This window comes from Acidovorax sp. AC410, assembly GCF_979253235.1.
In genome coordinates this window covers 5,198,683-5,419,381 of sequence record NZ_CEEDCG010000001.1, presented here as the reverse complement: position 1 = coordinate 5,419,381, position 220,699 = coordinate 5,198,683, and the positions used below count along the sequence as shown (strand labels likewise).

The 220,699-nt window shown below is 67.4% G+C and carries 226 protein-coding genes and 3 pseudogenes (2 of these 229 running past the window's edge); 94 read left to right on the top strand and 135 right to left on the bottom strand.

The window, feature by feature from the left end:
* The 7 genes from AC0IZS_RS25220 to AC0IZS_RS25190 form a co-directional block, all read right to left on the bottom strand.
* Positions 1-873, bottom strand: partial view of an acyl-CoA dehydrogenase family protein gene (locus AC0IZS_RS25220; RefSeq protein ID WP_471638177.1) — the 5' portion only. Its footprint begins 282 nt before the window's first position; the window shows 873 of its 1,155 coding nt (coding positions 1-873); the start codon lies at positions 871-873; its stop codon lies beyond the left edge, outside the window.
* Between the two features lie 3 nt (positions 874-876).
* Positions 877-1,707 (bottom strand): SDR family NAD(P)-dependent oxidoreductase, encoded by an 831-nt coding sequence (locus tag AC0IZS_RS25215; RefSeq protein ID WP_471638176.1) that lies wholly within the window; start codon positions 1,705-1,707, stop codon positions 877-879.
* Between the two features lie 24 nt (positions 1,708-1,731).
* Positions 1,732-2,154, bottom strand: coding sequence for a MaoC/PaaZ C-terminal domain-containing protein (locus AC0IZS_RS25210; RefSeq protein ID WP_471638175.1), 423 nt, complete (start codon positions 2,152-2,154; stop codon positions 1,732-1,734).
* Between the two features lie 7 nt (positions 2,155-2,161).
* The gene (locus tag AC0IZS_RS25205) at positions 2,162-2,602 is read right to left on the bottom strand and encodes a MaoC family dehydratase N-terminal domain-containing protein (RefSeq protein WP_471638174.1); all 441 of its coding nucleotides are present in this window, start codon (positions 2,600-2,602) and stop codon (positions 2,162-2,164) included.
* Positions 2,599-3,798: a lipid-transfer protein gene (locus AC0IZS_RS25200; RefSeq protein WP_471638173.1), complete on the bottom strand. Its 1,200-nt coding sequence runs from the start codon at positions 3,796-3,798 to the stop codon at positions 2,599-2,601. Before AC0IZS_RS25200 ends, AC0IZS_RS25205 begins: the two co-directional genes overlap by 4 nt.
* A 42-nt stretch (positions 3,799-3,840) precedes the next feature.
* Positions 3,841-5,400: a long-chain-fatty-acid--CoA ligase gene (locus tag AC0IZS_RS25195; RefSeq protein WP_471638172.1), complete on the bottom strand. Its 1,560-nt coding sequence runs from the start codon at positions 5,398-5,400 to the stop codon at positions 3,841-3,843.
* A 135-nt stretch (positions 5,401-5,535) separates the two neighbouring features.
* Positions 5,536-7,167 carry a tannase/feruloyl esterase family alpha/beta hydrolase gene (locus tag AC0IZS_RS25190; protein WP_471638171.1) on the bottom strand — a complete coding sequence of 544 codons (1,632 nt, stop codon included), beginning with the start codon at positions 7,165-7,167 and terminating at the stop codon, positions 5,536-5,538.
* 293 nt (positions 7,168-7,460) lie between these two features.
* On the opposite strand from AC0IZS_RS25190, the gene AC0IZS_RS25185 reads away from it, so the two are divergent.
* On the top strand, positions 7,461-8,459 hold the full coding sequence (locus tag AC0IZS_RS25185) for an AraC family transcriptional regulator (RefSeq protein WP_471638170.1): 999 nt from the start codon (positions 7,461-7,463) through the stop codon (positions 8,457-8,459).
* A gap of 34 nt (positions 8,460-8,493) precedes the next feature.
* On the opposite strand, the gene AC0IZS_RS25180 is transcribed toward AC0IZS_RS25185, so the two are convergent.
* Positions 8,494-8,943, bottom strand: a complete 450-nt coding sequence (locus AC0IZS_RS25180; RefSeq protein WP_471638169.1) for a MerR family transcriptional regulator — start codon at positions 8,941-8,943, stop codon at positions 8,494-8,496.
* A 92-nt stretch (positions 8,944-9,035) separates the two neighbouring features.
* Here AC0IZS_RS25180 and AC0IZS_RS25175 point away from each other — a divergent pair, with 92 nt between their 5' ends.
* Entirely contained in the window at positions 9,036-9,410 is a 375-nt protein-coding gene (locus AC0IZS_RS25175; RefSeq protein ID WP_471638168.1) for a hypothetical protein, read from the top strand.
* Here the strand turns inward: AC0IZS_RS25175 and AC0IZS_RS25170 are convergent.
* Both AC0IZS_RS25170 and AC0IZS_RS25165 read right to left on the bottom strand, forming a co-directional pair.
* The gene (locus tag AC0IZS_RS25170; protein WP_471638167.1) at positions 9,399-9,821 is read right to left on the bottom strand and encodes a carboxymuconolactone decarboxylase family protein; all 423 of its coding nucleotides are present in this window, start codon (positions 9,819-9,821) and stop codon (positions 9,399-9,401) included. The two genes, AC0IZS_RS25175 and AC0IZS_RS25170, sit on opposite strands and share 12 nt — an antisense overlap.
* Positions 9,742-10,227, bottom strand: coding sequence for a MerR family transcriptional regulator (locus AC0IZS_RS25165; RefSeq protein ID WP_471638166.1), 486 nt, complete (start codon positions 10,225-10,227; stop codon positions 9,742-9,744). Before AC0IZS_RS25165 ends, AC0IZS_RS25170 begins: the two co-directional genes overlap by 80 nt.
* A gap of 257 nt (positions 10,228-10,484) precedes the next feature.
* Here AC0IZS_RS25165 and AC0IZS_RS25160 point away from each other — a divergent pair, with 257 nt between their 5' ends.
* Positions 10,485-11,072 (top strand): flavin reductase family protein, encoded by a 588-nt coding sequence (locus AC0IZS_RS25160; RefSeq protein WP_471638165.1) that lies wholly within the window; start codon positions 10,485-10,487, stop codon positions 11,070-11,072.
* Between the two features lie 49 nt (positions 11,073-11,121).
* Here the strand turns inward: AC0IZS_RS25160 and AC0IZS_RS25155 are convergent, their stop codons facing one another.
* Positions 11,122-11,871: a GntR family transcriptional regulator gene (locus AC0IZS_RS25155; protein WP_471638164.1), complete on the bottom strand. Its 750-nt coding sequence runs from the start codon at positions 11,869-11,871 to the stop codon at positions 11,122-11,124.
* 124 nt (positions 11,872-11,995) lie between these two features.
* On the opposite strand from AC0IZS_RS25155, the gene AC0IZS_RS25150 reads away from it, so the two are divergent.
* The 3 genes from AC0IZS_RS25150 to AC0IZS_RS25140 are packed head-to-tail and all read left to right on the top strand — an operon-like array spanning position 11,996 to position 14,864.
* Positions 11,996-12,865 (top strand): fumarylacetoacetate hydrolase family protein, encoded by an 870-nt coding sequence (locus AC0IZS_RS25150; RefSeq protein ID WP_471638163.1) that lies wholly within the window; start codon positions 11,996-11,998, stop codon positions 12,863-12,865.
* Positions 12,866-12,904: 39 nt separating this feature from the next.
* Positions 12,905-13,882, top strand: a complete 978-nt coding sequence (locus AC0IZS_RS25145; RefSeq protein WP_471638162.1) for a tripartite tricarboxylate transporter substrate binding protein — start codon at positions 12,905-12,907, stop codon at positions 13,880-13,882.
* 31 nt (positions 13,883-13,913) lie between these two features.
* Complete coding sequence (locus AC0IZS_RS25140; protein WP_471638161.1) at positions 13,914-14,864, top strand: VOC family protein; 951 nt, start codon at positions 13,914-13,916, stop codon at positions 14,862-14,864.
* A gap of 12 nt (positions 14,865-14,876) precedes the next feature.
* Here the strand turns inward: AC0IZS_RS25140 and AC0IZS_RS25135 are convergent, their stop codons facing one another.
* The 5 genes from AC0IZS_RS25135 to AC0IZS_RS25115 form a co-directional block, all read right to left on the bottom strand.
* Entirely contained in the window at positions 14,877-15,965 is a 1,089-nt protein-coding gene (locus tag AC0IZS_RS25135; protein WP_471638160.1) for a mechanosensitive ion channel family protein, read from the bottom strand.
* Positions 15,966-16,109: 144 nt separating this feature from the next.
* Positions 16,110-17,108, bottom strand: a complete 999-nt coding sequence (locus AC0IZS_RS25130) for a Bug family tripartite tricarboxylate transporter substrate binding protein (RefSeq protein ID WP_471638159.1) — start codon at positions 17,106-17,108, stop codon at positions 16,110-16,112.
* A gap of 51 nt (positions 17,109-17,159) precedes the next feature.
* Positions 17,160-17,753, bottom strand: a complete 594-nt coding sequence (locus AC0IZS_RS25125; RefSeq protein ID WP_471638158.1) for a VOC family protein — start codon at positions 17,751-17,753, stop codon at positions 17,160-17,162.
* A gap of 39 nt (positions 17,754-17,792) precedes the next feature.
* Positions 17,793-18,656, bottom strand: a complete 864-nt coding sequence (locus tag AC0IZS_RS25120; RefSeq protein ID WP_471638157.1) for a fumarylacetoacetate hydrolase family protein — start codon at positions 18,654-18,656, stop codon at positions 17,793-17,795.
* Positions 18,653-19,294, bottom strand: a complete 642-nt coding sequence (locus tag AC0IZS_RS25115) for an FMN-dependent NADH-azoreductase (RefSeq protein WP_471638156.1) — start codon at positions 19,292-19,294, stop codon at positions 18,653-18,655. Before AC0IZS_RS25115 ends, AC0IZS_RS25120 begins: the two co-directional genes overlap by 4 nt.
* Positions 19,295-19,425: 131 nt before the next feature.
* Here AC0IZS_RS25115 and AC0IZS_RS25110 point away from each other — a divergent pair, with 131 nt between their 5' ends.
* On the top strand, positions 19,426-20,328 hold the full coding sequence (locus AC0IZS_RS25110; RefSeq protein WP_471638155.1) for a LysR family transcriptional regulator: 903 nt from the start codon (positions 19,426-19,428) through the stop codon (positions 20,326-20,328).
* Between the two features lie 15 nt (positions 20,329-20,343).
* On the opposite strand, the gene AC0IZS_RS25105 is transcribed toward AC0IZS_RS25110, so the two are convergent.
* The 5 genes from AC0IZS_RS25105 to AC0IZS_RS25085 all read right to left on the bottom strand — a co-directional run bounded on the left by AC0IZS_RS25105 (position 20,344) and on the right by AC0IZS_RS25085 (position 27,791).
* Positions 20,344-22,470 (bottom strand): hybrid sensor histidine kinase/response regulator, encoded by a 2,127-nt coding sequence (locus AC0IZS_RS25105; RefSeq protein ID WP_471638154.1) that lies wholly within the window; start codon positions 22,468-22,470, stop codon positions 20,344-20,346.
* 146 nt (positions 22,471-22,616) lie between these two features.
* Positions 22,617-25,268, bottom strand: coding sequence for an excinuclease ABC subunit UvrA (locus AC0IZS_RS25100; RefSeq protein WP_471638153.1), 2,652 nt, complete (start codon positions 25,266-25,268; stop codon positions 22,617-22,619).
* 282 nt (positions 25,269-25,550) lie between these two features.
* Complete coding sequence (locus AC0IZS_RS25095; protein ID WP_471638152.1) at positions 25,551-26,036, bottom strand: CZB domain-containing protein; 486 nt, start codon at positions 26,034-26,036, stop codon at positions 25,551-25,553.
* 184 nt (positions 26,037-26,220) lie between these two features.
* Positions 26,221-27,009, bottom strand: coding sequence for a DUF72 domain-containing protein (locus tag AC0IZS_RS25090; RefSeq protein ID WP_471638151.1), 789 nt, complete (start codon positions 27,007-27,009; stop codon positions 26,221-26,223).
* On the bottom strand, positions 27,009-27,791 hold the full coding sequence (locus AC0IZS_RS25085) for an alpha/beta fold hydrolase (RefSeq protein WP_471638150.1): 783 nt from the start codon (positions 27,789-27,791) through the stop codon (positions 27,009-27,011). The genes AC0IZS_RS25090 and AC0IZS_RS25085 overlap by 1 nt, the downstream gene beginning before the upstream one ends.
* Before the next feature lie 216 nt (positions 27,792-28,007).
* Here AC0IZS_RS25085 and AC0IZS_RS25080 point away from each other — a divergent pair, with 216 nt between their 5' ends.
* Complete coding sequence (locus AC0IZS_RS25080) at positions 28,008-28,235, top strand: hypothetical protein (protein ID WP_471638149.1); 228 nt, start codon at positions 28,008-28,010, stop codon at positions 28,233-28,235.
* Between the two features lie 72 nt (positions 28,236-28,307).
* On the opposite strand, the gene AC0IZS_RS25075 is transcribed toward AC0IZS_RS25080, so the two are convergent.
* The 5 genes from AC0IZS_RS25075 to AC0IZS_RS25055 form a co-directional block, all read right to left on the bottom strand.
* The gene (locus tag AC0IZS_RS25075; protein ID WP_184856320.1) at positions 28,308-28,940 is read right to left on the bottom strand and encodes a response regulator; all 633 of its coding nucleotides are present in this window, start codon (positions 28,938-28,940) and stop codon (positions 28,308-28,310) included.
* Between the two features lie 50 nt (positions 28,941-28,990).
* The gene (ligD, locus tag AC0IZS_RS25070) at positions 28,991-31,531 is read right to left on the bottom strand and encodes a DNA ligase D (protein WP_471638148.1); all 2,541 of its coding nucleotides are present in this window, start codon (positions 31,529-31,531) and stop codon (positions 28,991-28,993) included.
* Positions 31,532-31,551: 20 nt separating this feature from the next.
* Positions 31,552-32,562 (bottom strand): non-homologous end joining protein Ku, encoded by a 1,011-nt coding sequence (ku, locus tag AC0IZS_RS25065; protein ID WP_471638147.1) that lies wholly within the window; start codon positions 32,560-32,562, stop codon positions 31,552-31,554.
* A gap of 11 nt (positions 32,563-32,573) precedes the next feature.
* Positions 32,574-32,753 (bottom strand): DUF3606 domain-containing protein, encoded by a 180-nt coding sequence (locus AC0IZS_RS25060; RefSeq protein WP_471638146.1) that lies wholly within the window; start codon positions 32,751-32,753, stop codon positions 32,574-32,576.
* A gap of 106 nt (positions 32,754-32,859) precedes the next feature.
* The gene (locus AC0IZS_RS25055) at positions 32,860-33,249 is read right to left on the bottom strand and encodes a hypothetical protein (protein ID WP_471638145.1); all 390 of its coding nucleotides are present in this window, start codon (positions 33,247-33,249) and stop codon (positions 32,860-32,862) included.
* 226 nt (positions 33,250-33,475) lie between these two features.
* Between AC0IZS_RS25055 and kaiC the strand changes: the two genes are divergently transcribed.
* The 4 genes from kaiC to AC0IZS_RS25035 are packed head-to-tail and all read left to right on the top strand — an operon-like array spanning position 33,476 to position 38,214.
* Positions 33,476-35,233, top strand: coding sequence for a circadian clock protein KaiC (gene kaiC / locus AC0IZS_RS25050; protein WP_471638144.1), 1,758 nt, complete (start codon positions 33,476-33,478; stop codon positions 35,231-35,233).
* A gap of 5 nt (positions 35,234-35,238) precedes the next feature.
* The gene (locus AC0IZS_RS25045) at positions 35,239-35,565 is read left to right on the top strand and encodes a circadian clock KaiB family protein (protein WP_471638143.1); all 327 of its coding nucleotides are present in this window, start codon (positions 35,239-35,241) and stop codon (positions 35,563-35,565) included.
* A 5-nt stretch (positions 35,566-35,570) separates the two neighbouring features.
* Positions 35,571-35,954: a circadian clock KaiB family protein gene (locus AC0IZS_RS25040; RefSeq protein ID WP_471638142.1), complete on the top strand. Its 384-nt coding sequence runs from the start codon at positions 35,571-35,573 to the stop codon at positions 35,952-35,954.
* Positions 35,905-38,214, top strand: coding sequence for an ATP-binding protein (locus tag AC0IZS_RS25035; RefSeq protein ID WP_471638141.1), 2,310 nt, complete (start codon positions 35,905-35,907; stop codon positions 38,212-38,214). The genes AC0IZS_RS25040 and AC0IZS_RS25035 overlap by 50 nt, the downstream gene beginning before the upstream one ends.
* Before the next feature lie 40 nt (positions 38,215-38,254).
* Here the strand turns inward: AC0IZS_RS25035 and AC0IZS_RS25030 are convergent, their stop codons facing one another.
* From AC0IZS_RS25030 to AC0IZS_RS25020, 3 genes are read right to left on the bottom strand one after another with little or no spacing between them, the layout of a single operon-like run.
* Positions 38,255-38,509, bottom strand: a complete 255-nt coding sequence (locus AC0IZS_RS25030) for a hypothetical protein (RefSeq protein WP_471638140.1) — start codon at positions 38,507-38,509, stop codon at positions 38,255-38,257.
* A gap of 23 nt (positions 38,510-38,532) precedes the next feature.
* Complete coding sequence (locus AC0IZS_RS25025; RefSeq protein WP_471638139.1) at positions 38,533-39,210, bottom strand: glycosyltransferase family 2 protein; 678 nt, start codon at positions 39,208-39,210, stop codon at positions 38,533-38,535.
* 52 nt (positions 39,211-39,262) lie between these two features.
* On the bottom strand, positions 39,263-39,517 hold the full coding sequence (locus tag AC0IZS_RS25020; RefSeq protein WP_471638138.1) for a hypothetical protein: 255 nt from the start codon (positions 39,515-39,517) through the stop codon (positions 39,263-39,265).
* Positions 39,518-39,754: 237 nt separating this feature from the next.
* Here AC0IZS_RS25020 and AC0IZS_RS25015 point away from each other — a divergent pair, with 237 nt between their 5' ends.
* The 3 genes from AC0IZS_RS25015 to AC0IZS_RS25005 are packed head-to-tail and all read left to right on the top strand — an operon-like array spanning position 39,755 to position 42,218.
* Positions 39,755-40,816, top strand: coding sequence for an acyl-CoA dehydrogenase (locus AC0IZS_RS25015; protein WP_471638137.1), 1,062 nt, complete (start codon positions 39,755-39,757; stop codon positions 40,814-40,816).
* Positions 40,804-41,604 (top strand): PIG-L deacetylase family protein, encoded by an 801-nt coding sequence (locus tag AC0IZS_RS25010; protein WP_471638136.1) that lies wholly within the window; start codon positions 40,804-40,806, stop codon positions 41,602-41,604. Before AC0IZS_RS25015 ends, AC0IZS_RS25010 begins: the two co-directional genes overlap by 13 nt.
* Positions 41,601-42,218 carry a class I SAM-dependent methyltransferase gene (locus tag AC0IZS_RS25005; RefSeq protein WP_471638135.1) on the top strand — a complete coding sequence of 206 codons (618 nt, stop codon included), beginning with the start codon at positions 41,601-41,603 and terminating at the stop codon, positions 42,216-42,218. Before AC0IZS_RS25010 ends, AC0IZS_RS25005 begins: the two co-directional genes overlap by 4 nt.
* Before the next feature lie 18 nt (positions 42,219-42,236).
* On the opposite strand, the gene AC0IZS_RS25000 is transcribed toward AC0IZS_RS25005, so the two are convergent.
* The 8 genes from AC0IZS_RS25000 to AC0IZS_RS24965 form a co-directional block, all read right to left on the bottom strand.
* Positions 42,237-44,189, bottom strand: coding sequence for a response regulator (locus AC0IZS_RS25000; protein WP_471638134.1), 1,953 nt, complete (start codon positions 44,187-44,189; stop codon positions 42,237-42,239).
* 3 nt (positions 44,190-44,192) lie between these two features.
* Complete coding sequence (locus AC0IZS_RS24995) at positions 44,193-45,056, bottom strand: sensor histidine kinase (protein ID WP_471638133.1); 864 nt, start codon at positions 45,054-45,056, stop codon at positions 44,193-44,195.
* Complete coding sequence (locus tag AC0IZS_RS24990) at positions 45,053-46,057, bottom strand: ATP-binding protein (protein ID WP_471638132.1); 1,005 nt, start codon at positions 46,055-46,057, stop codon at positions 45,053-45,055. The genes AC0IZS_RS24995 and AC0IZS_RS24990 overlap by 4 nt, the downstream gene beginning before the upstream one ends.
* Positions 46,048-46,452, bottom strand: coding sequence for an anti-sigma regulatory factor (locus tag AC0IZS_RS24985; protein WP_471638131.1), 405 nt, complete (start codon positions 46,450-46,452; stop codon positions 46,048-46,050). Before AC0IZS_RS24985 ends, AC0IZS_RS24990 begins: the two co-directional genes overlap by 10 nt.
* On the bottom strand, positions 46,442-46,816 hold the full coding sequence (locus tag AC0IZS_RS24980; RefSeq protein ID WP_057267459.1) for an STAS domain-containing protein: 375 nt from the start codon (positions 46,814-46,816) through the stop codon (positions 46,442-46,444). The genes AC0IZS_RS24985 and AC0IZS_RS24980 overlap by 11 nt, the downstream gene beginning before the upstream one ends.
* Before the next feature lie 16 nt (positions 46,817-46,832).
* Entirely contained in the window at positions 46,833-47,684 is an 852-nt protein-coding gene (locus AC0IZS_RS24975) for an STAS domain-containing protein (RefSeq protein WP_471638130.1), read from the bottom strand.
* Between the two features lie 169 nt (positions 47,685-47,853).
* The gene (locus tag AC0IZS_RS24970; protein ID WP_471638129.1) at positions 47,854-50,682 is read right to left on the bottom strand and encodes a PAS domain-containing protein; all 2,829 of its coding nucleotides are present in this window, start codon (positions 50,680-50,682) and stop codon (positions 47,854-47,856) included.
* A gap of 114 nt (positions 50,683-50,796) precedes the next feature.
* Positions 50,797-51,885: a GGDEF domain-containing protein gene (locus AC0IZS_RS24965; protein WP_471638128.1), complete on the bottom strand. Its 1,089-nt coding sequence runs from the start codon at positions 51,883-51,885 to the stop codon at positions 50,797-50,799.
* Positions 51,886-52,087: 202 nt separating this feature from the next.
* Here AC0IZS_RS24965 and AC0IZS_RS24960 point away from each other — a divergent pair, with 202 nt between their 5' ends.
* The 6 genes from AC0IZS_RS24960 (at position 52,088) to AC0IZS_RS24935 (ending at position 55,326) form a co-directional block, all read left to right on the top strand.
* Positions 52,088-52,507, top strand: a complete 420-nt coding sequence (locus AC0IZS_RS24960; protein ID WP_471638127.1) for a BLUF domain-containing protein — start codon at positions 52,088-52,090, stop codon at positions 52,505-52,507.
* Between the two features lie 486 nt (positions 52,508-52,993).
* A complete protein-coding gene (locus AC0IZS_RS24955) occupies positions 52,994-53,203 on the top strand; it encodes a hypothetical protein (protein WP_057269423.1) in 210 nt (69 codons plus the stop codon).
* Positions 53,204-53,321: 118 nt separating this feature from the next.
* On the top strand, positions 53,322-53,675 hold the full coding sequence (locus AC0IZS_RS24950; RefSeq protein WP_471638126.1) for an RNA recognition motif domain-containing protein: 354 nt from the start codon (positions 53,322-53,324) through the stop codon (positions 53,673-53,675).
* Between the two features lie 200 nt (positions 53,676-53,875).
* Complete coding sequence (locus AC0IZS_RS24945; protein ID WP_471638125.1) at positions 53,876-54,328, top strand: Hsp20/alpha crystallin family protein; 453 nt, start codon at positions 53,876-53,878, stop codon at positions 54,326-54,328.
* A 28-nt stretch (positions 54,329-54,356) separates the two neighbouring features.
* Complete coding sequence (locus tag AC0IZS_RS24940) at positions 54,357-54,761, top strand: Hsp20/alpha crystallin family protein (RefSeq protein ID WP_471638124.1); 405 nt, start codon at positions 54,357-54,359, stop codon at positions 54,759-54,761.
* A gap of 217 nt (positions 54,762-54,978) precedes the next feature.
* Complete coding sequence (locus AC0IZS_RS24935; protein WP_471638123.1) at positions 54,979-55,326, top strand: Hsp20/alpha crystallin family protein; 348 nt, start codon at positions 54,979-54,981, stop codon at positions 55,324-55,326.
* Positions 55,327-55,424: 98 nt separating this feature from the next.
* On the opposite strand, the gene AC0IZS_RS24930 is transcribed toward AC0IZS_RS24935, so the two are convergent.
* The 3 genes from AC0IZS_RS24930 to AC0IZS_RS24920 all read right to left on the bottom strand — a co-directional run bounded on the left by AC0IZS_RS24930 (position 55,425) and on the right by AC0IZS_RS24920 (position 57,209).
* Positions 55,425-55,652, bottom strand: a complete 228-nt coding sequence (locus AC0IZS_RS24930) for a hypothetical protein (RefSeq protein WP_471638122.1) — start codon at positions 55,650-55,652, stop codon at positions 55,425-55,427.
* Positions 55,653-55,743: 91 nt separating this feature from the next.
* On the bottom strand, positions 55,744-56,559 hold the full coding sequence (locus AC0IZS_RS24925) for an EAL domain-containing protein (RefSeq protein ID WP_471638121.1): 816 nt from the start codon (positions 56,557-56,559) through the stop codon (positions 55,744-55,746).
* Between the two features lie 98 nt (positions 56,560-56,657).
* Positions 56,658-57,209 carry an ATP-dependent Clp protease proteolytic subunit gene (locus AC0IZS_RS24920; RefSeq protein ID WP_471638120.1) on the bottom strand — a complete coding sequence of 184 codons (552 nt, stop codon included), beginning with the start codon at positions 57,207-57,209 and terminating at the stop codon, positions 56,658-56,660.
* 219 nt (positions 57,210-57,428) lie between these two features.
* Here AC0IZS_RS24920 and AC0IZS_RS24915 point away from each other — a divergent pair, with 219 nt between their 5' ends.
* Positions 57,429-57,926 (top strand): hemerythrin domain-containing protein, encoded by a 498-nt coding sequence (locus tag AC0IZS_RS24915; RefSeq protein ID WP_471638119.1) that lies wholly within the window; start codon positions 57,429-57,431, stop codon positions 57,924-57,926.
* A gap of 49 nt (positions 57,927-57,975) precedes the next feature.
* Here the strand turns inward: AC0IZS_RS24915 and AC0IZS_RS24910 are convergent, their stop codons facing one another.
* Complete coding sequence (locus AC0IZS_RS24910; protein ID WP_471638118.1) at positions 57,976-59,100, bottom strand: YihY/virulence factor BrkB family protein; 1,125 nt, start codon at positions 59,098-59,100, stop codon at positions 57,976-57,978.
* A 196-nt stretch (positions 59,101-59,296) separates the two neighbouring features.
* On the opposite strand from AC0IZS_RS24910, the gene AC0IZS_RS24905 reads away from it, so the two are divergent.
* Positions 59,297-59,746, top strand: coding sequence for a CBS domain-containing protein (locus tag AC0IZS_RS24905; protein WP_471638117.1), 450 nt, complete (start codon positions 59,297-59,299; stop codon positions 59,744-59,746).
* Between the two features lie 37 nt (positions 59,747-59,783).
* Here the strand turns inward: AC0IZS_RS24905 and AC0IZS_RS24900 are convergent, their stop codons facing one another.
* On the bottom strand, positions 59,784-60,713 hold the full coding sequence (locus tag AC0IZS_RS24900; RefSeq protein WP_471638116.1) for a restriction endonuclease: 930 nt from the start codon (positions 60,711-60,713) through the stop codon (positions 59,784-59,786).
* 192 nt (positions 60,714-60,905) lie between these two features.
* Here AC0IZS_RS24900 and AC0IZS_RS24895 point away from each other — a divergent pair, with 192 nt between their 5' ends.
* The 3 genes from AC0IZS_RS24895 (at position 60,906) to hemP (ending at position 65,352) form a co-directional block, all read left to right on the top strand.
* Positions 60,906-62,537 carry an esterase/lipase family protein gene (locus AC0IZS_RS24895; RefSeq protein ID WP_471638115.1) on the top strand — a complete coding sequence of 544 codons (1,632 nt, stop codon included), beginning with the start codon at positions 60,906-60,908 and terminating at the stop codon, positions 62,535-62,537.
* A gap of 202 nt (positions 62,538-62,739) precedes the next feature.
* A complete protein-coding gene (locus AC0IZS_RS24890; RefSeq protein WP_471638114.1) occupies positions 62,740-64,962 on the top strand; it encodes a putative bifunctional diguanylate cyclase/phosphodiesterase in 2,223 nt (740 codons plus the stop codon).
* 147 nt (positions 64,963-65,109) lie between these two features.
* On the top strand, positions 65,110-65,352 hold the full coding sequence (hemP, locus tag AC0IZS_RS24885) for a hemin uptake protein HemP (protein WP_471638113.1): 243 nt from the start codon (positions 65,110-65,112) through the stop codon (positions 65,350-65,352).
* A gap of 297 nt (positions 65,353-65,649) precedes the next feature.
* Here hemP and AC0IZS_RS24880 read toward each other — a convergent pair whose 3' ends face one another.
* Positions 65,650-66,552 carry a hypothetical protein gene (locus AC0IZS_RS24880; RefSeq protein ID WP_471638112.1) on the bottom strand — a complete coding sequence of 301 codons (903 nt, stop codon included), beginning with the start codon at positions 66,550-66,552 and terminating at the stop codon, positions 65,650-65,652.
* 564 nt (positions 66,553-67,116) lie between these two features.
* Here AC0IZS_RS24880 and AC0IZS_RS24875 point away from each other — a divergent pair.
* The 4 genes and pseudogenes from AC0IZS_RS24875 (at position 67,117) to AC0IZS_RS24860 (ending at position 69,250) form a co-directional block, all read left to right on the top strand.
* Positions 67,117-67,299, top strand: a complete 183-nt coding sequence (locus AC0IZS_RS24875) for a hypothetical protein (RefSeq protein ID WP_057202927.1) — start codon at positions 67,117-67,119, stop codon at positions 67,297-67,299.
* 282 nt (positions 67,300-67,581) lie between these two features.
* Entirely contained in the window at positions 67,582-67,953 is a 372-nt protein-coding gene (locus AC0IZS_RS24870; RefSeq protein ID WP_471638111.1) for a hypothetical protein, read from the top strand.
* Positions 67,954-68,115: 162 nt separating this feature from the next.
* A pseudogene (locus AC0IZS_RS24865) lies at positions 68,116-68,460 on the top strand (VOC family protein); the annotation flags it as partial.
* 19 nt (positions 68,461-68,479) lie between these two features.
* Positions 68,480-69,250, top strand: coding sequence for a hypothetical protein (locus AC0IZS_RS24860; protein ID WP_471638110.1), 771 nt, complete (start codon positions 68,480-68,482; stop codon positions 69,248-69,250).
* Positions 69,251-69,327: 77 nt separating this feature from the next.
* Here the strand turns inward: AC0IZS_RS24860 and AC0IZS_RS24855 are convergent, their stop codons facing one another.
* The 12 genes from AC0IZS_RS24855 to arsC all read right to left on the bottom strand — a co-directional run bounded on the left by AC0IZS_RS24855 (position 69,328) and on the right by arsC (position 78,349).
* Positions 69,328-70,299 (bottom strand): M14 family metallopeptidase, encoded by a 972-nt coding sequence (locus AC0IZS_RS24855; RefSeq protein WP_471638109.1) that lies wholly within the window; start codon positions 70,297-70,299, stop codon positions 69,328-69,330.
* A 65-nt stretch (positions 70,300-70,364) separates the two neighbouring features.
* Entirely contained in the window at positions 70,365-71,567 is a 1,203-nt protein-coding gene (locus AC0IZS_RS24850) for an MFS transporter (protein ID WP_471638108.1), read from the bottom strand.
* A 38-nt stretch (positions 71,568-71,605) separates the two neighbouring features.
* A complete protein-coding gene (locus AC0IZS_RS24845; RefSeq protein WP_471638107.1) occupies positions 71,606-73,072 on the bottom strand; it encodes an NAD(P)-binding domain-containing protein in 1,467 nt (488 codons plus the stop codon).
* 66 nt (positions 73,073-73,138) lie between these two features.
* A complete protein-coding gene (locus tag AC0IZS_RS24840; RefSeq protein ID WP_471638106.1) occupies positions 73,139-73,456 on the bottom strand; it encodes an ArsR/SmtB family transcription factor in 318 nt (105 codons plus the stop codon).
* A 55-nt stretch (positions 73,457-73,511) separates the two neighbouring features.
* Positions 73,512-74,402, bottom strand: a complete 891-nt coding sequence (locus AC0IZS_RS24835) for a sterol desaturase family protein (protein WP_471638105.1) — start codon at positions 74,400-74,402, stop codon at positions 73,512-73,514.
* A 16-nt stretch (positions 74,403-74,418) separates the two neighbouring features.
* The gene (locus AC0IZS_RS24830; protein ID WP_471638104.1) at positions 74,419-74,979 is read right to left on the bottom strand and encodes an arsinothricin resistance N-acetyltransferase ArsN1 family B; all 561 of its coding nucleotides are present in this window, start codon (positions 74,977-74,979) and stop codon (positions 74,419-74,421) included.
* Positions 74,980-75,025: 46 nt separating this feature from the next.
* On the bottom strand, positions 75,026-75,505 hold the full coding sequence (locus AC0IZS_RS24825; protein WP_471638103.1) for a MarR family winged helix-turn-helix transcriptional regulator: 480 nt from the start codon (positions 75,503-75,505) through the stop codon (positions 75,026-75,028).
* A 100-nt stretch (positions 75,506-75,605) separates the two neighbouring features.
* On the bottom strand, positions 75,606-76,319 hold the full coding sequence (gene arsH, locus AC0IZS_RS24820; protein WP_471638102.1) for an arsenical resistance protein ArsH: 714 nt from the start codon (positions 76,317-76,319) through the stop codon (positions 75,606-75,608).
* Between the two features lie 32 nt (positions 76,320-76,351).
* Positions 76,352-76,846: an arsenate reductase ArsC gene (locus tag AC0IZS_RS24815; RefSeq protein WP_471638101.1), complete on the bottom strand. Its 495-nt coding sequence runs from the start codon at positions 76,844-76,846 to the stop codon at positions 76,352-76,354.
* 43 nt (positions 76,847-76,889) lie between these two features.
* Positions 76,890-77,384, bottom strand: a complete 495-nt coding sequence (locus tag AC0IZS_RS24810; RefSeq protein ID WP_471638100.1) for an arsenate reductase ArsC — start codon at positions 77,382-77,384, stop codon at positions 76,890-76,892.
* A gap of 109 nt (positions 77,385-77,493) precedes the next feature.
* Positions 77,494-77,871, bottom strand: a complete 378-nt coding sequence (locus tag AC0IZS_RS24805; RefSeq protein WP_471638099.1) for an ArsR/SmtB family transcription factor — start codon at positions 77,869-77,871, stop codon at positions 77,494-77,496.
* A gap of 46 nt (positions 77,872-77,917) precedes the next feature.
* Positions 77,918-78,349: an arsenate reductase (glutaredoxin) gene (gene arsC, locus AC0IZS_RS24800; RefSeq protein WP_471638098.1), complete on the bottom strand. Its 432-nt coding sequence runs from the start codon at positions 78,347-78,349 to the stop codon at positions 77,918-77,920.
* Positions 78,350-78,459: 110 nt separating this feature from the next.
* Between arsC and AC0IZS_RS24795 the strand changes: the two genes are divergently transcribed.
* Positions 78,460-79,746, top strand: coding sequence for an arsenic transporter (locus tag AC0IZS_RS24795; protein WP_471638097.1), 1,287 nt, complete (start codon positions 78,460-78,462; stop codon positions 79,744-79,746).
* 70 nt (positions 79,747-79,816) lie between these two features.
* Here the strand turns inward: AC0IZS_RS24795 and AC0IZS_RS24790 are convergent, their stop codons facing one another.
* From AC0IZS_RS24790 to AC0IZS_RS24770, 5 genes are all read right to left on the bottom strand, one after another.
* Positions 79,817-79,948: a hypothetical protein gene (locus AC0IZS_RS24790; protein ID WP_471638096.1), complete on the bottom strand. Its 132-nt coding sequence runs from the start codon at positions 79,946-79,948 to the stop codon at positions 79,817-79,819.
* A gap of 375 nt (positions 79,949-80,323) precedes the next feature.
* A complete protein-coding gene (locus tag AC0IZS_RS24785; protein WP_471639573.1) occupies positions 80,324-81,001 on the bottom strand; it encodes a hypothetical protein in 678 nt (225 codons plus the stop codon).
* A gap of 11 nt (positions 81,002-81,012) precedes the next feature.
* Entirely contained in the window at positions 81,013-82,020 is a 1,008-nt protein-coding gene (locus tag AC0IZS_RS24780) for an MlaD family protein (RefSeq protein ID WP_471638095.1), read from the bottom strand.
* Positions 82,021-82,040: 20 nt separating this feature from the next.
* Positions 82,041-82,841 carry an MlaE family ABC transporter permease gene (locus AC0IZS_RS24775; RefSeq protein WP_471639572.1) on the bottom strand — a complete coding sequence of 267 codons (801 nt, stop codon included), beginning with the start codon at positions 82,839-82,841 and terminating at the stop codon, positions 82,041-82,043.
* Between the two features lie 144 nt (positions 82,842-82,985).
* Complete coding sequence (locus tag AC0IZS_RS24770) at positions 82,986-84,149, bottom strand: citrate synthase (protein ID WP_471638094.1); 1,164 nt, start codon at positions 84,147-84,149, stop codon at positions 82,986-82,988.
* Between the two features lie 110 nt (positions 84,150-84,259).
* Between AC0IZS_RS24770 and AC0IZS_RS24765 the strand changes: the two genes are divergently transcribed.
* The 5 genes from AC0IZS_RS24765 (at position 84,260) to AC0IZS_RS24745 (ending at position 88,807) form a co-directional block, all read left to right on the top strand.
* Positions 84,260-85,216 (top strand): 2-hydroxyacid dehydrogenase, encoded by a 957-nt coding sequence (locus AC0IZS_RS24765; protein ID WP_471638093.1) that lies wholly within the window; start codon positions 84,260-84,262, stop codon positions 85,214-85,216.
* A 64-nt stretch (positions 85,217-85,280) separates the two neighbouring features.
* A complete protein-coding gene (locus AC0IZS_RS24760; protein WP_471638092.1) occupies positions 85,281-86,267 on the top strand; it encodes a Bug family tripartite tricarboxylate transporter substrate binding protein in 987 nt (328 codons plus the stop codon).
* 6 nt (positions 86,268-86,273) lie between these two features.
* Entirely contained in the window at positions 86,274-86,984 is a 711-nt protein-coding gene (locus tag AC0IZS_RS24755) for a fumarylacetoacetate hydrolase family protein (RefSeq protein ID WP_471638091.1), read from the top strand.
* Between the two features lie 18 nt (positions 86,985-87,002).
* On the top strand, positions 87,003-87,767 hold the full coding sequence (locus AC0IZS_RS24750) for an SDR family oxidoreductase (protein WP_471639571.1): 765 nt from the start codon (positions 87,003-87,005) through the stop codon (positions 87,765-87,767).
* A gap of 47 nt (positions 87,768-87,814) precedes the next feature.
* Positions 87,815-88,807: a Bug family tripartite tricarboxylate transporter substrate binding protein gene (locus AC0IZS_RS24745; RefSeq protein ID WP_471638090.1), complete on the top strand. Its 993-nt coding sequence runs from the start codon at positions 87,815-87,817 to the stop codon at positions 88,805-88,807.
* A 176-nt stretch (positions 88,808-88,983) separates the two neighbouring features.
* Here the strand turns inward: AC0IZS_RS24745 and AC0IZS_RS24740 are convergent, their stop codons facing one another.
* The 10 genes from AC0IZS_RS24740 to AC0IZS_RS24695 form a co-directional block, all read right to left on the bottom strand.
* On the bottom strand, positions 88,984-89,988 hold the full coding sequence (locus AC0IZS_RS24740; RefSeq protein ID WP_471638089.1) for a Gfo/Idh/MocA family protein: 1,005 nt from the start codon (positions 89,986-89,988) through the stop codon (positions 88,984-88,986).
* Between the two features lie 26 nt (positions 89,989-90,014).
* Positions 90,015-91,331 carry a xylose isomerase gene (xylA, locus tag AC0IZS_RS24735; protein ID WP_471638088.1) on the bottom strand — a complete coding sequence of 439 codons (1,317 nt, stop codon included), beginning with the start codon at positions 91,329-91,331 and terminating at the stop codon, positions 90,015-90,017.
* A gap of 20 nt (positions 91,332-91,351) precedes the next feature.
* Positions 91,352-92,800 (bottom strand): xylulokinase, encoded by a 1,449-nt coding sequence (xylB, locus tag AC0IZS_RS24730; RefSeq protein WP_471638087.1) that lies wholly within the window; start codon positions 92,798-92,800, stop codon positions 91,352-91,354.
* Between the two features lie 16 nt (positions 92,801-92,816).
* Positions 92,817-93,992 carry an ROK family protein gene (locus AC0IZS_RS24725; protein ID WP_471638086.1) on the bottom strand — a complete coding sequence of 392 codons (1,176 nt, stop codon included), beginning with the start codon at positions 93,990-93,992 and terminating at the stop codon, positions 92,817-92,819.
* Between the two features lie 25 nt (positions 93,993-94,017).
* Entirely contained in the window at positions 94,018-94,782 is a 765-nt protein-coding gene (locus tag AC0IZS_RS24720) for an ATP-binding cassette domain-containing protein (protein ID WP_471638085.1), read from the bottom strand.
* On the bottom strand, positions 94,779-95,912 hold the full coding sequence (locus AC0IZS_RS24715) for a sugar ABC transporter permease (protein WP_471639570.1): 1,134 nt from the start codon (positions 95,910-95,912) through the stop codon (positions 94,779-94,781). Before AC0IZS_RS24715 ends, AC0IZS_RS24720 begins: the two co-directional genes overlap by 4 nt.
* 311 nt (positions 95,913-96,223) lie before the next feature.
* The gene (gene xylF, locus AC0IZS_RS24710; protein ID WP_471638084.1) at positions 96,224-97,243 is read right to left on the bottom strand and encodes a D-xylose ABC transporter substrate-binding protein; all 1,020 of its coding nucleotides are present in this window, start codon (positions 97,241-97,243) and stop codon (positions 96,224-96,226) included.
* Between the two features lie 555 nt (positions 97,244-97,798).
* Positions 97,799-98,506, bottom strand: a complete 708-nt coding sequence (locus AC0IZS_RS24705; protein ID WP_471638083.1) for an SDR family oxidoreductase — start codon at positions 98,504-98,506, stop codon at positions 97,799-97,801.
* A gap of 29 nt (positions 98,507-98,535) precedes the next feature.
* Positions 98,536-99,537 (bottom strand): NADP-dependent oxidoreductase, encoded by a 1,002-nt coding sequence (locus tag AC0IZS_RS24700; protein ID WP_471638082.1) that lies wholly within the window; start codon positions 99,535-99,537, stop codon positions 98,536-98,538.
* Between the two features lie 84 nt (positions 99,538-99,621).
* A complete protein-coding gene (locus AC0IZS_RS24695; RefSeq protein ID WP_471638081.1) occupies positions 99,622-100,227 on the bottom strand; it encodes a TetR/AcrR family transcriptional regulator in 606 nt (201 codons plus the stop codon).
* Between the two features lie 108 nt (positions 100,228-100,335).
* Here AC0IZS_RS24695 and AC0IZS_RS24690 point away from each other — a divergent pair, with 108 nt between their 5' ends.
* The 6 genes from AC0IZS_RS24690 to AC0IZS_RS24665 all read left to right on the top strand — a co-directional run bounded on the left by AC0IZS_RS24690 (position 100,336) and on the right by AC0IZS_RS24665 (position 106,438).
* On the top strand, positions 100,336-100,518 hold the full coding sequence (locus tag AC0IZS_RS24690; RefSeq protein ID WP_471638080.1) for a hypothetical protein: 183 nt from the start codon (positions 100,336-100,338) through the stop codon (positions 100,516-100,518).
* A 233-nt stretch (positions 100,519-100,751) separates the two neighbouring features.
* On the top strand, positions 100,752-102,371 hold the full coding sequence (locus tag AC0IZS_RS24685) for a bluetail domain-containing putative surface protein (protein WP_471639569.1): 1,620 nt from the start codon (positions 100,752-100,754) through the stop codon (positions 102,369-102,371).
* Between the two features lie 94 nt (positions 102,372-102,465).
* Positions 102,466-102,939, top strand: coding sequence for a hypothetical protein (locus tag AC0IZS_RS24680; RefSeq protein WP_471638079.1), 474 nt, complete (start codon positions 102,466-102,468; stop codon positions 102,937-102,939).
* A gap of 614 nt (positions 102,940-103,553) precedes the next feature.
* Positions 103,554-104,201, top strand: coding sequence for a hypothetical protein (locus tag AC0IZS_RS24675; protein ID WP_471638078.1), 648 nt, complete (start codon positions 103,554-103,556; stop codon positions 104,199-104,201).
* Positions 104,202-104,963: 762 nt separating this feature from the next.
* Positions 104,964-105,203: a hypothetical protein gene (locus AC0IZS_RS24670; protein WP_082604203.1), complete on the top strand. Its 240-nt coding sequence runs from the start codon at positions 104,964-104,966 to the stop codon at positions 105,201-105,203.
* Between the two features lie 89 nt (positions 105,204-105,292).
* A complete protein-coding gene (locus tag AC0IZS_RS24665; protein ID WP_471638077.1) occupies positions 105,293-106,438 on the top strand; it encodes a hypothetical protein in 1,146 nt (381 codons plus the stop codon).
* A 20-nt stretch (positions 106,439-106,458) separates the two neighbouring features.
* Here the strand turns inward: AC0IZS_RS24665 and AC0IZS_RS24660 are convergent, their stop codons facing one another.
* On the bottom strand, positions 106,459-106,920 hold the full coding sequence (locus AC0IZS_RS24660; protein WP_057269430.1) for a MerR family transcriptional regulator: 462 nt from the start codon (positions 106,918-106,920) through the stop codon (positions 106,459-106,461).
* Positions 106,921-107,000: 80 nt separating this feature from the next.
* Here AC0IZS_RS24660 and AC0IZS_RS24655 point away from each other — a divergent pair, with 80 nt between their 5' ends.
* The 4 genes from AC0IZS_RS24655 to AC0IZS_RS24640 all read left to right on the top strand — a co-directional run bounded on the left by AC0IZS_RS24655 (position 107,001) and on the right by AC0IZS_RS24640 (position 110,480).
* Positions 107,001-109,175 carry a heavy metal translocating P-type ATPase gene (locus AC0IZS_RS24655; RefSeq protein ID WP_471638076.1) on the top strand — a complete coding sequence of 725 codons (2,175 nt, stop codon included), beginning with the start codon at positions 107,001-107,003 and terminating at the stop codon, positions 109,173-109,175.
* Positions 109,172-109,786, top strand: a complete 615-nt coding sequence (locus tag AC0IZS_RS24650; RefSeq protein ID WP_471638075.1) for a hypothetical protein — start codon at positions 109,172-109,174, stop codon at positions 109,784-109,786. Before AC0IZS_RS24655 ends, AC0IZS_RS24650 begins: the two co-directional genes overlap by 4 nt.
* Positions 109,783-110,175 carry a DUF3703 domain-containing protein gene (locus AC0IZS_RS24645; RefSeq protein ID WP_471638074.1) on the top strand — a complete coding sequence of 131 codons (393 nt, stop codon included), beginning with the start codon at positions 109,783-109,785 and terminating at the stop codon, positions 110,173-110,175. Before AC0IZS_RS24650 ends, AC0IZS_RS24645 begins: the two co-directional genes overlap by 4 nt.
* Before the next feature lie 119 nt (positions 110,176-110,294).
* Positions 110,295-110,480, top strand: a complete 186-nt coding sequence (locus AC0IZS_RS24640; protein WP_471638073.1) for a CsbD family protein — start codon at positions 110,295-110,297, stop codon at positions 110,478-110,480.
* 69 nt (positions 110,481-110,549) lie between these two features.
* Here the strand turns inward: AC0IZS_RS24640 and AC0IZS_RS24635 are convergent, their stop codons facing one another.
* Entirely contained in the window at positions 110,550-111,434 is an 885-nt protein-coding gene (locus tag AC0IZS_RS24635; protein WP_471638072.1) for a YihY/virulence factor BrkB family protein, read from the bottom strand.
* Positions 111,435-111,465: 31 nt separating this feature from the next.
* Entirely contained in the window at positions 111,466-112,002 is a 537-nt protein-coding gene (locus AC0IZS_RS24630; protein ID WP_471638071.1) for a pyridoxamine 5'-phosphate oxidase family protein, read from the bottom strand.
* 244 nt (positions 112,003-112,246) lie between these two features.
* Here AC0IZS_RS24630 and AC0IZS_RS24625 point away from each other — a divergent pair, with 244 nt between their 5' ends.
* The gene (locus AC0IZS_RS24625; RefSeq protein ID WP_471638070.1) at positions 112,247-112,822 is read left to right on the top strand and encodes a hypothetical protein; all 576 of its coding nucleotides are present in this window, start codon (positions 112,247-112,249) and stop codon (positions 112,820-112,822) included.
* A gap of 39 nt (positions 112,823-112,861) precedes the next feature.
* Here the strand turns inward: AC0IZS_RS24625 and AC0IZS_RS24620 are convergent, their stop codons facing one another.
* The 9 genes from AC0IZS_RS24620 to AC0IZS_RS24580 form a co-directional block, all read right to left on the bottom strand.
* Positions 112,862-113,857 (bottom strand): Bug family tripartite tricarboxylate transporter substrate binding protein, encoded by a 996-nt coding sequence (locus AC0IZS_RS24620; RefSeq protein ID WP_471638069.1) that lies wholly within the window; start codon positions 113,855-113,857, stop codon positions 112,862-112,864.
* Between the two features lie 128 nt (positions 113,858-113,985).
* Positions 113,986-114,768, bottom strand: coding sequence for a class II aldolase/adducin family protein (locus AC0IZS_RS24615; protein ID WP_471638068.1), 783 nt, complete (start codon positions 114,766-114,768; stop codon positions 113,986-113,988).
* Between the two features lie 27 nt (positions 114,769-114,795).
* Entirely contained in the window at positions 114,796-116,352 is a 1,557-nt protein-coding gene (locus AC0IZS_RS24610; protein ID WP_471638067.1) for a fumarate hydratase, read from the bottom strand.
* Between the two features lie 7 nt (positions 116,353-116,359).
* On the bottom strand, positions 116,360-117,352 hold the full coding sequence (locus AC0IZS_RS24605) for a Bug family tripartite tricarboxylate transporter substrate binding protein (protein ID WP_471638066.1): 993 nt from the start codon (positions 117,350-117,352) through the stop codon (positions 116,360-116,362).
* A 25-nt stretch (positions 117,353-117,377) separates the two neighbouring features.
* On the bottom strand, positions 117,378-118,034 hold the full coding sequence (gene maiA, locus AC0IZS_RS24600) for a maleylacetoacetate isomerase (protein ID WP_471638065.1): 657 nt from the start codon (positions 118,032-118,034) through the stop codon (positions 117,378-117,380).
* A complete protein-coding gene (locus tag AC0IZS_RS24595; protein WP_471638064.1) occupies positions 118,031-119,017 on the bottom strand; it encodes a fumarylacetoacetate hydrolase family protein in 987 nt (328 codons plus the stop codon). The genes maiA and AC0IZS_RS24595 overlap by 4 nt, the downstream gene beginning before the upstream one ends.
* A 32-nt stretch (positions 119,018-119,049) precedes the next feature.
* Complete coding sequence (locus AC0IZS_RS24590) at positions 119,050-120,015, bottom strand: MBL fold metallo-hydrolase (RefSeq protein WP_471638063.1); 966 nt, start codon at positions 120,013-120,015, stop codon at positions 119,050-119,052.
* Positions 120,016-120,040: 25 nt separating this feature from the next.
* Positions 120,041-120,247: a DUF2783 domain-containing protein gene (locus AC0IZS_RS24585; protein ID WP_471638062.1), complete on the bottom strand. Its 207-nt coding sequence runs from the start codon at positions 120,245-120,247 to the stop codon at positions 120,041-120,043.
* Positions 120,222-121,874, bottom strand: coding sequence for an FAD-dependent oxidoreductase (locus AC0IZS_RS24580; RefSeq protein ID WP_471638061.1), 1,653 nt, complete (start codon positions 121,872-121,874; stop codon positions 120,222-120,224). The genes AC0IZS_RS24585 and AC0IZS_RS24580 overlap by 26 nt, the downstream gene beginning before the upstream one ends.
* 162 nt (positions 121,875-122,036) lie before the next feature.
* On the opposite strand from AC0IZS_RS24580, the gene AC0IZS_RS24575 reads away from it, so the two are divergent.
* Positions 122,037-122,837, top strand: coding sequence for a helix-turn-helix domain-containing protein (locus AC0IZS_RS24575; RefSeq protein WP_471638060.1), 801 nt, complete (start codon positions 122,037-122,039; stop codon positions 122,835-122,837).
* Here the strand turns inward: AC0IZS_RS24575 and AC0IZS_RS24570 are convergent.
* The 4 genes from AC0IZS_RS24570 to AC0IZS_RS24555 form a co-directional block, all read right to left on the bottom strand.
* The gene (locus AC0IZS_RS24570; protein ID WP_471638059.1) at positions 122,832-123,473 is read right to left on the bottom strand and encodes an exopolysaccharide biosynthesis protein; all 642 of its coding nucleotides are present in this window, start codon (positions 123,471-123,473) and stop codon (positions 122,832-122,834) included. The genes AC0IZS_RS24575 and AC0IZS_RS24570 overlap by 6 nt on opposite strands.
* Positions 123,474-123,570: 97 nt before the next feature.
* Positions 123,571-126,114 (bottom strand): cbb3-type cytochrome c oxidase subunit I, encoded by a 2,544-nt coding sequence (locus AC0IZS_RS24565; RefSeq protein WP_471638058.1) that lies wholly within the window; start codon positions 126,112-126,114, stop codon positions 123,571-123,573.
* Positions 126,115-127,030: 916 nt separating this feature from the next.
* Entirely contained in the window at positions 127,031-127,978 is a 948-nt protein-coding gene (gene coxB, locus AC0IZS_RS24560) for a cytochrome c oxidase subunit II (RefSeq protein WP_471638057.1), read from the bottom strand.
* Between the two features lie 11 nt (positions 127,979-127,989).
* A complete protein-coding gene (locus AC0IZS_RS24555) occupies positions 127,990-128,367 on the bottom strand; it encodes a c-type cytochrome (protein WP_471638056.1) in 378 nt (125 codons plus the stop codon).
* A gap of 47 nt (positions 128,368-128,414) precedes the next feature.
* On the opposite strand from AC0IZS_RS24555, the gene AC0IZS_RS24550 reads away from it, so the two are divergent.
* Positions 128,415-129,299, top strand: coding sequence for a c-type cytochrome (locus AC0IZS_RS24550; RefSeq protein ID WP_471638055.1), 885 nt, complete (start codon positions 128,415-128,417; stop codon positions 129,297-129,299).
* Between the two features lie 155 nt (positions 129,300-129,454).
* Here the strand turns inward: AC0IZS_RS24550 and ggt are convergent, their stop codons facing one another.
* Positions 129,455-131,089 (bottom strand): gamma-glutamyltransferase, encoded by a 1,635-nt coding sequence (ggt, locus tag AC0IZS_RS24545; protein WP_471638054.1) that lies wholly within the window; start codon positions 131,087-131,089, stop codon positions 129,455-129,457.
* Between the two features lie 86 nt (positions 131,090-131,175).
* On the bottom strand, positions 131,176-132,168 hold the full coding sequence (locus AC0IZS_RS24540) for a Bug family tripartite tricarboxylate transporter substrate binding protein (protein ID WP_471638053.1): 993 nt from the start codon (positions 132,166-132,168) through the stop codon (positions 131,176-131,178).
* Between the two features lie 139 nt (positions 132,169-132,307).
* Between AC0IZS_RS24540 and AC0IZS_RS24535 the strand changes: the two genes are divergently transcribed.
* Positions 132,308-133,255, top strand: a complete 948-nt coding sequence (locus AC0IZS_RS24535; protein ID WP_471638052.1) for a LysR family transcriptional regulator — start codon at positions 132,308-132,310, stop codon at positions 133,253-133,255.
* Between the two features lie 29 nt (positions 133,256-133,284).
* On the opposite strand, the gene AC0IZS_RS24530 is transcribed toward AC0IZS_RS24535, so the two are convergent.
* Positions 133,285-134,847 carry a beta propeller repeat protein gene (locus tag AC0IZS_RS24530; RefSeq protein ID WP_471638051.1) on the bottom strand — a complete coding sequence of 521 codons (1,563 nt, stop codon included), beginning with the start codon at positions 134,845-134,847 and terminating at the stop codon, positions 133,285-133,287.
* A gap of 210 nt (positions 134,848-135,057) precedes the next feature.
* Here AC0IZS_RS24530 and AC0IZS_RS24525 point away from each other — a divergent pair, with 210 nt between their 5' ends.
* Entirely contained in the window at positions 135,058-135,717 is a 660-nt protein-coding gene (locus AC0IZS_RS24525) for a YitT family protein (protein WP_471638050.1), read from the top strand.
* Positions 135,718-135,891: 174 nt separating this feature from the next.
* Here AC0IZS_RS24525 and AC0IZS_RS24520 read toward each other — a convergent pair whose 3' ends face one another.
* Together AC0IZS_RS24520 and AC0IZS_RS24515 are read right to left on the bottom strand one after the other, a co-directional pair.
* Entirely contained in the window at positions 135,892-137,115 is a 1,224-nt protein-coding gene (locus AC0IZS_RS24520) for an EAL domain-containing protein (protein ID WP_471638049.1), read from the bottom strand.
* A 305-nt stretch (positions 137,116-137,420) separates the two neighbouring features.
* A complete protein-coding gene (locus AC0IZS_RS24515) occupies positions 137,421-140,996 on the bottom strand; it encodes a bifunctional diguanylate cyclase/phosphodiesterase (RefSeq protein ID WP_471638048.1) in 3,576 nt (1,191 codons plus the stop codon).
* A 171-nt stretch (positions 140,997-141,167) separates the two neighbouring features.
* Here AC0IZS_RS24515 and AC0IZS_RS24510 point away from each other — a divergent pair, with 171 nt between their 5' ends.
* The 8 genes from AC0IZS_RS24510 (at position 141,168) to AC0IZS_RS24475 (ending at position 147,615) form a co-directional block, all read left to right on the top strand.
* Positions 141,168-141,623, top strand: a complete 456-nt coding sequence (locus tag AC0IZS_RS24510; RefSeq protein ID WP_471638047.1) for a hypothetical protein — start codon at positions 141,168-141,170, stop codon at positions 141,621-141,623.
* A 213-nt stretch (positions 141,624-141,836) separates the two neighbouring features.
* The gene (locus AC0IZS_RS24505; RefSeq protein ID WP_471638046.1) at positions 141,837-142,190 is read left to right on the top strand and encodes a hypothetical protein; all 354 of its coding nucleotides are present in this window, start codon (positions 141,837-141,839) and stop codon (positions 142,188-142,190) included.
* On the top strand, positions 142,187-143,614 hold the full coding sequence (locus AC0IZS_RS24500; protein ID WP_471638045.1) for a TolC family protein: 1,428 nt from the start codon (positions 142,187-142,189) through the stop codon (positions 143,612-143,614). Before AC0IZS_RS24505 ends, AC0IZS_RS24500 begins: the two co-directional genes overlap by 4 nt.
* A gap of 1 nt (position 143,615) precedes the next feature.
* The gene (locus AC0IZS_RS24495; RefSeq protein ID WP_471638044.1) at positions 143,616-145,007 is read left to right on the top strand and encodes a multicopper oxidase family protein; all 1,392 of its coding nucleotides are present in this window, start codon (positions 143,616-143,618) and stop codon (positions 145,005-145,007) included.
* An 18-nt stretch (positions 145,008-145,025) separates the two neighbouring features.
* Positions 145,026-145,547 (top strand): cupredoxin domain-containing protein, encoded by a 522-nt coding sequence (locus AC0IZS_RS24490; RefSeq protein WP_471638043.1) that lies wholly within the window; start codon positions 145,026-145,028, stop codon positions 145,545-145,547.
* Positions 145,548-145,570: 23 nt separating this feature from the next.
* On the top strand, positions 145,571-146,062 hold the full coding sequence (locus tag AC0IZS_RS24485; RefSeq protein ID WP_471638042.1) for a DUF411 domain-containing protein: 492 nt from the start codon (positions 145,571-145,573) through the stop codon (positions 146,060-146,062).
* Positions 146,059-146,454: a copper-binding protein gene (locus AC0IZS_RS24480; RefSeq protein WP_471638041.1), complete on the top strand. Its 396-nt coding sequence runs from the start codon at positions 146,059-146,061 to the stop codon at positions 146,452-146,454. The genes AC0IZS_RS24485 and AC0IZS_RS24480 overlap by 4 nt, the downstream gene beginning before the upstream one ends.
* Before the next feature lie 69 nt (positions 146,455-146,523).
* Complete coding sequence (locus tag AC0IZS_RS24475) at positions 146,524-147,615, top strand: hypothetical protein (RefSeq protein ID WP_471638040.1); 1,092 nt, start codon at positions 146,524-146,526, stop codon at positions 147,613-147,615.
* 34 nt (positions 147,616-147,649) lie between these two features.
* Here AC0IZS_RS24475 and AC0IZS_RS24470 read toward each other — a convergent pair whose 3' ends face one another.
* Both AC0IZS_RS24470 and AC0IZS_RS24465 read right to left on the bottom strand, forming a co-directional pair.
* Positions 147,650-150,325, bottom strand: a complete 2,676-nt coding sequence (locus AC0IZS_RS24470) for an RCC1 domain-containing protein (RefSeq protein WP_471638039.1) — start codon at positions 150,323-150,325, stop codon at positions 147,650-147,652.
* Positions 150,326-150,459: 134 nt separating this feature from the next.
* Entirely contained in the window at positions 150,460-153,111 is a 2,652-nt protein-coding gene (locus AC0IZS_RS24465) for an RCC1 domain-containing protein (protein ID WP_471638038.1), read from the bottom strand.
* Positions 153,112-153,441: 330 nt separating this feature from the next.
* On the opposite strand from AC0IZS_RS24465, the gene AC0IZS_RS24460 reads away from it, so the two are divergent.
* A complete protein-coding gene (locus AC0IZS_RS24460; RefSeq protein ID WP_471638037.1) occupies positions 153,442-154,554 on the top strand; it encodes a hypothetical protein in 1,113 nt (370 codons plus the stop codon).
* Positions 154,555-154,596: 42 nt separating this feature from the next.
* Here AC0IZS_RS24460 and AC0IZS_RS24455 read toward each other — a convergent pair whose 3' ends face one another.
* Positions 154,597-157,140, bottom strand: coding sequence for an RCC1 domain-containing protein (locus AC0IZS_RS24455; RefSeq protein WP_471638036.1), 2,544 nt, complete (start codon positions 157,138-157,140; stop codon positions 154,597-154,599).
* The gene (locus AC0IZS_RS24450; RefSeq protein WP_471638035.1) at positions 157,140-159,824 is read right to left on the bottom strand and encodes an RCC1 domain-containing protein; all 2,685 of its coding nucleotides are present in this window, start codon (positions 159,822-159,824) and stop codon (positions 157,140-157,142) included. The genes AC0IZS_RS24455 and AC0IZS_RS24450 overlap by 1 nt, the downstream gene beginning before the upstream one ends.
* Positions 159,825-160,000: 176 nt before the next feature.
* On the opposite strand from AC0IZS_RS24450, the gene AC0IZS_RS24445 reads away from it, so the two are divergent.
* Positions 160,001-161,047, top strand: a complete 1,047-nt coding sequence (locus AC0IZS_RS24445; RefSeq protein WP_471638034.1) for a P1 family peptidase — start codon at positions 160,001-160,003, stop codon at positions 161,045-161,047.
* Positions 161,048-161,089: 42 nt separating this feature from the next.
* A complete protein-coding gene (locus AC0IZS_RS24440) occupies positions 161,090-161,716 on the top strand; it encodes an SMI1/KNR4 family protein (protein ID WP_471638033.1) in 627 nt (208 codons plus the stop codon).
* 17 nt (positions 161,717-161,733) lie between these two features.
* On the opposite strand, the pseudogene AC0IZS_RS24435 reads toward AC0IZS_RS24440, so the two are convergent.
* A pseudogene (locus tag AC0IZS_RS24435) lies at positions 161,734-162,682 on the bottom strand (diguanylate cyclase domain-containing protein).
* Positions 162,683-162,721: 39 nt separating this feature from the next.
* On the bottom strand, positions 162,722-163,531 hold the full coding sequence (locus tag AC0IZS_RS24430) for a hypothetical protein (protein ID WP_471638032.1): 810 nt from the start codon (positions 163,529-163,531) through the stop codon (positions 162,722-162,724).
* Positions 163,532-163,719: 188 nt separating this feature from the next.
* Between AC0IZS_RS24430 and AC0IZS_RS24425 the strand changes: the two genes are divergently transcribed.
* A complete protein-coding gene (locus AC0IZS_RS24425; RefSeq protein ID WP_471638031.1) occupies positions 163,720-163,857 on the top strand; it encodes a hypothetical protein in 138 nt (45 codons plus the stop codon).
* Positions 163,858-163,876: 19 nt separating this feature from the next.
* Here the strand turns inward: AC0IZS_RS24425 and AC0IZS_RS24420 are convergent, their stop codons facing one another.
* On the bottom strand, positions 163,877-164,311 hold the full coding sequence (locus AC0IZS_RS24420; protein ID WP_471638030.1) for a hypothetical protein: 435 nt from the start codon (positions 164,309-164,311) through the stop codon (positions 163,877-163,879).
* A 52-nt stretch (positions 164,312-164,363) separates the two neighbouring features.
* Positions 164,364-165,563, bottom strand: coding sequence for a hypothetical protein (locus AC0IZS_RS24415; RefSeq protein WP_471638029.1), 1,200 nt, complete (start codon positions 165,561-165,563; stop codon positions 164,364-164,366).
* Positions 165,564-165,682: 119 nt separating this feature from the next.
* Here AC0IZS_RS24415 and AC0IZS_RS24410 point away from each other — a divergent pair, with 119 nt between their 5' ends.
* Positions 165,683-166,132 carry a hypothetical protein gene (locus tag AC0IZS_RS24410; RefSeq protein ID WP_471638028.1) on the top strand — a complete coding sequence of 150 codons (450 nt, stop codon included), beginning with the start codon at positions 165,683-165,685 and terminating at the stop codon, positions 166,130-166,132.
* A gap of 12 nt (positions 166,133-166,144) precedes the next feature.
* Here the strand turns inward: AC0IZS_RS24410 and AC0IZS_RS24405 are convergent, their stop codons facing one another.
* Complete coding sequence (locus AC0IZS_RS24405; RefSeq protein ID WP_471638027.1) at positions 166,145-167,206, bottom strand: saccharopine dehydrogenase NADP-binding domain-containing protein; 1,062 nt, start codon at positions 167,204-167,206, stop codon at positions 166,145-166,147.
* An 88-nt stretch (positions 167,207-167,294) separates the two neighbouring features.
* On the opposite strand from AC0IZS_RS24405, the gene AC0IZS_RS24400 reads away from it, so the two are divergent.
* Positions 167,295-167,930, top strand: a complete 636-nt coding sequence (locus AC0IZS_RS24400; RefSeq protein WP_471638026.1) for a TetR/AcrR family transcriptional regulator — start codon at positions 167,295-167,297, stop codon at positions 167,928-167,930.
* Positions 167,931-168,084: 154 nt separating this feature from the next.
* Positions 168,085-169,380: an HD-GYP domain-containing protein gene (locus tag AC0IZS_RS24395; RefSeq protein ID WP_471638025.1), complete on the top strand. Its 1,296-nt coding sequence runs from the start codon at positions 168,085-168,087 to the stop codon at positions 169,378-169,380.
* Between the two features lie 20 nt (positions 169,381-169,400).
* On the opposite strand, the gene AC0IZS_RS24390 is transcribed toward AC0IZS_RS24395, so the two are convergent.
* A complete protein-coding gene (locus AC0IZS_RS24390; RefSeq protein ID WP_471638024.1) occupies positions 169,401-170,279 on the bottom strand; it encodes an MBL fold metallo-hydrolase in 879 nt (292 codons plus the stop codon).
* Between the two features lie 123 nt (positions 170,280-170,402).
* On the opposite strand from AC0IZS_RS24390, the gene AC0IZS_RS24385 reads away from it, so the two are divergent.
* From AC0IZS_RS24385 to AC0IZS_RS24370, 4 genes are read left to right on the top strand one after another with little or no spacing between them, the layout of a single operon-like run.
* Entirely contained in the window at positions 170,403-170,744 is a 342-nt protein-coding gene (locus AC0IZS_RS24385) for an ArsR/SmtB family transcription factor (RefSeq protein ID WP_471638023.1), read from the top strand.
* The gene (locus tag AC0IZS_RS24380) at positions 170,734-171,165 is read left to right on the top strand and encodes a YeeE/YedE family protein (RefSeq protein WP_471638022.1); all 432 of its coding nucleotides are present in this window, start codon (positions 170,734-170,736) and stop codon (positions 171,163-171,165) included. Before AC0IZS_RS24385 ends, AC0IZS_RS24380 begins: the two co-directional genes overlap by 11 nt.
* An 18-nt stretch (positions 171,166-171,183) precedes the next feature.
* On the top strand, positions 171,184-171,630 hold the full coding sequence (locus AC0IZS_RS24375) for a DUF6691 family protein (RefSeq protein WP_471638021.1): 447 nt from the start codon (positions 171,184-171,186) through the stop codon (positions 171,628-171,630).
* Positions 171,631-171,645: 15 nt separating this feature from the next.
* Complete coding sequence (locus AC0IZS_RS24370) at positions 171,646-172,296, top strand: DUF599 domain-containing protein (RefSeq protein WP_471638020.1); 651 nt, start codon at positions 171,646-171,648, stop codon at positions 172,294-172,296.
* Positions 172,297-172,426: 130 nt separating this feature from the next.
* On the opposite strand, the gene AC0IZS_RS24365 is transcribed toward AC0IZS_RS24370, so the two are convergent.
* Positions 172,427-172,999: a DUF1801 domain-containing protein gene (locus tag AC0IZS_RS24365; protein ID WP_471638019.1), complete on the bottom strand. Its 573-nt coding sequence runs from the start codon at positions 172,997-172,999 to the stop codon at positions 172,427-172,429.
* 7 nt (positions 173,000-173,006) lie between these two features.
* Here AC0IZS_RS24365 and AC0IZS_RS24360 point away from each other — a divergent pair, with 7 nt between their 5' ends.
* From AC0IZS_RS24360 to AC0IZS_RS24350, 3 genes are read left to right on the top strand one after another with little or no spacing between them, the layout of a single operon-like run.
* Positions 173,007-173,339 carry a hypothetical protein gene (locus AC0IZS_RS24360; protein ID WP_471638018.1) on the top strand — a complete coding sequence of 111 codons (333 nt, stop codon included), beginning with the start codon at positions 173,007-173,009 and terminating at the stop codon, positions 173,337-173,339.
* Positions 173,327-173,563 carry a ribbon-helix-helix domain-containing protein gene (locus tag AC0IZS_RS24355; protein WP_471638017.1) on the top strand — a complete coding sequence of 79 codons (237 nt, stop codon included), beginning with the start codon at positions 173,327-173,329 and terminating at the stop codon, positions 173,561-173,563. The genes AC0IZS_RS24360 and AC0IZS_RS24355 overlap by 13 nt, the downstream gene beginning before the upstream one ends.
* Positions 173,560-173,901, top strand: a complete 342-nt coding sequence (locus tag AC0IZS_RS24350) for a type II toxin-antitoxin system RelE/ParE family toxin (RefSeq protein WP_471638016.1) — start codon at positions 173,560-173,562, stop codon at positions 173,899-173,901. Before AC0IZS_RS24355 ends, AC0IZS_RS24350 begins: the two co-directional genes overlap by 4 nt.
* 230 nt (positions 173,902-174,131) lie before the next feature.
* On the opposite strand, the gene AC0IZS_RS24345 is transcribed toward AC0IZS_RS24350, so the two are convergent.
* Together AC0IZS_RS24345 and AC0IZS_RS24340 are read right to left on the bottom strand one after the other, a co-directional pair.
* Positions 174,132-175,151 carry a zinc-binding alcohol dehydrogenase family protein gene (locus tag AC0IZS_RS24345; RefSeq protein WP_471638015.1) on the bottom strand — a complete coding sequence of 340 codons (1,020 nt, stop codon included), beginning with the start codon at positions 175,149-175,151 and terminating at the stop codon, positions 174,132-174,134.
* Between the two features lie 51 nt (positions 175,152-175,202).
* A complete protein-coding gene (locus AC0IZS_RS24340) occupies positions 175,203-176,327 on the bottom strand; it encodes an alkene reductase (RefSeq protein ID WP_471638014.1) in 1,125 nt (374 codons plus the stop codon).
* A gap of 165 nt (positions 176,328-176,492) precedes the next feature.
* Between AC0IZS_RS24340 and AC0IZS_RS24335 the strand changes: the two genes are divergently transcribed.
* On the top strand, positions 176,493-177,410 hold the full coding sequence (locus tag AC0IZS_RS24335; RefSeq protein ID WP_471638013.1) for a LysR family transcriptional regulator: 918 nt from the start codon (positions 176,493-176,495) through the stop codon (positions 177,408-177,410).
* A 55-nt stretch (positions 177,411-177,465) separates the two neighbouring features.
* Here AC0IZS_RS24335 and AC0IZS_RS24330 read toward each other — a convergent pair whose 3' ends face one another.
* Together AC0IZS_RS24330 and AC0IZS_RS24325 are read right to left on the bottom strand one after the other, a co-directional pair.
* Positions 177,466-179,715, bottom strand: a complete 2,250-nt coding sequence (locus tag AC0IZS_RS24330) for an EAL domain-containing response regulator (RefSeq protein WP_471638012.1) — start codon at positions 179,713-179,715, stop codon at positions 177,466-177,468.
* Positions 179,712-181,955: an ATP-binding protein gene (locus AC0IZS_RS24325; protein ID WP_471638011.1), complete on the bottom strand. Its 2,244-nt coding sequence runs from the start codon at positions 181,953-181,955 to the stop codon at positions 179,712-179,714. Before AC0IZS_RS24325 ends, AC0IZS_RS24330 begins: the two co-directional genes overlap by 4 nt.
* 81 nt (positions 181,956-182,036) lie before the next feature.
* On the opposite strand from AC0IZS_RS24325, the gene AC0IZS_RS24320 reads away from it, so the two are divergent.
* Both AC0IZS_RS24320 and AC0IZS_RS24315 read left to right on the top strand, forming a co-directional pair.
* Complete coding sequence (locus tag AC0IZS_RS24320) at positions 182,037-182,690, top strand: hypothetical protein (RefSeq protein WP_471638010.1); 654 nt, start codon at positions 182,037-182,039, stop codon at positions 182,688-182,690.
* A gap of 81 nt (positions 182,691-182,771) precedes the next feature.
* A complete protein-coding gene (locus AC0IZS_RS24315; RefSeq protein WP_471638009.1) occupies positions 182,772-183,254 on the top strand; it encodes a phospholipase D family nuclease in 483 nt (160 codons plus the stop codon).
* A gap of 21 nt (positions 183,255-183,275) precedes the next feature.
* On the opposite strand, the gene AC0IZS_RS24310 is transcribed toward AC0IZS_RS24315, so the two are convergent.
* The 3 genes from AC0IZS_RS24310 to AC0IZS_RS24300 all read right to left on the bottom strand — a co-directional run bounded on the left by AC0IZS_RS24310 (position 183,276) and on the right by AC0IZS_RS24300 (position 184,356).
* Positions 183,276-183,506: a hypothetical protein gene (locus AC0IZS_RS24310; RefSeq protein ID WP_157412642.1), complete on the bottom strand. Its 231-nt coding sequence runs from the start codon at positions 183,504-183,506 to the stop codon at positions 183,276-183,278.
* A 14-nt stretch (positions 183,507-183,520) separates the two neighbouring features.
* Positions 183,521-183,721, bottom strand: coding sequence for a hypothetical protein (locus AC0IZS_RS24305; protein ID WP_157412641.1), 201 nt, complete (start codon positions 183,719-183,721; stop codon positions 183,521-183,523).
* A gap of 92 nt (positions 183,722-183,813) precedes the next feature.
* The gene (locus AC0IZS_RS24300) at positions 183,814-184,356 is read right to left on the bottom strand and encodes a winged helix-turn-helix transcriptional regulator (RefSeq protein ID WP_471638008.1); all 543 of its coding nucleotides are present in this window, start codon (positions 184,354-184,356) and stop codon (positions 183,814-183,816) included.
* 144 nt (positions 184,357-184,500) lie between these two features.
* Here AC0IZS_RS24300 and AC0IZS_RS24295 point away from each other — a divergent pair, with 144 nt between their 5' ends.
* From AC0IZS_RS24295 to AC0IZS_RS24280, 4 genes are all read left to right on the top strand, one after another.
* The gene (locus AC0IZS_RS24295; protein ID WP_471638007.1) at positions 184,501-184,893 is read left to right on the top strand and encodes a nuclear transport factor 2 family protein; all 393 of its coding nucleotides are present in this window, start codon (positions 184,501-184,503) and stop codon (positions 184,891-184,893) included.
* Between the two features lie 5 nt (positions 184,894-184,898).
* Positions 184,899-185,405 (top strand): DUF3237 domain-containing protein, encoded by a 507-nt coding sequence (locus AC0IZS_RS24290; protein ID WP_471638006.1) that lies wholly within the window; start codon positions 184,899-184,901, stop codon positions 185,403-185,405.
* 75 nt (positions 185,406-185,480) lie between these two features.
* Complete coding sequence (locus tag AC0IZS_RS24285; RefSeq protein ID WP_471638005.1) at positions 185,481-185,723, top strand: hypothetical protein; 243 nt, start codon at positions 185,481-185,483, stop codon at positions 185,721-185,723.
* Between the two features lie 167 nt (positions 185,724-185,890).
* Positions 185,891-186,826 (top strand): DUF6929 family protein, encoded by a 936-nt coding sequence (locus AC0IZS_RS24280; protein WP_471638004.1) that lies wholly within the window; start codon positions 185,891-185,893, stop codon positions 186,824-186,826.
* Positions 186,827-186,867: 41 nt separating this feature from the next.
* On the opposite strand, the gene AC0IZS_RS24275 is transcribed toward AC0IZS_RS24280, so the two are convergent.
* From AC0IZS_RS24275 to AC0IZS_RS24245, 7 genes are all read right to left on the bottom strand, one after another.
* Positions 186,868-187,452, bottom strand: coding sequence for a dihydrofolate reductase family protein (locus AC0IZS_RS24275; RefSeq protein WP_471638003.1), 585 nt, complete (start codon positions 187,450-187,452; stop codon positions 186,868-186,870).
* Between the two features lie 106 nt (positions 187,453-187,558).
* Positions 187,559-188,635: an RNA polymerase subunit sigma-70 gene (locus AC0IZS_RS24270; protein ID WP_471638002.1), complete on the bottom strand. Its 1,077-nt coding sequence runs from the start codon at positions 188,633-188,635 to the stop codon at positions 187,559-187,561.
* A gap of 229 nt (positions 188,636-188,864) precedes the next feature.
* The gene (locus tag AC0IZS_RS24265) at positions 188,865-189,191 is read right to left on the bottom strand and encodes a 1-deoxy-D-xylulose-5-phosphate synthase (RefSeq protein WP_471638001.1); all 327 of its coding nucleotides are present in this window, start codon (positions 189,189-189,191) and stop codon (positions 188,865-188,867) included.
* A gap of 137 nt (positions 189,192-189,328) precedes the next feature.
* Positions 189,329-189,829, bottom strand: a complete 501-nt coding sequence (locus AC0IZS_RS24260; RefSeq protein ID WP_471638000.1) for a hypothetical protein — start codon at positions 189,827-189,829, stop codon at positions 189,329-189,331.
* 375 nt (positions 189,830-190,204) lie between these two features.
* Positions 190,205-190,837, bottom strand: a complete 633-nt coding sequence (locus tag AC0IZS_RS24255) for a hypothetical protein (protein WP_471637999.1) — start codon at positions 190,835-190,837, stop codon at positions 190,205-190,207.
* A gap of 76 nt (positions 190,838-190,913) precedes the next feature.
* Complete coding sequence (locus AC0IZS_RS24250) at positions 190,914-191,465, bottom strand: hypothetical protein (RefSeq protein ID WP_471637998.1); 552 nt, start codon at positions 191,463-191,465, stop codon at positions 190,914-190,916.
* A 51-nt stretch (positions 191,466-191,516) separates the two neighbouring features.
* A complete protein-coding gene (locus AC0IZS_RS24245; RefSeq protein WP_471637997.1) occupies positions 191,517-192,401 on the bottom strand; it encodes a LysR family transcriptional regulator in 885 nt (294 codons plus the stop codon).
* 86 nt (positions 192,402-192,487) lie between these two features.
* On the opposite strand from AC0IZS_RS24245, the gene AC0IZS_RS24240 reads away from it, so the two are divergent.
* Positions 192,488-192,868 carry a tautomerase family protein gene (locus AC0IZS_RS24240; RefSeq protein ID WP_057204513.1) on the top strand — a complete coding sequence of 127 codons (381 nt, stop codon included), beginning with the start codon at positions 192,488-192,490 and terminating at the stop codon, positions 192,866-192,868.
* A 146-nt stretch (positions 192,869-193,014) separates the two neighbouring features.
* On the opposite strand, the gene gor is transcribed toward AC0IZS_RS24240, so the two are convergent.
* The 3 genes from gor to AC0IZS_RS24225 all read right to left on the bottom strand — a co-directional run bounded on the left by gor (position 193,015) and on the right by AC0IZS_RS24225 (position 196,309).
* The gene (gor, locus tag AC0IZS_RS24235) at positions 193,015-194,409 is read right to left on the bottom strand and encodes a glutathione-disulfide reductase (RefSeq protein ID WP_471637996.1); all 1,395 of its coding nucleotides are present in this window, start codon (positions 194,407-194,409) and stop codon (positions 193,015-193,017) included.
* Between the two features lie 157 nt (positions 194,410-194,566).
* Positions 194,567-195,328 carry a CPBP family glutamic-type intramembrane protease gene (locus AC0IZS_RS24230; protein WP_471637995.1) on the bottom strand — a complete coding sequence of 254 codons (762 nt, stop codon included), beginning with the start codon at positions 195,326-195,328 and terminating at the stop codon, positions 194,567-194,569.
* A 219-nt stretch (positions 195,329-195,547) separates the two neighbouring features.
* Positions 195,548-196,309 (bottom strand): CPBP family glutamic-type intramembrane protease, encoded by a 762-nt coding sequence (locus AC0IZS_RS24225; protein WP_471637994.1) that lies wholly within the window; start codon positions 196,307-196,309, stop codon positions 195,548-195,550.
* Between the two features lie 365 nt (positions 196,310-196,674).
* Here AC0IZS_RS24225 and AC0IZS_RS24220 point away from each other — a divergent pair, with 365 nt between their 5' ends.
* From AC0IZS_RS24220 to AC0IZS_RS24185, 8 genes are all read left to right on the top strand, one after another.
* Positions 196,675-198,321, top strand: coding sequence for an FAD-dependent oxidoreductase (locus AC0IZS_RS24220; RefSeq protein ID WP_471637993.1), 1,647 nt, complete (start codon positions 196,675-196,677; stop codon positions 198,319-198,321).
* 16 nt (positions 198,322-198,337) lie between these two features.
* A complete protein-coding gene (locus tag AC0IZS_RS24215; protein WP_471637992.1) occupies positions 198,338-198,532 on the top strand; it encodes a hypothetical protein in 195 nt (64 codons plus the stop codon).
* Between the two features lie 151 nt (positions 198,533-198,683).
* Positions 198,684-199,178, top strand: coding sequence for a MarR family winged helix-turn-helix transcriptional regulator (locus AC0IZS_RS24210; protein ID WP_471637991.1), 495 nt, complete (start codon positions 198,684-198,686; stop codon positions 199,176-199,178).
* On the top strand, positions 199,175-199,948 hold the full coding sequence (locus tag AC0IZS_RS24205) for a class II aldolase/adducin family protein (protein ID WP_471637990.1): 774 nt from the start codon (positions 199,175-199,177) through the stop codon (positions 199,946-199,948). The genes AC0IZS_RS24210 and AC0IZS_RS24205 overlap by 4 nt, the downstream gene beginning before the upstream one ends.
* 17 nt (positions 199,949-199,965) lie before the next feature.
* Positions 199,966-200,949, top strand: a complete 984-nt coding sequence (locus AC0IZS_RS24200) for a 2-dehydropantoate 2-reductase (protein WP_471637989.1) — start codon at positions 199,966-199,968, stop codon at positions 200,947-200,949.
* A gap of 40 nt (positions 200,950-200,989) precedes the next feature.
* Positions 200,990-201,976, top strand: a complete 987-nt coding sequence (locus AC0IZS_RS24195; protein ID WP_471637988.1) for a tripartite tricarboxylate transporter substrate-binding protein — start codon at positions 200,990-200,992, stop codon at positions 201,974-201,976.
* 4 nt (positions 201,977-201,980) lie between these two features.
* Positions 201,981-202,967 carry a Bug family tripartite tricarboxylate transporter substrate binding protein gene (locus AC0IZS_RS24190; protein ID WP_471637987.1) on the top strand — a complete coding sequence of 329 codons (987 nt, stop codon included), beginning with the start codon at positions 201,981-201,983 and terminating at the stop codon, positions 202,965-202,967.
* 139 nt (positions 202,968-203,106) lie between these two features.
* Positions 203,107-204,306: an aminotransferase-like domain-containing protein gene (locus tag AC0IZS_RS24185; protein WP_471637986.1), complete on the top strand. Its 1,200-nt coding sequence runs from the start codon at positions 203,107-203,109 to the stop codon at positions 204,304-204,306.
* Between the two features lie 96 nt (positions 204,307-204,402).
* Here the strand turns inward: AC0IZS_RS24185 and AC0IZS_RS24180 are convergent, their stop codons facing one another.
* The 5 genes from AC0IZS_RS24180 to AC0IZS_RS24160 all read right to left on the bottom strand — a co-directional run bounded on the left by AC0IZS_RS24180 (position 204,403) and on the right by AC0IZS_RS24160 (position 208,330).
* The gene (locus AC0IZS_RS24180) at positions 204,403-205,497 is read right to left on the bottom strand and encodes a sensor domain-containing diguanylate cyclase (protein WP_471637985.1); all 1,095 of its coding nucleotides are present in this window, start codon (positions 205,495-205,497) and stop codon (positions 204,403-204,405) included.
* Positions 205,498-205,575: 78 nt separating this feature from the next.
* Positions 205,576-206,055, bottom strand: coding sequence for a hypothetical protein (locus AC0IZS_RS24175; RefSeq protein ID WP_471637984.1), 480 nt, complete (start codon positions 206,053-206,055; stop codon positions 205,576-205,578).
* Complete coding sequence (locus tag AC0IZS_RS24170) at positions 206,055-206,408, bottom strand: copper-binding protein (protein ID WP_471637983.1); 354 nt, start codon at positions 206,406-206,408, stop codon at positions 206,055-206,057. Before AC0IZS_RS24170 ends, AC0IZS_RS24175 begins: the two co-directional genes overlap by 1 nt.
* A gap of 74 nt (positions 206,409-206,482) precedes the next feature.
* Entirely contained in the window at positions 206,483-206,812 is a 330-nt protein-coding gene (locus AC0IZS_RS24165) for a hypothetical protein (protein ID WP_471637982.1), read from the bottom strand.
* A 57-nt stretch (positions 206,813-206,869) separates the two neighbouring features.
* The gene (locus AC0IZS_RS24160; RefSeq protein ID WP_471637981.1) at positions 206,870-208,330 is read right to left on the bottom strand and encodes an MFS transporter; all 1,461 of its coding nucleotides are present in this window, start codon (positions 208,328-208,330) and stop codon (positions 206,870-206,872) included.
* Between the two features lie 121 nt (positions 208,331-208,451).
* Between AC0IZS_RS24160 and AC0IZS_RS24155 the strand changes: the two genes are divergently transcribed.
* The gene (locus AC0IZS_RS24155) at positions 208,452-209,342 is read left to right on the top strand and encodes a LysR family transcriptional regulator (protein ID WP_471637980.1); all 891 of its coding nucleotides are present in this window, start codon (positions 208,452-208,454) and stop codon (positions 209,340-209,342) included.
* Between the two features lie 177 nt (positions 209,343-209,519).
* Positions 209,520-209,645: a hypothetical protein gene (locus AC0IZS_RS24150; protein WP_471639616.1), complete on the top strand. Its 126-nt coding sequence runs from the start codon at positions 209,520-209,522 to the stop codon at positions 209,643-209,645.
* Positions 209,646-209,890: 245 nt separating this feature from the next.
* Here AC0IZS_RS24150 and AC0IZS_RS24145 read toward each other — a convergent pair whose 3' ends face one another.
* From AC0IZS_RS24145 to AC0IZS_RS24115, 7 genes are all read right to left on the bottom strand, one after another.
* Entirely contained in the window at positions 209,891-211,450 is a 1,560-nt protein-coding gene (locus AC0IZS_RS24145; protein ID WP_471637979.1) for a cryptochrome/photolyase family protein, read from the bottom strand.
* A complete protein-coding gene (locus AC0IZS_RS24140) occupies positions 211,447-211,605 on the bottom strand; it encodes a DUF2256 domain-containing protein (RefSeq protein WP_471637978.1) in 159 nt (52 codons plus the stop codon). Before AC0IZS_RS24140 ends, AC0IZS_RS24145 begins: the two co-directional genes overlap by 4 nt.
* Positions 211,606-211,631: 26 nt before the next feature.
* On the bottom strand, positions 211,632-212,654 hold the full coding sequence (locus AC0IZS_RS24135; RefSeq protein WP_471637977.1) for an NAD(P)/FAD-dependent oxidoreductase: 1,023 nt from the start codon (positions 212,652-212,654) through the stop codon (positions 211,632-211,634).
* Positions 212,651-213,232 carry a lipocalin family protein gene (locus AC0IZS_RS24130; RefSeq protein ID WP_305743182.1) on the bottom strand — a complete coding sequence of 194 codons (582 nt, stop codon included), beginning with the start codon at positions 213,230-213,232 and terminating at the stop codon, positions 212,651-212,653. Before AC0IZS_RS24130 ends, AC0IZS_RS24135 begins: the two co-directional genes overlap by 4 nt.
* A gap of 85 nt (positions 213,233-213,317) precedes the next feature.
* On the bottom strand, positions 213,318-214,256 hold the full coding sequence (locus AC0IZS_RS24125) for a fasciclin domain-containing protein (protein ID WP_471637976.1): 939 nt from the start codon (positions 214,254-214,256) through the stop codon (positions 213,318-213,320).
* 119 nt (positions 214,257-214,375) lie between these two features.
* Positions 214,376-214,831 (bottom strand): fasciclin domain-containing protein, encoded by a 456-nt coding sequence (locus AC0IZS_RS24120; RefSeq protein WP_057265383.1) that lies wholly within the window; start codon positions 214,829-214,831, stop codon positions 214,376-214,378.
* 136 nt (positions 214,832-214,967) lie between these two features.
* Entirely contained in the window at positions 214,968-215,861 is an 894-nt protein-coding gene (locus AC0IZS_RS24115) for an NAD(P)/FAD-dependent oxidoreductase (protein ID WP_471637975.1), read from the bottom strand.
* A gap of 237 nt (positions 215,862-216,098) precedes the next feature.
* Here AC0IZS_RS24115 and AC0IZS_RS24110 point away from each other — a divergent pair, with 237 nt between their 5' ends.
* Both AC0IZS_RS24110 and AC0IZS_RS24105 read left to right on the top strand, forming a co-directional pair.
* Complete coding sequence (locus AC0IZS_RS24110; protein ID WP_471637974.1) at positions 216,099-216,557, top strand: Rrf2 family transcriptional regulator; 459 nt, start codon at positions 216,099-216,101, stop codon at positions 216,555-216,557.
* 235 nt (positions 216,558-216,792) lie between these two features.
* Positions 216,793-217,161: a DUF1428 domain-containing protein gene (locus AC0IZS_RS24105; RefSeq protein WP_057265395.1), complete on the top strand. Its 369-nt coding sequence runs from the start codon at positions 216,793-216,795 to the stop codon at positions 217,159-217,161.
* Positions 217,162-217,521: 360 nt separating this feature from the next.
* Here the strand turns inward: AC0IZS_RS24105 and AC0IZS_RS24100 are convergent, their stop codons facing one another.
* Positions 217,522-218,283 (bottom strand): hypothetical protein, encoded by a 762-nt coding sequence (locus tag AC0IZS_RS24100; protein WP_471637973.1) that lies wholly within the window; start codon positions 218,281-218,283, stop codon positions 217,522-217,524.
* Between the two features lie 166 nt (positions 218,284-218,449).
* A pseudogene (locus AC0IZS_RS24095) lies at positions 218,450-218,560 on the bottom strand (LysR family transcriptional regulator); the annotation flags it as partial.
* A 22-nt stretch (positions 218,561-218,582) separates the two neighbouring features.
* Between AC0IZS_RS24095 and AC0IZS_RS24090 the strand changes: the two are divergent.
* Entirely contained in the window at positions 218,583-218,735 is a 153-nt protein-coding gene (locus tag AC0IZS_RS24090) for a hypothetical protein (protein ID WP_471637972.1), read from the top strand.
* A gap of 131 nt (positions 218,736-218,866) precedes the next feature.
* Here the strand turns inward: AC0IZS_RS24090 and AC0IZS_RS24085 are convergent, their stop codons facing one another.
* Complete coding sequence (locus AC0IZS_RS24085; RefSeq protein WP_471637971.1) at positions 218,867-219,826, bottom strand: PDR/VanB family oxidoreductase; 960 nt, start codon at positions 219,824-219,826, stop codon at positions 218,867-218,869.
* A 65-nt stretch (positions 219,827-219,891) separates the two neighbouring features.
* A protein-coding gene (locus AC0IZS_RS24080; RefSeq protein WP_471637970.1) for a Rieske 2Fe-2S domain-containing protein crosses the window boundary here: on the bottom strand, positions 219,892-220,699 show its 3' portion. It continues 245 nt past the right edge of the window; the window shows 808 of its 1,053 coding nt (coding positions 246-1,053); its start codon lies beyond the right edge, outside the window; it ends in the stop codon at positions 219,892-219,894.

Here is a 220,699-nt window from a genome sequence, read left to right as displayed (position 1 = left end):
TTCGGCCAGCTTGAAGCGCGTGTTCTGGAAGTCGAACACGCTTTGCCCGAAGGCCTTGCGCTGCCTGGTGTATTCCACCGTGAGCTCCACCGCACGCTCGATCACGGCGGCGGCCGGCACGCACAGCAGCATGCGCTCGTAAGGCAACTGGCTCATCAGCTGGATGAAGCCCTCGCCCTCCCTGGCACCGAGCAACTGGTCCGCAGGGATGCGCACGCCATCGAAGAACAGCTCGGCCGTATCGGATGCATGCTGGCCCAGCTTTTCCAGGCGTCGGCCGACGCGAAAGCCCGCCAGGTTCTCGGTCTCCAGCACCACCAGCGACACGCCGCGGCTGCCGGCCTCGCCGGTGCGCACGGCCACCACCAGCAGGTTGGCGGTGAAGCCGTTAGTAATGAAGGTCTTGGCGCCGTCGATCACATACCCATCCCCGTCGCGCCGGGCGCGGGTGCGCAGCGCCTTCAGGTCCGAGCCGCAACCGGGCTCGGTGAGCGCAATGCCGGCCAGCAGCTCGCCGCTGGCCAGGCGGGGCAGCCAGCGCTGCTTTTGCGCCTCGGTGCCATAGTCCATGAGGTAGTGGGCGGCGATGGAATGCACGGCCGTGTTCGCGGGCATCTCGGCCCGGGCCAGTTCGTCCTGCACCACCAGCTGGTAGGCCAGCGAGGCACCCGCGCCCTGGTAGGCCTCCGCCAGCTCGGGCAGCAAGAATCCCATGCGGCCGAAGGGCTGCCAGACCTCGCGCGGGATGTAGCCCTGGCGGCGCCAGCCGTCCAGGTGCGGTGCCATCTCGCCGGCGATGTAGCGGCGCACCTGGTCGCGAAAGGCTTCGATCTCATCGTCCATCCACCGGTGGCGGTACAGCTGGGGCAGCATGGCTCAGATCCCCGTGAGGCCGCCGCTGCACATGAGCGTCTGGCCACTGACATAGTCCGACTCGGGGATGCACAGCAGGTACACCGCGCCCGCCGCTTCCTCGGGCGTGCCGCCCCGGCCCAGCGGTATGCTGCGCTCCATCATCGCCATCAGTTCGGGGTTGATGCCGACCTTGATGTCGCGCCCGTCGATATGGGCCGTGGCCTGGTCCGCCGCGCTGCTGGTCAGCCGCGTCTTGATGAAGCCATAGGCCACGCAATTGACGGTAACGTTCATGCGGCCCCATTCCTTGGCCAGGGTCTGGGTCATGCCCAGGATGCCGGCCTTGGCCGTGGCGTAGTTGGCCTGGCCGGCATTGCCGAACAGCCCGGCCACCGACGAGATGTTGACCACCTTGCGCACCACGCGCTGGCCGGCATCGGTCTCGGCCTTGCCCAGCGCGCGGATCACGGGCTGCGCGGCACGCAGGATGCGAAACGGCGCCGTGAGGTGGCAGTCGATCATGGCGTACCACTGTTCGTCCGTCATCTTCTGCACCACGCTGTCCCAGGTGTAGCCGGCGTTGTTGATGAGGATGTTCAGGCCCTGGTATTCCTGCACCGCCGTGCCGACGAAGCGCTCGGCAAAGTCGGGCGCCGTCACGTTGCCCACGCAGGCCGTGGCCGTGCCGCCCGCCTGGCGGATGGCGTCCACCGTCTCCTGCGCCGGTTCGGGGTCCAGGTCGTTGACGACGATGCGTGCGCCTTCGGACGCGAGCTTGAGTGCGATGGCGCGGCCGATGCCGCGGCCCGAGCCGGTGATGAGGGCGACCTTGCCTTCGAGTTTGGGTGTCATTCTGGGTTGTCCTGTGCTGTGGTGTCACGGCAGCGCGATGAGCGCTTCGCCGACGATCTTGGTTTGTCCGAACTGGTTGGCGCTCTGGATTTCGAGGCGCACGCAGTGCTCGCCGCTGCGTTCGAGCTTTTCCACCACGCGCGCCGTGCAGCGCATGGCGTTGCCCAGGTGCGTGATGCCCTGAAAGCGCACGTCCAGGCGCCTGAGCTGGCTTTGCGGCACCCAGCGCGTGAGCAAGCGGCCGAGCCAGGCCATGCCCAGCATGCCCTGGGCGAAGACGTCCGGCATGCCAGCCCGGCGCGCCACGTCGGTGTCGATGTGGATGGCGTTGTGGTCGCCCGAGGCGCCGGCGAACAGGCACAGCGTGGTCCGGTCCACGGGCGCGATCTCCAATGCGGGCAGTTCGCTGCCCACCTGGATGGCGTCGAAGGTGATGGAGGTGGTCATGGGCATATCAATGGCGGCACACCAGCACGGTGCGCATTTCGGCGACGAGCTCATCGCGCTGGTTGGTGGCGCGCGAGGTCTTGACGACGAACTCCAGCGCGCCGTTCTTCTTGTCGTAGACGTCGGTGATCTTCGAGCGCACCGTCACCGTATCGCCCGCGCAGGCCGGGCTGTGGTAGGCAAAGCCCTGCTCGCCGTGGAGCAGCTTGGCAAACGGAATCCCCAGGTCCGCCAGCAGGCGGTCGGTCGCACCCGAATCGAGCTCGGCCGCGAACAAAAAGGTCGGAGGCGCAGGGATGTCCGCATAACCCGCGTCGCGCGCTGCCTGGGCGTCGGTATAGACCGGGTCCGTCTCGCCGATCGCCTTGGCGAAGAAGCGCAGACGGGTGCGCTCGATGGGCAGGACCGAGGCCTGCAGCTCATGGCCGATCCACTTCTTGTCGATCATCGTGGCTCCTTGACTACACGTTCATAGAGGGTCACGACACAGGCGCCACCCAGGCCCAGGTTGTGCTGCAGCGCCAGCCGCGCGCCATCGACCTGGCGCTTCTCGGCCGTGCCGCGCAGCTGCTGGACCAGCTCGGTACACTGCGCCAGGCCGGTGGCGCCCAGCGGGTGCCCCTTGCTCAGCAGGCCACCGGACGGGTTGGTGACCACCTTGCCGCCATAGGTGTTGTCTCCATCCAGCACGAACTTCTCGGCGCCCCCTTCAGGGCACAGGCCGAGCGATTCATAGCTCAGCAGCTCGTTGTGGGCAAAGCAGTCGTGCAGCTCGACCACCTGCACGTCCGCAGGGCCGATGCCGGCGGCGTCGTACACCTGGCGGGCAGCGTCGCGCGCCATGCTGAAGCCCACCACCTCGCGCATGTCGCGCGCCTCGAAGGTCACGGGCCGGTCGGTGGTCATGGCCTGCGCGCGGATGCGCACCGTGCGATCAAGACCATGGCGCTGGGCAAAAGCGTCGGAGCAGACGATTGCAGCCGCCGCGCCGCAGGTGGGCGGGCAGGCCATGAGCCGGGTCATGACGCCGGGCCACATCACCGGCGTGTTCAGCACCTCCTCGGCGGTGACCACGTTGCGAAACAGCGCCAGCGGGTTGTTGGCCGCATGGCGGCTGGCCTTGGCGCGGATCTCGGCAAAGGTGGACAGCGCCGTGCCGTGCTGCTGCATGTGGGCCAGCCCGGCGCCGCCGAAGTAGCGCAGCGCCAGCGGAATGCCGGGCTGGTCGACCAGCTCGTCCGTGGCCTTGTCGAAGTTCTCGAAGGGGCTGGGGCGGTCATTGAACATGGCGCCTAAAGCGCCTGGGCCCATGTGCTCGAAGCCCAGCGCCAGCACGCAGTCCGCCGCGCCGCTGGCCACGGCCTGGCGCGCCAGGAACAGCGCGGTCGAGCCGGTGGAGCAGTTGTTGTTGACGTTGACGATGGGGATGCCCGTCATGCCCACCTCGTACAGGGCGCGCTGCCCGGCGGTCGAATCGCCGTAGACATAGCCCACGTAGGCCTGCTGGACCTGCTCGTAGCCGATGCCGGCATCGGCCAGGGCCTGGCGCGTGGCCTCGGAGGCCATCACCGGGTAGGGCTGGTTCGCTCCCGGCTTGGTGAACGGGATCATGCCGACCCCGGTGACAAAGACATCACGGCTCATGGTTGCTTCTTTCCTGGTTTTGTGTTGTTGGGAGAGAGGCCGTCAGGCGACGGCGCGCTGGCGGTTCTTCCAGAACGGTTCGCGCAGTTGGGTCTTGAGCACCTTGCCGGCGCCGGACAGGGGCAGCGCGTCGACAAAATCGATGCTGCGCGGGCACTTGTAGCCCGCGATCAGCGCCTTGCAGTGCGCCACCAGGTCTGCCACCGCCACGCCCTGCCCCGGCCTGAGCACCACCACGGCATGCACGGATTCACCCCATTCCTCGCTGGGCACGCCGATCACGGCGCAGGTCAGCACGGCTGGGTGCTGGGCCAGCGCGTTCTCGACCTCGATGGAGTACACGTTCTCGCCGCCGGTGATGACCATGTCCTTGAGCCGGTCGGCGATGAAGATGAAGCCCTCGTCGTCCATGTAGGCGCCATCGCCCGTGTGCATCCAGCCGTCGCGGATGGCCTGGGCCGTCAGCTCCGGCTGGCGCCAGTAGCCCTGCATGACATTGGGGCCGCGCACCGCCACTTCGCCGATGGTGCCGCGCGGGGCCTCGCTGCCATCGGCGCTGACGATGCGCACCTCCACGCAGTGGGTGGCGCGGCCGGCAGAGCGCAGCTTGCCGCGCGCCCTCCCCTCGGCCGTGTGGCACCAGGCAGGGTTGATGGTGGCAATGGGCGACAGCTCCGTCATGCCGTAGGCCTGCACGAACTGCACGCCCGGCAGGGCCGCCATGGCACGCTCCAGCACCGCCTCGGAAATCGGCGATGCACCGTAGACGATGGTCTGCAGCGCGCTCAGGTCGCGCGGCAGCTGCATCGCCGGGTGGTCCACCAGCATCTGGATCATGGTGGGCACCAGCAGCACATGCGTGACGCGGTCGCGCTCCAGCGTGGCCAGCACCTGCTCGGGCTGGAACGAAGGCAGCACCGTGTGGGTGTTGCCCTCGATCCAGTGCGGCATGCCCATGCCAATGTCGGCCAGATGGAACATGGGCGCGACATGCAGGTAGGTGCCGCCCGGCGAGGCCAGGCCCTCGGACCGCGCGGCCTGGCCCACGCTGCACAGGTTGGCGTGGCTGAGCATCACGCCCTTGGGAAAGCCCGTGGTGCCACCGGTGTAGAAGATGCCCGCCAGGTCCTCGCCACGGCGCAGCGCGTCGGGGGCAGGTTCTGCAGCGCTCAGAATGGCCTCGTACCCCTGCATGCCCGCAGGCACCTCCCCGTCACCGCAATAGACCACCTCGCGCACCGTGGTGGCCTGGCCGCGAAAGCCCTCGGCCATGGCGCGAAAGGTCTCGTCGACGAGCAGGATGGTGGATTCCGAATCGTTGAGCGAGTAGACGATTTCGGCGGCCGACCAGCGCGTGTTACAGGGGTTGAGCACGCCGCCGCCCCAGGGCACGGCCATCTGGTATTCGAGGTAACGGTCGGAGTTGAGCGACAGCATGGCGACCCGGTCGCCCGGCTGCATGCCCAGCTTCTGCAGGGCGCGCGCCAGGCGCGCCACGCGTTCGCCCAGTTCGAGGAAGCTGTGCTGGCGGCTGCCGCAGCGCACGGCGATGCGGTGGGGGTGCTGCTGCAGGGCCCGGTGCAGCGACTGTGTCAGGTACATGGTGTTTGTCTCCGTGCTGCCGGCTTGTGTGCCGGCTTGTCTGTCGATGGTTCATGGTACGAATCGCGGCCCTGGTCCGCGAGGGCACATCGCACCGTTCTGATGGCAAAACGCCTCATTCGCTTAGGGGCGCGCTCACGGCCGCACGCAGTCGAAGCTGGCGGCGGCATGCACATCGCCCGTGCCCCGGTACTTCGGCCAGGTAGGAAACGGGCACAGCGGACGTGTGCGCCCCGGAGGGTTGGCGTCGGCCACGGTCTGGGGCCCTGGCGGCGTGCCGGAATCGGCCCAGCGGTCCAGCGCCTCCAGCGTGTTCATGCCTGTGGCGTTGAAGGGCCCCGTGGCATGGCCATAGCCCGGGATGGTGTAAAAGCGCATGAAGCCATCCACCTGGGCCTGACCGAACCGGGCGACCAGGGCCGCGTGGTAATCGACCGAGCCGCCCAGGGGAATCATGCTGTCCGACTGCCCGTGGACCAAGATCCACTTGGCCTTCTTCATGAACGGCAAGATGTCGGTGCTGGTGGCATCGAGCAGGCTGGACATTTCCTGAACGCGGGCCGCGTAGGGCCCAGGCTGCATGGGATCGAAGGCCAGGCTGCTCGCGCGCGGATCGCGCAGGATGAGGTGCCGCACCAGCACATCCCCGAAGCCGGACGTGGCGCCCAGGCTGGCGCTGGCAGGCGGGTTGGCAATGCCTGGCGACATGCCGAAGCCCCCAGTGGAGAGATAGGCCGTGGAGACGTCGAACCCGGCCTGGCTGGTGATGCCGTTCTTCAGCGCATAGGGGTAGGTGGTGCGGCCCCTGAGCGTCTGCGCGGTGGCCACCTGCGCGTCCGACAGGCAGGCATCGCCCCCGTCGGCGCCCCCCGCACAGCGCAGGCTGGCCGGCGCAAACTGGCAGGCCCCCACATTGCTGACGATGCCATCGGCCACGCCATCCAGCGCATCACAGGCGGCCAGCTCCGCCCGCTGCAGGGTCTGCAGCTTGGCCGGGTTCAGAAAGCCCGCCCCCGCACCAAGGTGCAACGCCCGATTGACCGTCTGCCAGGCCAGCAGCGTCGGCATGATGCTGTAGGCCGGGAACAGGGTGAGCATGCCGTCGTAGTCCTGTGGCCACTTCTGCATGGCGGTCATGCCCTCGTGCCCGCCCTTGGAGCCACCGACGAAATAGGTCCGTGCAGGTGCCGCGCCATAACGCGCCCGGATCAGCTGCGCCGCCACGTCGCGTGTTTTCTTCACGGCATCGCCACCGTAGTTGCGCAGCATCTCGTCGTTGAGCGCAAACTGCGCATCGAACTCGTCGCCGTTCGGCATCTGGTGGCCGCTGTCACCGGCAAACACGGCGTAGCCGCGCGCCAGCGGTGGCGTGGCCTCGACGAAGGGGCTGGTGGTATCGGGCACCACGCCATTGAGGCCGCCACCGCCCAGGTGTACGGCCTTGCCGTTCCACTGCGACGGCATCGCGATGGCAAAGCGGATCGACTGGGCTGCCCCATCGACCGGGCGGATCTCCCCCGAGACCTTGCAGTACTCCCCCAGCGGCGCTGCTGCGGCAACGAGCGTGGCGCCCGTGACCACCGCCCCGGTGGTGGCCAGCCCGATGTCCGAGCTGGCCACGGCCTTGCCCTGCAGGGCGTTGCAGGCCTGGGGCGGGGCCATGGCCGACGGCGCGGGCCCGTCGTCGCCGCCGCATGCGGACAGCAGCAGCAAGGGGCCGATGAGTGCCGCGGATGCGAGCCGCGGGCGGGTCTTCGAGTGGTTCATGTCTTGTCTCCAGGAGGGTCTTGTCGTTGGATGTCGGGCACGGTGCTGGCGGGTCTTTGGCGCCACCGTTGCACCGTGACCGGATGCTAGAAGCGCACTGCGGCAGTGGCGATGGCACGATCACGCCAATCCAATGGCACAAGACCTCAATCTGCCTGCACGCTCGGTGCAGGCCTGCATGCCGTCGCATCGGCACCTCCATGCGTGTTGTCCCGGGGGCCAGCGGCGCGGCGCATCGCTAAGATCCGCGCAGGGCTTCGATCACCCCCGCCCGACTGCCTTCCTTGCCGCCCATGCTTCGCCCTCCCGTCACGATTTCCATCACCTTCGTCCAGGGCATGCTGTCCGGCATGCAGGCCCGTGGCCGCAGCTGCGAGCCGCTGCTGCTGGAGGCGGGCATAGCGCCACAGTTGCTCACGCAGCCGGGCGCGCGCGTGACGGCGGCGCAGTACGCCACCCTGTTCAAGCAGCTCATCGAATACCTGGACGACGAATGCCTGGGGCTGCTCACACGGCCGATGAAGAAGGGTTGCCTGGCCCTGGTGGCGGGGTCGGCCATCAGCGCCACCACGCTGGACGTGGCGGTGCGCCGCGCCGCGCGCACCATCCGTCTGTTGCAGGACGACGTGGTGGTGGCCGTGGTGCATGAGGGTGCGCAGGTGGGCCTGGCCCTGCGCTTCACCGATCCGGCGGCCGCACACCCCACGTTCCTGCATGAATTGCTGCTGCGCGTTCTGTGGCGGCTGTTCGCGTGGCTGGTGGGTGGCCACCTGCCCATCACGCGCATTGACTTCGCTTTCGGGCAACCGGCGTATGCGGCCAGCTACGCAAAGATCTTTCCCGCACCGCTGCGCTTTGCCTGCCCGGAGTCCACCCTGTGGTTCGAGGCTGGGTTGATGCAGGCGCCGGTGCGCCGCGATGCGGTGGCCCTGCGCAGCTTCCTGACAGATGCGCACGCCCAGATCATTGTCCCAAGGAACGCCGAGGACTCCGTGGGCACCCGGGTGCGCGCCCTGCTGCTGCGCACCCAACCGGCCTGGCCCGACCTGGGCGGCATGGCCCGGGCCTTGCACATGGCGCCCACCACGCTGCAGCGGCGCCTGGCGAGCGAAGGCATTGCCTACCAGGCGCTCAAGGATGAACTGCGGCGCGACACCGCCATCTGGCGGCTCAACACCAGCAGCGTCTCACTGGCAGAGCTGGCTGCCGAGCTGGGGTTCAATGATGGCTCGGCGTTCCAGCGGGCCTTCAAGAACTGGACGGGCAGTCCGCCAGGGGCTTACCGCCGATAGGGCATGGGCCGCCACTCCAGGCAGGAGCCCGGAATCACTGCGGCGGATCGGGCGGCCTTGAGCGCGCAGCCTTTTTCGCCCTGCCGGCGCGCACAGCGCCGCTGCTGCCCAGGCTCTGGGGGTCCACGCAAAGCCCGGCGTCCCAGTTGTCGGCCAGGGTCTCGCGCACAGTGCGCAACTCGCCCCGCTGCACGGTCAAGGCGCGGATCAGGCGATTGATCTCGCCAAGGCGCGTGTCCAGCCCTGCCAGCATTTCGGTCTTGGAGAAATGGCCGTTGTCCGCGAACACGGCGCTCAGCGCATCGATGGACAGCCCGAACGACTGGGCCAGGGTGATGATCTGCAGGCGCTTCACATCCGCCTCGCCGTAGATGCGGTAGCCGTTGCTGCCGCGCTCGGCCAGGGGCAGCAGGCCACGGCTCTCGTAGAAGCGGATGGCCGAGGTGGCGATGCCGGTGCGGGCAGAGAGATCACCGATCTTCATGGCGCTTGACTTTCAAGTTGGCTTGAAGCTTAGCATCGATCACGTGCCCCGACATCGGTACCCGGCACCTTCGCCCACCACCAGAGAATCCCATGAACACCTCCAACCACCCAGCCTGCCTGGTCCACTACTTTGCCGCCTGGAACGCCACCGATCCGGTCGCCATGCGCCAGCATGTGGCCGACGCCTTCGGGCAGAACACCCGCTACCTCGACCCGCACCGCAGCGCGACGGGCGTGGACGAATTCGCAGCCTGCCTGGCCGCCTTCCGGGCCGGCGCGCCCGACGCAACCATCTCCTGGGCGTCGGGCGTGGACTCGCACCACCACCTGCACCGCTATGCCTGGCGGCTGCAGTACGGCGCCCAGGACCTCACGGGCTACGACGTGGTCGAAGTGGATGGCGACCAGCGCATCGTTTCGGTGCTGAGCTTCTTCGGGCCCTTACCGCAGCCTTCAACCCACTGAGACCACCTCCTGCTCTTCTTCCGCCGCAAACACCTCGCGTGCCGCGGCCAGGCCGTTGAGCGCCGCCGGGAAGCCCGCGTACACGGCCATCTGCATGATGACCTCGACGATCTCCTCGCGCGTGACGCCCACGTTCAGCGCCGCCTGCAGGTGTACCTTGAGCTGCGGCGCGGCATTGCCCATGGCGGTGAGCGCTGCCACCACGGCGATCTCGCGGCTGCGCAGATCCAGACCGGGGCGCGAGTAGATGTCGCCGAACGGGAACTCGATCAGGTAGCGCGCAAAGTCCGGCGCGATGCCGGCCAGGCTGTCGATCACCCGTTCGCCGGCCTCACCGTCGATTTCGCGCAGTTTGGCCAGGCCCTGCTGGTAGCGGTCGGGGGCGGGATGTTTGGGGGAGGCTTGAAGCACGGGGTTTCCTTTCAGGTGGCGGGGGTGCGGCTGCAAGGGAATGCGCTTCGATCGCTTGGTAGTGGTCGATCTTGTCCTGCAGTGCCTTGGCTGACCGTTGCAGGGCTTCGATAGTCGCCAGCACGTCGGCCAGGTGCTGCTCCAGCATCTGGCGGCGTTCTGGCACGGTCGCATTCCCTTTGCCGCGAAGCCTGGCGAAGGCCTGCATCTGCCCAATGGGCATGCGGGTCTCGCGCAGGCGCAACAGGAATCCGATCCACTCCATGTCCGAGGCCGCATAGCGGCGCTGGCCGCCGGGCGCACGGTGGACCGGCGCGATCAGCCCCGCGCGCTCGTAGTAGCGCAGGGTGTGTGCGGTCAGTCCGGTGCGCTTTGCGACTTCGGAGATGGTGAGATGGGATGCCATGGGACCGATCCTAAAAGTTGGAGCGCACTCTAAGTCAAGCGATTGGGGCCTGTTGACATTAATTTCGGGGATCGCGTTGCCTGGCCTGGCGGCTGGATGCTAGGCGCCCGTGCGCAGCAAGGCTGATGCCTTGCAAGCGCGGGCAACGCCGCAGACGACCCCCAGGCCGGGCACCCCGAAGGCAAGGCCCTAAAGCGCATCTATCATCGTCGCAACATTCGCCGCGCCAGCGCGCACGCAACCCTTCAAGGAATCCCATGAACAGCCATCTGGCCCCGGTCGATCTGGCCAAGGCCTACCGCCTTCTGAACCACGGCCCCACGGTACTGGTGTCGGCCCGCCACGCCGGGGTGGACAACGTGATGTCCGCCGCCTGGGCCTGCGCGCTCGACTTCGCGCCGCCCAAGCTCACGGTGGTGATCGACAAGGCCACGCGCACGCGCGCGCTGGTCGAGCACAGCGGCCATTTCGTGATCCAGGTGCCCACGGCTGCGCAGATGCAGCTCACGCACGACGTGGGCAACACCAGCCTGCACCAGGACCCGGCCAAGCTGCAGCACCACGGCGTGGAGCTGTTCGGCATTGAGGGGCACGACCTGCCCTTCGTCGCGGGCTGCTCGGCCTGGCTGGCCTGCCGGCTCATCCCCGAGCCGCACAACCAGCAGGCCTACGACCTGTTCATCGGCGAGGTGGTGGGCGCCTGGGCCGATAAGCGCGTGTTTTCGGGCGGCCACTGGCACTTCGAGACGGCCGGGCCCGAATGGCGCAGCCTGCACTATGTGGCGGGCGGGCAGTTCTATGCGATCGGCGAATCGCTGGTGGCGCGCACGGACGCGAAGGGTTGATCCTGCCCGGCGCTGGCACGGGCCTCCATCGCACACTGCGCCCCGAAAACTATCCGACCGCGGCCTTGCGCGGCCCTGCTTGCTTGTGCATGCCGCTGGCTTTGAGCGCCAGCTCCGCCGTCTCATGAAAGTGCTGCTGCAGCAGCGAGGTAGCGCGCGCCACGTCGCGTGCCAGTGCCGCCTCGACGATGGCGGCGTGCTCGGCGGGGATGTCCCGTGGCACGGGCTCGGCGGCCTGCTCGCCTGAACGCCCCCCGGCCACGGCCGAGATGTAGCGGTAGCGCGTGAAGCGCTCGCGCAGGTTGGCGGCCAGCTCCAGCAGCACGCGCGAGCCGCAGGCCGACAGCAAGGCATCGTGGAACGCCATGTGCGCCTCGTCCCACTGGGCGGACAGGGCTGCCGGCGCCGCGGCCTCGCGCAGGGCCAGGCGGCTCAACTGGTGGTGGGCCGCCACCACACGCGACTCCCAGGCCACGTCGCCGTGCAGCACCGACAGGCGCAGTGCCTCGGTTTCCACCAGCATCCGCGCCCCCGATATGTCCATCAGGTCCTGCGCCGAGGCACTCGCGACCTTGAAACCGCGCTGGTCCTCGGCCTGCACGAAGCCGCTGCTGGTCAGGCGCGAAAGCGCCTCGCGCATGGGAATAGGGCTGGCGCCGTAGCGCGTACACAAATCCTTGATGAGCAGCTTGGAGCCCGGCGCGAACACGCCGCCGATGATGTCCAGGCGCAGTTGCGCCACCAGCGAGGAGGTGCGGGTCGTGGGCGCGGTCGAAGGCGTATCGGTGGCTGTGGTCATGGGGGTGCCGCCGGGGTGGCGGGTGCGATGCTGTTCGTTTTGGAAATTATAGGGTTTGCACTAATATATACTTTTCAATGAAATATATATATTTCATCCATTCCAAGCAACCCGGACCCTCCCCATGAAGCTCTGCACATTCACCCACCAAGGTTCCCGCCGTCTCGGCCTGCTCGACGGCGACCACGTGCGCCCGCTGCCCTCCGAGGTGGCGCGCGACGTCGGCGATTTCGTGCGCCAACTGGCCGCCGGCGCCAGCCGCGACGAGCTGATCGCCAATGCAGGCGCGGCCCTGCCCGTGGCCGAGGTGCAGTTTCTGCCGCCCGTGGTGGCACCCGACAAGATCATCTGCGTGGGCCTGAACTACCACGACCACACCAAGGAGAGCGCCTACGCCCAGCCGGACTACCCCACGCTGTTCCTGCGGCTGACCACCAGCCTGTGCGCCCACGACGCCCCCATCGTGCGCCCCGCCTGCAGCGACAGCCTGGACTACGAGGGCGAGCTGGCCGTGGTGATTGGCACCGGCGGGCGCCACATTCCGCTGGACCGGGCGCTGGACCATGTGTTCGGCTACTCGGTGTTCAACGACGGCTCGGTGCGCGAGTACCAGTTCAAGACCCCGCAGTGGACGGTGGGCAAGACCTTCGACGCCACGGGCGGCTTCGGCCCCGCCGTGGTCACGGCCGACGAGCTGCCGCCCGGCGCCCGCGGCCTGAAGCTGGAAACACGCCTGAACGGCCAGACCGTGCAGTCTGCCAACACCGACGACATGGTGTTCGACGTGGCCACCCTGGTGCATGTGATCAGCGAGGCCATCACCCTCTGCCCGGGCGACGTGATCGTGGCCGGCACGCCGGCCGGCATCGGCTGGGCACGCACGCCGCGCCTGCTGATGCGCGACGGCGACGTGTGCGAGGTGTCCATCGAGCGCATCGGCACCTTGCGCAACCCCATTGCCGACGAGGTGCTGGCCGGCGCCGTGGCCGCATAAGCACACACCCAGCCACCAGAACAACAGGAGACAACCACCATGAACCGCTTGCTTGCCCCTTTGGCCATCGCCGCCGCAACGCTGCTGGCCACCACGCCCGCGCAGGCCCAACTGGCTGGGCGCACCGTCAGCATCATCGTGCCGCAGCCCGCCGGCAACCCCACCGATGGGGTGGCCCGCAAGCTGCAGCCGCTCTTGCAAAAGGAGCTCGACCAGACCGTGATCGTGGAGAACGCTCCCGGCGCGGGCGGCTCCATCGGCGTGCAGAAGGTGCTCAACAGCCAGGCCAGCACCGTGCCGGTGCTGATCGCCTCGCAGACCGAGCCCATCCTCACGCCCATCACCATCAAGGGCGCGCGCTACAAGCCCGAGGACTTCCGCGCCATCGCGCTGGTGGCGCGCCTGCCCTACATCCTGGTGGCCCGGCCGGGGCTGGCGGCGACCAGCCCCAAGGAGCTGGCCGCGCTGGCGAAGAGGTCACCCACCCCCCTGAGTCTGGGCGACATCGGCCCGGGCACCATGATCCACCTGCTGGGCGAGCAATGGGCGCGCAAGAACGGCGTCAAGCTCAACCAGATCTCCTACCGGGGCGTGCCGCCCATCAGCCAGGATTTGATGGGCGAGCAGATCGACCTGAGCTTCCTGCCGCTGGGCGGGGCCACGCTGTCGATGATCCAGTCGGGCAAGCTCAAGGCCATCGGCAGCTCGGCTGCCACGGTGCATCCGAAGCTGCCGCGCGTGGCGACGATCTCGGGTTCGGACAAGGCGCTGTCGGACTTCGTCTACGGCACCTGGATCGCGCTGCTCGTGCCCACCAAGACACCCGCCGACGTGGTGGAGCGCCTGAACAAGGCGCTCACAGTGGCGATGAAGGACAGCGACTTCCAGACCTACGTGACGACCAGCGGCATGGAGCTGGCCAGCGGCAACTCCCTGCGCGAACTTGAGCGCTTCTATGCGGCGGAGATCCAGCTGTACCAGGGGCTGGCCAGGGAGATCGGCGTGACCGCCGAATGAGCGGGATGCCGACCATGACAGGAGACCAACCGTGACCCATCCAGAGTCCTCAAACCGCCCCGCCATCCACTCGGTCGACGAGTTCGTGCTGAGCGTGCCCGACCTTGCACAGGCACGCCACTTCTACACCAGCTTTGGCCTGCAGGTGCGCGACGAAGGCGGCGCGCTGGCGCTCTACACCCATGGCCACCCGCACCGCTGGGCGCGTGTGCTGCAGGGCGATGTCCAGGCGCCCAAGCGGCTCGAATGGCTCAGCCTGGGTATCCATGCCCAGGACCTGGAGCGCTTTGCCGCACTGCTGAGCGAGCGCGGCATCCCCACCGTGGCCGCGCCCGAAGGCGCCGACCCGTCTGGCCTGTGGCTGCAAGGCCCCGATGCCCTGCCCATCCAGCTGCGCGTGGCGGCCAAGGTGTCCCCCGATGCGCCCGGCCCGCGGGAGGCGCCGCCCGCACCGGCCAACATCGGCCGGGCACCGAGCCGCAGCAGGGCGCAGGCCACGCGCCCGCTGTACCTCTCGCACATCCTGCTGTTCACGGCCGATGTGCGCGAGGCCCTGGATTTCTACACCGGCGTGCTCGGACTGCAGGTCTCGGACGAATCGGCCGGCATCATCGCCTTCCTGCACACGCCGCACGGCAGCGACCACCATCTGATCGCCTTTGCCAAGTCCCACGCCGGGGGCCTGCACCACAGCAGCTGGTGCGTACCTTCGCTGGACGCGGTGGGCATGGGCGCGCAGCAGATGGCTGCAGCGGGCTACCCCGACGGCTGGGGCCTGGGGCGGCATGTGCTGGGCTCCAACTACTTCCGCTACGTGCGCGACCCATGGGGCAGCTTTGCCGAGTATTCGTACGACATCGACTACATCGCGCCCCACGCGCAATGGCCTGCAGCCGACCACCCGCCCGAGGATTCGCTTTACGTCTGGGGCCCCGCTGTGCCTGAGGACTTCATCGTGAACCACGAGGCACCGCGCAGCTGAGCCGGCCACGCGTTACACGCCTTGCGGTGGCGGCTGCAGCGCGCCGGGGGCAGGATTGGCCACCTGGGGCGTGCGCACCTGCGGCAGGCAGTCGGGGTACTCGCGCTGGATGAAGGTCACCAGCGCCTCGCGCACGCGGCAGCGCAGGTCGAAGGCCAGGCCCGAAGATCGGGCCGAGACCAGCACGCGGATCTGGATGGTGCGGTCCGTCGCCTCGGTCAGCTGCAGCACGCTCACACGCTTGTCCCATTCGGGTGCGTTGTCGAGCACGCGCTTCAACTCCTCGCGCAGGGGGTCGAGCGGCAGCGCGTAGTCGGCGTGGAGGAAGACGGTGCCCAGGATCTCGGAGCTGGTGCGCGTCCAGTTCTGGAACGGGTGCTCGATGAACCACTGCAGCGGGATGATGAGCCGCCGCTCGTCCCAGATCTTGAGCACCACGTAAGTGCCCGTGATCTCCTCCACCCTGCCCCATTCGCCCTCGATGATGAGCACGTCGTCGATGCGAAACGGCTGGGCCAGCGCAATCTGCAGGCCCGCGATCATGTTGCTGAACACCGGCCGCGCGGCGATACCGGCGACGATGCCCACCACCCCGGCAGAGGCCAGCAGGCTGGCCCCCACCTGGCGCGCGCCGGGAAAGGTCATGAGCATCATTGCCAGGCCGGCCATCACCACCGCCGTCATGGCGGTGCGCGACAGCACGCGCGCCTGGGTGGCGATGCGGCGCGCCGTGAGGTTGTCCTCCACATCGGCCGGGTGCTTGGCGATCACCCCGTCGGCCAGCCCGCCGATGGCCGCGATCAGCAGCCAGCAGGTGCCGGCGATGACGGCCAGGCCATTGACATGCCGCACCGTGCCGATGTGGCGCAGGTCATCGCTGGCCGCCTGCCACACCACCTGCAGCGCGATCAGCGGCAGCAGGACGCGCACCACGGGCACGCAGGCCTCGAACACCGTGCGCAGCACCGGCACAGGCGCCGTGGCACGCCGGAGCACCACGGTGGCGATGCGGTGCACGATGCCCGCCACCACGACGGCGGCCACTGCCACCGCGCCGGTATGGGTCCAGGAGGTCGGGTCGAACCAATCCATCACATCCATGCGGGTGCGGCGGGGCGCGCACGCTGCATCGGCAGGGCATGGCGGCTGGGCTCTCGGACATCGGGCATGGGCTCTCCGCTAAGGGTGGAGCCGCCATTGTCGAAAATTGCTGCACAGCAGCATGTCAGCCAATGCCGACAATGCTCAATCGAGCCGGATGTTGTTGGTCTTGATCAGTTGCACCGTCGCCTGCGCCTCGCGGTCAATGACCGCGGCGATCTGGGATTGCGGCGTTGCGATGGGTTCGCTGCTGGCGTCGTAGAGCATCTGGGCCAGCGCCGGCTCGGCCGTGACCGTGCGGAACAGGCCGTGCAGGCGGGCCACCAGCCCATCGGGCAGGCCCGATGGGCCCCACACGCCCACCCAGGTGCTGAACTCCAGGCCCGGCAGGGTTTCCGCCAGCACAGGCACGTCGGGCAGTATCTTGCTGCGCGTGGGCCCCGTGTACGCCAGCACCTTCACCTTGCCGGCCCGGATATGCGCGATGGCGGAACTGGGCGGCTCGAAGCCGATGTCCACCACGCCCGCCAGCAGGTCGGTGATGAAGCTGCCCTTGTAGGGCACATGCTGCAGTTCGATGCCGGCGACGTTCTGCATCTGCTCGGTGAACATGTGCGAGGTGCTGCCCGGGCCGTGTGAGGCGTAGTTGAGCGTGCGCGGCCTGGCCTTGGCCTGCGCAATGAGTTCCCTGACCGTGCCGGCTGTAAAGCCCGGCCGCGCCAGCAGGAACGAACCGCCGCCATACAGCTGGGCAATCGGCACCAGGTCCTTTTGCGGGTGGTAGGGCAGCCTGGGGAACAGGAAAGGCGTGGTGGTGAAAGTCGCGCCCACCGCCATCAGCAGGGTCTGCCCGTTGGGCGGGGACTTGGCCACCACATCGGTTCCCAGCATGCCGCCCGCGCCGGGCCGGTTCTCCACGACCACCGGCGCGCCGATGCGCTTGCCCAGGTGCTCGGCATACAGCCGGGCCATGGGGTCGATGCCCACGCCCGGCGGCGTGGGCGTGACCAGGCGGATGGGACCATCGGGCCATTTGCCCTGTGCCCGGGCGGGCAGCATGGTGGCCAGTGCGGCGGCACCCAACCCCGTCAAAACGGCCCTGCGGCCATCCAATGCGGCGGGCTTGTCAAATGCATCATCCATGTCTTGTCTCCGAATATTGATTGTTGATGGGCGGCTGCGCAGTCGGGGATCTCAGGGGATGTGCATGTCCCACGGTGTTTTGCCTGACGGCAACTGCGGGCGTGCCGTGAGCGCAGCCAGCGGTTCGCCCGCCTCGTAGCGCGCGATCAGCGCCTCCGGGTCGAACAGGATGCCCATGAAGTTCTCCTCGTAGGCGCCCGAGGCGAAGAAGGCGTCGAGGTCGGCGTTGGCGGTGAACACGTCGTACTGCAACTCCACACGGTTGCCATCGGGGTCCTTGTAGTAGAGCGACACCGTGGGGCCGTGGTTGATGGTCCAGTACGGAAGGATGCCCGCGGCCTTGAGCCGGCGGAAGGTGGCCAGCAGCGCATCCAGCGTGGGGTAGGTGAAGGCCATGTGCTCCAGGCCGCCCGCACCATCGTCGGCCGCAGCGAGTTCGGGCCGCCCGATCAGGCCGATGCGGTGGTGCTCGTCGTCGTAGGTCAGAAAGCACAGCATCTCGTTCTCGAACGCCGGCCAGCCCTGCAGCACCGTGAGGTACCAGGCGCGCGAGCGCGGCAGGTCGGTGACGCGCAGCACCACATGGGCGAGCTTGGCGGGGCGGATGGGATGCGCTGCGGCATCCGGCAGGGTGCGGGCTTGCATGGGAACAGTCTCCTTTTTTTGTGGTGTCGGGGCGTTGCCCTAGGGTTCGGCAATGACGCGGTTTTCGATGGCGCCGATGCCCTCGATCTCCACGCGCACCACGTCGCCCACCTGCAGGTAGCGCGGTGGGTCCATCAGGCCGCCCACGCCGGCGGGGCTGCCGGTGGTGAGCACGTCGCCCGGCTCCAGGGTGAAGGCGGTGGTCAGCTCCACGATCATGTCTTCCACGCGGTAGGTCATCTCGCGGGTGTTGCCGTCCTGGCGCAACTCGCCGTTGACCCAGGTGCGCAGGCGCAGGGCATGCGGGTCGGGCAGCTCGTCGCGCGTCACGATCCAGGGGCCGAAGGGGCCGTGCGTGTCGAAGGACTTGCCCAGGGTGTGCGTGGGCGCGCGCATCTGCCAGTCGCGCACGCTCAGGTCGTTGGCCACCACGAAGCCGGCCACCATGTCCATGGCGTCTTCGCGGCGCACATGGCGGCAGCGCCGTCCGATCACCACGCCCAACTCGCCCTCGTAGTCGAACTGGTGCGAGACGCGCGGCAGGTGCACGGGGTCGTAGGGTCCGTTGACGCAGGTCACCTGCTTGTTGAACCAAGCCTGGCCCGGCGCGCGCACCAGGTTGACCTTGCGCGCCTCCTCCAGGTGCGAGGGGTAGTTGCCGCCCAGACCCAGGTATTTGCGCGGCGCGGGGATGGGCGCGAGCAACTGCACGGCGGCCAGGTCCAGGCGAGGCGCGCCAGCGGCGGCGGTGCGAGCCCAGTCCAGCCCAGGCTGGCCCAGGGCGAGCAAGGCCATCAGGTCCCGGGGTGCGCCAGGGATGGCGCCCAGGTCGGCCAGCGCGCTGCTGCCCTCGACCACGCCATAGCTGGCATGGGCATCGATGGTGAAACTGGCGAGCTTCATGGTGCCACCGCCTCCTGCACCGCGAACAGCTGGGCGATGGCGGCACGGGCCGAAGCCAGCGCGGCGTCGCGCACCTCGGGGCCGCGGTTCACGCCCTCGGCACGCACCACGTCGAACTGTGTGATGCCCATGAACTGCAGCGCCGCGACCAGGTAGCGCTCCTGGAAGTCCTTGTCCTGCATCTGCGGCGGGGTGCTGTAGACGTTGCCGCGTGACGAGGCGATGACCACCCGCTTGCCGCCCGCCAAGCCGCGCGGGCCCTGGGGGGTGTACTCGAAGGTGCGGCCGGCCTGGGCCAGTGCGTCGATCCAGGCCTTGAGCTGGGTCGGTACGCCGAAGTTGTACATGGGCGCACCGATCACGATGGCATCGGCCGCCAGGAACTCATCGAGCAGGGTGTTGATGTGCGCCAGGTCGGCCTGGCCCTGGGCACTGGCGGGTTCGCTGCGCAGGCGCAGCGCAGCCACGGTCTCGGGCGTGAGCTGGGGCGGCACGGTCACCGCCAGGTCGCGGTAGGTGACGCGCATGGCAGGGTCGGCGCTGCGCCAGGCGTCCACCGTTTCGCGGCCCAGCAGGCGCGAGACGGAGGCTGCGCCGGTGAGGCTCGAATCCAGGTGGAGGAGGTTGAAGGGGGTCATGGTTTTCTTGCAGGAGCGAGGGAAAACCGATGATCTGCGCGCATCTCGTTCCAAACAACGGGGTCTGGTGCAACGCATCGTTCTTTCAATGGAACGACAATGGCGCGGATCATGGGCACGGGAGACACACGATGGAAGACCTGAACGACCTGATGTTCTTTGCCAAGATCGTGGAGCACGGCGGCTTCAGCGAGGCCGGGCGGCGCCTGGGCGTGCCCAAGTCGCGCCTGAGCCGGCGCATGGCCGTGCTGGAAGAGCGCATGGGCGTGCGCCTGTTGCAGCGCTCGCCGCGACGCATCACGCTGACCGGTGCGGGCCAGGGCGTCTACGAGCGCTGCCGCACGCTGGTGGAGCTGGCCGAGTCCACCCACGAACTGGCGCGCCAGGCCTCGGCCACGCCGCAAGGCGAGGTGCGCATCAGCTGCCCCATCACGCTGGCGCAGGTGTGGCTCACGCCCATCCTGCCGGGCTTCATGCAGGCCTGCCCGCTGGTGCGCCTGCATGTGACGGCCACCAACCGCCGCGTCGATCCCATCGAGGAGCGCATGGACGTGGTGATCCGCGTGCGCCGCCCGCCCCTGCCCGACTCGGACCAAGTGGTGCGCAAACTGGGCGAATCGACCGACGTGCTGGTGGCCGCCAGTCGCCTGTTTGACACCCTGCCCCGCCCCCACGAGCCCGAGGATATCGCCCGCCTGCCCACGCTGTCCTGGCCCGGCCGGGGCGAGCGCGTCGGCTGGAGCCTGGCCAGCGCCGCGCGCACGCTGGAGCTGCAGCATGTGCCGCGCCTGGTGACGGACGACATGTTCGCGCTGCGCGAGGCGGCCCGCGCCGGCATGGGCATTGCCCTGCTGCCCCGGCGCATCTGCCAGGCCGATATCCGCGCGGGGCGGCTCGAACAGGTGCTACCGCACTGGGCCTCGCCGCGTGCCGACGTGCTGGCCGTGTTCACCAGCCGGCGCGGCATGGTGCCGGCGGTGCGGGCATTGCTCGACTACCTGGACCGCCATCGCGAGGACGACTCGGACGCATGAGCCTGCACAGGCTGTCTACCGGGCGATGCGCGCGATGGCCACGTGCAGCATCTGCGGCGTGCAGGGCTTGGGCAGCACATCGAAGCCCATCTGGTGGATGTGGTCCAGCTGCTCGGCGTAGCCGGTCATCAGCAGCAGCTTTTGCGTGGGCCAGGTCTGGCGGATGTGCCGGGCCAGGCCCACGCCGTCGATCTCGCCGGGCATCACCACGTCCGAGAGCACCAGGTCCGGGCGCTGCCCCTCTTCCAGCAAGGTGCGCGCCTTGGCGGCGCGGTCCACGCGCGTCACCCGGCAGCCCAGCGATTCGAGGATGGGCACCAGCGATGCGGCCACCTCGTCGTTGTCCTCCACCACCAGCAGGCTCTTGTCCAACGGGGCCAGGGCCGGCGCGGGGCCGGCGGCATCTGCGGGCGCTGCCTGCGGCCGCGCGCTCGGAAAGAACAGGCGGATGCGGGTGCCCGTGCCCAGGGTGCTGGCGATCTCGGCACGCCCGCCCACGCGCTGGCACATGCCATACACCTGGCTCAGGCCCAGGCCCGTGCCCTCGCCCACGGCCTTGGTGGTGAAGAAGGGCTCGAACACCTTGCCGAGCAGCTCCGGCGGTATGCCGCTGCCCGTGTCGGTCACCTCGATGAGCACCATGGCAGGCATGCCCTGCCCGGCCTCGCTCTCGCTGGCGTTGCGCGCGCGGATCACGAGGCTGCCGCCCTGGGGCATGGCATCGCGCGCGTTGATGGAAAGGTTCAAGAGCGCCAGCTCCAGCTCCGCCAGGTCCAGCACCACGGGGGCCGTGGCGGGGTCCACCTGCACGTCCAGCTGGATCTGGCTGCCCAGCACCGGTGCGATCAGGTCCTTGGTGGGCGGCAGCTTGTCCTGCAGCACCACGTGCTCGGCCACCAGGGGCTGGCGGCGCGAGAAGGCCAGCAGCTGGCGCGTGAGGTTGGTGGCCGACTTGACGGCCCGCGCCATGGAGTCGACCTGCTTGGTACCCACATCGGGCGCGGTGCGCTTGAGCAGGTGCAGGTTGTTGCTGATGACCATCAGCGCGTTGTTGAAGTCGTGCGCCACGCCACCCGTGAGCCGGCCCAGGGCCTCGAGTTTTTGGGCTTGCAACAGGGCTTCCTCGGCGCGGCGGCGCGTGGCGATCTCCTTTTCCAGGCTCTCTGTGATCGAGAGCGCCGTGCGGGCATTGCGCAGCGCCATGCGCGCGGCGAAGAACAGCGCCGCCACCGGCAGAGCGCCCAGGGCGAACAAGGCCCCCAGCTGTCGCAGCACCTGGTTGCGCAGGGAGGTGAGGTTCATGCCCGTGCCCACGTACAGCGGGTAGGGGCCCACCTTGCGGTAGGCGATGATCCGGTCCTGCCGGTCCACCGACGAGATGCCGCGCATCTGCGCCGAGGCTTCGCCATTGAACAAGCGCTGCATCACCGGGCTGTCCGGCGCCAGCCGGTCGGGGGCCTTGCCGACCAGGGGCCAGCGGGTGTAGATGGCACCGTCTTCGCGGAACAGGTTCACGGCCAGGCCGGGCTCGTCGGCCACCAGGTCGCTGTAGAAGTCCTGGAAGTACGCGCTCAGCAGGCTGACGCTGATGACACCCCCGAACTGGCCGTTGTGGTCCTCGAAGCCGATGCTGATGTCGACGATCTTCTCCTTCGTGGTGCGGGTGAGCAGCGGCCCCGAAACATAGCGCTGCCCCGGTGGCCGCAGGCGGTGGAACTGGAAGTAATCGCGGTCCGCCACCTCGAAGACCGGCAACTGCGCAAACCGGCTGCTGGCGATGGGCTTGCCCTCTGCGTCGAAGATCCACATGGACTGGATCTGCGGCTGGTCCTTGACCCTGGCCAGCAGGGCCGCATGCAGGTCGGCGGCATGGATGCGCAGCTCCTGCGGGCTCCTGCCGCTGACCATGGCCAGGACCCGGTCCTGCAGCGCTTCGGACGCAGCCATCACCTTGGAGGCATGCTCGTGCGCCACCCGGAGCGAACGGCTCACGCGCAGCTCGGCCTCCTCGCGCGCATCCACATAGCCCACGGCCCCGAACACCAGGTAGATGAACAGCGGCACGGCCACGCTCAGGATGACCAACAGGCGCAGCCACTTCACCGAGGCCTGGGCTTTGGACTGGTTGTCTTCACGAGCCACTGCGGTATCCCATGTCGTGGCGCCCGGCAAGGCGCCCGTTGTTGTTTCAAGGCGGGGCCGGCCCGCCGGTCCTGGGGCGCACGGCAAGGCCCCCCAAAGTATCAACCAAAAATGCGCTCCCCGGTCGGTACCGGGCTTGCAGCCCTTCAGCCCAGGCTGCGGGCCAGGTAGGGCGCCGTGCGGCTGCCCCGGCTTTGCGCCACCTGCGCCGGCGTGCCCTGGGCCACGATGCGCCCGCCCTCCTCGCCCGCGCCGGGCCCGATGTCCATCACCCAGTCGCAGGCGGCCACCACGCGCATCTCGTGCTCGACCACCACCACCGTGTTGCCGGCGGCCACCAGGCCGTCGAGCTGGGCCAGCAGGCGCTCCACGTCGGCCGGGTGCAGGCCGGTGGTGGGCTCGTCCAGCACGTAGAGGGTGCCGCCGCGCTGCGTGGGCCGCTGCAGCTCGGTGGCGAGCTTGATGCGCTGGGCCTCGCCGCCGCTCAGCTCGGTGGCCGGCTGGCCCAGGCGCAGGTACCCCAGGCCGATGTCGCGCAGCACCGCCAGCGGGCGCAGCACCTGCGGCTCCTGGGCAAAGGCGTCGCAGGCCGCATCCACCGTGAGGCCCAGCACCTCGGCGATGGACAGGCCGTTCCAGCGGATTTCCAGCGTCTCGGCGTTGTAGCGCGCGCCGTGGCAGGCGGAGCATGGCGCGTACACGCTGGGCATGAACAGCAGCTCCACGCTGACGAAGCCCTCGCCCTCGCAGGTGGCGCAGCGGCCCTTGGCCACGTTGAACGAGAAGCGCCCCGCGTCATACCGACGCTTGCGCGCGGCCGGCGTGGCGGCAAACAGCTTGCGCACCCCGTCGAACAGGCCCGTGTAGGTGGCCAGGTTGGAGCGCGGCGTGCGGCCGATGGGCTTCTGGTCCACCTGCACCAGGCGCCGGATGTGCTCCGCGCCCGCGGCGATGCGCCCGTCCACCGGGGGGAGCAGCGGCGCGGCATTGCCTGCGGGGGCCTCGCCATCGTCGGGCATGGGGCCGGCCCCGTCCTCATCGTCCGCCACCACCGGGCGGCCCAGGTGGGCCGAGACCAGCTCCAGCAAGGCCTGGCTCACCAGGCTGGACTTGCCCGAGCCCGAGACGCCGGTCACCGCCGTCATGCAGGCCAGCGGAAACGCAGCATCGAGCCCGTGCAGGTTGTTGCGCGTGATGCCTTCGAGCCGAAGCCAGGCCTGCGGCTGGCGCGGCGTGCGCGCAGGCGGCACAGCGCCGGCCGCTTCAAACAGGTAGCGTCGCGTCTGCGAGCGCTCCACCCCGGCCAGGCCGGCCGGCGGGCCGCTGTAGAGCACCTCACCACCGTGCTCGCCCGCCGCCGGCCCCACGTCCACCAGCCAGTCGGCGCGGCGCATGGTGGCCACATCGTGCTCCACCACGAAGATCGAGTTGCCGGCGGCCTTCAGATTCTGCAGCGCGGCCAGCAGCGCCTCGCCGTCGGCCGGGTGCAGGCCGGCCGACGGCTCGTCGAGCACATAGACCACGCCGAACAGCTGCGACGAGAGCTGTGAGGCCAGGCGCAGGCGCTGCAACTCGCCCGGTGAGAGCGTGGGCGTGCTGCGCTCGAGCGACAGGTAGCCCAGCCCCAGGTCGATCAGGGCCCGCACGCGCTTGCGCAGGTCGCTGGCCAGGCGCTGCGCGGCGATCACCTTTTCTTCGGACAGCCAGTGCGTGCGGTGTACGTCGGGCGCGGCGGCATGGGCCGCAGGGCGCTTGCTTCGGGCGCGGCCAGAGGGCGCATCGGGCGCGGGGTCGCCCTCGCCCAGCCGGCCTTCGGCGGCAGGCCGCAGCAAGGCGGCCAGCGCGGTGAGCGGCAGCTGCGACAGGCTGCCGATGTCGTGCCCGGCAAAGGTCACCGACAGCGCCTCGCTCTTGAGCCGCTTGCCCTGGCACACCGGGCACAGCGTGCCCACCATGTACTGGGCCGCGCGCTTTTTCATGAGCGCGCTCTGGCTGTGGGCAAAGGTGTGCAGCACATGGCGCCGCGCGCCGGTGAAGGTGCCCATGTAGCTCGGGGTGAGCTTGCGCCGGATGGCATCCTTGACCTCGGCAACGCTGAAGCCCGCGTACACCGGCACGGTGGGCTGCTCGTCGGTGAAGAGGATCCAGTCGCGCAGCTTTTTCGGCAGCTTGCGCCAGGGCACGTCCACGTCGTGGCCCAGGGTGGTGAGGATGTCGCGCAGGTTCTGCCCCTGCCAGGCCAGGGGCCAGGCGGCCACGGCGCGCTCGCGGATGGTCAGCGAGTCGTCGGGCACCATGGAGGCTTCGGTGACTTCGTACACCCGGCCCTGGCCCTGGCAGTGCGGGCAGGCGCCCTGCGGGGTGTTGGGCGAAAAGTCCTCGGCATACAGCATGGGCTGGCCGTCAGGGTAGCGGCCAGCGCGCGAGTACAGCATGCGCAGCGGGCTCGAGATCGCCGTGACGCTGCCCACCGACGAGCGCGTGCTGGGCGTGCCGCGCTGCTGCTGCAGGGCCACGGCGGGTGGCAGGCCGTCGATGCTGTCCACCTGCGGCACGCCGGCCTGCACGATGAGGCGGCGCGCATAGGGCGCCACCGATTCGAGGTAGCGCCGCTGCGCCTCGGCGAACAGCGTGCCGAAGGCCAGCGACGACTTGCCCGAGCCCGACACCCCCGTGAACACCACCAGCGCATCGCGCGGAATGTCCACATCCACGTCCTTGAGGTTGTGCTCGCGGGCGCCGCGCACCCGGACCATGCCGCGCAAAGGGGAAGAATCGTCAGAGGGGATGGAGGGCATCGGAAGGGCGCGAAGGTCGAGCTGTCAGGGGCTATCCTAACCAGGCAGGCAAAGCGGTCCGGCCGCTCAGTCCTTCAGCGCAGACCCCGGCTCGGCCATCTTGCGGTGCTGCTCTACCAGCACCTGCAAAGGCGTGATCCTGGTGGCGAGGGGACGGGTGGTGGCGGACATGGGCAACTCCTGAAACGGCCCCATTGTGGATTTGCACGGCCCCCCGGTCCGTCAGCAAGCGGCGCGACGCCCGGGGTGACCCCGTCCTACGTGGCGCGCGGCGCCAGCGGTTCAGCGCGCAGCGCTGTTCTTGAGCTCCTTGAGCAGCAGCACCACCTGGTTGGACGCGTGCCGGCAACTGGTCTTGAGCACCCGCTGCGACTGCTGCAGGTCGCCGGCGTGCCAGAAAGTGAGCGCGGCGGCTGCCTGCTGGTGAAAGTACCGGTGCCGCGCCACCAGCATGGCAAAGGCCGTGTGGTGCCCCAGGCGTTCGTGCCCGGCGCCCTGCAGCCAGCGGCCCAGCTGGCAGCGGTGGTCCTGGCAGACCAGTTCCGGGCGCATCACCTCGGTGCTGCGGCCGTGGACCACGTCTTCGAGGCGGGCGCGCCAGCGCTCATGCAGGGCGATGCCTGCATCGATCTCCATCTCCATGGCCAGGTGGTCGGCATATTCGGCATCCAGCACGAGCTCGCTGGCGTTGTCCTGCGCGTTCCATGTCGCCTCCGGGTTGGATCGGACTTGCTCGCGGACCCTGAGCAAGCGGCTGAAAAATCCCATCTGCATTCCTCTTTTTTTACCGCCGCTGACTGGACGGATGAATAGGTGGTCAAGGCCTGCCTGCCCATTCCATGGGTATCGGCGGCACCGCGTGGATGCTGAATCAAGCAGCCACCGAAATCCATAACCCAAATGATCTAGTTGCGGATCTCTGTTGCGTGCTTGTGCACGAGATCGTCTGGATTCAGGCCCATGGCGCATCCTGCAGATCGAGTGCGTTGTCCGTCGCAGCGCCGCTGGCCGTGTTGTCGAAGATGCACCAGACGCTGCCAGCCTCCCGTCTGGCGGCCTGCAGCCTCACGGCCAGCGCGCTGATGAGCGCAGCGTCGTAGGTCGAGTAATACACGCGTGGCGATCCGTGCAGCCGGCAATACACCAGGCCGGTCCAGCCGCCGGGCTCCCGCCCCGGATCGTGGAGAACCGGGTCGGCCAGCACGCGGCCCGCGCGCCAGTGGGCCAGCAGGGCGTCGCCCTCCGGGGTGAACCAGCTGGCATGGCGCGGCTCGACGGCAACGCCGCCTTCGCCATGCAGTTGCCGCAGGCTGCGAAAGAACGCGTCGGCCACCGGAACATCGAGCGACAGGCTGGGAGGCAATTGCACCAACAGGCAGCCCAGGCGCTCGCCCAGCCCTGCTGCCTGGCCCAGGAAGGTCTGCAGCAAGGGTTCGGCGTCCTTGAGGCGCGCCGTGTGCGTGATGCTGCGCGGCAGCTTGGCGCAAAAGCGGAAGGCGGGCGGCGTGGCCGCGGCCCAGCGTTCGTAGGTGGTGCGTTGGTGTGGCCGGTAGAACGAGGAGTTGATCTCGACGGCCGGCAGGTGCTGTGCATAGCGCTCCAGATGGGAGCCAGCAGGGCCTGCCGAGGCAAACCGGTGCTGGCTGGCGCGTGGCAGGCCCCATCCGGCGGTACCGATCAGCACGGGTTGCGCAGCCTTGCCACCCGGCGGCACTTGGCTGCGCGCGGCGCCTGCGGACATCATCCAGGGACCGCACGCGCACGCAGCATGGAGGTGCGCCCACCACTGTGGGCATAGGGGCGCCATGCACGCAGGGGTTGGGCAAGGCGATCGGCCACCACCCTCAGCACGGCGGGGTTCCAGGGCATCCCGCAATGGCTGCCCTCGATCTCGATGGATTCGGACCGCGCGCGGCGCTCGGGGTCCACGCAGGCCTGCCACGCGACAACGCCATCGCTCCTGCTGTAGATCGATGTGGCGGGTACCGGCGGTGCCGCGCGCAGCCTTGCCAGCAGCGCGGGGTCGTCGGGCGGCATGCGGCCATTCAAAAGGCGGTACACCAGGGCGGCGTTGGTGTGCCCGGCCGCTCCCGCAAAGGGCGTGCCGATGGTGATCACCTGCCTCACGCGCGAACGCAGCCGCTTGGCCACTTCGCGCGCATAGATGCCGCCCAGGCTCCAGCCAACCAGGCTCATCGGAGCGGCATGGCCGGCGGTGCGCGCCTGCACGCCCTGCGCCAACGCGTCGAGCCAGGCATCCACGTCTCCCTTGGGACCGGTATTGAGCCCCTGTCCCCAATCGAAACACCGGTAGCCCAGGCGCTCGCAGAACGATTGCAAGGGACGCGTTACGGTTGGGTTGGTGGCCAGGCCAGGAAAGATCACCACCGCATGCTGATCACCTTGGGGCAAACGCGCTTCCCGCATCACCTTGTGGCCGGCAAACTCCCATGCGGCGCGCACCGGTTCGAGCGCAAGCAGCGCATACGAAGGAGGACGAAGGGGCGGGGTCAATCTGGACATGGAGGCTCCGGTGGATCTGGCCTCCATGGTGCGGCCCCGGGCCGTGGTGCGGTGCGCAACTTCGCCCCCACCTGGGGTGGGAACTGTCTTACGCCCGCCACGGTGGCGCTGGCTTTGACACAGGTTCCAAGGGGCATTGTCTTACCCGCACGGCAGCGGCGTGCGGCAAGAATGGTTCGGCCAACGCGAGCTTCACTCGCCCTACAGGAGCAGGCCATGCACAGCAGCACCACCCCATCCCATTCCTCGTGGCCCTTCCCGGCCGCCGGCCATTTCAGGCGAGCGGCGGCCGCCACGAATGCCGATCCCGTCCCCGCGCCAGACGAAGACGCACCGGACCCCGTGGAGCAGGAACTCGTGGATGAACAACTCGAAAGGGACCGCAAGGCCTCCCGGGCCGTGGACAGCAAGATCAGGGACCGCAGCGCCCCATCGTCAAAGTAGCGCTCGCCGGCCATCGAAAAGCCCGCTGCCGGGACGGCTCAAGCCCCGCCCCGGCACCACGGTGCCCGAGACTCACTGGATCAGGTTGTTCTTCAGTGCGTAGTAGGTCAGGTCGCTGTTGGAGTCGAGGTGCAGCTTTTCCATCAGGCGCGTGCGGTAGGTGCTCACCGTCTTCACGCTCAGCGACAGGTCTTCGGCGATCTCGCCGACATTGGCGCCCTGGGCGAGCTTGAGGAACACCTGGAACTCGCGCTCCGACAGGTGCTCGTGCGGCGGGCGTTCGCCGGGTCGGTTGAGCTGCTGGGCCAGCAGTTCGGCCACGGTGGGCGTGAGGTAGCGCTTGCCCAGCGCGATGACGCGAATCGCCTCGACGATCTCGGAGGGCTTGCACTCCTTGTTGAGGTAGCCGCTCGCGCCCTGGCGGATCAGGTTGATCGCATAGTGTTCCTCGGGGTAGCCGCTCAAGATGAGGATGCCCATGTCCGGCGCTTTGGCGCGCAGCATGGACATGGCATCGAGCCCGCTCTGCCCGGGCATGGCCAGGTCCATCACGAGCACGTCGATGTCATGCTCGCGGATGAGGTCGATGGCCTCGCGCCCGTTGCCGGCCTCGCCTTCTACCCGAAGGTCCACGTGGTCGGCCAGGAACTGGCGCAGCCCTGCACGCACGATTTTGTGGTCATCCACGATGCCGATCTTGATCATTTGGTTTTTTCTGAGGTTGATGAAAACTGTCTGAGTGAGAGAGGAAAGCGTCAATCCTTGGCCGCATCCCTGGGCACATAACCCAGCAGGCGCATGGCGCCCGACAGGGATGCTGCGGCAGCGGCATAGCCTTGCCAGGGCGCATTGCCCTGGCGCAGGCGTTCGCCCACCGTACGCACCGTCCAGTGCGCGCCGCTGGTGAGCTGGCCCAGTTCGGACCAGGCCACGGGCACCGAGATGCCCATGCCCTCGCGCGCGCGCGCGGACCAGGCGCTCACCGTGGTGGCGCCGCGCCCGTTGCGCAGGTAGTCCACGAAGATCTTGCCGACCCGGTTGCGCGGGCCGCTCTTGGCCACGAAGCGTGCGGGTATGGTGTCGGCCAGGTGCTGCACCACGGCCTGCGAGAAGCCCTTGACCGCGTCCCAGCCCTGCAGCCGCTTGAGGGGTACCACCACGTGCAGGCCCTTGCCCCCACTGGTCTTGAGAAAGGCCGGCAGGTGCAGCTCCTGCAGCATCACCTGTACCAGTTGGGCGGCTTCCTGTACGGTCTCCCAGGGCACGCCCTCGCCCGGGTCCAGGTCGAAGCTCATGCGGTCGGGGCGCTCGATCCGGTCCTTGCGTGCGTTCCAGGTGTGGAACTCCACCACGTTCATCTGCGCAGCCGACAGCAGGCCCTCGGCTTTTGCCACCTCCAGCAGCGGCGCGTGGCCGGCATCGAGCGCCGGGTCGAGCAAGGTCACGCCCTCCATGCTGCCCTTGTCCAGGTGCTTCTGGAAGAACAGCTCGCCACCCACGCCGTCGGGCGCGCGCACCAGCGACACGGGCCGGCCCTTGAGGTGCTCCACCATCAGCGGCGCCACGGTGGCGTAATAGCGCACGAGCTCGATCTTGGTGATGCCGGTGGAGGGGTCGATCACGCGGTCGGGGTGCGAGATGCGCAGCGCGTCGGGCAGCGTGGAAGTGACCTTTGCGGGGCTGGGCCCGCGTGCAGGCTTGTTCTTTTTGTCGAGGGCGTCCATGGCCTGCGGTTTCTCCTGCACGATGGCTTTGGCCGGCTTGTCCGCACGCAGGCCGTGGAACACGGAGTGCCGCACGCGCCCTTCCTTGGTCCACTCGGCGAACGACACCTCGGCAATCAGGCGCGGCTTGACCCAATGCGCCTTCTTGGCCGTGGCGGTGCCCTCGGGGAACGGGCTCTTGGGGGTGCCCAGCGCCGTGAGTTTGGTGTGCAGCTCCTGCAGCGTGCGCTCGCTGAAACCCGTGCCCACGTTGCCCGCATAGCGCAGTGCGCCGTCGTCGCCATGCACCCCGAGCAGCAGCGAGCCGATGCCGGTGCGCGAGCCTTGCGGGTCGGTATAGCCACAGACCACGAACTCCTGGCGCTGGCTGCACTTGAGCTTGATCCAGTCGGCACTGCGCCGGGAGACATAGGGGGCCGACTTGCGCTTGCCGATCACGCCCTCGAAGCCCAGATGGCAGGCCGATGACACGAGGTCCGAGGGCTGGGCCTCAAAACCTTCGCTCAGGCGCACGCTGTCGGTCTTGGCCCCCTGCAGCACGGCGCGCAGCCTCTCGCGGCGCTCCACCACCGGCAGGTCGCGCAAGTCGTGCCCGTCGGCGTAGGGCAAATCGAACACGTAGTACACGAGGTCCTTGGCCACGCTGGCGTCAAAGGCGTTCTGCAGCATCTGGAAGTCGGGCGTGCCATGCTCGTCCACGGCCACCACTTCGCCGTCGAGCCAGCCGGACTGCAAGGGCAATTGGCCGATGGCCTTGACCAACTGGGGCATGCGGTGCGTCCAGTCGTTGCCGTTGCGCGTGAACAGGCGCACGGAGCCGTTGTGTACCCGTGCCAGCAGGCGGTAGCCATCGAACTTGAGTTCCCAGAGCCAGTCCGTGGTATCGGCCGGCGGTTGGTCCACCAGGGTGGCCAACTGGGGGGCCAGGGTGTCGGGCAGCGGCACCTTGGCCATCTTCGCGGGCCTGGCCGGCGCTGTTGCCTCTGCACGGGCGATGCCTGCAGGCCGGGGCGGCGCCAGGGGCGCCAGCGAAGCCACGCTGTCGGGCATCTCCTCGACGACGCTGAACTCGGCCGCAGGCCGCTCGAAATCGTCGTGCTCCTTGATCAGCAGCCAGGGCGGTTGCTTCTCAGCGCCCTTGCCATGCATGCGCACCAGGGTCCAGTGGCCCTTGAGCTTGTGGCCATGCAATTCGAACTTGAGCTTGCCCTTGCGGTAGCCCTCGGCGGCATCGCCCACGGGCAGCCAGTAGCCCCGATCCCAGACGATGACCTTGCCGGCACCGTACTGCTTGGGCGGTATCTGGCCTTCGAAGGTGTTGTATGAGATGGGGTGGTCCTCCACCTGCACGGCCATGCGCTTGTCGGTCGGGTCCAGGCTCGGGCCCTTGGGCACGGCCCAGCTCTTCATGGTGCCGCCCAACTCCAGACGCAGGTCGTAGTGCAGGCGGCTGGCCCAGTGCTTCTGGATCACGTACTGCAGCGCCCCGGCGCCGGGCGCTCCACCCTCGGCCGGCTCGGGCGTGATGGCGAAGTTGCGCTTTTGCTGGTAGAGGGCGAGGGAGTCGGCCATGGACGAACTTGGATGGGCTCTCAGGCGGCGCGGCGCGCTGGCGCCTTTGCTGTGGCGGCCTTCTTGGTTGCGGCCTTTTTGGCGGTGGCGGCCTTCTTTACAGGGGCCTTCTTGGCCGCAGGCTTGGCGGCGGCCTTCCTGGCGCTGGGCAGCGGCGTTACCGAGGCCGCCTGGCCCTTGCCAGATGCCCCCCCCTTGCCGCCGAGGCTGCGCTTGAGCAGCGCCGTCAGGTCGAGCACGTCGGCGCCGGCCGGGGCGCTTTCCTTGCCGCTGTCCACTTTCACCACCGTCGCCGTCTCGCCCGAGGCCACCTTGGTCTCGACAAGCTTGTGGATCTCCTGCGCAAACGAGTTGCGAAACGCATCGGCGTCCCAGGGCTGGGTCATGTCCTCGATGAGCTGCAGCGCCATGTCCATCTCGGCTGGCTTGATGCCGGCGGCCTTGGCATCCAGCGGCGGCAGGTTGAGCTGCTCGAACGAGCGGATCTCGCCGCCCCAGCGCAGCAGGTTCAGGATGAGCGCGCGCCCGCACGGGATCAGCACCGCCAGGTGCTGCTTGGTCTGGATGACCACCTTGGCCACGCCCACCTTGTTGCTCTGGCGCAGGGCCTCGCGCAGCAGGGCGTAGACCTTTTCGCCGCGCTTGAGCGGGGCCGTGTAGTAGGGCCGCTCCAGGTAGACGAAGGGGATCTCGTCGGCGTCGAGAAAGGTCTCGATCTCGATGGTCTGCGTGATCCTGGGGTAGGCAGCGGCAATCTCCTCGGGGGTGAGCACCACGTAGTGCCCGTCCTCGTACTCGATGCCCTTGACGATGTCGGCCGTGGAGATCTCCTTGCCCGTGACCTTGTTCACGCGCTTGTAGCCCACGGGCTCCATGGACCGCTTGTCCAGCCAGTCGAAGTCGATGCCCGAGTTCACCGTGGCCGAATACAGGCCGACAGGAATATGCACCAGGCCAAAGCTGATCGCCCCCTTCCACATCGTGCGCGTGGAAGTGGGTGCCTTGCCTTCGTCTTCTTTTGCCTGGGCCATCGCTCTGCCCTTCAGCGGGTGTGGCCCAGGTACTCGCGCACCTTGTCGGCCGACGACCCCACAGCAGCCACGGCTTCGCGCAACTGCGCCTCGGTCACGCCCAGGCTGTTGGTCCAGTCGCGCACTTCATAGGGCTCGCTGAGGTTGATGAAATGGCGGTCCTGGGCGGTCTTGCTCTTGTCGTCGCTCATGGCGTGTTCCTTTCCAAAGGGTGCTCTGGAAAGTAACATTCGCCCCCGGGCCCGCCTTGTAGGACAGATGCCGCTCCACCCCCCGGCAAAATGCCCGATCAGCCGCTCACGGCACCTGCAGTCGGATGTTCAGATGCGGCCCGGCGGTAAGGTCGAAGACATCGGCCCGGGCCAGATCCGGGTTGTGGTGAAACTGCGCCTCGACGTAATCCGCCGTGAGCTGGCTGGCAACGGCCTCCAGCAGGGCGCTGGCGCTTTCCAGCCCGCCGCCCGTGGCGCCATTGCCCTCCAACGTGTAGCTGTAGCGGCCCTGCCGATGGGTGACGAGTGCCAGCGCGATCAGGTGCCCCTCCGTATCGCCCGCGTACACCCGGCCTCCGGGGAAAAAGAGGGTGTAGCAACGCAGGTTCTGCAGCTGCTCCTGGCTGGGTGCGTGGGCGATGGCAGTCTCCTGAAAGACAGGCGGATTGAAAGGCCGATCTGGCTGCAATGGCATCCGCCAGTCTGCGAAATTCTGCGGCCTTCACCGCGTGTGCGCAAGTGACAAAGCCTGCCAGGCAGCGCAATCCGGCCGTGTCCTACAGAACATCGTGCGCGGATTTCCTACGATGTTTACGTCCGGTCACGCTCGCCGTGGCCTGGACCCTGCGGGGCAACTGCAGGTCCTGTTCCAGAGGGTTGTCACCCCAGCCCATCCCATCTACACCCCTGATCGCGCACCGATGGCAGCCACCCGAACCCAGAAGAAAGCCACTCTCGCAACGCCTGCGGGCATTGCCAAGTCGCCCACCGGCATTTCAGGCCTTGATGAAATCACCGAGGGCGGGCTGCCCGCTGGCCGCCCTACCCTCGTGTGCGGTGCCGCCGGTTGCGGCAAGACCATGCTGGCGGCGGAATTCCTCGTCAAGGGCGCCACGGAATACGGAGAGTCGGGCGTCTTCATGATGTTCGAGGAGTCCACCGACGAGCTGGTAGAGAACATGCGCTCGCTGGGCTTCGACCTTGATGAGCTGCAGCGGCAAAAGAAGCTGGCGTTGGACTTCGTGCGCGTGGAGCGCAGCGAGATCGAGGAAACCGGTGAATACGACCTGGAGGGCCTGTTCATCCGCCTGGGCTACGCCATCGATTCGATCGGCGCCAAGCGCGTGGTGCTCGACACCGTGGAGGCGCTGTTTGCGGGCGTGCCCAACCATGCCATCCTGCGCGCCGAGCTGCGCCGACTGTTCCGCTGGCTCAAGGACAAGGGCGTCACGGCCATCATCACCGCGGAACGCGGCGAGAGCGCCTTCACCCGCTATGGGCTGGAGGAGTACGTGGCCGACTGCGTGATATTGCTGGACCACCGCATCGACGACCAGGTCTCCACCCGCCGCCTGCGCGTGGTGAAGTACCGCGGCTCGGCCCATGGCACCAATGAGTACCCGTTCCTCATCGGCAGGCACGGCATCTCGGTGCTGCCCATCACCTCGCTGGCACTGAACCACCAGGCCTCACGCGAGCGCATGTCCACGGGCATTGGCGGGCTCGATGAAATGCTGGGTGGCCAGGGGATCTACCGTGGCAGCAGCCTGCTGGTGTCGGGCGCGCCCGGCACGGGCAAGAGCAGCATGGCCGCCAGCTTCGTCGATGCGGCCTGCGCGCGCGGGGAGAAGGCCATCCTGTTCACTTACGAGGAGTCCGAGAGCCAGTTGCTGCGCAACATGGAATCCATCGGCCTGGAGCTGCGCCGCTGGGTGGACAAGGGCCTGCTCAAGATCGAATCCACCCGCCCCACCCTGCACGGACTGGAGCAACACCTGGCCCATGTGTACGACCTGGTGCGCGAATTCCATCCGCAGGTGGTGGCAGTGGACCCCATCAGCAACCTGACCTCGCAGAAAGATGACTCGGGTCTCAAGCTCACGCTGATGCGGCTCATCGACTTCCTCAAGACCGAGGGCACGACGGCGCTGCTCACCAGCCTCACGGTCGATGCGGCGCCCTTTCCGGTGGCCACGTCGGAGGTGGGCGTGTCCTCGCTGATGGACAGCTGGCTGCTGCTGGCCAACGTGGCGGTCAACGGCGAGCGCACGCGCACGCTGCAGGTGCTCAAGTCGCGCGGCATGCCGCACTCCAACCAGGTGCGCGAATTCGTCTTCTCCGACAAGGGTGTGGACCTGGTGGACGTGTACCTCTATGGCGACCAGGTGCTCACCGGCACCGCACGCGTCGCGCACGAGGCACAGGTGCTGGCCGCCAACGACTTGCGCGGGCGCGACCACGAGCGCCGCCTGCGCGACCTGGACAACCGCCGCAAGGCCCTGGACGCGCAGATCGCGGCCTTGAATGCGCAGTTGCTGGAGCGGGCCGGAGAAGTGGAGTTCGCCATCGAGCGCGAAACCATGGAGGCCCTGGGCGCACAGGAGCGTGCTCGCAGCATTGCGGCCAGGCGCGGCACCGGCAGCAAGGCAGCGTCCCAACCCGCATCGCCCAAAGGATGATCGATATGGCAACCCCCTCCACCCTGCGCGAAAGGCCCGCTGCCGCGCCGCTGAAACCCGAGTGGCAGCTCCGGCTTTACGTGGCTGGCTCCACCCCCCGGTCCAGCGCTGCGCTGGAGAACCTTAAGCGCCTGTGCGAGATGCATCTGGCTGGGCGCTACAGCATCGAAGTCGTGGACCTGCTGGTCAACCCGCAACTGGCGGCGGGCGACCAGATCCTGGCCGTTCCCACCCTGGTGCGCAAGTTCCCCGAGCCGATCCGCAAGATCATCGGCGACCTGTCGAACGAGGAACGCGTGCTGGTCGGGCTCGATGTGAAGCCCCTCGTTTGAACCCCATGGCAACTACCGAAACCCAGCATGCCCAGCACGATCCGCCCGCCGAGGTTTCGCCCCCCAACGACTACCGGCTCTATGTGAGCATGGCCTCGCCGATCTCGCTGCGCGCCATCGCCAACGCGCGCCGCATCCTGCAGGAGGCGTATCCCGGCACGCACCAGCTCACGGTGCTGAACATTGCCGAGAACGTGGAGTCGGCACGTGCCGACCAGATCATCGTATCGCCCACCCTGCTGCGCCTGGCACCGCTTCCGCAGCGCCGCTTCATCGGCGACCTGTCGGACCTGAAACGCTTGCGCAAGGCCTTCGGACTCCAGCTACCGCAGGGGCAGCATGACGGCGGACGCATCCAACCCCAGCCAGGGACGGAACGGCGAGAGTGACCTTGCCGCCGAGAATGCCGCGCTCAGGCTGCGGCTGCAGGAGCTGGAGGAAACGCTGCATGCCATCCACACCGGCGATGTCGATGCACTCGTGGTCAACGACGCCATCTACACACTGGAGAGCGCACACGCGGCGACCGACCAGTTGCGCCAGGACGTGCTGGGCCAGATGGAGGATGCCGTCTTCGCCTTCGACCAGGAGGGGCTGGTGATGTACGTCAACGCCGCTGCGGAGCGGCTGTATGGCGTGCGGTCCTCCGATGTACTGGGGCAACCCCGGCAGTTCATCTTCACCGAGATGCCGGGCATGGGCGAATCGCATGCCTTGCCTGCCTCCCCCGGAGCGCTGGCCACGCTGGGCACCCTGCACCGCCTGAACGATGGCCGGCTGATCGACGTGGAGGCCGTGGTCTCGCCCCTGCTCGGCCCGCTGGGCCGGCCCCTGGGTTCACTGGCCGTGGTGCGCGACATCACCCAGCGCCGGCGCGCAGAGCACTGGCGCAACCTGCTGGCGCGCCTGCCGGAGCGGCTGCGCGAGGTGGGCGACCTGCCGGGCATGGCGCGGGAAGCGGCGCGCCTGCTGGGCGAGACCCTGCGCCTGGCGCGCGTGTGCTATGGCACCATCGACGACACCGGCGAGCTGTGTACCATCGACCAAGACTGGTGCATCCATGGCCTGGCCACACTGGCAGGCACCTGGCGCATGCACGACCTGGGCTCCGTCGCCGAAGGTCTGTGGCACGGAGAACCCCTGGTGGTAGCCGACACCTCGGACGATCCCGAGCGCTATCCCGAGGGAACGCTCGACACGCAAGGTGTACGCGCCTTGCTGAGCGTGCCGCTGATCGAGCAGGGCAAGCTCGTGGCCATCCTGTTCCTGCACCATGCCGATGCGCGCCACTGGACCAGCGAGGAAATCGACTTCGTGCGCGAGTTTGCCGAGCGCATCCGCTCTGTTTCGGAGCGGGTGCGCAGCGCCAATGCCCTGGCGCTCAGCGAAGCCCTGCTGCGCGACGTGAATGAAAACCTGGAAGCCACCGTGGCGGCACGCACCGGCGAGTTGATGGCGGTGGAAGAGGCACTGCGCCAGTCGCAGAAGATGGAGGCCGTCGGGCAGCTCACGGGCGGCATTGCGCACGACTTCAACAACCTGCTGGGCGCCGTGAGCGCCAGCCTGCAGGTGCTCAAGGTGCGCATGCGCCAGGGCAAGCTCGACCAGGCCGAGCGCTACATTGCCATGGGCCAGGACTCGGTCAAGCGCGCTGCCGCGCTGACCCAGCGCCTTCTGGCCTTTGCCCGGCGCCAGACGCTGGACCCCAAGGCCACCGACCTCAACCGGCTGGTGGCCGGGCTGGAAGAACTGGTACGCCGCTCGGTGGGGCCGGACGTGCAGGTGGAGTGCCTGGCCGCAGAGGGACTGTGGACCACCCGGGTCGACCCTTCGCAGCTCGAGAACTCGCTGCTCAACCTGTGCATCAACGCACGTGACGCCATGCTGCCCGGCGGCGGGCGCCTGGCCATTGCCACCGCCAACATCGCGGCCACGGACGGCGTGGTGCGCAGCCAGGGCCTGCCGGTGGCCGACTACGTGTGCCTGTCTGTCACGGACACCGGCTCGGGCATGCCGGCCGAACTGATCGAGCAGATCTTCGACCCCTTCTTCACCACCAAACCCACTGGCCAGGGCACGGGCCTGGGCCTGTCGATGGTGTATGGCTTCGTGCGCCAGTCGGGCGGCCAGGTGCGCGTGCAGTCCGAGGTCGGCGTGGGCACCACCATGCGCCTGTACCTGCCGCGCCACGACGGCCAGGTGCTGGACGACGCAGCCGACGGCCCCGCAGACACTGTGCAGCAGGGCGAGGGCGAAACCATTCTGGTGGTGGAGGACGAAAGCACCATCCGCACCCTGACCGTGGAGGTGCTCAAGGACGCCGGCTACGTGCTGGTCGAGGCCGACGACGGCCCGAGCGCACTGCGCACGCTGGCCTCCATGCGCCGCGTGGACCTGCTGATCACCGATGTGGGCCTGCCCGGCGGGCTCAACGGCCGCCAGGTGGCAGACGCGGCGCGGCAGGACCGGCCCCAGCTGAAAGTGCTGTTCATCACCGGCTTTGCCCAGAATGCCGCCGTAGGCAACGGCCTGCTCGATGCTGGCATGGAAGTCATGACCAAGCCCTTTGAGCTCGCCGCCCTGGCCAGGAAGGTGCGCGACATGATGGACGGGCAGACCGACCGCACGCGGCCCGCCGCGCCTCAGTGAACCGAAGGATCCGGCGCCCTCTGCCCAGAGGCGACGGTTTTCAGCTCGGGTTCTGACCGTCCCCGTCTTCGGTCTTGAGCAGGCCGCGGATGTTCATGGCCGCCAGGCAGACCTGCAGCGCGATCAGCGCGATGGCGTGGGAGTAAAGGCCCCAGGCCACCCACAGCACATTGCTGGCCAGGAACACCCAGAACCCGATGTTGCGGCGCGCTGGCGCGTTCGATCCCACCAGCCAGGCCGCCAGCACCGATGCCGCAAACGCGGGCCACTGCGCCCAGTCCAGCCAGTCGTTCATGGAATGCTCGCCTTGCGCCGGGTTCAGAGAATGGCGGGCAGCACGGCCAGTGCGCCGCCCAGCTGCAGCAGCGTTGCGCCAAAGCCGGCCGGCGCACGGAACTGCTTGCGCGCGCTGGTCGTCACGCGGGTGGCTGCGGTCCAGGCAATGGACAGGCCACATTCCTGCAGGCGCTGTACCAGGGCCACATCTTCCCCCGTGGCCAGAGGCTTGAAGCCGCCGACCTCGCTGTACGCCTGCGCGGTGAGCCCGAGGTTGGCGCCGTGGATGTGCCGGTGGCCGTCGCGGTCCTGGTAGAGCGCATCGAACTGCGCGCGAACGGCCTCGCCATGCGTGTCCCAGTCGCGCACCTGCACGGTGCCACACACCGCATCGGCCTGCAGGCACAGTTGCTGCGCAATCCAGTTGGGGGCCACCTCGCTGTCGGCATCGGTGAAGGCCAGCCAGCGCGCGCCGGCTGCCAGTGCCAGCTGGGCGCCCATGGCGCGGGCCGTGCCCACGTTGCGCGCCTGGCACTCCACCGTGCGCGCGCCCAGGGCAGTGGCGATGCCCTGGGTGCCATCGCTGCAATCGTCAAGCACCACGATCAGCAGCACGGTCTCACCCATCAAGTCGGGGCAGCTGGAGGCGGCGGCCAGCGAATGCAGGCAGGCCCCGATGTGGGCCTCTTCATTGTGGGCCGGGACGATGACGGCAATCATGTGCCAGCCCGGGCAAGCCTGGTCGGCGCCACGCGCGGGCTGCCACCCCGGATCATTCGGAAGACTCGGACGTGCCGGCTGTTGCCAGGGTCGTGGCGGGTGCAACCTGCCCCTGTGCCTGTACCTCGGTGACCGTTGACGGCCAGAAGCCGGGGTCCATGCTGTTGGCCAGCACCATCGCCAGCACCACCAGGGCTCCCGCCACTTCGGCATACAGAAGACCACGGCTTTCCCATGGCGAAACGGGCTGCGGGAATTCGCCGGCAGGGCGGCGGCCGGAGGTGGCAGACGGGGGCTGGGTGGTCACGGCAGGCTCCTTGAAAAGTGGGTGGCTGAAAGTAACCTTTGGCATGCGCCTGCGTTGTCAGACAGCATCCTCAAGCGCTGTCATGCAGTAAAAAAATGCGGCGAATGATTGCGTTGCAATCCATGGCCAAGGGGTCGGGCATCTGTCCCACAGCACGGGCCGCCGCATACCGACCGGGCCTGGCCTGCGCAAGCACCACAGTGGCTGGATTCGAACAAGACCACAAGGCCCGCGCGCATGCCTGTTTCTCCCATCCGCCAGGCGGCTCCCCGCACGCCTGCCTCCCTCCATGATCTGGCCACGGCCCTGTCCGGCATGTCCGCGCTGCCGGTTGCAGCGCAGTTGAGGCAGTTGGTGGCTCAGGGCCTGGCACACCTGCCGCAGCCCGGCAGGGGGCGCACCCTGCAACGCTGGCAGGCACTGAGCCGCGTGGCACAGCACAGCCTTGGGCTGGCCAAGCTGTATGAGGGGCATACCGACGCACTGGCCATCCTGCACGAGCTGGGCGCTGACCACGCCCGCGCAGGCCAAACCTGGGCCATGTGGGCCGCCGAGGCGCCCGGCCAGCGGGTGCAGGTTCTGCCACCGGGCGGCAACGGGCAGGCCGCGCTGACCGGCGCCAAGGCCTGGTGCTCGGGCGCGCAGGGCGTCAGCCACGCCCTGCTGACGGCATGGCTGCCCGGACAAGACCAGAGCCAGCTCGTCGCCGTGGACCTGAGCCACCCCGGCATCCGCATGGACACCGGGGCCTGGCAGGCCGTAGGCATGGCCGACACCTTGAGTGCGCAGGTCGCCTTCGACAACACGCCCGCGGTGCTGGTCGGCGAGCCCGGCGACTACCTGCACCGGCCCGGCTTCTGGCAGGGCGGCGCAGGCATTGCGGCCTGCTGGTACGGCGGCACATTGGCCGTGGCCGATACGCTGCACCGGGACATGCGCAGCGCATCGACCGAACACCCCGCCTTTGCCTACCGCGCCGCCGCCTTCGGCAAGGTGGACCGGGTGCTGGCAGGCATGGCGGCATTGCTGCGCGAGAGTGCCGACTGGATCGATGCACACCCGCATGCGGACGCCATGGCCGTGGCCCTGCGCGTGCGCCAGGCGGCCGAAGCCGCGGCCACCTGCGTGCTGGACGAGACCGGCCGCGCGCTGGGCGCCACGCCCTACTGCCGCGACGCCGCGTTTGCGCGCGCCGCAGCAGACCTGCCGGTCTTCATCCGCCAAAGCCACGGCGACCGCGACGACGCGGCCCTGGCCCGGGCCGTGCTGGCGCAGGAGGACTACCCATGGGCACTGTGAACCACTCCGCTGGGGAGCAGGGCCTGGCCCCCGACACCCGCTTCATCAGCGCGCCGCGTGTGGCCTCGCGGTTCTGGGAGTTTTGGCTGCTGGAGGAAGGCATCGCACGCGTGCCCGCCAGCAAATTGGTTGGGAAATGGCAGCGCCTGGTGGTGGTAGCACCGCACCCCGACGACGAGATACTGGCCTGCGGCGCACTGCTCCACAGCCATGTGGCCCGCGGCGGCGCCTGCCTGGTGGTGGCAGCGACCGATGGCGAGGCCAGCCATGCAGACGCTGCAGGGCACGATGCCGAGGGCCTCGCCCGGACACGCCAACAAGAGAGCAACGCGGGCCTGCAGCGCCTGGGGGTGCCGGCGCAGGCCGTGACCCGGCTGGGCCTTCCCGATGGCGGGCTGCGCAATCGCGCCGACGAACTTCTGGCGCAACTGGCGGCGCTGATCCGCCCATCGGACGTGGTGCTGACCACCTGGCGACTGGACGGCCACCCCGACCACGAGGCCTGTGGCCACGCCTGCGCTGCGGCTTGCCAGGCCAACGGCGCCACCCTGCTGGAGGCGCCTGTGTGGATGTGGCACTGGGCCGAGCCCTGGGACCCGCAGGTGGACTGGACCCGCCTCACGGGCGTGGGCGTCGACGCCGACACCCTCGCGCGCAAGCTCCACGCGCTGGCCGCACACCGCTCACAGCTCACGCCCCGTTCGCCCACCCTGCCCCCGGTTCTGGACGCCGCCCTCATCGAGCGTGCCGGCTGGGATGCCGAATACTTCTTCACCACCCCACCATGATCGCCAAAGCCCCGCAAAACCTGTTCGACCCGCTGTTCGCCCGCGGCCCCGACCCCTGGCATTTCGAGGGCAGCTGGTACGAGGCGCGCAAGCGCGACCTGCTGCTGGCCAGCCTGCCACGCCCACGCTATGCATCGGTGTTCGAGCCCGGCTGTGCCGGCGGCTTCGTCTCCGAACAGCTGGCGCAGCGCTGCGACCGGCTGCTGGCCTGGGATGGCGCCCGGCGCGCTGTGGAATACACTGCCGACCGGCTCAAGCCCCATGCGCACGCCCAGGCCGAACACGGCTGGGTGCCGGACCAGTGGCCCGAAGGCCGATTCGACCTCATCGTGCTGGGCGAGCTGCTGTACTACATGCAAGAGCCCGATATCGAGCGCCTGGCACAGCGTTGCCGCACCACGTTGTTGGCCTCGGGGCCCGAGGCCACCGTGGTCGCTTGCCACTGGCTGCACCCGTTTGATGACTTTCCACTGGGCGGCGCGCGCGTGCATGAAATCCTGCACCAGCACCTGCAGATCCCGCGCGTGGCCCAATGGCGCGATGCGGACTTCTGCCTGGAAGTGTGGTCTACCGACCCACAGAGCGTAGCCCAGCGCGAGGGGCGCAGGGGCTGACCAGGGGCCTCAGTGTGCTCAGCCCAGCGCCTGCAGCAGCAGGTGCGGCTGCAGCGGCTTGCCCAGGTGGCGGTCGAAGCCCGCGGCCAGCGCGCGATCGCGGTCCTGCGGGCGAGCGAAGGCAGTGAGGGCAATGGCGCGCAAGCGCGGATGGCCTGCAGCAGCCTCCATCTCCCGGACCTTGGCGATCAGGTCATGGCCGTCGCGGCCGGGCAGACCAATGTCGCTCACGAACAGGTCGGGCCAGGCCTTGTCGAACTGGGCGATGGCAGTCTCGTAGCTGTCTGCGACGCGCACGAGCGCACCTTCGTCGGACAGCACGATGCTCAGCATTTCGCTGGTGTCGGCGTTGTCGTCCACCACCAGGATGTCCTTGCCCTGGAGCAGGCGGACTTCCTTGCCAAGGGGAAACGCATGCTCTCCCTCGCTGGGTGCGCTGGGCTCCTCGTAGGCCACCATCAGGCGGGCCGTCATGGAGGTGCCTTTGCCAGTGCCTTCGCTGAACGCTGAAATGCTGCCCTGGTGCAGTTCCACCAGGTGCTTCACGATGGAAAGACCCAGGCCCAGTCCGCCATGCGCCCGGTTGCCGGGGGTACCGCTTTGCGTGAAGCGCTCGAACAGGAAGGGCAGAAATCCATCGGGAATACCCACCCCATGGTCCTTGACGACCAGCGTCAGCACATCACCGTCGCGCAGTAGCCGCAGCTCGACCGCGCCCCCCGTCTCGGAGAACTTGATCGCATTGGTCACCAAATTCCACACGATCTGCTGGAACCGCGTGACGTCCAGCCATGCAGGCTCGTCGGTGTCGTCGGCCTGCACCGACAGCACAATGCCCTTGGCCTGGGCCAGATCGCGCAGGGCATCCAGCGAAACGCGGGTCAGCTCCATCGGGTGGGCCCACTCGCGGTGCAGGCGCAGCTTGCCGGACGCGATGCGGGAGACATCCAGAATGTCGGAAATGATGCGCCCCTGCGCCTTGGCCCCGCGCTCGATGGAGTCGATGCCACGCTTGAGCATGTCGGCACTGCAGTTGGGGCGCTTGAGCATGTGTACCCAGCCGGTGATCAGCGTGAGGGGGGTGCGCAATTCGTGCGACAGCACGGCCACGAAATCATCCTTGGTGCGGCTGTGCCGCTCGGCCAGCACGCGCGCAGCCTGTTCGCGCTCCAGGAGTTCCTCGCGACGGCGCTCGAAATCGATCCGCTCGGACAGGTCGGAGGCAATGCCGATGCGCACGCCGGGCTCCACGTGGCTGGACATGCTCCAGTCCAGCAGCATCTGCTGCCCATCGCCTCGCACCATGGGAAACTCGCCTTTCCAGGCGATGTCTTCGGAGCTCTCCAGCCGGACTTTCACGAAGTCTTTCCAGGATTCGGGCACCAGCTCGGCCACCGCCATGCCGATCAACTCACCCCGCGGCCGCTGGATCAGCGCTTCGGCGGCGGGATTCACGTCCGCAAAGCAACCGGCGGAGTCGATCAGCATCATGGCCACGGGCGCCTGCCCATAGATGGCACGGAACCGCGTTTCGCTGCGCCGCAGCTCTTCTTCGGCGGTGCGCGCCCGTATCAAGGCCTGCAAGGTGGCCACCATCAGGGGTGGCTCGGCCGGGTGCACCATGTAGGCGTCGGCCCCTGCATTCAGGCCGGCCACCTTGTGCTCGCTCTTCACGTAGGTGGCGGACAGATGGATGATGGGGGTCAGCGCCGTGCGCATGTCTGCCCGCAAGACCCGGCAGACGTCGAAACCGTCCATGTCCGGCAGATGCACATCCAGCACCACTGCCGAGATGCTTTGCCTGGCCGCCGCTTCAATGGCTGCCCGCCCGGTGGCAGCCTCATCGGTCTGGAAACCCGCTGCACGTATGACGCGTGCCGTGGAGTAGCGCGTGACAGGGTTGTCATCGACCACCAGAACGGTGTGCAGGCTCCGGTCAAGGCTTGGCAAAATCACTCCAGAATGGGGCATGGCTCACTCAGCGGCAGTGGCTTTTACCGGCAGCAGCTGCGCGGGCACGATGACCGAAAAGACCGAGCCTTCGCCCACCACACTGCTCACCTCGATGGATCCCCCCAGCAAGGAGGCCAGTTGCTTGGAAAGCGCCAGGCCCAGTCCCGTGCCACGCAGCCGCTTCTGTATAGGGGCATCCACCTGGGTGAAGTCATTGAAGAGGGCCGGTATATGCTCCTGCGCGATGCCGATACCGGTGTCGGCAACGGAAAAGCGGACCATGTCGCCCGCCTCGCGGACCGCAGAGACCCGCACTTCACCGCGCGCCGTGAACTTGAGGGCGTTGGAGATGAAATTGCGCAGGATCTGCGACAGCTTGCGGTCATCGGTGTACAGCCGGGGCAGCCCTTCTGCCTCCTCGAATACCAGGCTCAGTTCATCGTTGTCCAAAATAGGCTTGAACATGCCCCGCAACGCGGTGAACAGGTCCATCATCTCGAACCACTCGGGGGAGATATCCACCCGGCCAGCTTCGATCTTGGCCAGGTCCAGCAGGTCATCGACCATGTTGGAAAATTCCTGGCAGGTCATCTGGATGAACTCCACCTGGCGCTCCTGCTCCGGAGTGAGCGGGCCATCCACGTGATCGAGCAAAATCCGGGCAATGCTGAGCGTCGCCCCGATGGGCGTGCGGAACTCATGGCTCATGTACGAAAGAAAGCGGCTCTTGAGCTGCGTGGCATGCTTGAGTTGCTCGGCCTGCTCATCGAGCTCGGCGTAGAGCGCCACCACGCCGCGGTTGGTCTCCTCCAGTTCGGCGCGCAGCGCCTGAACCTCGGCGCGGCATTGCTCCAGCTCGGCCTGGGTCGCTTCGCTCACAGTCATTCTCCCTGTTTCACCACGACCACGGTGGCGTCGTCCCGGCCCCGCGTGTGCTGCCAAAGCAAGGCGGCCGCAATCAATGCGGGATCGCGCTGCAGCAGCGGCACCAGACTGTCGGCTTTCCACCTCGACGCGATGCCATCGCTGTGCACCACCGTCACGGCGTGGGCGGGCAGTTCGATGCTGGCCACGTCCGGCCTGCGGACCTGCACCCCCACGGTGCCATGCTGGGTCATCAGGGACTTGTCCGACACCCCTGAAATGACACGCCCCATGACATTGCCAGCACCGGCATATTGCAGGCCTGACGCGTCGTCCATCTGCAGCACGAGGAGCGCTGCCCCGCGCGTGGCCTGCAACCCGGCATGCGCCTCGTTCAACAGGGCCTGCAGGGAGGCAAAGGGGTTGCTGGCAAACACGTCCAGCGCAGCGTTGGCCGCCACTGCGGCATGCGGCCCATGGCCCAGGCCATCCGCGACCACCAGAGACACCTTGTCGCCGTCAAAGGCAACCGCCCAGGCATCGCCGCAAACCGTTTCACCCGGGGCGGCCAGGCTCACCGCACCCAGCCTGGGCGGAGCCAAGGGCCCCTGCGCAGCAGGCCGCACGCGCGCCAGGCACAAGGTGCCCTCGCCGCTCGAATGGATGTTGAAATCGTTGGCCAGGCGGCGTATCGCCCCCAGGCCCGTGCCCGGGGACCCGGAGCCGGTGGACACCCCGTCCTGGATGGCGCGCTGCACGTCGCCGATGCCAGGGCCCTTGTCCAGAGCAATGACCTCCACCTCCAGCGCGGCGTTCTTGATGGCGATCCACAACTCGCCCTGCACGGCATGGCGCAGCAGGTTGGTGCCCAGTTCGGTCACGACCAGCGACAGGCGCCCCGCGTCCACCTCGGACCAGTCCCAGTCCTGCACCGCACGGGCGCAATAGCGCCTGGCCTCCCCCACACAGCTCGCATCCGTGATCCGGAACGGGCGATGGATCCAGCTGCGGATTACTTCCATTTGGTGATGCTCACGCGGGTTCCACGCCCTGGGGCGGAGTCGATCTCGAAATCACCGACCAGGCGTTTGCTGCCGGGCAGGCCCAGGCCCATGCCGGAACCCGAGGTCCAGCCATCGGTCATGGCCAGCTTCAAATCCGCGATGCCGGGGCCCTCGTCTTCAAAATGCAGCACCAGGCCCAAGCGCGGCCCGTTTTCCAGCACCTCCCAGCGCATGCGCCCTCCTCCTCCGTGGATGAGGGTGTTGCGCGAAAGTTCACTGGCGGCAGTGATCATCTTGGTCTGCTCGACCAACGACAGTTTCAGAAGCTGGCAAAGCGAGCGCACAGTCTGGCGACTGGCCACAACATGCTGCTCGGACGCAAGCGGAAGGGTGCCAACGCGGTCAACCGACAAGGCCGCTCTCCTCGCGAGCCCGGCGCAGCACTTCCAGCCCCCGCTCCACATTGAGCGCGGTTTTCACGCCGTCCAGCGACAGGCCCAACTCCACCAGGGTGATGGCCACCGCTGGCTGCATGCCTACGACCACGGTGGTGGCCGACAGGATGCGTGCAATGCCGGAAATACTGGCCAGCATGCGACCCACGAAGGAATCCACGATCTCCAGTGCCGAGATGTCGATCATCACGCCACTGGCGCCGGTCTTTGCGATGCGTTCGGCCAGGTCGTCCTGCAGGGCCAGGGCGGTCTGGTCGAGCATGTCCACCTGGATCGTGACCAGGAGGGTGGAGCCCATGCGCAAGATTGGTATGCGTTCCATAGGTATTGCTGCCGGCTCAGGCTTGGCGCGTCACGCGCCAACCGGTGCGCTGCAATGCCAGCGACAGGGCGTCGGCCAGGCTGGCCTTGGTGGTGATGCCCTGCAGGTCGATGCCCAGATGCACGATGGTCTGCGCGATCTGCGGCCGGATGCCGCTGATGATGCAGTCGGCCCCCATCAAGCGGATGGCCGTCACAGTCTTGAGCAGATGCTGGGCCACCAAGGTGTCCACCGTCGGCACACCGGTGATGTCGATGATCGCCAGCTCGGAGCCGGTCTCCACAATCTTCTGCAGCAGCGTCTCCATGACGATCTGGGTGCGGTTGCTGTCCAGGGTACCGATCATGGGCACCGCCAACACCCCTTCCCACAGCTTGACGACGGGGGTGGACAGCTCCAGCAGCTCTTCCTGCTGGCGGTTGATGATCTCCTCGCGCGCATGCTGGAACGTGGTGGCCGTGAACTGCGCCATGCTGTCCACCAGCTTGGTCAGGCCCCAGAACGCCGACATCAGCTGCGCACTGTCGCCCCCCGCCGCCCACGTCTGCAGCCCACCGAGCAAAGGCTTCTTGAGCGCCAGAACGAACACGCTGGTGTCACCCGCAGTCTGCCCCTGCGCCGCACGCGAGCGCGACAGGGCTGAAAGCACCTGCTGCAGCGGCGACCAGCGGGGGTCGCGGAAGGACTCGGCGTCGGCCCCCGCCTGCAAGGACGCGCCAAAGGCAGCGACGACCTCCGTGGCGTCGGCCGTAGCGGACTTCGCCAGGTCGGGGTTGCTCGTGCGGGCCTCGGCGATCCAGTCCTGTATCAGTACCGCGCTGTGGGGGGCTTGCAGCGCGTCAAGGATGTACGTGGTCAGGTTGTTCATGAAATCGGTTGGATCCGTGTGCGCGAGGCCTGGATGCCCTTGCGTGTGTTGTCGTAAAAATTTGTAGCACGAGGGTACAGCCTAAACAGGGCCAGCACGCGACCGGCTTTGGGTTCGCGGCCTTGTCCTACGCACACTGGCACCAAAACAACCCTGGGCGGGGGGCGATTCACCCCTCGGGATGCGCGCGGGCGCCGAGCATTTGCCTGAGCTTGCGCGCCAGGTCTTCGCGTGCGTAGGGTTTGCTCAGCAGCGCCACCCCGGCATCGAGCCGCCCGCCATGCACGATGGAGTTCTCGGTGTAGCCCGAGGTGAACAGCACCTCGATGTTCGGCTGCACCAGCCGCGCCTTGCGCGCCAGTTCGGGGCTGCGCAGGGGGCCGGGCATGACGACGTCGGTGAACAGCAGGTCGATCTGCACGCCGCTTTCCACCACCGCCAGCGCGCTCTGTGCATCGGGCGCCTTGAGCACCTTGTAGCCCATGTCGGTGAGCAGCTCGACCACGGTTTCGCGCACCTGGGCGTCGTCTTCCACCACCAGGATGGTCTCGGTACCCCCCTCCACCTCCACCAGCGGCTGCAGACCGGCAGCCAGTTCGGACTCCAGCGAACGGGGCAGGTACAGCCGCACGGTGGTGCCGTGGCCGACCTCGCTGTAGATCTTGATGTGGCCGCCGCTTTGCTTGACGAAGCCATACACCATCGACAGGCCCAGCCCGGTGCCGTGGCCCTCGGGCTTGGTGGTGAAGAAGGGCTCGAACACGCGCTGCACGATGTCCTCGCTCATGCCGCAGCCGGTGTCGGACACGGCGATCATCACGTACTGGCCAGGCGCCACATCGCCGTGCGCCAGCGCATAGGCGTCGTCCAGGCTGGCGTTGCCGGCCTCGATGGTCAGGCGGCCATGGCCCTGCATGGCGTCGCGGGCGTTGATGGCCAGGTTGAGCAGCGTGTTCTCCAGAAAGCTGGCGTCGGCCAGCGTGTTCCACAGGCCGCCGGCCACCACCGTCTCCAGCTCCACCGCCTCGCCCAGGGCGCGGCGCAGCATGTCGTTGAGTTCGCGCAGCAGGCGCCCGGCGTTGAGCACCACGGGCGACAGCGGCTGCTTGCGCGCAAAGGCCAGCAGGTGCGAGGCCAGCTTGGCCCCGCGCGAGACGCCGTCCAGCGCCCCGTTGATGCGGCGCAGCGCCGCCTCGTCGCCGGCCTGGGTCTTGCGCAAGAGGTGCAGGTTACCGGAGATGATCTGCAGCACGTTGTTGAAGTCGTGCGCCACGCCGCCCGTGAGCTGGCCCACGCTCTCCATCTTCTGCGACTGGTGCAGGGCAGCCTCGGTGCGGCGCAGCGCCTCCTCGGCAGCGCGGTCGGCGGTCACGTCGCGGCCCACGGCGTGGATCTCGCCGGCCTCCGGCACGGCGGTCCACATCAGCACGCGGTAACTGCCATCCTTGCACCGGTAGCGGTTGTCGAAGCGAAAGGTGGTCACCCCGCGCGCCAGGCCGCTCATTTCGTTGCGGGTGGCGGCCTGGTCTTCGGGGTGCACCAGGTCCATGAAGCTGCGGCCCAGCAGTTCGCGGGCCTGCCAGCCCAGCAAACGGGTCCAGGCGGGGTTGACGGACAGTACCGTGGCCTCGAAATCGGCCACCAGCATCACATCGGTGGACAGGCGCCACATGCGGTCGCGCTCGGCGGTGCGCTCGGCCACCTCGCGCTCCAGGTTTTCATTGAGGTGGGCCAGCGCCATGGCGGCGGCCCGCTGCTCCTCGATGTCGGTGTTGGTCCCCACCCAGCGAACCACACTGCCCGCCTCGTTGCGCAGCGGCACGGCGCGCGCCAGGTGCCAGCGGTAGGCCCCATCGGACCGGCGCAGTCGAAATTCGGTTTCATAGCCCACGCCGCTGGCCAGTGCCTGGGCCCACTTCTCACCGGCCTGGGGCAGGTCGTCGGGGTGGACGATGCGGGCCCAGCCGGTGCCCAGCAGTGCGGCCGGCAGCAGCCCGCTGTACTCGGGCACCTTGTCGTTGAGCCAGTCGAGCAGGCCGTCCGGTCCGGCCGCCCAGACCTGGTTGGGCATGGCCTGCGCAAACACCTGGAACTGCGCCTCTCGGCGGCTCGCCTCTTCCTCGGCCAGAACCCGCGGCGTCACGTCGGAGCCCTGCACGAAGATGCCGGCCACCCGGCCCTGCGCGTCGCGCAGCGGGTGGTACATCACATCGACGTACCGCCTTTCGTACGCGCCGTCGGGCTGGCGCTGCAGCGTGGCAGGCAGCGCCGTGCCGAAGAATGGCTCACCCTTGCCATACACCTGGTCGAGCAGTTCGAAGAAGCCCTGCCCTGCAATCTCCGGCAGGGCCTGGCGCACCGGCTTGCCCAGCACCGGGCGGTGCCCCACCAGCTGCATGTAGGCCGGATTGGCCAGCTCGAACACATGCTCAGGCCCATGCAGCAGGGCCATGAAGCCCGGGGCCTGCTCGAACATGCTGCCCAGGCGCTCGCGCTCGCCCTGCACGCGCTTTTCGGCCTGGACCTTGGCCGTGGTCTCGGTAAGGATGGCCATCACCCCCACCGGCTGCCCTTGCCCATCGGGGATGGGCGAATAGTCCAGGTCCAGGTACACCTCTTCCGGCACGCCGTTGCGGTGCAGCACGAGAAACTGGTCGCGAAAGCTCAGCGTGCCGCCCGCCAGGCATTCGGTGATCACGCGGTCATTGAAAGCCTCGGCCTCGGGCCAGGCCTGGCGCGCAGGCATGCCCAGTATCTCGGGATGGCGCGCACCGGCGATGGCGGCGTAGCCGTCGTTGTAGAGCAGGATGCCTTCGTGCCCCCACAGCATGGCCATGGGCACGGGCGATTGCAGCATCAGGTCCACCGCCACGCGGACGGTGGGCGGCCAGACATTCTGCGGCCCCAGTGCCGTGGCAGCCCAGTCGAATCGGGCAAAGGCCTGGCGTACGGGGGTGATGGGCTCAACAGGCGTGGCAGGAGATGGGGCGCTGTACATACACGGTAGGTTGCAAGAGGCCAAAAACGCACGCAGATGCATGGTGCAGAGGGCAGGTTCCAGGCGAGATCCTGGCAATACAGCAAAGAGCGACCTGCGGGATTCTCACATGGTTCAGGCCTGGGCCACCCTGTTTCGGCCCGCCTCCTTGGCCGAATACAGCGCCGCATCGGCCCGCGCATACAGGCTGCAGGCGGTTTCCCCGTCCTGCAGGGTGGCGGCCCCTATGCTGATGGTCACGCCGCCATGCGCCCCTGGTGGCGCCTGGGCCACTGCCAGGCGCATGCGCTCGGCCACCTCGAAGGCGCCCTGCGCGCCCGTGTTCGGCAGCAGTACGGCGAACTCTTCTCCTCCCACACGGGCAACGATATCGATGACCCGGGCGCCCGCGCTCAGGACCTGCCCGATCATTTGCAGCACCTGGTCACCGGCATCGTGGCCCAGGCGGTCGTTGATGCGTTTGAAGTGGTCCACGTCCAGCATCAGCAGGCTCAGCGGCGAACGGTGGCGCTCCACGATGGCCAGCTCCAGCGCCAGGCTGTGGTCGAACGCGCGCCGGTTGCGCAGGCCGGTGAGCGAGTCCGTCGTGGCCAGTTCGGCCAGGGCACGGTTCAGTTCGTCCACCCGCTGCAGTTGCTCCAGCAGCCGCCGGTTGAGCGCGTCCGATTCGCGCACGGCCTTGCGCAGCTGGATTTCGCGCAGGGCCGAATGCGCAAGCTCGACCAGGACTTCGACGTCGGTCTCGGTCCATTGCCGGGGCTCGAAGTCCACTGCGCAGAAACTGCCCAGCACCTGTCCCTGGGCGGTCACCAGAGGAATGCCGGCATAGGCACGCACCCCCAGCGAACGGACGGTGGGGACGTCGCAGAAGCCCGCCAATTGCGTGACATCCGAGAGCACCAACGGCCCGTCGGACACCATGGCGTAGTGGCAAAACGAACGCCCCTCCAGTTGGCGTGTGGTGTTCAGCGGCTCGCCCAGGCCGAAGGCGCTTTTGTAGAAGTCCCGGCTCGAATCCACCAGCGACACGAAGGTGACGGGCGCCCCCGTGAGCCTGGCCGCCAGGCGGGTCAGCCGGTCAAAGCTCTCTTCGGGCGGGGTGTCCAGCAGGCCGGTGTCCCGGACCGCCGCGACACGGCCTGGATCCGCCAATGCCGCCAGGATGCTGGCTTCGTCTGCGGGAACGGGGGACGGTGTTTCCATGGGATGCAGCACCTTGTAAAAGTGCCGGGACGTTACACGATCACTCGAAGCGGCGCCCGGTGGAACGCAAAGCCCTTGAACACCCTCGAAGTCACTCGGGCATCCCTCCCCGGCGTGCAATGGCGAGCGGATTCGCGGGGTATTCGACCCACGTCCAACGTCGCCGCCCAGGGCTGACACACTCGGCAGCTCGGAGGCAAACATGTTGATACAACTGATCTACGCGAGCCGATGCTCGCGCGTTCTGGGACCCGCCGATGTCAAGGACATCCTGGGTGCATCGCAGCGTAACAACACCCGCGCTGGCATCACGGGTGCGCTGTGCCTGAACAACGGCATTTTTCTGCAGTTGCTCGAAGGCGACCGTAGTGCAGTGAATGCGCTGTACCACCGACTGCTCAAGGATGACCGCCACCGCGACACGGCGATCCTGGACCTGAGCGAAATCCCGTACCGCCGCTTCACGGGTTGGTCCATGGGGCTGATCGCATCGCTGGAAACCAACCGGCAGCTGTTCCTCAAATACTCCGGCACCGCGGATTTCGACCCCTACACCATGGGCACGGTGAGCCTGCGCAGCTTCTTCGAAGAGATCCTGCAGAACGTGCGCTGGCTGGAGTAGCAGTGGCCTAGGAGCGTGCGCGGCAGAAGGCATCGAAGCGAAACGTCCGAAAACCGAGGATCGCTGGGTAGTACCGACAAGCCCAGGGTGGCCCCCTGGGCGCCGGAGGTGATACCCGGCGAGACCGGTTTGTCGGGCGTTGCAGCCGATGCTCCTTCTGCCGCGCACGCTCCTAGCATGCTTGGCGCAGAGGAAATGATCGCAGCGCACCTCGGCATGGAGCCGCTCTTCAAAACCAAGAAGAATATTAATCCCAACTTTCATTCAAACTGGTGATATACTAGCCGCTGTTGCAGTGAAGGCTCTTGACGAAAGCTGGCACCGCAACGCTTGCTGGATGGCAACCCACCATCTGCTCGCCGCCTTTTGCGACCTCTGTCGCCCGTGTTGGTCTGTAGAGCTGCAGCCAACCGCGTTTGTTGATGCTCACGCAGGCTTACGGGCCTGTGATCCTGACTGAATCAGATTTCAAAGACCGCCATTTCCATGGGCAAGTTCGTCGTTTCGCCCGCGACACACCAGACCGACTGCGGCAACTTCCGCGCCTCATTTTCGGTCCATCGATCCCAGGGCAACGGCAGCTACTGCCGCGTGTTCCGCTTCGACAAAGCCTTTGCCTCGCGCGAAGCCGCCCGGCTCTTTGCCGTCACCCAGGGCTGGCTGCAAACCTGCATGCCGCACCCTCCTGCGTGCTGATGGTCTGCTGACCGCAGATCGCACACCCCTCCTTCCCCCAATTGCTGCGGATCACCGATCCGCAGTGTCCCAACGGCGCTCCATTCGTTGCGCGCCTTCTTTCAGAAAGGCTCTTTTCATGAGCAGCAAAATCTACGTGGGCAACCTGCCCTACTCCGTGACCGATTCCGTCCTGGAAAGCAATTTCTCCGAGTTTGGCGCTGTCACCTCGGCCAAGGTCATGATGGACCGCGAAACCGGCCGCTCCAAGGGCTTCGGCTTTGTGGAAATGGCATCGGCCGAAGTCGCCCAGGCCGCCATCACCGGCCTGCACGGCATGTCGGTCGATGGCCGCTCGATCGTCGTGAACCTGGCCCGCCCGCGCGAAGAGCGCAGCGGCGGCTCGGGTGGCTACAACGCAGGTGGCTACAAGGCAGCCAATCGCCCGGACACCGGCTACGGCACGGGTGGCTACGGCGGCGGCCGCTACTGATCCAGTCGCTCTCTGCGAAAAACCGGCTCTTGTGAGCCGGTTTTTTTTCGTGCCGACTTTCTTCGATGGACCTCCAGACGGTGCCCGGGAGAGCAACAAAAATCCCCTCTTGAAACCTCTGCAGGAGGCTCTATTTCTGCAATCGAACCGGCGGGGGGCGGTCTCCGGCCGGTGTCATTCAACCCAACGGAGGACACACCATGTATGTATCGTTGTTGAGTCAACCGGGCAGCCTGTTTGGCCCATTCGAGCGGCTGCGCCGCGAACTGGATGACGTTTTCGGTGCCCCGGGGCTGCCCAGCAGCATCCGCTCGGTCAATGCGGGCACGCTGCCGGCGATCAATGTGGGGCGCACCCCCACCAGCGTGGAGGTATACGCCTTCGCACCGGGGCTGGACGCCTCGAAGATCGACGTGAGCCTGGACCGGGGCGTGCTGCGCATTGCCGGCGAGCGCGCGTCCGCCATCCCTGCAGCCGACCCCAAGGTGCAGGTGTATGCCAGCGAGCGCAGCGTGGGCTCGTTCACCCGCACGGTGTCCTTGCCGGACGACGTGGACCCGGCCCAGGTGAATGCCAGCTACCGCGACGGGGTGCTGCAGATCAGCATCGCGCGGCGCGAGTCGGCCCAGCCCAAGCGCATCACCGTGCAATGACCCCTGTCGCATCCCAAGGAGAACCATCATGAGCGCACTGAAACAAGTGGCCACCACCTCTTCGCCTGCATCCCCTTCGGCTGCGGCCGACCGCGATCCGCAGCGCGCGTTGCTCCCTGCGGTGGACGTGTTCGAGGACAGCGGCGGCATCACGCTGCTGGCCGACATGCCCGGCGTGCCCAAGGAGCAGTTGGAGCTGAAGGTGGAAGGCGAATCGCTGCTGATCGAAGGCAGCGTTCGACCCCATGCAGCCGACGGCCTGGAGGCTATCTACGCCGAGGTGCGGGTGCCGCGCTACCGCCGCAGCTTCACGCTCAGCCGTGAGCTGGACACGGCCCGCATCGAGGCCAGCCTCAAGGACGGCGTGTTGTGCCTGCGCATCCCCAAGCAGGCCCATGCGCAACCGCGCAGGATCGCCGTGGTGGCAGGTTGAGAGTGCGGCAGACGCAGATTGCAATGAGATCTTTGTTCAGAAAGGAGGAAACATGAACCCCACTGCAGAACAAGCCGCACAAGGCGCTGGACGGACCAGCGGTTCGCTGTGGCAAGCATGGAACAAGGTCGCCAGCCGGGCCAGAAGCGCCCTCGCGCGAGTTTGGCCAGCGCCTGCTAAAACTGACCGGCGCGGGCCGCCAGCGCCGCTCAGCGCAGTGCCTCGCCTGAGGGGATGGGCCTTCACGACGGCGCACGTCTTCGATGGCCCCAGCAAGGTGGTCGTGCGCGTCGAGGCCACCGGCATGCGCCGTGAGGACTTGCGCATCGAGCTCCATGGCCATGTGCTCACCGTGTGGGGCGAAAAGCGCACCCACCGGGCTGGCACAGCGGGCCGCTGGCACATCACCCGGTATGCGCAGGGTCCTTTGCGCCGCGACCTGTCGCTTGCGGCTGCGGTGGATGCCTGCAACAGCAAGGCCAGCTACCGCGACGGGGTGCTGCGCATCGAGCTGCCCAAGTCCGACGCGGTGCGGGGCGGGGCCATTGCCTTGCACCTGGCCTGAAGGCCTGCGCTGCCCTTGCAGCACAACAATCCGCCCGGCTCCGCCCGGGCGATTTTCATGGAACCGCCATTCAAGGGTGTGGTGCAGGCCTGCGCTTTTCAGTGCAGCTGGCGCCCGTCTCCCCGGGCGCCGGCTCGCTCGGGCGAGCGCAAGCCCGCTTCAAGAAGTGTGGACGTGCGCTGTACCCGCCGCACCGCCTCGCGCGCGAGGAGATAGGCGTCGGTCTGCAGCTGCGACAGGTAGCGCAGCGATGAACCGCTGCGCCGGCCCGCACCGCGGGTGGCACGGTCTGCTCCCGAAGAGGGAGATGGGGAATGCGAATTCATGGACAAACTCCTTTCTTGGAAGGTGAGCCGAGTGCTCGTGGCAGGGGGTGGCGCGAAGCCGGAGAAATGATAGGAAATCGCCGCCAGAATTTCAAGACCGGGCGCCGAACAGCGAGGTATCGACCTGGGCGATGGAGCGGAAGGCCGGCCGGGCGAACAGGTAGCCCTGCATCAGGTGTATGCCAGCATCGCGCAGAAAATCGCGCTCTGCGGGCGTCTCGATGCCTTCGGCAACGACCTCTATGTCCATGTCCTTGCACAGGGACACCAGGCTGCGCACGATGGCCTGGCGCGCACGGTTGGCGTCCACGTTGCGGATCAGGTCCATGTCGATCTTGATGATGTCGGGCTGGAAGTCGGACAGCAGCTTCATGCCTGCATACCCCGCGCCGAAATCGTCGATGGCGGTCTTGAACCCGCAGCGCTTGTACTCGCGCAAGATGGAGGCGAACCAGGGCCCGTCCTGCACGCGCTCGCCCTCGGTCACCTCGAAGATGATCTGGTCGAGCGGAAAGTGGTGGGTGCGTGCGGCCTCCAGCGTCGTGCGGATGCACACCTCGGGTTTGTAGATGGCGTTGGGCAAAAAGTTGATGGAGACCGGCTCCCTTATGCCCAACTCACTCGCCCCCTTGATGGCCTTGACACGACAGGCCTGGTCGAAGCGGTAGCGGTTGCCGTCGTTGACCTGGGACAGCACGGTCATGGCGCCCTCGCCTGCGGGACCGCGCACCAGGGCTTCGTGCGCGAACACCGTGCGCCGCTCCAGATCCACGATGGGCTGGTAGGCGTAGTCGAATTGAAACCCCAGCTTCTCCCCTTTGCCGCAGTCGTCGCAGTCCTGCCGCGTGCCTTCCAGCGGGATGAAATCGGTGGGGAAACGAGGATTTAGGTTGGGTAGGGGCAGCATCACTACAGTCTAAGGGCGTAGAAAGGTTGGTGCTGCTCCGGGTTTTTGCCATGGCAACCCGAGCCAGCAGCGCGACCGCCGCTTCGCAAATACGCGGATCAGACCACGGCGCCGACAAGACCGTGGTCGAGCGCCTCCTGCGCAGTGAGGTACCAGTCCTTTTCCAGCACCTTCTTCTCCACATCCTGGACGGTCAGGGAGCAGCCTTGAACCAGTTGGGCAAAGCCCTCGGTCTGCAGCCGCTGGCCCGACTCGATTTCGGCCAGCACATCGTTGATCTTGGCGCGGCAACTGCGCAAGGCGCCATCCAGGGTGATCTGCTTGGTCATCTTGCGCTCATGGATGAGAAGCTCGCAATCGCGCGTCAGGAACCGGTGGCTGCGGGGGATGCTGGACATGATGGTGATGCCGGCGGAGAACACGTAGGTCTTGCCCAGGAAGAAGATTTCGGTGCCCGCTTTCTGCCACAGGCGCAGTTCTTCGGCGATGCGGCGGCCCGACTCGGCATCGCCGCCGGAGGTGCTCAGCTCGAACACGATGGGGGCACCGGTCCTCGCCTCTGATTGCTGCCGAAAGAACTCGGACAGCATGGCTTCGTTGACGTTGCCGAACAGGCGGATATCGGGTGCGAGCGAGGGTAGCGATTTCATATGGGTCAAGGGATGGGAGGGCCGGAACAGGCAACCACCGAGCGTAAAGCCCGGCCGCAGCAGGGCTGTAGGACGCACACCCAATCTGGCACGCAAGCCCGGTGCAGCAACCTGCGCGCCCCGATTGCTGCTGCTCCTACGACCGCTGCGAGGCTGCGCCTACAGTGCCCGCACGCGCGCCGCCCAATGATCAAGGCCCCACTACCTACGGAGCCCACGATGCCCACCACCACCCCAGCCCGCCGCGAGAAAGATGCCTGCGACCTGCTCGATGCAGACCACAAGGCCGTCAAGAAGATGTTCAAGGAGTTCGAGGAGCTCATGGAATCGAAGGCCCGCGCTGCCAAGCAAAAGCGCCTGGAACTTGCCACGCAGATCTGCAAGGAACTGACCGTGCATGCCCAGATCGAGGAAGAAATCTTCTACCCCGCCGTGCGCGCCGCCATCAAGGAAACCGACCTGCTGGCCGAAGCCGAGGTGGAGCACCAGACCGCCAAGGACCTGATCGCGCAGATCGAGGCTGCCACCGAAGTGGACGAGCAGTTCGACGCCAAGGTCATCGTGCTGGGCGAGTACATCGACCACCACGTGAAGGAGGAGCGCAACGAGATGTTCCCCAAGGCCCGCGCGGCCAAAAAGCTCGACCTCGTCGCACTGCGCGGCGAACTCGAAGCGCGCAAGGCCGAGCTGATGGAACCTGAACCCGCGCTGGCCTGACCGCAGGCCTTCCACGCCCAGGGCCTCCTTTCGGAGGCCTTTCCTTTTTTCAGGGCCGTGCCGTGGGCGCGGGGCCGCGGTTTCGCAAGGCCTTGGCATGCTTGCGGCCCTCCCACCAAGCCACCGCCGCTTCGCGCACTGCGAACAGGCCGCCCACGGCCACGACGAGCGCGAAGCCCGTTGCCAGTGGAACGCCGTCGTCCCGTACCAGCTCGCGGTGGGCCTCGGCCACAGGATGGGCTTGTGGCCTGGCACCACCGGCTGCCGGCAAGGGTTGCGGATCCTGGCTTTTCACCGGGGTCTCGGGCGCCTGGGTGGTGACCTCGTTGCGGTGGGATCCGTACTCGGTGGCGTAGACCTTGGTGAACTCGGCGCCCAGCAGAAAGATCTGCGCCGCGTAGTACACCCAGATCAGGATGATGGCGATGGATCCGGCCGCAGCATAGGTGGAGCTGATGCCGGCCTTGCCCACGTACAGGCCGATCAGCACCTTGCCCAGCTCGAACAGCGCCGCGGTGACGGCGGCCCCCACCCATACATCGCTCCATGCGATGCGCGTGGAGGGCATGAGCTTGAAGATCATGGCGAAGAGCAGGGTCTCGACCACCACCGAGAGCGCCATGTTGAGCCCCTGCAGCACGATCTCCCAGCCGGGCAGCAGCGCCGAGAACCAGGTGCCCAATGCGGCCACCGCCGCGCTCACGGCCAGCGATGCCATGAGCAGGAAGGCCAGCCCCAGGATCAGGCCGAACGACAGGAAGCGCGCGCGCAGCAGGCCCCACAGGCCGCTGGGCTTGGCCTTCTCGGGCACATGCCAGATGCGGTCGAGCGCGCTCTGGATCTCGGCAAACACCGTGGTCGCGCCAACAACCAGGAAGACGATGCTGATGCCGCTGGCGACCAGGCCCTCGGCCGGCTCCCGGGCGCTGCTGACCAGGCCCTGGATGGCGGCCGCGCCATCGCTGCCCACCAGGCCCGATATCTGGCCCTGCAGCGCCCCGCGTACGGCCTCCTCGCCAAACACATAGCCTGCAATCGCGATCACGATGACCAGCAGCGGCGCAATCGAAAACGCGGTGTAGTACGAGATGGCTGCCCCCATGCTGGGGGCGTAGTCGTCCACCCAGGCCATGGCGGTTTTTTTGCTGATGTCGAACAGGGTGGAGATTTTCATGGCGTGGGAAGGGCAGTGTGTGTGCCCTTTGTACCTGCGGACAAAGCAGCGACGTGTAGGCAATGAGCGCGCCCGTCGCCCATCTCGCAGGAGGTCGGGCAGCAGCCTGTGCGGCGCGGGCGAAGAGCTTGTACTCCTACAGACGCCACCGGAGTGCCGGCATAGATTGGACCCTTTGCCCTGAAGGAAAACCTCCATGACAACCGTATCCGAAGTAATGACCCGTGGCGTGCGCAGCCTGGCGCCTACCGACAGCGTGGTGCTGGCAGCCCAGGCCATGCAAGAGCTCAACGTGGGGGCCATCCCCGTGTGCGACGGTGACCGCCTGGTGGGCATGGTGACCGACCGCGACATCGTGCTGCGCTCGGTGGCGCAGGACCGCAATGCCGGGACGATGCAGCTCAAGGACGTGATGAGCACCGACGTGGAATCGACCCGCGAGGGCGAATCGATCGATGCTGCGCTGCAGCAGATGTCGCGCGCACAGATCCGCCGCCTGCCGGTGCTGGACGGCGACCAGCGCCTGGTGGGCATTCTTTCGCTGGGCGACGTGGCGGTGAAGGAGCGTGGTGAGGCCCTGGACGTGGCCGCCTCCCTGTCCGGCATTTCCGCACCGGCCCAGCCGGACCGTTCGGGTAAAACCTAGTCAACTGAAACGCGCTGTCTGCCCCGTCTGAGCCCCTCTAATCCACCTGCCGCACCCCACGGCACGCCGGGAAGGTGGAGCAGCCCCAGAATGCGCCCCCCGCGTTGTTGCCCGTGCGCGCGATGCGGCGAACCATGCCGCAGCCGCACTTGGGGCATCCGGGCTGGGCACTGGCATTGGCAGGGGCGGCCGGGGCGGCTGCGGCGGCCTGGGCCGATGGCACGGACGGGGGTGCCGGCGGTTCGTGGTGTACCCCGCCATGGGCGGCGATGACCGCCGCCACCGCCGAGCGGGACTGCTGCGCCTGCTGGAGCATGGCCAGCAGGCGCGGCCCGTCCACCAGTTGCAGGTTGCGCCCCTGGGTGAAGAGCCTGGCATCGTTGGTGAAGCGCCCCGAGGTCACCACGAAGCCGCCCGTGGCGCCCCGCGCGGCCATCACGCCATAGAGTTCGCGCACGGTGTCCACGCCCACCTTGAAGGCCTTCCACTGCTTGCACTGCACGAAGAACTTCTCGCCACCCCGGGTGAGCACCAGGTCCACGCCGCCATCGGGCCCACCGCCGCCGGTTTCGGTCACCTGAAAGCCCTGCAGCCGGTAGGCCTCGCCCACCAGCATCTCGAACTCGGCCCAGGACATGCCGTCGATGGTGCTTGCAGCGGGCGCCTGGGCCACCGCGTCCACCAGGGCCCGGCGCTGCCGGCGCCGCCAGGCCGACAGCGCTGCACCGCCCAGGCAGACCACGGGCGCCACGTACTGGGCTATCGTCGCCAGGCCGCCGAGCAGCGCGCCCTGCACCATGGCCCCGATCTGGCCGGGCCGGGCGGGGGCCGGCTGGCTCAAAGACGCCGCCAGCTGGCTGAGCAGCAGGTAGCTGAGCACTGCCAGCCCCATGCCTGCCCACCAGGGCAGCAGGGCGATGAGGTCCATGGTGTCTTCCAGGGGGCTGGTTTTGGTGCGCCGTGCCATGGTGGGTTTGCTCCCGGTTGCTGGGTGTTGTACGCATTATTCGAAACAGGGGGTGCTTGGCTAGTTTTGAATTGCACGGCACTGCGCTCACATGCCAGGCCACTATTTCTCTTGACGCGCCGTGCGCACACACAGACCATCGCGCTCCTGCAGTCCGCCTGCGGCGGATGCACCACCGGGAGCGCGATCGACATGCCTGCTGCGACCTACAAGGCCCCCTACTTCCCCATCGTCTATGTGCGTGGCTACGCGATGACGCAGGGCGAGATCGACCAGACCACGGCCGACCCGTTCTGCGGGTTCAACGTGGGCTCGACGGTGCACCGGGCCGTGCCCGACAGGCGCAGCAAGCCGCGCAAGCACGTGTTCGAGTCGCCGCTGGTGCGGCTGGCGTCGGAGTACGGCTATGCCGATGCCTACGAGGACGGCTACGACATCGTGGACCCCGAGTGGGCGACCACGGCCGATGGCAAGCCCACGGGCCACGTGCTCACGGGGCAGAGCATCATCATCTTTCGCTACTACGACAGCGCCTCGACCTTGCTGGGCGATGGCAAGACGCCGGACATCGAGGACTTTGCCAAGGAGCTGAGCCGGCTTTTGGCCCGCGTGCGCGAGCTGGTCTGTGCCAACCCGGCGAATGCAGTGGCGCCTGCGGACTTTCGCTGCTATCTGGTGGCACATTCGATGGGCGGGCTGGTGTGCCGGGCCATGCTGCAGAACCCCGCGCTGGACCCTGAAGGCATGCGGCCCCAGGTGGACAAGTTCTTCACCTACGCCACGCCGCACAACGGCATCGACGTGGCGGGCATCAACGCGCCGTCATGGCTGTCCAACATGGACATCAGCAACTTCAACCGCAGCCAGCGCATGGTGCAGTACCTGGACCTGGCGCCCGCCTACGCCACGCACCAGCGCGTGGACCTGCTGCCCGAAGCGCGGTTTCCGTCACGCCGGGTGTTCTGCATGGTGGGTACCAACCGCCTGGACTACGAGGCCGCGGCCGGCCTGTCGCGCACCTTCGTGGGCAACGGCAGCGACGGCCTGGTGCGCATCGAGAACGCCACGCTGCACGGTCTGAACGCCGACGGCAGCGTGGGCGAGCCCTGCGCCAAGGCGTTCGCCTACCGCGCGCACTCGGGCTTCTACGGCATCGTGAACAGCGAGGAGGCGTTCCAGAACCTGGCGCGCTTCCTGTTCGGCGACGTGCGCGTGGACCTGTGGGTGGACATCGAGGACATCCGCCTGCCCACGGCCGTGCAGGCCCAGGTGGACGCGGGCCAACAGGTCAACGCGCTCTACCAGATGGAGCTGCGCGCCTCGCCACGCGGCAAGCTGTGGTACCTGACCCGGCGCACCGCCGAGGAGGACTCGGTGGCCTGCATGGCCCATGCCAATTGGCAGAGCGACCGCCACCACTACCTGTCCAGCGTGTTCCTGGCCAACAGCGCGCGGGTGAACCCACGCCGCCGCTCGCTGGCCTATGGGCTGGAGTTCGGCGTGCGCGCGCCCGACTACGAGATCGAGAAGCGCCTGTGGATCAACGAGCACTACGAGGGCGGCTACCTGTTCCGCAACGCGCTGATCCTGGAAATGGAGCCCCCCGCCGACGCAGCCACGCCCTGGAAGGTGAAGTACTCCTGGCAGGGCACGGGCATGGTGCAGGCGCAGACGGTGCTCGACGTGCAGCCGCTGGGCGACGGCCGGGTGGAGGTGGCGATCCCGTTCGACAGCTACACCGTGGACGGGCGCGGTACGCAAAAGCCGGCGCACCCCGGCGTGCGTGGGCAGTTGCGCTTCGTGATATCGGCCTGGAACTCGTAAGCCCCCGTAGCCGCCCGTGGCAATAAACATGGCGGTGTTTTGAACGGCCCGTGGTAGAAGTTCAGGACGATCACTAACTTTCCCGGAACCGGTCGATTCTGTCAGCGCCGTCTTACAGCGCGGACCACGACAAGCGGTTATTTTGGGGATGTGGCACGCGTCTCCGGGGGCGGAGACTTGGCCACGCTACCTGGAGGCTCGCATGAAGTGCCCCCCTACCCTGCAGAGCGAGGAGGCGCGGCTGCAGGCCCTGCAAGACCATGGGCTGGAAGATGAACCGTCCTTGCCCAGCCTGGACCCGGTGGTGCGCATTGCGGCACGCATGTTCGGCATGCCCGTGTCGGCCGTGAACATGGTCGGCAGCGACCACGTGTTCTTTGCTGCAAGCATTGGCGCCGGCGAACTCGACATGGGCCGCGACGTCTCCTTCTGCGCCCATGCCATTGCGCAAGGCGGCGTGATGGTGGTGCCCGACACGCTGCAGGATGAGCGCTTTCACGACAACCCCCTGGTCACCGGCCCGTCCAACGTGCGCTTCTACGCCGGTGTGCCCCTGCTCTCGCCCGAGGGCCATGCCATGGGTGCGCTGTGCGTGCTCGATGACCGCCCGCACGACGACTTCAGCCCGGAAGACCAGGAGCGCCTGCGCGAGCTGGCGCGCATGGCCTCCGACCGGCTGGAGCTGCACCGCATCGAGACCTCGTCCGAGCGTACACGGCCCTCGTTCGACGAGTACGCGGGCAACTCCACCACGCCGGTGGTCTGGTTCGACGAGCAGCGGCGCGTCGTGGCCATCAACACCGCCGCTGCCGCGCTGCACGGCTACCACCCGGCCGAATGCGTGGGCCAGCCGCTGGACCTGCTGCTGGCCGAGCAGGAGCATGCCACCCTGCGCGAGGGGATTGCGCGCGCGGTGGCGGCGGCCTCGATGCAGGACCTGCAGATCCCCACCGAAGTGTGCGGGCGGCGCAAGGACGGTACGCATTTCATGCTGGGGATTGCGCTGTTCATCTGGCGCCACAACGGGCGCCTGCGCTTCGAGGCGGTGCTCAGGGACCTGACGGCACAGAGGCGCGAAGAGGACGACCTGCGCCGCCAGGCCAACAGCGACCCGCTGACCGGCCTGGCCAACCGCGCCTGCTTCTACCGCCGCGTGCAGGAGGCTCTGCTCGGCCCCTTGCCGGATGCCGCTGCCGCCGTGCTGATGCTGGACCTCGATGGTTTCAAGGACCTGAACGACACGCTGGGCCACGCCGTGGGCGACGGCATCCTGCAGGAGGTGGCGCATCGGCTGGCCCGGCTGGCAGGCCACGCACTGTTCAAGGCGCACCAGAGCCGCGGCCCCATTGCCGCCCGGCTGGGGGGCGACGAGTTCGCCCTGCTGCTGCCCGGGGTGGCGGACCCCGATGCCGCCAACCAGTTTGCCCAGCGCGCCATCAGCGCCATCCACCAGCCCATCGCCATCGCTGGGCACGAGGTGCGCGTGGGTGCCAGCTGCGGGGTCTCCGTGGCGCCCCTGCAAGCCCACGAGGCACTGGAACTGGTGGGCAACGCCGACCTGGCCCTGTCGCAGGCCAAGACCGAGGGGCGCGGGCGCAGCTTCGTCTTCGTTCCCGCCCTGCGCATGGCAGCGGTGGCGCGGCGCCTGTACGGCATGGAGCTCGACCGGGCTGTGGACAAGGGCGAGTTCGTGCTGTTCTACCAGCCCCAGGTGCACCTGGAGGACGGCTCGCTCTCGGGCGCCGAGGCACTGATTCGCTGGCAGCACCCGCAGCGCGGCCTGCTGGCGCCGGCGGCCTTTCTGCCCGCGCTGGAGGGCGGGCCCCTGGCCGCCAGCGTGGGCTCGTGGATCCTGGACGAGGCCTGCGCGCAGGCGGCCTACTGGCGGCGCAACGGCGCCCCTGCCCTGCGCATGGGCGTGAACCTGTTCGGCGTGCAGTTCCGCGTGGGCGACCTGGCCGCCGAGGTCATGGACACCCTGGCGCGCCACGGCCTGCCGCCCGATGCGCTGGAGCTGGAGATCACCGAGAACATCGTGCTCGACCACGACGACGTTGTGCCCGGCATGCTGCGCCGCCTGCGTGACCACGGCGTGGGCATTGCCTTCGACGACTTCGGCACCGGCTACGCATCGCTGAGCCTGCTCACCACCTACCCGCTCACGCGCATCAAGATCGATCGCGCCTTCGTGCAGGGCATGCTGGAGTCGCGGCGCGAGGCCTCGGTGGTGCGCGCCATCCTGGACATGGCGCGCAGCTTCGACCTCCAGGCCATCGCCGAAGGCGTGGAGACACAGGCGCAGTGCGAGCGCCTGCGCAGCGAGCACTGCGGCGAGGCCCAGGGTTATCTCTTCGCCCGGCCCATGTCGGTGCAGCAGTTCGGCGAAGCCTATGGGCTCGGCGGGTTGCGCAAAGCCACCGCCTGAGCGCTGCCGCAGGTGCTTCGCGCTCTGCAGAATTACCTATTGTTTCAAAAGCTAATGAGACACATTCTCATTAAATACCCTATACTTCACCCATACCGCAGAACAGCACCGCTACCCAGTCCACCAACCAACCGATTCCTGCACACCATGTCGACACTTGCCATGCCTCGCCCCGTCCTTCGACTGCAGCGCCCCGTGGCGCCGCGCGCGTCGGCAGTTGCCGATGATGCGGTGGCGCAGGCGCCGGCCGAGTCGACAGCTGCAGGTTTTCTGCGCAGCATCAACAGCGCCACCATGCTGGGCACGGCCAAGGTCGTGAACATCCTGCACAACGGCTCGGTCTACCAGCTCAAGACCACCAAGCTCGGAAAGCTGATTCTGACGAAATAGGTTTCATCGTGGGGAGACTCCCGGGACCTCGGTCTCGAAGGGTCTTTTTTTGCTAGCCACCCGTAACCCGGCAGCCATGCTTTTTTTCCCCGCGATCATCATCAACGTCCTGCACCCAGGACTGACCCGGCGGGTCATCACCTGTCCGGGCAAATGCCTTTGCCACGCCGTGCGAAAGTACCGCCAGCGGCGCGGCTGCATGGCGTCACCGCCCTCTGTTGCAAGCTTTCGCACAACGAACACAGCCTGACAGCTGTATCGTCGCGGCAGGTTTTCAACCAACCGCGACTCTGCATGTCAACGAATGGCCTGGAAGTTGCGGACCGCATTGCCGGTCACATAGACATACTGACCCGTGCCGTACACATGCTGCTTGCCGCTCCGACCATAGTCATTGGTCTTTTCGGGGTCGCCCCATGACGAAAAAAGTGCGGCTTCGGACATGCCCGCAAAAATGGGCTTTTCCCGGATGGCCTTGATCTCTCTCGGCGAGAACTTCTTGGGAAGGGTGGCATACGCCCGGACGCCCATCCGTTCAAGGGGTGTGAATTCCGGGCCCTTCTTGAACTCGTAATAAGTCAGATCGCCAAAGACCAGCCTTTCCTGGCCGTCTTCCATCCGGACCTTGAGGATGACTGCATTCTGGGCATCCAGGATCTTGGTCTCGATCACCTGCAGCGGCATGAGGTTCGGACTCGACCGATCCCGCGCACTCTCACGCCTGCCCGGCTGCTCCAAGTCTGAAAGGCTGGTCGTCACGTCCAGCAAAACGGTGTTGCCGGTGTTGTAGATCGTCTTCCCCTGCAGGGCATCGAGCGCCTTGTCCATCGCGGCGCGCAGGCTGGCAAAATCTTCGGTGGGGAAGAATCTCGATGGCGCCATGGCCGAGATGATTCCTTTGGTGCCGATGTGGTCGTCCCTGCCGGCCAGCGTCACCACTATCAGGACTTCGGGGTTGACCATCCTTGAAAAGTCGATGGGCTTGCCAAAGGCATCGACCTGTTCGCCACCGGTGTTCACGCTCTCCTTGGCCAATTCAATCGCAACGATTCTCCCGCGCGCGCCCCGAAAGCTGTTGGGGACGTTGAGATTCAGGTTGCTCTGCCGCTTGAAGCCGCCGGTCCCATGGGGCTCCATCCAGATCCAGTCGGCCAACAGGTTGGCAAACGAACCCGAATCGTTGATGGAACGCCCGGACACCACGATGTCGGTATTCAGGAGCTATTCCCGGACCTGGCCCAGCGTCAGGTCTTTCGCCAAAGAAGCGCCGCAAGCGCAGAGGAAAGCAATCAAAAACAGCAGACGCTTCATATCAATTCAATAGAGTTGTTGAGTTAGATGGCGGGCGCGGGCATTTTGCACCAAGGCCCTCGGCGCCAGCCGACGCACCTCGCCGCCGTGCAAGGCGGCAGCCATCGAATGCATCAAGTTACACCACGTGCTGCAAATTCCTTTTCAAGCGCGGAATTGGGCGGGTAGGCCTCAGTTTTCGCAGCCACGTGCAAGCATTTGAAACACCGTTGGCAGCCCGCGTGGTTCCACCCGAGAGGATGTAGTAACGGCTTCTTCTTCCGGGGTGATCACACGTCAATCTGAACCCACCCGCAACCACCCGTAACAGCAGTCACAGACGTCATGAATCGCTGTTGTCTTACACGCGGAACTGGGACACTTTGCTGAAATCTACCCATCGGCCATTGAGGCTGATTCGGGGGTCATTGAGGCCCCTGCCCCGGATTGTTTTTACCCACCAGGAGTAGTGCCATGAAGTTCCATCACCTGCCTCCCCGCGCGCGTGCCGTTGCCGCGTTTGTGGTGACCGTCGTGCTGGCCTTCCTGGCGGCGGCAACCGTCCTGATGCCCGACATCACGGTGCAGTCGGTGGACTCCATGGTCCGCCTGCCCGGTGGCGTGGAGCAGATCCTCACGCAAGGGTTTCCCGAATAAGGATGCGCGCCGCAGTGCAAGTACATGGGTGCCCGCAGGCACCCGGTTGTCGAGGCGATTCCTTCATTCCCCCACCTGTTTCCTCCTGCGCATCCGCCGCAGGATGTCCCCCTCTCACCTCCGGGCCGGCCCCATGACGGCAGTGCTCCATGCCCGCTGCCCCCGAAAAAGGGCGCAAACGCAACGCCCGCGCGGAACCTGCTGGCAAAAAGAGGAGCACGAGAGTACCATCTGGCGCTGCACACCGGAATTTCCGGCGCTGCATACCGTAGGAGGAATACCGTGAACCCACGTTTCCTGACCCCTGATGGCAAGAGCCCTGCCGTTCTGGTTGCCGCCCTGGCGGTCTCCCTGTCGGCCCTGCTGGCAGGCTGCTCCAGCCCCCGCGAAGGCACCCTCGACGAATTCGCCCGCTGGCACGACAACGCCAAGGCCCAGGCCCAGGCAGGCGCGCTGGCCTGGAGCGAGTTCTACAAGCAGAGCTTTGACCGGCTGACCGCCCTGCCCCCCTCCATGCAGCAGGACACGCGGTTGGAGAACACCGTGCTGCTGCTGTCCACTGCGCGCAAGTACGAGTCCAGTGAAATCACCGCCCTGCAGTTCAACACCGAACGCGAGCACATCGAGACGCAGCTCGAAGCGCGCCTGCGCTGAGCCTGGCCAGTCCGCCCACAGCCCCGCGAAGATGAAGCTCCGGGGCCCCTGGCATGCCATAGCCATGCCTGCTTATCGCCAATGAACCGCATGCACGCCCATCTTCGAATCGCGCGCCCCGTGAGCGATCTGGCCCGCTCGGTGGCCTAGTACACGCAAGGCCTCGGAATCGAACAACTGGGCAGCTTCACCGACCACGACGGCTTTGACGGAACGATGCTAGGAACCCCCGGCGCAGGCTTTCACTGGGAGTTCACCCACTGCACCAGCCACCCGGTCGTGCCGGCCCCCACGCCGGAGGACCTGCTGGTCTTCTACGTTCCAGAGCCCGAGGCCTGGCAGATGCGCTGCGACGCCATGCGCGCTGCCGGTTTCATCGAAGTGCCGCCCTTCAACCCCTACTGGGCACGATCGGGCCGCACCTTCGAGGACCCTGATGGCTACCGCGTGGTCATCCAGTGCGCTGCGTGGGGCACAGAGTCCCAAAATGCGCACGGTCGAAAGTAGGTCGAACGCAGCAACCCCCATGAACAACGATCACCCTGAACGAACTCCGTCTGCCTGGGCAAGGGAGTGCCTGGCGATACTTCAGCAAATCGACCCGGGCTACCGCAAGAACCGTGGAGTGTCGGGTCGATTCATGGAATTCGTGCGCCCGGATCCCAGCGGCCTCTTCGTTTCACAGAACTTCCTGCGCGTCAGGGAGGACTACTACCTCAGCTACGCGCTGACCTTCACGGAGCTGCCCCTGACCGTGCGCCTTCACCACCCGCTGATCGCGGGCGCACGGTTCGAGAACAGCGGCGTCTGGAGGCAGTGGAGCGATGACTTTGGTCTGCGCCGGGGCGATCCCGGCTACCCCAGCGGCCTGTGGTCGTTCGGACCCTGGCGCTCCAATACGCTGGAGAACATCGCCCAAGGATTCGCCTTGAACGACCAGTTCATGTACCCCCGGTACAGGCAGGCACTGGCAGAGGGCAAGGCCCACCTGGTCACCCTGTTCGAGGCGGCACAGCGCATCATTGTGCAGCTCGACCCCGCCATTCCTGTCGCGCAGCAGGCTGCACGCTTTGGCGTGGACCCGGAGGTTCTCGCTGCGTACCCGCTGGTGTCGTCGGCGCTCGACGCCTTCACCATCGCCCGACATGGCCAGTGCTACGCCGGATTCGGCCCCGCAACCAACACGGTGGACCTGGCCAGCATTGCACCAGAGGTGATGGTGCTGCACTTTGCCGACGAGTTTCTGCTAGTGCGCGAGCGGCTCTCGGAGATCCTGGCCACCGCGAAAGCGCTTTGAGGAGGGTTGGGGACTCTGGGCAGCGCGACGATGCCCGGTTGGAATGGAGAACGGGTTCCAGTGCTCCTGGGCAAGGATCAGCCAATGGTTCGAACGCTCTTTTGCGCAAAGTAGAACCATTCGTTGCCCGGCAGCGCCCCAGGGTTCGGGAAGACCACAAAGCCATCGGCAGGAGCGTTCACTTCGCGGCCATCGTGCCGCAGCCCGATGAGTTGCCCGGCCACCACGGGATCGAAGCTTTTCCACGGCTGGGCAAAGCGGTCATCGCCATGTTCGCGATCCACCACATCCTCAAGCCGCAGGACCTGGAACTCGGAAGCTGGCGGCTTGAGCGCAAGCGATGTCAGCCCAAGCACTGCGAGCGTCTGCCGGATCGCGCGATAGGCGACACCGACCGCCTCTGGATCGTCATGCTGCCCGCATTCCAGCGTCACGCCGTAGCCACCCCGCGAGCGCATGTACTCGGATGTGCCGATGCCATACCCCGTGTCCAGAAGAGCGGCGTTGGCAAACTGTTGGGCCTGCCGTCGCCGCTGCACGCCACGGGCATACACATCCATCCAGCCTTCCACCACCCGCCGGGGCCCGAGGTGCGCAACCAGGCGCTCCTCCTGCGCTGAATGCTGGAACGGCTCAAGGGTACCGGTGTTGTTGGTGGGGCCCACCATGGTGAAAGGCTGCCCCGGGGTGTGAAACGAGTGCAGGTCGAGCAACACGTCGTGCGCGTCCAGCAAGGGGCACAGGACATTCGCGATCTGGTCCTCGTAGTCGGTCGGCTCAGCGCTGACGCGCAGATTGCGGTTGAGATTGCGGTCCCCTTGCCGGGTGCGCTGCTGATAGGCGTAGGGATTGGTCACCGGCACCATCGTGAGGACACCCCGTTCGATGCCGAAGGCTCCAGCCGCCAGTTCGTCCACGACCTGCGCAATGGCCTGGGCACCGCATCTCTCATTGCCGTGCACGGCACCAAGGACCACAACTCGAGGCCCTGGCTTCAGTGCCATGAATTGGTGAACATGAAGAAATGACGGGCGAGTCGAAGAGGTCATGGCAGTTGGCAGCGTGGCGAGCAAAACGGGATAGATGCAAATGTCACGCCACGACTGGAACTTTGTCAAACCCTGCAGGGGCCTTTCCAAACTGGTGAAGCAAGCGCCAGCAGTGCCAGAAACGCCGCAGCCCCCAGGCCTGCAGAAACCCACAGCGCCCCCGCACCCAGGCGGTCCAGGCACAGCCCAAACAGCCATGGGGACGCCGCCTGCGCAATGCGCGCCGGCACCATGAGCAAGCCCTGCCGATGCCCGTAGCCTGCGGGCCCAAACAGCACCAGCGGCAGCGTGCCCTTGGCAATGGTCAAGATGCCGTTGCCCGCACCGTGCAGCAGCGCGAACACGGCCGCCAGCGGCGCACCAGCCACGGCCAGCAGCCCGGCGCCCAGCGGGTGCATCAGCGCCGCCAGGCGTGCCGACAGCAGCGGGTGCACATGGCGCAGAAAGCCGAACTCCAGCAGGCGCCCCGCCACCTGGGCCGGCCCGACCAAGGCGCCCACGGCCACGGCAGTGGCCAGCGTGGCGCCGCCCTCCTGCAGCAGGCGCGGCAGGTGCGCCGCCATGGCGGTGCTGGTGAACCACGTGGCCGCGAACACAAAGGCCAGCAGCAGGGTGGCCCGGCGCGCATGAGCAGGTTCAGGATCTGCAGCCAGCGCTTGCACGCCCTGCGGTGTTGCGGTGTTCGCGGCCACCGCTTCGACCTGCGGTCGGCGTGGCGTCCAGGCGTTGAGCGGCAGCCCCACCACCAGGTGCAGCGCGGCCCAGGTCCAGCAGGCGCCGCGCCAGCCCCATTGCGACTCCATCCACATCGACAGCGGCCAGCCCACCGTGCTGGCAAAGCCGGCGATCAGGGTGATGCCCGTGATCGAGTTGCGCGCATTCTTGCCATGCAGGTGCACCAGCGCGGCAAAGGCCGCCTCGTACAGCCCACTGCCCATGCCGGCGCCGATGAGCACCCAGGCGGCAAACAGACCCCACGGGCCCTGGGCCATCGCCAGCGCGGCCAGGCCCAGCGCAAAGACCACGCTGGTCGCCATCAGCACCGGCCGACCGCCCCAGCGGTCGATGCTGCGGCCGGCATAGGGCCCCAGCAGTGCGGAGACCACCAGCGCGCACGAGAACGCAGCGAACACCATGGCCACCGACACACCGAGCTCGCGTGCCATGGGTGCGGCCAGGATGGCCGGCAGGTAGTAGGTCGATGCCCAGGCCAGGGTCTGGGCCGTGCCCAGGCTGGCGACTGTGGTTGCTGATGTCAGGCGTGGCAAGGGGAATCCTCTCGGCTAATCCATGGGGACGGCGGGCATCAGCCGCAGCATGACGTTTTGGCCGTCACCACCTGTTGCGAGGATGCCGCCTTGGACGCCGTGGGAGCGGCAGCCGGAGTACATCCCCCGCTGCCCTTGACCTTCTCTGTCTCGTCCAGCGCGCAGCAGGCCGACGTGTCTTGCACCGCCGGGCCACCACAGCAACCCGCAGCAGCGGTGGTCTGCCCCGTTGGCGGCTCGGAAAGGTCCACCGAGCACACGCCCGTCTGCGGCAGGTCAAGCTGTACCTGGTTCGCCGCCACCCAGTCGCCGGCAATGGCCGCCACCACCGAACGCGCCTGCTCATAGCCCGTGGCCATCAGGAAGTTGGGCGCACGCCCGTAGCTCTTGGCGCCGATGGCATAGAAGCCGGGCTCAGGATGGGCCAGTTCCCTGTGGCCGTGGGGCCGCACGGTGCCACAGCTGTGCAGGTTGGGATCGATCAGGTCGGCCAGGGCCTCGGTGCTTTCGATCCAGGGATCCAGGCGCGTGCGCAGTTCGCGCGCCAGCGACAAATCAGGGCGCGAGCCCGCGGCCACGATGATCTCGTCGACGTCCTCCACGGGGGCCAGGAGTGGGTCGATGGCGCGCACGGTCATGCGGCCACCGGCCAGCTCCACGGACTGCACGCCAAAGCCCAGGTGCAGGACGATGCGCTGCTGCCCGACGAGGTCGCGCAGGCGGGTGCCCAGGGCGCCGCGCGCCGGCAGGCCATCGGCACTGCCACCGCCGAAGATCTTGCGCAGGTCCTTGCTCCGCACCGCCCAATGCACGCGAGTTCCCGGTTCTTCATCGGCCAGTGCTGCCAGCGCCAGCAGGTTGCCGGCAGCGGAATGGCCCGCGCCCACCACCATCACCGAACGGCCCGCATACCGGCCACGGGCAGCCCCGAGGATGTCCGGCATGCCATAGGCAATGTGTTCCCCCGCCGCACGCTCGCCCAGCGCGGGAAAGCCATGGATGCCCATGGGATTGGGCTGGCCCCAGGTGCCCGACGCGTCGATCACGGCATGGGCCCGGATCTCTTGCACCCCTTCTGTGGTCTCGACCACCAGCACGAAGTCCGCATGCTCCCGTCCGGCCGTCTTGACCTTGTCGAAGCCAGCGCGCGAGATGCCCAGCACCTGGTGGCCGAAATGGATGTGGGGTGCCAGCGCGCCATGCGCTGCCAGCGGGCGCAGGTAGCGCTCGACCAGCTCACCAGCGGTAGGCAGGCCTTCGGGGTCGGGCATGGACCACCCGGCGGCTTGCAGCAGCGCGCGCGCCGCTGTGTCCACGTTGTAGCGCCAGGGCGAGAACAGGCGCACGTGGCCATAGGACTGCAGATGGGCGGCAACACCTTGCCCGGCTTCGAAGACCTCCACCGCGATACCGCGTCCGACCAGGTGGGCGGCGGCCGCCAGTCCGATGGGGCCGGCACCGATCACGGCCACCGTGAATGAAATGGGGGATGTGGAATCAGCCATGGGGATATCCTTCGTATTTCGTAGATTAACGAACATTCATGACAAAAAGAAGAGGCCTTTGCCTCTTCACACGGACTGGACCAACTGCTTGAGCTCGGCGAGCCGCGCGGGGTTGATGCAATAGCAGGTGCGCTGTTCCTCGGCGGAGCCCAGGATCAGGCCCGCCTCCTTGAGCACTTTCACATGCTGCGAAGTGGTGGACGGCGCCAGACCCACCACATCTGCCAGGCTGCCGAAGTAGCACTGGCCATAGCTCGACAGGTGGCGCAGCAGCTGGATGCGGGCCGGGTGGGCCAGCGCCTTGAGCAGCATGGCCAGCTCGGCCGTGCGCTCATCATCGAGCAGGACCAGAACGTCCACTTCTTCACCAGGGCAGCAGGACATGGGCGGCTCTCTTAATTCGTATTTTTACGAATGATCAATCGTTGCACGCAGCATGTCAAGCCCGGCAGCACCCCGGCACGAACATCGACTTCAACTGGCCCCAATAGCCCGAGCGCGCCGGATAGCCCGCACTGGACGCAAACAGGCCCACCCGCGCCGGGTCGTTGCCTGCAGGCGTGTAGCGGAAGGTGCCGAAGACCTGGTCCCACAGCACGAAGGCGCTGCCGAAATTGCGGTCGCCCTCGCTGCTTTCGGTGGAGTGGTGCCAGCGGTGCAACTCGTTGGTACTGAACACGTAGTTGGCCCAGCCGCTGCGCAGACCGAGGTTGGCGTGCTGCAGCATCAGCACCGGTTGCGAAATGGCGAGGTAGCACAGGATCGCCTCGGCCGGGAAGCCCAGCAGCAGGGCCGGCAGCATCGACAGGGCGAAGTTGATGGCGTGGTTGAGCGGATGGAAGCGCAGGTTGTTCAGCGCGTACAGGCGCTCGCTGCCGTGGTGCATCGCATGCAGCCACCACAGCGGCGCCAGCCTGTGGTGCAGCCGGTGCGCCCAGTATTTGCCGAATTCGATGAAGAGCGCTGCCAGAACGACTTGCAGGGCAAAGGGCTGGTTCTGCAACCACGCCGAGCTGCCTGTATTGCCGGGCCCGCTGTGCCCATAGACTGCGAGCAGCGCCAGTGTGCCCAGCAGCTTGAGCAGCGGCTCCACCACGGCGACCAGGGTGGCTGCGCTGGCCCAGTCGGTGGCGCGGTCTCCGTTCGGCTGGTTCCAACTGGTCCGGTAGGGGTAACAGCGCTCCAGCACGCTGGCCAGCAGCAGCGTCAATGCCGAGGCGAGCAGCACCACGGGCTCCAGCGGGCCCCCGGCATTGTGGGTCGCGACGAATGCACCGAGGCTGGCCACAGCGACCAGAACTAAGAGATAGCGGGACAAGAAGACGGGCATGGTCGGTCCTTGTGTTTCAGGCCTGGAGGGTTTCGGCCCGGCCGGCCAGGACATCGAACTTCAATGGGACGGCTGGATGATCTGGCGACTGCAGGCTGCACTGCCACCAGCCCACGTCGTGCCACTGCCCGTGCTTGAAGCCGACCTGGCGGTACACGCCCAGCGCCTCGAAGCCCACGGACTCGTGCAGCGCCACGCTGGCCTGGTTGGGCAGGGCAATGCCGGCGAATGCCTGGCAGTAGCCGAGCCCGACGAGGATGCGCTTGAGCTCGCCATACAGCCGCTTGCCGGTGCCCTGCCCCCGCGCGTCCTCGCGGATGTAGGCCGTGGTATCCACAGACCACTGGTAGGCCGAGCGCTCGCGGTGCTTGCTGGCATACACGTAGCCGTTGACCCGGCCCTGCGCGTCTTCGCTGACCAGCCAGGGCAAGGTCTGCAGGGTCTGGGCGATGCGCTCGCGCATCTGCTCCACGGTGGGCACCTCCAGCTCGAACGAGATGCTGGTGTGCTGCACGATGGGCGCATAGATGGCGGTGATGGCGTCAGCGTCGGTGGGTGTGGCGGTGCGGATGGTCATGGGTCAGCGTCTGTTGGTACAGGGTGAAGAAAGAGCACGGCGCTGTTCAGCAGCACGGCCCCGCGTCCTTGGGCGGGCGCGGCAAGGTGCAGCAAGGCACGGCCTGGTCTTGCCGCAGCGCCTTCATGAGCAACTGCAGCGACTTCTCGACGGCGGCGCGGTCGCGCTCGCTCAGGCACCCGAGCAACTGCGCCGCGTGGGCGTCCAGGGTGGTGTTCAGTTCGCAGACCCTGCCCTCCCCCTCGGCGGTGAGCGTGACCAGCCAGCTGCGGGCATCCGCCGGGTTGGGCTCCTTGGTCACCAGGCCGCGCGCGGCCATGGCCTCCACCGCGCGCGAGACCCAGCTCTTTTCCAGGCTCACGCGCGCGCCGAGCTCGGACAGTGGCAAGGGCCCTGAGCGCCCCAGCTCGGTCAGCAGGTGGCACTGCGTGTTGGTGGTGTGGCTGCACTCGGCCACCACGCGCTGGGCCCGCGTGTACATGCGGGCGACTTCGCGCAGCAGGCTTCCTGAATTAGCGGCTGTCATTTGAGTGTGTATAGCAACTAAATGGCTGCAGATTAGGAGATGTTCATTTCGTTGTCAATAGCAACTACATGGAGCAGCCAGCCCCTTGCGGGGTGGGCCGTCAGATGGACGCCTGGTTGACCCGGCGCATCAGCGCCTCGCCCGACTCCTTGCGCTCGCTGTAGCGGTCCACCAGGTACGGCGACACGTCGCGCGTGAGCAGGGTGAACTTCATGAGTTCTTCCATCACGTCCACGATGCGGTCGTAGTAGGCCGAGGGCTTCATGCGGTTGTCGTCGCCGAACTCCTGGAAGGCCTTGGCCACCGAGGACTGGTTGGGGATGGTGAGCATGCGCATCCAGCGGCCGAGCACGCGCATCTGGTTGACCGCATTGAACGACTGCGAGCCGCCGCACACCTGCATCACCGCCAGGGTCTTGCCCTGCGTGGGACGCACGGCCCCCTGGGCCAGCGGGATCCAGTCGATCTGGGTCTTGAGGATGCCGGTCATGGCGCCGTGGCGTTCGGGCGAGCACCAGACCATGCCCTCGGACCAGGCGGCCAGGGTGCGCAGCTCCACGACCTTGGGGTGCGCGTCCGGCGCGCCGTCAGCCAGCGGCAGGCCCTCGGGGTTGAAGATCTTCACCTCGGCCCCCAGCGCCGTGAGGATGCGTGCGCCCTCTTCGGTGGCCAGGCGGCTGAAGGAGCGCTCACGCAGGGAGCCGTAGAGCATGAGGATGCGCGCGGGATGTGTGGACACCAGCGCAGCAGACAAACGCGCGGCGTCGGGCACCTGCAGCAGGTGGGCGTCGATGTGGGGCAGGTCAGAAAGCATGGGGCAGGCCGTGGTGCGGTAATGGTGGTTGCTCAGCTGTGTGCGATTCGGTTCAGCTGGGTCTGCAGGTCGGCGTCGCTCAGGTCGGCCAGGGGCAGCTCCAGCAATTGCAGCATGCGGTAGCCGATGGCCTGGCGGGTGATCTCGAAGGCCTGGCGTTTGCCTTCATCGCCGCCCTGGGCATTGGAGGGGTCGGGGTAGCCCCAGTGCATCTGGATGGGCGTGCCCGGCCAGTACGGGCAGACCTCACTGGCCGCGCTGTCGCAGACGGTGATGACGATGCGCATCACCGGCGCCTCGGCGGCGGTGAACTCGTCCCAGCTCTTGCTGCGAAAGGCGTCCGTCCTGACGCCCGCACTGGCCAGCGCTTCGAGCGCCAGGGGGTTGATGCGGCCGCTCGGTGCGCTGCCGGCGCTGTGGGCCTGCACGTCCAGGCCGCGGACCTTGGCCAGGTGGTTGAGCATGCCTTCGGCCAGCACGCTGCGCGCGGAGTTGTGCGTGCACAGGATGAGGATGTGGGTGGTCATGGTCGTGGAAAGGAATGAAAAAGTGAGGGGGCCGGGGTGGGGTTCACGCCTGCCCGATGTCCTGGATCTGGCGCTTGATCGCCAGGGCGTCGAGCTTCTCCAGGGGCAGCGCCAGCAGCAGCTCGATGCGCCGCTTGAGGATCAGCGCCGTGTCGCGGAAGGCCTTGTCCACCGCTTCGGGCGTGCCCTCGGCGGCCGATGGGTCGGGCACGCCCCAGTGCGCGCTCATGGGCTGGCCCGGCCAGATGGGGCAGACCTCGCCGGCGGCGTTGTCGCAGACGGTGAACACGAAGTCCATCTCGGGCGCGCCGGCCTGGGCAAACTCGTCCCAGTTCTTGCTGCGCGCGCCGGTGGCGGGCACATGCAGGCGCTCCAGCGTGGCCAGGGCCAGCGGGTTGACGGTGCCGCTGGGAAAGCTGCCGGCCGAGTGCCCTCGAAAGCGCCCTCCTCCGAAATGGTTCAGCAAGGCTTCGGCCAGGATGGAACGGGCAGAGTTCTGCGTGCAGATGAAGAGCACGTTGTAGGTTTTTTCGGTCATGGGGAAAGACTCCAGGAAGTGATGACGGCGGCAGGTTGCACATTTGATTTCAACATTTCATTAAATATTGAAATAATGACCATGGAACGACAGGCAATGGATCGGCCTGTCAGGCCGCTGCAGTGGCCTTGGGGCGCTTCTTGCCAACGGCCGAAGCTGGCGCGCAGCCAGCCTTGACGGGCAGCTCGGCGCACAGTTCAGGCTTGCCCGCGCAGCACTCTTCGGTCAGGTAGCCGATCAGCTCCGCCATCAGCGCCAGGTTGGCCCGGTAGCGCTGGTAGCGGCCCTCCTGCTCCACGGTGAGCAGCGAGGCGTGCGTCATGCCCTTGAGGTGAAAGGACAGGTTGGTGGGCGGCACGTCCAGCGCCGCCGAGATCTCGCCGGCCACCATGCCGCCGGGCCCCTGCCGCACGAGCAGGCGGAACACGTCGAGCCGCACGGGGGAGGACAGCGATTCGAAGACGGCGGTGGCGGCGGTTTTTTGCACGGACTGACTATACAAGAGCGGTTGGGTTGCGCAGAAGGCCCAGGGATCAAGCGACCCGGCGGCCCTGCGCGTCGATGACCAGTTCGCCATCTTCCTTGGCGAAGGGGCCTGGCAGCGCGGGCAGCAGGTCCAGCACCGCCTCGGAGGGGCGGCACAGCCGGGTGCCGGCGGGCGTCACGACGATGGGCCGGTTGATGAGGATCGGGTGGGCGAGCATGGCGTCGAGCAGTTGCTCATCGGACAGCGCAGGGTCTTGCAGGCCCAACTCGTCGTACGGCGTGCCCTTTTGCCGCAGCAGCGCGCGCACGGGGATGCCCATGGCGGCGATCAGCTCGGTGAGCTTTTCGCGGCTGGGCGGCGTCTTGAGGTATTCGACGACGGTGGGCTCGATGCCGGCGTGGCGGATCATCGCGAGCACGTTGCGCGACGTTCCACAGGCCGGGTTGTGGAAGATGGTGGTGTCGATGGAGGCTTGCATGGCATCAATAATACAACTATTATTGAACTATTCAAGCAACCGCAAACTTCCTGCACCCGCAGATGCTTGCGGCCCCCTCCCCCTCTCCCCCTTTTGAAAAGAGAAAACAGATGCTTGTGGCTCTGTCGATATTTGTCGCCACCATCGCGCTGGTCATCTGGCAGCCGCGCGGGCTGGGCATCGGCTGGAGCGCCAGCGCGGGCGCCGCCGTGGCGCTGCTCACCGGCGTCGTGCAGCTGTCCGACATCGCCGTGGTCTGGCAGATCGTGTGGAACGCCACGGCCGCCTTCATCGCCATCATCATCGTCAGCCTGCTGCTCGACGAGGCGGGCTTCTTCGAGTGGGCGGCCCTGCATGTGGCGCGCTGGGGGCGCGGCAGCGGCCGCATGCTGTTTGCGCTCATCGTGCTGCTGGGCGCGGCCGTGGCAGCGGTGTTCGCCAATGACGGCGCGGCACTGATCCTCACCCCCATCGTGATCGCCATGCTCGTGGCCCTGGGTTTCAGCCCCGGCGCCACCCTGGCCTTCGTGATGGCCGCGGGCTTCATTGCCGATGCGGCCAGCCTGCCGCTGGTGGTGTCCAACCTGGTGAACATCGTCTCGGCCGACTTCTTTCGCATCGGGTTCCGCGAATACGCTTCGGTCATGGTGCCGGTGAACATCGCCTCGGTCGCGGCATCGCTGGCCATCTTGCTGCTGTACTTTCGCCGGGAGATTCCGGCAACCTACAACCAGGACCAGCTCAAGCTGCCGGCCGCTGCCATCCGCGACCCGGCCACCTTCAAGACGGGGTGGGTGGTCCTGGTGCTGCTGCTGGTCGGCTTTTTCGGGCTGGAACCGCTGGGTGTGCCGGTCAGCGCCACCGCCGCCGCAGGCGCCGCACTGCTGCTGGCCGTGGCGGGCCGGGGCCACGTGATCAGCACAAAGAAGGTGCTGCGCGAGGCGCCGTGGCAGATCGTCGTCTTCTCGCTGGGCATGTACCTGGTGGTCTACGGGCTGCGCAACCAGGGGCTGACGGCGTACATCAGCCAGTGGCTCAACGCCTTTGCCGGCTACGGCATCTGGGGGGCGGCCATGGGGACCGGTGTGCTGACGGCGGTTCTGTCATCCCTGATGAACAACATGCCCACGGTGCTGGTGGGCGCGCTGTCCATCGATGCCTCTGCCGCCACCGGCGTGATCAAGGAGGCCATGATTTACGCCAATGTCATCGGCAGCGACCTGGGCCCCAAGATCACACCCATTGGCTCGCTGGCCACCCTGCTGTGGCTGCATGTGCTGCAGCGCAAGGGCATCCGCATCGGCTGGGGCTATTATTTCCGCGTGGGGGCGGTGATCACCGTTCCCGTGCTGCTGGTCACCCTGGCGGCGCTGGCGCTGCGGCTTTCGCTCAGGTAGGCCCCAAAAGAGGCGGGCCGGCACCCAGAGGTACCGGCCCGCCGTCAATCAGCCAGGTTCAGGCGATCAATCAATCGCAGCAGCCCAGCATTTCCAGGCAGCACTCGGCCAGCTCCGTGCAGCAGCCGGACTGGGCCATGGCCATGCCTGCCATCGACAGCAAGACAGCGGCCACGCTGAATTTGAAAAGTTGCTTCTTCATTGGAAAACTCCTGAGGGGATTGGATAGAAAAAAGGGAAAACAGGGAACCATCCAAGCTCAATCAGGTGGCCTCCACACCGAGGCATTCCAGGACACCCACTGCGACCGGGCACCCAGGGGCCACGCCGAATCCACGGACATGGCGCTCAAAGGGGTATGCGGGGCCGCCATCAACGGCGTACCACAGGGCTGGCAGCCAGGCATGGCGCAGGCACTGCCGTCATCGCAATCGGACATGCAGCAATGGCCGTACGAGGCAATGCCGGCCGACACCGTCTGGGTCAGGAAAGCACTGCCCAGCAGCAGCAAGCAGATGGCAAGAATTCTACGCACCGTGCGAATGTACCGCAGCGCCCCGGCTTCAGGCGGCGTGCATCATTTGCCCATGCTGGCGCCCGCCTGCTCCACCACCGCCACGCGCCGGCGCAGGCGCTCCGCCGCGTTCTTGTCCCCCGCCGCCTCGGCGCGCTGCACCTGCAGCAGCAGCCAGGCCATGAGCGGGCGGCGCCAGCCCTGGGCGGATGCGGTGTCGGTCGCCGTGGCGATGGCTGCCGGGTCGGCCCGACCGGCCTGCAGCAGCACACCGGCGGCCACCAGGCGCGAGAGCGGGTCTTCAATGGCGGCCAGCGCGGCGCCGCCCGATCCCAGTGTTGCCACGGCTCGCTGGGCCGGGGGCAGCAGCGCCACGTCGGGCGCGGTCAGCGGTTTGCCTGCCAGGTGGTCGGCATAGGCGCGCTCGGGCGGCGCGGCATCCTGGCGCAGCGCCTCGAAGGCGGTGCAGGGCTCCACCACCAGACTGGCCACCTGGGCGGCGCAGCGCAGCAACTCCAGCCGGGCCAGCAGGTCCGGGCGGCCGGTGCGGGCGACCTCGGCGCGGGCACGCTCCCATTCGAGTTTTTCCACACGGGCATTGCCCGAGAGGTAGGCGTCGAGCGCCTTCTGGGCCGAGCCGTGGGCGTTCATCTCCCACTCGGGCTCGGGCGGCTTGCTGGCGCAGCCGACAAGCAAGCTGCCGACCAGGGCAGCGGCAAGCAAACTCCGTACGATGGGCATCGTCTTGTGGATCATGGCAGCTTGATCTCCCGGTCGCGTGCAAACGGCCATTTGCGGTTGATCTCGGTGACCAGGCTGTCGATCTTGCGCAGGTTGCTTTCCACCTCGGCGCGCAGGGCACCCAGGTCGTTGGTGGCCTCGCGGGCATTGGCGCCCACGGCCTGGGCTTCGACCAGCACGGCGTCCACCTTCTTCAGGCTGGTGCGGGTGTCGGCCAGCAGGTCATTGACCTGGCCGACGGCGGCGCGCAGCTCGGGCACCAGCGCATCCTTGTTGCCATCGGCGCCGAAGACCTGGCGGTCGGCGCGCGCCGCCAGGGTATCCAGGCGCGCCAGCAACGTGTTGGTGCGGTCCAGCGTGGTCACGAGCTTCTTCGCGTCGCTCTCGCTGCCCATGAGGGCGCCCAGCACGCCGCCCGGGCCATTCAGGCGCTCGGTCAGTTGCTGCACGTTGGAGAGGGTGCTGCCCAGGGCGGCGTCCTGCGCGGTCAGGTTGTTCAGGTTGCCCAGCAGCTCGCGCGCCGAGGCCATGAGCTGCGGGATCTCGGCCGTGGCATCGCCGCGCAGCACCGGGCGCACCGCGCCATTCTCCAGCGGCGGGTCGGTGAGGATGCCGCTGTAGGCGCGGATGTTGGTGCCGCCCACGATGCCGCGCACCAGGGTGAACACGCTGGAGCTGCGCAGCCAGTGCGCGTCCTTGCTCGGCACCTCGATGGTGATGCGCGCATTGCCCTCGTTGGCCAGCTCGATGCGGCGCACCCGCCCGATGGGAAAGCCCGAGAACGTCATGTCCATGCCCACCACCACACCCTCGGAATCGTCGGCGGTGAGCACCAGGGTCTGCGTGGGCTCGAACACGCCGCGCGCATACATCAGGAACAGGCCCGAGCCGATGATGAGCGCCAGCGTGAACATCAGCAGTGCCGCGGCCTTGATCTCCAGGTAGGCCACGGGGCGCAGCGTCTCCTGCGTGGAGCCTTCGGTCGGCGGCGGTGCCGGAGGTGGAGTGCGGTCGGTCATGGGTGTGTTGTTGTTATGGGTCAGTAGTAGTTGCCCATCAGCGAGGCCACTTCGATCAGCAGCAGCACGGCGAACATGCGCGCCAGGCCGCCCAGTTCCGAATCGGGCTGGCCCCGGCCCTCGGCGTCGTACAGACCGGCGGCCATGGGGATCAGTGCCACGGTGAGGCTGAAGAACAGCGTCTTGAGCGCGAACAAGGTGGTCACGCTGGGGGTGAACACGCGCCCGAACATGCGGGTGTAACCCCCCGCCTCGGCCAGGTTGAAGCCGTACACGCCCAGGTAGCCCATGACCAGCGCCACCACGCAGCTGAGCGCGGCCAGCGTGATGCTGGCGAACACCCCGGCCACCACGCGTGGCAGCAGCTCCACGCGCACCGGGTCCGAACCCTGGCGGCGCAGCTCGTCGAAACGCCCCGACTGGCGCAGCAGGGCCAGTTGCGTGCCGTTGGGAATGGTGGCACGCATGGCCACGAAGAGTGCGGCGGTGAGCGGGATCAGCTCCAGCACCAGCACGCGGATCACCATCTCCATGGCGTAGCGCGAGAGCCCGTAGCTGAGCGCCGTGACCACCACGATGCGCGTGAGCACCAGGCTGATCAGCGCCGCCAGCACCGTGAAGCCCAGCAGCACTGGCGCCGTGTCCAGGTACAGATGGCGCGCCAGCGAGCGGCGCGTGGCGCGCCCGTAGCTCGACGGCGAGAGCACCAGCACCAGCACCACCGCCCCCAGGTACAGGATGCGCCACCACGCCACGGCCCAGCGGCGCACCGTGCTCCAGGCACGATCAGGCAGGGACAGGCCGGGCAGGCGGTTGATCATGGCGGACATGATAGCGGCGGGGGTACCACTTCCCAAGGAGAAGGCCCGCGCCAGCTATCGGGCATTTGCATCGCCTACCGCTTGTGTGGCATGACTGGGCAGCTACACATTGCATAGCAGACGATACATGCGCTCACACCCTGCCTATTTGCGGGCGTTGTGCTGCACCACCGGCACGCGCCCCACGTAGCGCCCGCGTGGGCGGATCACCTGCGCCACGCCGCGCTGCTCCAGGCTGTGGGCCAGCAGCCCCACGCTGCGCGCGGTGGCGAACAGGGCAAACGCCGCGTCGGCCGGCAGGCGGTAGTGCGCGACCAGCGCGGCCAGGGCCACGTCGATATTGGGCTGCAGGCCGGTGAGCTCGGTCGCCTTGTGGATGAAGCGCGCAATCACCTCGGGCGGCTCGAACATCGCGAGCAAGGCCGCCGCGCGCGGATCGCCATCGGGGTAGATGTGGTGGCCGAAGCCGGCCAGCGGCAGGCCGGTGGACAGGTAGTGGGCCAGCACCTTGTCTTCGCCCAGCCGCTCCACCTCGCTGAACAACGCCTGCACGCGGCCCGAGGCATCGCCGTGCAGGGGCCCCGACAGCGTGCTCAGCCCCGCCAGCACGCAGGCCGGCAGCGAGGCGCCGGTGGACGCCGCGATGCGCGTGGCAAAGGCCGAGCTCGTGAGCTCATGGTCGGCCAGCAGCACCAGCGCCGTGCGCAGCAGCTCGGCCACCGGGGCGCGCTGCTTCCAGCCCTTGGCAAAGCGCAGGTGCAGCGGGCCCTTGCCGGGCTGGGCGCCGAAGGCATTGGCCAGTTGGCCCACCAGGGCCTGGCCCTCGGCATGCAGCACGCGCGTGAGCCGCCCGCTGGTGGAATGCCCCGTGGCGGCCAGCCCGGCGAGCACCGTGAACGCGGCGCCCCGCCCCGGCGTCGCGGTGTCGGCCGGCGCATCGCAGGCAAAGTCCACCGCCTGCTCTGCCGCCCACAGCAGCTGGGCCGCGTCTTCGAGCGTGGCGGTGCGCGCCAGCACGATGGCGTCTTCACCCCGGTAGTGGGGGCGCTCGCGGAAGAAGGCCGACAGCGCGGTGGGGATGCTGGGCTCAGAGCCGAACAAGGTGTTGGTGGCCAGCGTCTCGCGCTTGCTGCCGGCCTTCTTGCGCCGGGCCAGGCCGCTCAGGTCCTCGGCGCGGTACAGGCTCTTGCGCGTGTCGGCCGGGTCGGGCATGACCTCGAGCTTGCCCCGGCTCACATAGGCATAGATGGTCTGCGGTTGCACGCCGAGGAGCTGGCAGGCCTCGGTCATCGAAATCCAGGAAGCCATGGTGGTGGTGGTCGTTGAGGTCTATACATTGATTTTACACGTCAAGATTGACCACGGCATCAACACAAAACTACGATGCCTTCCATTCCAACGTGTTTCCGCATACCGACATGACAAAGCCCCAGGTTCTGCAACTCAACCCCATCCTGATCCCGTCGGTGAACGACGCGCTCGCCTCGCTGTACACGGTGCACAAATACTTCGAGATGGCCGATGGCGCGGCATGGCTGCGCGCGCACGGTGCCGGCATCGGCGCAGTGATCACCGGCGGGCACACGGGCATCTCGCGCGCCATGCTGGAGCAGTTGCCCGCCCTCAAGGTGGTGGCCGTCAACGGCGTGGGCACCGACGCGGTGGACCTGGCCTACTGCCGTGGCCGCGCCCTGCCCGTCACCGCCACGCTGGGCGCGCTGACCGAGGACGTGGCCGACCTGGCCATCGGCCTCCTGATCGCCGTCTGCCGCAACATCTGCACCGGCGACCGCTTCGTGCGCGACGGCCAGTGGGAGCAGTTTCCGCAGCCCGGCGCCATCCCGCTGGCGCGGCGCTTTTCCGGCATGCGCGTGGGCATCGTCGGCATGGGGCGGGTGGGCCGCGCTGTGGCCACCCGGGCCGCCGCCTTCGGCTGCCCCATCGCCTACACCGATCTGCGCGCCATGAGCGATGTGGCGCACCGTTTCGTGCCCACCCTGCTGGACCTGGCGCGCGAGTCCGACGCACTGGTGCTCTGCGCTGCGGCCGACAGCGCCGAGGGCATCGTCGATGCGGCCGTGCTCGATGCGCTGGGCGCGCAGGGCTACCTGGTCAACGTAGCGCGTGGCCGCCTGGTCAACGAGGCCGACCTCGCGGCAGCCATCAGTGCGGGCCAGATCGCCGGCGCAGGGCTGGATGTGTTCGTGGACGAGCCGCGCGTGCCCCTGGCGCTGCGCCAAAGCGAGCGCACCGTGCTGCAGGCCCATCGCGCCAGCGCCACCTGGGAGACGCGTGCGGCCATGGGCCAGATGGTGCTGGACAGCGTGGCCCAGGCGCTGGCCGGCGAGCGGCCGGCAATGAGCCTGACCACATGAACTGAGCCTGGCGGTACCCGCCGCTTCCCCTTCCCCAAAAAACACAACGGAGACAGACACCGCCATGACGTCCACACGACGACGCTTCGCCTTCACCCTGGCCATCGCCTTCGGCGCCACGGCCCTGGCGGCATCCACCGCCTTTGCGCAGGCCTATCCCAACCGCCCGGTGACCCTGGTCGTGCCCTTCCCGCCCGGGGGCGGCACCGACACCGGAGGCCGTGTCATCGCAGAGCAGTTGGCCCGGCGCTGGGGCCAGCCCGTGGTGGTGGAGAACAAGGGCGGCGCGGCCGGGCAGATCGGTGCCGACTACGTGGCCAAGTCCAGGGCCGACGGCTACACCCTGCTCCTGGGCAACATCGGCACGCAGGCCATCAACCCCTCGCTGTACGCCAAACTGCCTTACGACGCGGACAAAGCCTTCGCCCCCATCTCGCTGGTGGCCGAGCTGCCGCTGGCGATGATGGTCAACCCGGCCGTGGCGGCGAAGACACCGGCCGAATTCATCGCCCTGGCCAAGGCGCAGCCGGGCAAGCTGAGCTACAGCAGCTCGGGGGCCGGCGGCGCGCCGCACCTGGCGGCCGAGATGTTCAAGGACCAGACGGGCACCTTCATCCTGCACGTACCGTACCGTGGCGGCGGCCCTGCGATTGCCGACCTGCTGGCAGGGCATGTGCAACTCTCCTTCATGACCGCGCTGGAGGCCTCGGGCCACATCAAGGCCGGCAAGCTGCGCGCCCTGGCCGTCACCGGCGACAAGCGCCTGCCTGCACTGCCCGAGGTGCCCACACTGGGCGAAGGCGCGCTGCCGGGCTTCAATGCCATCTCGTGGATCGGCCTGCTGGCCCCTGCAGGCACGCCGCCCGAGGTGGTGGACAGGATCTCGGCCGATGTGCGTGCCGTGCTCGCGGACGAAGCCGTGAGAGCCCGCTTTGCCGGCCTGGGCGGCGTGCCGCGTGCCACCTCGCCGCAGGAGTTCGGCAAGCTGATCGCGGCCGACAGGGCGCGCTACGCGCAGATCATCCGCAGCCGCAAGATCACCATCGAGTGAGCCACCATGCCGGACTTCGCGTTCCCTCCACCCGCCGCCACCCCCCTGCCGGTGGCGGGCAGCAGTGCCCTGTTCCCCGTGGGCCGGGTGTTCTGCATCGGCCGCAACTACCGCTGGGCGCCCGATGAACCCCGGCCCGTGCACATGCCCGCCTGGTTCATGAAGCCCGCCAGCGCCGTGGTGCCCGCACAGGGCGTGCTGCCCTACCCCGCGCAAACCCGCGACTTCTGCCACGAGATCGAGCTGGTGGTGGCCATTGGCCGGGGCGGCCGTGACATCGCCCCGGAGCGCGTGGAGGCACAGCACATCTGGGGCTATGCCGCCGGGCTGGACATGACACGGCGCGACCTGCAGCAACAGGCCAAGCAGGCGGGTGGCCCCTGGGAGCCCGCCAAGGCCTTCGACCAATCCGCCCCCTGCACGCCCATCGTGCCCGTTGCGGTGTGTGGCCACCCCCGCCAAGGCGCCATCTGGCTCACGGTGAATGGCCAGGAGCGCCAGCGCGCGGACCTGTCCGGCCTGCTGTGGACGATGCCGGAGCTGGTGGCCATGCTGTCGCGCTCGGTCAATCTCGCGCCGGGGGACCTGGTCTACACCGGCACCCCCGCCGGGGTGGGCCCGCTGCAGCCGGGCGATGTGGTGCGCGCGGGCGTGCAGGGCATCGGCGAACTTTCCATGGCGGTGGGCGCAGGCCCATCGCCGATTTCCCCCATTTGACGGAGACAGACCTTGAGCATGAACACCCTTTCACCCCCTCGCATCGCCCTGGTCACCGGGGCGGGCAGCGGCATCGGCCGCACCACCGCGCTTGGCCTGCTGGGCGACGGCTGGACCGTGGTGCTGGCGGGCCGCCGCGCCGAACCACTGCAGGCCCTGGCGGACGAGGCCGCCGCGTGTGGCCAGACGGCCCTGGCCGTGCCCACCGACGTGAGCAACCCGGCCAGCGTGCAGGCCCTGTTCGACGCCATTGAGCAGCGCTTTGGCCGGCTGGACCTGCTGTTCAACAACGCCGGGGTGAACGCCCCGGCCGTGCCCATGGACGAGCTGCCGCTGGAGAAGTGGCTGAGCGTGCTCAACACCAACGTGGGCGGCGTGTTCCTGTGCGCCCGCGCGGCCTTCGGGCTCATGCGCCGACAGGTGCCGCAGGGCGGGCGCATCATCAACAACGGCTCGATCTCGGCGCACACGCCGCGCCCCTTCACGGCCCCCTACACGCTGAGCAAGCACGCCGTCACGGGCCTGACCAAGGCGCTGGCGCTCGATGGCCGCGCCTTCGGCATCGTGGCCAGCCAGATCGACATCGGCAATGCGCTGACCGAACTGTCCGAGCGCATGACCCGGGGCGTGCTGCAAGCCAACGGCACGGTGGCGCCCGAACCCATGATGGACGCCACCCACGTGGCCGATGCGGTGCGCCACATCGCCGCGCTGCCGCTGTCGGCCAACGTGCTGAACATGACCCTCATGGCCAGCGCCATGCCCTTCGTCGGGCGCGGCTGAGGCCTGGCGACGATTCGATTCCACAAGACACAACGGAGACAAACACCATGCAAACCACATCCACAAGACTCAAGGCGCTGGCCCATACGGCGTTGCTGGCCCTGCTGGCAGCCGCACCACAGCTGGCATCGGCCCAGGCTGCTGCCTACCCCACGCGCGCCATCAAGATCATCGTGCCCGCGCCGCCCGGCGGGGCCATCGACACCATTGCCCGCGTGGTCGGCGACAAGCTCGCTGCGGCGCTGGGCCAAGCGGTCATCGTCGACAACCGCCCCGGCGCGTCGAACAACCTGGGTACCGACGTGCTGGCCAAGGCCGCGCCCGACGGCTACACCATCGGCATCGTGGGCGGCAGCCACAACATCAACAAGTACCTGTTCAAGAACCTGGGCTGGGACCCGGAAAAGAGCTTCGAGCCCATCGTCTACACGCACGAGGTGCCGCTGGTGTTTGCCATGTACCCGCAGATCCCGGCGAAGACGCTGCCCGAGTTCATCGCCTGGATGAAGGCCAATCCCGAGCAGGCCAAGATCGCCACGTCCGGCCGGGGCAGCGCGCAGGAGATGGCGGCCGAGATGTTCCGCATGGCCAGCGGCGCACAGGTGCTGCTGGTGCCCTACAAGGGCTCCTCGGCCGCCCACCCGGACCTGCTGGCCGGGCGCACTGCGCTGTACATCGACACCATCAGCGCCATCCAGGCCCAGGTCAAGGGCGGCAACGTGCGCGCCATCGCGGTTTCCACGCGCAAGCGCACCGCCGCCCTGCCCGATGTGCCCACGGCCGAGGAACAAGGCCTCAAGGGCTACGACGCCAACACCAACGGCGGCTTCCTGGCGCCTGCCGGCACACCCAAGGCCATCGTCGCCCGGCTCAACGCCGAGATCAACGCGGCCTTGAAGCTGCCCGACGTGCGCGCCAAGCTCGAGGCCGCAGGCATCGAGATCCAGGGCGGCACGCCGCAAGACTATGCGGCGCTGATCAAGTCGGACCTGGTGAAGTGGGGCAAGGTGGTCAAGGAGGCGGGGATTCAGCCGGAGTAACCGGAGTGCCGGAGGCCCGCGCGGTCCATCGGGCATTTGCGCAGGGGACGGGACACTCCGCAGTACCGATAAACGCAGGGTAGTCCCCCGCAGGTCGGAGGTAAAACCTGACAACACCGGCCTATTGGGCGCTGCAACCGATGCGCCCTCTGTCGCGATTTCTCGGTTTCAGTGGACTAGGCCACCGGCTCCCAGCGCCCCGTGCGCTCGGACAGCCACAGGGCATCCATCACCCGCGCCTGGGCCACCGCGTCATCAACACCATCGGCCTGCGGCCCCGCTGTGTCGCGTACCCGGCGGGAAAACGCCTCCACCTGCAGCCGGTACTGGTCGCAGGCCGGCAGGGTTTCGACGGTGATGCCGCTGCCATCGAGCTGCCCGCCGTCGTCCACCGCCAAGCGCATCTCGCCGCCCCGCACCGCATTGAAGGGGATGAACAGTTCGATGCGCCCGCGCGTGCCCACTACCTGAACCCTTTGAAACCGGGCGCTCTGCGTCGAGACCGTGAATGCCACCTGCCTGCCGGAGCCAAAATCCAGCAGTGCGCTGGTGAGCCGGTCGGTCCCCAGTTGCGGGTCGCGGTCTACCAGCGAAACGGCGCGCAAAGGCTCGCACTCGAACAGATAGCGCCCCGCCAGAACCGCATAGCAACCAATGTCGAACAGCGCCCCACCGCCGATGCCGGGCTGGTTGCGGATGTTGACCGGATCGTCGTTGAAGTACGAGAAGAACACCTGTACCGCTTGCGGTGTGCCGATGCGCCCCGCGCGCACCAGTTCGCGGGCGCGCAGCCACTGCGGGTGGTTGCGCACCATGAAGGCCTCTTCGATGTGCACGCGGCGACTGGCGGCCCTGAGCAACTCGGCCTCTGCTGCGCTGAGCGCCACCGGCTTCTCGCAAAGCACATGCTTGCCAGCGGCCGCCGCCTGCAGGGTCAGCGGCACATGCAGGTGGTTGGGCAGGGGGTTGTAGATCGCCTCGATGGCCGGGTCGGCCAGCAGTTCTTCGTAGCTCCCGTAGGCCTGGGCAATGTCCAGCGACCGCGCAGCCCCCTCGGCAGCAGACAGGGAGCGCGAAGCGATCGCGCGCAACTCGACCAGCGGGCTGGCGCGCATGGCGGGAATCACATGCTGGATGCCGATCCTGGCGGTACTCAGAACACCCCACACCACGGGTTTCATGGACACTCCCCGTTCACAACGGCGGGTCAAAGATAGCTGTTGAGCAGATTCTCGAGCAGCTCCTGCCGCCCGGAAACCGGCCGCGTGTCCTGGTTGCGCTGCAGCGCACGGGCTGCCACCTCGTCCAGCCCCAGCCGGCCGGCCAGCAGGTCCTGGCCAAACGCATCACCCCAGCCGGCGTAGCGGGCATCGACATGGCGGGCCAGGCGCCCGTCGGTGACCATTTTCTCGGCAATCAGCAGCGCCCGGGCCGAGACGTCCATGCCGCCGATGTGGCCGTGGAACATGTCCTCGGCGTCCAGGGACTGGCGCCGCACCTTGGCATCGAAGTTCAGCCCCCCCGTGGTGAAACCGCCGGCCTGAAGGATCAGGTACAGGGCCAGGGCCGTCTCGGGGATGTTGTTGGGGAACTGGTCAGTGTCCCAGCCGCACTGCATGTCGCCGCGGTTCATGTCGATCGAGCCGAAGATGCCCAGGTCGATGGCGGTGGCGATCTCGTGCTCGAAGCTGTGGCCCGACAGCGTGGCGTGGTTGGCCTCGATGTTGACCTTGATCTCCTTGTCCAGCCCATAGCGGGCCAGGAAGCCATAGACCGTGGCGGTGTCAAAGTCGTACTGGTGCTTGGAGGGTTCACGCGGCTTGGGCTCGATCAGGATCGTTCCCTTGAAGCCGATCTTGTGCTTGTACTCCACCACCATGTTCAAAAAGCGGCCCATCTGGTCCAGCTCATGGCCCACGCGGGTGTTGAGCAGGGTCTCATAGCCCTCGCGGCCACCCCACAGCACATAGTTCTCCCCGCCGAGCTTGAGTGTCGCGTCCATCGCCTCTTTCACCTGCAGGGCGGCCAGGGCAAAGATTTCGGGGTCGGGGTTGGTCGAGGCGCCGGACATGAAGCGGCGGTGGCTGAACAGGTTGGCCGTTCCCCACAGCAGCTTCATGCCCGTCTCGGCCTGCTTGGCCTGCAGCACATCGACCATCTCGTGCAGGTGGTTCACGCTTTCGCGGGGTGTGCTGCCCTCGGGCGCCACGTCGCGGTCGTGAAAGCAGTAGTACGGCGCGCCCAGGCGAACAAAGAAGTCAAACGCCGCATCGGCCTTCAGGCGCGCCGCGGCCATCGGGTCGGCCGTGCGCTGCCAAGGACGCTCGAAGGTGCCGTCGTAGCCGAAAGGGTCAAACCCGTTCCAGCAGAAGCTGTGCCAGTAGCAGACGGCAAAACGCAGGTGCTCCTCCATGCGCTTGCCCAGCACCAGGCGGTCTTTGTCGTACCACTTGAAGGCCAGCGGGTTGGAAGACTCAGGGCCTTCGTAGGCGATGGGGGCAATGTCGGAAAAATAGGTGCTCATGGGTTTCTCGGCTAAGGACGTCAGGGCCTGCGGTACAGGCTGCGGAACAGGGCGTGGCGAGGCGCCAGCAGCGCGCTCTCGCCCGGGTCGGGCTGGTAGACGGTGTCCACGGGGGGAGGCAGGCAGGTAGAGGCCATCGGGGCCCCCGCGCTCAGGGCGCCCAGGCGGGCGGCGCCCAGGGCGCCGCCGACGGCCGAACCACCGTGGGTGACGATCTCCACATCGAGCGCGCTGGCCAGCATCTGGGCCCAGAAGGCGCTGCGGGCGCCGCCGCCCACCAGCGACAGGCGCGTGACCTCGCTGCCAGTGGCGTTCAATGCGGCCAGGCCATCGCGCAAGCCAAAGCTCACGCCTTCAATGACCGCGTAGCCCAAGCGCGCGGCATCGGTATCGAAGTCCAGGCCGTGGAAGCTGCCCCGCACATTGGCGTCGTTGTGGGGCGTGCGCTCGCCGCTCAGGTACGGCAGGAACAGTGGCGCGGCCTCTCGGCCCGCAGCATCCAGCGCCGCCGCGCGTGCCGCCACGTCTGCGACATGGGGCGTGCCCAGCAGCTTCGCGACCCACTGCAGCGCGCTGGCCGCCGCGAGCATCACACTCATCTGGTGCCAGCGGCCGGGCACGGCATGGCAGAACGCATGCGTGGCGCTGGCGGCATTGGGCTGGTAAGTGGGCGTGACCACGAACAGCACGCCGCTGGTGCCCAGCGACAGGAACCCCTGGCCTGGCTGCACCGCGCCCATGCCCACGGCGCTGGCCGCGTTGTCGCCCGCACCACCCGCCACCACGGTGCCAGTCCGCAGGCCCAGCGACTGCGCGACCTCGGCCCGCAGCCGCCCGCTGACCTCGCTGCCTTCAACGAGCCGGGGCATGTGCCGGCGCGAAAGGCCAGTCAACGCCAGAAGGGGCTCGGACCAGTCACGGCGCTGCACATCAAGCCAGAGCGTGCCGCTGGCGTCCGACATGTCGCTGGCGTGTTCCCCTGTGAGCATCAGGCGCACATAGTCCTTGGGCAGCAACACCTTGGCCACGCGCCGGAACACCTCGGGCTCGTGGCGCGCGACCCAGCGCAGCTTGGGCGCGGTGAAGCCCGGCATCGCGAGGCTGCCGCCCAGATCGCTCAGGGCCGCAAGCTCGTGCATCATCTCGCTGCACTCTGCGGCGCTGCGCGTGTCGTTCCAGAGGATCGCGGGCCGCAATACGCGGTCTTGCGCATCCAGCAGCACGGCGCCATGCATCTGGCCCGAGAGGCCGATGGCTTGCGCCGCCGCATACTCGCCCGGGTGCGCCGCCTGCAGGCTGGCCAGGGCCGCCTGCGTGGCGCCCCACCAGTCAGCGGGGTCCTGCTCGCTATGGCCCGGATGGGGCCGCGACACCGTGAGGGCCACGCCCGCCGAGCCCACCACGCGCTGGTCAGGCCCCAGCAGCAGGGCCTTGACTTCGGAGGTGCCAATGTCGATGCCGATGTACATGGGTTGTTGCAATCAATCAGTGAAGGAACTGGGGCGCTGCGTCGCCCCGCCGGTGTTCGGACTCGTCCGGTGGCGCGGTGACCGCAGGCGCATGCATGGGCCGAAGCTCGTGGTGCAGCACCAGTGCGGCCGCGCCGACGGCCGAGGCCAGCAGCCCGTAGCGGGCCGAACGCACCTTGGGCGCGGCCATGCCTGCGCTGGTCGCATAGCCCTGCAGCGTTTCTCGGGCCACGCGCACGATGTCGGGATAGCGCTCGCAAGACGGTCCACCGACGACCAGTGCGCCCGGGTTGAAGGTAGTCCACAGGTTTTGCAGCACCACGCCCAGGTAGACACCGCCGCGCGCTGGCTCGGCCTGCCGTTCCAGCGCGCGGGCGCCAAGGAAGGTTTCGGCACACCCCTTGCGTCCGCAGGAGCACGCCGGTCCGTCGATCTGCACAATGCTGTGGCCGATTTCGCCAGCCATGCCCTGCAGCCCGGTGAACAGGCGGTCGTTGAGCACGATGCCAGCGCCCACGCCCACGCCGCAGGTCACGAAGATCAGCGAATCCGTCGCCTCACCGCCGGCAAACTCGTATTCGCTGAGCGCGGCGGTGTCGGCTTCGTTTTGCACATGCATAACCACCGACGGGCAGCCAGCCTCGGCCAGGGCGCGTGCCATCAGCGGCTGGAAGGCTACATCACGCCAGCCCAGGTTGGGCGCGAAGCGGATGGTGCCGGTGGCCTCGTCGAACGCGCCGGGCACACCGATGCCCATGCCAGAGACCAGCACCGGCCTGGCCGCCAGTTCGCCATGCGCGCGCACCGCCAGGGCCGCAACCTGGCCGCACACCGCTCCAGGCGCGCGGTCGGCCAGGGGCTCCTCGGCCGACCACAGTACCTCGCCCGTGAGCGACACACCCACCACGCGCAGCGACTCGACCCCGATCTCCACGCCCAGCATGGCGCGGCGGCTGCCGTCCAGCTGCAAGGGTGTGGAGGGGCGGCCAAGGCCCTGTGCGGCCGCCAGGCTGGTTTCGGTGATCCAGCCCTCTTCGATCAACTCGCGCACCAGCAGGCTCACCGTCGACTTGGTCAGGCCGCTCTCGCTGGCCAGTTGCGCGCGAGACAGGCCGCCCCGCTGGCGCAGCAACCGCAGGAGCACGCTGCGATTGATCCGTTTGACAAGTTGCTGGTCGCCGGTGGTTTTCATGGTGTGGTCTTCGGAGCGCCGGTTTTCAAAGGCTGTGGGCCTGCGCTTTTCCCTCGGGTTGCTTGCCGGCGATGATCATGCCCAGGACCTCGTCCTCGGTAACCCCCGCGGTGCGGTAGGTGCCCACCAGGCGCCCGTTCTTCATCACCGCCAGGCGGTCGCTGAGCCCGAACACGTCGGGCATGTCGTGGGTGATCAGGAAGATGCCAACGCCCTCGGCCTTGAGCTGGCGCACGAGGTTGCCCACCATCGCGGTTTCCTCAGGACCGAGCGCGGCAGTGGGCTCATCCATGATCAGGATGCGCGCGTTGAAGTAGATGGCGCGCGAGATCGCCACCACCTGGCGCTGGCCGCCCGACAGGCGCCGCACTGGCGTGCGCACGTTGCGAAAGTTCTTGTTCAGGCGCTCGAATACCTTGCGCGCTTCGGCGTCCATGCGGTGGTCGTCCAGCGTGCGCCAGGGTGTGAGCAGCTCACGCCCCAGGAACAGGTTGGCCACTGCGTCCAGGTTGTCGGCCAGCGCCAGCGTCTGGTAGATCGACTCGATGCCGAGGCGCTGGGCATCGACGGGCGTACGGATGTGGGATTTCTGCCCCTGCACCAGCACCTCTCCGCTGTCGATCGGGTAGGCGCCCGCCAGCATCTTCATCAGCGTGGACTTGCCTGCACCGTTGTGCCCCAGCAAGGCGACCACCTCGCCCGGGTGCAGGTTCAGGCTGACATCGTTTACCGCCTTCACGCCGCCAAACGACTTGCCGATGTGGCGCATCTCCACCAGGGGCGCGTTCATGCCGCGTCTCCCGTCAAGCGGCGATAGACCACGTCGAACACCACGGCGGCAATCAGGACCTGGCCGATGATCACGTAGCGCAGGCCAATCGAGATGTCCAGCAGCAACAGGCCGCTGTCGATGCTTTGCATGATGAGCGCGCCCAGCACCGATCCCAGAATGGAACCACTGCCGCCGGAGAGCGCCGTGCCGCCGATCACGGCCGCAGCGATCACAAACAGCTCCATGCCGGTGCCCAGTGAATTGGTCCCCGCGTTCAGCCGTGCAATCGAGACCATGGCCGCGATGGTGATGAGAACCCCCATCAGAGCAAACAGCATCAGGGTGACGCGACGCACCGGAATACCGACCAGCGCGGCGGCCTCCGGGTTGCCCCCCATGGCAAACACATAGCGGCCAAAACGTGTGCGGCGCACGATGAACGACAGCACCACGGCCACGCCGCCCCAGATCAGTACGGGGATCGGCACGCCCTGGGGCGCGTCCTTGGTGGGGATCTGGTAGGCGTTCATCGTGGCGACAAAAGCCACGGCAATCAACGCTGGCACGGCGGCCACCAGAGCATCCAGCCACAGCGGCGGGCTGGGCACACCATACGCAGCCTTGGCCCGGCGCCGCAGCCAGGTCTTGACCCCCATGGCCACGACCAGCGCCAGCGCCAGCCACCAGCTGGCCTGCACGCCGATGGCGCCATCAAAACCACCGCCCAGCCTTTGAAAGAATGCGTCGCTGACCGGTTGGGTCTTGCCATCGGCCACCAGAAAGGCCGCGCCGCGAAACGACATCAGCCCACCCAGCGTGACCACGAAAGACGGCACCCCCAGCATTGCCGTGAGCGCACCCTGGTAAAGCGATACGCCGATGGCGACGGCCAGCCCGGCGAGGGACGCCTCGACCCAGTGCCAGCCGGCGGTGTACATCAGCGTGGCGATCAGCACACCCACAAACCCCATGACGGAGCCGACCGACAGATCGATGTGGCGTGCGACGATGACCAGCACCACCACCGTGGCCACGATGCCGACCACCGCGGTCTGCTGGGCAATGTTGTAGAGATTCTCGGGCGACAGGAACAGGCCGCCGGAGAGGATGTTGAACACGATGGCCGTGGCCACCAGGACCACCCCCATCAGCACCAGCCGCCAATCGATGGCCAACTGCCTGAGGACATTGGGAACAGGACTCACAAGCGCACTCCACCAGAAACAAAAAAGGACCGCAGGCTAGTGTTCTGTCCCGCAAATAGATGCCAAAAATAAAGCCGATGGATTTCGCGCCAGGGCAAGGCGCAAACCGCAGCGATAGCCGTAGCTATCGCGAGGATTTGCAACGCTGCCCTGGCGTGAAAGACGCGGTTTTATTGGCATCTATTTGCGGGACAGGACACGAGGGGCGGCTCACGGTCCGGGAGCCTTCATCCGTCAGGAAGCCGACGACACCATCATTTGCACGCCTCAGGCCCCTTGGCGGCGTCCACGCCCTTGCACAGGTCGCTCTTCTTGATCCAGCCCGCCTTGACCACGAGGTCCAGGTTTTTTGCCGTGATCGGCACGGGCTTGAGGAACTGCGCCTGCAAGGCCACCTTCTTCTCACCCCCGTTCCAGGTCTGCGCGCCAGCGATCTTCTGGCCCTTGGCCAAGGAGACAGCGGCCGATGCGGCATCGCGGCCCAGGTCGCGTGCATCCTTCCAGACCGACACCGTCTGCGAGCCCTGGGCCACGCGGTTGAGCGCGGCGTGGTCGCCGTCCTGCCCCGACACCGGAATGCCCTTGATGCCCTTGGCCGTCAGCGCCGCCACCACTCCACCGGCGGTGCCATCGTTGGAGGCCACCACGGCATCGATCTTGCCACCGGTCTTGGTGATGATCTGCTCCATGTTCTTTTGCGCCACCTCGGGCTTCCAGCCCTCGGTGTATTCCTCGCCAACGATCTTGATGTCGCCCTTGGTGATGGCCGCCTCGATCACTTCCTGCTGCCCGGCGCGCAGAAAGTTGGCGTTCGGGTCGGTGGGCGAGCCCTTGACCATCACGTAATTGCCCTTGGGCCTGGCTTCGAACACCGCGCGCGCCTGCATGCGGCCCACCTCGACGTTGTCGAAGGTGATGTAGAACACCCCGGCCGCCTCGATCAGGCGGTCATACGCCACCACCGGGATCTTCTGCTGCGCGGCCTTGTTGACGGCCGGCAGGATCGCGTCCTTGTCCATCGCCAGCACGATCAGCACCTTGGCGCCTTTGGCGATCAGCGAATCTACGTCGGAGAGCTGCTTTTCCGGCGATCCGCCCGCATCCGCGCTGATGTAGCTTGCGCCCAGCTTGGCCAGTTGGTCCTTGATGGCCTTCTCGTCGGTCTTCCAGCGCTCTTCCTGGAAGTTGGACCAGCTCACGCCCACGACTTGGGCGAAAGCGCCGACGCTGGCCAAGCCAAGCGCCAGGGCCGTCAACGTTGTTTTCAGTTTCATCTTTGTCTCCGTGATTGGCCTCGTGCGGGCCTTGGTTGCTGAATCTGGCGTTCATGCTTGTCGTGCCGCCTGCCCTCCCGCAGGACCTGTGCGCCCAGCTTGCCCAGGCAGCCTCTTCAGGACATGAAGTCATTTAGTGCGGACGACGAACAAATTATGAAAGCCCCAGTTTGTGCAATACATCGGGACAAACCCGACATAGTTTGATCAACGAACTTATAACGAGTTGACGGGTGGCCCAGGGCAAGGCCTGTTCAGGGTTGCCCTGCCCAGGCGCAGCAAGTTCATCCAGGGGGATCAAAGATCGGTGGTCCCACCCGTCGAGAACGTGGGGCTGGCACTTCGACCCGTTCAGGGGACCACGGGTGCTGGGTAACCGGTGTGGCCCGGGGCCGCCTTGCGGCCCGGTTCTTCATCGAAGGCAACCGGGACGGCCGATTGGCCGGGATGGCACCCGGCGAAACGCCGGTCCGGCATCCCGAACCAGTCGCGCAAGCTCCTCGCGCCGCAGGAGACCCGCGCCACGGCACAGAGCCGCAACTGGATTGGGGCAGTTCAGGCCGCCTGCGGCAGGTAGCTCGGCCGGGGCGCCGTCAGCCCGATCTTGATGTGCTGGGTGAGTTCATCGGCCAGCACCTCGTCCAGACCCAATTCCAGGCCGTTCAACGCGCGCTTGACGATCTGCTCGGGGCTGGTCTTGGGCACGTCGAAGCCGCGCGTGAGGTCGGTATCGACATAGGCCATGTGCAGGCCCAGTACCTGCGTCTTCTGCCCCGCCAGCTCGTTGCGCAGGGCATTGGTCAGCGACCAGGCCGCCGATTTGCTGGCCGAGTAGGCGGCCAGCTCGCCACCATTCACCCAGGAAGCGACCGACAGCACGTTGAGCAAGGCACCGCCGCCGTTGGCCGACAGGATGGGCGCGAAGGCCTGGCTCACGCGCAGCACGCCGAAGAAGTTGGTCTCGAAGATGCGCCGCGCGAGCTCTTCGCTGTCGGGCGCCAGAAAGCCGCCGGGCTGGGCGATGCCGGCATTGTTGATGACCAGGGTGACGTCCTGCGCCTGCGCTGCGGCTGCCGCCACCTCGCCCGGGTGGTTGACGTCCAGCCGCAGGGCCTGCACGCCCGCCTGGGGGGTGATGCTGGCAGGATCGCGCGCACCGGCATACACCTTGCGCGCACCGCGGGCAAGCAGCTCACGGGCAAAGGCCAGGCCGATACCGCGATTGGCACCGGTGATGAGGACAACAGCGTTTTCGATTTTCATGGGAACTCCGTGGATGGATGCGGAACGACTTACTTGAGCTGGATGACTACCTTGCCTTTGGCACGACCGGACTCGACATACGCCAGCGCCTCGTTGGTAGCGTCGAACGGGAACACCTTGTCGATCACCGGGCGGATGGTTCCGGTGTCGATGAGGCGGGTGATCTCCCGCAGTTGCCCGCCATCGGCCCGCATGAAGAGGAAGGAATAGTCGACGCCCAGGCCTTTCGCCCGCCGCCGCACGCCGGCGCTGATCAAGCGCAGCAGCAGCCGCACGATGCCAGGCGCCTTGCTGCCCTTGGCGAATGCCGGGTCCGGCGGGCCGGAGATGGAAATGAGCTTGCCGCCCGGCTTGAGCACGCGCAGGGATTTTTCGAGCGCCTTGCCATCCTGGCTGTGCAGAACGAGGTCATAGCCGCGCAGCAAGGCTTCAAAGTCCTGCGTGCGGTAGTCGATGGCGAGGTCGGCGCCCAGGCTTTTCATGGCCGATGCACTGGCTGCGCCGGCTGTCGTCGCAACGCTGGCGCCCAGGTGTTTGGCCAACTGGATGGCGAAGGTGCCCACACCCCCGGAGCCCGCCTGGATGAAGACCTTCTGCCCGCGCTGGAGCCCGCCCCGCTCCACCAGGGCCTGCCATGCCGTGAGCCCCACCAGGGGGATGGAAGCGGCCTCCACCATGGACAGGCCTGCGGGCTTGGGTGCCAGTGAAGATTCCTTGACCGGCACGAATTCGGCGAAGGTGCCGATGCGGAAATCATCGGCCCGGGCATAGACCTCGTCGCCGATCTTGAACTGGCGCACCTGCGGGCCGACCTCCACCACCACCCCAGCCACGTCGTGGCCCAGGACCAGCGGCAGGCGGTAAGGCAGGATGGGTTTGAACTCTCCGTTGCGGATCTTGGCGTCCAGCAGGTTCACGCCTGCCGCATGCACCTCCACCAGCACCTCGTCGGCGCGCAGTTGCGGCCGGGGCACTTCGGCCAAGCGCAATGCGCGCTGTTTGCCGTAGCGCTCAAGAAGGAAGGCTTTCATGGTGTGTCCTTGCGGGTTGGCGTATTTCGAATGATGATCATCATATTAAATGACAAAAAAAGGCGCACGGCCTGCACGTGCGGTTCAGGGCGCGGAAGGCGCCAGATGCTTGAGCGCAGCTTCGCGCAGCCCATCCGACAGGGCGGGCTCGTCCACCGCACGCGCCAGCAGCAAGGCCCCGACCATGGTGGCCACGGTGACCAGCGCGCGCTCGTGGGCGGCAGGCTGCCCCCAGTCCGGTGACTGGCGGGCGATCAGATCGACCACTTCCTTGATATGCCGGGTGGCGACCCGCCGCACCTCGGGCGCCTGGCGCACGGTTTCGGAGCCCAGCGCGGCCAGGGGGCACCCGAGCTCCACCTGTTCCACATGCCCTCGGGAGAGGTAGCTGGCGAGCATGGACGCCAGGGCCGCGCCCGGCGGCACGCTGGCCACCACGTTGGCGGCAGCGGCTGCGGACTCCGCACATGCCTTCGCCGCAGCTTCGGCCAGCATGGCCTCTCGGGAATCGAAGTGCGCGTAGAAGGCGCCATGCGTGAGGCCCGCCTCCTTCATGATGTCCGCAACCCCCGTGCCGTCGTAGCCACTGCGGCGAATGGCGCGCGCCGCCACGGACACGATGCGCTCGTGCGTGGCCTCCTTGGCAGCGCTTCTGGCAGTGGTCTTGCTATTTCGCATGATAAGTATCATACAACTTTAGCGCGCAGCGTGCACGGCGGCCTGCCCCCACATGCGGACCAAGAGGCGCCTGTTCGCCATGAGTACCTGCCTGACGCCCTGGGACCTGCACCTGTCATCATGGCCATCGTGCACTGGGGTGACGTGCACATGGCGGGCCAGGCCGGCCGCCCCCTGCTGCACCGGCACACCGGCTGCGGCCACCTGTTCGACCCGGTCACCACCTGCTCGGAATGCCAGGCGGAACTGCGCGCCAGGGATGTGTCCGTGGAGAGAGGGCCTGGGGCGTTTCCGATGGTGTGAGGGTGGGGAGCTTGGCGCTCCAGCGATCCACCAAAGGCGGACATTGCCGGGATAGCCATACCCACGGAATCTCCGACCGCTTGGCCCATCCCTGTAGCAAACAGTTGCTACCTGAGGAACGACCAGCACACTCCAAAGCCAGGCGGATGCGATAGCCTTTGCGCACCATTAAAAATCACCCTGGGAGTTTGGAGATGCCTGTGCAGATGACCGGCGCAGAGACTACCGTGAGCATGCTGAGCCGTTTGCTGCTGGAACGGCCGCTGTGGTACGGGCCGCATTCGTATGGCTACTGGCTGGTTGAAGCCGAGGCGAAGGGGGCCAATGCGATAGCGCTGAAGTTCGGTAGTGTCTATGCCCCCATGTCTGAAGCGCAGATGTCGGCCATGCTGCTGCAGAAGATGGGCCTGTTGCCCAACCCCGGCCTGCAGACAGCGCTGGCGGACTACCTGGCCTCGGTGGGAAAGGCCAATCTGGGCATCGTCGCGCTGCAGCTGGGGCAAATGCTGTCGGGCCTGGAGGGCGCCACGGGCGACCTGGCCATCTACGCGGCAGCGGCAGTGCGCTGGAACGACAAGATCGCGGCGTCGCACGCTTTCTCCACCAACCCTGCCAACCTCGGCAGCTTCCCATTTGAAAGCTTCCCGACGGGCACAGGCGCCACGTTCGAGCTGACCCGCGATGCCGACACGCTGAGGGGCACGCCGTATGAGGACGTTTTCCTGGCCATGACCCCTGGCCAACTGGGTTCGGGCGACACCATCCATGGCTACGGCAGCAGCCCCAAGGGCGACACGCTCAAGGCCACACTGGCCGCCGGCGAGAAGGTGGTGCCCACCTTGCGCGGCATCGGGTCCGTGTTCATCACCGCGAGCGCAGGGGCGCAATTCGGCGCCGAGAAATCGCCCGAGATCAGGCAGCTGTGGCTCGACACAGCCCCAGGCGGCAGCGCCATGTTCACCGGGGTGCCCAGCGAAGCGTGGGTGGGCATCCAGAACTCGCAGGCCGGCACGGCGCTCACGGTGCACTTCCAGCCCCCTGCGGACAGGAACGCGCCGGTGAACCTTTCACTGGCCGATGCGACCTGGGCGGACGAGCTCATCGTGCCCGATGTGATCGCCCTGAGCATCACCAGCACGACTGGCGGCGTGGCCGCCACCACGGTCAACAGCGCCCGCATCACCGCCGCCGCGGCCGAGGAGATCACGCTCTCGGGCAACCAGGCCCTTACCACCACCATCACCGGCGCGCATGTGGAGGTGATCAATGCCGCCTACCTCCAGACGCTGGACCTCACGTTCGCCACCACGGGCGCCACGCCCATCGGCATCATTGGCGGCAAGGCGGCCGACCGCATCACCGTGAACGACGCCTCCGGCGGGCGCGCGGCCATCGATGCGGGCGACGGGGCAGACACCGTCGCCATCGGCGCGCGCGCCGCACACAGCATCACCCTGGGCAGCGGCGCCGATGTGCTCGTCCTCAGGGGCCTGGCCGGCCCCACGGCGGTTGCCCTGGGGCTCGAAAGCGTTGCCGCGCTGCGCCGCTCGGCCATCGAGGTGACCGACTTCGCAAGCGGCACCGACCAACTGCGCCTGGCTGCCGCTGCGTCCACGGCCAAGGCCGCACCCAGCACCGAGCAACTGGCCAGCATCGCCGCGTCCGCCTCGCTGCTGGACGCCGCCGCCCTGGCCGCCAATACGGCCGGCGCGAACAAGGCCATTGCCTTTGGCTACGGCGGCGACACCTACATCCTGGTGAACGATGGCACGGCGGCGCTGGGCAGCCAGGATAGCCTGGTCCGGTTGAATGGGGTGTCGGTGGTAAGGGATGGGGATTGGTCGGTGGCGTAGAGCCGCGGCGCAGACCACCCTTCAGACTGGGCGAGCGGGCCGTTGTTGCCCAGGTTTGCTGGGCTCGCTTCATGAACATGAACAATAGGCCCCCATGCCACGCCTCGCTGCCCTTCTTCTCTTCATCCTCCAAATGACCACCTCGTACGCCGGCAACTACTTCCCGCCCGAGTACAAGCGATTCGCCTTCAAGGAGGGTGACCTGCTGGCGAGCAGCCGGGGTGACGGCACCTATGCCGTCAACAAGGTTCTCAGGGTGGACCGCGTGGACGTGAAGAAAGGCGCAACCATCCACATCCAGGGCAAGCCCTTCGTTGCCACGGAAGATGACCACCTGCTGGTCGTGAGCTGCGCCTATGGTGAAGCGCAATTCAAGTCTCTCGACGAAGCCCGCCAGGCAGCGAAGGCGGGGCGTTGGAAAGTCCAGCTCGGGCATGCGCCCAACCGCGCTCCCGGCGCGGCAGCCGGGCAGGTGCTGGTGGGCAACTCACCAGTCACCGAGTCGGAACTGCAGGGCTACCGGCTGTGGAAGGCTGCCTTCGACAAGGGCGAGGCCGGGGTTTTTTAGGGCTGCGGGCCAGCCTTCGCTTCCAGCAGCAACCGGTAGAGGGCAGATGGCCGGCTTTAGAGTGCCCCGCAGCCAAACATAAACGCGAGATGCAGCCCGGCTATTCACCTTGACTTGCGTAGCGCGCGAGTGCACCAAGGCTCTGCTCAGCACCGCTCTCGACGCAAAGCAGCTGCGGCGGTAGCGGCTTCCACGGTCGGTCAGGCGAGCCAAGAGCTCTCCTGCGTGTACTTCGGCAACTGGCGGAGAACTGACCCGGACCGTCCTGGCTTGGCCCTTTTTTGCAGCCAGTTGACCTGATCTGACACGGTCAGCAGCCCCTTTTCCCTTCACCCTATACCGGGAGCACATTGAGCACAGAGAGCACATTGAGCACAAGGAGCACAAGGAGCACCGCAAGTCCTCGCTAACTCCATGAATCTATTCACTTTTTTCTCTCTCAGTCTGCGTAATCACGCAACTCATCAGTTCAAATATCTTAATTTCCTGCAGTCTTGGCCGCACTGTAGTGCGCTATTTTTCGACCAGATGAGTTTTATCTAGCGTATTCACTCGTTGCAATTGCGTGGTACTAGGTGCCAAATTGAGCCATCTTCAGAACCAGAAGGACAATCATGGCAACTCAGAAACAGACCCGTCGCCGCCGCCTCAACATGACCGAGCGAGCGGAAGAGCAAATGAAAATTCAGTTCCCCGGCTACTCGGACGAACTGCTCTGGAAGCGCTCCAGGAACGATGGCTTTTCAACGATTCCACGGACGCTGCCGCTTGCCATGCAAGCCATCGACGCGCAATCGAAAGGCCAGCCTGCAGGCCACGTGCTGCTCTGCCTGTGGATTCGCGCCCCTGACCACCCACTGCTGACCATCGACGCCCCCGCCGCCTTCGCGACCGAATCTGGCTTTGAAGGGGAGCGTGCGGTGGACACTTGGCGCCGCCGTATGCGCTCGCTGCGTGCTCTAGGCTTTATTGAGACGAAAGAAGGCTCAACCGGTGAATTCCACTACGTCCTTCTGCTGAATCCGAATATCGGCATTGAGAAACTGAAACGGGCAGACAAGACGCAGCCCTCGTTCTACGGCCGCTTCCGTGACAGGCTAATCGACATTGGCGCTGAGCACGAAATTACGGACTACGACAGCTACCTGGAAGGACTTGAAAAAGCAGAGAGAAAGGCAGCCACAAAGACCGTGAAAGCTGCGACAACGACCAGTGTGCCCGCCAAGACCAAGCGCTCGAAACCCAAGGAGGTCGAGAAATGATTCCCAAAAAGAAGTCGCCGCAAGAACGCGGGCCGGTCGATCGCCTCACGCGGTGGGCAATAGAACCCTACCTCGCTTTTCAGAACGATCACCTGCGGCTCTACGCCCTGATTGCCCGAGACCTATGCAAGGTTGCTATCGTGGCGCTGGTGCTGTACTTCGCACCTTGGAGAGCATGGTCCAGCTTACTTGGCTAGACTCGCCTGGACATCGGATGCGATAGCGATAAACAGCTTGACAAAGGCTTTTGGCTCGCCCTGCGCGGCAACCAGGCAAATCCTGGTAAGCAACGCATCAGCGGCCGAGACTGACTACAGGGCCACTGGCTGTGAAAGTCGCCTTCGACAGGGGCGGCGCCGGGATTTTTTAGAACGGGCGCAGCCCATGGGCCTGCACCCGTTCGACCTTGCGCTACGCAGCGCTCCAGTGCCATTGCACCGGCCCACAAACCCCTCGTGCCCAGTGCCTGCATTGCCGCCTTTGCGCCTTTGCGCGCGCAAGCATCGCATGCAGGAGCGGGTCGGTGGGGTGCCCGTTCGATCACCATCCCGGGTGTTTATTTTTCTGCGTGTTCTTTTTTTCATGAACATCCGCAATCAATGAACAAGGACCCCAGGGGAAATGCCGTCTCAGCCCAACCAGCCCCCCTAGATGGCGGCAGCATCCGTGCAGTACATCACGCTCCCCTGGGTTGCTGACCGTCCGAATGGCGCTTCTGGGCATAGCATGGCCGCAGTTGAAACATTTGCAACAGGTGCCGGCATGAACACCCCTTGGCCTCCCAACATCGAACTGCATGGTTCCGTCTACATGGTGAGGCCCGTCACCTTGCGGCAGCGCGCGCCGGTGCCCCACAGCATCTTCATCTTCGACGAAGAAGGCTCCCCGGTTCTCACCGTGCGGGGGCCCTGGGCCAGCTACCCGGAGGCACTCGAAGTCGCCGACGGCCAGCTGCGGCGACATGTGTCCCCGCCCCCTGTGGACGTGTTCGGCGGACATTGATCGGGCACTGAAAAAAGAGTGCAAACTCGCCGCATGTCCAGCAGCAGTGCCAGGGAGGGGCGATGGGTTACAGGGTTTCTTGGATCAGCGTGGCAGCGAAGGCCGGCGCGGACGTTCTTGCCGAGCTGGGTTTGACCGACAGTGCACAGCCTGTGCCGCCAGGTACCGTGCCCGTGGCGGGCGCACATTTGGCCAGCGGCACGTACGTCATCGTGTTCAGCGAGTTCTTTCATCCGATGATCGATCCGCTGTTGATGAAAGTCCTGTCGCTGAGCTGCATCGTCGTCGGGTGCGCCGAGGACGAGAGCACCAACGCCTCGCTGGCGTTTCTCTGCCGCGATGGGGCGCGGGTGTGGACGGTCTCCCATGTCCTGTCGGAGGGCGGCGACCACCTCGGCATCGAAGGCGTTGCGCCCAGGGCGCTGGCACCCTTGCTGCAGGCAGCGCTCCAATCGCGTGCGGAGCACGGCCACGATGCCGTCTTCGGCGTCCCTGCCGCGCTTGCTGAAGAGGTGTGCGGTTTTCGGCACGGTGGGCGGCAAAACGGGCCTGCGCCCGTGTTCACACGGCTCGACCGGAGATTCGCGGACATCGATGCCACGCTGGGCGAACTCGTGCGCGCTGCGGCGGCTGTGCTGCAGGCCGCAGGCTACGTGCAAGAGGACGCCAGCCGCCCCGGTCTTTTCACCAAGACCACCGAGCATGAACGGATCCAGGTGTACCTGCGCCACTCGACGACGCCGGAAATAGGAGTCATGTACTTCGACGTGCGCGCCGAAGTGTGCAACCGGTATGTAGACGGATTGATGCACCAGGCGGTGCCTCAGCTGCACGCCACGCAGACGGCGGTGCTGCGCTGGTCAGGCGCATTGGATGGGGACAGTGCACTGACAACCCCCGCCGAAGTGGCCGCATGCCGATCACAACTCCAGAGCGCGTTCTCGCCATGGCTGGCCCGGCTGCACGACCTGGTGGCGCTGGAGGCGCTGGTCAACGGCCACCCACCCTCTGGCAGCGCGATGGGAGAGGCCACGCAATGCCATTTCGATGGCGACACCGGCTACTCCCGGCTGATCCTGGCGTACCTTGCCTCCAACCCGCGCTTCGAGGACATGGTGGTGCAAACCGAGCGCGCCCTGTCGCGTGGCAAGCCTGACCCGAAAAGTGACCTGAACAAGGTCCGCAACCACTTGCGAGCGCACGCCAAGCCAGTTTCACGGGCGACCGTGCGCTGAGTCAGTCCCTGGCCGTCTCATCACACATGCCGCTTGGCCGGCGCCGGCCCTGGCGGCGCCACGGGCTCGGCATCGGCGCGCTCGTGCAGCGCGTCGATCACATGGCAGTGCCCGTCGGTGCCATCGCAGCGGCGGCGCAGGGCAATCAGGTCGCGCTCCAGGGTCTTCAACTCCTGCAGGCGGATGCGCACGTGCGTGAGGTGCTCGTCCAGCGTGTCGCAGGCCGTGTGGTCGGCACCGGCGGCCGAGCGGTCCAGTGCCAGCAGGGTGCGCACCTCGCCCAGCGACATGTCCATGGCCCGGCACAGGCGGATGAAGCGCAGCTGGTGGATGTCGGCATCGCTGTACAGGCGGTAGCTGCTCTCGCTGCGCGGGCCGGGCGCGAGCAAGGCCTCTTTCTCGTAGTAGCGGATGTTGGCGGTGGAGACGCCCGAGCGCTGGGCGGCCTCGCCGATGCGTAACCTGGCTGTGTCTGCTGGCATGCGCTTGACCTTCAAGTGACTTCAAGGATTCCAATCATGGCATGGCGGATCGCAATCCGCCCCCGCAAAGGAAAAAAGCCATGACAGAAACCAGCCGATCCACCATATCCCAGGGCCCGCCGGAGCCAGGTAGCCCAGCGCCCGTGGCCCTGCCCATGCCCATGCCCAAGGCGGGCACTGCGCGCCGCGCGCCCCAGATCAATGTCTCGTGCTGCACCCCTGGCAGCAGTTGCGCTGACGATGCGGCACCGGCCAAGGCCCCTGCCGCGCCGCACGGCCACGAAGGCCACGACCACAAGGCGCATGCCGACCACGAAGGGCATGGCGGCGAGCATGAAGGCCACGACCACGGCGCCCTGCCCGGCTGGGGCCGCATTGGCGCGGCGCTGGTGGCGGCCACCGGGGCCGAGCTGGCCCACCTGCTCGGGCCCGACACGCCCATCTGGCACGGCGCGGGCATGGCGCTGGCGGCAGCCGCCATCCTGCTGGCGGGCCTGGGGGTGTACAAGAGCGGCATGCGCTCGCTGCTGCGTGGGCAGTTGGGCATCAGTGCGCTGATGGCGGTGGCCGTCACGGGCGCCTTTGCCATCGGCCAGTGGCCCGAAGCGGCCATGGTGATGGCCCTGTATGCCCTGGCCGAGCGCATCGAGGAAGGGGCCGCGGGCCGCGCGCGCAACGCCATCGGCTCGCTGCTGGCGCTGAGCCCGGAGCAGGCCGATGTGCAGCAGCCCGATGGCCAGTGGCGCAGCGTACACGCGGCCGAGGTGGCGCTGGGTGCCACGGTGCGTGTGCGCCCCGGCGGCCGGGTGCCGCTGGACGGCACGGTGACCAGCGGGCGCGGCGCGGTGGACGAATCCAGCGTCACCGGCGAAAGCCTGGCCGTGGACAAGGCCCCTGGCGACAAGCTGTACGCCGGCACGCTCAATGCGCAGGCCGAGCTGGTGATGCAGGTGACTTCGGCCGCCGGCAACACCACGCTGGACCGCATCATCCGCTCGGTGGAAGAGGCCCAGGCCAGCCGCGCCCCCACACAGCGCTTCGTGGACCGCTTTGCCGCCATCTACACCCCCGCCGTCTTCGTGCTGGCCGTGGTGGTGGCCGTGGGTGCGCCGCTGCTGCTGGGCTGGGGCTGGCTCGATGCCATCTACCGCGCTCTGGTGCTGCTGGTGATCGCCTGCCCTTGCGCGCTGGTGATCTCCACGCCGGTCACCGTGGTCAGCGGGCTGGCGGCTGCCGCGCGGCGCGGCATCCTGGTCAAGGGCGGGGCCTGGCTGGAGCAGGCGCGCGGCATCCGCGCCGTGGCCTTCGACAAGACCGGCACCATCACCGCCGGCCGCCCGGTGCTGGTGGGGCAGGCGCAGTTTGGCGACGATGCCGCCACCGACGTGGCGCGCGCGCTGGCGGGCCGCTCGGACCACCCGGTATCGAAGGCCATCGTGGCCGGCCTGGGTGAAACCGAGGCATCGCTGCCCGAGGTGGAAGACTTCACCGCCCTGGCCGGGCGCGGCGTGCAGGGGCGCATTGGCGGCAGCACCTGGCAGCTGGGCAACCGCCGCGCCATGCAGGAGCGCAACCTGTGGACCGACGCGGTCGAGGCCGCCGCCGCCGCGCACGAGGCCCAGGGCCGCAGCGTGACCCTGCTGGCCGACCCCGACGCCGTGCGCGCCCTGTTCGCCGTGGCCGACACGCTGCGCCCCCAGGCCGTGCAGGCCGTGGCCGACCTCAAGGCCCTGGGCATCGTGCCGGTGATGCTCACCGGCGACCACGCCGCGGCGGCCCAGGCCGCTGCGCAAGAGGCCGGCATTGCCGAGGTACAGGCCAGCCTGCTGCCCGAGCACAAGCTCGCCGCCATCGCCGCCCTGCAGCAAAAGCACGGCATGACGGCCATGGCGGGCGATGGCATCAACGACGCCCCGGCCCTGGCCAAGGCCGACATCGGCTTTGCCATGGGCGCCGCCGGCACCGATGTGGCCATGGAGACGGCCGACGTGGTGATCATGAACGACGACCTGCGCCGCGTGGCCGAGACGGTGCGCCTGTCGCGCCGCACGCACACCGTGCTGGTGCAGAACATCACGCTCGCGCTGGGCATCAAGGCGGTGTTCTTCGGCCTGGCGCTCACGGGCCAGGCCACCATGTGGATGGCGGTGTTCGCCGACATGGGCGCCAGCCTGCTGGTGGTGGCCAACGGCCTGCGCATGCTGCGGCCCGAGCATCCCCCCAAGACCACCGCAGCACAGGACGCCCCAGCATGAGCAACACCGCCAACACCGCCGCCGCAGCACACGCCGCAGTGACCGCAGCCATGGGCATCACGGAGATGGGCTCGCGCGCCAGCGCCCTGCCGCGCCCGCCGGGCAGCCTGCGCATCCGCCTCACCACCACCCTGCCCGCCCCTGCCGAGTGGGTGGCCCAGGAGCTGCAGACCACGGCACTGTTTCGCCACATCACGGCACCGCTGCTGCGCTTTGCCCCGGTGCATGGCGCCTGGCCCCTGCACTGGCCCGCGGGCGATACGGAGCTGCGCTTTGCCCTCTTCGGCCTGCTGCCCATGGGCCGCCAGACCGCGCGCATCAGCGCGCATGCCTGCGACGGCATCCCCGGCGCCTGGCCGCTGCTGCGCGACAACGGCACCGGCCAGCTCATGCGTGTGTGGGACCACCGCATCACCGTGCACAGCCTGCCCGGCGCGCCGGAGCGCACCTGCTACACCGACGAGGTGTACGTGCGCGCGCGCCACCTGCCGTGGCTGATGACGCCGATCAGCGCCGCCTTTGCCTGGGTCTTCTACTGCCACCGGCAGCGGCGCTGGCTGCAACTCGCGCGCCGCCACGCCCGCGCGCAAGGCCCCGGGGCAGCCGCATGAGCGGCCAGCCACCCCAGGCGCCCGCGCTGCAGCGCCCGGCGTTCGCGCACCTGCTGGCCCGCTTCGCGGCCAGCGCTGGCGAGCCGCCGGCCGCGCGCTGGCCCTGGCTGGAGGCGGCCCACGTGCTGGGCCAGACCCGACTGGGCCTGCACTGGCGCTCGCACACCGCCATGCTGCGCTACGCCCTGCAGTTGCGCGATGGGCGCGAGGTGGCCGGCCAGGTGCTGCGCCTGGCGCTGGTGCCGCTGGGCCACCTGCTGCAGCGCCTGCCCATCGGCAACATCGGGCGCGCGCATGTGCCTGCGCTCAGGCCCATGGTGCCGGGGGCCGATATCACGGCGCGCATCCATGCGGCCCTGCGGGCCGCAGATGCCGCTCACCCCAGGTGAAAGGACAACGCAGACCTGCCCGACGCGCGAATGGGCCTCTCTCTGACAGCCAGGCGCCTGCGGCAAGTCCATCCTTGGGGTACCGCACGTTTCGCGGTGCCAACCCAGGAAAGCGAACCATGAACAAGGACCAAGTAGCAGGACGTGCCACCGACATCAAGGGCCAGGTGAAGGAAGCCGCCGGCAAGGTCGTCAACAGCCCCAAGCTGCAAGGCGAAGGCCTGGCCGACCAGGCCGCGGGCAAGACCCAGGCGCAGGTAGGCGACGCCAAGGAAGCCGTGAAGAAGGCCATCGACAAGATCTGACCCTGCAGATCTGGCACGGAACAAGCGGCCTGCGGGCCGCTTTTTCCTGCCGGCAGCCGAAACCGCCATTCAGGCGGGGTCTTCAACTGCCGCCGGGCCCGGCGCCTTCTCACGCAGCACTGCGTTGATTTCCGCGCCAAAGATCAGGGTGGTGGCGCTGATGTACAGGAACACCAGGGTGGCCACGATGCCGGCAAAGCTGCCGTAGATCAGCGCCAGTTTGCCCGCCGTGCGCAGTGAGTACGACAGCGTGGCCGCCGCCGCCACCCACAGGGCCGCGCCCACCAAGGCGCCGGGCAGCACCGTGCCCAGGCGCTGGCGTATGTCGGGCAGCCAGCCATAGAGCAGTGCATACAGCAGGGTCAGCGTGATGAAGGCCGCCCCATAGCGCACGCTGTCGTACAGCCAGACCACCTCGTTCGCCCCCTCCACGCTGGACACCACGAACTGCCAGACGCGCGGCATGATGATGACGGAGCTGAAGGTGACCAGCACGCCAAGGCCCACGATGACCGTGAACAGCGTGGCCTTGATGCGCGCCTTCCAGAACGGCAGGCCGCGCGTGATGCCGTAGGACCGGTTGAGCGCCGAGCGCACGGCCTGCATGCCGGACGAGCCAGTCCACAGCGTGACGATCAGGCCCACGGTGAGCAAGGCCTCGTTGCGCTGCGCCAGCACCTGGCGAATGACCGGTTGCATGGCATCGCGCACCACCTGTGGCGCATAGCCCACCACCCGCTCGGCCAGCGCCGCCGCCTCGCCGGGCTGGCCGAAGTAGCCGGCAGCGGCGGACAGCAGGATCAGCAGCGGGAACATGGCCAGCAGCGACGAGAACGCCAGGCTGCCGGCCTGGTTGGCGCTCTGGTGCAGGATGTAGTTGCGTACTGCCAGGATCAGAACGCCCAGCACCGGCAGGCGGATGAACGCCCCGCCCAGGCGCCGCAAACCGTGCATGGCAGTCGTCACCTCGGCGCTTGCAGGCACTTCATGGGCGAAGCTGCCCCTCGACGGAGTCGTCCAGCGTCTTGCCGATGGCGGCGCCGATGACCATCTTGGTGGCCGCCACCAAGCTCCCGTGCTTGTTGTCCCAGTAGTAGCCGGATGCGGGCACGACCTGGATCACCGTGATGCGCGGATCGTCCTTGCCCTCGGTGAACCAGGTCCTCATGACCGGGTTCCACAGTTCGCCGATCAAGGCCTTGTCGCGGTGGATGGTGGCGGTGCCTTCCAGCACCAGAAAACCCGAGTGCTTGGCGCCCTGCAGGAAGATGCGCACCTGCGGGTCGGCTTCGATCTCGCGGTTCTTGTGGCTGTCGGACGCGCTGAGGAACCACAGGTGCCCGGCCTCGTCTGCCTTCTCGATGCTCATGGGCCGCGTGCCCTGCGTCTCTCCATCGGGTGCATTGGTGCAGAAGAAGCAGCAGCCAGCGTCCTGCGCCATGTCCTGGATGCGCTTTGCGGCAACGCCGCCAGCGAGGTGTCGGTGGGTCTCTTCCGCCTGGTTGTTGTTGATCGAGTCCACGGGTGTCTCCGGTTGATGGATGGCTCCCGAGATTGAGCCTGCGGCCTGCGCCAGCCTTTGTAGGAGGCGACCAACGGCCTGCGCCATCCATTGCGATGTGCGACGCTGCAGTATGGACTTGTGTAGGAGGACAGCGCGTCCAACCGGCCCTTCGCTCCTCTGTGTGTCCAATCTGGTTAGAGTGAAACGAACCGAACGCCGCAGGCCCGAGGCGCGGCGCAAAGTTTGCACGAAAGGCAAAAAAATGAAGATGCTTCATATCGCAACCGTCTGCCTTGTCCTTGCCGGATGCCAGGCAAGCCCCCCGGTACAGCGCAGCGCCGCGGACGACCCCAGCGCCATCTGCTTTGCCGGGATGGACAAGCACGGCGCGCTGGCAGTGCTCAGGCCCCGGATTGGAAGCGCTGCCAATGCACAGACAGCGACGCCAGACCTGCTGACCAGCACCGCCATCCCCACCGCCGAGGAGAAGCAGGCCATCCAGTCCTGGGCGGGCCTGCGCCGGGAGTGCGTGAATGCCGGGGCGGAGTTCCGGCTGAAGAATGCCCCGCCTGCCTACGCCGACCTCGTGGAGGAAGAGAACGCGCGCTTCACCGTCCTGCTATCGCAGCTGTATGCGGGCCAGGCGGGCTATGGGCGCTTTCTCACCGAGCGCATCGCGCTCGACACCGAGATGAAGAGCCGGCTCAACAACGCACGCGGAGAACACGAGCGCGCCAACGCGCCCATCCGCCAGGAAGAGGCAGCCCGCAGGCGGGCCGAGCTGACCAGCGCGCTGACCGTGCTGCAACTGGCCCCTGCACCGCCGGGAAAAAACTGACCGATTGGGGCACAGGCAGGCCCCGATCGCGGTGGGTTCTCAGGATTCCGCGGTGAAGCCGATGGCCTTGACGATAGGCCCCCAGCGTTCGCCGTCGGCCTTGAGCAGCGCCGCCAACTCGGCGGGAGTGGACGAGCGGGCCTCCAGCCCCATGGCCGCCAGCCCGGCGATCACATCCTTGTCAGCCAGCGCGGTGCGGATGGCGGCATTGGCCTTTTGCACCACATCGGCAGGCGCCTTGCCGGGCAGGAAAAAGCCGAACCATTCGTTGTAGGCCATGTCCTTGTAGCCCTGCTCGATCAGCGTGCTGACATTGGGCATGAACTTGTTGCGCGTGGCACCCGAGGTGGCCAGCACGCGGATCTTGCCGCCTTGCAAATGCGGCAAAAACTCGCCCACCGGGGCCGAGACGGCCGCGATCTGCCCACCCAGCAGGTCCAGGATGGCCGGCTGCGAGCCGCGAAAGCCGACGTGGCGCATGTCCACCTTGCCCGCGCGGCTGATCAGCTCGCCCACGAAGTGCGGCACCGAGCCCGGTGCGGGCGAGCCGAAATTGGCGCCCGTGGGGTTGGCCTTGCACCATTCGAGGAACTCGGGCACCGTCTTCACCGAGGCGGGTACCTGCGGGCCCACGGCAAAACCCATGTCGAACACCACGCCCAGCGAGACGGGGGTCACATCGGCCACCGGGTCGTAGGGCAGCTTCTTGTAGGTGTGGGGGTAGATGCCCAACATGGACATGGGGGTGGCCAGCAGCGTGGCGCCGTCCGCCGGGGCGGCCTTGAGCGTGGTGATGGCGATCTGCCCGCCCGCACCGGTCTTGTTCTCGACCACCGCCGACTTGGCGTAGCCGCCCGTGATCTGGGTCGCAACGCGGCGCGCCAGGGTGTCCACGGTGCCGCCGGCGGCAAAGCCGGCAAGGATCTTCACGGTGTCGAGCGCCTGGGCCTGGGCCATGAAGGGCAGCGTGCCTGCGGCGCCGGCCAGGGCCAGTTGCAGGATGTCGCGGCGGGAGGTTGCGGGGGAAAGGCTCATGGTTTGTCTCCTGTGCTTGTTGTGCAATCAATGCGTGCGAAACGCTGGCGGCAATCCCCTGCCCGGTGGATGCCACGGCCCGGCGATGGTACGTGAAAACCGGGCCCGCCCGCCCTAGAAAATACCCGTCAGTGGACTAGATCACCAAGCCCCAGGCCCGCCCGGCGCACCGCGGCCCAGAACAGCTTGGCATGCAGGTCGTTGTCCGGGTCGGTCAGCCCCACGTCGCGCGCCGATACCGCGAGCGCCTGGGCCGGGATGGAGATGTTGGCCCCGGCCATGGAGTCGGCCAGCACCTGCACCTCGCAGGCGCGCTGCAGCACATAGTTGAAGTAGAAGGCCTCGGGCAGGCTCCGGCCGGTCACCAGCAGCCCGTGGTTGCGCAGGATCAGGCAGTTGCTGGCGCCCAGGCTCTGCACCAGGCGGTCCTGCTCGCCCGGGTGTACGGTGATGCCCTCGAAGGCGTGGTAGGACACGTTGCCGCTCAGGAACGCCGCATAGAAGTTGTTGAACTTGAGGCCCTCTTCCTTGCACGACACCGCCACGCCCGCCGTATGGTGGGTGTGCATGATGCAATGCGCGTCCTCGCGTGCCGCGTGGATCGCGCTGTGGATCACGAAGCCGGCGCGGTTGACCGGGTAGTCCCCCGCACCCACCGGGTGGCCCTGCAGGTCGATCTTTTGCAGGTTGTTCGCCGTCACCTCGCCGTAGTGCAGGCCGAACGGATTGATCAGGAAGTGCGCCGCCGGCCCGGGCACGCGCACCGTGATGTGGTTGAAGATCTCCTCGCTCCACCCCCTGGCGTGGAACACGCGGTAACACGCCGCCAGTTGCACGCGCAGGCGCCACTCCTCGGGCTCCATGCCTGCGGGGCGGGCAGCCGCCAGGTCTCGCTCATCGAACATCGTCATCTCCTTTTTTTTGGGCCTGGAACGTTCTCAGACGCTCTCCAGCGTGATTGTCTTGCGTGCGCCGGTCGCAATGCGCTTTTGCCACTCCGCCGGCCCGGTGATGTGGGCGCTCGTGCCCCCGGCATCCACCGCCACCGTCACCGGCATGTCCACCACGTCGAACTCGTAGATGGCTTCCATGCCCAGGTCGGCAAAGCCCAGCACCTTGGCGGTCTTGATGGCCTTGCTCACCAGGTAGGCTGCACCACCCACGGCCATCAGGTAGGCACTCTGGTGCTTCTTGATCGCCTCGATGGCCACCGGCCCGCGCTCGGACTTGCCGATCATGGCGATCAGGCCGGTCTCGGCCAGCATCATCTCGGTAAAGCCGTCCATGCGCGTGGCGGTGGTCGGGCCGGCCGGGCCCACGGCCTCGTCACGCACGGGGTCCACCGGGCCCACGTAGTAGATCACGCGGTTGGTGAAGTCCACGGGCAGCTTCTCGCCCCGGGCCAGCATGTCCTTGATGCGCTTGTGCGCGGCGTCGCGCCCGGTAAGCATCTTGCCGTTGAGCAGAAGCGTGTCGCCGGGCTTCCAGCTGGCCACTTCTTCCTTGGTCAGGGTGTCGAGGTTGACCTTCTTGCTCTTGTTGTAGTCCGGTGCCCAGTTCACGTTGGGCCACAGGTCCAGCGAGGGTGGGGTCATGTACACCGGGCCCGAGCCATCCATCACGAAGTGCGCATGGCGCGTGGCCGCGCAGTTGGGGATCATGGCCACGGGCTTGCTGGCCGCATGCGTGGGGTACATCTTGATCTTCACGTCCAGCACCGTGGTCAGGCCGCCCAGGCCCTGCGCGCCAATGCCCAGGGCGTTGACCCTGTGGTACAGCTCCAGGCGCATCTCCTCGACCTTGTCGAGCTTCTCGCCGCGCGAGGACTTGGCCTGCAGCTCGTACATATCGAGGTCGTCCATCAGGCTTTCCTTGGCCAAGAGCACTGCCTTCTCGGCCGTGCCGCCGATGCCGATCCCGAGCATGCCCGGGGGGCACCAGCCGGCGCCCATGGTGGGCACGGTCTTGAGCACCCAGTCGATGACGCTGTCGCCGGGGTTGAGCATGATCATCTTGCTCTTGTTCTCGCTGCCGCCGCCCTTGGCCGCGACGGTGATGTCCAGGCTGCTCCCCGGCACGATCTGCGCGAAGATCACCGCAGGCGTGTTGTCCTTGGTGTTCTTGCGGTCAAACTCGGGGTCGGCCACCACGCTGGCGCGCAGGGTGTTGTCGGGGTGGTTGTAGCCGCGGCGCACGCCTTCGTTGATGGCGTCTTCCAGGCCGCCGGGGAAACCCTCCCAGCGCACGTCCATGCCCACCTTCAAAAACACGTTGACGATGCCGGTGTCCTGGCAGATGGGGCGCTGGCCGGTGGCGCTCATCTTGCTGTTGGTCAGGATCTGGGCGATGGCGTCCTTGGCCGCGGCGCTCTGCTCGCGCTCGTAGGCGCGCGCCAGGTGGGCGATGTAGTCGCTGGGGTGGTAGTAGGAGATGTACTGCAGCGCAGCAGCAACGGACTCGACGAGATCGTCGTATCGGATCGTGGTCGTTGTCACAGGCACCTCAATCGACCTTGATGCCGCGCTCGCGGATCAGCTTGCCCCAGCGCTCGCGCTCGGTGCCCACATAGGCGGCCATCTGCTGCGGGGTGCCCGGCGTGGGCTCCACGCCCATCGCCAGCAGCTTGCCCTGCACGGCCTCGGACTGGAGTGCCGCGACCAGGGCGACGTTGAAGCGCTTCACGTCCTCGGGCAAGGTGGCCGTGGGCACCGTGAGGCCCTGCCATGAATAGGCGTCGAAGCCGGCCAGCCCCTGCTCGGCCAGTGTCTGCAACTGGGGCAGCACGCGCGTGCGCCCCCCGGTGGTGACGCCCAGCGCCCGCAGCTTGCCGCCCGCGATGTGCGGCAGCCCGCTGGCAGAGTCGATGAGCATGCAATCCACCTGGCTGCCCAGCAGGTCCTGCACCGCAGGCGCTGCGCCGCGGTAAGGCACATGCACGAGGTTCAGGCCCGTGCGCTCGCGCAGCAGCTCGGTGGCCAGGTGGTGGGCGGTGCCGGCACCGGGCGAGGCATAGGTCACGCCCTGCGGGCGGGCCTTGGCCCAGGCGAGGAACTCCTTGAAGTTGCTGGCCGGCACGCCGGGCGCCACCACGAGGATCAGGGGAAAGCGCGCAATCATGCCGACCGGCGCCAGGTCCCGGGCCGCGTCGTAGCTGAGCTTTTCGAAGAGCGCAGGGTTGGCGGCCAGGGTCGCGAAATCGCCGCTGAACAGGGTGCGGCCCCGCTCCCGCGAGCGCGCCACGTAGTCGGCCGCGATGTTGGTCGCGGCGCCAGGCTTGTTGACGATGACGATGGCCTGCCCCAGCGCCTTGCCCATGGGTTCGGCGATGAGCCGGGCGACCACGTCGGAGCCGCCCCCCGCGGCATAGCCCACCACCCATTCGATGGGCCGGTTGTCGGCGCCGTTGGCGCGGGCCAGCCGGGACAGGGGCAAGAGGCAGGCACTCGCCAGCAAGGCGCGTCGCGCGGGCATCGAAAGCACGGGAATTGGTTTCATCATCAGGGTCTCCATCGGTGGTGGTTCAGTGGGCATCGGCCTGGCTGGCGGGTTGGGCGCGCTGGAAGGCGGGCAGCTCCATGCAGGCCGCTTCGATGTGCCGCACGCGCCCGTAGGGACGCAGGTCGGTCTCGAAGCGCCGCGCATTGAACAGCTGCGGCACCAGAAAGCAGTCGACGATGGAAGGCGAGGCGCCCAGCGCGTAGTCGCCGACCGTGGGCACGCCCTGCAGCTCGGCCTCCATGCGGGCCAGGCCTTCGGCACACCAGTGGCGGTACCAGGTGTTGACCTCGGCTTCAGGCAGGCCCAGCGGGCCACGCAGGTACTTCAGGACGCGCAGGTTGTTCAGCGGGTGGATCTCGCAGGCCACCAGTTGGGCCAGCGCGCGGGCGCGGGCCTTGCCGGGTTCGTCGGCGGGCAGCAGCGGCACGCCCGGGAAGCGCGTATCGAGGTATTCGATGATGGGCATCGACTGCTGCAGCCGCAGCCCGTCGATCTCCAGCAGCGGCACCAGGCCAAAGCTCGCGATGTCGCGGTAGGCCTCGCCGCAGTGCTCGCCGGCCGCCAGTTGCCAGGGCACGGGCTCCCAGGCCAGGCCCTTGAGTTCCAGCGCGATGCGCACGCGAAAGGCTGCAGAACTGCGAAAGTAGGTGTGCAGGCGCAACTGCGCCGGTGTGCTCACGCAGGCACCCCGCCGATGCGCACGGTCTGCGCGATGGCGCCGAACACGCTGTGGCCGTCCGGGTCGCGCACCTCGATGCGCACGCGGTCGCCGTGGCGCAGAAAGGGGGTGAGCGTGGACGCACCGCCGAGCTGCTCGCGCACCCGGCGCTCGGCCAGGCAGCTCACGCCCGCAGCGGGGTCGCGGTTGGACACCGTGCCGCTGCCCACGATGCTGCCCGCCACCAGCCGGCGCGTGCGCGCGGCATGCGCGATCAGCCGGCCGAAGTCGAAATCCATGTCCACGCCGGCATTGGGTGCGCCCAGGCGCTCGCCGTTGAGCGTGGATACCAGCGGCAGGTGCAGCTTGCCGCCGCGCCAGTGCGGGCCCAGCTCATCGGGCGTGGCGAAGACCGGGGACAGGGCCGTCGCGGGCTTGGACTGCAGAAAGCCGAAGCCCTTGGCGATCTCGGGCGGGACCAGGTGGCGCAGCGTGACATCGTTGGCCAGGCCGACCAGGCGCACCGCGCCGAGCGCGGCCTCTGCGCTGCAGCCCAGCGACACGTCACCCGTGATCACGACCACTTCGGCCTCCAGGTCGATGCCAAAGGCCTCGTCGGCGGCTTCGATGGGGTCGTGCGCGCCCAGGAAGTCGTCGGACCCGCCCTGGTACATCAACGGGTCGCGGCGCAGTTCATCGGGCGTGTCGGCGCCGCGCGCGCGCCGCACCAGCTCCACATGGTTCAGGTAGGCCGATGCATCGAGCCACTGGTAGGCGCGCGGCAGCGGCGCCGCGCAGGCCTCGGGGTGGAAGGCTTCGAAGGGCCCCTGGTGGGCTTCCAGCGCGTCGGCAACGCGCTGCAGTGCGGGCTGCAGGCTGTCCCACTGGTCGAGCGCACCCTGCAAGGTAGGGCAGCCGTCGAATGCGCGCATGCGCTGCAGGTCGCGGCTGACGACGACAAGCTGTCCGTCGCGCCGGTGGTTTCGGAGGGTGGCAAGTTTCATGGGGGGGGTGTCGGTCGGAGGTGTCGTGGGGTTCAGGGCTGGATGGCGGCCCACATCTCGCGGTCGCGCACGTCCGTCCAGATCCGCGGGTTGGCGATGCCCTGCGCTTCGTCATAGGCGCGCGACACGTCGAAGGGAATGCAGTGCTCGTAGATGAACACCTGGCCGAACACGGGGTCCATCACGCGCCGCGTGTCGGCATAGACCTGCTGCAGCGAGTGGCCGGCGGCCACGCCGTCGCGCGCGCACTGCAGCAGGGTCTGCACCCAGCCGCGCGTGTACTCGATGGCACCCAGGCTGTCGGCCGCCGTGCGCAGCGCCGGGCCGCGGCCCGGCACGAGCTGCTCGGGCTTCAAGGCGGCCAGCCGGTCGAGCGTGGCGGGCCAGGCCGCCAAATGCGCGTCGCCGGTGTAGACACCGGCATTGAACTCCACCAGGTCGCCCGAGAAAACAATGCCCTGCGACGGAATCCAGACGATGGAGTCGCCGCTGGTATGGCCGGCGCCCAGGTGCAGCAGGCGCACTTCCAGGCTGCCCAGGTGCATCGTCAGTTCCTTGTCGAACACGATGGTCGGCCAGGTCAGGCCGGGAATGCTCTCCTGGGCCTGGAACAGGCGCGGGAAGCGGCCGATCTCCGAGGCCATGTCCTCGGCCCCGCGCTCGACGATCAAATCGCGCGTCGCCCGGCTGGCGATGACGTTGACCGCGCCCTCGGGCACGAAGCCTGCAGCGCCGAGCACGCGCACGGCGTGGTAGTGGGTGAGCACCACGTGGCGGATGGGCAGGTCGGTCACTTCCCGGATGCGGCGCACCAGGGCGGCGGCCATCACCGGGGTGGCGGTCGCGTCGATGACCATCACGCTGTCGTCGCCGATGATCACGCCGGAGTTGGGGTCGCCCTCGGCGGTGTAGGCCCAGGCGTTGGCGGACAGTTGGGTGAAGCTGGTGGTCTTCTCGGCCAGGTCGGCCTGCGAAGCGAATGCGGTGGAATGGCTCATGCTTTCTTTCAATTCAAGGGGGGATTCAGGGCAGTGTTGGTTGCAGACTGCGGCCGGCGGAGCGGGCCACGCTGGCGATGGCGGCCTGCAGCCGCGTGGCGTCGTCCACTTCGGCCGCGAGCGCCAGCACCAGGCGGGCGAGCAGGTCGCTCTGCACGGCCGGGGTGGCAGCGTCGGTCAGCGCGATCAGGGACTCCAGTACGTCGTCAAGCTGTTGTTGCGTGCAAGTCATGGGCAGGGGTGGGGGGTGGATCGGTGGGAAGGGGCGCGAGGGCAGCGGCCAGCAGGGACTGCACCAGCGCGGGTTCTTGGTGCGCGAGGCGCGTGGCGACATGCTGGTCGGGCCGGATGAGCCAGCACTCGCCGCTGTCCGTCCCCACCCCGAGCTGGCGCTCCAGCGCTGCGCGGGCCTGTGCATCGCAGGCCGGGGCGAGAAAGGCCACGGTCAGCAGCGGGTGCTTCACGGCGGTGAGTGCAGGCGGCAGTTGGTCGCCAAACACCAGCAGGGTGAACCAGGGGCCCAGCAGCTGGTGCAGGCTGCCCGTCTCGGCCAGCCGCACGTCGGGCAGCGCGGCGCCCTCCCCTGCACCGCCTGCGAGCAGCGGCGAATCGGTGTAGCGGCAGGGGGCCGACAAGCGGCCAGTGTTGATGCACCGGGCCGCCCAGGGACAGTCCGGCGCCATGGCGATGATGGCGTCACGCCAGAGCCGGGCCGAGGCATGGCCTTGCGGATGCACGAAGCGCGAAGACCGCCGTGCCTGGCGGATGTTCTCGAAGGCGCCCTGCTTGCGCTCGGTGGAATAGGTGTCCAGCAGCGCCTCGTCGGCGCCGTGGTTCAGCACCAGGGCCAGCTTCCAGGCCAGGTTGTCGGCGTCCTGCACGCCGCCGTTGCCGCCGCGCGCGCCAAAGGGCGCGACCAGGTGGGCGGCATCACCGGCAAACAGCACACGGCGGCTGCGCAGGTCTTCCAGGCACTCATGCCGGTAGGCCCACACGCCGGACCAGGCGATCTCGAACTCCAGTGCCTCGCCGAACAGTGCCTGCACGCGGCGGCGCATGGCCTCGGGCGTGGCGGCCACTACGGAATCCTCATCCTCGCGCAGCTGGAAATCGAGCCGCCAGGTGTCGTCGGCCATCTTGTGGCGCCAGACCGCGCGCCCGCCATTGGCCGAGGCGTCCAGCCAGGTCCAGCGCTCCTGCGCCCAGCCGCAGCCGGGCGCCGTGATGTCGATGATGATCCAGCGGTCTTCGGTGCGGTCATGCACCACGGGCTCCAGGCCCAGCGCGGCGCGGCAGGGGCTGGAGGCCCCGTCGCAGGCCACGGCCCACTGCGCATCCAGTGCATAGGGCCCATCGGGGGTGCCCACGGTGAGGCGCACTCCGCCCGGGTGCTGTGCGATGTGCTCGACCTTGTTGAGCCAGCGCAGCTCGGCCAGCGGCTCGGCCTGCAGCGCCTCGACCAGGTACTGCTCCACGTAATACTGCTGCAGGTTGGCAAAGCCGTTGTGGCGCAGGTCGGGCTGGTCCTGCAGGGCATAAGAGGTGACGGGCTGGTCCTTGGCGAGCACGCGCGCCACGTTCCAGGCCACGCCCTTGGCGGTGATGCGCCCGGCCACGCCCAGGCGCTCGAAGATGTCCAGTGTGCGCTGCGCCCAGCACATGCCGCGCGATGCCAGTCCGCGTACGCCGACGGTGTCGTCGTCGTCCAGCACCAGCACGGGGACCCCGCGGCGCGCCAGGTCGAGCGCCAGCGCCAGGCCGGTCAGCCCCCCGCCGATGACCACGGCGGGGCGGGAATCTTGGGGGTGCCCGTCCAGTTCGGGCGGGCGGCGGTAGGGGTAGCGGGGCAGGACGTGCATGGCATCTCGGCGTTGACTGAGCTGCCATTCTGGAAAGCATCGTGTCCCCTGTCTGTCCTCTCGCGTGGGGACATGCGTGCGGTCAGGGTCTGTGGCATCATTTCAGGAAAGCGCGCCTGCGTACCCCCACGCAAGGCAGAGCGCACAGGAGACAACAACACCATGGATTGCATACCCGCGCTTTCGACGCGCGATGCCTGGCTGGGGCAGTGCGTGGCGGACATCGGCAGGCCCGGTTTTCACGCCCGCCTGCTGCAAGGCATCCATTCGGTGCTCGGCGCCGACCATTTCAGCCACCTGAGCTACGACCACCGGGGCCGCATCCGCCATGCGGCGGCGGCCAGCGTGTGCAATCAGCGCCTGATCGACTCCACCACCGACATCTACGTCAAGCACCTGTACCAGCGCGACCCCAACTATCCGCTGGTGCGCGACAACGCGCCGGAGGCCCCTGGCCAGGGCCCTGACTTGCGGCTTTTGCGCATGTCGCCCACCAGCATCGGGGATACGGAGTACCGGCGCGTGCTGTTCGACGAGCCGGGGTTCACCGGCAAGGTCTCGCTGCTGGGCCAGTGGGGCGACCGCAGCTGCTACCTGAACTTCTATTTTTCGCGGGTGCCGCTTAACATGGGGCGGGCCTCCACCCTGCTCGGCCAGTACGGCAGCACGCTCATGGGCCTGGCCTGCCGGCACGACGAGCTGGCGTTTCCCGAGGAGGAAGAGGAGGAGCGCGATCCGTGGAGCACGCTGTCCCCGCGCGAGCGCTCCACGGCAGAGTTGCTGATGGACGGATGCACCGCCAAGGAAATAGGCCGCACGATGGCCCTGTCGCCAGCGACCATCGTCACCTACAAGGAGCGCATTTTCGCCAAGCTGGGCGTGGGCAGCCTGCGGGAGTTTCTGGCACTGGGCAGGCCGCCCGAGCGCAGGCCTGCATCCAGGGGCCCGCAGCAGCTTTCATAGCAGGGTTGCGAGGAGCAACCCCGCTGCGCCGCAGGCCAGCAGCGAGGCCACGACCATCAGTGCGCCATCGCGCACCAGCAGGGCCAGGCCGATGAGCGCAATGGCCCCCATGGGGACCGAGCTGGCGAACGGGAACAGCTCCAGCGGCGGCACCATGCAGGCCAGCGCGATGCAAGCCAGTGCTGCCAGGCGCACCCCCAGGCCCGAGGTCAGCCAGCGCAGCCGGCCGTGGAACCAGCGGTCCAGCCGCGCCGCCATGGGGCGCGCGCCAGCCACCAGCCGCTGCATCTTCGCCGCAGCCACGTCGCGCCGGGCCACCCAACCGGGCATCCACAGGCGCTTGCGGCCGCTGAGCATCTGCACGGCGAACAGCACCACCACCACGGCCAGCGCGGTGGGCACGCCGGGAATACCCCCCAGCGGCGATATCTCGATCAGCGCCGGCACCAGCAGAAACGGCCCGTAGCTGCGCGGGCCCACGGCATCGACCAGGTCGGCCACGGCCACCCGCGCGTGGCGCTGGGCCAGGGCCTCGAACTCGTCGAGGATCTCGCCGAGGGTGTCGGGGCTGGAGGACGCAGCCGCCCCTTTATCAGCAGCGGCAGCAGCAACATCAGCAGTTCGGGATGCAGTCATGCAACCAGCATGGAGAACCGCCCCCAAGGAGACTGCCAGACAGCACCCCGTGCGCGCGTGGGATTCCGCCGAGGCGGCCACCCGCCTGTGGCATCGGTCACATCAGCGATGGGAGCACCTGCACCACCAGCGCCCCCACGATGCCCTGCACCGTCACGTAGTGCCAGAACAGCACCGTGTTGTCGAGCGTGGCGCGGGCGCCCTGCTGCAGGTGCCCGGCCAGCGACCGGGCCAGCAGGTAGGCGCCCATGATGAGCAGGATGCCCACGTGCATCGCCTGCCAGCCCAGCAATGCGGCGACGGTGGCGCTCCAGGCATCGGCACGCGGGTTCAGGCCGGCCTGCAGGTGGCCCATGAAATCCAGCGCCATGGCCCCACAGGCGCCGGCCGTGGCCAGCACGGTGGCCACGCGCAGCCAGCCCTGCCCGGACGAAGCCTGGGCGAAGGACCGCTGGGCCGCCCACAACAGCCCCGAGCCCAGCAGCCACAGCGTTGCCGACGATGCCGGCCACGCCCACTGCGGCAGGGCCGCGCCCGGTGGCGGGCAGACATCGGCCGCCATGGAGACATGCAGGTGCGCAAAGGTGGCCGATGCGAACACGCTGGCATCGACGCACAGCAGCACCACCACCGCCCACCACGAGTGCGAATGCCGGCCCACCAGGCGCGTGGGCAGGAAGACGCCGGCCGCCACCTCGGCCGTGGCCGCAGGCACGGCCCGGTCGGACTGCCAGAGCCAGACCACCATGGCCACCAGCGCGATCACCCCGCACAGCACGGCCGGCACCACCATGGCGACGGTGAGCAGCAGGAAGAACCCCGCCGTGCCCGCCGCCGCGATGAAGGGCGACCAGCCGTCGCCCGGCAGCAGCAGCAGCTGGCGCGGCGTGGCGTGCACAGCGCTGGTGACCAGCGACTCACGCCCGCCGAAGACGGTGCGCGGCAGCCAGTAGGCGCCCTGTTCCGCCGCATCGCGCAGGCCCGGGTGCTGCCACAGCGGCTCGCGCGAGCTGACGGGCGGGATGCTGCGCAGCCCGTACTCGCCGCCCGAAGCCCATTCCAGCGTGGGCGCGTTCCACACGTTCTCGTGCTGCTGCCCGTTGGTATTGCGCAGAAAGCTGCGGATCAGGTCGCAAAAGCACAGCACCACCCCGAGCGCGAAGACGAAGGCCCCGATGCTGGACAGCAGGTTGGGCCACTCCCAGCCCAGACCCGCGTCGTAGGTGTACACCCGGCGCGGCATGCCCATGAGCCCGGCGATGTGCATCGGAAAGAAGGCCAGGTTGAAGCCCCCGAACATGAGCCCGAACACCCAGCGCCCCAGCCGCTCGGACATGCGGTGGCCCTGGACGACCAGCGGCAGCCAGTAGTACAGCCCCGCAAACACCGGGAACACCATGCCCCCGATCAGCACATAGTGCAGGTGCGCCACGATGAAGTAGGTGTCGTGTACCTGCCAGTCGAACGGCAGCACCGCCACCATGATGCCGGTGAGCCCGCCCAGCACGAAGATGGCATGGAAGCCCACGAGGAACAGCGTGGGTGCATTGGCCTCGACACGCCCGCGCCAGAAGGTGGCGATCCACGAGAACACCTGCACGGCGCTGGGCACGGCCACGGCAAAGCTCGCGGCCGACACCAGGTGCATGGTGAACGAGCCCAGCCCGGCTGTGAACATGTGGTGCACCCACAGCGCAAAGCTGAGCAGCCCCACGCCCAGCAACGCGGCCACCACCCAGCGGTAGCCCACGATGGGCGTGCGCGCGAGCGCCGGCACCATCATCGACACCATGCCCGCGGCGGGCAGAAAGATGATGTACACCTCGGGGTGGCCGAAGAACCAGAACAGGTGCTGCCACAGCACCGGGTCGCCCCCGCGCGCGGGGATGAAGAAGGGCCAGTCGAATGCGCGCTCCATCTCCAGCAGCAGCGTGCCGGCAATGATGGCCGGAAACGCGAACACGATCATCAGCGCCGTGACCAGCATGGCCCAGGCATAGATGGGCATGCGCGCGAGCGTCATGCCCGGCGCGCGTGTGAAGAGGATGCCGATGATGATCTCGATGGCCCCGGCAATCGCCGATATCTCGATGAAGCCGATGCCCAGCAGCCACCAGTCGGCCCCCACGCCGGGCGAGTGCTCCTTGCCTGTGAGCGGCGGGTACATGAACCAGCCGCCGTCGGGCGAGGCCCCGAAGAAGATGGTGCCAAAGAACACGATGCCGCCGATGGCATAGGCCCAGAAGCCATAGGCCGACAGGCGCGGGAACGGCATGTCGCGCGTGCCCAGCATGCCGGGCAGCAGGTACACGGCCATGGCTTCGACCACGGGCACGGCGAAGAGGAACATCATCACCGTGCCGTGCATGGTGAAGATCTGGTTGTAGGTGGCGGCCGATACCAGGTCGGCCTGGGGCAGGGCCAGCTGGGCGCGCATGATCAGGCCGAGCACGCCGGCCAGGACGAAGAAGAGCAGTGCTGTGCCGATGTAGAAGAGGCCGACCTGGGTGTTGTTGACGGCGGAGAGGAGGCGCCAGCCGGACGGGGGTTGCCAGGCGCGTTCGAGGGCCTCGCGCTCGCCGGCTGGGCGGGGCAAGGGGTTGAGGGCGGGAGGGGCCTTGTCTGTGGGGTCTTGTGTCATGGCGGGCCCCGGCGGCTTGTTGTTTGTGGTGGCTGTGTGCTCTTGCCGAGGGCGGAGGCCGGGATGTGCGCCCGGCGGCGCAGTAACTTTCTCTTGCGTCGCCAAGAGAAAGTCACCAAAGAGAAGGCGACCCCCAGTCTGCGTCCCCCATCGCCCTGGCGGGCGATGGGGGCAACCTGCGATGCTCGGGCCTGGGGTGGTGCCGATGAACTCGCTGCGTTCTTCGAACTCCGCTCAAACAGCATCGGCAAGCTAGATGACGAAGTGCGTGTGTCCTTCGGCACACGCACCCACCCCAGCCCCTGCGCTTCTCGGCGCAGCCAGCAGGGGTGGGGAGCGGGGTCAGGGACGGCTGCTGCTGCGCAGCTGCGCCGGGGGTCGGTGACGCGCGCAGTGCGCGCTGCCGACGGCTCGGGCGCGATCTCTCTGCCCAGGCCGAGCGCAGCGAAGGCACCCCGGGCCGAGCGAAGCAATGGCCCGTATGGAGCCCGCTCCCACCCCCTTCTGACCGTGCCGAGAAGCGCAGGGCCTGGGGTGAGCGCGTGCCGAAGGACACGCGCATCGTTGTCAAGCTTGCCGCAGCTGTTTGAGCGGAGTTCGAAGAACGCAGCGAGTTCTGCGGCACACCCCAGGACCGAGCATCGCAGGCTGCCCCACTCGCCCACCGGGCGAGTGGGGACACGGGCAGCGGGGTCGCCTTTCTTTGGGGTACGTTTCTTTGGCGACGCAAAGAAAGGTACCTCGGCCGCCGGGCCGAGACCCGGCTTCCGCCCTGCATACAGGCCTGCGGTCACCAGCGAGACCAGACCGCAAAAGCGAGGCCTCCCCGCCGGACGCACATCCCGGCCTCCGCCATCCGCCGAAGCATGCAGCCAGCAAAGCCAACATCCGTCTGGAGATAGAAGCAACAGCCACATCATTTCAACGCCCCCAACCACTGCACCAACGCATCCATCTCTCCCAGCGACAACCGCGCATAAGAAGGCATCCGCGCCCCCGGCTTGACCTCATGCACCTGCGCCAACCACCGCTTCATCTCCAAAGGCCCATTCTTCAAGGTCCCCGAAGCAATGAACAGCCGGCTCCCCACATGCGTCAGATCCGGCCCCAACTTCGAGCCTTCGGCCACCCCCCGAACGGTATGGCACACAGCACATTTCTGTCCCTCAAAAACCGCCCTGCCCGCCTGCAGCGACACAGCAGACGACGAAGAAACCACCGCAGGCCTGGCCTGCCCCGCCAGCCACGCATCAAACTCCCCAGCCTCCATCGCCACCGCATGCAGCGCCATCCGCGCATGCGCCTCGCCACAAAATTCAGCGCACTGCCCCCGGTACACCCCCGCCCGCGACGCCTGCAGCAACAAATGGTTCACCCGCCCCGGCACCATGTCCATCTTGCCCCCGAGCTCGGGTATCCACAGGCTGTGGATCACCTCCAGGCTCGACAATCCCAGGTACACCGGCCGCCCCACGGGCATGCGCAACTCGTTGGCGGTGGCGATGGTCGCGCCACTCACCGGGTCGCGGTAGCGGATCTCCCACCACCACATGCGGCCCGTGACGGAGATGACCAGTGCATCGGCCGGTGGCACGGCCTTCCAGGGCGGGGCGCGGTGCAGGCTGTAGAAGAACAAGGCGGTCAGCAGCACCAGCGGCAACACCAGCCCGCCACCGGCCAGCCACCACAAGGACCGCACCTCGCCCCCGCGCCGTTTGCGAAAGAGCGCCCAGGCCAGCAGCGCCATGGTGCCCACGAAGAGCAGCGTGGCGCCGGTGATCAGCACCCAGCTGACTTCGGCAATGGCCTGCGCGGCCGGGCCGGCGGGCGACAGGACGGGGACCAGGGTGGATGCCAAGCTCATGCCACCATGCCTCAACGCTGCTCGCTCAACCAGGCCGCCATGTCGCGCGCATCCTGCTCGGGCACGCCCATGTCGGGCATGGTGGTCGATGGCACCAGGGCCGAGGGCTGCGCGATCCAGCGCGCCAGCAGGTCGGGGCGGTTGGGCACGCGGCCCGCAATGTAGCTGCGCAGGCCATAGGCCGCCAGCGGCGGGCCCTCGGTGCCGCGTGCGCTGGCAACGCCCGGGATGGCATGGCAGGCGCCGCACTGGTACTGGGCGATGAGCAGGGCCCCGCGCCGCGCATCGCCCAGGGCCCGGCCGGTGGGCTGCGCATCAGAACCGCCCAGGGCCGCCACAGGCCATGCCAATGCACAAGCCAGGATGGAGAGCACACGCCTCATGTGCATCCCCACGTCCTACAGCCCCCTGCACGGCACCCCCACATAATGAACCGATGCCCCACCGACGACGGACCGTCTTCTACGCCATCCTCTTCGCCACGCTGCTGGCCGTGGCCGTGCTGGCCGCCGCGGCAGGTTTTGCCACCGTGTACCTGGGCCTGTACAACGTGGCCGCCAGCGAGCAGCACTTCAAGCCTGTGTACCAGCTGCTGGAGACTGCCATGCACCAGTCCGTGAAGCTGCGGGCCCGCAGTGTGGTGGAGCCGCCGCCCTTCACCGAGACCATGGTACTGCGCGGCGCGGGCTGCTACCGTGACCAGTGCCTGCAATGCCACGGCGGCCCCGGCGTGGCGCAGGGCGACATCGGCAAGAGCATGCAGCCCCTGCCCGGCCCGCTGGTGGATGCGGCCCGGCGCTGGAGCGCCAGGGAGATGTACTGGCTGACCCGCCACGGCATCCGCATGAGCGGCATGCCCGCCTGGGAGCACCGGCTGGACGAGGAGGAGCTGTGGTCCACCGTGGCCTTTCTGAAGCGCCTGCCCGACCTGGACGTGGCGGCCTTCCAGGCCATCACGCTGGAGCAGGTGGACGGCGCGCGCAGCGCGGGCGCGATTGCCACCTGCGGCGCGGCGCGCATGGCCGCTGCGCCGCCCGCCACGGGCAATGCCGTGCTGGGCCGCCAGGCCCTGTACCAGCATGCCTGCAACGCCTGCCACAGGATCCCTGGCGTGACCGGGCCCGAGACCCATGTGGGCCCCTCGCTCGCAGGCTTTGCCTTGCGCAGCAACATCGCAGGCGTGCTGCCGCACACCACCGAGAACCTGGAGCGCTGGCTGCGCGAGCCGCAGGCCGTGAAGCCCGGAACGGCCATGCCCGCCATGGGCCTGAGCCCTGCCGACGCGCGGCACATCGCCGCCTACCTGGCCGGGCTCAAATAGGCGCCGCAAGCACTCCCGCCGCGCCAGCGGGCAAGGCAGTCGGGTGCTGGCAGAGGACGGAAGGCGCATGCACCCACTGTCCGTGCCCGCCCCATGCCACCCTGTCAGCCGCGCACTGACGGCCTTGTAGGAGAAGGCCCGGTGCGCCGAGTCATTCAGGCCACCACAGTGCTGTAGACCACGCCATCGCGCCCCGGGTCGGCGCCGCCATGCAACGCACCGTCGGCCCCGATCTGCACACCGTGTACCCAGCCGATGGTGTAGTTGTACGGGTTGCGCAGTACCTCGTAGCCCTGGGCCTGCAGTTCGCGCGCCACGTAGCGCGGGATGCGGTTGCACACGTCGATGGAGTTGCTGGTGGACGAGAAGCGCGGGGCCGACACGGCCTCCTGCATGCCCATGCCGTGGTCGATGAGGTTGAGCAGCACCTGCAGCACGCCCATGGCGATCTGTGTGCCGCCGGGGGCGCCGAGCACGATCTCGGGCTTGCCGTCCTTGAAGACGATGCTCGGGCACGACGAGGTGAAGCGGCTCTTGCCCGGCTGGATGCTGCCGGCCCGGCCCGGCCGCGGGTCGAACACGCCCATGCAGCCGTTGTAGAAGAAGCCCATGCCGGGCGTGATCACGCCCGAGGGCATGGCCAGCGAATGCGTCATCGAGACGCAGCCGCCTTCGCCATCGACCACGCTGATATGGGTGGTGTCCTTGGGCACCGGTGCGCCCAGGTTCACGCGCTCCACGCTGTGGCGCTTGCCGGCGCGGATGTCGGCGGCCACGCGGGCTGCATTCTCCTTCGACAGCAGTTGGTCCAGCGGCACCTCGACGAAGGCCGGGTCGCCGATGTGGCGGTCCTTGTCGGTGGTGGCCTTCTTCATCACCTCGCTCAGGATGCGCAGGTACTCGGGGCTGTTGTGTTCGATATCCCCCAGGGCAAACTCTTCCAGGATGGTCAGCATCTGCAGCAGCATGGCGCCGCCGCCCGGGGGCTGGTTGGTGGTCACCACGCGGTCGCGGTAGCGGCCCACCAGCGGCTGGGTGCGGCGCACCTGGTAGCTCTTGAGATCCTCCATGCTCAGCAGGCCGCTCAGCGACTGCACATGCTCCACCATGCGCCGCGCCAGCTCGCCTTCGTAGAACGGAGCGATGCCCTCCTCGGCCACCTGGGCCAGCACCTGGGCGAAGTTCTCGTTCACGATGGGCGTGCCGATGGGCTTGGCGCTGCCGTCGGCGCGGCAATACAGGGCCCGGCCTTCGTCGCTGTAGTGCAGGCGGTCCATGTTGCTGGCGCGGCCGGCCAGGGTCTGGTCGATCCAGAAGGAGTACATGCCGGGGCGCACGAAGTAGCCATCGCGCGCCCAGGCAATGGCCGGCGCCACCACCTCCTTCCACGGCAGGCGGCCGTGCGCGCTGTGCATGGCCGCCAGGCCCTTGAGCGTGGCGGGCGTGCCGATGGACTGCGCGCCGATGTCGTTGACGCGGCCCTTGAGGATGAAGCCGAAGCCATCCTTGGTCTCGCCTTCGAGCAAATCCGCCCACATGTCCTCGCGCGCGGCCAGCGGCGCGGGTGCGTGGAAGTCGAAGTATTCATGCGCCTCCTTACCCGCCTTGTCCGGCAGGAACACCGCCGCCGTGCCAAAGCCCGCGATGCCGCACATCAGCGGGTCCACCACCGTCTGCGACAGCGCGATGGCCACGGCGGCGTCCACCGCGTTACCGCCCGCGCGCAGGATCTCGATGCCGGACTCCGCCGCCTCGGGCTGCGGGCAGGACACCATTGCTTGTTTTTTCATCGGGAGACTCGGGAAAGAATGAAACAGAGGAAAGCGGCTGCGCGGCGGCTACCATGGATGGTGACCGCCGCGAGGTGCAGCTTGATTTACTTGGGATTGAGGTTCAGCGCTTCGAGCGTGGGGCCCCAGGCCTTGGTGTCGCGGCGCGCCACGTCCATCAACTGGCTGGCAGGGCCGGCCATCGAGATGGCGTTCATGCCCTTGAGCTTGGCCTGCACCTCGGCGCTGGCATGGAAGGCGCGCGTGCCCTCGTGCAGTTTGGCGATGATGGCGGCGGGTGTGCCGGCCTTGGCCACGATGCCGCTCCAGCCCATGGTGTCGAAGTCCTTCACGCCCAGCTCGTTGGCGGCCGGCACATCGGGCAGCTCGGGCAGGCGCGAGGGGGCCAGCACCACCAGGGGCACGATCTTGCCGTTCTTGATGTGCGGCAGCGCTGAGCCGCCCACGGGCGCCATCACCTGCGTCTGCCCGCCGATGGTGGCCATGAGCCCATCGGGCTCGCCCTTGAAGGGCACATGGGTCATGCTGATACCCAGCTTCTTTTGCAGCAGCTCCACCGCCAACTGGGTCGAATTGCCCAGGCCCGAGGACGAGAAGTTGAGCTTGTCAGGGTTGGCCTTGGCGTACTTCACCAGGTCATCGAGCGACTTGAAGCCCGTGGCCGGGTTGGCCACCAGGATGAAAGGCACGGTGCTGAGCATGCCCACGCCGACGAAGTCCTTTTCTGGATCGTAGGGCAGCGGCTTGTAGACGAACTTGTTGAGCACCATTTGCGAGACGCCGCCGAACATCAGCGTGTAGCCATCGGCCGGCTGGCCGAGCACCTGCTGCGCGGCAATGATGCCGCCGGCGCCGGGCTTGTTCTCCACGGTGATGGTGGCGTTGATGGCCTTGCCCGCATGCTCGGCCCACAGGCGCGCCACGGTGTCGGAGCTGCCGCCCGCCTGCTGCGAGACGACCAGGCGGATCGGGCGGCTGGGGTAGTTGGCGTCCTGCGCATGGGCGGCGGGCAGAGCGGCCAGCGACAGGGCGAGCGCCACGGCCTTGGCGGCAGCAGCAAAGCAGAAAGGTTTCTTCATATCGGCAGATCTCCGGGAGGTGGGCGGCTTGAAGCTGGCAGCAGCATGAATGAAAGCGCTGCAGGCATGTCGGGAATTATTCGGCGCAGGCGCACCGGCGACCAGTGAATTCGCGCGATGGATCCATTAGCATTCACTCATGACTGCATACGATCAAGTGGCCTGGGCACGCCGGCTCAAGGTCAAACATCTGGAATCCTTCATGGTGCTGGACGAGGCCGGCACCCTGACCGAGGCCGCCGCCCGCCTGCACATGACGCAGTCGGCCATGTCGCACTGGCTGGCCGACCTGGAGGAGCTGGTGGGCACGCCCCTGGTCACGCGCGGGCGGCGCATCCAGCTCACGCCGGCCGGCATCATCATGAAGCGCCTGGCCATCAGCGTGTTGGGCGACATCTCGCGCACCCAGGCCGAGCTGGGCGCCCTGGCCCAGGGGCGCACGGCGCGCCTGCACATCGGCAGCGTATGGGCGGGGGTGGCGCGCGGCATACCGCAGGCGCTGGTCGAGTTCCAGGCCCTGTATCCCTATATCTCGGTCACCGTGTCCGAAAGCCCGCTGACCCAGTTGCTCGAAGGCATCGACAACAAGCAGCTGGACCTGGCGGTGTGCTCGCTCGACTCACGCGCCTACAAGGATGGGCTGGAGCACCGCGAGCTGTTCGACGACAACGTCTGCCTGGTGGTGGGCCGCGCCAGCCGCCACTGGGACGCCAAGGGCCCCATCCGCCTGATCGACCTGGTCCACGACCACTGGATCATGCCGCCCCCGGGCACCCTCACCCGCTCGCAACTCGATGCCGCCCTGCTGGACGCCGGCGCCTCGTGGCTGCGCCCCAAGGTGGAAACCCCCGCCATCACCACCTTGCAGGCCCTGGTACACCAGGGCGACTACATCGGCGTGTGCTCCGAGGCCATGGCCCAGTACCAGGTGGCGCTGGGCACCATGCGCATCCTGCCGCTGGACCGCACCATCCGCTTCGGGCCCGTGGGGGTGATCTGGGCGAAGGACAACACGGCGGAGGCGGTGCGCTTGTTTGTGGAGCATATTGCGGCGGTGGTGGGCACAGCGCCCAAGCCGCCTCACTGAGCGGCGAGGAGCAACGATTGGTGCCCGGGTCAGGGCTTGGGCGGCAGGACCTGTACCCAGGTCTTGCCTTCGTCCTGCGTGGAGTACACGATGCCCAGGGTCTGGAGGATGATCTCCGATGAATCGGCGTGAAGGATGCGGCCCGGGACACTCTCCGTGACCAGTGGCGTGCCCAGGCTTTGCCAGCGGCCACCGCCATCGGTGGTCTTTTGCAGCGTGTTGGTTACATCGATGAACCCCGCCTGCCAGTCCAGGCTGTAGGCGCTGCGTTGATTCATCCAGTAGGTGCTGATGCCGCCGGGGTTGGGCTCATGCGCCCAGGACTTGCCTCCATCACCAGAACTGGAGCGGTAGAAGCTATTGAAGTTCTGCCGCGTCATTCGGATTTCGCCGTCAGGAAAGCGCTGCCATTCGCGCACCCAGAAGCCGTGCTTATGCGTGGTCACCGCAAAACTGGTCTTGTCCAGGCGCATGATTTCGGACTCGCGGGAAAGTCCATAGATCTGCTTGGCGACGATCAGCTCGCTGGGCGTGCTGATGACAGAGTCCAGCATGGCGTCCAGCTTGGCTACCTCCCTGGGCGCAGCCTTCGGGTCCGCCATCGAGTCGCGCACCCAGAAACGGCTGGTCCGACCCGTCACCGTGCCGAGCAACACCCCCTGCTTGCCGTAGGGCTCGACGTACACCACACGGCCCTTGTCACCGGGTAGCTTGGACGGCTGCCAGATGCCCTGGGCGGATTTGACGAAGTAGGTACCGTATTCACTGCCGGCAACGGACAGGCCTTGCGCCGTGCGGCCCACGGTGAAGATCGTGTCCAGCGTATCCACAGACTCACGCGTCCAGGCGTTGCGCCCTGTGCGCTGCAGCACCTGGCCCAGGTGCGATCCCGCCACGAGCCCTTGGTCGAGGGTACGCTCGTACAGCTGCGACACCATCTGGCGGGCCTGGGCAAGTACCTTGAGCTCGTTTTGCTGCGACCCATCGCCCAGCCACCCTCCGCCCGCAGGCAAAGTCGGCTCGCCGTGCGCCAGCTCGGACAACAGTGTTTCCAATGCATTCTTGCGGCCGAGTGGGCCCTGCAGCAGCACCATTTTCGGGGGTTGGTCCTTGCCGATTGCCGGTGAGAACACCAGCGTACCCAGATTCGCCAAGCGACCCGCTTCGACGGTGAAGGAAGGCAGTCCCTTGGCCTTGGCGTTGTCCATGGTGAGCAGCGCGACGATCAGGCCGACGTTCGGCATCAGGCTCCCAAAGCCACTGACGTCGTACTTGCCCGCCGGCAGCTTGGCAAAATACAGCGCCTCTGTCGCGAAATGCCGGCCATGCCAGAACGCGTCGGAAGGCACGGTGACATCGACCATGGCAGCGGACTGCCCATTGGAGACCAGCTCGACCCGCTGCCACTTGGGGTGAACCATGCTGTTGGGGCGCAGAGAGATGACACGCAGGATGGCGTGTCCTTCGTTGGCACCCGCCTTGAGGTCCAGCTCCAGGCCCGTCTCCGAACGCTTGGTTGCCACACTGCTTGCACACCCCGCCAGCGCCAGCACGACCGCCAGCCCGAGGCCCAGAAAGCCCCATCGATTCATTCGCATTTTCCACTCCCTCGTATTTGTGGCGACGAGTCTAGCAAAGGCTCCTGCGCTTCACTGCCAGCGCCTCGCACCATGGCTCTGGTCGGCGCGCCTTGCTGGCTTTCAGATGACCAGCGATAGGTATCCAGTCCGCGTTGACCCAGGGCAAGCCGGGCACGCCGCTTGCGTGGTCCAATCCATGCCCCGCCCAGTGACTCTCTCGCCATGACCAATCCCGTCCCTTCGGTGCCTCCTGCGGCGCCCTCCCCGGCCCTGCCCCCAGCCGCCCCACCCGCCCCCCACACCCCCACCGAAGACGCCGTCGCCATCTTCACCGGCGTGCTGCTGATCTCGGTCGGCGTGGCCTTCTTCACCAGCGCCGGGCTGCTCACGGGCGGCACGGCGGGGCTGGCGTTTCTGGCGCACTACGCCACGGGCATCGGCTTTGGCAAGCTGTTCTTCGTGGTCAACCTGCCGTTCTACTGGCTGGCGCTGCGCAAGCTGGGGCGGGCGTTCACGGTGAAGACCTTCATCGCGGTGCTGCTGCTGTCGGCGCTGACCGAGCTGCAGTCGCAGTTGCTGCAGTTCGCGCAGCTGCAGCCGCTGTACGCGGCGATTGCGGGCGGCACCATCACGGGCACGGGGTTTTTGGTGCTGTTTCGCCACCGCTGCAGCCTGGGCGGTGTGGGCGTTGCCGCGCTGTATTTGCAAGACCGCTATGGCTGGCGCGCGGGCAAGATCCAGATGGCGGTGGACTGCTGCATTGTGCTGCTGGCGCTGTTCACGGTGGAGCCGCTGCGCGTGCTGTGGTCGATTGCGGGGGCGGTGGCGCTCAACCTGGTGCTGGCCATCAACCACCGGCCGGGGCGGTACATGGGGACCTGAGAAGGTGTGAACGAACCCGCCATGCCCGCTCATCCCGCCACAACACGCGCGCTCGTCGTTGCAAATGCTCGCCATAGCCCGAGCTATGGCTGCGCTTTGCGCCTAGATCGCACGCGTTCTGGCGGCCTGCTCGGACTCGCCGGATTCATTCATACCTTCTGAGCGTTCCGCCCCTTACGACACCGTATCGGAAAAATCCGGCCGCACGTCCACCGGCGTCCACTCCATGTCGCCGCAGATGATCAGGCGCTGCCCGTCACGCTCGAAGCCCACGGACAGGGTGATGCACATGCTCAGGCTCTGCATGGTGCGGTAGGGGCGCGTGACCTGGACCACGCCGGTGTCGCCCAGGGCGCGGCGAAAGTACGGCCTGCGCGACCAGCGGGCGCCCGTGGTGTCGCGCAGCGGGGCGAATGCATCGCGCTCGGCCAGCACCTGGCCGCGGCCCTGCGAGAACAGGTTCACACCCACCTGGTGGCCGCTGGCGTCCAGCAGGTAGCAGACATCGGCATGCGGCAGCCCGAGAAAGGCGGCGCAGGCCTCGGCCAGGGAGGCACCGGCCTGCATGCGGGTGCAGGCATGGAGCATGGCCTGCACATAGGGCTGCAGTCGGTCGCGGTACTCGCGGCGCTGCTCGTGCCAGCGGTCGCCGCACAGGGCCCAGGTGTCTTCGATCTCGGCGCAGGTATAGGCGGGTGGCAGCAACTGGGCGGCGGGCCGGCCGAAGAAGTAACCCTGCACGAAGTCGGTGTCGGAGTCGAGTGCGACGACGGCCTCCTCGCGGCGCTCGATGCCTTCCATGAGGACCAGCGCGCCGCATTCGTGCAGTAGCGAGACCATCTGGGTGGTCACGCGCCGCACGGTCTGGCTCTGCGCAGCCTTGACGACCACGCTGCGGTCGAGCTTGACCAGCGTGGGCGCCAGGGTGAACACCCGGTCGAAGTTGGAGTGGCCGGCGCCGAAGTCGTCCAGCGCCAGCAGAAAGCCCTGGGCCTTGAGCTCGCGCACCTGCGCTTCGAGATCGACATGGTCGTCGATCGCGGTCTCCAGGATCTCCACGACGATCTGGTGCGGCGCCAGGCCCGATTGGCGGCAGACCTGCAGCAGGCGCTGCGAGGCAGACAGGGCGTTGCCGCTGGAGAAGATGGAGGCATCGACGTTCAAAAACAGCCAGTGCGCCTGCCGGGGAAAGCGCGCAAAGCTGCCCGCGTGCAGTTCGCAGGCGGCCACATCGAGCGCGGTCTGTTCTTCGACCGACTGGCAGCGTGCGAAGAGTTCGGGCGGAGGCACGGGCGTGCCGTCGGGCATGGTGCCGCGAAGCAGGGCCTCGTAGCCGACCACACGGCGATGGGCCAGGCTGAAGATCGGCTGGAAGTGGGATTTCAGCGAAATCGTCACGGGAGCGGTACCCTGCCGATGCACGGACCGCCCTTTTTGGCGGACCAGGGCGCGTGGGAGACTGCAGACGGGGCTGGGTGCATGGGCGTCGTGGTGGGTAGGAGTGCCTATATTCTTCAACGTCTCTGTAAAGCCGCGCCAACAGGATTGGGCGCGGGCTCCAGGAACCTGGCCGGCGGTGAGGTCAATGCCCGCCAGGCCGGACGAAGTATGTGCATTTTTCGTGCCACGCGCTCCAGGACCAGTGCCGAAGGCGCTGCCATCGCGGTGGGTATCCCTTGTTACCAGGGCCCCGCCCGGGGCTGCTACGCACCGCCACCGTAGCGCTGGTCCATCAACTGCTCGAAGTTGTCGAGCGGCACGGGCCGGCTGAACAGGTAACCCTGCCACAGGTTGCAGCCGTGCTGCGCCAGGAACTCGCGCTGGGCCGTGGTCTCCACGCCCTCGGCGATGACGTCGATGCCCAGGCTCTGCGCCATGCCGATGATGGTCTGCACGATGAGCGCGTCGGTCTGCTGGATGCCGATGTTGCGCACGAAGCTCTGGTCGATCTTGAGCTGGTCCAGCGGCAGCCGCGTGAGGTAGGACAACGAGGACTGCCCGGTGCCGAAGTCGTCCATCGAAAAGCCCACGCCCAGCGCCCGCAGCGCGTTCATCCGGGCGATGGTGTGCTGCACGTTGTCCAGCGCCATGCTCTCGGTCAGCTCCAGCTTGAGGCGGTCGGCGCGGGCGCCGGTTTCGCTGAGCACGGCAAACACCTGGTCGACGAAATCGCCCTGGCGGAACTGGCGCGCGCTCACGTTCACGGCCAGCTGCAGGTGGCTGCGCACGGGGTCGTCCTGCCACTGGCGCAGCTGCAGGCAGGCGGTGCGCAGCACCCACAGGCCGATGGCCAGGATCTGCCCGGTCTCTTCGGCCAGGGGAATGAACTCGCCGGGCATGACCAGGCCACGCTCGGGGTGCTGCCAGCGGATCAGCACCTCGGCACCGATGGCCCGCTCGCCCTGCCCCACCTGCACCTGGTAGTACAGGCGGAACTGCTCCTCGGCCAGCGCGGTGCGCAGGTCGTTCTCCATCGCGGCGCGGGCCGTCACGGCGGCCTGCATGCGCGGATCGAAGAAGCGCACGGCATTGCGCCCGGCGGTCTTGGCGGCGTACATGGCCAGGTCGGCACGCTTCATGAGCTCGTCCACCGACTGGCTCTGCCCGCTGAACAGCACGGCACCGATGCTGGGCGTGCTGTGTACATGGTGCAGGGCCAGCTGGTAGGGCTGGTTCAGCGCGGCCAGCACCTTGGTGCCTACCGTCTGGGTGTGCTCGGCGGCCTCGGTGGGCTCGCTGCTCATGCCCTTGAGCAGCAGCAGGAACTCATCGCCACCCAGGCGCGCCACGGTGTCGCCCTCCCGCACGCAGGCTTTGAGGCGCTGGGCCACCTGCTGCAGCAGCACGTCGCCCATGTCGTGGCCCAGGGTGTCGTTGAGGTTCTTGAAGTGGTCCAGGTCCAGGCACAGCAGCGCACCGTACTGGCCCGAACGGGCGCTGCTGGCAAAGGCCTGCTGCAGCCGGTCCATCATCAGGCGCCGGTTGGGCAGCAGGGTCAGCGGGTCGTAGAAGGCCAGGTGCTCGATTTCCCGGGCGGCGGCCGCCTTCTGCGTGATGTCGCTCAGCGAGGCCACGTAGTGCGTGAGCCGCCCCTGGCCATCCTTGACGGCCGTGATGCCCATCTGGTGCAGGTTCACCTGCCCGTCCTTGCAGCGGTTCCAGATCTCGCCGCTCCACTCGCCCACGCTGTCCAGGGTCCGGCGCAGGCCGGCAAAAAAGGACTCGTCGTGCTGACCCGACGCGAGAAAGCTGGCGCGCCGGCCCACGGCGTCGGCACTGTCGTAGCCGGTGATCTTGGTAAAGGCGCGGTTGGTGCGCAGGATCACGGTGTCGGCATCGGTGACCAGCATGCCCTCTTGCGACTCGAAGGCGATGGCGGCGATGCGCAACTCCCGCTCGGCGTTCTTGCGCTCGGTGATGTTGTTGCCGATGCCCCGGTAGCCCAGGAAATTGCCGTCCGCATCGAACATCGGCGTGCCGCTGACCGAGACCCACTCCACCGCACCGCCCGTGGACTGGCGCGGGTACTCGAAATCGCGGAACTCGCGGCGCTCACGCAGGGTCTGTTCGTGCTGCTCCCAGTCCACCGCGATGCCATCCGACGCAGCGACCCCGCCGCCGTCGTCGGTAGCCACCTCGTGGCGGGTCTTGCCCACATGCCACTGGGGGCCCGGCAGCGTGCGCTTGGCGGCCTCGCCCTCCAGCGTCACGAAGCGCAACTGCGCGTCCTGCTCCCAGTACCAGTCGGAGGACAGCATGGTGAGCGTGCGAAAGCGCGCCTCGTTGTCTTCCAGCTGGCGGCGCACGCGGTACGACTCGGTCACGTCGCTGAACACCAGCACCACCCCGGTGATCTCGCCCGCGGCATTGCGGATGGGGGCCGCGCTGTCGGCGATCTGGTACTCGGTGCCGCCCCGGGCGATCAGCGTGGTGTGGTTGGACAGCTCCACCACCTGGCCGCTGGCCATGACCAGTTGCACCGGGTCCTTCGATGGCTCGCGGGTGCGCGCGTTGACGATGCGAAACACCTCCGCCAGCGGCCGCCCCCGCGCCTCGCGCAGCGGCCAGCCGGTCATCTGCTCGGCCACGCCGTTCATGCGCACCACCTGCCCTGCGGCGTCGGTGGCCACCACCGCGTCGCCGATGGAGTCCAGGGTGATGGCCAGGTTCTCCTCGCTGTGGCGCAGCTCGCCCTCGGCCTGCTGGCGTGCCTGGGCCATGTGGTTGAAGCGCTGGGCCAGCTGGGCCAGTTCGCGAAAGCCCGTCTCGGGCACCGCAGCCACCTGCTGGCCCTGGGCCAGTTGGTCGGTGGCCCGCAGCAAACGGGCCAGCGGCTTGCCCACGCCGCGGCGCACGCCTTCGTGCGCCAGCACGAACGAGGCCAGCAAGCCCAACAGCAAAAAGCCCATGTCGCGCCACATCTGCCGCGTGATGCGCGCATGCAGCGCATCCAGCGGCACCGACAGGCGCATGCTGGCCACCGGCCTGCCCTGGGATTCAAGCAGGGGCCGCGCCACCTCGATGTAGCGGGCACCGCCCTCGGTCTCCAGCAGGCTGGCACCGCCCTGCAGGGCCTGGGCGCCAGCCCCCGGCTGGGGCAGGTTGGGCAGGGTGCCGAGCTCGCGCCCGTCGGGCGGAAAGCGCGCGATCACCCGGCCATCGGGGCCGAGCACGCGGGCCACGGCCCCCTCGGGCAGGCCCAGCTCATGCAGGCGGCGGCTCCACCAGTCGAGCGACACCACGGCCACCGCCGCGCCCAGCACGGCGCGGGTCTCGGGGTCGATCAGCGGCTGCGCAAAGCTCACGCTGGCCAGGCCGACCGCCGGGTCCACCTGGAAGTTGCCGACCGAAAACTCGCGCGCCACGATGGCCCGCAGGAAGTGGGGCTGGTCGGTCAGGTTCACCGGCACCCTGGGCGGCACGGCGCTGCAGCGCAGATCGCCATCGGCGCGCGGCAGGCCGATGTTGATGTAGGTGGCGTTGAGCGCCAGCACCTCCGCCAGGTACTGCGAACAATCGGGGGCGTCGAGCTGCTGTGCCCGGCGGGTCGTGGCCAGTTGCTGCAAAAAGGTGCGGGTGGTGTCGATCAGGCTCTGCTGGCTGTAGGCCAGGGTGCGGGTGATCAGCAACGCATTCTCGCGCACCGCAGCCACCGACTCTTCGCGGTTGGCCTGCGCCTGGTAGGCCACCAGCACCAGGGCAGGCAGCGTGGCCACCAGGATCAGCAGCCGTATCCTGGCGGACAGGGAGCCCGTAGCCAACGGCGGCAAAGCAGGCATGGGGCCTTTCGCGAAAGAGGAAGGATGGGCAGGCGGTCAGCCAGCGGCGGCCGCAAAAACATCTGGATACATCGTAACCCCTGGCGGGGTGCTCGCGGCGGGTGTGCGGGTAAACCATTCGACGCAGCGGCGCTTGCGGAACTCCTGGGCCAAAGGTCTTATCATTGCAGCATGCGTCGCGGCCCCCTGTTCTATTTGCTGATGGTGGTGCTGGTCCTTCGGGGCCTGGTGGGCACCGCCATGGCCGCAGGCATGGTGCCCATGCAGCACCCCGCGCCAGCGGCTGTGGCGCAGGCCCCGGTTGCGGCCCACCACGGCCAGCACGAGCATGCCGCACCGAGCGAGGCAAGCCACGCGGGCGCGCATGGCAACCTGCATGGCGGCCACCACGGTGACACCGAAGCCACCCCCATGGCCTGCGATGGCAGCACGCCCGGCAGCACCGGCTGCGCCACGCACAACCAGCATGCCAACTGCACGGCCTGCGAGATCTGCCACACGGCCCTGATGGAGCCACCGGCCATGCCGGCTGCGCCCCTGCCCCTGCTGGCCGGCGCCGCCCCTGCGGCCACCACCCCGTTCGACAGCGCCACCGCCGCGCTGGCCATCAAGCCGCCCATCGCCTGATGGTTTGAGAGCATCCCCAGGGCCTGTTTGGGCCTGTGCGGGAGCGCCTGGCAACACCCCCTGCAGCCCACACCGGCGCCCCTGCGGCCCGTTGCTGCGGCGCCTGGGCTGAACAGCACCCGCCCCGAGCCCGCCCATGCCTGCACGCGCCCCCGGCGCATGCACCGCAGGCCGCAGCGGCGTTCCATTCCCTTTTTTTCTGGAGACCGCACCATGCGCGACTTCTTCGCTCTTCGCTGGCCCTTGCTGCGCCCCCTGGCGTGGCTGGCCTTGCTCCTGCCCGCGATGGCAGGGGCACAGCCGCCTGCCGACCCGGCCCCGGCGGCCGCACCACAAGCCCCGCAAGCACCCCAGGCCCCGCTGGTATATACCCCCATGCAGGTGCAACTGCCGCTGCCGGGCGCCGATGCGCCGCTGGCCGACTGGCGCGCCGCCCACCAGGCCGTGGCCGCCTTCCCGCGTGGCCATGCCGACATCGTGCGCTGGGAGGCCGGCCAGGGCAGCACCCCTGCAGCAGCAGCGGCGGCGCCTGCCAGCCCCCACCCGCACGGGGGGCACAAGCCATGAGCCGCAACATTCCCCGCCTGACAGGGCTGGCCTTGGCCGCCCTGCTTGCAGGCTGCGCCAGTGTCTCGCCCGACGGCCTGCGCGGCGACGTACAGGCCCTGGCACAGCCACGCACAGGTGTGGCCGGTGCCACCCTGCCCGCCGCCGACCCGGCCGCGCGCGACCAGGCGCGCCAGGCCACTGATGCCTGGCTGGCCCAGCCGCTCACGCAGGACGCGGCCGTGCGCATCGCCCTGCTGCACAACCCCGGCCTGCAGGCCCGGCTGGCCGCGCTGGGCGTGGCCGATGCCGAGCGCGTGCAGGCCATCACCCTGCCCAACCCGCAGTTCTCCATCGCGCGGCTGACTAACCCCCATGAGCGCGAGATCGAGCGCACGCTGGCTTTCAGCCTGCTGGACCTGGTGACCCTGCCCTGGCGCATGGAGCGCCAGGCCGAGCGCATGCAGGTGGCCACGCTGCAGGCCGCGCAGGACGTGGTGGCCCTGGCCGCCGACACGCGCCGCGCCTGGATGCGCGCCGTGGCGGCCGAGCAGGTGGCTGCCACGCACGAACGCATGGTGGAGGCCGCCGAGGCCGGTGCCGAGCTGGCGCGCCGCATGGCCCGTGTGGGCAACTTCAGCCGCCTGCAGCATGCGCGCGAACAGGCCGTGCTGCAGGAAGCGAATGCCCAGCGCGCCCGCGCGCGCCTGGCCGCCGCCACCGCGCGCGAGCAGCTCAGCGGCAGCATGGGCCTGTGGGGCGTGCAGACGGGCTACACCCTGGCCAGCCAGTTGCCGGCCCTGCCCGCCACGCCATTGCCCGCCGACGGGATCGAGGCCACCGCGCTGCGCGAACGCCTGGACGTGCAGGCCGCGCGCCGCCAGCTCGACACCGAGGCGCGCCAGCAGGGCTGGGTGCGTGCCGGCGCCGTGTTCGGCGACCTGGGCCTGGCCTACAGCCGCAACACCACGACCGAGCGCGAGAGCGGCCACCGCGAGACCACGCGCGGCTGGGAGCTGGATGTGCCGCTGCCCCTGTTCGACTGGGGCGGCGCCGCGCGCACCCGCGCCCAGGCGCGTGTGGAGCAGAGCGCTGCCACGCTGCAGGACACGGCCGTGCGCGCCCGCAGCGAGGTGCGCAGCGCCTGGCTCACCTACCGCACGGCGCTCGACCTGGCGCGCCAGCAGCGCGATGAGGTGGTGCCGCTGCGCCAGCTCATCAGTGACGAAACCACGCTGCGCTACAACGGCATGCTCGCCAGCGTCTGGGAGCTGCTGGCCGAGGCACGCGCCAGCACAGAGGCAGTGGCCGGCGCCATCGAGGCGCAGCGCGACTTCTGGCTGGCGGAGACCGATCTGCAACTGGCCCTCACGGGCACCTCACCGGGCGCCCTGCAAGGCCTTGCCTCCGGCGCCGCCACCCCTTCCACCCCACCAGGCCATTGACATGCAAAGACGCCATTTCTTCACGGCAGGCGCCGCCACGGCCGTGGCCACCGCCGCCGTCAGCCGCGTGGCCCTGGCCGCGCTGCCCGAGCCCGCCCTGCAGGCCAGCGCCGACACCGCGCCTCCGCTGCACCCGCCCACAGGCAGGCCCTACAACCCCGTGGTCACCTTGAACGGCTGGACCGCACCCTGGCGCATGAACGCCGGGGTCAAGGAGTTCCACCTGGTGGCCGAGCCCGTGGTGCGCGAGGTCGCGCCGGGCTTTGTGGTCAACATGTGGGGCTACAACGGGCAAAGCCCCGGCCCCACCATCGAGGTGGTGGAGGGCGACCGCGTGCGCCTCTTCGTCACCAACCGCCTGCCCGAGCACACCTCCGTGCACTGGCACGGGCAGCGCCTGCCCAATGGAATGGACGGCATCGCCGGGTTGAACCAGCCGGCCATCCAGCCGGGCAAGACCTTCGTCTACGAGTTCGTGGCACGCCGCCCCGGCACCTTCATGTACCACCCGCATGCCGACGAGATGGTGCAGATGGCCATGGGCATGATGGGCCTGTGGATCACCCACCCCAAGGCCGCGCACCCGCACATCGCCACGGTGCAGCGCGACTACGCCTTTCTGCTCAACGCCTTCGACGTGGAGCCCGGGGCGCGCACGCCCAAGGTGAACACCATGCTGGACCACAACATCTGGTGCTGGAACAGCCGGGCCTTCCCGGCCATCAGCCCGCTGGTGGCGCGACAGGGCGAGCGCGTGCGCATCCGCGTGGGCAACCTCACCATGACCAACCACCCGATCCACATCCACGGCCACGAGTTCGAGGTGACCGGCACCGACGGCGGCCCCGTGCCCAAGGGCGCGCGCTGGCCCGAGGTGACCACCGACGTGGCCGTGGGCCAGATGCGCCAGGTGGAGCTGATCGCCGACGAGCCCGGGGACTGGGCCTTTCACTGCCACAAGAGCCACCACACCATGGGCGCCATGGGGCACGACGTGCCGACCATGATCGGCGTGGACCACAAAGGCCTGGTTGGCAAGATCCAGAAGATCGTGCCCGACTACATGGTGATGGGCGAGCGCGGCATGGCCGACATGGGCGCCATGGAGATGCCGCTGCCCGACAACACCTTCCCCATGATGGCCGGCACCGGCCCCTACGGCCCGCTGGAGATGGGCGGCATGTTCACCACCTTCAAGGTGCGCGCCAACCAGCCCGCGGGCGACTACCGCGACCCGGGCCACTACGCCCAGCCGCCTGGCACCCAGGCCTATGAATGGCAGGGCGCGCCCGCCGCCACGCCGGCCCCGCCACGGGCCACCCCACCGGGCACCGCGCCCGGGGCTGCCAGCGCACGCAAGCCCGCCGCGACCGGCGGCCACCACCAGCATTGAACCCTTCTGGAGCAGACCATGAAAATTGTTCTTACGTCCCGCCGCCTTGCCATGCACCTTGTTGCCGCCGCCCTGCTGGGCGCCACCGGTGCCGCCTGGGCCCATGGCAATGCACCCCATGGCACGGCGTCCAGGGCCGCCCTGCCCGCCGAGCAGCAGGACTGGGGCATTGCCGGCAGTGCCCAGGCCGTGCAGCGCACCATCACCCTGCGCATGGGCGACGACATGCGCTTTGCGCCCGCCCACATCGAGGTGCGCGAAGGCGAGACCGTGCGCCTGGTGGTACACAACCAGGGCCAGCTGCTGCACGAGATCGTGCTCGGCACCCAGGCCACGCTGGCCCAGCACGCCGAGATGATGGCCAAACACCCCGGCATGGAGCACGACGAGGCCTACATGGCCCACGTCGCCGCCGGCAAGCGCGGCCAGATCATCTGGCAGTTCAACCGTGCGGGCCGCTTCGACTTCGCCTGCCTGATCCCCGGCCACTACCAGGCCGGCATGGTGGGCACCATCAACGTGTTGCCCCGCAAGGGCTGACCCAGGAAGAGAAAGGACACCCCATGACCCACACACCAACCGCCAGCACCCGTCGCGCCTGGCTGACCATGCTCGCCGCAACCGCGCTGCCGATGGCAGCAGGGGCCGCGGCCCCCACGCCGGTCGAGGTCTGGAAAGACCCGAACTGCGGCTGCTGCCAGGACTGGGTGGACCACATGCAGGCCAATGGCTTTGCCGTGAAGGTCCACGACACCGGCAACAACGCCGTGCGCGCCCGCCTGGGCCTGCCGCAAAAGCTGGGCTCGTGCCACACCGCGCTGGTCGGCGGCTACCTGGTCGAGGGCCATGTGCCCGCCAGCGACGTGCGTGCCCTGCTGCAGCAAAAGCCCGACGCGCTGGGCCTGGCCGTACCCGGCATGCCCATTGGGTCGCCCGGCATGGATGGCCCCGCCTACGGCGGCCGCAAGGACAGCTATGCCGTGCTGCTGGTCGCACGCAACGGCAGCACCCGCGTTTTCAAGAACTACCCCGGAAATCAAAAGGCATCGACATGACCTACCACACCACCCACCCACTGCGCATCGCCCTGCTCACCACCACACTCCTTTTCAGCGCAGCAACCGCCTTCGCAGGCGACGACCATGACCATGGCGAGGACCACGGCAGCCACGCTGCGCCCGCTGCGGCCCAGGCAACCAAGGCCCCTGCCGCTGCCATCGCGGACCTGAGCGAAGGCGAAGTCGTGCGCTGGGACGCCGCCAGCGCCAAGGTCACACTGCGCCACGGCCCCATCCGCAACCTGGACATGCCGCCCATGACCATGGTGTTCCGCGTCACCGACCCAGCCCAGGCCGCGCAGGTCAAGCCCGGTGCCAAGGTGCGTTTTCGCGCCGAGCAGCAGGCCGGCGCCTATGTGGTGACGCGCATCGAGCCGGTGGCCAATTGAGCCCTCGCCGCCTCCCTACAATCCCGCGTCATTGATGATTGATTGATCGATCGAGGGAGAGGGAGATTCATGAGCACGACACGGCGAAGCATTCTTGCGGCCCTGGGCGCCCTGCCCTGCACATTGCTGGCGCACGCACCAGCGTCGGCAACGGCGGGCCCCCGGGCCGGCATCCACCCCTGGCTGGAGGTGGGCGACTCCGTCGTGGCCGATGTGCTGGCCAATGGCAAGGTCATTGCACAGCTCAACCACAAGGCCACGCAGCCCGGCCTGCACCGGCGGCCGGCACTGGTATGGGCCCTGCCCCCGGGCCTCAAGCGCGTGCAGTTGCGCGGCACAGTGACCCTGGCAGGCAAGGCCACGCCCTTCAACAAGACCTGGACGGTGCGCGACATGGCCAGCGTGTCGGCCCCGCTGTACGACCAGGGCAAGCCCTGGATCGAGCGCGTGCGCGGCCTGGCCCAGCGGCTGGAGGAAGGCACGGTCACGGTCGAGCGTGCCAAGCCACCCGCCGGCAAGAAGCCTGCCGCCGCCGCGCTGCAGGACCTGGAAAAGCGCCTGGGCGCCCCACTGCCCGCCATGGTCAAGCTGCTGGCCGACTGGCGCATCGAGGTGGGCGACTCGTCCTTCGTCCACCCGTCTTCCATGACCACGGTGACCGACATGCTGCTGCGCGAATGGGACTACGCGCCCAGCGGCAAGAATGGGTTGGACCGGCTGCTGTCGCCCACCGTGCGTGCGCGCTACGACCGCAGCCTGGCTGTGTTCGTGCATGTGGGCGACGGCCTGGGCGCGTTGGCCTGGGACCCTGCCGGCGTGACGGCGGGCGAGCCCACCCACACCTGGGGCGACCAGGGCAACCCCGGCGCCCAGCCGGGCACGACCAACGAGGGCGTGTGGTACTGGCTGCACCAGGAGTACCTGGGCAAGCCCTCGCTGCTGCTCGACGAGGACTACCGCCCGCGCAATGCCGAGGCCGCCTTCACCCACGTGCTGCAGCGCCTGGCCTTCAGCGAGGTGGAGGAAGCCGCCAACGACAAGGAGCTGGTGGTCGACAGCGCCCTGCCGCGTGCCAACCTGCTGCAGCTCCATTTCGACCACGAATCGCGGCAACCCAAGCTCTGGCTGCGCAGCTACGACAGCTACTACACCCTGTTCTGACGGAGCGCAGCCGGCGCCCACGCAGCGGGCCGGCTCAGTTCAATCCCCCCATCGACTGCGCCTCGGCCACGTCCTCGGGCGCCAGTTCCAGCACCTCGCGCCAGCGCCGCGCGGCGCGCATTTCCTGCATATCGCGCCCGTAACCCAGGTACAGGCGCAGGCCGGCCGGCGCGGGGCCGTCCTCGCCGCGCAGCAGGTGCAGGCGCACCGACTGGCGCTCGCCCGGCGGCACGCCCTGCCCATCGGCAGAGGGCACGGGCCAGCGGTACTCCTCCCCGGGGCCCCAGCGGCCCTGGCCGTCCAGCGCAACCCAGGTGCCCTGCTGCGCCGGGTCGCCCGGCCCCCGCGCGGTGCCGCTGGCCAGCATGGCATACAGCCGGCACCGGCGGCCGCAGGCGGGCCCAGCCCCGGGCGTGCTGCCGAAAACCTGCACCCCGAGTGAAACGGCACGCGGGTTGCCGCGCAGCGAGGCCTGCAGCCGAAACGGCGGGCGCACAGGCGCAGGTGCGTTGGCACCCTGGGGTTGCAGGTCCAGCTCGCCCGTGCCGGCCTCATTGGCCACCGGGGTGGGCACTGCGCTGCTGGCATAAGTGCCGTTGCCCAGTTGCCCCTGGCGACCGCGCCCCCAGGCCCAGACCGTGCCATCGGCCAGCCGGAAATGCACGGTGCCGAAATGCGCCACGCCGCGCTGGTCCATGTACTCGGGGTCGTCCATGCCATCGACGCCGAAGGACAGCTCGCGGATCGGCGCGTGCAGCGCAAAGCGCACGCCCTCGTGCTCCTTGAAGATCTTGCCAATGCATTGGGCCGAGCCGTCCTGCAGGATGGCGCACAGGCTGTAGTCGTTGGCATGGATGGAGACGGCCTTGCGCGGCAGGGACAGCGCGGTGGGCTCCTTGATGGGACCGCCCCAGAAGTCCTTGGGCCGGGGGCCCGTGGTGCCATAGCGCTGCCGCAGGCCCCAGTACCAGACGGTGCCCTGCGCATCGAGCGCGTAGGTGGCGCGCGCGCTGCCGTCACCCATGGCGGCAATCTGCAGTACCGGCCTGGGCAGGCCCTGCACCTTGACCGGCACGCCGGGCTCGCCGCTGAGATCCCAGACCGAACCATCCACCGCCAGCAGGGCCGCGAGGTCGTGCCCGCCCATGGCCACATCGCGCATGGCGGGCATGCCGCCCTGGCTGTAGACCAGCGCGGGGCGGCTGGACTCGGCGCGCGGGCGCGCCGCGGCGCCCCAGCTGTCCGATGTCCAGACCTTGCCTTCATCGTCCACCGCCAGCCAGCGGTGGTGCGAGGTGGCCAGCCGCACCAGCCGCGCGGGCACGGCCTGGTGTACCGGGTCCTGCGGAAACACGCCGCCTTCGAAATGGGTGTACGGGTCCGAGGTCCACGCCCCCAGCCCCCAGCGGAACAGGCGTCCGTCGCGCAGCAGCGCATAGCTGCCGTAGGGCCGCGTGTACACGCTGGCTGCGGGCCCGGGCAGCGGCACGGCGCGCGGGCTGGAGGAAGAGTCCAGCTCCCCGTCTCCGCTGGCCAGGTGCAGGCTGGTGTTCGCGCCCTGGCCGTAGAGCCGGCCATCGCGCGTGATGTACAGCAGGCCTGTGCGGCGCGGGTTGCCCTGGCTGGCAAATGCGCTGGCATCGGCCACACCGCTGGCCACGTGGCGCAGCGTGATGCGCCCGTCGCGCGGGTGGCCCTCGATCAGATGCTCCCACTGCCACAGCTCGCCCTCGGCCGTGAGGCCCAGGTAGGGCACATCGCCATCCAGCATGCGCGCAATCTGCACGCCCTGCGCCGCCAGGTCGGGGTGGCGGTAATCACGCAGGCGCAGGGCGCTGTAGGTGCTGTCCATGCGCCCGGGCGGGCAGTGGCGCATGCGGTCCCCGGGCATGCGGCGCACGCTGGGGTCCACGGGCGATTCGCCCCACTGCCAATGCGTGCCATTGCGGTCCACGGCCTGCACCAGGGAGGCCGGGCCATGCTGGCGCGGCGGCGGCTGGGGGTCATGCGGCGGCTTGTCGCGTGAAGGGGCGTAGCCCTGCATCACCAGGTCCACGATGGGCGGCAGGCCGGCCACGGCCTCGGGGCCGCGCGGACCGGCATCCGCAGCGCAGGCCACGCCCTCGCCCCAGGACCAGACCGTGCCCTGGTCGTCGAGCGCCACCGTGGTGCTGGCCGCCTGCTGGATGCGGATGAGCCGCGCGGGCACGCGGGCAGCGCGCTCGGGCAGCAGCGCCAGGGTGCCCGAGGGCAGCGGGCCCCACCACCAGGGCTGGCCTTCGGCATCGATGGCGAACGAGGGCCCGCGCTCATCGCCATTGACGATGGCGGCGGCCCCGCGAAAGATGGTGCGCGGCGTGCCCCGGTCTGCGCGCGTGCCGTCGCCCAGCTGCCCCTGGCGGTTGGTGCCCCAGCTCCACACGCTGCCCTGTTCGTCCAGCGCCAGCACGCTGTTCAGGCCGGCGCGCACGGCCACCATGCGGGCGGGCATGGCGATCTCGCGCGCGCTGGCGGCATAGGCCGTCTTGCCCTGGCCCAGCTGCGCCAGCCGGTTGTCGCCCCAGGCCAGCACGCGCCCGTCGTGCGTGAGGGCCAGCGCATGGCGTGCGCCGCTGGCCAGGGTCTGGGCCTGCGCTGCAACACCCCACAGGCCCAGCAGCAAGGCCATGCCGGTGGCAACCAGTGGGAAGGAACGGCTGGACAAGTGCATGGTCTGGACTCCCGGCGGGAAGGTGGAGGCGGTCAATCCTCCCGTGCCGGTGCCTGCATCTGGCGAAAGCGCCTGACCGGGAGCATCTCCTGCGCCCCGCGACCCTGTCCAACAAAATTTGGCATGCCCGCCCTTCAATAGTCCGGCGCGTCCGGCCCCAGCTCCAGCACCTCGCGAAAGCGCCGGGCTGCCAGCATCTCGTCGGCATCCCGCCCATAGCCGATGTACAGGCGCAGGCCGGTGAGATCGGTGCCTTGCTGCAGTTGCGGCAGGATGTTCAGCGGCACCGACTGGGTTTCGCTGCCCAGTTGGACGCTGCTGGCGATCGCCGGCACCGGCCAGCGCAGCGGGCCCCAGGTGCCCTGGGCATCGAGCTGCACCCAGACGCCCTGGCCCAGGGGCCCGGCGGAGGCCATGGCATACACATTGGCGCCTGCCGGGGTGCCGGCGCTGCCGAACACGTCGCCCGTGAACGACAGGCTGCGCAGATTGCCCGACAGCCGCGCCTTCACCCGGAACGGCGGGCGATTCGCAGCCGCCGCATTCGGCACCGCAGGGTCCAGGTCCAGATCCCCGGTGCCGGCTTCATTGACCACGGGGACGGGCTCCGCCGCACTGGCGTATGCACCGGATCCCAGTTGCCCCTGTCGGCCCTGGCCCAGGGCCCACACCGTTCCATCGGCAAGGCGCAGGTGGACGGTACCGCCCCGCCGGGCGGTCGCTGTGGTGCCGACGCGGTCCTCGTCCACCCCCATCGATATCTCCTGGATGGGCGAATGCAACTGCAGGCGCCGGCCCCGGTGCTCGTTGAACAACTTGCCGTAGCACTGGGCCGAACCATCCTGCAGCACCGCGCAGACATTGAAATCGCCCGCATGGATGGAGACCGCCTTGTGCGGCAGCGGCAGCACGATGGGGGCATGCGCGATCCACTGGTCCCTGGAAAGCAGCGCACTGTCCTGCCCGGTAATCCCGTATCTTCGCCGTGCACCCCAGAACCATACGGTGCCGGACGCGTCCAGCGCGTACAAAGCGCCGTAGGTGCCATCGGCCGTCGCCACCTGGGTGATGGTGGTCGGCAGCCCCTCCAACTTACGTGGTACGGACGACCACCTTATGACCGCATCTGTGTCGGAGCTCTGCGCAGGGATGATGTCGATGCTGCCGCCAATGGCCCAGACCGACCCGTCCCTGCCGAGGATCGCGCCATGGCCATTGCCCCCTACGGACACACTGCGCGCAAGCGGCAGGCCCGTGGAGCTTTCCACCACGAGCGGACGGGTGTGGGGGACGGGTGAGGTACCCCAGTTCCCTGAACTCCAGACCTTGCCGTTGGCATCCACCGCAAGCCACTGGCCCTGCGCCGCCGCGAGCTGAGTGACCAGTGCCCCCAGTGGAATGTGCGTGGGCGTCTGCGCATGGCTGGCGCCATGCAGGCTGGCTTGCCGGTCGTACTGCACGGCGCCGAGCCCCCAGCGGAACACACGGCCATCCTTCAGCAGGGCATAGCTGGCCGCCTCGCTCGCATGCACGCTGACCGCCTTCGAGGGGAGGGTCAGCACGCGCGGACTGGCGAGCGATTCAGCCCCACCGGCCGCGTCGGTGGCAATCGCCAGGTGCAGGCTGGTGTTGGAACCCATTGCATGGAGCTTGCCGTCGCGCGTGATGTACATCAAGACTGGCAGCACGCCTGTCAGGGCGGTGTTGTGACCGCTGGCATCCACCACGCCAGAGGCAACGCGCTCCGCTGCAACATAAGGCCCGCCGGGAATCTCGGCCGTGGGCATGTACTGCCATTGCCAGAGATCTCCCTCGCCGGTCCACCCCAGGGAGGCGTCGCGGCCATGAATCACCTTCTGCAGTTTCACACCGGCCTTCTCCATTTCGGGGTGGATGCGGCTGCGGGCAGCGAAAGGCTCATAGGCCTGTGCCCAGCGCTCAGCGGGGCAGTGGGTGAGCGGCAGGGGCGGCACGCCGTGCGGAGGGAAGAACAGGGGATCGGTGCCCCACACCCACAGGCGGCCATCGGCATCCCTGGCCGTGACGCGTGCGACGGGGCCCCTTGCCGGGATGGCCGCAGACTGGTAGTTGATCGGCCCCTGGGCCTCGAAGATGAAATCCACGATGGGCGGCACGCCGCGCATGGCCCTCGGCGCCGAGGCCGCAGCGCTGCTGTCCGCACAGGCCGCGTCTTCGCCCCAGGTCCACACCACGCCCTGCTCGTCGAGCGCCACGGTGGCGCGCAGCTGGTGCTCTATGCGCACCAGCCGCGCAGGCACCTGCGCGGCGCGCTCGGGCACGGCGGCGTCCACGCCCGACGGCAACGGTCCCCACCACCAAGGCTGGCCGTCCTTGTCGATCACAAAGGAGGGAGCGGAATCGCCCCCGTTGGCGATGTACACCGCGCCGCGAAACACCACCTGCGGCGTGGCCCGGTCTGCCCGCGTTCCGTCCCCGAGCTGCCCCCGGGCATTGGTGCCCCAGCTCCAGACATTGCCCTCTTCGTCCAGCACCAGCGCGGTGGTCCTGCTGGTGCGCACGGCCGCGGCCTTGACCGGCAGGGGAATCTCGATCGCCGTGCTGGCGTAGACCGTCTTGCCCTGGCCCAGCTGGGCCAGGCGGTTGTCGCCCCAAGCCAGCACGCTGCCATCGGCCTGCAGTGCCATGCCGTGGCGCGCGCCGGTGGCAATGGTCTGGGCCAGCGCGGCGCTCGATGGCCCCAGGCCCGCCAGCAGCGCAGGCAACAGCCAGCCTGAGGCCCGACGCCATGGTGGTGGAGTCGTCATGGTGATCTTCCCTTCCTCTCTTTGGTCTGTCGCGAGGCCTGTCAGCAACGAAGGCCACGCGCAACGGCGTCGTCACACACCGTTGCGGCATGTGCGCAAAGAAACCATCCTATGCCGCGCCGCGCGGCAGCGCCCCACCCCACCGGGATGGGCCACGCCTGGCGGGATCTCGGCCTGGGTGCCTAGCGCAGTGCGGTCAATCCTCGGGACCAGGCCCGTGCCCGCGAACTGCGGCAGGATGGGCAGCGCCATCTACGGACCGGCCTGGCGCCCTTGACCACCCACCCCGCTCCCTACAATCGGCCACCAACGATTGACCCAAGGAACTCCATGGCCGCAACACGGCGAAGCATTCTCACTGCACTGGGCGCCTGGCCTTGCTCACTGCTCGCGCAGGCACCAGCGACAACGGGAGCTGCTGCGCCTGCCGCCACTGCGCCCACCGAAGCCGCCACCGGCAAGGCCAGCATCCACCCTTCGATGGAGGTGGGCGATGTGGTTGCGGCCGACGTGGTGGTCGATGGCAAAGTGCTTGCGCGACTGGACAGCAAGGCCACGCAGCCGGGCATGAGAAAGCCGCCCGCTCTGGTGTTCCCCCTGCCCTCCGGGCTCAAGCGCCTGCAGTTCAAAGGCACCGTCACCATCGCAGGCAAGGTCTCGCAGTTCAACCGGACATGGCAGGTGCGCGACATAGCTCCCGTATCGGCAACGCTGTATGACCAGAGCAAGCCGTGGATCGAGCGCGTCCGTGGGCTGGAGCCTGCACTTGTCAGGCCCGCCAGCGCCCCCAGCCCACGCCAGAAGACCGCCACGGTGGCGTTGCAGGATCTGGAAAAGCGCTTGCGCGCGCCGCTGCCCGAGATGGTCAGGCTGCTCGCCGCCTGGGACATCCGGCCCGGTGGCCACTACTTCCTGCCACCTGCAGACATGTCCACCGTGACCGAAATGCTGCTCGGTGAATGGGACTACACGCGCACCGGCAAGAACGGCCTGGACGAGTTGTTGTCCGCCGCCGTGCGCGCTCGGTACGACCGCAGCCTGGCCGTGTTCGTCGAGGTCGGCGACGGCCTGGGCGCCCTGGCATGGGACCCCGCCGGCGTCACGCCGGGCGAGCCCCCCAACACCTGGGGCGACAAGGGCAACCCGGGTGCCAAGCCAAGCGCGCCCAATCAGGGCGTGTGGTACTGGCTGCACCAGAATACCCTGGACAGGCCCACGCTGCTGCTGGACGATGACTACCGTCCCAAGACCACCGAAGCGGCCTTCACCCACGTGCTGGAACGCTTCTGGCTGTCGAGCCTGGCCAAGAGCAAGGACGATGGCGTGCAGGTGGTCGTGAACACGGCCAATCCGCGCGCCAATCGGCTGGCGCTGTATTTCGACGAGCGCAACAAGCCCCGGATCTTGCTGCGCAATCACGACTATCACTACAGCATGTACTGAACGCCTGCGGCGCTGCACGCCATGGGCGTGCGGCTGGGCAGGTCAGTCCTCGGGCGCCAGCTCCAGCACCTCGCGATATCGCCCCGCGGCCAGCATCTCGTCCACGTCGCGGCCGTAGCCGACATACAGGCGCAGGCCCGCCAGGCCCGCGCCCGGAAACTGCTGCAGGAGGTGGGCGAGCGGCACCGACTGGGCTTCGCTGGCCAGTTGCACGCCACTGGCCACGGCCGGCACCGGCCAGCCCAGTGGGCCCCACTGGCCCTGCGCATCGCGCTGCAGCCAGGTGACGCCCCCGGCCATCACGTACACCTTGCTGCCCGCTGGCGTGCCGGCGCTGCCGAACACCTCCCCATCGAACGACAGGCTGCGCAGGTTGCCCGACAGCCGCGTCTTCACGCGGAACGGGGGGCGCTTTGGCGTTGCCACGTTGGGCGCGGCGGGGTCCAGGTCGAGGTCGGCGGTGCCGGCCGCATCGACCACCGGCACAGGCTCGGCGGCGTTGGTGTAGGTGCCCAAACCCAGTTGCCCGCCCTGCCCCTTGCCCCAGGCCCAGACAGTGCCATCGGCCAGCCGCAAATGCACCGTGCCTTCGCGCTCGCCATCCACGCTGATGGACACCTCGCGCACCGGTGCATGCAGGCGGAACAGCCGGCCCAGGTGCCCGTTGAACATCCGGCCGCGGCAGAACGCGGCGCCATCGTCCAGCACGGCGCAGAAGTTGTAGTCACCGGTATGGATGGAGACCGCCTTGTCCGGCAGGGGCAGCACGAAGGGCGCCTTCACCGCAGGACTGAGCAAATGCTCCTGGGTGGTGTCGCGCCCTCCCAGCCCGAAGCCGTGAAAGCCCCAGTACCAGACGGAGCCTGACGCATCGAGCGCAAAGAAACCGCCGACCCGGGTGACCGCCACCTGGGCGATGTTGGAGGGCAGGCCGCTGACCTGGGTGGGAACGAATGCCTTGGGGGCACCGACCGAGGCGCTGGTCCATAGGCCCCGCGTCCATACCGTTCCATCCACGCCCACCAGCAGGCCGCCGCGGGCGGCGATGTCCCGCACCGCGGGCAGCCCCGTGGAGCGGGGCAACATGGCCGGGCGCAGGTCCTGCGCCGTGGCGCCCTGCTCCACCGGGGTCGTGCTCCAGACATTGCCGCTGGCATCCAACCCCATCCACAACTCGTTGTCCGTGGCCAGCTTCACGAAGGCAACGGGCGCATCCACCAGCGAGGGCAGCGGCAGCATCGCCGGCCATCGAACCCTGTCCTGGCTGCCGTAGCGCGGGTCCCCAGAGCCCCAGCGGAACACCCGGCCGTCCCTGAGCAGCGCGTAGCTGCCGTTGGATTGCGTGTGGACACTGGCCGCCGGGCCGAGCAGCACCACCTTGCGCGGGCTGGAGGCCGAGTCCACATCGCCATCGGCCACACCGTGGTGCAGCCTGGCATTGGTGCCGCGCACATGCAGCCGGCCATCGCGGGTGATGTACATCAGCCCGGGCAGATAGGCATCGGGCCCGGAAGAATAGGCGCCCGCCTCGACCACCCCGGAAGCCACTTGCGCCACGTTGTACCTGGTATGGCTAGCGTCCTGGTAGGTCCACAGCCACAGGTCGCCACCTTGGGTCCACCCGTAGTAGAACGCCTGCTTGCTCACATCGATGGTCTTGGAGCGTGCCTGGTCCACATAGCTGAGCACGACGCCCAGGTTGCGCAGTTCGTCGGGCCCGGTGTAGGCGGCCTCCATCACGCGCTGCGCGTCGGCGGACGGGGCCGGGGGGCAGAAATCCTTCCACACGGGCCAAAGTCCTTCGAAGCCGCCCGTGATGAACTCCGAACCCCATGCCCAGTACCGGCCATCGCGGTCCTGCGCGTAGACCAGGGAATGGGGAGGGTTGCGGCCGTACATGTTGCCGTAGGTCTGGTCCGTGAGACTGAAGCGGCGGATCGGCGGCACGCCACGCATCGCCACCGGCCCGCTCAGCGCTGGCGAGCCGGTGCAGGGCACGCCCTCGCCCCAGGCCCACACCACGCCCTGGTCATCCAGCCCGGCCGAGGTGGAGCCCTCCTGCATCAGCGCGGTGAGCCGCGCGGGAATGGCGGCGGATTGCACGGGCTGCGCCTGCACCGCCCCCGATGGCAAGGGCCCCCACCACCAGGGCTGGCCATCGCGGTCGATCAGGGTCGAGGGGTACAGGTCGCCGCCGTTGTAGGTGATCTGCGCCGCGTTGCGGAAGATGACCTGCGGCGTGGCGCGGTCGGCCAGCGTGCCATCGCCCAGCTGCCCCTTGCGATTGGTGCCCCAGCTCCAGACATTGCCCTCTTCGTCCAGCACCAGGGCATGGGTGGCGCTGGTCTTGAGGGACACTGCCTTGGCGGGCAGCGGGATCACCCGGTCCGCATCGCTGTACGCGGTACGCCCCTGGCCCAGTTGCCCCTGGCGGTTGTCGCCCCAGGCCAGCACGCTGCCGTCGGCCATGAGGGCCAGGCTGTGGCGTGCGCCGGTGGCGATGGTCTGACCTTGCGCGGTGGCGGCGCCCAGGCCCAGCAAGGCCGCCAGGGCGATGGATGGCAGTAGAGAGTCTCTTGTCTGCATCATTGCCCCCCCAGCAAGGTCGGGCCGCACGGCGTGAGCGTGCAATCCTCGTGGACCAGTTCGAGCACTTCGCGAAAGCGCCTTGCGGCGAGCATTTCGTCCACATCGAGGCCATGGCCGACGTACAGGCGCAGCCCCTCCAGGCCCGTACCGGCGAACTGCTGCAGGATGTTTTCCAGCGTGATGGACTGGGCTTCGCTCGCCAGCGCTGCACCACTGGCGATGGCGGGCACGGGCCAGCGCAAAGGGCCCCAGTGCCCCTGCGCGTCGAGCTGTACCCAGGTGCCGCCGCCCGGCGTGCCGGCACTGGCTATGGCATACACATTGCTCGCCGCCGGCGCGCCAATATTGCCGAACACCTCGCCACCGAGCGACAAGGAACGCAGGTTGCCGATCAGCCGCATCTTCACCCGGAAAGGGGGGCGCCCGGGTATGTCGGGCGCGGCCGAGGGGCCCAGGACCAGGTCTGCAGTCGCGGTCCCGTTGACCACCGGCATGGGCTCTGCCGCGTTGGCATAGGTGCCGTTGCCCAGTTGGCCATGGAGCCCCTGCCCGTGCGCCCATACCGAGCCATCGGCAAGCTGCAGGTGCACGGTTCCCTGGGTACCGGTGGAAGCATGCGCTCCGAAGGAGATCTCCCGGATCGGGGCGTGCAGGCGAAACCGCATGCCGCGGTGCTGGTTGAACAACAAGCCATGGCATTGCGCCGATCCTTCCGCGAGGATGGCACAGAAGCTCGACTGGCCGGCGCGGATCGCAACCGCTTTCTGGGGCAGTGGAACCAGGATCGGCGTCTGCACCTCGCGGTCGCTGGCAGACAACTGGTCGCTGTCGTGCCCCGTCAACCCGAACCGGGAACGGCTGCCCCAGAACCAGACCCCGCCCTCGGCGTCCAGCGCGTACAGTGCAGCAAACACGGGGGTGGCCGAAGCCACCTGCACGATGGACGGGGGTAGGCCCTGCACTTGGTGCGGCGTGGCGAGCACATCTGCGACGCCGTACCAGTCTGGAACCACACCGGGCACGATGGGCGCAAGAGGCCCCACAGGTGCAAGCCCTGCACGCGTGCCCATGGTCCATACCGACCCATCCACGCCGAGGACCATCCCGATGGTCTTGCCGGACACCGCAATGTCCCGGGCCAGGGGCAGGCCGGTATCGCGGATCAGCATTGCGGGCAGGTACGACTTCAACGGTTCGCGCTCGGTGAGCCGGCTGCCCCAGCCGTCGGAACTCCAGACCCGACCGTTGGCGTCCAAGGCCAGCCACTGGTCTTGCGTCACCGCCAGCTTGGCGATGGGCGCACCCAGGGGAACGTGCGTTGGCACCTGGGAGTACAGCCGTTGGTCGAAGTTGGCCTGCGGGTCGTATCGGGTGGCGCCCAGACCCCAGCCGTAGACCCTGCCATCGCTGAGCAGCGCGTAGCTGCCGTAGGGCTGCGCGTGCACACTGATCGCAGGCCCGGGCAGCGCCACCGTGCCGGGGGTGGTCCTGGCATCCATCTCGTCGGGTGCCGCGGCCAGGTGCAGGCTGAGGTTGGAGCCCAGCGCATGGAGCCGGCCGTCGCGCGTGATGTACAGGATGCCGGACACCAGGGGTTCGCCCTCGCTGGTGTGGGAGCTGGCATCCACCACGCCAGTCGCCACACGGTGCAAGGTGACGCGGTAGCCTGCCGGCTCCGCTTCTAGCGGTTGCATCCACTGCCAGAGATCCCCATCGGCGGTCCACCCCAGGTAGCCAGCGCCGCCCACCGCCGCGTGCCGAACGATCTTCACACCTTGTGCGGCCAGTTCGGGGTGGATACGGCGCGCATAGGACCACGGGTCTTCTTGCGTGGAAACAGGTGGGCAGTAGGTCAGCCGCGGTAGAGGGAGAGGTCCCCAACTGGACACCCTGGGGTCCGTGCCCCACTTCCAGAAGGCGCCCGTTCCGTCCCGCGCGATGATGCGGGAAGCCGGGACCTCGCCCACACGCTCTTCCGGGCTACCGCGCACAGGGGCCGAGGCGGCCAGCAACAGTTCCTCGATGCGCGGCAGGCCCTTCATGGCCACCGGCTCGGTGTACGCGGCAGTGCCCGCACAGGCAGCGCCCTCGCCCCAGGACCAGACCACACCCTGGTCGTCGAGCCCAGCGCTGGTACGTGCCTGATGCACGATCTGCACCAGGCGCGCGGGCACGCGCGCCGCCCGCTCGGGCACTGCCACGTTGGCGCCGGAGGGCAAAGGCCCCCACCACCAGGGCTGCCCGTCCTTGTCGATCAGGAACGACGGCCCCCTGTCCCCCCCGTTGACGATGCCGCTCGCCCCCCGGAAGATGACCTGTGGCGTGGGCCTGTCCGTGCGCGTACCGTCGCCCAACTGGCCCTTGCGGTTGGTCCCCCAGCTCCACACATGGCCCTGCTCGTCCAGCACCAGGACGCCGGTATTGCTGGTGCGTACGGCCGTGGCTTTGGCCGGCAGCGGGATTTCCCGGGCCGTGCTGGCATGGACGGTTTTGCCGCTGCCCAATTGGGCCTGGTGGTTGTCGCCCCAGGCCAGCACGCTGCCATCGGCCTGCAGCGCCAGTCCATGGCGTGCGCCGGTGGCGATGGTCTGCGCATGCACGGCGCTGGTGGATGAGGCCCAAGCCCCAAGCAGTGCGGGCAGCAGACAGGCCAAAGCCCGACGCCAGTGTGGTGTCGCCATGGTGGTCCTTCCTCTCTCTTGTGTTATCGGCCCATTGTGGTGCGGCGGCCCCGCTGCACAGGTGATACCCGTCACGTTCAAAAGCCCATAAAACACACCGTTACAACGTGGCCAGAACAGGTCGATCTGCTCCTGATGCTGCGCCCCTCGTAGCCCACCGCCCATAATCACAGGCCATGACGACCCCAACGACAAGCATCCCCGCCGCCCTCCCCTCCCATTCCAGCGATTACCCGGACCACGACGCCGGCAGCATCACCCGCGTGCCCGGCATCGAGGTGGGCCACTTCACCGATACGCGCCGCCCCACCGGCTGCACCGTGATCCTGGCGCGCGACGGCGCGGTGGGCGGTGTGGACGTGCGCGGCGCCGCGCCCGGCACGCGCGAGACGGACCTGCTGGACCCGTCGAACCTGGTGGAAAAGGTGCACGGCGTCATGCTGGCGGGCGGCAGCTCGTGGGGGCTGGATGCCGCCAGCGGCGCGGTGCGCTGGCTGGAAGAGCGCGGCATCGGCTTCGACGTGGTGGTGGGCCGCCTGCCGCTGGTGCCCAGCGCCGTGCTGTTCGACCTGCTGGTGGGCGACATGCGCATCCGCCCCGATGCGGCGGCGGGCTACGCCGCGTGCGAGGCCGCCTCGCGCGCCGACCCGGCCGAGGGCAATGTGGGTGCGGGCACGGGCGCGGCCGTGGGCAAGATCTTCGGCATCCACAACGCGATGAAGGGCGGCATCGGCACGGCATCGGTCACCGTGGATGGCGTCACCGTGGGTGCGCTGATCGCCTGCAACGCCCTGGGCGACGTGATCGACCCCGACACGGCCCAGGTGATCGCCGGCGCCCGCACCGACGATGGCCGCCAGCTGCGCGACACGCGCCGTGCCCTGCTGCGCGGCGAGGCGCCCAAGCCGCTGCTGGCAGGCACCAACACCACCATCGGCGTGATCGCGACCGATGCCACCATAACCAAGGCCCAGGCCCACCGCCTGGCCGTGGCCGCGCACGATGGCCTGGCGCGCAGCATCAACCCGGTACACACCATGTCCGATGGCGACACGCTGTTCACCCTGGGCACGGGCGTGGCGGGCAAGAACCCGGGGATGATGGTGCTCTCGACCATGGCGGCCGAGGTGACGGCGATCGCCACGGCGCGGGCGGTGCGCGCTGCGCGCTCGGTCACGACGGCGGAGGGGCTGTACCTGCCGTCGGCACAGGATCTGGCATGACGCGCCTGCACGCTGCCGCATGAATACCTGGCGGGCCCGACCATGACGTCCACGCTTCACGATCTGCAGCGCGTGCGCGTGGCGTCCGGAGCGCCTGTGGCTGCCTGCCGGGCCGCACTGGATGCCGCAGCAGGCCACGTGGCAGATGCCATCGACCTGCTGGCCCGACAGAGCGCCTCGGCAAGCGCCCCAGACCCCTTCGATGGCACGGACTGGTTCACCGGCCCGCCGCTGACGCGCAGCGCACTGCACGCTGCGCAGCAGGCGCTGGGCTTTCGGTTTCCGGCAGCCTACGCCGAACTGCTGCTGACGACCAGGAACGGAGGCAGCGTGCAGCGCCCCTGTTTTGCGGTGAACCGCCCCACATCCTGGGCCACTGACCACATTGCGATCACCGGCATCCGCGGCATCGGTGGCAAGCATGGGATCGACATCGCCACCGAACAGGCCATCCATGCGGACTGGGGCTATCCCTCCTGGGGTTTCGTGTTCGCGGAAACGCCGACCGCAGGGCACACCGTCGTCATGTTCGACTACCGAGCCTGCGGCCCCGAAGGCGAGCCCGGCGTGGTATGGGTCGACACCTATGGCGACGAACCCGAGGTCATCGTGCTCGCGCCGGACTTCACCGCGTTTCTGGCCGGCCTGCGCGATGCCGACGCCGAATAGAACGGCCAGTCAGCCCATCACACCGTTTCGATGCAGTTGCGCCCATTCTTCTTGGCCGCATACAGCCGCTGGTCCACTGCATCGATGAAGTCCGCAGGCTTGGCGTAGCCACCCGGCGTGGCGATGCCCACGCCGATGCTCAGCGTCACGCACTGCTCGTGGGGTGACTGGGCGTGGGCGATGGCCTGCTTCTGGATCAGGCGCTGGCAGCGCTCGGCCACCTTGAGGGCGGCAGCGGCATCGGCGCCGGGCAGCAGGATGATGAACTCCTCGCCGCCGAAGCGCGCCACCAGGTCGCGCAGGTTCTCCAGCGCCAGGCTCAGCGTCTGGGCGATGTTGATCAGGCACTCATCGCCCTGGATGTGGCCGTACAGGTCGTTGTACTGCTTGAAGAAATCGATGTCGAGCATGAGCACCGACACGGGCGCGCCGCTGCCGCCACCATGGCCACCGCCAGTGCGCGCACTCTCACACGCCAGCTCGGTGGCGGCGTTGAAGCGGCGCCGGTTGGCGATGTTGGTGAGGCCGTCCTTGAACGACAGGGCTTCGAGCTCCTTTTGCAGGGCCAGCAGTTTTTCCTCGGTCTTCTTGCGCTCGGTGATGTCGAACATGAAGCCGATCAGTGCCTCGCCATCGGGCTTGCGCACCACGTGGACCACATCGCGTATCCACACAAAGCCGTTGTCCTTGGTCAGGGCGCGGTAGTCGGCCTCGTGGTCCACGCCGGCCTTGGATTGGGCCACGCAGAAGTTGACCACGTAGTCGCGGTCCTCGGGGTGCCTAGTCGTCCACGGTGAGCCAGCTGTCCTGGCTCCAGCCCAAAAGCGGCTCGATCTGCGGGCCGATGTAGGCGAATTGCATCGTCGCCCAGTCGATCTTCCAGGGGATGGCTCGGGTCGATTCGAGCAGGGTCTTGTAGACCACGCTGTCGCTGTCGCCGCCATCGAGTTCTTTCACGCCGGACATGTCCATGGTCATTGGTCCCTGTCGATTCCTGGCATGGGCTCAGCTTACCGCCACCGGGTGGCTGTGCACGGTCGCAATCCCATTCCAGTACCAGTAGAAAAAGCCGCCCTTCGTCTGCAGCAGCGTGTGTGTGGTGATGCTGTTCTGGCGGATGTCGCCCCAGCAGGCGCGGGCCGAGTTGCGGTTGTTGTGCAGGTCGATCACGGCCGCTGGGTCATTGCTGGCCGGCTTGGGCGGCACGTAGAGCGCGCTGCCGCGCGGCACCCACAGGTCGGCCAGGCGTATCTTGCCCAGCGCCGGCCAGTAGCGGCCCACCGAGATCACCAGCGGCTGGGTCGGGTCGGTAGAGGCGAACACATGCGGGAAATCATGGTGCTCCAGGTCGGTACAGACCACGCTGAGCAAGGCATCACCCGTGCCCTGGTAAGGTGACCAGTGGCCGGCGAAGACACCGTATTCGTACTCCACCTGCTGCAGCGCGGTGACCGGGCTCTCGATCTGCACCGCCTGCCCCGGCTCCACCAGCGTCATGCCAAAGGCAGCCGCGATGCTGCGCGTGGCCCACAGGGGTGCAAACACCACCTCCTCGGCGGCAAAGCCCAGCTGCGTCTCCACGCCCCAGGGCGGCGTGGGCTTGACGCCCAGCACGTCGGCCACCAGGTACTCGCGGCCCACGGCCAGGGCCGGGTCGGTGGCGGCGGGCGTGAGCGGCGTGACATCGGCGGGCGGCTCGGCCAGGTAGACCGGCATGCCGCCGTCGTTGTAGAAGAACGGGGTCTTGGCGGTATCGACCTGGGTCTCGTATATGTCCTTGATGAACAGCGGGGCGTCGAGGTGGGATCCGGGCATCGGTGGGGCGTTCCTTCGGGGCGGGCTGGGGTTCGGTCGTTCCTGGCTGCAAGAGCCGTGCCCCTCTCCAGGCGCGGCCCTGCCTTGGCACTATAGCGGCGCCGGATGACTGCCCTGGGTCGTCGGGCCCATGGCCATCCCAATACCGCGTTAAGCGGCAAGGCTCGGTGGTGGCGCAGTTCCTGCTGATGGGCGCGACGATGGCGGTGCTCTACCGCATGCGCGAGCGGCCGGTGGGCAGCGGGCGCTTCATGGCCTGGCAGTCGCGCATCCCGGGCGTGATCCTGATCGCGCTGGGGTTGCGACTGGTAGCGCAGCAGCGGTAGCCGGCCCCAGGCTCTCGGCTCATGGCTCGGTACCCTCACTCACCCGGCGGTAGGTGATCTCGCGGCCTTCACGGTTGTCTTTGCCGGTGAAATCCGAGCGGGTCAGCGACGTGAGCTGGTAGGTGGCGTAGCGGATGCCACCGCCTGAGAACTGGCGGCCGCCTTGTTGAAGATAGCGGCGCTTGAAGTTGATGCCATCATAGGTCCATTCGCCGCTGTAATGCTCGCTTTCCGTACGACCGTCCGGCGCCACGACCTTCGCGTGTTCGCTGAATTTTCCGTCCTGGCCCAGCGCAATGACCACGCGCATCCTGGCCCCCTCAGACTCAGCCTCGCGCAACCAGGTGCCGACCATGCGGCCCCGTGTTTCCTCAATGCGGGCACTGTGCGCGTCGTCACAGCCAGACAGCACAAGGGGCAGGAACAGCGCAGCGGCGAGCAGAGGATTCTTCATACGCGCAGCATCATAGACAGATGGATGCGCCAGCCCCAGCGCCCAGCACGGTTCAACGACCGAGCTTCGCCCGGAGCCTATCCAACCCCTTGCGGGCCAGCTCACCCGTGCGCTGCGCCCCTTGCTGGACTTGTTCGGTCGTGGGCAACGCGTCCTGCGCTGCGCGGGTGGCGCTGCGCAAGGTCTCGGCCGCCTGGCCCGTCAGCTCGCCGCCGCGCTTCTTCAATTCGTCCACCTGCTCGGCGGTAGGCATTTGCTCCCGGGTCCAGCTGGCGGCCTTGCCCACGGCGCCCGCAATCTGTCCGGGCAGTTCGGTACCACGCATTCTGAGTTCCTCCATCTGCTGCACGGTGGGCAGCTGTTCCTTGGTCCATGTGGCCGCCTTGCCGGCCGCGTCGGCCACCTGGCCGCCATAGTGGCCCGCATGCTCCCGGGCGCGGGTCCAGACCTTGACCACTTCGCCGGGCGGCGGGGTCTGCAGGGTCTGCTGCACCTGGGCCAGCAATTGCTGCTCGGGCTCGGCCAGCGCCGCCCCGCCGGCCTGCAGCATGTGCGCCAGGAAGGTCCCCATCTCGGCCGCAATGACCTGGTGGTTGCAGTCCGGGTTGGCATGCAGAAAGGCGGCCAGTTCGCGCGCCAGCTCTTGGGGCGGGGCATCGGCCAGGCCGGGCTCGATGGCGGCCATGGCCTGTGCGACAAAACGATCATCCAGACCCCACTCGTCCACCAGGTGCGCGGCCAGGAAGGCGTGCCGCGGCGGTGGCACCACGCCATCGGCCCCTGCAGCCAGCCGCAGCGACAGCGGCGCGATCAGGTCGAACAGCGCCAGCCCCAGTGTGTCCAGTGGCGTGTTGAGGCAGCGGGGAATCTCGATGACCCGGCTGCCCTTGGAGTGGCCCAGCCAGCGGTACATGCCATAGCACGCACCACCCGAGGCCAGCGCAGCAAAGGCCACCCAGCCCACGGGCGTGGCAGCTGCGCCCACGCCCAGCGCCCCCATCAGGCCCGAGGGCGCAAAAAACGCCGACGCCACCAGGCTGGACTTGGCGACAGCCGCTCCGGCGCCGGCTGCGCCCAGCACATCCCAGAGCTCACGGCCCCGGTTCACCATGCGCAGCGAGGCATAGGCGTTTTCGCCGATGGCCAGCTTGGCCTTGAAGCGCAGCGGCTCGGCCACGACGCGCTCGACACCGTCCAGGCCCGAAGCGGCCTGCGGCACGGCCTGGGGTTCCACCTTGGCGATCTCGCTCACTCTGCAGCTCCTGTTGTGGTCATCGCCGGTGATGATCGCATGGGGCTGGCAAAACCCGATCCGCCTGGGGCTAATATGAGGCCTGATCAACTTGGCGCGTGCGTGCACTGCCTGAGCTTATGCGTTCGATCTCCCATGGCCGCCCGATGGCAAACATTCGCCGCTGGCTGCGTGCAATGCTCAGCATCACGTGGTTCGCGATGGTTTTCGCCTTCGCGCTGGCGGCAGTCATGCTGCTTCACGGCTGGTCAGCGGATTTACTCGCACCCCATCCTGCAGTCATCCCATTTGTCATGCTGTTTGCCACCTTAGGGGCAATTTACGGAACCGTGGTCGCGCTCGACAGCTCGGCGCCACGCATTGGTGCCCCCAAGGGATGGATCAGGCAGACCAATTCACCACGTCTGCGCGCCGGCCTTTGTGCCCTGCTCGGTATCGCTGCAGGCACCATCCTCTGGATGGCCGGCCAAAGGTCCTTCGACTGGACATGGATCTTGTTACTTGGCGGCCTCCCAGGCGCCGCTTTCGGTTGGCTGGGATGGAGATGCGCCAAGTACATTGATTTCTAGCCCGCCGGCCCACTACCCGCCAAAGCCCAGCTGCAGGTACCTGGGCGCCAGTGCCTGCAAAAACGAGCGCGCATCGCCCAGTTGCCCCGCCGACATGGCCCCGGTGAGCGCTCCGCGCGCTGCCAAGATGCGCCCCACCGCCTGCGCGGCCAGGGGGCCGGTGATGGCGTAGATGTCCTGCCCGCTGGCGCTGGCGCGGCGCTCTTCACCGCCTCGGCGCACCACCACCTCGACCCGAAAGCGCTGGGCCGAGCGGCCCGATGCGTCCACCGCCACGGGCGCAGGCGTATCGGCGGCGCGCAGTTCGGCGAGCGGGGTCTCGTTCATCCAGGCGGGCACGTCGGGCACGCGGATGTGGTGGGCGATGGTGACGGCATCGGCGCTGGAAAAACCCACCACGACCTGCTCGCCGAACGGTGCGGCAAAGGCCCAGGTCTTGCGCGGGGCCACGGCGGGGGGCGTATGGAACTGGCCATTGGCATAGACGACATGCCGGCCCGCGTTGCGCTGGCCGGTCTTGCGCGTGCCCTCCGTGGGGTGCCAGCTATCGAGCGCGATATGCAGTTCGACGGCATCGGCGTCGGGCCAGTCCCCGAGGACACTGGTGGCCAGCAGGTCGCCCAGCGCACCGTAGAAGGCCACGGCCGGCGCGGCGCACAGGCCGGCGGCGGTAAAGCGCTCGCCCCACTGCCCAAAGACCTCGCGCGCCGTGGGCTGCTCGGCCGACACGTCCACATAGTGGACGCCGGCCTGCAGCGCGGCCTGCAGCAGCTGGGGGGCGCTGTCGGCAAAAGGGCCGGCGCAGTTCACGACCAGCGCACTTTCGGCCAGCAAGGCCGTCAGGGCAGCGGCATCGCCGTCGAGCCCCTGCACGCGCAGTGGGTCTGCGGGCGCATCGGGGAAGGCGGCCTGCAGCTTGCCCCGATCGCGCCCGGCCAGCAACACGGCGTGCCCTTGTTCGCGCAGGGCTTGCACCACGAAGCGGCCGGTATGCCCGGCGGCGCCGTAGACCAGTACCGGGCGGGATGCAGCGGAAGAAGACGAAGACGAAGCGGTGGATGTGTTCTGGATCATGATACAGACCTGTACGTTTTGTTGAAGGTGACGCGATGCTACATACAGGTCTGTATCGTGTCAACACGGAATATGGGACAATGCCGCCATGAGCCCTACCGCCGCCCGCAAGACCACCGCAGCCACAACGCCAGTCTCCGCCGCAGCCGCGCCGCCATCAGCGCCGGTGGGCGACGTGCAGCAGCGCATCCTCGACACGGCCTGCCAGCTGTTCTATGCCGAGGGCGTGCGCGCCGTGGGGATTGACCTCGTCATCGAACGCGCGCAGATCGCCAAGACCAGCCTGTACCGCTACTACCGCACCAAGGACGACCTGGTCGCCGCCTTCCTGGAGCGCGAGGACCGGGAGTTCTGGCAGCAGTGGGACGATGCCGCCGCGCCGCACTCCCCCGATGCGGCGGCCGAGCTCGACGCCCTGCTCGCCTGGGTGGGAGAGCGCGTGGCGCGCCCCGGCTACCGAGGCTGCCCGCAGCTCAACGTGGCTGCGGAGTTTGCCGACCCGGCCCACCCGGCCCGCGCCATATCGGCCGCGCACCGGCTGGAGCAGCGCAAACGCTTGGCTGCGCTGTGCAAGCGCATGGGGGTGAAGAAGCCCGAGGTGACGGCCTCGCAGCTCTCGCTGCTGATCGACGGCGCGTTCAGCAGCGGCTCGCTGCTGCTGGGCGACAGTGCGGGCAAGGTGCTGCGGGCGGCTGGGCGGGCATTGGTGGAAGCAGCCGGCTGAGAGTCTTTCCGCAAAGGGCGGCGATGCCAGCGCCCCCTGTGGTTGGTCGTGACCTCCGCTCGAGAGTTTTTGCCACAGTGGCAATCGCCCGCTTGTTGCCAGACCGGCTATGGACAAGAATGGACCAGGCACTTGGCCGCCACAGGACACCCCCATGCTCAAGCGCATCAGCATCCAGCACCTTACCTTGGGCATGTATGTGCACGATTTCTGTGGATCGTGGATGGACCACCCGTTCTGGCGGGCGAAGTTTGTGCTCAAGGAGCCCAAGGATTTGGCGCGCATCAAGGCCGCGTCCATCGAAGAGGTCTGGATCGATACTTCCAGAGGGTTGGACGTGGCGGCCGGTGTGCGCTCCGTCTCGCGCGAGGAGGCCGACTTCCAGGTGGAGACCGATTTCGGCATGCTCGACAAGCTGCCGCCTCTGCAGGTGGACCCACCCTCTCCGCCCTCGCCTCCCCCTGCACCCCGGCGCGCGCGTGGCCGGGCAGCCGCCAGCATGCACAGCGAACTGCAGGCAGCCGCCTCGATCTGCGGCGAGGCCAAGCAGGCCATGGTCTCCATGTTCAGCGAGGCGCGCATGGGCAAGGCGGTCAACGCGGAGAACGCCCGCAGCCTGGTCGAAGAAATTTCGGACTCGGTCACCCGCAACCCGAGCGCCTTGATCAGCCTGGCCCGCCTGAAGACGGCCGACGACTACACCTACATGCACTCGGTGGCGGTGTGTGCGCTGATGGTGGCGCTGGCCAAGCAGATCAACCTGAATGAAGAGCACACGCGCGTGGCCGGCATGGCGGGGCTGCTGCATGACCTGGGCAAGGCGGCCATACCGCTGACCGTGCTCAACAAGCCGGGCAAGCTCACGGATGCGGAGTTTGCCGTGGTGCAGAGCCACCCCGTGCAGGGCTACCTCATGCTGCAGGAGGGCGGCAGCGTGGAAGATGCGGTGCTAGATGCCTGCCGCCACCACCACGAGAAGATGGATGGGTCGGGCTACCCCGACAGACTCAAGGGCGAGCAGATCACCCTGATCGCGCGCATGACGGCCGTGTGCGATGTGTACGACGCCATCACCTCCGACCGCCCCTACAAGCGCGGCTGGGACCCGGCCGAATCGCTGCGCCGCATGGCCGAGTGGACCAAGGGGCACTTTGACCCGCGCCTCTTCCAGGCGTTTGTGAAGAGCATCGGCATCTACCCCGTGGGGTCGCTGGTGCGGCTGACGTCCGGGCGCATCGGCGTGGTGACCGAGCAGGGCCTGCAGTCGCTGACCTCGCCCAAGGTGAAGGTGTTCTTCTCCACCAAGTCGGACATGCGCATCCCGCCAGCCACCATCGATCTGGCCGACCCGCAATGCACCGAGAAGATCGTGGCCCGCGAGGACCCGGACCAATGGAAGTTTCCGGACCTCAACGAGCTGTGGTCGGGCTTTTCCGGGAAGGCCTGGTAAAGCGGATCACTCCCAGCCGGTCAGAGCGCATTGAGCGGTATGCGCAGGTAGGCCACGCCGTTGTCGTCCTGGGGCGGCAGGTCGCCGGCGCGGATGTTGACCTGCACCGAGGGCAGGATCAGCACCGGCATCTCCAGCGTGGCGTCGCGGCGCGTGCGCATGGCGGCGAATTCGTCCTCGCCCACGCCGTCGTGTACGTGGATGTTGTGCGCGCGCTGCGCGGCCACCGTGGTCTGCCAGGCGGGCTCGCGGCCTGCGGGCGGGTAGTCGTGGCACATGAACAGGCGCGTCTCGGGCGGCAGGGCCAGCAGCCGGCGGATGGACTGGTACAGCGTGTGCGCATTGCCGCCCGGAAAGTCGCAGCGCGCCGTGCCCACGTCGGGCATGAACAGGGTGTCGCCCACGAACACGGCGTCGCCCACCTGGTAGGCCATGCAGGCCGGGGTATGGCCCGGCACCGCCAGGGCCTGCGCCTGCAGGCTGCCGATGCGAAACGCCTCGCCATCGGCGAACAGGTGGTCGAACTGCGCACCATCGGCATGAAAGCCCGGCTCCAGGTGGAAGATGCCCTTGAACAGCTTCTGCACCTGGGTGATGGCGGCGCCGATGGCGATCTGCCCACCCAATACTTCGCGCAGGTGGTGCGCGGCCGTGAGGTGGTCGGCATGGGCATGGGTTTCGAGAATCCACTGCACCGTGAGACGCTGCGCGCGCACGAAGTCGACCACCTTGCCGGCCGACGCGGTGCGGGTGCGGCCGGCCTTGGGGTCGTAGTCGAGCACCGGGTCGACGATGGCGCAATGCCCGCCCGGGTGGTCGAAGACCACATAGGTCACCGTCCAGGTGGCGGTGTCGAAGAAGGCCTGAACCTGGGCCTGCGTGGTGTCTTGCGGTTGCATGGGGGTATCCTTGCGCCATCAATTAAGATATTTATAGTTTATTGACAGATATTTTGTTTGTCAATAAACTGTCGACCAGGGCATTGATCCACCTCACCGCAACCCACAACCAATGGAGCCCCCATGCAGGCCGAAGCCACCACCCCCATGGACCTGGAAAGCCTGCGCCGCTCGGCCGACAGCGCTTGCCGGCTGATGAAGGCGCTGTCCAACCCCGACCGGCTGCTGCTGCTGTGCCAGCTTACCGAGGGAGAAAAGCGCGTGGGCGAGCTGGAGGCGCTGGTGGGCATCGCCCAGCCCACACTTTCGCAGCAACTGGGTGTGCTGCGCGACGAAGGGCTGGTGACCACCCGCCGCGACGGCAAGCACATCTACTACCAGATCGCCAGCACCCAGGCGCTGGCCGTGATGCAGACCCTGTTCGAACAATTCTGTGCACCCAAGGAGGCACCCCATGCAGATTGACTGGAACCATTTCACCCCCTGGGCCGCGCTCGCAGGCGGCCTCATCCTGGGCCTGGCGGCTGCCGCCTTCGTGCTGCTGCACGGCCGCATTCTGGGCATCAGCGGCATCCTGGGCGGACTGCTGCACCCACGCAGCAAAGACGTTGCCTGGCGCGTGGCCTTCGTGCTGGGCATGCTGGCCGCGCCCCTGCTCTACCGACTGGCGGTGGGCGCAAGCGAAGTGCGCATCGACGCCAACTGGGGCATGGTGGTGCTGGCCGGGCTGCTGGTGGGCGTAGGCACGCGCTATGGCTCGGGCTGCACCAGCGGCCACGGGGTGTGCGGCCTGTCGCGCCTGTCGCCGCGCTCGCTGGTGGCCACGCTGGCCTTCATGGGCGCGGGCTTTGCCACCGTCTACCTCATCCGCCACGTGCTGGCCTGATCACAGAAGGACCGATCCATGAAGCTGCAACGCATTTCCGAATTCGGCATCGGCCTGGTCTTTGGCCTGGGCCTCATCATTTCGGGCATGACCGATCCCGGCAAGGTGCTCGGATTTCTCGACCTGGCCGGGCCCTGGGACCCCTCGCTGGCCCTGGTGATGGGCGGGGCCGTGCTGGTGGGCCTGCTCGCCTTCGCCGTGGCCCGCAAGCGCAGCACCGGCGTGCTCGGCGGCCCCATGCAACTGCCCACCGCACGGCACATCGACCGGCGCCTGGTGCTGGGCAGCCTGGTGTTCGGCGTGGGCTGGGGCATTGCAGGCTTTTGCCCCGGGCCGGCCATCGTCTCGCTGGGCGCTGGCGAGCCCAAGGCTTTGGTGTTCGTGCTGGCCATGCTGGTGGGCATGGGCGCCTTCGAGTGGCTGGAGGGGCGCAAGCGGGCGCGCAGCGCACCCCAGGCTGCTTGAGCGGGCGTGAACGCCATGACCACCAGCTCCTGGCTCGCCGCCATCTCCACCCTGGGCACCATTGCAGCGTACGAGGGCTGGCTGGCCGTGGCCCAGAGGCGCACCCCGGGGCGGCTGGCACGCACGGCCCACGCCTCGCTGCGCGAAGACTGGTTTGCCGCCATTTCGGCGCAGCCAGGCTCCGAGATCCTGGCCGTGCAGACGCTGCGCAACTCGCTGATGTCAGCCACCATGACGGCATCCACCGCGGTGCTGGGCCTCATGGGCGCGCTGTCGCTCACCGCCCCCACGCTGCACGCCACGCTGGGCGAGGCCGCCGCCGCCACGGCCGCCTGGCCGCAGGTCACGCCCCGGCTGGCCATGGAGCTGGTGCTGCTGTGCCTGCTGTTCGCGTCGCTCGTGGCATCGGTGATGGCCGTGCGCTACTACAACCATGCGGGCTTCATCGGCGGCATGCCCGTGGGCGCTCCCCAGCGCCAGCGCTGGGCCGCCGCCGGCAGCGCCTATGTACGCAAGGCCGGCCTGCTCTACAGCTGGGGCCTGCGGCAGCTGATGCTGCTGGTGCCGGTAGTGGCCTTTTTGCTGCACCCGCTGGCGGGCGTGGCGGGGGCGCTGCTGGTGGTGGCGGCGTTGCTGCACTTCGACCGGTTTTCGGCCGGGCAGTGAGGGGGCGTACTACGAGGCAAGCCGCTCGCTGACCCTCGGGCGGACTCCGGCGCCAAGCCGTGCCATGCGCGCCACGGCGCACCGACGCAGGGACCTTTCGCGCCACTGCAGTCCCCAGGCTGCACCGCCCTCAGTTCTTGCCCCACCCCGGCAGCGCAGCCGCCTGCCGGATCCACGCCACCATCTGCGCCTCGTTCAGCCCACCTTCGTGGACATTGATCCAGCGCGCATCCTCGCCCGAGCCGCCTTCGGGCGGTGGGGTCAGCGATGCGCCCTTGAAGAAGCTCACCTTGATGAACTTGGCAAACACGTGGTAGCCCAGGAACCAGCCCTGCCCCGAGATGCCGTAGAACGGCGAGTTCCAGCGCACGGCCTTGGTGACCTCTGGCACGTTGGCCTCGACCAGCGCGTCGAGCCGGGCGCACAGGCCGCGGCGCCAGTCGTCGGGGATGGCTGCGATGTAGGCCTGCACGGGTGCATCGCCGTCGGCCTTGGCGATCTGCGGGTTGTCGCCCGAGAGCAGCACGGGCCTGGCGGCGGGCGTCTTCCTGGCGGGCGCTGCGGCTTTCTTGGCCACGGCAGCGGGCTTTCGGGCCGGGGCGGTCTTGGGGGCAGGCGCGGCCACGCTGCGGGTGGCGGCGGCGGCGGGCTTGGCCAGGGCCGCCGTCTTGTTGCTCTTCGTGGGGGGTGGGGCTTTTTTCAAGGGCACCTTGGTCGGCGCTTTGGTCGTTGTCGTGGACGGTGAAGACTTGGCGGGTGCTGCGGCGGCTTTTTTGGCGGTTGCCTTGCGCGCAGGCGGCTTCGTCTCTGGCTTGCTGGTGGCCATGGCATTCACTCCCTGTGAATGGCAGGTCATTCACCCCAATGGGGGATTGCCTGCCTTTAAAAAAGAGAGCGAAGGTTACCAGCCTTGTGTGAAGTTGTACGACGATTTTGCTTCAAGCAAATTCGGCAACCGCTCCATGCCCGCAGCCGGGGCGCCGGTGCAGGCTGTTTGCCAAATTTTGCCAAAGCCTGCTAGCATGAAGCCATGGGCACCATGAACATCTCGCTGCCGGACTCGCTCCGGGACTTTGTCGACGAGCAGGTCGAGCAGCGTGGCTATGGCACAAGCAGCGAGTACATGCGCGATCTGGTTCGCAGGGACCAAGGCCGCCAGCAGTTGAAAGCACTGTTGTTGGCCGGAGCGGGTTCTGCGCCCACTGCGCCTGTCGACGGCGGCTATTTCGACGCGCTTCGGGCCCGCGTGCGAAGCGCGCAGGGATGAAGGCCAAGCCCGTCATTCCACGAGCGCTGGCCGCGCAGGACGTGGATGACGCCATCACCTACTACCTGAGCGAACAGGCCGAGCAGGCAGCCCTTGGCTTCGTCGACGCGCTGGAACAGGCCTATCTGCACATCGGCCGGCATCCGGCCACCGGCTCACCCCGCTACGCGCACGAGTTGGACCTCCCCGGCTTGCGCAGCTGGCCGCTAAGGCGCTACCCCTACATCGTGCTTTTCATCGAGCGCGAGGACCACATCGACGTCTGGCGCGTGCTGCACGGCATGCGAGATATCCCGGCCTGGCTGCAAGGTGAGGATGACGATCCGGCTCAGGGCTGACGGGGCAGCGCTGCCATGCCGAGGCCATATGCCGGTATCAGTTATTCATTGCGCTGCGCGTCACCCGCGATGCATGAAACTGGCGCGGCCAAAGCCAATGCCCCCGCGCAAGGGCCGCCAAGCCGCGGATGCGGCGCTTCGCTTGCGTGCGCTGGGGGCGTCCCCCTCCCGAATCGCGCAGCGAGTCGAGAGAGGGGGAAGGCGCGAAGCGACTCAGGGGGTGTTTCACTTCACGCCCACCCTTCCAGCACCACCTTGCCGCGCGCCTTGCCCGATTCGAGCAGGGCATGCGCCTTCTTCAGGTTCTCGGCGTTGATGCTGCCAAAGCGCTCGGCCAGCGTGGTGCGCACCAGGCCGGCATCGACCAGGGCGGCCACCTCGTTGAGCAGGTGGTGCTGGCCGACCATGTCGGCGGTGCCGAACAGCGAGCGGGTGAACATCAGCTCCCAGTGGATGGAGACCGACTTGCGCTTGAAGGGCATCACGTCGAGCGCCTTGGGGTCGTCGATCAGGCCGAACTTGCCTTGCGGGGCGATGGCTTCGATGATCTGTGCGAGGTGCTCGTCGGTCTGCGTCAGGCTCACCACATAGTCCACCGTGGGGAAGCCGATGGCCTTGAGCTCTTGCGCCAGCGGCTTGCTGTGGTCGATGACATGGTGGGCGCCCAGCTCCTTCACCCAGGCCTGGGTTTCGGGGCGCGATGCGGTGCCGATGACCGTGAGGCTGGTGAGCCGCGAGGCCAGTTGCGTCATGATGGAGCCGACCCCGCCCGATGCGCCGATGATCAAGAGCGCCTTGCCTTCTGGCTTCTTGCCAGGGGCGATGCCCAGCCGGTCGAACAGCATCTCCCACGCGGTGATGGCCGTGAGGGGCAGCGCAGCGGCCTGGGCAAAGTCGAGCGTCTTGGGCGCGTGGCCCACGATGCGCTCGTCCACCAGGTGCAGCTCGGCATTGGTGCCGGGGCGGGCGATGGAGCCGGCGTACCACACGCGGTCGCCGGGCTGGAACAGGGTGACCTCGGGGCCCACGGCCTTCACGATGCCGCTGGCATCCCAGCCCAGCACCTTGTAGGGCTGGCCTTCGGCCGGGGCGCCGCTGTTGCGCACTTTCGTGTCCACCGGGTTCACGGAGATGGCCTTGACCTCCACCAGCAGGTCATGGCCGGTGGCCACGGGTTCGGGCAGGGTGATGTCGAGCAGCGACTCAGCATTGCTGATGGGCTGGGGCTTCTGGTATCCAACGGCTTTCATGGCAAGGGTCCTTTCAAGGGAGAGTAAACAACAAAAATCGGTATCCGGGGTTCAGGCGACTGCCTCGGCAGCAGCCTCGTACGGCGCATAGTCGCTGTAGCCCTGCGCACTACCGCCGAACAGCGCCTTGGGGTCAAACGCGGCCAGCGGCAGGCCATCGCGCAAGCGCCGGGGCAGATCGGGGTTGGCGATGAAAGGCCGGCCAAAGGCCACCAGGTCGGCAAAGCCGTCGCTCAGCACCTGGCTGGCGCGCGCGGCGTCATACCCACCGGCCACGATCACGCGGCCCTGGTAGGCCTGGCGCAGCGCGGTGCGAAAGGCGTCGGGGATCTGCGGCGCATCGGCCCAGTCGGCCTCGACCAGGTGCAGGTAGGCCAAGCCCGTGGCGTCGAGTTGGCGCGCCAGGTGCAGGATGGTGGGAATGATCTCGGGGCAGTCCATGCCGCGCTGGGTGATGAAGGGCGCCAGCCGCATGCCGGTGCGCTCGGCCCCGGCCTCGCTGGCCACGGCGGCGGCGACTTCCAGCGCAAAGCGCGTGCGCCCTTCCAGCGTGGCGCCGGTGTAGGCGTCGGTGCGCTGGTTCGAGGTGGTGCGCAGGAACTGGTCGATCAGGTAGCCATTGGCGCCATGGATCTCCACGCCATCGAAGCCGGCGCGCATGGCATTGGCCGCCGCGCGGCGGAAGTCGCCGATCACGGCCTGGATGTCCGCCGCCCTCAGCGCACGCGGCACGGGGCTGTCCACCATGCGCCCCACGCCGTCATCGCCCGCCACCCAGACCTGGGCCTGGGGCGCAATGGCCGAGGGCGCCACGGGCAAGCCGTCGGCATGGAAGCTGGCGTGCGACATGCGGCCCACGTGCCACAGCTGCAGCACCATGCGCCCGCCCTCGGCATGCACCGCATCGGTCACGCGGCGCCAACCGTCCACCTGCGCATCGCTGTAGATGCCGGGGGTGAAGCTGTAGCCTTGGCCCTGCGGCGAGATCTGCGTGGCCTCGCTCACGATCAGGCCGGCGCTGGCGCGCTGTGCGTAGTACTGGGCCATCAGCGCATTGGGCACGTCGCCGGGCTGGCTGCTGCGGGCGCGCGTCATGGGCGCCATCACGATGCGGCTGGGCAGGGCCAGCGGGCCCAGTTGCAGGGGGCGGAACAGGGGGGACGCGGTGGCGGTCATAAGCTTGGACTCCGGTGACGGTAAGGGCGGGACGGCGACAGTGCCGTTGGTATGCCGCAATGGTCTTCCTTTGCGCATGTTTGAAAAACCACCCACAGATTGAAGCCACCTTCAATAAAATATTGAAAATAGGGTGAAGGCCCAAGCAACTACCTGCCCCACACCATGAAAGCCCTGCAAGACCTCGACATCTTCGTGCGCACCGTGGACAACGGCAGCCTCTCGGCCACGGCGCGCGCGCTGGACCTCACGCCGGCGGCCACCAGCGCGGCCTTGAAGCGCCTGGAGGCCGAGCTGGGCGTGCAGCTCTTCGTGCGCTCCACGCGCAGCCTGCGGCTCACGCAACAGGGCGAATTGTTTCTGGAGCAATGCCGCCCGGCCCTGGCGGCCCTGCAGCAGGCCGGCCAGCAACTGGCCGCCGGCGAGCAGGCGCTGCGCGGCGTGCTGCAGCTCTCGGCCCCTTCGGACCTGGGACGCAACGTGCTGCTGCCCTGGCTGCACGAGTTCCAGGAGCAGCACCCCGAGGTGGACATCCGCCTGCAGCTGTCGGACCGCGTGGCCAACGTCTACAGCGACCCGGTGGACGCGGCCTTTCGCTACGGCAAGCCGCCGGACTCGGGCCTGGTCGCCCTGCCCCTGGCCCCCGGCGTGCGCCGCGTGCTGTGCGCGTCACCCGCCTACATCGCAAGGCATGGTGCGCCCGCCACCCCGCATGAACTCACGGGGCACGACTGCCTGTGCTTCATGCTCGGCGATGAGGTACACGACCGCTGGCGCTTTGCCCCGGGCGAGGGGGCCCCCGAGGTGACCGTGCGCGTGCGCAGCGTCAATGTATCTAACGACGGCGACGCCGTGCGCCGCTGGGCCCTGCTGGGCAAGGGCATTGCCTACAAGGCCGGGCTCGATGTGGCCGATGACCTGGCCGCAGGGCGGCTGCAGGCGCTGTGCCCGGGGTGGACGACGGAGCCCACGCCGCTGTTCCTGGTGGTGCCCAGCCGCCGGCAGCTGACGCCGCTGGTGCGGGTGCTCAGGGATTTCGTGGCACAGAGGACGGCGGCGCTATCGACCACGCTGCCGCAGTAACGCCCCACCCGACAGCGCAGCAACCACAGCACGGTGGCGTTGGGGGCCCTGCGGATCAGGCGGCTGGGCCCAGCAGCGGCCCCCACAGGCTGGGCGTGTGCTCACGGTTGCGCATCCAGCCCGGCACGTCCGCCGCCGGCATGGGTGGCGCGATGTGAAACCCCTGCACCAGGTCGCAGCCCTGCCTGATCAGCACCTGCATCTGCGCCTCGGTCTCCACGCCTTCGGCGACGACCTCCATGCCCAGCCCGTGCGCAAGCTGTATCACGGCCTGCACCACATGGCGCGCCTGTTCGCTGCCGGCCAGGTCGGTGACGAAGCTGCGGTCGATCTTGAGCTGCTGGGCCGGAATGTGGCGCAGGTGCGCCAGTGACGAGTAGCCCGTGCCGAAGTCGTCGATGGACAGCCGCACCCCCAGGGCCGCGATGCGTTCGAGCGTGGCGCGCTCCTGCACCGAGTGCTCCATCATGGTCGATTCGGTGATCTCGCAGGCCAGCTGCGAGGCGCGCAGCCGGTGTACCGCCAGGGCCTGGCCGATACGGTCCACCAGGTCGGGCTGGCGCAACTGGTGGGGCGACAGGTTGATGGAAATGCGGCACTGCAGCCCCAGCGCCTGCCATTGCGCCAGCTGGGCACAGGCCGTGTCGATCACCCAGTTGCCAATGGCGCCGATGAGGCCGTAGCGCTCGGCCAGGGGGATGAAGATCTCGGGGCTGACCTGGCCGAACTTCTCGTGCTCCCAGCGCAGCAGGGCTTCCAGGCCATGCACCCGGCCCAGGGTGCAGTCCACCTCGGGCTGGTAGTGCAGCGCCAGGTCGCCGCGCTCCAGCGACTCGCGCAGCGCCTGGCGCATCAGCACCTCTTCGGTGCCTTCGTCGGACATGGACTTTTCGTACAGCACGCAACTGCCGCCGCCGGCACGCTTGGCTTCGTACATCGCCGCATCGGCGCAGGCCAACAGGCGGTCGCCCGAGGGCTCCTGACCAGGGTGCAGCACCACGCCGATGGAGCATGACAGCGACACCCGGTGGCGGCCCACCGAATACGGGCGCCGCAGCACCTCGATGATGCGGCTGCCCACGCGCATGGCGTCCTCGCCCGCCGTGGGCGATTCGATCAGCGCCACGAACTCGTCGCCGCCCAGCCGGGCCAGCAGGTCCACGCCCCGCACCACCGACTGCAGGCGCCGCGCCACCTCCTTGAGCACGCCGTCGCCCGCAGAATGGCCGAAGCTGTCGTTGATGGGCTTGAAACCGTCGAGGTCGATGAACATCACGCCCAGCTCACGGTGCAGCCCCGCGCCCGTGGCCGCGCCCTGCGCGGCGATGCGCTGCAGGGCCTGGTCCAGCCGCTCGTGGAACAGGGCGCGGTTGGGCAGGCCGGTGAGCGGGTCCTCGAAGGCCTGGCGCTGCAGCTGGTCGTTGGCGCGCAGCAGGTCGGCATTGGCCTGGCGCAGGGAGTCCGCCAGGTCGGAGATGCGGCGCTCGGCGTGCTTGCGTGCGGTGACGTCGCGCGACAGGGCAATGAAGGTGGGGCCCTCCTGCCCCTGCAGGCTGTCATCGGCCGCCTTGCGCGCCACCGACAGCTCGAACCAGCGCTCTCCGCCAGGCAGGTGCAGGCGGTAGGTGCGCGGGCTGGCATGCCCCTGCGTGCGCGCCTCGGCAGCGGCGGCCATGGCCAGTTCGCGCAGCTTGGGCGAGAGGGCTTCGCTGACCGTGCGGCCCAACAGCGCGCGGTGGTGCAGGGCCAGTTCTTCATTGGCGGGCACATTGCACTGGATGAAGCGGCCCTGGGAATCGAGCTCGAACAGCAGGTCGGGCAGCGCATCGAGGATGGCCGCGTTGCGCGCCTGTGCGCGCTGCAGGTCGCGCTGGATGCCGAAGTTCCTGAGCAGGTGCCGCAGCCGGTGGCCCAGGATGGGCCAGTTCACGGGCTTGGAGATGAAGTCCGTCGCGCCGGCGGCGTACGCGTTCTCGACCGATGCCACGTCGTCATTGCCCGTGACCAGCACGATGGGCACGAACGGGCCGGCCTCGTGGCGCAGGATGCCGCACAGCTCGTAGCCGTTGAGGCCCGGCATCTCCACGTCCAGCAGCACCAGCGAGCAGGCCGATTGGCGGAACGCCAGCAGCGCAGAGGCCCCGTCCTCGGCCAGCACGGGCTCGAAGCCGAGCTTGCGCACGGCGGCCCGCAGCATGGCGCGCATGCCGGGGTCGTCGTCGGCGATCAGCACGCGGATGGGGGCCACCGGCTCCATGTCGGGGGCTTGCACTCCATCCAGCAGGGCCGGCGCCTCCTTGCTCATGGGTGCGCCTCCAGCACGGCCTGCAGGCCGGCCACGGTGCGGCCGCGGGCACTGTGCATGTGCGCCAGCCCCTGGCGCACCCCATGGGCATCGTCGGCAAGCGCACGGCGTTCGATACTGCGCAGGCCCTCGGCCATCTCCAGCGCGCCAGCATGGGCAGCAGAGGACTTGAGGCCGTGCGCAATGCGCGCGGCATCGGCCAGCCGGCCATCGGCCAGCGCCTGCTCCATGTCGGCCAGGCCCTTGGCGGCGGCATCGAGGAAGCCCGCCACCACCTCGCGCAGCAGCCCGGTGCCGCCCTGCTCGTCCAGGTACAGCAGGGTCTCGATCGCGCGCGCGTCGATGGCCGCGTGGTCATCGAGCGGCGCCACGGGATCCCCCGGCACATCCACAGGCAGGGCACTCTGGGCCTGCAGCCAGGGCGCCAGGGCCGCGGCCAGGGTGCCGATGCCATAGGGCTTGGCGATGAACCCGTCCATCCCGCTGGCCCGGCACCGGGCAGCATCGTCGGCGCCGGCATTGGCCGTGAGCGCAATGATGGGCAGGCTGGCCCCGCGTCCATCCGGCAGGCCGCGTATCGCCCGGGTGGCGGCATAGCCGTCCACCACGGGCATCTGGCAGTCCATGAGCACGGCGTCGAAATCGTGCGCGCGCACCTGTTCGATGGCCTGCGCGCCGTCGTGCGCCTCGCGCCAGGCCAGGCCCAGCTTGCGCAGCATGCCCGCCGCCACGGCGCGGTTGACCGGGTGGTCCTCCACCAGCAGCACCGTGCCGTGCAGCCGGGGCACGGCGTCTAAAGCAGCCCCTGCAGCACCTTCCTCACGCTCGGTACGGGCTGGCACTGGGCCGGCCAAGGGCAGCTCCAACTGCACCGTGAAGCGCGAGCCGGCGCCCGGCTGGCTCTGCACCGCGATGTCGCCGCCCATGGCCTGCGCCAGGTCGCGGCAGATCGCCAGCCCCAGGCCCGTGCCGCCAAAGCGGCGTGTGGTCGAGCCATCGGCCTGGGCAAAGCGCTCGAAGATGCGCTCCTGCGCCTCGGCCGGTATGCCAATGCCCGAGTCCTGCACCACGATGTCCACCTGGGCGCGCCCGGCCGCCTGCGCCGGCGCCACCCACACCTGCACATTGACGCTGCCCTGTTCCGTGAACTTGATCGCATTGCCGATGAGGTTGGCCACGATCTGGCGCAGGCGCAGCGGATCGCCCACCAATTGGCACTCGGGCATCTGCCACTTCACCTGTGCCTGCAAGTCCAGGCCCTTGGCCAGCGCGGGCTGCACGAACATGGCCTGGGCCGCACCGATCTCGCGCCGCAGGTCGAAGTCGGCCCGCTCCAGCCGCAGTTGCCCGGCCTCGATCTTGGAGACGTCCAGCACGTCGTCGATCAGCGCCAGCAGATGCCGGCCCGATGCCTGCACCGCGCCGGCCCACCCGCGCTGCTCGCGGCTCAGCCCGCTGCCGAGCAGCAGCTCGTTCATGCCCAGCACGCCATTGAGCGGCGTGCGGATCTCGTGGCTGATGGTGGCCAGGAACTCGCTCTTGACCAGCGCCAGTTGCTCGGCGGCCAGGCGCGCGCGCTCCAGCGCCCACTGGGCCGCATAGTCCTTGCGCACGATGAACTCGCGCCACCAGCCCACCCCCACCGCCAGCAGGAACAGCGTGAGCACGTGGTAGGACCAGTAGGCCGCCTCGGCCGCCGACTGCCCGGGGTGCCACCACAGCGTGGCGCAGAAGGCCGCAAGGATGGACAGGCCCGCCATCAGCGCCCAGCGGAACTGCAGGCCCAGCACGATGAAGCAGTAGAACTCCAGGAAGGTGAAGTTGAGGATGCCGACCCAGGAGTTCAACCCCTCGCCGCCCGCCGCATCGATGCGCAGCAGGATCCAGAACAGGCACAGCGACAGCGCGACGATGAAACCGGCCAGCACCGGCTGCCAGTGCCGGCGCGCCTGCGGCAGGAAGGTGTAGGCCAGGCCCCCCAGCAGGATGGGGATGGCCACCTGCAGCCTGAGCACATTGACCGCCACCGTGGGGTAGGCAATCCAGTCCACCAGAAAATCGCCCAGCACCAGCAGCAGACCCAGCAGCAGCGCGCCCTGGGCATAGCGGTGGTAGAACGAGAGATAGTGCTCGCCAAAAGCATGCTCGACCTGCGCCGGCTCGAAGCGCAGCAACACCCGCAGGCGCAGGGTGGGCGCGGCGTCCTCAAGGGTGCGGGGGGACCCGCTGGCGGTGCCCATGGAAGGAATGGTGCAAAGAATGGAACGGGCGGGTAGGAATATCCTATAACGAATTGTTACCTTTGCGCAGTAGAAATTGCCATGGCCCCGCACGGCAGTCGGCTGCTGGGTTCCCGGGCTGTGCGTGGCGCGGAGGCTGTCGGTAGGGCGGCGCGCCCTGCCGCCCCCGTTTTGCAGCGGCACGGTGGCGCCTGCCTGCTTGCGACCATGGTGGCGTTCACTTATATTCCCGACGCCCTCCAATCCATGACACCCGGCGCCATGAGCACCATGTACCCCCGCATCACCCCCCGCAGCCAGTGGCCCAAGGGCCACTCCACGGTCAATGCCTGGCACCTGAGCAAACACCTGGGGCCGCTGTTTCAATCAACGGACATGATCGCGGCCCGGTTCCCCGAAGCGAATGCGCAGGCGATGTTGCCTGCCGCGGCCATCAGCGGGCTGGTCGAGTTCGCGACCACGGCGGATTCCGTCTACGACGCCACCGCCGCACTGGATCGCCTGTTCGACGCCTACGAATCCTTCCCGCAGACCCTGGAGGCGTTCGAGCAGCGGTTTGCGGCCTCGGACAAGAAGGCCAGGAAGCGCATCGTCGGCAGCCTGGGCTATCTGCTGCGCGATGGTGAGAACCGAAGGCCCCCGCTGGGAAAGCACTTCACCGAAATCTTCGCCGATGCGCAGTTCTTCAAAGACCTGGCCACGCGCGCCGATCTGCTCAAGAATGGCGCCGCCTGAGCAGGGGCCCCAGCCATCCATCCAGCCCCACCTGAGGTGCCATGAACCCGATCCCACCTCGCCCTCGCAGCGCTGCTGTGTATGCCCTGCCTTTCCCACGCCGAACCCAGCGTCCAGGTCGGCTTCTCGCCCGAAGGCTCGGCGCGCCAGCTGGTGCTGGAGACCATTGGCGGCGCGCAGCACAGCATCCAGATGCTGGCCTACGCCTTCCAGGTGCCCGACATCACGCAGGCGCTGGTCGATGCGAAAAAACGGGGTGTGGAGGTGCGCATCGTGGTCGACAAGAAGCGCAACCGCAACAAGCCCAGCAAGGCGGCCATGGACTTCGTGACCGGCAATGGCATTGAGCTGCGCACCAACGACCACTACCACATCCACCACGACAAGACGATCATCGTCGACGGCCACACCGTGGAGACGGGCTCATTCAACTTCGCACCCTCCGCCGAAACGATGAACTCCGAGAACGTGGTCGTTATCCGCGGCATGCCCGATGTCGCGCGCCAGTACCTGGCGCACTGGCAGTCGCGCTGGGACCTGGGCAAGCCCTACCCTGCGCGCTGAAGGGCAGTCACGCCCCTTCGATCAATTGGGCCGCTTCATGATCACCTGGCGCAGTTCCTCGTACTCGCTGCGCGTCACCGCCTGGGCGTCGTAGGCCTTTACCAGGTCGTCGAGCTCGCGGCCCTTGGAGAACTTGACGCCCTCCTGCACGGTCACGCGCGAGGTGCTGCTGCTCACGCAGCCGGCCAGCGATGCCAGGCATGCGCAGACGAGGGTGATGGTGGCAATCCGATGGTTGTTGTGCTTGTTCATGGCGCTGTTCTCACTCACTTCACGCTGTCGATCAGCCGGCGGCGCTGGCTGTCGTACTCGCGGCTGCTCAGTGCGCCGTTGTTGAACGCGCTCTTGAGGTCGATCAACTGCTGGCCAATGGTCGCCTCCACCGGCGCGCGCACGACGTCGGTTGAACTGCATGCCGGCAGGGCCAGCACGGCCGCCACTGCCAGGAACATGGTTGGGAATTTCATGCACCCTCCTCCTTTGATTTGAGACGCTGAATCCTAGCCCACTTCGGACCGGCGTCTGGGGTGTGGCCACCTTTACTCACCCTCTGCTCACGCTACGGCCGGCTGCCCTTGAACGCTTCCAGCCGCGCCTGCCGCTCCGCATCGAACGAGCCGCTCAGCCTGGCGGAAAGCTCCTCCCTGCGCATCACCTTGCCGCAGGACTGGCAGGCGGGGCCCAGCCCGGGGTCCTGCCCGCAGGGGATGTGGGTGTACTGGATGGCGACCTCTTCGTCCCGGGACTTGAACCATGTCTCGCCCCAGGCGCGCAGCGCCAGGAACACGGGGTGGAAGGCAATGCCCATCTCGGTCAGGTGGTACTCGTGCCGCAAAGGCCTTTCGCTGTAGGGCCGGCGCTCGATCAGTCCGTCCGATTCGAGCTTCTTGAGGCGGCTGGCCACCATCTGCGGCGTGGCCTGCGTTTGCGCCTGGATCTCCTCGAAGCGGCGGTTGCCCAGGAACAGCTCGCGCAGCACCAGCACGGTCCAGCGGTCGCCGACCACACCTTGCGCTCGGGCAATCGGGCACAGGGTGGTGGGGCTGGAACTGGGGGCAATCGCCTCGTCCGCCGTGGACGGCTTTGTCGGTTTCCTAGTCATTGGGGGCATTGTACCTCTTGTCACTATGAAAATCATAGGTATAGTGGCCGGTGTGCGCAGGGCGACCTGCAAGCCGCCTCGCGCACCGCGCAATCCAGCCGGATTGCGGCGACACCACGCAACCACCACACCGAAAGGTTTTTCATGTCTGAACCCACCCAACTCGATCTCGCTGCCATCGCCGAACGCTACGCCCAGGCCTGGCTCTCCCACGATCCCCGGGCCATCGTTGCGCTGCACACGCCGGACTCGACCTTCCAGGCGCATGGCCGCGGAGAACAGGCACAGGGCCATGCCGCGCTGCTGCAGGAGTTCGCCGAGGTCTTCGAGCGCTACCCCGGCTTTGGCGTGGAGACCCGGCGCCTGCTGCTGGGCGAACAGCACTGGACGCTGGACTGGACCCTGACCTTCCAGCCCCCAGGCAAGGAGCGCCGGGGTTTTCATGCGCTGGACGTCGTCGAGGTCGACAGCGCCGGGCTGGTCACCCGCAAGGACACGTTCTTCGACTTTGCGCAGGTCAAGGCGGCCATGGCCTGAACCCCATGAACAACACCCTCCTCAACTCCCCCCTGCCCCTCTTCGAGCAGCCGCTGCTCGAAGCCCTGCCGGTGCGGCACCTGTGCGACCTGCGGGTGGCCCTGGAGACGCCCCGGGCCATCCCCACGCCACGCGGCACGGTGGTCCCCTACATCGGCAAGGGCAGCCAGCTCGATGGCCCGAAGCTGCGCGGCGAATTTTTGCCAGGCAGCGTCGACTGGGTGCTGATCGGCAACGACGGCATCAGCCGGCTCGACGTGCGCGGTGCCATGCGCACCGACGACGGTGCGCTCATTGCCTTTGAAAGCAAGGGCATCGCCAAGCTCCCGCCAGATGGCCGGGCGCGGCTGGCCAAGGGCGAGCGCCTGGCGTTCAGCGAGACCTACCTGAGAACCACGCCCAGGTTCGAGACATCGGACGAGCGCTACCTGTGGCTGAACGAGCTGGTCCTCGTGGGCTACAACGAGCTGTCGGCAGGCCAGATCGACTTTCGCATCTACCAGGTGCTTTGAAGCCGCTCGGCTCCCGACGAGCAGCCCACGCATCCACCCCCGGTCACACCCCTTGTGCAACCACAAAGCGCCGCCATGCTGCAAGCCATTCTCCATTGGGCCAAAAGAGCGCTGCAAGGGTTTGCCGCGCGGCGGCAATACGCCGCCGCGCGCGACGAATTCGCACGCCTTCACCCCTCCACGCTTCGGGACCTTGGCATGGGCCGCTCGGAGTTCGCCTCGTTCTGGGCGGAAAGCCAGGGCCTTGCAGAGCGCACCCGGGTGCGCGCGGAGCCAATCACCAAGCCCCGCCGCAAAAGATCGGCAGCTCCAACGTAGAAGCAGCGCAAAGGCCAGATTCAGCGGCGCACAGGTGTCGCGGTCTAGGCTCAATGCAGGCCGAAACACCGATAGACTGCCAAACTGCATGCAGGTGCCATGCATGGTGCTCCAGGAATCGCCGCAACACGTCAGCCGCCCTCTCCCCCCACTACGCCCTCTTCGCCATGCACCTCACGCCCACGCACCTGCAGGACCTGCTGCTCGACCCGGCGACTCACCCGCGCGGCCAGGCCCACCTGAGCGCTGCCAGCGGGCTGGTGCGGTCCGGCGCATGGCTGTACCTGGTGGCAGACGATGAGCACCACCTGGGCATGCTGCCCGCCGGGGCAGCCGTGCTGCAGCACTTGCCACAGGCACCGCTGGTGCAGTTGCACCGCATCCTGCAAGGCGACCTGCCGCCAGGCCCGAAGGCTCGCAAAAAGCGCAAGCCCGATCTGGAAGCGCTGGCCCTGCTGCCCGCGTCGCCCGCACACCCTAGCGGAGCACTGCTGGCCCTCGGGTCCGGGTCCAAGCCCAATCGGCAGCGGGGCGTTGTCATCGCGCTCGATGCCACCGGGCGCCCTGATGGCGCTGCGCAGGTGCTGGACCTGTCTGCGCTCTACACGCCCCTGCGCGCGGAGTTTGCGGACCTGAACATCGAAGGCGCCTTTGTCGCCCACGATGCCTTGCACCTGCTGCAGCGCGGCAACAAGGTCGATGCGCGCAATGCCTGCATCAGCTACCCACTGGCCCCATTGCTGGCCTGGCTGGCCGGCACGCGCTCGGAGCCACCGGCGGCGCTGCGCACCACCCAGTTCGACCTGGGCACGGTGGATGGCGTGCCACTGGGCTTTACCGACGGCGCGGCCCTGCCCAATGGCGAGGGCTGGTTGTTCAGCGCCGTGGCCGAGAACACCGACGACAGCTATGCCGACGGCGAATGTGTGGCATCGGCCATTGGCTGCGTGGGCGTGGATGGTGTGCTGGGGCGCATGTCGCCGCTGGAGGGTGCGCCCAAGGTCGAAGGCATTGCACTGGATGGGAGCGGGCGGTTGTTGATGGTCACGGATGCGGACGATCCGGCGTGTGCGTCGCGCTTGCTGGCGGTGCCGCTGGACTGAACCGCGCCCCGGGGCGCCGCCTTGCGGTCGCGCCCCCGCATTCACCGTGGCCGGCAGTCGTAGTGCAGCGCCACGATGTCTGACCCGGGCAGGAGCTTGTGGCCCAGCAACTGCCAGCGCTGCGCCAAGCCGGGCTCGAAGCTGGGTACGCCCCCACCCAGCAGCACGTTGGCCACCAGCAGGTGCAACTCATCCACCAGCCCCTGCGCCAGCAGAGCGCTGTAGAGCACATGGCTGCCATAGATCAGCAGATCAGGGCCAGGCGCGGCCTTGAGCTGGGCGATGCGTGCGCCGGCCTGGGCCCGGGGCACCACTTCGGTGTCGGGCCATGGAGAGTCGGGGCGCACGGCCTGGTGGTCGCTGACCAGCACCTTGCGCGCGGCCGCCACGCGCTCGGCGATCTCGCGCTGCACCGGCTCGCTGCCGGGGCCGCGGTCAACCTGGGGCCAGTAGCCCTCGAACATCGGGAAGGTGGTGGCGCCAAACAGCAGCGTGCCGGCACGGCGCATGCAGTCGAGGTTGTGGGTGTCGAAGGCGGCATCCATGGGCAGGCCGGCCAAGGTGCCGCCGGGGCCGGCGCAGTAGCCGTCGAGTGAGCTGAGGATGCTGACGATGAGTCGGGCCATGAAAGGAATCTCCGGGTAGTTGAACCACGCGGCCGGGCCATCCGGGGCGTGTCATCTGGTTGGAGACAGGGCGAGGGGCGAACTCATCGGTGCGGCAGCAGTTTCCTCAAAAAATTTCCTCGGCCATGCCAAAGCGCCGGCAGACCGCCGGGTCGATGAAGCTGTCGATGGAGGCGATGAGCCCGTCACCGCCCAGGCGCAGCAGCACCACGCCGCCCGGCCGAAACCGGTCGTCGCCGGCCTGCTGTATGTAGCAGGCAAAGCCCGGTTGGCCATTGCCGCGCAGGGGTTGCAGGCGCCATGGCGTCTGGAAGACGCGCTCGGCAAAAAACAGCAGCGCATGGCGGCGGCCATCGAACCAGGCCGGCAGCGGCGGCATGGTGAAGCGGGCGTCCTCGGCCAGCAGGCGGGCCATGGCATCAATGTCGCGGCGCTCCCACGCGCTGACGAAGCGCTGCAGCAACAGTTGCTGCTGCACCTGCTCATCGTGGCCCGGCTGCGCACCGAGCCGCTGCACGCCGTGGGCCGGCGGCATGCGCTCCTTCACCGTCTTCTGTGCGCGCTGCAGCGCGCTGTTGACCGATGCGACCGAGGTGCCGAGCATTTCAGCCGCTTCGGCCGCCGAATACTCCAGCACCTCGCGCAACAGCAGCACGGCACGCTGCGTGCCGGGCAGGTGCTGCAGCGCCGCCACAAAGGCCAGCGCCACATGCTCGCGGCGTTGCAGCGTGGCGGCCGGGTCTTCTGCGTGGGTGCCGATTCCCGATGCCTGTGGATGGCCTTCGTCGTCATCAGGCAGTGGCTCCAGCCACACCGGCCCTGCCACCGCCTCACCCAGCTCGGCCGTGGCCTGCAGCGGTGCGCCGTGGTCGGGCGAGGTGATGCGCCGGGGGCGTTGCGAGATCAGCCGCAGGCACACATGGGTGGCAATGCGGTACAGCCAGGTGCCGAGCGCGCTGCGCGACTCGAAACCGGCCAGCCCGCGCCAGGCGGCCAGCAGGGTCTCCTGCAGCGCATCGTCGGCGTCGAAGGGCGAGCCCAGCATGCGGTAGCAGTGCGCATGCAGCTGGCGCCGCCGGGGTGCCACCAGCCGGTCGAACGCAGCGGTGTCGCCGGCGCGTGCGCGCGACAGCAGCAACGACAGATACGCAGCGTCTTCCAAGGGGTCGGGCGGCAGGGGCATGGCGCATTCTGGCGCACCGGGCAAAGTGGTGCGCGCCGGATTCCAGTGCGCAAGCTTCAGCGCAAGGCGAGGTGTCCGACTGCCAGCGGCAGGGCTTTCAGGAGCAGCAACATGGCCACTCCATGCAGCGGCCCCAGCATATGCTCCCACCCGGCGTTGTCAGCGAGGTGGATCGCCACGGCCCATGCTACGGCGGCGAGCGCCATGCCCCGGGGGCGCGCCGGTCAAGTCAGCCGGCCTCTTTGCGCACAGGCGGCACGGGCAGGCCGCGCACCTGAGTCCAGTACTCGTCGTGCACATCGGCATGCACGGCAGCCGTGATATGGGTGGCATACAGGCTGTCCCGCCCATCCTTGCGCGGGCCGGAGATCCAGTACGGCTCGCCCGTTGCCTCGTCGAAATAGTTCGACTTGAAGCCACTGCCTTTTTGGCTCTGGAAGAATTGCCCGGCGTAGTAAAGGGTGGCGCCTGTTTTGGAGAAACGCACCCTGCCGATGCGCGCAGGGCCGGTGAGGCCGCCGGCCTTGGATTCGATGTACATGATGCGGGGTTTCATGGTGGGCCTGCTGTTTGACCACGAGCGACCGATGGCGACGCCAAAAAGTCTCTGACGTTATAAATAACCGGGCCACCACATTCGTTGGGAACCCACCTTCTTCAGTTGTGGGCCCGTACCGGTTGGTATGTTTGGCCTCATTGATCGGGGCACATGATGTCTATTGCCCCCCTCCTATACTCCTCCAGCTCCTGCAGGATCGATCCCATCTCCGAAATCTCCGCTTCAAGTTTATCTGGAAGTATGTCTTCGCCGTCTTGTTCCCTCACACCATCACTTGGCTTCAATCGCGTAGGGATGCGCGCCAAAGCTTCCTCACCATCAGCCGTGATCAGAAGGTTGTAAAACGAATGAACGAGATCGTTGCGTCGCGTGGCGAGCTTCTGAATTCTGACCATTAATTTATGAAACTCCGCGTGCGGGGTTTTGTCACACAAGCCAAAAATCTGGGCATGGCGTGTGTAGATAACATCGAGCGCCCGCGCCTTCGCATTGAACTCCAACTCCGCTACGAGGGTCGCCACGTACTCTGAGTCCGCATTCACAATCTGCACGGTCAGTTCGACCATTGCAGCCTCTATCGTTTGAAACTTCAGCACAAAGCGTCCGAGCTGTGTGTGAAGAGCGTCGTAGTTCATGATGTGTCCGAATTTTGATGTAGTCGGCAATTCACCGGGTAGCCCAGATCTGCGCCAGTCTATTGTGGAGGTTAAGACTGATCGCTGCCCTCGTTGGAGGGCTCTCTGCCTATGGTTCTCCACGCCATGGGGGTACAAGAAGGGGCTGTACAGGCGATTGGTAAGGCCGGGCTCGCTCCTAGACAATCCGCAGTTCTTGCGAGCCCTCAGCGTTGGTGGCCTCTCCTACGCTGTCATGTAGGGTTTTTTGGACCGTCATGGCAGGGCTGGACAAGTTGATATACACGGGTGCCTTATGAGCCTGTTCGCCAGGAGCGCCTTGGCCGTGACGCCTGCCCTTCGCTCCGGCCGAAAGTATATTCACCGCACGCTTACTTATCTTGGAGCCATCGGATTTACTTCCGGATGCCCCAGGCACCCGTAATACGTCTGCGCTCGAAATTGCACTTCTTTGGATTTGTCAATTTTTTTGGCTCGCATCAGAAGTTCGTCAGTAATCAATTTAACTTTTTCATGAACAGGCATCTTGGTATAAGCAGCCTCCATCGGATCTCCGATACTCCGGAAACTAAACGCCAGCAATGAGAACTGATTCAACCTGTAGCAGTACAACGCCACCTGCAGGGCTTTTTCGTTCAGATCCTCATCCAAGCACTTCCCATAGAAATTGCTCCCATACTCGACTTGAGTCGATGCTGGTGGATTGTCTTTGACGACAAAGGGCAGCACGTCATGGATGAGCTTCATCCAACCCTTATCCACCGATTTTTCATAGTGCTTGATGATTTCATCGCTGCTCTTTCCTTCGCCGCGGAGTTCGACTATCTTTGTGGCTGCGTCTCCGGCAAGATAGCAGTTCAACAAAGCGCGACTCTGATCAGGGCTCAAGGCTCCGATCCCCTTGATACCATAGTCCATTGGTGCAATAGAAGGGGATGTACCTTGCGCAGCAAGCGTTCCCAAACACATCGAGCACATTAGAAAACCAACAACCCTTAGCAATTTCATTCCTCTTGACTCCTTGAAATTCGTGAAATCGGACTTGTTCGAGCAACCGGCTCGCCATTCCACAGAAAATGTGCTGTCAGTAGCACTCCGGCCCCACACCGTCACCCAAATAAATATCCATGCTGATCGCCTTCACAAGATGTGGGCATTTCTGGTCGTATGTGGCACCATGATCGACCATTCGAAAAATGACCTGCATTTCCCCAAAATTTCCATAGGCCATCGTGTAAAAATGCCCTGCCCCGACTTGGTTAGTTATTTTTCCACCGGCGGATTGATGAAACCTTACTTTGTGATTTTGCATATGCTGGACGTTAAACTCCTGCCGCCAAGATCTCTTCGCAGTATTCGAGCCACTTGGCGGAGAGCCTGGACGCCGACATTTCCCAGCGACCAACCAGCTCACCATCGACGGTGCAGAAAGTAACTCCGAAAGATCCCATAGCCCTCCCCCATCATTTGTAGGAGCATTCTGCCGGACGAAATGAACGACGCCGAGAGGACGAATGATCTCGTGCATGGCCGTCCATACGCTGCGTTGCGCATTCCACCCAAATGGGGGAGACGGTTCACCGATTTGAGTTGCATGCACGCCACCAATGGGGCCGGTGCGTTGGCTTTGCAGCATTTGTCGGTATAGGAAACCATGGCGCCAGCAGCATTTGCCAGACTTGCCGCACTACCCCCCAAACGCCAGCCCCAACACCCCCACAGCCTCCCTCCCCCTTCCACCCCGCACCCGCGAATGCAGCACCACCGGCAACCGCGGCAACGCCGGCAGGCCCAGCCGCGCGCCTACCTCCACAGCCCCCAGCGGCAGCATGCGCGGCGCCAGTGCCGCCACGCCCAGGCCGGCAATGACAGCCGCAGACACAGCCGCCACCCCGCCCCCCACAAATGCCTCGCGCCAGGCAACGCCGGCCTCGTCAAGCAATCGGCTGGCCATCACCCTCACACCGCAAGGCTCAGCCAGCGTGACGATGGGCAGTGGCTCGCCCGCGCGGTGCTGCCAGGTGGGCGCAGCAAACCAGCCAAAGGGCTCTTCGGCCAGCACCTGCCCATCGCTGCCGTCGGCGTGAAAGCGCACGATCGCCACATCGAGTTCGCGGCGGTCATAGGCCTGGAGCAGATCGCCCGATGAACCGATGCGGATCTCGATCACCAGGCCCGGGTCCTGCGCGTTCATGCGGGCGATGAGGGCGGGCAGGTCGGGCCCGGCCACGTGGTCGCTGATGCCGATGGCAATGCGCTCGCGGTCGCGCTGCTCGGCAAAGGTGGCCAGGGTGCGCTGGTGTACGGCGAGCAGTTCGCGTGCAGGGGCCAGAAACGCCGCGCCGCGTGCGGACAGCTCCACATGGCGCGGGGTGCGTTCGATAAGGCGGCAGCCGAGGCGGTCTTCCAGGCGCCTGAGCTTCAGGCTCACGGCTGCCTGGGTGGTCTGCATGGCCTCGGCCGCGCGGGTAAAGCTGCCCAGCTCGGCAATGCGGACGAAGGCTTCGATGGCGTCGAGGTCGAGGGGGCGGTGCTGTTGTAGCGGTTGCGGTTGCTGCGCGTCTGCGGCCATATGCAACCATTATCACTGGTATAAATTGCAATAACAAACCGTGATGATTAGCATGGCGCCATCACCACTTCACAGAGCTGACCACCATGCCCCTGCTCCACATCGCCATGCGCTCCGGCAAACCCGAGGCTTACCGCCAGGCCCTTTGCGACAGCCTGTACCAGGCCATGCGCGAGACCTTTAACGTGCCCGAGGATGACAAGTTCATGGTCATCACCGAGCACGATGCCGCCAACTTCAGCTACAACCCCACCTACATGGGCGTGGCGCGCAGCGATGACCTAGTGTTCATCCAGATCACGGCGAACAACACGCGCACGCTGGAGCAAAAGAAGGCGCTGTACCAGCGCATCACGCAGCTGCTGGGCGAGAGCCCCGGCCTGCGGCCAGATGATGTGTTCATCAGTCTGGTGGAGGTGGCCAAGGAGAACTGGTCATTCGGCCACGGCCTGGCCCAATACGCATAGTGCGGCTCACAAAACTCTTCTGGCGTCGTTACTGCGCCTTGCCGTACTAACGTACTGTCTGCGGCGCAGCGCCTAGCCAGAACCGCTGCGCTGAGCTTTGTGAGCCGCTCTAACAGCGTTGCCCTGATGCATCTTGTCAGCCCTCATCAAACGCGCTGCCCATCCCTCAAGCGATAGCTCGGCTGGTACATGGTCACCAGCTCTTCCGACGCCGTGGGGTGTACGGCCATGGTGCGGTCGAAATCGTCCTTGGTGACGCCGGCCTTGAGCGATATGCCCAAGAGTTGCACCATCTCGCCCGCGTCGTGGCCGAGGATGTGGGCGCCGAGCACCTTGCGGCTGGCGGCATCGACGACGAGCTTCATGATCGTCTTTTCGGCACGGCCCGACAGCGTGGCCTTCATCGGGCGGAACTCGGCGCGGTAGACCTCGATCTCGGCATAGCGTTGGGCGGCATCTTCTTCCGACAGGCCCACGGTGCCGATCTCGGGCTGCGAGAACACGGCGGTGGCGATCAGGTCGTGGTCGGGCGTGGTGGGCTGGCCCCGGTACTCGGTGTCGATGAAGCACATGGCCTCGTGGATCGCCACCGGGGTGAGCTGCACGCGGTTGGTCACGTCGCCCAGCGCCCAGATGCTGGGCACGTTGGTGCGCGAGTACGCATCGACGATGATGGCGCCGCGCTCGTCCAGAGCAACGCCGGCCGCCTCCAGCCCCAGGCCCCGGGTGTTGGGGTCGCGGCCCAGCGCCAGCATGACGGTGTCGATGGCGATGGTCTCGCCGTTCTTCGTCGTGGCGATGAGGCCACCGCCGGCACCTTCCACCTTGGCCACGTTCTCGATGACATCGGTGAGCAGGATGCGGATGCCCTTGTCCACCATGGCCTTGTGCAGGCCCTGGCGCATGTCGTGGTCAAAGCGCGAGAGGATTTCCTTGCCGCGGTAGATCAGCGTCACATCCACGCCCAGGCCGTGGAAGATGTTGGCGAACTCGACGGCGATGTAGCCGCCGCCGGCGATCAGGATGGAGCGCGGCAGTTGGGGCAGGTCGAACGCCTCGTTGGACGAGATGCACAGTTCATGCCCCGGCAGCGCGGCATGCGGGTTGGGCGCGCCGCCGGTGGCGATGATGATCCTCTCGGCGGTAACGGTCTTGCCGCTGGCCACCAGGCGCACGGTGTGGGCGTCCACCAGCTCGGCGCGGCTGTCGATGATCTCGGCGCCGTTGGTGTCCAGGCCACGGCGGTACAGGCCTTCGAGCCGGGCGATCTCCTTGTCCTTGGCGGCGATGAGCGCCTTCCAGTCGAAGGTGGGAGTACCCACCTGCCAGCCATAGCCGGCAGCGTCCTCGAAGTGCTCGTGGAACTGCGAGGCATAGACGAACAGCTTCTTGGGCACACAGCCACGGATCACGCAGGTGCCGCCAAACCGGTACTCCTCGGCCACGGCCACGCGCTTGCCGAGCGAGGCGGCCACACGGCCGGCCCGCACGCCGCCGGAGCCGCCACCGATCACAAACAGGTCATAGTCATAGCCGCTCATCGCATTGTTTTCCTTGTCATTGTGTCTTGCAGCCCGGTGCGCGCGCATGCATTGCGCTGCAGGCAATCAGCAGGTCGCATGGGATGGTAAGGCAACGCTGAACAAGAGAGCGCTGCAGGGCCAAAATCGGCCGCACGTCGCGTACCGAGATGGCGGCTCAGGCGCCGACGGCACTACCCAGCACCATGCCCCCGGCAAAAAGCAGCCAGTCATTGGCGATGTGGGCCATGGCCGACACCGTGAGGTTCTTGGTGCGCAGGTAGGCCAGCGACAGCACCAGCCGCGCCGATCCAATCACCAGCAGGCACTGCGCCACGTTCCAGCCATAGGTGGGCAGGTGCAGGGCGCCGAAGATCAGCGCCGACACCAGCCAGGCCCCCACGATGGCCTGGCCCCGGCTGAGGCCCAGCGGGCCCGACAACCAGGCGAGCACGGCGAGGAAGGGCAGCACGGTGATGATTTCTTCACCGATGAGCTGGGGTATGGTGCGCGCAAAAAAGGCCATGCGCTCGCCCGTGTCCATGTGCCCGAGCGCACCGAACGCAGGGTTGGATGTGCCCTCGCCAAACAGGCGGTTGACCAGCAGGGCCACCAACACGGTCACCGCAATATTGAGCAGCGCCACGCCCAGGGCCAGGCTCACGTCGCGCCAGCCCACGCGCCTGAACAGCACCTGCCAGTGCGGCCCGGCCACCGCCCGCAGCGCCAGCAAGGGCACCAGCGGGAACAGGATGGCCGGCACCATCGCCCCCCAGGCGCCCCAGGCGGCAGGCATGGGCAGGTACAGCGCGGCAAAGCCCAGCGCGGCGCCCAGCAGCAGCACGCACCAGCGGCCCGCACCCAGGGCGAGCGGCCGGCCGTTGTAGAAGGGGAAGTCGGTGCCGCCAGGCGTGGCCGTGGGGGTCTGCGCAGGGGTCATGGGTGGTATGTGCAGGGGCAGTAGAAAGCGCATTAGAAGACATTTGGAGCGGCTAGCAAAACTCTTCTGGCGTCGTTGCCGCGTGTTGTCGTACTACCCGTACCGCCTGCGGCCCTGGTCGTCGCCGTGGGCGTAACCAGCGCAGCCTCGCCTTGGCTTGCAGCCTTGCTTGTGGCGCAGGCGGTGCGGCCATCGCGCAGGGCGCGGTGCTGACCCGGCTCAGCCGATGACCGCCCCCACCAGCACCACAAAGCCCAGCAGCACCCAGTCATTGAGGATGTGCGCCAGGGCAGCGACCGACAGGTTCCTGGTGCGCAGATACGCGAGCCACAGCACCGCGCGCGACACACTGATGATGACCAGGCTCTGCGCTACGTTCCAGCCGTAAGTGGGCAGGTGCAACGCACCGAACAGCACCGACGCCAACACCCAAGCGCCCACGATGGCCCGGCGCCGTGGCCAGCCCACCGGGCCGGCCAGCCAGGTGAGGAGGGCCAGGAACGGCAGCACGGTGAGGATCTCTTCGCCAATGAGGTGCGGGACAGTGCTGGCCATGAAGACCAGCTTCTCTTTCGTGCCCATGCCGGCCAGTGCCTTGATCACTGGGTTGGGCACGGCGCCGAAGAAGTGCGCGACGATGAGGGCGACCGCCACCGTCACACCGATGCTGAGGAACACCAGGCCGACGGCCAACCCCAGGTCGCGCCAACCCATGCGCCGAAACAGCACCTGCCACTGCGGGCCAGCCACCGCCCTGAGCGCCAACAACGGCAACGCCGGAAACACGATGGCCGGGACCACGGCAGCCCACCCGCCGGACACGCGCCACGCCACCATGGCGGGGATGTACAGCGCCCCATAGGCCGCCGCCAAGGCCAGCAGGACGAAGCACCACTGGCGCGCACCCAGCGCCACGGGGCGGCCGTTGTAGAAAGGAAAGTCGGCGCCGGGGGGCGTGGTGGCGGTGTGGTCAGGTGTCATGCAAGCGAGGTGGGGTAATCGGCGAACCGGGGCGGCCTCGCAGTGGTCGCCAGTGGCATGTGCCTTGGAGAGCATAGCGCGGACCAGCACTTCATACAGGCCTCACAGAGCGGGGCAGCACTGGCGCACCGTTTGCTCTCTACAAGTAGCCATGCACTATCTGAAAACCGCGCTCCGCTGGTGCGCCCTGCCCTTTGTGTTCGTCGGCGCAGTCCTGGTCGGCTGCTGGATGTAGTAGGTCTTCGCGCACCCCACCGTGGCGGCTTGCCCGCCGCCGCTGGCAGGAAAAATATCGAAGGTGCGCCGCCAAATAATTTAGTTGCGCGCGCAACCAAATACCCATATAGTTGCGCCCACAACCACTTATGAGGGTCGAGCCCGTGACAGTAACCTCAGCATCGAAACGCCTTCCAGACCGCATCCCCGTGCTTATCGTTGGCGGCGGCCCGGTTGGGCTAACTCTGGCCGCACTACTGGGTCGCTATGGCGTTGGCAATTTGGTAGTTGAAGCCGACAGCGGGTACTGCTCCGGCAGCAGAGCGATCTGCGTTTCACGCCGCTCCCAGGAGATCCTCGGCTGGGTAGGTGCAAACAAGCCGCTCGTCGCCAAGGGGCTGTCATGGGTTGGCGGTCGAAGCTACTTCCGCGACAAAGAAGTCCTGCACTTCCAAATGCCGCATGAGCCAACACAGCGTTTCGCTCCGATGGTCAACATCCAGCAATACTACGTGGAGGAATTCGCGCACCATGCCGCAGAGCGCCAAGAGAGCTTCGCCGGGGTGCATTGGGAGAGCAAGGTCACGGCGATCAAATCGCTGCCGGGTGGGGCTGAAGTAGAAGTCCAAACACCCCATGGATCCCAAGTCGTACAGGCCGATTGGGTGATTGCTTGCGATGGCGGACGCAGTACCGTTCGCGAAACTCTCGGGCTTCAGTTCGAAGGTACACAGTACGAGGGGCGCTACGTCATTGTCGATGTCGTCCAGAAAACCAGTCGCCCGGTCGAACGCCTTGCATGGTTCGATCCGCCGTCAAACCCTGGGTCCACCATCCTGATGCATCGACAGCCCGACGATGTCTGGCGCATCGACTATCAGATCCGGGACGACGAGGATCCGCTCGAGGCAGTCAAACCCGAGAACGTGCTGCCGCGCGTCAAGAGGCACCTGGAGATGATTGGTGAATCCGAACCTTGGGAGCACCTATGGATCTCCATCTACAACGCCAAGTGCCTGACACTCCCGAGCTATAGGCACGACCGCGTGCTGCTTGCTGGAGATGCGGCGCACCTCGTACCCATCTTCGGGGTTCGTGGCCTCAACTCCGGCATCGATGACGCAGGGAATCTGGCTTGGAAATTGGCATCGGTCGTGAACGGTGGCGCACCCGAAGCGCTGATTGACAGCTACTCAATCGAGCGTGTCCATGCGGCGAGGGAGAACATCGCCTACGGTGCCAAGAGCACTGAGTTCATGGCGCCGCCGCACGACGGATTCAAGTTGATGCGCGAGGCCGCTCTCAGGCTATCAACAGAACTGCCTGCAGCAAGCATGCTGATCAACCCAAGACAATCGGCGCCAGTCAAGTACCTCGGCACACCATTGGTGTCAGCCTCCAATGCGGGTAATTCCGCGCAGTATCTTGGAAGCCCTGCCCCTGAAGCGGCGCTGGTGCGCTTCGATGGTGCCAAAACCCACCTGACGTCTCTGTTCGGAGCAGGCTTTGTGCTCTTGCACTACACCGAAGGCGGCCGCCCCTTGAAAGAGGTGGCAGCGCTTACGCAGCCAGGCGCTGGCGGCGGCATGCCAGTGGCGATCGTCGGGGTTTCCAGTTCGAAGTCCACCGACCCCAGCATCTACGTCGATGCAGAGGGCCAGTTCCAGGAGCGCTTTCAAGCATCTGACGGCTCCGCTTTCCTCGTGCGGCCTGACGGCTATGTGGCAGGCTGCTGGTCGTCCTACAGCGGCACCGATGTCCGCGCAGCGTTGAGCGCCTGCGGACACGCGCTCTAACTTCTCGGGAGTGAACGTGCAAGAAGCATCAATCGACACAGCCGGCCTGGATCGTATCTACACGGAGCTGGCAGAAGCAATCGAACGAGTCGGGCCAGAGGGCCGGGCTTTGTTTCTCTCTACGCTCGCACTCGCCTTGCTCATCGAGGAAGGCTGCAGCAAGAAGGGGTTGGATCTGATTGCTCAGGCCGAGCGGGTCGCAAGCGTCTGAAAGAAGATATGACCAACGACAACACCCGAGCGGATCTCCGCTATCTGAACAGCTTTTGCAACGGGCTCCAAAGTGAATCCATCCCAGGGGCCTTCGGAGATTGCAGCGGACAGGCAATGCCTGAAAACACCACGCACATGGTGGCGCCCTCATGACGACTTCAAAGAGCAAAGCTCCTGGCACCGAAGAGTTGAAACAGTCAGCGCAGGGCCTTGAGACATTCCTGACCTATCGCCTGCACCTTCTGAACAAGCTGACTGACAAGGCCACCGACGCGCGGTACGAGGCCCTTGGCATCACGTTGAGCACAGCTCGGTGCATTGCAGCGTTGGGAAATTTCGGATCTCTGTCTGTCAATTCACTGGCGGCCAGGGCCAACCTGGACAAGAGCCAAGCGAGCCGAGTGGCGGACCTCCTCGTCCAGCGGGAGTACGTTCTGAGAACGCCATCGACCCTCGACCAGCGGGGAGTTGAGTTGACGCTCACGCGCACTGGAGTTGCGTTGTTCAAGCAAATCTTGCGCATCGCGACGAAGAGAAACGACGAGGTCTTCGAGTGCTTGTCTGAGCCAGAACGGGAAGCGTTCGGGCTGATGCTGACTCGCCTGCTCGAACATGCACGTGAACAAGGTGAGGAGAAGAAATGACTATCGACAATATTTGCCCAGAGGGTATCCATCCGCAGGAGTGGAACGCAAGGTGCGAGCTTGCTGCTTGCTACCGGATCTTCGACCTGCTCGGTTGGGTGGAGATGATCTACAACCACATTACGCTCCGGTTGCCAGATGAAGTGACTGGTGGACAGAAGCAGTTCTTAATCAATCCGTTCGGCCTGCACTACAGCGAAGTCACGGCTAGCAACCTGCTGAAAGTGGACCTCGAGGGCAACAAGCTTGAGCCTAGCGAGTGGCCTGCGAACCCAGCTGGCTTTACTGTCCATGCTGCGATCCACGACAAGTTGCCACATGCGCACTGTGTGATGCATACCCATACAACGGCCGGCGTAGCAGTCGCATGCACCAAGTCAGGACTGGCACAGAACAATTTCTACTCGGCGACACTGCATGGTCATGTGGCGTACCACGACTTCGAAGGCATCACGGTGCATTCCGATGAGGCGCCACGCCTGATCAAGAACATCGGCGACCGCCCTTTGGTCATCCTGCGCAATCACGGGCTGCTTTCGATGGGCGAAACCGTTGCTTCGGCATTCGTTCGACTCTGGACCCTACAGCGCGCCTGTGAGATTCAGGTGGTCCAGGCCAGTCTCGGGGAGGCGATCACTGTTCCCGAGGAGATCGTGCGCAAGACAACGCAGGACGCCCTGCAGTTCAACCCCAATTTCGGGGCAGGAGCCGACGTCTTTGCTGCGCTTGTCCGCAAGATCGACCGACTCGACCCCAGCTACAAAACCTGATCGCAGAAGGAGACGGTATGAAGATTCAGAAGGTGTGCATCTACGGGGCTGGTGCGATCGGCGGATGGCTGGGAGCCAGGCTTGGCCTCGCTGGCTACGACGTCAGTGTCGTTGCGCGAGGCGCCACGCTCGAAGCCATTCAGTCGCACGGATTGCGGCTCGAAGACGCCGGGAAAGTGATACCTGTCACTGTGCAGGTCAACGCTGACCCCGCGGCACTGGGCGTGCAGGACCTGATCATCATCGCCGTCAAGGCGCCCGCTCTTCTTGGCGTGGCCAAGTCTCTGGCGCCCCTGATGGGTCCAGACACCACTGTGTTGACCGCGATGAACGGCGTCCCATGGTGGTTCTTGCATGGACTGCAGGGCGCGTCCAAGGATGCGCGGATCCAGTCAGTAGACAAAGACGGCCAGATGGGCAAATTGATCCCGATCGAGCAGGTGATCGGATGCGTGGTCCACGCGAGCTGTTCATTGAATGGCCCCGGTTTCGTCAAGCATCACTTCGGCAATGACCTGATTGTTGGATCGCCATCGGGCGGAGAGACCGTCCGTTCTCTGGCTGTCGCTGCAGTTCTGAACCGAGCTGGCTTTTCTTCGTCGGTGTCCGAACGCATCCAAAACGACGTTTGGTACAAGTTGTGGGGGAACATGACCGTCAATACCGTGAGTGCTATTACGGGAGCAACCACGGACGCAATCCTCGACGACGATTTGATCCGCGGCTTCATGTCTCGCGTGATGCTCGAAGCCAAGGAAATCGGTGCCCGACTCGGCATATCGATATCGCAAGAGCCTGAGGACCGGCACGCAGTCACCCGCAAGCTCGGTGCATTCAAGACCTCCATGCTCCAGGATGTTGAAGCAGGCAGGCCAACCGAGCTGGACGCTCTGGTCGGCGCTGTCAAAGATCTGGGGAGCATCACGGCAGTGGCCACGCCCTTTACGGATGCGCTTTTCGGACTGGCTCGTCTGAATCTGAAGCTGAAGACGTTGTACTGAGCCCCTCCCGCCCCTCTCCTCGAACACCCAGGAACGACCCATGCCAACCCGTCGACAGTTTGTACAAAGCAGCATCGGACTCGCCGCAATCGGCGTCGGCGCGGCTCACTTTCCGGCATCCGCCCAGAACCTCGAGCTCGCCAAGATCCTCTGCGGCTTTCCGCCTGGAGGGACCAGTGACGCGATCTCCCGCCGCGTGGCGGACAAGCTGCGTGGAAACTACGCGAGCAATGTTCTGGTCGAAAACAAGCCGGGAGCCGGCGGCCAGATTGCCGTGACGACCCTGCGTGATGGCGCAGCCGATGGAAGTGTGATGCTGCTCACGCCATCGTCGATGCTGTCGATTTATCCGTTCACCTATCCGAAGCTTCCGTACAAGCCCCTCGAAGACATCCAGCCAGTCTCGCTGGCCTGCAGGTTCAACCACAGCTTCAGCGTGGGGCCGTTGGTTCCGGAGACTGTGAAAACGTTCAAGGACTTCCTGGCTTGGGCCCGGGCGAATCCTGAAAAGGCCAACTATGGATCGCCAGCAGCGGGATCGATGCCGCACCTGGTAGCCGCTTTGGCCTCAGTCCTCTCTGGTGTGCCCATGAAGCACATTCCCTACCGTGGGTCGGCCCCGGCGATTCAGGATGTCGTTGGCGGCCAGATCGCTGCGGCCTCCACACCGCTGGGCGAAGCACTGCAGTTTGTCCGCGCAGGGAAGCTGCGGATGCTTGCAGTTTCAGGCAATTCACCGAGCAAGTTCGCGCCAGAGGTTCCGACCTACCAACAGTTCGGTCTCCCCATCACGATGCAAGAGTGGTACGGCTTGTTCCTGCCGGCAAAGGCTCCGTCGGCCATCGCCACCCGCGCGGCCGCACACGTTCAAGCCGCCCTTGCGCAGCCCGACTTGAAGGCCAGCATGGCGCAGATGGGAATGGACGTGGAGTCCTCCTCTCCCCAGGTCTTGTCCGATCTGCTTCGTGCGGACGCCGAGGAATGGAGAAGGCTCATCAAACAAATCGGATTCACTGCGGATACCTGACCCAATGCTCAAACTCGATCGACGCCATTTCATTGCTTCAGCTGCTGCTCTCGCGAGCGCTGCTGTTCCACAACTTGCAGCATCTCAGGGCCAGTACCCCGACCAACCCATCAAGTGGGTGGTGCCCTATCCAGCTGGAGGGGGCACCGACAACTTGGCGCGCACCATCGCTGAGAGGATGCGGGCAGGGCTGGGTCAGCAGCTGGTTGTCGACAACCGCGCTGGAGCCGCTACCAACATCGGATCCGAGCTCGTCGCTCGCGCCAGGGCTGATGGCTATACCGTCATGTCGGCAGACAACGCGCTGTTGTTCTTCAACGAGCACCTGTTCTCCAAGCTGCCGTTCAATCCAGAGAAGGATTTCACCTATATCGGAGCGATTGGGAAGTTCCCGTTGCTGCTGGTGGTGCATCCGGACTTTCCTGCCCAAAACTTCAAGGAGTGGATGGCCTACGTGAAGGCAAACCCGGGCAAGACCAGCTATGCCTCGCCGGGAAACGGATCACCTCATCATCTGGCGATGGAGATGTTCAAGGCACGGACCCATACTTTCGTCACGCACATTCCCTACCGCGGCGCGGCTCCGGCGATGCAAGACGTGATGTCCGGCCAAGTTCAGATGATGTTTCTTGACCTTGCGTCGGGACTCTCGCACATCAAGGCTGGAAAGGTCCGCGCGCTTGCCATCAGTTCGACCACCAGGTCTGCCGCAGTTCCCGATGTGCCTTCTCTGACGGAACTGGGCGTTTCAGACTCCGAAGTCTTCGCGCTTCAGGGGTTGGTCGGGCCTGCAGGCATGCCAAGTGCAGTCGTGGCCCGGTTGAATCAAGAGTTGAACAAGGCCCTTGCCGACCCAGCAGCGCTCAAACGATTCGCTGACTTTGGTCTCCAGACCCTGCCAGGTACTCCAGAGCAGTTCAAGACCCTCGCCCGCTCGGAGTCCAAACGATGGGGCACCGTGATCCGCGCAGCTGGCATATCGCTTGACTGAGCCATTGCTCTTTCCCCCAGGAGCCTGTCGGACTTGGAAATCGTCGGCTGCAAATCAGCCGCAGCGGTCCATTTTCGCTTTCGACGCTCCAAGTCCGACAGGCTCCTGGCCACTTCACCACCACTACTCGATTGACCACATGCCACTTCAATTCGCTCAGCGACTAGAGAACGTAGAAACCTCAGCCATCCGCGAGCTGTTCAAGCTGCTGGGGAAACCCGAGATCATCAGTTTTGCCGGTGGCTTTCCGGATGCGGCGATGTTTGATACTGACGGCATCAAGCAAGCTGCGATCGATGCGCTGAACTTTGAGCCCGGCGCGGCGCTCCAGTACGGCGCGACCGAGGGCTACAACCCTCTGCGTGAACAGCTCTCGACCCTGATGGAAGCCAGGGGAGTCAAGGACGCAACTCCTGCGGGGCTCATTGTCACCACTGGGAGTCAACAGGCGCTGGACCTCATAGGCAAGTGTCTGCTTGGGCCCGGGGACAAGGTGATCGTCGAGGCCCCCACGTTCTTGGCGACCATCCAGTGCTTCCGCCTGTATGGCGCCGAGGTGATCGGTGCTCCGATCGATGAGGATGGAGTGGTGCCTGAGCGCTTGGAGGAATTGATCTCGCTGCACAAGCCAAAGCTCGTCTACCTTGTGCCAAGTTTCGGCAACCCCAGTGGAGCAATGCTTAGCGCTGCGCGGAGAAAGCAGGTGTTGGAAATAGCGTTGAAGCACCGGACGTTGATCGTTGAAGACGACCCTTACGGCGATTTGTACTTCGGTGGGACACCACCACCGCCCAGCTTGTACTCGATGGCCTCCGAGATGCCCGGTTGCCGTGACTGGGTGGTCTATTGCGGCAGTCTCAGCAAGGTCGTAAGCCCAGGCTTGCGTATCGGTTGGATCGCGGGACAACCGGAGCTTCTGGCAAACGCGACCATGTGCAAGCAGTTCAGTGACGCGCACACAAGCACCTTTGCCCAAGCGACGGCTGCGCGTTACCTGGCCTCTGGAAGGCTGCCCGCGTGCCTTACCAAGGTCCGGCAGGTCTATGCGCAGCGGGCAAAAGCCATGGGCGACTTTTTGGAGCGAGATCTTGGCCCTGCAATCGATTTCATACGGCCCAAGGGGGGCATGTTTTATTGGGCTCGACTGACGGGCCGGGGTGGCGGCGAAACCGACGCCGGAGTCGTCGCGCGGCGCGCAATCAGTCATGGCGTCGCCTTTGTTCCTGGAACGCCCTTCTATGCCACAGATGCAGATCGCAGCACTCTGCGCTTGAGCTTCGCTACAGCGGATGAGGCAAGGATACAAGAGGGTGTTCAGCGCTTGGTCAAGGCCCTGTAGGGCAACGCTGAACACGTTCAAGCAGCTTGCATGGCCCCAGAATCGGCGCGCGGCGCCTGCGCCCTTGTCATGCGGACCCACTCCCGGCGCTGCCACTCACGCCTGCTGCACCCGGTTGCGCCCGGCCTGCTTGGCCGCGTACAGCGCGGCATCGGCACGGCCATAGATGCGCTCGGCGTCCTCGCCCTCCACCAGCGTGGCAACGCCCACGCTGATGGTCACGGGCATCTCGGGCCAGGGGCCGTCTTCCACGGCCTTGCGCATGCGCTCGCCGACCTCGTGGGCGCCGGCCTCGCCGGTGCTGGGCAGGATGACGGCGAACTCTTCGCCGCCCACGCGGGCCACCACGTCCACCGTGCGGGCGCAGGCCTTGAGGTGGCCGGCAATGGCCTGCAGCACGCGGTCGCCGCCGTCATGGCCCAGGGTGTCGTTGACGCGCTTGAAATGGTCCACGTCGAGCATGAGCAGGCTCAGCGGCGTGCCGCGGCGCTGCACGATGGCCAGCTCCTGTGCCATGTGGGCGTCGAAGGCGCGGCGGTTGCGCAAGCTGGTCAGGGGGTCGGTGGTGGCCAGTTCCTCAAGCTTCATGTTGAGCTCGGCCACGCGCTGGATCTGCCCGACCAGTTGCTGGTTGACGCTGGCGGCATGCTGCAGGGCGACGCGCAGGCGGATCTCGCGCAGGGCGGACTGGCCCAGTTCGGTGAGCACGTCGATGTCCTGCCCGGTCCAGTGCCGGGGCGCGAAATCCAGCGCGCAGAAGGTGCCCAGGGCGTCGCCCTCTTCCGTGAGCAGCGGCACGCCGGCATAGGCGCGCACGCCCTTGAGCTTGACGCCGGGCAGGTCGCGGAACACGGGCAGCAGCGTGGCGTCTTCGATCACCAGCGGCTGCCTGGAGGCGGCCACATAGTGGCAGAAGGTGCGTCCCATCTGGTCGCGGCTGCCGCCGGGTGTGGCCACGCCGGGGCCCAGGGCAGTGGTGCTCATGTGGAAGTCGCGCGCCCGGTCCAGCAGCGAGACGAAGACCACGGGCGCGCCGGTGAGCCGGGAGGCCAGGCTGGTGAGGCGGTCGAAGGTCTCCTCGGGCGCGCTGTCGAGCAGGCCGGTGCGCTGCACGGCCGCAAGGCGCCGGGGGTCGGACAGCGCGGTGTGGATGCTGACATCGTCCGGCGGGGGAGCAAGCGCGAGGTCCATGGCGTGGGGTACCTGGGAGTAGTGGACGAAAGGTACATCATCCCTGCCCGCCGCGGGCGCCTTGTAGGGAAGACCCTGTTAGGTGCCGTCGGCTGGCGCAGCGTAGGTCGCTGCCGGTATGCCCTCGAAGCGCGGCCCGCCCAGTGTGGCGCCTTCGAGCGATTGGCCGTCGTTGAGCGCGTTGTTCACGGCCTGCAGAAGGCCGCTGCGGTCGGTGACGGTCTGGAATTTCAGCCGCGGGCCGGCATGGAACATGCGCTGCGCGGCCAGCAGGGCTGCGATGAAGACCGGCTCGCGGGTGAGGGGAAAGTCCACCCACTCGCCGGCCGCATTCTGCACCGAGAATTCGGTGGGCAGCTGCAGGGTGGCGGCGGGCTCGACATGCGAGACCAGCGCCAGCCCGAAGCCTTCGGGCACCACGTCGATGAGCCGGCGCGCCAGCGTGGCATCGCCGTCTGTCAAGGCGAGCATGCGCGACTCGATCTCGGCTGCGGGCAGGTCCGGATCGCCCAGGGTATCGATGGCCTGCTCGACCAGGGCGGTGATGCGTGGGTCCATCACTGCTGGCGCGGCCGGATGCCCACCAGCACATTCTCGCCCTCCACCCGCTCGGCGCGGAACTCCACGCGTGTGCCGGGCTGCAGGCCCTTGAGCAGTGCCGCATCGCGCACCCGGTAGGTGATGGTGGAAAACGGGATCTTGACGCCCGGCGCCACCTTGATGTGCGCAAAGGTGTCGCGGCTGCCCGGCTCCTGCGAGATGGCGCGGAACTCGCCATGGGTGTAGATGGTGGCAGGTTCAGCTGTCGCCGCTGCAGCCGTCGCCTGGGCCAGGGCAGCCAGCGGCAGGCAGCAGAGCAGCGCCGCAGCGGCGGCCAGGGAGCGGAGCGTGGGCAGGGGTGTTGCGGTCATGCGAAAAAGCATACCGCACACCGCCAGTGAATACCAAGCGGGCAATGTCTACCGCCCAGGCGGGCAAGGCCCACTCAATTGCAAAGGGTGCGGTCGCCCGATACCGCCAACTCGGTGAGCTTGGCAATCGCCCCGTACTTGCCGGCAGGGCCAGCCTGGGGATGGATGCGCAAGGACGCCTTGACCTGCACGGGAGTGACCAGCAGGGGCACATCGCCCTGCAGGGCCTTGATTTGGTCCATCACCGCACGGTTGACCTCCACAAAGTAGACCTGGTCCGGCGCGGTGCGCAGGTCGAACCGGCCGGGCCCCACGGCCAGGCAGCCCGACAGGTTTTCGGCGGCCATGGCGGAGCCACAGGCCATGGCCAGCAGGATCGTAAGGATGCGCTTGGGCAAGTTCATGGACGGGAGCATGGACACAGAAAGAAAGAAAGAAAGGAATGGTTGGGCAGACTCGCCTCACGGCGCAAGGTTCCCCTGTGCATCCGGGCGCCCGCGCGAGGACGCGCACGCCAGCGCAATCCCCAGCGCCCCCACCACCAACGCCGCCGCCACGCCAAAGGTGGCCTGCATGCCGGCCACCGCCGCAGCGGGCTGCACCATGGCACCGCCCTGCCCGCCCGCCCCCCAGGCGAACACGGCACCCATGGCCGATGCACCGGTGACCAGCCCCAGGTTGCGCGACAGGTTGAGCACGCCCGACACCACGCCGCGCTGCTGCGGCTGCAGCGCCGTGGCCGCCATCACGGCCGTGTTGTTGGCGGCCTGGAACAGCGCATAGCCGGCGGTGATGACGACCAGGGGCAGCACATAGCCGGCCACGCCAAAGCCTGCCGGCTGCAGCGCCAGTGCGGCCGAGCCCGCGGCCATGGCAACAAGCCCGGCCAGCGTGGTGCGCTGCGTGCCCAGGCGGTCCACCAGCCGGCCGGCCGGCACACCCGCCAGGGCCGAGACCAGCGGCCCGCACGACATGGCCAGCCCCACCTGGGCAATGCCCAGCCCCAGCGCCCCCGCCAGGTAGAACGGGCCCACCACCAGCGTGGCCATGACCACGGTGGTGACCAGCGCGCCCATGGCAAAGCCGGCGCCCAGGGCCGGGCCCTTGGAGAACAGCCCCAGGGGCACCAGCGGTGCGGCGCCATGCCGCTCTGCCCGGCGCTGCGCGCCAATGAACAGCGCCAGGCCCAGCCCGGCACCGGCCAGCAGCGCCGCGTTCAGCATGCCGAAATGGCCGCGCCCGAGGGTCATGGCCAGCGCATAGGCAGCCAGCGTGGCGGCCAGCAGCACCGTGCCGGTGATGTCCAGGCGCGGGCGCGGTGTGCCGGCCCTGTCGCGGTCGGCAGGCAGGTAGCGTCGCGCCGCCCACCATGCGGCCCCGCCCAGCGGCAGGTTGATGGCAAACAGCGCCGGCCAGCCCCAGCCCGCGATCAGCACCCCGCCCAGCGTGGGGCCGAGCGCCGTGCCCACGGCCGACATCGTGCCCAACAGGCCCATGGCGCTGCCGGTGCGCCCTGGGGGCACGGCATCGGCCACCAGGGCCATGGCCAGCGCCATCATCACGGCAGCCCCCAGGCCCTGCACTGCGCGCGCCGCCACCAGCCAGGCCAGCGACGGCGCCAGGGCGCACAGCGCCGAGGCAGCGGTGAACAGCGCCATGCCCGCCAGCAGCAGCCGCCTGCGACCCAGCAGGTCGCCCAGGCGCCCCACGCTGACCACCGCGGCGGTGATGGCCAGCAGGTAGGCCAGCACCACCCACTGCACCTGCTGAAAGCTGGCGCCAAAGGCCTGTGCCAGCGTGGGCAGGCCCACATTGGCGATGCTGGTGCCCAGCGAGGACAACAGCATGGCCAATGACAGGCTGGCCAGCACGCCGCGGGGTGCTGCGGCAGTGGGGGTCGTTGATAGGGTCGTGCGGGTCATGGTGCGGCGGCAAAAGCAGAGGAATGCACCGAGGTTAGGCATTTGCCAGCCATCGCGGAAGGCGCAGCATTTGCATTGAATCAGTGCGCCAAACGCCATGCCACCCCATAATGGCAAGCGTATGTCCCGCCCCGACCTGAACCTGCTTGTCACCCTGGATGTGCTGCTGACCGAAGGCAATGTGGCGCGCGCCGCCAGGCGCCTGCACCTGAGCCCCTCGGCCATGAGCCGGGCGCTGGCGCGCCTGCGCGAGACCACGGGCGACCCGCTGCTGGTGCGCGCCGGGCGCGGCCTGGTGCCCACGCCCCGGGCGCTGGAGCTGCGCGAGCGCGTGGGCCAGCTGGTGCACGACACCGAGGCCGTGTTGCGCCCTGCCCAGGCGCCCGACCTGGCGCAGCTCACGCACACCTTCACCCTGCGCACCAGCGATGGCTTTGCCGAGACCTTCGGCCCGGCGCTGATCGCCCGCGTGGCCGCCGAGGCGCCCGGCGTGCGCCTGCGCTTTGTGCAAAAGCCCGACAAGGACAGCACCCCGCTGCGCGACGGCGAGGTGGACCTGGAAACCGGTGTGCTCGGCCCCGCCATGGGGCCCGAGGTACGGGTGCAGGCGCTGCTGCGCGACCGCTTCGTGGGCGTGGTGCGCGCCGGGCACCCGCTGTGCAAAGGCAAGGTGACGGCCAAGCGCTACGTGGCGGGCCGGCACATCGCCGTGTCGCGCCGCGGGCTGGAGCAAGGGCCCATCGAGCAGGTGATGGGCCCGCTGGGCCTGGTGCGCGACATCGCCACCATCGTGAGCGGCTTTGGCACCGCGCTGGCGCTGGCCCGCGCCACGGATTTGATCGCCACCGTGCCCGAACGGCACACCGCCGGCCTGCGCGCGGGCCTGCACAGCTTTGCCCTGCCCGTGCCGGTGCCCGAAATCACCGTGTCGCTGCTGTGGCACCCGCGCCTGCATGCGGACCCGGCGCACCGCTGGCTGCGGGGGGTGGTGCTGGAGGTGTGCGCAGCGTAGCAAGCCGGCCCGGCTGCGACGGTGGCTCATGGGCACCAAGGCGCGGCCACCGCCTTTTCAGGAGCGCTCAATTGAGCCCGCCTTGTTCCTGGTGGGTGAGACAAAATGTCCAGCGCTATGTACCTGCAGGCTTGCTACGATCACGGCACATAGTGTCCAGTGATAGCGAGGAAAAAGATGGATTGGGTCCCTGTAGTCTTCATTGTGTTCAAGGTTCTCGTGTTCGGCACGGGCATGTTTTTCGCCATCAAGTGGCACTACGACCAAGACAAGAAGAAGAAAAACGAAACCGGCGAACAGTGAGCGTCCGGCCCGTGTTCTGTCCCGTCAACAGATGCCGATCCCATCGATGGAAGGGTCAGGCGCCATGTGATGCGATGCGATGCCCTCAAGCCCTGATCACTGTGGCGTCAATCTCCACGAGTTGTTCCACGTAGCCCAGTCCGGCAACACCGAGCAGGGTCGCTGGCGGAACCTGGCCACCAAACCAGCCTGCGACCGCTGACCATGCCGCAGAGAGACTTGCGCGGCGCGCTGCACGCTGCGCTTTACAGCGTGTCCAGGTTAGAGCGCAATTGGCTGGCATGCCCACGCAATGCCTGCAGCTGCGGCCCCTGCATCTTCTGCAGCTGGCGGTACACCATGCCCAGGCGGAAGTTGCTGCCCAGCGTGGCTTCGTTGCGGGCAAAGAAGTCCCAGTACAAAGCGTTGTAGGGGCAGGCGCGCTCGCCCACCTTCAGTTTCTTGTCGTAGTGGCAGCCTTTGCAATAGTCGCCCATGCGGTCGATGTAGGCGGCGCTGCTGACATAGGGTTTGGTGGCCAGAAGGCCACCGTCGGCAAACTGGCTCATGCCCAGGGTGTTGGGCAGCTCCACCCACTCGAAGGCGTCGATGTAGACCCCCAGGTACCAGCGGTGTACGGCCGCAGGGTCCAGTCCGGCCAGCAGGGCAAAGTTGCCGATGACCATGAGGCGCTGGATGTGGTGGGCGTAGGCACCGCCGAGCGATTGCCCCACGGCATGCTGCAGGCAGCGCATGCGGGTGTTGCCGCTCCAGAACCACTGCGGCAGCGGCGCGGTGTGGCCCAGGGCGTTGCGCTCGTCGTAGCCGGGCATGTGGGCCCAGTAGATGCCGCGCACGTATTCGCGCCAGCCCAGGATCTGGCGGATGAAGCCCTCCACCGCCGCCAGCGGCGCCGTGCCGGCCTGCCATGCGGCCTGGGCGCGCTGCACCACCTCGCGCGGGTGCAGCATCTTGGTGTTGAGGGCAAACGACAGCAGTGAGTGGAACAGGTGCGGGCTGCGCGTGCTCATGGCGTCTTCGTACTCGCCAAAGTGCGCCAGCGTGGTGGCGATGAAGTGGTCGAGCCCGGCCAGGGCCTCGGCCCGGTTCAGCGGCCAGCGCAGCTGCCCGGCCTGCGGGTTGCCAAAGCTTTGCACCCCGGCGGCCACGATGGTGGCCCACAGGGCGCTGAGGTCATGCACGGGCCGCGCATCGGGCGGCGTGGCCGGGGTGCCGGGCCAGGGCTTGCGGTTGTCGTGGTCGTAGTTCCACTGGCCGCCCTCGGGCTCGCCGGCTTCGTCGATCAGCACGCCGTGCAGGTGGCGCATGCGGCGGTAGAAGTGCTCCATGAGCCACTGCTTGCGGCCTGCAAACAGCTCGGCCACCTCGCTGCGGGTGGTGTAGAAATGCTCGCTGCCCACGGCCTGTGTGGCAAAGGGCTGCTCGGCGCACCACTGGCGCAGCTGCGCGTCGAGCCGCCATTCGTCGGGGTGCTGGTACTCAAGCCGGTGCGCGCCGTAGTGCGCCATCAGGGCGGCCAGGTTGCCGGGCAGGGACTGGCGGTTGCTGGCGTCGTCGATGGCCACGTAGCGCACGCGGTGCCCGGCGCTGCGCAGGTGCCGCGCCAGATCGCGCATGGCGGCAAAGATGGCGAGGATTTTTTGCGCATGGTGCAGCACGTAGTCGGTCTCTTGCCGCACCTCCATCAGCACATAGACCACGCCGGCATCGGGTGTGGCAAACCAGCTGTGCCCGGGGTTGAGCTGGTCGCCCAGCACCAGGCGCAGGGTGTGGGCCGGTGCGGGCTCGCGCTGGCTGCTGCTCATGCCGTGCCGCCGGATCGCTTGCGCTCGCTGCGGCAGCGGTCAGAGCAGTATTTGACCGCGTCCCACACCTTCTCCCACTTCTTGCGCCAAGTGAAGGGCAGGCCGCAGTGCTGGCAGGTTTTCTGCGGCAGCTCGTGCTTCTTGCGCATGCGCATGGGGGGCGATCAATGGCGCGGGCAGGTCAGGCGGGCAGCAGCATCTGGTGCGCCAGCGCGCGGCCACTGAGCCAGGCGCCTTCGACCTTGCCGCCGTGCAGCCAGTCGCCGCAAGCACCCAGGCCCAGGGCGCTGCTCCACCAGCAGCCTTGCTGCAGCGCGGGCTCGGTGTCGGCATAGCGCCAGCGGTGGGACGTGGCGGCCACGGGCGGCGGCCCGCCCAGGGCGGCAAATGCGGCCAGCAAGGCTGCGGTGACCGACTCGGCGCTGTCTTCGATGTGCGCCTCGCTCCACTCCGGGCTGGCGTGCAGCAGCCAGGTCTCGGGCCCGGTGCGGCCGGGCTTGCTGCTGTCGCGGGCCACCCAGCGCAGCGGGCCGGCGTTGATGAAGGCGCCGTCCCAGGGCAAGGCCACGGGTGCGGCATAGCGCAGCATCACCGCCCAGCTGCCGCGCATGCGGGCACTGGCAGCCAGGGCAGCGCCATCGGGCGCCACGGGTGCGAGCAGCGCCGCAGCCTGCGGCGCGGGCATGGCCAGCACCACGCGGTCGTAGCGCGCCGCATGCAGGCCCTGCTCTGCCGAGGTGATGGCCCAGCCCTCGCCGGTGTGCTGCAGCTGCTGCACCGTGGTCTGCCACTGCGTGTCTGCGTGGTCGCCCAGGCCCTGTACCAGCCAGGCGGCCGGCGCGGTCATGCGCGGCGTGCCCACAAAGCGCTCCAGCGGTGTGTGCGGCGTGGTCCAGGCCGTGCCGTCAAAGCTGGCCAGGCGCGCAGGCCACGGCGCAGCCACGCCGGCCGCCTGCCAGCGCGCCACCTCGGCGCGAAAGGCCGGGTCGCGTGCGGTGAAATACTGGGCGCCATGGTCGCACTGCCAAGCAACGGCAGCCTCGTCTTGGGCCCGCCGCGTGGCCATGCGGCCCGAGGGGCCCCGGCTCTTGTCCAGCACCTGCACGGCATGGCCGGCCTGCAGCAGTGCCTGCGCGCACGACAGGCCCGCCAGCCCTGCACCGACCACGGCAATCTGCAGGCGGGTGTGTGCGGCTGCGCTCATGGCTGCGGGTCGGTGCGTTGCTGGGTCACCCAGATCAGCGCCTGGGTGTCGATGCCCAGCGCGCTGGCGCGGGCGATGAGCTGCTCGCGCACACCCGGTGCCAGTTGCTTGCTGCGCGACAGGATCCAGCAGTAGCTGCGATCGGGCCCCACCACCAGGGCCCAGCCGTAGTCGGCGTCGAGCGCGGCCACATGGTAGCCCCCGTAGAACGGCCCGAAGAACGACACCTTGAGCGAGGCGGTCTGCGCATCGCCCGTGAACAGCGCCTTGCCCACGGCCTGGCGCCATTCGCCGCCCTGGCTGCCCTTGGTGGTGTCAAAGCCCCGGTTGAGCACACGCACGCTGCCGTCCGCCTGGCGCTGGTATGTGGCGCTCACGTCCGTCATGCCGCGCTCGAAGGAATGGTCGAGCCGCGCCACCTCGTACCAGCGGCCCTCGTAGCGCGCCAGGTCAAACGGCGTGACGGGGGTGATGCCGGGCGGCGGTGCCGTGGAAGAACAGGCGGCCAAGGCCAGTGCCGTGGAGGCCAGCAAGGCCAGTGCGGCGCGGCGAAGCCAGGGGGATGCGGTGGTGGGCATGGGCGATGAACTCAAAAAATCCGTTGCAGCCCCCAGAAGCCCGGCGGCGTGGTTTCTGGGGTACTGCGCAGAGGGTGCGGCCAGCCTACTTGGGCAAAAGCACCCGGTCCACCGTATGCACCACGCCATTGCTGGCAAACACATCGGTGCCGGTGATGCGGCTGGTGCGCAGGCTCTGGTCGGTGATCACGAAGCTGGGGTTGACCGTGAAGCTCTGCCCCTGCACGGTGGCGATGGCGGTGTTGACGGGCACCTCGGCTTTCAGCACCCGTGCCGGCACCACATGGTAGGTGAGCACGCGGGTCAGCAAGGCGGTGTCGGCCAGCAATGCCTCCTTGGCCACGCCGAGTTCGGCCAGCAGCGCCGCAAAGGCGGCATTGGTGGGCGCGAACACGGTGAATGGGCCGGGGCCTTTCAGCGTGGCCACCAGGCCGGCGGCAGCGACCGCCTCGACCAGGATGCTGAAGTCGGGCACCGCCATGGCGGTGGCCACGATGTCCTTGTCCGCCGGCAGCAGCACGCGGTCCACCAGGTGCACCACGCCGTTGCTGGCCTGGATGTCGGTGCTGGTGATGGTGGTGACGCGGTTGCGGCCATCGGTGATCTTGAGGCCGTTGGCAGACTCGATCTTGAAGAAGCCGCCCGACACCGGGGTGATGGCCTTGCCCAGAGGCACATCGGCGCGCACCACCCGGCTGCCCAGCACATGGTAGGTGAGCACGGCGGTGAGCAGGGGCTTGTTGGCCAGCAGCGCCTCTTTGCTCAGGCCCAGCTCGGACAGCAGCGCGGCGAAGGCCGCGTTGGTGGGGGCAAACACGGTGAGGCTGCCCGTGCTCAGCGTGGGCGCCAACCCCGCGGCCACCACGGCCTCGACCAGGATGCTCAGCTCCGGGGTGTTCTGCGCCAATTCGACGATGTTGCGCTGGGGTTCGTCGTCGCTGCCCCCGCAGGCCTGGAGCACGCTGGTGCTGGCACCCAGGGCGGCGGCCAGAAGGACGGTACGGCGGTTGAATGCAGTGTTCATGGGAATCTCTCCTCGCTGTCAGACAGTGGATGAAAAGAGAGGGGGCCTGCCGGGCAGGCCCCCTTGAATCTGCGCCACCCGGCAGCTTTGCACGGGCAGGCGCGCAAACCGTGGGCTGCTTACTTGGGCATCAGCACCGTGTCGATGGCATGGATGACGCCATTGCTGGCGGCGACGTCGGTAGCGATGACCTTGGACTGGTCGACCATCACGCCCATGTTGGTGGAAACGGTGATCTCCTGGCCCTGCACCGTCTTGACCTTGCCGGCCTTGACGTCCTTGGCCATGACCTTGCCGGGCACCACGTGGTAGGTGAGCACCTTGGTGAGTGCGGCCTTGTCCTTGAGCAGGCCGTCGAGCGTGGCCTTGGGGATCTTGGCAAACGCTTCATCGGTGGGCGCAAACACGGTGAACGGGCCGGGGCCCTTGAGCGTGTCCACCAGGCCGGCGGCCTGCACGGCAGCCACCAGGGTCTTGAAGTTACCGGCCTTCACGGCGGTGTCGACGATGTCTTGCGCCATTGCGCTGAAGGTGGCGCCTGCGGTCAGGGCCAGGGCAACCAGGGTCTTTTTCATGATTTCAGTCCTCAATCCAGGGATGGAACTCACGCGCCAAGATGGGCGCGACCGGATTGTATGACCGTTTGGTAATTATTTCTACCACTTAGTTTTATTAAAACCCATTGGTTTCATCCGGTCACAAGGCGCCCTTTCAATGCACGCCAAAGATCAGCGATTGATGCGTGGCCGCGCCCGCCATCGTGCCGTCGCCCACCACCAGCGGCAGCGATCCGCCCTGGCGCGCCGCGTCGCCGCAGGCATACACGCCGGGCACGGTGGTGGCCTTCATGGCGTCGGTCTTGATGGTGCGGCCCAGGGGCCCGTCTTCGAACTCGCAACCCAGCGCCTGGGCAATGGGGCTGGCCACCTCCACGCGGGTCAGGGTGAACAGGCCGTCTTGCGGGATCACGCGGCCGTCACGCATCACGATGTCCATGGCGCCTTCGATGCGGTCGATGAGCCCCCGCTCCAGCGCCACGCCGCGCGCCTGCAGCTGCGCCAACTGGTCGGCATCGGGCTCGAAGGCGCCGTTCAGGAAGAAGGTGGCCTGGCCCCAGTCGGGCAGCATCAGCGCGACATGCATGGAAAAGGGCGACACGCCCAGGGCGCCGATGCGGCCTTGGTTGAGCTCGTAGCCATGGCAGTACGGGCAGTGGAACACATGGCGTCCCCAGCGCTCGGCCAGGCCGGGCACCTCGGGCAGGTGGTCGATGACGCCGGTGGCCAACACCAGGCGGCGGGCTTCGATGGCCTCCACAGCGCCATCGACCTCGACGCGAAAGCCCTGCCCTGCCCGCTCGGCCGTGGTCACCTGGCCTTCCCGCCACTGCACCGTGGGGTAGGCCAATAGCTGCGCACGCCCCTGGGCCGCGATGTCGGCCGCGGGCGTGCCGTCCTGCGTGAGAAAGCCGTGCGAATGCTCGGCAAAGCGGTTGCGGCGCTGGCCCCCGTCCACGACCAGGATGCGGCGGCGCGCCCGCGCCAGTTGGGTTGCGGCGGCCAGGCCGGCATAGCTGCCGCCGATCACGATGGCGTCGTAGTGCATGTTGGGCTCCTTTTGAATCATGATACTTTTGAAGTTTCATGATAAAGGCACAAAGCATTTCATGCAACTTACAATGATTCAAGAAGCCTCCCCCAAGCGGCTCACAACACTCAGCGAAGCGGCTCCAGCCAGGCGCTACACGGCAGACTTCCTGCAGGCAGTACGAGCAGTACGACAAGACGCAGCAACGACGCCAGAAGAGTGTTTTGAGGCGCTCCATCCAAGGACCAAAACCTCATGCGCAGTGACAGCCGGCTTTCGCGAATGCTCCATGTGCTGCTGCACATGGCGCGGCACGACGCGCCCTTCACCTCCGAGCAGATCGCCGCCATGCTGCAGACCAACCCCGTGGTGGTGCGCCGCACGATGGCGGGCCTGCGCGATGCGGGCTATGTGCGCTCAGAAAAAGGCCATGGCGGTGGCTGGACCATTGCCTGCGACCTGGCGAAGGTGACGCTGCTCGACATCCACAATGCCGTGGGCGGGCCGCACCTGTTTGCCATCGGCAACGGCAGCGACAACCCCGAATGCGCGGTGGAGCGCGTGGTCAATGCCGCCCTGGACGACGCCCTGCGCCAGGCCGAGGCGCTGCTGATCGCGCGGCTGGGGTCGATTGCGCTGGCCGACCTGGCAAAGCAGTTCGATGCGGAGTGCGTGGCCAAGGGGTGGACGGGGCATGGGGCTGCGGGGCACTGAAGCCTGGACTCGTCGGCGACGATGGAGTTGCTGGCGGGCCGTGGGCACCTTGCCGAGAGCGCAACGGCGGCCGACGCAACAGGCGCCCTGCAGTGGCATCGCACCAGCCACTGGTAAAAAAACGTGTCTTTCCAGACGCCTCATGTCGATTGGGCGTACTGTCGTTCGTCGTGTGTTGACGGGGTGCCCACAGGCGGGCACGCCGGATGGTCGTCAACCCAACAGGAGTCAAGACATGTCTTATATCGACGGTTTCGTGATTGCAGTGCCCACGGCCAACAAGCAGAAGTTCATCGAGCACGCGCGCAAGCTCGACCCGATCTTCATCGAGCTGGGCGCCATCCGGGTGATCGAGGGTTGGGGCGATGACGTGCCCGACGGCAAGGTCACCGATTTCCGCCGCGCGGTGCAGGCCACGGCCGAGGAAACGGTCGCCTTTTCGTGGGTTGAATGGCCGGACAAGGCCACCCGCGACGCGGGCATGAAGAAAATGATGGAAGACCCGCGCATGGATCCGTCTGCACCCGGCAACCCGCCCATGCCCTTCGACGGCAAACGCATGATCTTCGGCGGCTTTGAACAGGTGGTCGAGGTGAAGGCTTGAGCAGACGTTGACGTTGACGTTGCACAGCGCGCGCCCGCTCACCTGTGCAATTGGCGGGCTGGCGGTGGCAAGGTCCGGAAGCCACTTGGACACCCCCAGCGTGATGCGCTACGCATGCCGTCGAGGACTCCTGGTGTGCTGATGTAGTCGCGAGGGACTCGTTTCCGCATTCTGCAACTGCTTTTGGGGCTGCCAAGGGCGCCATTCAGCCGCCGCTACCATGACGGAAACCAGCCAGGATCGACCGGTGGCATCAGCTGAAAGCGGACGCCCAATGTCGCAGGCCATCAGTACTCCGCAAAAGCCGCGCAGCGGTAATCGAATACTGTGTGTTGTCTGTGTGGAATCACTTGATAGGTGTCATGGCGCCACCGTCCGGGTGTGTACTTTGAAATTTTCGTCGATATAAACACCGGTGTCTGGCGCGCTGCTGCCTCCGCAATCAAAACCTTGCAACCTGAATATTGTCGAATTCTCGAACTGCGCCTTGATCTCCTTGTGCTTGCCGGAGCGGCGCGAGTACTCCATAATTTTTTCACCCCCGTCAGCTGTAGTGCTCCGCTTGATGTAGCTCTTACCTAAGTGACGAGAGTATCGGACTACTTTCGTCAAGTAGTTGACGCTGACACTGTAGCTGGAATTTTCATCGTATCCAACGGAAAGCTCCTCCATACCGACAAGCTCAAAATCACTGATTTTTGCGTTATATCGAAACTTTCGGGTAACGCTTTCCGATCGAGAAGCATCGGCATAGCTGACTGCTTGGACAGTCAGCGTATTTTTTTCCATGCTTATGTTGTAAAACTTGTCAGGTTCGCAGAATTGGCCGGATACGGAAATTGGTTTGTAACCACCATCCAGTGCGCCCGAAAAAACCACCAGCCTTTCCTCCTGCCGCCCTTCTTTACCCCCAGAAAGAACAACGATGGCCGCATAGTCGTTAACGCCATCCCCATTCATATCACCCTCATTACCATCCCGGATGCTGAACTGATTATCAGGGAACACCGCACCTATGGCCGCATGAATTCGGCCGGATTTTTCGACCGCATCATGGGCGGTAGCAGTGCTTGAAGCACAAACAGACAGTACGAGTGCAGCGCACCAAGGAAAATTTTTCATACAAGGCCCAATGCAATTCCTCATGCAGACTTCCGCACAGGCTGGATCGGATTTTTACGGGCACTGGCTCCGCCTCAGCCGATCGCTGCCATCGTAGCAGCGGCTGTAGTGGGCCCAGAGCAGCCCACTGACAAAGGTATCTGACTCGCCAGTCGCACCGTGCTCCCTACCCGCCCCGCGGCGTATGCACCGCCATCAGCTCCACGATCCAGTCGATGAACACGCGCAGCTGCTTGCTCACATAGCGGTTGGGCGGATAGGCCACATACAGCGACAACCCCGAATGCGCGGTGGATCGCGTGGTCAATGCAGCCCTGGACGACGCCCTGCGCCAGGCCGAGGCGTTGCTGATTGATCGGCTGGGGTCGATTGCGCTGGCCGACCTGGCAAAGCAGTTCGATGCGGAGTGTCTGGCCAAGGGGTGGACAGGACATGAGGCTGCGGGGCACTGAGGGGCCGGGCTGGGGACGAGGATGGAGTCGAGCCGGCTATCGTCCGCCGCTTTGGCCATTGTGCAAGTGCAATGCCGCCCCAGGAACATCGGGCAGGCTGCTTGTCCTCCCGATCCCAATGCATTTCAGCATCAGAGTTCCAGTACGAGCAGCGGCGTGTACGCCCTGGAGCAGCACGGAGTGAACTGGTCGTTGGCAGCCCTTTCGGCTTCGGTCAAAAAGCTGTCGCAATGATCGGGCACGCCCTGGAGCACCCGTGTCAGGCAGGTACCGCACACGCCGGACTCGCAAGAGTAAGGCACGTCGATGCCGCAGGCCACAAGCACTTCAAGCACGCTCTTGCCGGCTGGCACCTGCAGGGTCTGCCCGGAACGGGCCAGCCGCACATTGAAGCTGCCGTCCGCCTCTGTTGCGGTGGCACTGCCGGCAAAGAATTCGCGGCGCAGTTGCGCTTCGGGCCAGCCATGGCGGCGCGCGGTATCGAGCACATGGTCCATGAAACCGGCAGGGCCGCACACATACAGGTGCGTGCCGGGCTCGGGGCGGGCGAGCAGGCCGTCCGCATCGAAGCGCTGGGTCTCGGCCCCGTCGTCGGCATGCACCTGCACCTGCCCGGAAAACGGTGCCTGGGCCATCTCATCCACGAAGGCCATGCGCGCCGGCGCCCTGCCGCAGTAGTGCAGATCAAAGCCGCCGCCTGCCGCGTGCAACGCCTGTGCCATGGCCCAGATGGGGGTGATGCCGATGCCTCCCGCCAGCAGCAGGCTGCGGCGTGCACCGGGCACCAGTTCGAAGTGGTTGCGCGGCGCACTGATGGAGAGCGCCTGCCCCACCTGCACCTGCTCGTGCATGCCGGCCGAGCCACCGCGCGAGGCCGGTTCGCGCAGCACGGCAATGCGGTAGTGGTCGCGCGTGTCCGGGTGGTTGCACAGCGAGTACTGGCGCACCAGGCCCGGGGCAACGTGTACGTCGATGTGCGCACCGGCCGTGAAGGCCGGCAGGGCCAGCCCCTCGGGATGTACCAGCTCGAAGCTGCAGATGCCCTCGGCTTGCACCCGCCGGCTGCGGACCAGAACCTGCAATCCATTCATGGCGGGCAAGCCGTGCGAAAGAGTGGTTGGGTGGCGCGTCGGACGTTCATTGGCTGCCACCATGGTCACGCTGCGACAGCCGTCGAAGGCTGTGGTGATGGGGCGGCTTCTGCGGCGACCAGCTGTTTGAGGACTCGGCGAGCACGCACCGGGCCCCCATCGGTTGCGAGCATGACGGGCCCCAGCGAGTCCAGGTCGGTGGTTCCCATGTTGATCTGTACCGCCTCGATCATGGGCTTGTCCTGGGTGTCGAATGCCTTGCGCAGCGAGTCCAGCCGCAGCTTGTCCATTTCGGGGTCGCGCTGACCCCAGTTGCGCCCCTGGGCCCAGAAGTAGTGGGTGGTGAGCTCGGTCGCCGGCGTCATGAGATGGCAGCCCTGGCTCTCGTTCGCCTGCTCTCTTGGCTGTCCTTCGGGCAGAACGCCGACAGTGAGCTTCATCACGGCCGGCGCATCCCAGCGCACGTTCAACCAGCGCTGCACCTTCTGCTCACCGGCCTCGTACCACTTCTGCAGCACCGGCGGCAGTACTTCATTGCTGGTAAGACGGTTGGAATGCACCGTGTTCCCGGTCTGCAGAATTTCGGACTTCGCGCGCCGGACAGCGTCACTGCCGAGAAGGCCTGGATGCAGAAACTCGATGTGCCCCAGGTCCATGATGTTGTCGGTCATCAGCTCGTAGTGACCGTCTGCGAGTGTGTAGCCCTTGACGTTCTGGAACTGCGGGTCGCCGAGGAACTCGAACTCGGGGATCGATGCTGCGTCTGCCTTGTCGGCGTCACCCATCCAGATCCACAGCAGGTGGTAGCGCTCCTCCAGCGGGTAGGAGCGAACGAAGGCCTTGGCGGGAATCTGCCCATTTCCATGGGGATTG

Coding starts and splice junctions, on each gene's coding strand:
- AC0IZS_RS25210 (WP_471638175.1), bottom strand. CDS start 2,154: ATGACCACCTCCATCACCTTCGACGCCATCCAGGTGGGCAGCGAACTG.
- AC0IZS_RS24225 (WP_471637994.1), bottom strand. CDS start 196,309: ATGACACCTGACCACACCGCCACCACGCCCCCCGGCGCCGACTTTCCT.
- ku (WP_471638147.1), bottom strand. CDS start 32,562: ATGGCCCAGGCAAAAGAAGACGAAGGCAAGGCACCCACTTCCACGCGC.
- AC0IZS_RS24975 (WP_471638130.1), bottom strand. CDS start 47,684: ATGAACAACCTGACCACGTACATCCTTGACGCGCTGCAAGCCCCCCAC.
- AC0IZS_RS24840 (WP_471638106.1), bottom strand. CDS start 73,456: ATGTCCTGCTGCCCTGGTGAAGAAGTGGACGTTCTGGTCCTGCTCGAT.
- AC0IZS_RS24200 (WP_471637989.1), top strand. CDS start 199,966: ATGAAGATTCAGAAGGTGTGCATCTACGGGGCTGGTGCGATCGGCGGA.
- AC0IZS_RS24945 (WP_471638125.1), top strand. CDS start 53,876: ATGTATGTATCGTTGTTGAGTCAACCGGGCAGCCTGTTTGGCCCATTC.
- AC0IZS_RS24705 (WP_471638083.1), bottom strand. CDS start 98,506: ATGAAAATCGAAAACGCTGTTGTCCTCATCACCGGTGCCAATCGCGGT.
- AC0IZS_RS24250 (WP_471637998.1), bottom strand. CDS start 191,465: ATGCTGCAAAGCCAACGCACCGGCCCCATTGGTGGCGTGCATGCAACT.
- AC0IZS_RS25095 (WP_471638152.1), bottom strand. CDS start 26,036: ATGGGATTTTTCAGCCGCTTGCTCAGGGTCCGCGAGCAAGTCCGATCC.
- AC0IZS_RS24245 (WP_471637997.1), bottom strand. CDS start 192,401: ATGGCCGCAGACGCGCAGCAACCGCAACCGCTACAACAGCACCGCCCC.
- AC0IZS_RS24565 (WP_471638058.1), bottom strand. CDS start 126,114: ATGACACAAGACCCCACAGACAAGGCCCCTCCCGCCCTCAACCCCTTG.
- AC0IZS_RS24680 (WP_471638079.1), top strand. CDS start 102,466: ATGCCACGCCTCGCTGCCCTTCTTCTCTTCATCCTCCAAATGACCACC.
- gor (WP_471637996.1), bottom strand. CDS start 194,409: ATGAGCGGCTATGACTATGACCTGTTTGTGATCGGTGGCGGCTCCGGC.
- AC0IZS_RS24925 (WP_471638121.1), bottom strand. CDS start 56,559: ATGCTGCCCCTACCCAACCTAAATCCTCGTTTCCCCACCGATTTCATC.
- AC0IZS_RS24540 (WP_471638053.1), bottom strand. CDS start 132,168: ATGAAGAAACCTTTCTGCTTTGCTGCTGCCGCCAAGGCCGTGGCGCTC.
- AC0IZS_RS24725 (WP_471638086.1), bottom strand. CDS start 93,992: ATGAAAACCACCGGCGACCAGCAACTTGTCAAACGGATCAATCGCAGC.
- AC0IZS_RS24645 (WP_471638074.1), top strand. CDS start 109,783: ATGAGCGGCCAGCCACCCCAGGCGCCCGCGCTGCAGCGCCCGGCGTTC.
- AC0IZS_RS24310 (WP_157412642.1), bottom strand. CDS start 183,506: ATGAACAAGCACAACAACCATCGGATTGCCACCATCACCCTCGTCTGC.
- AC0IZS_RS25045 (WP_471638143.1), top strand. CDS start 35,239: ATGGCAACCCCCTCCACCCTGCGCGAAAGGCCCGCTGCCGCGCCGCTG.
- AC0IZS_RS24770 (WP_471638094.1), bottom strand. CDS start 84,149: ATGGCTTCCTGGATTTCGATGACCGAGGCCTGCCAGCTCCTCGGCGTG.
- AC0IZS_RS25110 (WP_471638155.1), top strand. CDS start 19,426: ATGGAAGACCTGAACGACCTGATGTTCTTTGCCAAGATCGTGGAGCAC.
- AC0IZS_RS24125 (WP_471637976.1), bottom strand. CDS start 214,256: ATGAACACTGCATTCAACCGCCGTACCGTCCTTCTGGCCGCCGCCCTG.
- ligD (WP_471638148.1), bottom strand. CDS start 31,531: ATGGCCGACTCCCTCGCCCTCTACCAGCAAAAGCGCAACTTCGCCATC.
- AC0IZS_RS24635 (WP_471638072.1), bottom strand. CDS start 111,434: ATGCACGGTTTGCGGCGCCTGGGCGGGGCGTTCATCCGCCTGCCGGTG.
- AC0IZS_RS24455 (WP_471638036.1), bottom strand. CDS start 157,140: ATGCAGACAAGAGACTCTCTACTGCCATCCATCGCCCTGGCGGCCTTG.
- AC0IZS_RS24640 (WP_471638073.1), top strand. CDS start 110,295: ATGAACAAGGACCAAGTAGCAGGACGTGCCACCGACATCAAGGGCCAG.
- AC0IZS_RS24655 (WP_471638076.1), top strand. CDS start 107,001: ATGACAGAAACCAGCCGATCCACCATATCCCAGGGCCCGCCGGAGCCA.
- AC0IZS_RS24140 (WP_471637978.1), bottom strand. CDS start 211,605: ATGCGCATGCGCAAGAAGCACGAGCTGCCGCAGAAAACCTGCCAGCAC.
- AC0IZS_RS24750 (WP_471639571.1), top strand. CDS start 87,003: ATGAACACCCTTTCACCCCCTCGCATCGCCCTGGTCACCGGGGCGGGC.
- AC0IZS_RS24740 (WP_471638089.1), bottom strand. CDS start 89,988: ATGAAACCCGTGGTGTGGGGTGTTCTGAGTACCGCCAGGATCGGCATC.
- AC0IZS_RS25205 (WP_471638174.1), bottom strand. CDS start 2,602: ATGATCGACAAGAAGTGGATCGGCCATGAGCTGCAGGCCTCGGTCCTG.
- AC0IZS_RS24780 (WP_471638095.1), bottom strand. CDS start 82,020: ATGACCGACCGCACTCCACCTCCGGCACCGCCGCCGACCGAAGGCTCC.
- AC0IZS_RS24275 (WP_471638003.1), bottom strand. CDS start 187,452: ATGGCCCGACTCATCGTCAGCATCCTCAGCTCACTCGACGGCTACTGC.
- AC0IZS_RS24620 (WP_471638069.1), bottom strand. CDS start 113,857: ATGAGCCTTTCCCCCGCAACCTCCCGCCGCGACATCCTGCAACTGGCC.
- AC0IZS_RS24390 (WP_471638024.1), bottom strand. CDS start 170,279: ATGCAACCGCAAGACACCACGCAGGCCCAGGTTCAGGCCTTCTTCGAC.
- AC0IZS_RS25135 (WP_471638160.1), bottom strand. CDS start 15,965: ATGGATGTGATGGATTGGTTCGACCCGACCTCCTGGACCCATACCGGC.
- arsH (WP_471638102.1), bottom strand. CDS start 76,319: ATGCTTTCTGACCTGCCCCACATCGACGCCCACCTGCTGCAGGTGCCC.
- AC0IZS_RS24440 (WP_471638033.1), top strand. CDS start 161,090: ATGACGTCCACGCTTCACGATCTGCAGCGCGTGCGCGTGGCGTCCGGA.
- AC0IZS_RS24580 (WP_471638061.1), bottom strand. CDS start 121,874: ATGCACGTCCTGCCCCGCTACCCCTACCGCCGCCCGCCCGAACTGGAC.
- AC0IZS_RS24535 (WP_471638052.1), top strand. CDS start 132,308: ATGACTGCATACGATCAAGTGGCCTGGGCACGCCGGCTCAAGGTCAAA.
- AC0IZS_RS24980 (WP_057267459.1), bottom strand. CDS start 46,816: ATGGAACGCATACCAATCTTGCGCATGGGCTCCACCCTCCTGGTCACG.
- AC0IZS_RS24190 (WP_471637987.1), top strand. CDS start 201,981: ATGCTCAAACTCGATCGACGCCATTTCATTGCTTCAGCTGCTGCTCTC.
- AC0IZS_RS24460 (WP_471638037.1), top strand. CDS start 153,442: ATGGCCGCAACACGGCGAAGCATTCTCACTGCACTGGGCGCCTGGCCT.
- AC0IZS_RS24220 (WP_471637993.1), top strand. CDS start 196,675: ATGAGGGTCGAGCCCGTGACAGTAACCTCAGCATCGAAACGCCTTCCA.
- AC0IZS_RS24485 (WP_471638042.1), top strand. CDS start 145,571: ATGACCCACACACCAACCGCCAGCACCCGTCGCGCCTGGCTGACCATG.
- AC0IZS_RS24265 (WP_471638001.1), bottom strand. CDS start 189,191: ATGAAACCCCGCATCATGTACATCGAATCCAAGGCCGGCGGCCTCACC.
- AC0IZS_RS24410 (WP_471638028.1), top strand. CDS start 165,683: ATGCGTTCGATCTCCCATGGCCGCCCGATGGCAAACATTCGCCGCTGG.
- AC0IZS_RS25115 (WP_471638156.1), bottom strand. CDS start 19,294: ATGACCCCCTTCAACCTCCTCCACCTGGATTCGAGCCTCACCGGCGCA.
- AC0IZS_RS24450 (WP_471638035.1), bottom strand. CDS start 159,824: ATGGCGACACCACACTGGCGTCGGGCTTTGGCCTGTCTGCTGCCCGCA.
- AC0IZS_RS24785 (WP_471639573.1), bottom strand. CDS start 81,001: ATGCCCATCGTACGGAGTTTGCTTGCCGCTGCCCTGGTCGGCAGCTTG.
- AC0IZS_RS25185 (WP_471638170.1), top strand. CDS start 7,461: ATGCTTCGCCCTCCCGTCACGATTTCCATCACCTTCGTCCAGGGCATG.
- AC0IZS_RS24590 (WP_471638063.1), bottom strand. CDS start 120,015: ATGAGCCATTCCACCGCATTCGCTTCGCAGGCCGACCTGGCCGAGAAG.
- AC0IZS_RS24370 (WP_471638020.1), top strand. CDS start 171,646: ATGACCACCAGCTCCTGGCTCGCCGCCATCTCCACCCTGGGCACCATT.
- AC0IZS_RS25035 (WP_471638141.1), top strand. CDS start 35,905: ATGACGGCGGACGCATCCAACCCCAGCCAGGGACGGAACGGCGAGAGT.
- AC0IZS_RS25190 (WP_471638171.1), bottom strand. CDS start 7,167: ATGAACCACTCGAAGACCCGCCCGCGGCTCGCATCCGCGGCACTCATC.
- AC0IZS_RS24475 (WP_471638040.1), top strand. CDS start 146,524: ATGAGCACGACACGGCGAAGCATTCTTGCGGCCCTGGGCGCCCTGCCC.
- AC0IZS_RS24255 (WP_471637999.1), bottom strand. CDS start 190,837: ATGAAATTGCTAAGGGTTGTTGGTTTTCTAATGTGCTCGATGTGTTTG.
- AC0IZS_RS24320 (WP_471638010.1), top strand. CDS start 182,037: ATGGCCCCGCACGGCAGTCGGCTGCTGGGTTCCCGGGCTGTGCGTGGC.
- AC0IZS_RS24845 (WP_471638107.1), bottom strand. CDS start 73,072: ATGGCTGATTCCACATCCCCCATTTCATTCACGGTGGCCGTGATCGGT.
- AC0IZS_RS24115 (WP_471637975.1), bottom strand. CDS start 215,861: ATGCACTACGACGCCATCGTGATCGGCGGCAGCTATGCCGGCCTGGCC.
- AC0IZS_RS24230 (WP_471637995.1), bottom strand. CDS start 195,328: ATGACCCCTGCGCAGACCCCCACGGCCACGCCTGGCGGCACCGACTTC.
- AC0IZS_RS24350 (WP_471638016.1), top strand. CDS start 173,560: ATGAAGGCCAAGCCCGTCATTCCACGAGCGCTGGCCGCGCAGGACGTG.
- AC0IZS_RS24765 (WP_471638093.1), top strand. CDS start 84,260: ATGACAAAGCCCCAGGTTCTGCAACTCAACCCCATCCTGATCCCGTCG.
- AC0IZS_RS24905 (WP_471638117.1), top strand. CDS start 59,297: ATGACAACCGTATCCGAAGTAATGACCCGTGGCGTGCGCAGCCTGGCG.
- AC0IZS_RS25085 (WP_471638150.1), bottom strand. CDS start 27,791: ATGTCCAGATTGACCCCGCCCCTTCGTCCTCCTTCGTATGCGCTGCTT.
- AC0IZS_RS24955 (WP_057269423.1), top strand. CDS start 52,994: ATGGGCAAGTTCGTCGTTTCGCCCGCGACACACCAGACCGACTGCGGC.
- AC0IZS_RS25030 (WP_471638140.1), bottom strand. CDS start 38,509: ATGAACGACTGGCTGGACTGGGCGCAGTGGCCCGCGTTTGCGGCATCG.
- AC0IZS_RS24385 (WP_471638023.1), top strand. CDS start 170,403: ATGCAGGCCGAAGCCACCACCCCCATGGACCTGGAAAGCCTGCGCCGC.
- AC0IZS_RS24960 (WP_471638127.1), top strand. CDS start 52,088: ATGTTGATACAACTGATCTACGCGAGCCGATGCTCGCGCGTTCTGGGA.
- AC0IZS_RS24445 (WP_471638034.1), top strand. CDS start 160,001: ATGACGACCCCAACGACAAGCATCCCCGCCGCCCTCCCCTCCCATTCC.
- AC0IZS_RS25165 (WP_471638166.1), bottom strand. CDS start 10,227: ATGGCATCCCATCTCACCATCTCCGAAGTCGCAAAGCGCACCGGACTG.
- AC0IZS_RS24670 (WP_082604203.1), top strand. CDS start 104,964: ATGAACACCCCTTGGCCTCCCAACATCGAACTGCATGGTTCCGTCTAC.
- AC0IZS_RS24490 (WP_471638043.1), top strand. CDS start 145,026: ATGAAAATTGTTCTTACGTCCCGCCGCCTTGCCATGCACCTTGTTGCC.
- AC0IZS_RS24835 (WP_471638105.1), bottom strand. CDS start 74,402: ATGCCCGTCTTCTTGTCCCGCTATCTCTTAGTTCTGGTCGCTGTGGCC.
- AC0IZS_RS25015 (WP_471638137.1), top strand. CDS start 39,755: ATGCCTGTTTCTCCCATCCGCCAGGCGGCTCCCCGCACGCCTGCCTCC.
- AC0IZS_RS24130 (WP_305743182.1), bottom strand. CDS start 213,232: ATGCCCACCACCGCATCCCCCTGGCTTCGCCGCGCCGCACTGGCCTTG.
- AC0IZS_RS25080 (WP_471638149.1), top strand. CDS start 28,008: ATGCACAGCAGCACCACCCCATCCCATTCCTCGTGGCCCTTCCCGGCC.
- AC0IZS_RS24950 (WP_471638126.1), top strand. CDS start 53,322: ATGAGCAGCAAAATCTACGTGGGCAACCTGCCCTACTCCGTGACCGAT.
- AC0IZS_RS25090 (WP_471638151.1), bottom strand. CDS start 27,009: ATGTCCGCAGGCGCCGCGCGCAGCCAAGTGCCGCCGGGTGGCAAGGCT.
- AC0IZS_RS24995 (WP_471638133.1), bottom strand. CDS start 45,056: ATGACTGTGAGCGAAGCGACCCAGGCCGAGCTGGAGCAATGCCGCGCC.
- AC0IZS_RS24755 (WP_471638091.1), top strand. CDS start 86,274: ATGCCGGACTTCGCGTTCCCTCCACCCGCCGCCACCCCCCTGCCGGTG.
- AC0IZS_RS24335 (WP_471638013.1), top strand. CDS start 176,493: ATGAAAGCCCTGCAAGACCTCGACATCTTCGTGCGCACCGTGGACAAC.
- AC0IZS_RS25180 (WP_471638169.1), bottom strand. CDS start 8,943: ATGAAGATCGGTGATCTCTCTGCCCGCACCGGCATCGCCACCTCGGCC.
- AC0IZS_RS24500 (WP_471638045.1), top strand. CDS start 142,187: ATGAGCCGCAACATTCCCCGCCTGACAGGGCTGGCCTTGGCCGCCCTG.
- AC0IZS_RS24555 (WP_471638056.1), bottom strand. CDS start 128,367: ATGCACATGAGGCGTGTGCTCTCCATCCTGGCTTGTGCATTGGCATGG.
- AC0IZS_RS25060 (WP_471638146.1), bottom strand. CDS start 32,753: ATGAGCGACGACAAGAGCAAGACCGCCCAGGACCGCCATTTCATCAAC.
- AC0IZS_RS24760 (WP_471638092.1), top strand. CDS start 85,281: ATGACGTCCACACGACGACGCTTCGCCTTCACCCTGGCCATCGCCTTC.
- AC0IZS_RS24530 (WP_471638051.1), bottom strand. CDS start 134,847: ATGAATCGATGGGGCTTTCTGGGCCTCGGGCTGGCGGTCGTGCTGGCG.
- AC0IZS_RS24700 (WP_471638082.1), bottom strand. CDS start 99,537: ATGAAAGCCTTCCTTCTTGAGCGCTACGGCAAACAGCGCGCATTGCGC.
- AC0IZS_RS25160 (WP_471638165.1), top strand. CDS start 10,485: ATGAACAGCCATCTGGCCCCGGTCGATCTGGCCAAGGCCTACCGCCTT.
- AC0IZS_RS24675 (WP_471638078.1), top strand. CDS start 103,554: ATGGCAACTCAGAAACAGACCCGTCGCCGCCGCCTCAACATGACCGAG.
- AC0IZS_RS24695 (WP_471638081.1), bottom strand. CDS start 100,227: ATGATACTTATCATGCGAAATAGCAAGACCACTGCCAGAAGCGCTGCC.
- AC0IZS_RS24425 (WP_471638031.1), top strand. CDS start 163,720: ATGGGCGCGACGATGGCGGTGCTCTACCGCATGCGCGAGCGGCCGGTG.
- AC0IZS_RS24550 (WP_471638055.1), top strand. CDS start 128,415: ATGCCCCACCGACGACGGACCGTCTTCTACGCCATCCTCTTCGCCACG.
- AC0IZS_RS24185 (WP_471637986.1), top strand. CDS start 203,107: ATGCCACTTCAATTCGCTCAGCGACTAGAGAACGTAGAAACCTCAGCC.
- AC0IZS_RS25215 (WP_471638176.1), bottom strand. CDS start 1,707: ATGACACCCAAACTCGAAGGCAAGGTCGCCCTCATCACCGGCTCGGGC.
- AC0IZS_RS25195 (WP_471638172.1), bottom strand. CDS start 5,400: ATGTACCTGACACAGTCGCTGCACCGGGCCCTGCAGCAGCACCCCCAC.
- AC0IZS_RS24515 (WP_471638048.1), bottom strand. CDS start 140,996: ATGCCTGCTTTGCCGCCGTTGGCTACGGGCTCCCTGTCCGCCAGGATA.
- AC0IZS_RS24290 (WP_471638006.1), top strand. CDS start 184,899: ATGAACAACACCCTCCTCAACTCCCCCCTGCCCCTCTTCGAGCAGCCG.
- AC0IZS_RS24715 (WP_471639570.1), bottom strand. CDS start 95,912: ATGGGGGTGGTCCTGGTGGCCACGGCCATCGTGTTCAACATCCTCTCC.
- AC0IZS_RS24210 (WP_471637991.1), top strand. CDS start 198,684: ATGACGACTTCAAAGAGCAAAGCTCCTGGCACCGAAGAGTTGAAACAG.
- AC0IZS_RS24745 (WP_471638090.1), top strand. CDS start 87,815: ATGCAAACCACATCCACAAGACTCAAGGCGCTGGCCCATACGGCGTTG.
- AC0IZS_RS25145 (WP_471638162.1), top strand. CDS start 12,905: ATGAACCGCTTGCTTGCCCCTTTGGCCATCGCCGCCGCAACGCTGCTG.
- AC0IZS_RS24340 (WP_471638014.1), bottom strand. CDS start 176,327: ATGACCGCCACCGCGTCCCCCCTGTTCCGCCCCCTGCAACTGGGCCCG.
- AC0IZS_RS24990 (WP_471638132.1), bottom strand. CDS start 46,057: ATGGAAGTAATCCGCAGCTGGATCCATCGCCCGTTCCGGATCACGGAT.
- AC0IZS_RS25100 (WP_471638153.1), bottom strand. CDS start 25,268: ATGCCCTCCATCCCCTCTGACGATTCTTCCCCTTTGCGCGGCATGGTC.
- AC0IZS_RS24855 (WP_471638109.1), bottom strand. CDS start 70,299: ATGACCTCTTCGACTCGCCCGTCATTTCTTCATGTTCACCAATTCATG.
- arsC (WP_471638098.1), bottom strand. CDS start 78,349: ATGCAAGCCTCCATCGACACCACCATCTTCCACAACCCGGCCTGTGGA.
- AC0IZS_RS24270 (WP_471638002.1), bottom strand. CDS start 188,635: ATGCCCCTGCCGCCCGACCCCTTGGAAGACGCTGCGTATCTGTCGTTG.
- AC0IZS_RS24510 (WP_471638047.1), top strand. CDS start 141,168: ATGCGTCGCGGCCCCCTGTTCTATTTGCTGATGGTGGTGCTGGTCCTT.
- AC0IZS_RS25150 (WP_471638163.1), top strand. CDS start 11,996: ATGAAGCTCTGCACATTCACCCACCAAGGTTCCCGCCGTCTCGGCCTG.
- AC0IZS_RS24315 (WP_471638009.1), top strand. CDS start 182,772: ATGCCCTGCCTTTCCCACGCCGAACCCAGCGTCCAGGTCGGCTTCTCG.
- coxB (WP_471638057.1), bottom strand. CDS start 127,978: ATGAGCTTGGCATCCACCCTGGTCCCCGTCCTGTCGCCCGCCGGCCCG.
- AC0IZS_RS24575 (WP_471638060.1), top strand. CDS start 122,037: ATGGATTGCATACCCGCGCTTTCGACGCGCGATGCCTGGCTGGGGCAG.
- AC0IZS_RS24930 (WP_471638122.1), bottom strand. CDS start 55,652: ATGAATTCGCATTCCCCATCTCCCTCTTCGGGAGCAGACCGTGCCACC.
- AC0IZS_RS24135 (WP_471637977.1), bottom strand. CDS start 212,654: ATGAGCGCAGCCGCACACACCCGCCTGCAGATTGCCGTGGTCGGTGCA.
- hemP (WP_471638113.1), top strand. CDS start 65,110: ATGTCGACACTTGCCATGCCTCGCCCCGTCCTTCGACTGCAGCGCCCC.
- AC0IZS_RS24650 (WP_471638075.1), top strand. CDS start 109,172: ATGAGCAACACCGCCAACACCGCCGCCGCAGCACACGCCGCAGTGACC.
- AC0IZS_RS24180 (WP_471637985.1), bottom strand. CDS start 205,497: ATGGACCTCGCGCTTGCTCCCCCGCCGGACGATGTCAGCATCCACACC.
- AC0IZS_RS24405 (WP_471638027.1), bottom strand. CDS start 167,206: ATGATCCAGAACACATCCACCGCTTCGTCTTCGTCTTCTTCCGCTGCA.
- AC0IZS_RS25010 (WP_471638136.1), top strand. CDS start 40,804: ATGGGCACTGTGAACCACTCCGCTGGGGAGCAGGGCCTGGCCCCCGAC.
- AC0IZS_RS24790 (WP_471638096.1), bottom strand. CDS start 79,948: ATGAAGAAGCAACTTTTCAAATTCAGCGTGGCCGCTGTCTTGCTGTCG.
- AC0IZS_RS24625 (WP_471638070.1), top strand. CDS start 112,247: ATGAAGATGCTTCATATCGCAACCGTCTGCCTTGTCCTTGCCGGATGC.
- AC0IZS_RS24430 (WP_471638032.1), bottom strand. CDS start 163,531: ATGCCCGGATCCCACCTCGACGCCCCGCTGTTCATCAAGGACATATAC.
- AC0IZS_RS25055 (WP_471638145.1), bottom strand. CDS start 33,249: ATGCCATTGCAGCCAGATCGGCCTTTCAATCCGCCTGTCTTTCAGGAG.
- xylB (WP_471638087.1), bottom strand. CDS start 92,800: ATGTACATCGGCATCGACATTGGCACCTCCGAAGTCAAGGCCCTGCTG.
- AC0IZS_RS24910 (WP_471638118.1), bottom strand. CDS start 59,100: ATGAAAATCTCCACCCTGTTCGACATCAGCAAAAAAACCGCCATGGCC.
- AC0IZS_RS25125 (WP_471638158.1), bottom strand. CDS start 17,753: ATGCAAGCCCGCACCCTGCCGGATGCCGCAGCGCATCCCATCCGCCCC.
- AC0IZS_RS24100 (WP_471637973.1), bottom strand. CDS start 218,283: ATGAAAAATTTTCCTTGGTGCGCTGCACTCGTACTGTCTGTTTGTGCT.
- AC0IZS_RS24325 (WP_471638011.1), bottom strand. CDS start 181,955: ATGGGCACCGCCAGCGGGTCCCCCCGCACCCTTGAGGACGCCGCGCCC.
- AC0IZS_RS24605 (WP_471638066.1), bottom strand. CDS start 117,352: ATGAAACCAATTCCCGTGCTTTCGATGCCCGCGCGACGCGCCTTGCTG.
- AC0IZS_RS24170 (WP_471637983.1), bottom strand. CDS start 206,408: ATGACCGCAACACCCCTGCCCACGCTCCGCTCCCTGGCCGCCGCTGCG.
- AC0IZS_RS24260 (WP_471638000.1), bottom strand. CDS start 189,829: ATGAACTACGACGCTCTTCACACACAGCTCGGACGCTTTGTGCTGAAG.
- AC0IZS_RS24480 (WP_471638041.1), top strand. CDS start 146,059: ATGACCTACCACACCACCCACCCACTGCGCATCGCCCTGCTCACCACC.
- AC0IZS_RS24110 (WP_471637974.1), top strand. CDS start 216,099: ATGCGCAGTGACAGCCGGCTTTCGCGAATGCTCCATGTGCTGCTGCAC.
- AC0IZS_RS24195 (WP_471637988.1), top strand. CDS start 200,990: ATGCCAACCCGTCGACAGTTTGTACAAAGCAGCATCGGACTCGCCGCA.
- AC0IZS_RS25155 (WP_471638164.1), bottom strand. CDS start 11,871: ATGACCACAGCCACCGATACGCCTTCGACCGCGCCCACGACCCGCACC.
- AC0IZS_RS24830 (WP_471638104.1), bottom strand. CDS start 74,979: ATGACCATCCGCACCGCCACACCCACCGACGCTGACGCCATCACCGCC.
- AC0IZS_RS24280 (WP_471638004.1), top strand. CDS start 185,891: ATGCACCTCACGCCCACGCACCTGCAGGACCTGCTGCTCGACCCGGCG.
- AC0IZS_RS24570 (WP_471638059.1), bottom strand. CDS start 123,473: ATGACTGCATCCCGAACTGCTGATGTTGCTGCTGCCGCTGCTGATAAA.
- AC0IZS_RS24920 (WP_471638120.1), bottom strand. CDS start 57,209: ATGAAATCGCTACCCTCGCTCGCACCCGATATCCGCCTGTTCGGCAAC.
- AC0IZS_RS24585 (WP_471638062.1), bottom strand. CDS start 120,247: ATGACTTGCACGCAACAACAGCTTGACGACGTACTGGAGTCCCTGATC.
- AC0IZS_RS24345 (WP_471638015.1), bottom strand. CDS start 175,151: ATGAAAGCCGTTGGATACCAGAAGCCCCAGCCCATCAGCAATGCTGAG.
- AC0IZS_RS24815 (WP_471638101.1), bottom strand. CDS start 76,846: ATGACCACCCACATCCTCATCCTGTGCACGCACAACTCCGCGCGCAGC.
- AC0IZS_RS24720 (WP_471638085.1), bottom strand. CDS start 94,782: ATGAACGCGCCCCTGGTGGAGATGCGCCACATCGGCAAGTCGTTTGGC.
- AC0IZS_RS24685 (WP_471639569.1), top strand. CDS start 100,752: ATGCTGAGCCGTTTGCTGCTGGAACGGCCGCTGTGGTACGGGCCGCAT.
- AC0IZS_RS25025 (WP_471638139.1), bottom strand. CDS start 39,210: ATGATTGCCGTCATCGTCCCGGCCCACAATGAAGAGGCCCACATCGGG.
- AC0IZS_RS24595 (WP_471638064.1), bottom strand. CDS start 119,017: ATGAAACTTGCCACCCTCCGAAACCACCGGCGCGACGGACAGCTTGTC.
- AC0IZS_RS24775 (WP_471639572.1), bottom strand. CDS start 82,841: ATGATCAACCGCCTGCCCGGCCTGTCCCTGCCTGATCGTGCCTGGAGC.
- AC0IZS_RS24165 (WP_471637982.1), bottom strand. CDS start 206,812: ATGAACTTGCCCAAGCGCATCCTTACGATCCTGCTGGCCATGGCCTGT.
- AC0IZS_RS24465 (WP_471638038.1), bottom strand. CDS start 153,111: ATGACGACTCCACCACCATGGCGTCGGGCCTCAGGCTGGCTGTTGCCT.
- AC0IZS_RS24525 (WP_471638050.1), top strand. CDS start 135,058: ATGACCAATCCCGTCCCTTCGGTGCCTCCTGCGGCGCCCTCCCCGGCC.
- AC0IZS_RS24330 (WP_471638012.1), bottom strand. CDS start 179,715: ATGAGCAAGGAGGCGCCGGCCCTGCTGGATGGAGTGCAAGCCCCCGAC.
- AC0IZS_RS24120 (WP_057265383.1), bottom strand. CDS start 214,831: ATGAAAAAGACCCTGGTTGCCCTGGCCCTGACCGCAGGCGCCACCTTC.
- AC0IZS_RS24505 (WP_471638046.1), top strand. CDS start 141,837: ATGCGCGACTTCTTCGCTCTTCGCTGGCCCTTGCTGCGCCCCCTGGCG.
- AC0IZS_RS24300 (WP_471638008.1), bottom strand. CDS start 184,356: ATGACTAGGAAACCGACAAAGCCGTCCACGGCGGACGAGGCGATTGCC.
- AC0IZS_RS24895 (WP_471638115.1), top strand. CDS start 60,906: ATGCCTGCTGCGACCTACAAGGCCCCCTACTTCCCCATCGTCTATGTG.
- xylA (WP_471638088.1), bottom strand. CDS start 91,331: ATGAGCACCTATTTTTCCGACATTGCCCCCATCGCCTACGAAGGCCCT.
- AC0IZS_RS24615 (WP_471638068.1), bottom strand. CDS start 114,768: ATGACGATGTTCGATGAGCGAGACCTGGCGGCTGCCCGCCCCGCAGGC.
- AC0IZS_RS24420 (WP_471638030.1), bottom strand. CDS start 164,311: ATGAAGAATCCTCTGCTCGCCGCTGCGCTGTTCCTGCCCCTTGTGCTG.
- AC0IZS_RS24380 (WP_471638022.1), top strand. CDS start 170,734: ATGCAGATTGACTGGAACCATTTCACCCCCTGGGCCGCGCTCGCAGGC.
- AC0IZS_RS24860 (WP_471638110.1), top strand. CDS start 68,480: ATGAACAACGATCACCCTGAACGAACTCCGTCTGCCTGGGCAAGGGAG.
- AC0IZS_RS24175 (WP_471637984.1), bottom strand. CDS start 206,055: ATGGACCCACGCATCACCGCCCTGGTCGAGCAGGCCATCGATACCCTG.
- AC0IZS_RS24355 (WP_471638017.1), top strand. CDS start 173,327: ATGGGCACCATGAACATCTCGCTGCCGGACTCGCTCCGGGACTTTGTC.
- AC0IZS_RS24395 (WP_471638025.1), top strand. CDS start 168,085: ATGCTCAAGCGCATCAGCATCCAGCACCTTACCTTGGGCATGTATGTG.
- AC0IZS_RS24240 (WP_057204513.1), top strand. CDS start 192,488: ATGCCCCTGCTCCACATCGCCATGCGCTCCGGCAAACCCGAGGCTTAC.
- AC0IZS_RS24495 (WP_471638044.1), top strand. CDS start 143,616: ATGCAAAGACGCCATTTCTTCACGGCAGGCGCCGCCACGGCCGTGGCC.
- AC0IZS_RS25005 (WP_471638135.1), top strand. CDS start 41,601: ATGATCGCCAAAGCCCCGCAAAACCTGTTCGACCCGCTGTTCGCCCGC.
- AC0IZS_RS24305 (WP_157412641.1), bottom strand. CDS start 183,721: ATGAAATTCCCAACCATGTTCCTGGCAGTGGCGGCCGTGCTGGCCCTG.
- AC0IZS_RS24145 (WP_471637979.1), bottom strand. CDS start 211,450: ATGAGCAGCAGCCAGCGCGAGCCCGCACCGGCCCACACCCTGCGCCTG.
- AC0IZS_RS24155 (WP_471637980.1), top strand. CDS start 208,452: ATGTCCCGCCCCGACCTGAACCTGCTTGTCACCCTGGATGTGCTGCTG.
- AC0IZS_RS24915 (WP_471638119.1), top strand. CDS start 57,429: ATGCCCACCACCACCCCAGCCCGCCGCGAGAAAGATGCCTGCGACCTG.
- AC0IZS_RS24105 (WP_057265395.1), top strand. CDS start 216,793: ATGTCTTATATCGACGGTTTCGTGATTGCAGTGCCCACGGCCAACAAG.
- AC0IZS_RS24900 (WP_471638116.1), bottom strand. CDS start 60,713: ATGGCACGGCGCACCAAAACCAGCCCCCTGGAAGACACCATGGACCTC.
- AC0IZS_RS24205 (WP_471637990.1), top strand. CDS start 199,175: ATGACTATCGACAATATTTGCCCAGAGGGTATCCATCCGCAGGAGTGG.
- AC0IZS_RS25000 (WP_471638134.1), bottom strand. CDS start 44,189: ATGCCCCATTCTGGAGTGATTTTGCCAAGCCTTGACCGGAGCCTGCAC.
- AC0IZS_RS24285 (WP_471638005.1), top strand. CDS start 185,481: ATGCTGCAAGCCATTCTCCATTGGGCCAAAAGAGCGCTGCAAGGGTTT.
- AC0IZS_RS25040 (WP_471638142.1), top strand. CDS start 35,571: ATGGCAACTACCGAAACCCAGCATGCCCAGCACGATCCGCCCGCCGAG.
- AC0IZS_RS24470 (WP_471638039.1), bottom strand. CDS start 150,325: ATGCACTTGTCCAGCCGTTCCTTCCCACTGGTTGCCACCGGCATGGCC.
- AC0IZS_RS25175 (WP_471638168.1), top strand. CDS start 9,036: ATGAACACCTCCAACCACCCAGCCTGCCTGGTCCACTACTTTGCCGCC.
- AC0IZS_RS24295 (WP_471638007.1), top strand. CDS start 184,501: ATGTCTGAACCCACCCAACTCGATCTCGCTGCCATCGCCGAACGCTAC.
- AC0IZS_RS25130 (WP_471638159.1), bottom strand. CDS start 17,108: ATGGATGATGCATTTGACAAGCCCGCCGCATTGGATGGCCGCAGGGCC.
- AC0IZS_RS25120 (WP_471638157.1), bottom strand. CDS start 18,656: ATGAAGCTCGCCAGTTTCACCATCGATGCCCATGCCAGCTATGGCGTG.
- AC0IZS_RS24795 (WP_471638097.1), top strand. CDS start 78,460: ATGCTTGTGGCTCTGTCGATATTTGTCGCCACCATCGCGCTGGTCATC.
- AC0IZS_RS24150 (WP_471639616.1), top strand. CDS start 209,520: ATGGATTGGGTCCCTGTAGTCTTCATTGTGTTCAAGGTTCTCGTGTTC.
- AC0IZS_RS24160 (WP_471637981.1), bottom strand. CDS start 208,330: ATGACCCGCACGACCCTATCAACGACCCCCACTGCCGCAGCACCCCGC.
- AC0IZS_RS24970 (WP_471638129.1), bottom strand. CDS start 50,682: ATGTACAGCGCCCCATCTCCTGCCACGCCTGTTGAGCCCATCACCCCC.
- AC0IZS_RS24890 (WP_471638114.1), top strand. CDS start 62,740: ATGAAGTGCCCCCCTACCCTGCAGAGCGAGGAGGCGCGGCTGCAGGCC.
- ggt (WP_471638054.1), bottom strand. CDS start 131,089: ATGAAAAAACAAGCAATGGTGTCCTGCCCGCAGCCCGAGGCGGCGGAG.
- AC0IZS_RS24375 (WP_471638021.1), top strand. CDS start 171,184: ATGAAGCTGCAACGCATTTCCGAATTCGGCATCGGCCTGGTCTTTGGC.
- AC0IZS_RS24825 (WP_471638103.1), bottom strand. CDS start 75,505: ATGACAGCCGCTAATTCAGGAAGCCTGCTGCGCGAAGTCGCCCGCATG.
- AC0IZS_RS24690 (WP_471638080.1), top strand. CDS start 100,336: ATGGCCATCGTGCACTGGGGTGACGTGCACATGGCGGGCCAGGCCGGC.
- AC0IZS_RS24965 (WP_471638128.1), bottom strand. CDS start 51,885: ATGGAAACACCGTCCCCCGTTCCCGCAGACGAAGCCAGCATCCTGGCG.
- AC0IZS_RS24875 (WP_057202927.1), top strand. CDS start 67,117: ATGAAGTTCCATCACCTGCCTCCCCGCGCGCGTGCCGTTGCCGCGTTT.
- AC0IZS_RS24940 (WP_471638124.1), top strand. CDS start 54,357: ATGAGCGCACTGAAACAAGTGGCCACCACCTCTTCGCCTGCATCCCCT.
- AC0IZS_RS24400 (WP_471638026.1), top strand. CDS start 167,295: ATGAGCCCTACCGCCGCCCGCAAGACCACCGCAGCCACAACGCCAGTC.
- kaiC (WP_471638144.1), top strand. CDS start 33,476: ATGGCAGCCACCCGAACCCAGAAGAAAGCCACTCTCGCAACGCCTGCG.
- xylF (WP_471638084.1), bottom strand. CDS start 97,243: ATGAAACTGAAAACAACGTTGACGGCCCTGGCGCTTGGCTTGGCCAGC.
- AC0IZS_RS25075 (WP_184856320.1), bottom strand. CDS start 28,940: ATGATCAAGATCGGCATCGTGGATGACCACAAAATCGTGCGTGCAGGG.
- AC0IZS_RS24660 (WP_057269430.1), bottom strand. CDS start 106,920: ATGCCAGCAGACACAGCCAGGTTACGCATCGGCGAGGCCGCCCAGCGC.
- AC0IZS_RS24810 (WP_471638100.1), bottom strand. CDS start 77,384: ATGACCGAAAAAACCTACAACGTGCTCTTCATCTGCACGCAGAACTCT.
- AC0IZS_RS25200 (WP_471638173.1), bottom strand. CDS start 3,798: ATGAGCCGTGATGTCTTTGTCACCGGGGTCGGCATGATCCCGTTCACC.
- AC0IZS_RS24085 (WP_471637971.1), bottom strand. CDS start 219,826: ATGAATGGATTGCAGGTTCTGGTCCGCAGCCGGCGGGTGCAAGCCGAG.